Origin of the sequence: Sphingopyxis panaciterrulae, assembly GCF_014199295.1 — a bacterium.
GTDB lineage: Bacteria > Pseudomonadota > Alphaproteobacteria > Sphingomonadales > Sphingomonadaceae > Sphingopyxis > Sphingopyxis panaciterrulae.
In genome coordinates this window covers 111,298-340,563 of the sequence record NZ_JACIJH010000003.1, presented here as the reverse complement: position 1 = coordinate 340,563, position 229,266 = coordinate 111,298, and the positions used below count along the sequence as shown (strand labels likewise).

Below are 229,266 nucleotides of genomic sequence, written 5' to 3'. Positions count from 1 at the left end.
AAGCGCGTGACGCAGGGCCAGATCTTCGACCTCGACATCCGCAACGCCGCGGGCATCGCGGTGACGCCCGACCTCAGCTACATGTTCGTCGCCGACTGGGGGCTGCCCGTCTATATGTGGTACGGCGACCAGACCGTCGCCCGCGATGTCGATGCGCTGCACCAGACCGGGTCGAAGATCATGGTCATCAAGAATCCCTTCTCCGCCGCGCCGGAGATCGTGGGATCGACGACGCCGATTCCGCTGGCGTTCCTGGAGGAACTGCGCGTCGACAGTTCGGGGCAGAAACTTTACGCCAACTATCGCGGCCTCGGGAACATCGTCGTCCTCGACATCGACGTGATCCGGGGCATCACGCCGGGGGCGAAGGACACCGACGGCAGCTACAAGTGGAAGCAGACGCCGATCGACAACGTCAATTTCGGGCATCCCGACATCTATCCGGTCGATCCGGATGATCCGGGCAGCTTCGACGATCCGACCAACCCGCCCAACTATCTGTCGATCAACGTCGCCAGGCATGGGCGCGGGCTGGCGTTGCAGCAGCTCGACGCGCTCGAACTGCTCGCGCCGCTCGGCAAGCAGGACCTGCATGGCGCGGGCGCGCCGCCGCTGACCTTCGAATGGCGGCTCGATTCGACGCTGACCGGTACGAAGAACGCCAAGGCGAAGCTCTACGTCAGTTCGCTGCTCCCCGGATCGGGCCTGTGGCCCGACGATCCGCCGTCGATCCGCAACCTGTTCGACAGCGATCCGTCTGCGGCCTCGATGGCCGGGGATCACCATCCCAATCGCATCCTGACGACCCGCGAACTCGACCCCGGGGCCTATCTCGTCAAGGCCGACGGCACGGTGGTCAAGCTGCCCGACGACCTGAACAATCCGCTCGACGGCCAGACCTGGCAGGTCACTTTCTCGCCCGAATATGCAAAGGCGATGACCGCGGGACAGCGTTACTACTGGGGTGTCGAAATCGTCGGCAAGGGCATGCGCGAAGCCGCGTCGTGGCAGGTCAAGGAAGTGGTAGCCGACGCTCCGTTCAACGGCGTCACGCTGCTCACCCACGGCTTCCAGCTCGGCCTTGGGATGATGAACTCGCCCGCGCTGTTCGGGTCGGCGTTCGAGCAGGACGGCGGTGTCTTCACCGACATGGCGGGCTTCATCACCGACGCCAGCGGCGGCGGCGTGGTGCTTTTCTACGACGGCAAGACCGGCGACTGGGTCGACCGCACGACGGGCAAGCGCAACGCCGCCGCGATCGCCGATGCGCGAGGCAAGGCGATCGTGCTGGTCAGCGACTGGTCGAGCCAGTCGGACATCACCGACACCGGCTTTGCGGAGGCCGCGGCCGATGCGCTGTTCGCGTCGCTGGTCGAGCTCAACCGCGCGTCGGGCGGCGGGATATTCCAGTCGCCGCTGCACTTCGTCGGGCACAACCGCGGCTCGGTCGTCAATTCGGAGATCATCCAGCGGCTCGGCACCTATTTCGAGGGTGCGGGGGGCGAGGACGGCATCCACATGACGACGCTGGACCCGCACGACTTCAAGCAGGACGCGCTCAACATCCCGCTGACGGACCTCGTCGAACTTCTGTTCAGCGCGGCTTCGGCGGCTACCTTCATGTTCCCGCCGCTTTCCAAGACGATCAATTACGTCAGCAAGGCCTTTACCAAGCTGATGAAGGTGGTGGGCAAGCTGGGGCTGAAACTCAATCCGGTCGAATTCGCTGATTTTTCGGACCCGACGGTGCAGGTCTGGAGCAACGTCAAGTTCGCCGACAATTATTACCAGGCGACGGGACTGACCGAGGTCAAGCTGTCGGAAATCACCGTGGGCGGCAAGACAATCACGCTGCTGCCCGACAGGATCACCGGCCCGATGAAGAAATATATCTTCACTGCGACGATGAACGGCCGGTCGCTGGTCAACAACGCGCCCGGACCGGCCGGAGGCGCCTTCACGCCCAACCGCCCCAATCTCGACGTCAACCTCGAAGGCATTTCGGGGATACAGGGCGATGACACGCTGTTCGCGATGTTCGGCCTCGGCGGACCCGACAGCCGCATCCTCCATTGGTACGCCGGCACCATCAACACCAACGTCGACAATATCCAGGGCTATCCGATCTTCCGCCGCGTCGTCGACGAGGGCCGCAGCACTTATGCGCTGGGCATCGAGACGCAGGAATTCGGCACCGCACCCTGGTATCAGGTCTATCCGGTGCTGGTATCCGGCGGAAAGGGCGGATCGAGCGGCGCGCTCGACGGCTTCGTCTCTCCCGCGATCTGGGACGGCATCGGCACCGGCTGGTTCTTCAGCGCGGTCGGCGGGGGCGCCGGGGTGCGGCCGGGAGCGATCGGCACCATCTCGCCCGTCTATGACAACGGCAAGGTCGCCAGCGCCGACAACGACAAGGCGGTGCCGACGATCTTCAACGGGGATTTCGAAAGCGGCACCAAGCAGGCGATCACCAGCTTCCTTCAGAATTTCATCTTCGATTCGGGTTATGGACGCTTTCCGCTGTCCTATGAACTGCCCGGCTGGTCTTATCATGGCGGGTCGGGGTTCACGCTGAACACCGAGGGCACGCTCTTCGGCTATCCGTTCCCCGATATCGACATCACCGGCATCTTCACCGTCCAGACCAGCCTTTCCACACTGTTCAAGGAGGTGATGAACAACGTCCTGAAGAAATGGGCGGATATTCTCGCGACCAAGCTGGCCAGCGCCTTCATCCAGGAAAAGCACGGCGGACCGCCGATCCCGACGTCGGAATCGTCGGAAGGATACCGGCAATGGTATAATGAATATTGGCTCGAACGCGCGGCGGGCGATTTCAGCCAGGGCAAGGCCGCGCTGCAGGCGATGGCGACGGTCCAGATCATCCAGGCGATCGACAATCTGATCGGCCGGCTGCTCGACGCCGGGGTCAGCTTCAATACCGAGGACGGCATCGTCACCAAGGATTTCTCGCTGTCCAAGCTGTATGAAAAGTCGGCGACCGCCGACAAGGCGGGGCTGGACGGCGTCGCATCGCTGATCACCCAGGTGTTCAACGCCTATATGGACCATTTCTTCCCGCAGCAGTCCGACTATGCGCTCATCATGGGCGGGCAGAAACTGCTCAAGGATTTCATGTCGACGATGATCGAAACCAGCGCGATGCTGGCTGGAATCGATCCGACCTCCGGCGACGTCCAGCGCGCCGAGACGGCGGCCCATGAATTCATCGACAAGGTGGTGAATCTCAGCGCGATCACCCACAATCGCCTCTATGTGCCGGCCAATGCGAATTATCTGACGTTCGACACCTTCGTGCCGTGGATGATGACGGCCAATGCCGCGATCAAGGTGACCTTCACGCCGGTGGATTCCAGCCTCGGCTCGCACAGCGAGATCGTTCAGCTCAAGCCCGGCTTCATGTCGAACAACAGCTACAGCGTCGAAGTGCCGCAGGCCTATAAGGGCAAGGTCATCACCTTCACGCTCGAACCGGTGGACATGGAAAACACCGCCACCATCGAGCACGCCTTCATGGAGCCTTCCGGGATCGAATATCGCATCCTGTGGCCCAAGACGGCGGAAGGATCGCGGCTGCTGAGCGAACTCGATGCCGACCAGATGCGGCTGCTGGAACAGCAGGGCGACTGGCTGGTCAAGCATCCCGACGTCAAGGTCCGCATCTATGGCTATGCCGACGAGCGCGGGGACGTGGCCTATAACGACCAGCTCGGGCTTGATCGCGCGGCGGCGATCACGCAGTTCCTGCGCAAATATCTGGCCGACCGCAATGCGCATCCCGAACGGGTGCTCGACCCGATCAGCCGCGGCGAGCGCTTCCCCAGCATGCAGGAGAAGGACACGGAAACGCGCTGGACGATGGATCGCCGGACCGAAATGCTGGTGGAAACATGGGATGGCGTCCCGACCAGCGGCGTCGACCGGACCATCGACCTGTCGGAGACGCTGAGCCAGATCTTCCTGCTCGACGCCGTGCGCTTCACTGCCGTGAAGTCGGGCTCGCCGATCCTGCTCGACCCCAGGGACATGGTGACGACGTCGGCGGTGGAACCGCTGACCGCGGACCAGCTCGCGCCGATCGTCACCGCGGCGCAGGCGCGCTGGGTCGGGTCGGGGCTGATCGACGGCGCGGGCGCCGCGCTCGACCGGATCACCGTCGAGATCGGCGAACTGCCCGACGGCGCGCTCGCCCGGTTCGAGAACGGCGTCATCACGATCGACGCGGATGCTGCGGGTCGCGGCTGGTTCGTCGATACGACGCCGATGGACGACGGGGAATATGAAGGCGAAACGCTGGCCCAGCTGCTCGCCGCCGCGCTGGGCAGCGAAGCCGAGGGCAAGGTTGACCTGCTGACCGTCGTGATGCACGAGATGGGGCATGCGTTGCGGCTCGACGACGTGCCGACCAGCCAGCCGACGCGGTTGATGACCGAGATGATCCGGCTCGGCGAACGGCGCCTGCCGAGCGCCGCCGATGTGCCCGACGCGACGAAGCCCGCGACGCCGCAGGGCGACACCGGTACGCCGCCGCCGACGATCACCCTGTCGTCGACGCCGGGCGGCGCGGGCGTGCTCGCGGTCCCGCCGGGCAGCGGATTGCCGCTGGCGTCGGGACCCGTGGCCACCACGCTCGCCAACGGCGATTTCGCCGCCGCGACCGGCTGGAGCGCCTTCGGCGGCGCGAGCGTCACGGGCGGCGAGGGTGTGCTTGCCGAGGACGGGCGCTATCTGTCCTATCTGCGTCAGGCCTTTGCCATTCCCGACGGCGCGACGGAGATCAGCTTCGTCATCCGCTCGGCCACGCTCGGCACCAACGGCAGCCTGCCGCCCGACGCGTTCGAGGTCGCGCTGCTCGACCCGGTCACCGGCCGGTCTCTGCTTGGCGCGCTCGACGGGCTGGACCTGACCGATGCGTTCCTCAACCTGCAGGCCGACGGGACGCTGCACCTTGCGCAGGGGGTCAGCGTAACCGGGACGCCCGGCAGCGGGTCGGCGGTCGTGACCGTGTCGCTGCTCGGCGTGGCGCGCGGCAACGGCGCCCTGCTGTCGTTCGACCTGATCGGTATGGGCGATCAGGACAGCCGCGTCGTCATCGACGATGTGACGTTCCGCACCGTGCCCAACCAGGCGCCGGTCGCGGTCGACGACGCCGTGTCGGTCGACGAGGACGGCACCGTCCTGATCGACATGCTCGCCAACGACAGCGATGCCGACGGCGATGCGCTGACCGTCGCCATCCTGACCGGCCCGAAGCGCGGCACGCTGGTGCCGCCGACGGTGCCGGGCGGGCCGTGGACCTATGTGCCCGATGCCGATTTCTTCGGGACGGACAGCTTTACCTACACGATCACCGACGGGCTGAGCGCACCGGTCTCCGCGACCGTTTCGATCACCGTCAACCCGGTGAATGATGCGCCGATCCTGGAGCCAGTGGCGAATCGCAGCGTGGTCGAAGGCACGGCGCTGTCGGTGCAGCTTGCCGCGACCGATGTCGACGATGCGGCGGCGGCGCTTACCTGGGCGCTTGTCGAAGGGCCGGCCGGGATGACGCTGTCGTCGAACGGCCTGCTCGCCTGGACGGCGGCGGGGCTGGGCGACCGGACCGTGACGGTTCGCGTCACCGATGCCGCTGGCCTGTCGGCCGAACGCAGCTTCCTGCTTCAGGTGACGCCGGTCGGCAACGAAGCGCCGGTTCTGGCACCGATTGCGCCGCAGAGCGTCGAACAGGGCAAGGCGCTGACCGTGCCGCTGTCGGCGAGCGACGCCGATGACGCGGCGGAGACGCTGGTCTGGTCGCTGGTCAGCGGTCCCGCGGGTGCGACCGTGGGAGCCGACGGCGTGTTCCATTGGGTCGCGACCGGCGTAGCCGGGCCGCGCGAGGTGGTGGTGCGCGTGACCGATCCCAAGGGCGCGTTCAGCGAGCAACGCTTCACCATAACCGTGGTGGCGGTGCCCAACGCGGCGCCGGTTCTGGCGCCGATCCCCGCGCAGAGCATAGAGCGCGGGCGGCTGCTGAGCGTCGCGCTGTGGGCGAGCGATGCCGACGATGCGGCGGAGACGCTGGTCTATAGCCTCGTCAGCGGTCCCGCAGGGGCGCGGGTGACGGCGGACGGGCGGTTCGAGTGGATCGCCGGGGGCGCCGCCGACACGCAGATGGTGACGGTGCGCGTGACCGATCCCAAGGGGGCGTTCAGCGAGCAGAGCTTCGCCATTGCCCTGCTTGCCAGTTCCAACCTGCCGCCAGTGATCTCCCCCGTGGCGGGCATCGTGGTGGACGAAGGGCAGGCCGTTTCGGTCCAGCTCGCAGCCAGCGATCCCGATGGCGACGCGAGTGCGCTCGTCTGGACGCTGGTGTCGGGGCCGGAGGGAGCGAGTATCAACGCCAGTGGCCGGTTCACCTGGCAGGCGCTCGACGGCGATGCGACGGTGCCGGTCGTCGTCCGCGTGACCGATGCGGGCGGCGCGTCGGCCGAACTCGCCTTTGCCATCGCAGTCCGCGACGTCGCGCCGACGCTGTCGGTGACCGGCGAAGCGACGGGGCAGGTCGCGCAGAGCTATACCGTGCTGCTCGGCGCCGTCGACCCCGGTCAGGACACGCCGATCGAGTGGATCATCGACTGGGGCGACGGCTCTACGCCGACGCGGATCGTCGGTACCGCCACGGCGGCAAGCCACGACTATGCGGTGGCGGGCGACTATGTCGTCCGGGCGACGCTGATCAACGAGGATGGCAGCTTTGCCGCCGTGCCGCTGGCGCTGTCGATCGCCGATCAGCCGCAGACGCCGCCGCTTCAGGTGACGCAGGCGACGATCGCCGACGGTATCCTGACCATCCGCTTCTCGCAGCCGCTAGGCGCCGAGCAGGCCGGGCGGACGGTGACGCTGATCGGCGAGCGCTTCGGGGCGATTGCGGCGACGATCCGCTACGACGCCGATGGCCAAGGCTTCACCCTGTCGCGCACCGACGGCAAGCCGCTGCAATACGACCGCTACAGCCTGTTCATCGGCGACGACGGCTTCCTCAGCCGTGACGGCCGGTTGCTCGACGGCGATGGCGACGGGGCCGAGGGCGGCGACTATCGCGCCTCGATCCTGTTCGCGCGCGCCGCGGCGGGAACCGCCGAGCTGCCCGACTTCGTGCGCGGGCCCGGCGAGCAGGTCGATGTGCCGCTGGCCGACCGTGCGGGCCTGCAGGTGCGCTTCACCAGCGAGGGCGGGGTCAGGACGCTGTCCTTCCGCGTCACCTACGACCCGGCGCTGCTGACGATCGACGGCATATTGCGCGGGGCCGACCTTCCGGCCGACGCGGTCGTCGAGTTCCGCACCGAAGCCGCGCCGGGCGGCAAGCGCGTGGCGATCGTCTCGATCGTCAGCGACACGCCGATCCCGGCGGGCGCGGTCTGGCTGCTCAGCTTCGACGCGCGCGTTCCGGCCGACGCGCCCTATGGCGCGAGCGAACGGCTGACGGTCACCGTCGACAGCATCAACGCGGCGGCGCCGAGTTCGACGCGCATGGACGAGGCGGTGCAACTCGTCGGCTTCCTCGACGACCGCTCGCCCGAATTCGACGCGCTGCGCCAGGTCGAGCGGGTCGTCGATGGCCTGCCGATCCTGTCGTCTTCGTCGGCGGAGCGGCCGCATTTCGATGCCGTCACCTATGGCACGCGCGCGGCGGTCGCCAAATGGGCGGGCGACATCCATGCCACCGCGTCGGGTAAGACGAAGAAGGCCAAGGAGATCGCGGCCGCGAAGGATGCCGCGCGCAAGAAGGACGCCAAGGCCGAAACCGCGCCAGCCGCTCCGCGCGGCCGGCAGACGGCCGCGGCGACGATCGACTTCGGCGCCACGCCGGTGCTGATGGCGAAAACCGAAGCGCCGGAGCAGGTCGATGCGCCGCTGGCACAGTGGCTCGCCGGCGCGGTCGATGACGGCGACGCGCTTGACCTGATGCCGGTGGCGCTGCCGGCGCTGTTGCTCGACCGCCGTTCCGATCCGCGTCCGCGCCGCGGCAAGGGCCGCAGGAACAAGGACCGTAAATGATGAGCGACGACAAGCGACCGGCGAAGGCGAAAGCGGCTGGGCGTCCGGCGGCCGGGAAGAGCACGCTCGCGCCGCCGGCGCCGCCGCCGCGTCAGCAGACGCTGAAGTTCCGCACCGACAATCTGAAGAGCAGCTATTGCAACATGGCCAACGTCACCTCGACCCGCGAAGAGGTGGTGCTGAATTTCGGGGTCAATCAGAATTGGGACCAGCCCGGCGCCGCGCCGGGACCGCTCGAGGTCGATGTCCAGCACCGCGTGATCCTCAGCCCCTTTGCCGCGAAGCGCCTCAGCGATGCGCTGGGCCAGTTGGTGCGCGATTATGAGCAGCGCTATGGCCCGCTCGGCTGATGCGCGGATGATCGGGTGAGCGTGGCGGCCGACATCGGGACCGCGTCGCGGTCGCAGGGGGCGGACGAGGCCCGGCTGTGGGCGTCGCTGGCGTCGGCGCGCGACGCGGGGTCCTTCTGCCAGGCCTGGCTCGACCTGCAATGCGCCCGCACGCGCGGGGTGAGCGCGGGGCTGATCCTGCTCGAGGGCACCGGTGGCGCCTTCGCCCCCGCGGCGGGATGGCCCGCCGGCCCGCAGGAGCACCCCCATCTGCGCAAGGTCGCCGAGGCGACTCTCGCGAACGGGCAGGTGGTGGTCGAGGGCGACGCGGACGATCCCGACACGATGGGCATCGGCTATCCGATCGCCGCCGACGGGCGGATGATGGGCGCGGTGCTGCTCGCCGTGACCGGGCTGACCTCGCCGCAGATGCAATTGCTGCTGCGCGAACTCCACTGGGGCGTCGGCTGGATTCACTCGCTGGTCTGGCAGCACCGCTCCGCCGGCGACGAAGGGCGTACGGAGGCGACGACCGCGGCGATGGACGTGCTGGCGGCGATGCAGGAACATGACACGCTGGCCGAGGCGGAACTGGCGCTGTGCAATGCGGCGACGATCGCCCTCGACGCCGACCGGGTGTCGCTGGGGCTGGTACAGGGCGACCGCGTCAAGCTGTCCGCCATGTCGCACGGCGCCTGGTTCCGCAAACGGTCCGACGTCGCCGAGGCGCTGGAAGCCGCGATGGACGAGGCGATGGACCAGGGCATGCTGCTGTCGGTCCCGCTGGTGCGCGAGGGCGATCCGATCCTGTTGCAGCAGGACCGCCTGCTCGCGCTGGCGGGCAAGGGCGCGGTCGCCAGCGTGCCGATGACCGACCGCGGACTGCCGGTCGGGGTGTTGACGATCGAGCGCGCGGTCGATGCCGATCCGTTCGATGCCCGCGACCTGCTGCTCGCCGAAACGATCGCGGCGCTGGTGGCGCCGGGGATCGCGCTGCTGCGGCGCGAGGAAAGATGGATCGGCGGCCGCGTCCGGCGGCACGGCATGGACGGCGCGCGCGCGCTGTTCGGCCCGCGCCGTCCGCTGGCGAAGGCGCTGGGGATCGGCGCACTGCTGTTGCTGCTGATCCTGTTCATTCCGTTCGCCCAGTTTCAGGTGCGCGCCGACGCCGAACTCGAAGGCCAGGTGCAGCGCGCGGCCTCGGCGCCCTTTTCCGGCTTCATCGCGCGGTCGCAGGCGCGCGCCGGGGACGTCGTGCGCGCGGGGCAGGTGCTCGCGACGCTCGACGACCGCGACCTGATCGTCGACCGCGCCCGCGCGCTCGGCGAGGTGCAGCAGCTCGACCGCCGCTATCGCGAGGCGCTGGCCAAGCACGAGCGTGCCGACATGAGCCTGGCCGGCGCGCAGCTTCGCCAGGCGGAGGCGAGCCTGCGCCTGATCGAATATAAGCTCGCGCGCACGCGCATCGTCGCGCCGCTGTCGGGTGTGCTGGTGTCGGGCGACCTCAGCCAGAAGGTCGGGACGCCGGTCGAGGAAGGCGACGTGCTGTTCGAGGTCGCGCCGCTCGGCAGCTTCCGTGTCGTGCTGAACGTCGCGGAGGAGGATGTGAATTATCTGCGCCCCGGGCAGCAGGGCCGCTTCGCGCCGACGGGACTCGCGGGCGAGACGGTGCCCTTCACGGTCAGGCGGATCACGTCGGTCACGGCCAATGTCGATGGCGAGAATGTATTCCGCGTCGAGGCGGAGCTGGCCGGCGACCGCCGCGCGGTGCTGCGCCCCGGCATGGAAGGCGTCGCCAAGGTGAAGATCGACCGGCGCAGCAACGCCTGGATCTGGACGCGCGGCCTGCGCGAATGGCTGCGGCTGTTCTTCTGGAAGTGGCTGCCCTAGAGCATGAAGCATTTCGTTGAATCCGTTCGTGTCGAGCGAAGTCGAGACACCCGTCGGCCCGGCGCCACGCTGATGGGTGTCTCGACTTCGCTCGACACGAACGGGTTTCTGGATCTGCCTCGAGATAGGCTGTCGGATTGGGCGCGCGATGGCCAATCCCTTTGAAAGCGCCTCCTGGTTCCAGGTCGCCCGGCTGAGGCCCCGGCTCAAGACGCATGTGCGCGTCCGGCGCCACCGCTATCGCGGCACGGTGCAATATGTGCTCGACGACGGCGCCGCCGGCAAGGCGCACCGGCTGACAAAGGGCGCGTGGCGCTTCGTCGGGCGGCTCGACGGCGAGCGGACGGTCGAGCAATTGTGGGAGCGGCTGGTCGAGGAACTGGGCGAGGACGCGCCGACGCAGGACGACGTCATCACGGCGCTCGGCCAGCTGCACGGGTCCGACCTGCTGTCGACCGACATGCTTCCCGATATCGGCGAGCTCATCAAGCGGCAGAGGAAGCAGCGGCGGCAACTGCTGATGCAGAATCTGAAGAGCCCGATGTCGCTGCGGATTCCGCTGGTCGATCCTGATGCCTTCCTGACCCGCGCGATGCCGTGGGTGCGGCCGCTGTTCGGCTGGGCCGGGCTGGCGCTGTGGCTCGCGTTGGTCGGCGCGGCGCTGCTGGTCGTCGGCACCCACTGGCAGGAACTGACGACCAATATCATCGACCGGGTGCTGTCGACCGACAATCTGCTGATCATGGCGGTCTGCTATCCGCTCGTGAAGACGATCCACGAGCTCGGCCACGGCTTCGCCGCCAAGGCATGGGGGCGAGAGGTGCGCGAGATGGGCGTGATGCTGCTCGTCCTGTTTCCCGTCCCCTATGTCGACGCGTCGGCGGCAAGCGCCTTGCCGAACAAGTGGCAGCGGGCGCTGGTCGGCGCCGCCGGGATGGTGTCCGAACTGTTCGTCGCCGCGTTTGCCGCGCTGCTGTGGGTCATGCTGGAGCCCGGGCTCGCGCGCAGTTTCGCCTATAACGTCATGCTGATCGCCGGCATCTCGACCGTGCTGGTTAACGGCAATCCGCTGCTGCGCTTCGACGGCTATTATATCCTCGCCGACCTGCTCGAAATCCCCAACCTCGGCTCGCGCGCCAATCGCTATTGGGGCGATCTGGTCAACCGGCATGTCTTTCGCACCCACGACATGCCGCCGTTCGACGCGACGCCGGGCGAGAAACGCTGCTTCCTCGTCTACGCCCCGGCGGCCTTCGTCGCGCGCATGGTGATGCTGTTCGGCATCGCGCTGATCGTTGCGTCGCGTTTTTTCCTGATCGGCGTCCTGATCGCGCTGTGGACGCTGTGGACCGGGGTTGGCCTGCCGCTGTGGAAGATGGGGGCGCATGTCGTCAGTAGCCCGCAGCTCCATCGCAACCGGGGCTTCGCGATGCGGCTGACGGGCGGCGCGGTGGCGGCGGCGCTGCTGATCCTGTTCGTCATTCCGGCGCCGCACCACGTCAACGCGCAGGGGGTGGTGTGGCTGCCCGACCAGGCGCATGTGCGCGCCGCGACCGGCGGCTTCATCACCCGCGTCGCCGTGGGGGAGGGAAGCCAAGTCCGCACCGGACAGTTGCTGATCGAGACCAGCCAGCCGACGCTGGAGACCGACGTCGCGCGGCTCGACTGGCGGCGGCGCGAGTTGCAGGCGGCGGCCGATGCCGAACTGGGCGGCGACCGCGTCAAGCGTCAGATCGGTCAGTTCGCGATCGACGAGGCCGAACAGAAGCTGGCGATCCAGCGCGAGCGCTATGGCGAGCTTCGCCTGCTCGCGGGGGCGGAGGGGCGGTTCGTCACCGCGCTGGCGCCCGCGTCGGACCTGCCGGGGCGGCATGTCCGCCAGGGCGAACTGATCGGCTATGTCACCCCCGGACAGGCGGAGGTGGTGCGCGTCGCGGTGACTCAGGACGACATCGACCTCGTCCGCCGCGAACTCGTCCGCGTCCGCTACCGCATCGCCGCGCTGCCCGGCGCGACGCACGAAGGGCGTGTGGTGCGCGAGGTGCCCGGCGGCACGCGCGACCTGCCGAGCGAGGCGCTGGCGCTGGGCAAGGGCGGCACCATTCCCACCGACCCCACCGATCCGAACGGGCGCAAGGCGCTGGGCCGCGTCTTCCTGTTCGACATCGGCCTGCCGCCCGAACTGCGGCAGGTGCCGTTCGGGACGCGCGTCCATGTCCGCTTCCAGCTCGGCTGGGAACCGATCGGCTGGCAGGTGGCGCGGCGGCTGCGCCAGTTGCTGCTGTCCCGGTTCAATGCCTGAGCTGTCCGTCCTCCGCGAGCGCGCCCGCGACTTGTGGCGCGAGGTGCGCAGCGACGCGCGCCCGGTCATCGCGCCCTATCCCGAGCGCGGCCCCGCGCCGTCGTGGAAATGGGATCGCCCCGTCGACCTGCTGGTCGGCCGCGCGCTGGCGGGCGAGCGGCCAGCCATGCTCGCGCGGGCGGAGGCGATCGCGGAGGCGGCGGAGGCGCTCCGCCCGCTGGATGACGCGGACCTCGACGCGCGCTGCGCCGCGCTGCGCGTCAGGCTGATGCGCCATGGACTTTCCGACCCGGCGTTGATCGATCAATGCTTTGCGCTGATCCGCGAGGTGACGGGGCGGATGCTGGGGATGCGGCATTTTCCCGTGCAGCTGATGGGCGGTCTGGTGATGGTCGAGGGCGGCCTTGCCGAAATGGCGACGGGGGAGGGCAAGACGATCACCGCGCTGCTGCCCGCCATCACCGGGGCGATGGCCGGCATGCCGGTGCATGTGTTCACGGTGAACGACTATCTCGCGGAGCGCGACGCCGCCAAGCTGCGCCCCGTCTACGAACGCTTCGGGCTCAGCCTGGGGGTGGTGATCCACGGGCAGGAGACGCCCGAACGCCGCGCCGCCTATCGCGCCGACGTCGTCTATGGCACCAACAAGGAAATCACCTTCGACTATCTGCGCGACCAGACCGCGCTGGGGCCGAAGCGCGGCGCGGCGCGGCGGGTGATGCGCGACCTGTTCGGCGACCGGGCCCGCGAACCGCTGATCATGCGCGGCCTCTATTTCGCCGTGGTCGACGAGGCCGATTCGATCTTCATCGACGAGGCGCGCACGCCGCTGATCCTGTCGGCCGAGATGCCGGCGAACGACGACGGCCTTTATCTGGCCGCGCTCGAACTGGTGCGCCAACTGGAGGAGGGGCGCCATTATCGCATCCGCGAGGCCGACCGCGCGGTCGAACTGACCGAGCGCGGCCACCGCGTCGTCGCCGAGCTGTCGGAAGGGCTGCCGCAGACGCGCTGGCGGATTCGGCAGGCGCGCGAGCAGATCGCGTCGCAGGCGATCGCAGCGCTGCGCCTCTATCAACGCGACCGCGACTATATCGTCGCAGAGGACAAGGTGCAGATCGTCGATGAATCGACCGGCCGCGTGATGGCTGACCGGTCGTGGGAGGGCGGGCTGCACCAGTTGATCGAAGTGAAGGAGGAGGTCGAGCTGTCGGGCACGCGCAACACGATGGCGCGCATCACCTATCAGCGCTTCTTCCGCCGCTATCTGCGCCTGTCGGGAATGAGCGGGACAGTGAAGGAAACCGCGCCCGAACTGTGGGCCGACTATGGACTGAAGGTCACGGTCGTGCCGCGCAACCGCCCCAATCTGCGCCGCGATCGCGGGCACCGGCTCCATGCCGACGCCGCCTCGAAATGGGCCGCGGTGGCGGAGGCGGTGCGCACGGTGCGCGAGGAGGAAGGGCAGCGGCCGATCCTCGTCGGGACGCGCTCGGTCGGGGATTCCGAGGCGGTCGCCGCCGCGCTCGACCGCATCGGCATCGCCTGCCGCATCCTCAACGCGCGGCAGGACGCCGAAGAGGCGGAGATCGTCGCGGCGGCGGGCCGCATCGGCGCGGTGACGGTCGCGACCAACATGGCCGGACGCGGCACCGATATCGAACTGTCGAAGGAGGCGCACGCGGCGGGCGGGCTGCACGTCATCCTGACCGCCTTTCACGAAACCCCGCGCATCGACCGCCAGCTCGAAGGGCGCGCCGGGCGGCAGGGCGATCCCGGCAGCACACAGGCGATCACCGCCATCGACGACGAGCTTTACGCGCTGTTCGCCCCGCGCGCCGCACGGGCGCTGAAAGCGTCGGCAAAGGCCTGGCCGATAGAGGGGCGTCCCGCGAACCTGCTGCGCCGCTGGGCGCAGGGCGCGGCCGAGCGGCGTCATGCCGCGTCGCGCCGCCAGACCGAATTGTCAGAGGAACGGCTGCAAAAGACCATGGCGTTCAGCGGCACGGCGTAGGGGGCGGGCCCTGAAGATCGCATCAGGCTTTCTTCCGCGTTTGCGCCGACCCTGGATCGGGTCGGCACATATGTCTTCAGGCAGGTAAGGAGCTGTTCCCCGGCGAAAGCCGGGGGCCACGCGGGCAGCACTGTGCCATCTGGACTCCGGCTTTCGCCGGGGAACAGCCCCTTGTCGAAACGGGATGATCGCCGATCGGGCCGGTGGCGGCGCTCTGGCAATCGGAAGCCTTCCCGCCGGCGTCAGGGCGTCTTGATGACGGCGTCCTGCGCCGGCGTCGCAGCCGTTCCGATCGCGATCGGCTGCGGAATCGGCGAATCGGCCTCGAACAGCGAGACGCGATCGCGCACATCGTCGTAATGAACCATCGGATCGTAAAGCAGCGACGTTTCGAAATCGAGGTGGCGCGCCTCGGCCCGGCCCATCGCGGCGAGCAGGGCAAAGCCGGCAACATAGGCATCGCGCTCGGCCGTCACCAGCGTGACCTCGGCATTCAGCAGCTCCTGGTCGGCGTTGAGCTGGTCGAGCAGGGGACGCAGGCCGTTCTTCACTTCGGCGCGGATTCCGACCAAAGCCCGCTCGTTGGCGCGCACGCCGCTGCGCGCCGCGTCGATGACCCGGCTCGTCGATCGCCAGTTGGCGAAGGCGGAGCGCGTTTCCGCCACCGCGTCGCGCTCGGCGGCGGCGATCTGCTCGACCGTCACGCCGTATTTCTGCCGCGCCTGCCGCGCCTGCGCTGCGACGCGGCCGCCCTGATAGAGCGGCATCTTCAACTGCACGCCGACATAGCCGGTCGTTCCCTGATCGCGGTTGCGCGGTCCGGTGTTCGGCGCCAGCGACCCCAGATAATCATAGCGGTTGAGCCCGCCGATCGCGCTGACGCGCGGCAGATTCTCGGCATCGGCGACATCGATATCGTGTCTTGCGGCGCGGTTTTCGGCCTGCGCCGCGAGCAGCGCGGCGTTGTTGTCGAGCGCGATGCGCACCGCTTCCTCCGACGTCGCCGGGAATTGCGGCAGCGGCGGGGGCGGGGCGAGGTCGCCCGGCGGGTTGCCGACGAGGCGGATATAATTCTCCCGGCTCGCGATCAGCCGCGCTTCGGCGGTTTCGAGCTGGCTGATGGCGAGCGCGACGCGCGCTTCCGCCTGCGCGACATCGGTCGGTCCGGCGTCGCCGACGTCGAAGCGGTCGCGCGTCTGGGCCAGCGTATAGTCGATCACCGACCTGTTGCGCTGGTTGAGGCGCACCGTCGCTTCGTCGCGGATGACGTCCATGTAGGCCGCGACGACGCGGGTGAAGAGGTCCGATTCGGTGCTGCGCAGGCCGTGGCGGCTGGCGTCGCTGCGGGCTTCGGCCGACCGCACCGAATTGCGGACGGCACCGAAGCTGATCAGCGGGACGTTCATGTTGAGCTGTCCGACGAGCTGGCGATCGGGGTCGGAGGTGAAGAGGTTGCCGGTCTGATCGCCCTTCAGGACATTTTCCTGATAGACCGCAGAGGCTTCGAGCGTCGGCCGGCCAGCGGCGCGCGCGATCGGGACATTCTCGTCGCCCGCGCGCACCTGCGCGCGCTGCGCGGTCAGCGTCGGGTTCGAACGATAGGCGGCCTCCAGCGCCTCGTGCAGCGTTTCGGCCTGCGCGGCCCCCGAAGCGAGCAGCATCGCGGCGCCCCCCAGCAGTGCCATTTTTCGCATCATCGCTCGAATCTCCTGTTCTCGCTGGCTTGCCCCCACGCCGTCATGTGCGCGGTGACGCTTTTCCGCCGATTTCAAGCCGGCAACGAAGCCCGGCGGGTAGCTTGTTGCCCGGATTGGGAAGCTCCAGCCGCATCCCGAAGGTGCCGCTGGCCGCGTCGAACACGCGGTCGATCACCTTGACCTGCGCCTGATAGGACCCGCCCACCGGGTCCTCGGGAAACACCGTCACCATGTCGCCGACGTGCACCGCGCCGAGCTGCGCGATCGGGGCGAACACCTCGACGTTGAGCGGGTTGATCTGGGCGATGGTCAGGATGTGCGACGTGCTCGGTCCGCGATATTCGCCCGGCGCCATCGCGCGCTCGACGACGACGCCGTTGACCGGGCTGCGAACGGTCTTTTCGGTCAGGATGCGCTGGGTGCGGACATATTCGAGCTGGGCGACGCGCTGGTCCTGCGCCGCGGCGCGGCGTTCCTCCGCCGCGGCATCGGCGTTGGCCTTTGCCTCCTCCACCTTGTCGCGGGCGAGGTGGGTGCGGATCTCGTCGCTGCGGCGGCTGACCGAAGCGAGGTAGCCGGCGCGGGCGTCGGCGGCGCGCACCGCATGCGCATTGGCGGCGCGGGCCTCCGCGGCGGCGGCGCTCGCGCGGTCGACGTCGGCGCGGAGGCGTGCGACGACCTGTCCCTTGCCGACATTGTCGCCACGGTCGACGTAGATCGCCTCGATAACGCCCTCGACACCGCTGTTGACCCGCACGACGCGGCTTGGTTCGATCAGACAGTCGTTGGGGCGTGTGGCGTCGAGGCCGGGCGGCGCCACCGTGTCGACCGGCGGCGCGAGAGCGAGTTGCTGAGCGGCAGGTATCAGGGGCTGGATGGCCAGTTGCGCCGTGGGGCGGCTGTCGGCGCTGCCGTCCGCCAGCGCAAAATATAGACCACCTGCCACGGTCAGGGCGGCTGCACCCGCGATGAATATGCGCTTTCGATCGGTCATGCGCCCATGTCCCCCCAATGGCCCCGGCATTTCCGCATCGACATCCGCGTGCAGACCTTCCGCCCTCGTCTTGGTTAGCGGCGAACCGGAGGAATTCGGATCACAGCGAGAGGCGAATTTTCGATGCTCGCCGGAAAGCGGGAATTGCGTTAAAAGCAGGGGCTTGCGCGATGCTGTGTCACAATATTACTCTGAATGAAATTTTGCTCGCAGTGCAAGGGGGGGGATTCGACCATTGACTAATCTGCAGACCGGGCTTCTGCTGAGAAGCTGGCGCGAGGGTGGGGTTGATGGGCGCGATCAACTGATCAGGAAATTCTATCCCGAATTGGAGCAAGTTGCGGCGGCGCGATTACGACGCGAACAGAATTCGTCGCTTTCGACCGGTGATCTGATCAATGATGTAGTGCTTCGGCTGGTACAGATGGAACGTATCTCGCTGGCCGACAAGTCGCATTTCATTGCGCTCGCATCGCGAATGATGCGTCATATCCTGATCGACCATGCGCGACTGCGTTCATCTTCGAAGCGCAGTCATCGCAAGGTCGAACTGTCCACGCAGATCAAGGACGGCAGTTTCCTCCGCATCGATTTGGCTGCCCTCGATGCCGCATTGATTCGCCTGCGGGTGCTGGACGAGGAGCTGATGGAGATCGTTGAAATGCGCTATTTTGGAGGCATGACGACGGCCGATATCGCCGAGGTTATGGAGGTGTCCGAACCCACCGTTAAGCGACGGTGGCAGGTAGCGCGCGCGTGGCTGGCCGACGCAATTGCCAATCCCATCGACCCGGTCTGAGTACACCGCCCACGACGATTGTCCAGGTGGATGGGTCCCGAATCAGCGGAGCGCGCCGAAATCCGATATCGGCCGTCCAGCCGCGCATTTTTCCAGATTGGCACGCATTCCGGGCAGGAACTCAGCGAAGAAGCCCGAGAGTGTGCCGCGCTTTTGAAGGTCCGCGAAGTCGCGTTCGGCCTGCCGCCACGAATCACAGGCCAATGTGCGGTTGCCAGCGTCGCGACCGATGATCCCCAAAATCATATGAGAAAAGCCGTGCGCGCCGAGGGTGTTCGCCGACCGTTTGACTGCCAGAAGCTTTTTGTGTCCGGAGATTACGTCACGTTGCGTGGCGATCGCCTCGGCAAAGCGTCCTTGGTCGCGCAGCCACTGCGCCTGTGCCTCACGGATGCCTGTTGACATGGTAATCAAGCCGTTATCCTGCGTTTCGATCGCCATTAGCCGGTCGATGGTGGATTGGGCGAGGCCGATGAAATGCGCGGCATCGTCGTCTTTGGCGAGCCGTGAGGCCGGGGCGAACGCATTATAGCCTGTCCAGGCGAGCATATAGAGGACGAGCGGATCGTGGGGCAGCGCCTTCTCCAGTTCGCGGAACCGCTGCTCCGCATCTCGGAACAGCGGCAGACTCTGCGCCATCGTCGCATCGTCGAACGACAGGACATAGGCGCGGTAATAATCGGCATAGGCGCGATCGAGTTCGGCCGCGCGCGACGTCTGTTCCTCTGCCGGCCAGTCGCCGACTTCTTTTGCGAGACTCTCCGCCAGCGCCTGGACGCGGGGCATGTCGTCGGACAGGTCCGCCAGTTCCAGCTGGGCCTTGCGCACCGTGCTGCGCGCCTGCATCCAGCCGAGGTCGCGGCCGGCGGCCGGGGTGCTGTCGAGCGCCTTGACCGCCTTGGCAATCGACCGTTCGGCCGCCTTGGTGTCATTGTCCGTGTGCACCTCGATCACCGACTGATGCGCATAAAGGCGCGCGAGAACCGGCGCGGTCGCCAATTTCGGGTCGGTGATCGCGCGGAGCAGCTTTTCGGCTTCACCCAGATTGACCTTCGCCTTCGCGCCCTCGCCGAAGTTCGGTTCGCCCGGAACGCCCTGTATGCGGGCGAGCTTGATGAAGCCTTCGGCCGCCTCCAGCCGCAGGTCGTCGCGAATGTCGGCCGATGTGGCCAGCGCCGATAGATAGGATTGCGCCCGCTCGGCCAGGCTGACCCGCGCCTCTGTATTACCGACGACGCGTTCCAGCCGGTCGTTGAGGTCGAACAGCATGTAATGCGCCAGATCGCGCAATTCGTTGAACCGTTTCGCCTCGCCCGCGCGGGCGGTTTCCGCCACCGAATAGGCCTGCCATGTCGCGCCCAATGCACCCACGATCAACGCAGCTGCGGCGGCCGTCGAGAAAACGACCAGACGGTGACGCCGGACGAACTTGCGCACCGTATAGGCGCGTCCGCCTTCCATTGCCGCCACCGGCATATGGTCGCCCCAGGCCGCCACGTCGGCCCGCAGGGCGTCGACAGTGGCGTAACGGCGGGCCGGGTCTTCGGCGGTCGCACGTGCGATAATCGCCCGCAGCTCCGCGTCGCCGGCGTCGGGAACGATCATCTTTTCGAGCAGCCGTCCCAGCGAATAGATGTCGGCGGCAGTCGTCACTTCCGAACCGGTCATCCGTTCCGGCGCGGCATAGCCGGGGGTCAAGCTCAGGTTTTGCAACGACGAACGGCTGGCCGGCTCGGCGCCGGGCGCTTGCACGCCGCTGTCCGCCAGACGCGCGATACCGAAATCGATCAGCTTGACCGTGCCGTCATGCGTAACGAGCACGTTCGACGGCGTCAGATCGCGGTGAACGATCAAATTCTGGTGCGCGACCGTGACCGCGGCGCAGATATCGCCGAACAGCCTCCGGCGCTCGGCGGCGGAAGCATCGCGCTCGTCGATCCACTGCAGGACGGGCAGCCCGTCGACATATTCCATGACGATATAGGGCGATCCGCTCTGGGTCGCGCCGCCGTCATATAATTGTGCGATATTGGGATGCTTCAACGAGGCGAGCGTCTGCCGCTCGCGCTCGAACCGTTCGACCAGCGATTCCGACAACAGGCCTGGCTTGATGATCTTGATCGCGGTTACATGTAAGAAATCGCCCGTTTCGCGCTCGCCGCGATAGACCGATCCCATGCCGCCGCGCCCGATCCGCGAAACGATGCGATAGGCGCCGATCCGTTCCGGCGCGTCCTCTTCATAGAGCGCGTCCGTCGCTGCGCCGGTCTGCAACATCGACTTTCGATCGGCCTCGCGGATCGCATTGATTCGGCTGGCCAGTTCGGGGCGTCCCTGGGTGTGCTGCGCCACCCAGGCGTCGCGTTCGCCCTCGGGCACGTCCAGCATCTGTTCGAACAAGGCCAGCGCCTGCCGTTCCAGTTCGACGTCAGTCATGCACGCACCCCCCAATTATCCTTGACCCATAGCGGCGGCGGATTGGCCGCGCGACAGGTTGACCTTGACCCGATTCTTTTAGCGCAATCCGTCGCAAAAGAAGATCGTTTACGGAGAATGAGCAGTTCCGGGCGATTCGATCGGGCCAAATGATCCAACTTCATTGTGTAGCGGCCGTCACCGACGAAATCCATGTTGCGCGACCAAGGGCGGGCGTGGCGATGGAGCAATACATGCTTGCACAAAGAGAGCATTTCATCTTGCAACCGGCCGCGTGCCATGGCGCAAACATCATGCGCGTTGCCTGACCCTAACCCTGGTGTCCGCACAGCCGGGGGAAGGTCATGTCCACCTATCGGAGGGCCACGATGCGAAGAAGCAAGTTCAGCCGCGAGTTCAAGTTTGAAGCGGTGAGGATGGTCCGCGAACACGGGGTTGGGCACGGTTATCAGCTTTTGTCATAAGTGCGACGAAATTCGTCACCGGACAATCGGGGGTGAGGAATCCTAGATCGCGTCGAACGCAACGACGACGGATCCGATATGCCGAACAAACTCTTCATGCTCGCCCTGCCGATCGGGATGGCGCTTCTGACGCCGATCGCCAGCCCGGCCGCCCGCGCGGCAGACGCATCGCAGGCGGCTGCTGGGAACTATGAACAGCTGGCGGCCCAAGCAGAGGGCCGCATTGGCGATCCTGAATTCGACTACCGGCTCGGCATCGCGGCGCTCGACGCCGGCCGCTATGGCGAGGCGGTGATCGCGCTGCAGCGGGTGCTGGCGGTACAGCCCAACAATGCCCCCGCGCGCGCCGAACTGGCCCGCGCCTACGCGCTTGCCGGCGATATCGATACCGCGCGCGCCGAATTCGCGACCGTTGTCGACGACCCCAGCCTGCCGGACCCGGTACGCCAGCGCTTCACCGGCTTCGTCCGCCAGTTCGACAAGCAGATTTCGGGCGGCGGCTCCGATGTGTCGGGTTTCTTCGACGTGCGTGCAGGCTATGACGACAATATCAATGCCGCGACCGACCTCAACAGCATCGTCATCCCGCTGTTCAGCTTCCTTGGTCCCGGAACGCTCGGCGCGGGCGCGGTCGCGCAGGCGGACGAGTTCTACGAGGTGCAGGGCGGCGTTTCGGCCGTCACCGCGATCGGGCGGCAGGATCGGCTGTTCGCAAGCGCGCTCGGCAACTGGCGCGACAATTTCGGCAGCCGCCGCTTTGATCAGGCCGCCGTCACCGGGACGGCGGGCTATGCGCACAGTTTCGCCAACCGCGACGTCGTGTCCTTGTCGGGGCAGGTGCAGCGCTTCTGGTTCGGCCACGACGGATATCGCACCTCCTATGGCGTGATCGGCCAATATACCAAAACGCTCGATCGCGGCCGCGCGCTGACGCTGTCGGCGCAGTGGAACCGGCTGGACTTCGACGTCGATCCGCTCCGCGATGCAGATCGCTATGCGCTCGGCGTCGGCTATGTGACGCAGAATGTGGTCGCCAACCTGACAGGCGGCAAGGAAGAGACGCGCCACCAGGCGGGCGACGCCCAGTCCAACTGGTTCATGGGCGCCAATGTTGGCGGTGAATTCCTGGTCGCTCCGCGTGTTGCGCTGGTTGCCGGAGCCGCCTTTGACCTGCGCCGATACGACCAGGCCGATGCGCTGTTCCTTGTCGAGCGCAAGGACGAGCGGCTCGATCTCACCGCCGGGGTCAAGGTCGCGCTGACCGACCATCTCTTCCTCCAGCCGCGCGCCAGCTGGTCGCGCAACTGGAGCAACATCGCCCTTTACGACTTTGAACGTTGGACGGCGTCGGTCGGCCTCCGCTTCGAATTCTGATTTGCCTGACCTCCGGGAGACATGACACCATGAACCGCACTTCCACCCTTCGTTTCGGCACCGCGCTGATGGTGACTGTATCCGGCCTTTCGCTCGCCTTGCCCGCGCGGGCGGGCGAACTTTTGTTCGCGTCGAACGGCGACAAGACCGTGTCGATCGGCGACCGTGTCAGCCAGATGAAGGGGCTGAAACAGGTGCGGATGAAGGGCGGCGCGGTCGTGTCGATCCTCGACGCCGCCGATTATCGCCTGAACGCCGACGGGTCGATCGACCTCTATGCAGGGAGCGTTACGGTGGCGGGTGGCGACGGTTCCACGGTGGTGCGGATGCCCGATGGCGTCGAGGGCCGCGTGACCGGCCGCGCATCGGCGGCGAGCTTCAGCGTCGGGACCGACGGCAAGGGACGCGGCCATGTCCTGTCGGGACAGGTGCAGGTCGGCAGGGGCGGCGACATGCGCCGCTTCGACGCGGGCGAGATGTTCGCGATCGCACCGGGTCGGCAACCCCAACAAGTGGTGTCGAACGGCGCGCAGGCGACCCCCGACGCCGATGCGCCCGCCGAGATGCTTGTCGCCGACATGCAGAGTGGCGGCCCGGTCGGGGCGGCGGAAAATGGCGTGCCGGTGACGCTCGGTGACGCGCTGGCGGCCGCCGGGGCGTCGAGCGACATATTGGCGGCGGCGCGGCGCGTTGATGCGGCGGTTGCGAACCCCGCGATCGAAACCTTCCCCAGCGGCGACCTCGCCCGCCTCGTCGCGAGCGCCGGCGGGCTGGAGCGCGCCTTTGGCGGCACGCCCTTTCCGGGCGCGCAGGCCGATATCATCCGTACCTATATTGGCTGGCTGGCGGCGGGCAACGGCCGCGCCGACTTCCTGACCGCCTATGCGGGCTTCCTCGGCCAATATCTCGACCTGATCCGTTCGGGTGCGGCGCCGTCGAGCTTCGAGAGCGCGAGCCTCGGCAATATCAACGCCTTCCTCGCCTATGCGGGCCGCACCGGCCGCCTCGCCGATCTGGGCGCGCAGGACCGGGTGCTGGCACAGGCCTATCTCGCCTTCCTGCGGGGTGGCGGCAACCCCGACCTGTTCGCCGACGGCTTCACCGACCTGACCGAAGCCTATTTCGCCTTTGTCCGCGGCGGCGGCGATCCTGCCGCCTTTACCGGCGCCAGCGCGGCGACGCTCGATTCCTATATCCGCTTCCTCGCCGACAGCGGGCTGGTCCAGCAGCTTGCGGCGGCGGATCGTGCGCTGCTGCTCGCTTATCTCGGCAATGGCGGGCTTGCCTTCACTGGCCAGTATCGCGATGCGCTGGGCGCCTATTTCACGCATCTGGCGAGCGGGCGCCGGCCCAGCGATTATGCGGCGCTCGATGCCGCGACGCTGCGCGCCTATCTGGAAACGCTGTCGGACGCCGGCTTGCTTTCGACGCTGGGAGCGGATCAGGCGCAATTTTACGGCGCTTATCTTGCCTTCCTGCGCGGTGGCGGGTCGCCCGACGCCTTTGCGGGCCTGCCCGCCAATATCTTTGCGGGATATGCATCGCAGCTCGACGGCTATTTCGCCTATCTCGCCTCGGGGCAGCTCCCGTCGGGCTATCAGGCGGCCGATGTCGCGCTGCTTCAAGCCTATCTCGCCCAGCTTCAGGCAGCGGGGGCGCTCGACCGCTTCCTTGGCGAACGCGCCGATTTCTTCGCCGCCTATCTCGCCTTCGTGCAGGGCGGCGGCCAGGCCGACGCCTTCGCGGGTCTGAACGCGAATATCTTCGCGGGCTATGCGGCGGCGCTGACGGCCTATTATGATTATCTCGAAAATGGCGGGGTGCCGTCGGCCTATGGCGCGCTGACGCAGCAGGCGATCCGCGACTATATCGCGGCCCTTCAGGGTGCAGGCGCGAGCGACGCCTTCCTTGCCGATCTGTCCGAATTTTACGGCAGTTATTTCGCCTTTGTCGCGGGTGGGGGCAATCCCGATCAGTTTGCGGGCCTGCCCGTGCCGCCCGACTTTCCGGCCTTCGCCGCCGCGCTCAACGCCTATGCCGCCTTTCTGGCGGGTGGCGGGCTTCCCGCTGATTATGATGCGCAGCAGCTTGCGACCCTCCAGGACTATCTGGCGGCGGTCGCGGGTTCGGGCCAGCTCGACAGCCTGCTCGGAGCGAATGCCGACCTCCTGTCGCGCTATTTCGCCTATCTGGCGGGCGGCGGGACGCCGAACGGCTTCACCGGTCTGCCGGTCTATGCCGATTATGTGAGCGCGCTGAACGCTTATTACGCCTTCCTTGCGAACGGCGGTCTGCCGGCGAACTATACGGCGCTGACGCAGGCGCAGGTGCGCGCCTATCTGGCGGCGCTCGACGGCGCGGGCGGCTTTGCAAGCCATGCCGACCTCGACGCCTTCTTCATCCAATATTACGCCTTTGTCGCCGGAGGCGGCGATCCGGCTCAATTCGTTGGCCTGCCTGTCTATGCCGACTATGTCGCGGCGCTGAACGCTTATTATGCGTTTCTGGCGAATGGCGGGCTTCCCGCCGACTATACCGCGCTGACACAGGAACAGGTCGCGGCCTATCTCGCCGCGCTGAGCGGCGCGGGCGGCTTCGGCAGCCACGCCGACCTCAACGGCTTCTTCGCGCAATATTACGCCTTCATAGTGGGTGGAGGCGACCCGGCGCGGTTCACGGGGCTGCCGGTCTATTCCGACTATGTGACGGCGTTGAACGCCTATTACGCTTTCCTTGCGGCGGGCGGCCTGCCCGGCGACTATACTGTGCTGACGCAGGAACAGGTGGCTGCCTATCTGGCGGCGCTCGACAATGCCGGGGGCTTCGCCAGCTTTGGCGCTCTCAACGCCTTTTTCGGCCAATATTACGCCTTCATCGCCGCCGGCGGCGATCCGGCGAAGTTCGCGGGCCTGCCCGCCTATGCCGACTATCTGGCGGCGCTCCAGACCTATTACGCCTTCCTGCTCGGCGGCGGGCTGCCGTCGGAATATAGCGCACTGACGCAGGAGCAGGTCGAAACCTATCTCGCGCTGCTCGACGAGGCGGGCGTGCTCCAGTCGGAACTGTCGGGCGAAACGCTCGCCTTCCTGACCGACTATCTCGCCTATCTCGAAACCGGCGGCAATCCCGATCAGTTCGCCGGTCTGCCGGGCAATGGCACCGACCCCGGCACGCCCACCAACCCGGCTTATGCGGGCGGCTTCCCCAACGCGGCGAGCGGCGCGCGCGCTTTCGCGGTGAATGCGGGCGTCAGCTATCAGGCGTCGGGTTCGCCGACGCTCGACGCCAATGGCGTGCTCACCGACGCGGGCGACCTGGGCATCAACAATGCCCGTGCGGTCGATGTCGCGGGCGACGCGTCGGTGGTCGTCGGCCGCTATGTCGACGGTGCGCCGCGCTTCCGCGGCTCCGATACCAGTGTCGGAACCGGTGGCGGCATCCCCTGGGTGGTGACGGCTCCGCTGGCGAACCCGCTGCCGACCAGCGGGACTATCGAATATGACGTGTTCGCCGCGACAAAGCCCGTCTTCTCCTCGGGCAGCGGGGCCGAAGGCACGTTCGACGCCAATCTGACGATCGGCTTCAGCACCTCGGGCTATGGCTATGGAATCGATGGTTCGATCCTCATGCCGGAGGATAGCGGCGACATCCGCTATGACTTCGCCTCCGCCGGCCGCGCCAATGGCGAACTGGTGCAAACATTTGCGACGGGCAGCGTGTTCAACATGAACGGGACGATGACCGGTATCGGCGATGCCTGTCTCGACAATGATTGCACCATCCTGTTCTTCGGCGGCTTCGGCGGGTCGGAGGACCGGATCGGCATGACCTATCAGACGGTCGACAATAATAACTTCCGCACCGCGAAGCGCATTCAGGGCGCGGTCGCCTTTGCCGCGGTCGAAGGTCCCGGCGGCGGCGGGACCGATCCCGATCCGGAACCGGGACCCGACCCGGTGCAGAATGACGGCATTGCGGCGCCGGGCGCTCCGGGCAATTATTTCCTCTATGCCGGCGCGGGCGGCAGCGGCAGCGCAACTTCGTCGACGATGACCGTCACCGATGGCCAGCTGGTCGAGGCGCGCAGCTCGCGCGACAGTGTCAGCTACACCGCCAATGCCAATACCAGTGTCGAAAAGGGCGGCGATGCCGGCGTGATCGGCTGGTCGCGGCTTGGCAATGTGTCGGTCGGCTATCGCAACTCGAACGGCCAGTCCTTTACCGCCCAGCCCTTTGCCAGCCAGTTCTGGCATTCGATCTGGGGTACGCCGGCGACCGACCTGCCGACCAGCGGCCTGATCAATTACGACCTTGTCGGCTTCACCAGCCCGACGCAGGCCAATGCGCAGGCGGGCAGCGGCAGCTTCTCGGGCGATTTCGCGGTCGATTTCGCGACGCTGATGGCCGGAATCGATGCCGATGTGGCGTTCAACGGCGAAACATACAGCTTCGCCAGCGCTGGCGGCGTCGCCGCGCCGTCGATGGCGATCCGCGACGACGGACTGGGCGCGCGCCGCTTTTCGGAGAATCTCGAAACCTTCATGTCGGACGGCACGCGCGTCAGCCGGGGTACCTTCCTGCAAGGCTTCCTCGCCGGGGCGGGCGCATCGCATGCGGGGATCAGCTATGACATCCGCGTCGCTTCCAGCAACAGGATCCAGGGTACGGCCGCCTTCGCCGCGCCCGGCGGCACGGGCGACCCCGGCGACGGGGAATCGGGCGGCGATGGTGGTTCAACGCCGCCGCCTACCGCATCGGGCAATCCGGCGAGCGCCTCGGTCCTGACCGACATGTTCGTATCGGAATCGGGACGTAGCGAGACGATGAGCCTCGGCACCGCCACCGGGAATTTCGGCTTCGTCTCCTATGACACCGACGATGCGGGCGAGATTGTCGAGATGCGCCAGCATTTCAATTTCCGCCTGTCGGACAAGATCGGGACGGCGCGCAACGCCGACATCGGCCTGACCGACAGCGGGACGGTCCGCTGGACGCGCTGGACCGAAGGGACGCTGGACGTCGTGCGCGCCGGAGGAGTGCCGCCGATCAGTTTCGATGAAAATCAGGGCTATCATATCATCGTCGGCACTCCAGCGACCAACCTGCCGACAACGGGCCGCGTGGACTACCAGCTTGCCGGCGGAACCAGGCCGACATCGGTCGCAGGGATCGGCGCGCCGGGCGAACTGATCTCGGGCGCGGCGGCGGTGCTGTTCGACACCACGCCCAAGCTGGGCATCGAAATGAGCTTTTCGCAGAACGGATCGACCTATGCGATGCAGACGGCGGGCGGGCTTGCCGATGTTGCCGCGAGCGAACTCAGCATCGGCGCGAACGCCGGGTTCCGCGCGATCGGCACCTATGGCCAGGGCGTCACGGTCGATGGCGCCGCCTGCGCCGGATGCCGCCCGATCTGGGAAGGCTTCCTCGCCGGCGACGGGGGCAAGGAACTGGCGCTGATGTATCAGATGCAGCAACGGAACGGCGACCGCATCATCGGCGCTGCTGCCTTTGGCCCCGCACCGGTCGGCAGCAACCCTTATGCCCGCATTCCGCAGGGAACGGCCTCTGCCCCCGTGACGCTGACCCCCATCGCAGCCGTCCCTGCGCCGCCGGTCGCGCCGCCTCCGGTTGCCGGGGCGGGAACTCCGGGCGCCGACTGGAACCGCTGGTCCCCGGCGACGGGCATCGCCCAGCCGGTCGACTCCGGCGCCGCCCTTGCCTCGGTTCCCGGCGGCGACCTGACCGCCCAGCGCCAGCGCGCCGAACAGATGCTGGGCGGCCTGATCAGCTTTTCGACGCCGGAACGCTAAGCTAACGGGCTTTGTCATCTCCCTGACGGGCTTGGTGTGTGGCTGGCCCGGACCGTGCGCGGCATGGTCCGGGCCTGCATCATTATCAGGGAGGCTATTATGAAGAGTTTCATCGGCATCACCACAACCGCCGCCTTGCTCGCCGCCGCCAGCGCGCCGGCCATGGCCAAGGAAGAGGCGGTTGCGCTCACCAAATGCGACAGCAGCCATGGCACCATCGCGATCGTCGATGGCGACACGCAGGGATGGTCCGAATATGGGCTGGGTTCCCCGCGCGAGCTGATCAATTCGCTGGCGATCGATTCGGGCTGCTTTACCCCGCACAGCGCGGCAAGCGGCGCGCCCGCCGATTTCCTGATGAACGTCGTCGCGGGCGATTCCGAAGAGGTCGACAAGTCGATCGAGATGGCCAAATCGGCGGCGGTCGAAGGGCTGGTCCGTTCGGGCGCGGCGAGCAGCATCGTGTCGAAAGTGCCGATCGGCGGCGCGCTGTTCGGCGCATTCGGCGGCCTTGGCGGCAAGAAAAAGCGCGTGGCGGCGGGGATCAAGCTGATCAGCCCGGCCACCGGCCAGACGATCGTCACCGGATCGGGCGAGGTGAAGAAGAGCACGCTCAGCTTTGGCGGCAGCAATGCCTGGATCGCGGGCGCCGAGGCCGCGGGCTATGGCGCCAGCAAGGATGGCAAGATGCTGGTCGAGGCCTTTATCAAGGCGTTCAACAGCGTGTCGGGGCAGGGGGCCGTCTTCGCCTCGCTGCCCAAGGCAAAGCCCGCGCTCGCCGCCGCGCCGACCGCCGCCGGCACGGTTGTCGCCGTCGATACGGTGCTGCGCGCCGGGCCGGCCGACGGTGCGGCCGAAGTCCGCGCGCTGCGTGCGGGAACGCAGCTGACCCCGGTGGGTGGGCGCAACGGCCTGTTCATCGAGGTGCAGGATCGTTATGGCACCAAGGGCTGGGTGTCGGTTGAAGATCTTGGCTGACCGTCCGGCTTGCCCCGGCTTCGGGCCTGTGCCACAGAAGCCGGGGTCGCGTTTCCTAAGGGGGGATTGCAGCGTCAACAGCATGGAAACGCTGAAGATCCTGTATGTCGAAGATGACCAGCGCGCCGCTGGCGAGTTTCAGGAACTCGCGGCCGTGCGCGGGGACGTGGTGGCGTGGGAACGCACCGGCTCGGGCGGCTTGCTGCGCGCGGGCATGGAGCAGTTCGACGTCATTATACTCGACCGGATGCTGGGCGACCTCGACGGGCTGACGATCCTCAGACGATTGCGCGAAAGCGGCGTCGGGACGCCGGTGCTGATGCTTTCCGCGCTCGGGCGGACCAGCGACCGGGCCGAAGGACTGGACGCCGGCGCCGACGATTATCTCGCCAAGCCTTTCGAACCCGAAGAGTTGATGGCGCGGCTCCGCGCGCTCTGCCGCCGCGCCTCGGGCCGCGAGCATAGCGCGGTGATCCTCTATGGCGCGTTCGAATGCCATGTGAAGGCGCGGACCGCCTTTCGCCAGAACCGGCACCTACCGCTCAGCCCGCGCGAGTTCGGACTGTTCCGCTATTTCATGGAAAATGCGGGCGAGGTGGTGACGCGCGAGATGCTGCTGCGCGACGTGTGGAACATGTGTTTCGACCCGCAGACCAATGTCGTCGACGTCAATGTCGGACGGTTGCGCCGCAAGCTGGAGGAGGGTTTTGCGACCCCGGCGCTCGAAACGATCTGGGGGTCGGGCTACCGCCTGCTCGACGGGCGCTGACATGGCCGTGCGCCGGTCCATCTTTTCGCGGATTGTCGCGCTGGCGATCCTGTTGTCGCTGGCGCTGGTGTCAGGGCTGTGGGTGCTGACCGACCAGACGATCCGCGTGACGCTGGAAGGGTCGGCGCGCAAGGCGGTCGATGTCGATCTTGCCGGCCTTGCCGACATCCACGCCTCTAGCGGGCGCGAGGAGCTGGAGAGGCGCATCCGCGATCGTCTTGCGATCACGCCTGTCGATGGCGCAGCGCCCCATTATTTGCTCGCCGATGCCAATGGTGCGCGGATCGTCGGCGACATTGCGGCCTGGCCCAAGCTCGACGCCGATATTTCGGAAAGCGGGACGATCCGGATCGGCAAAGGCACCACCGCCTTCGCTCGCGCGACCCGGCTGGGACCCGACCTGCAACTGATCGTCGCGCGCGAGCCGGCGGATGGCGGTGCGTTGCTGCGCCGGGTGATGCTGGTGTTCCTTGCCGGCGGAGCGCTGTTCATGGCGCTTGTCGGCGGCCTTGGCCGCCTTGCCGCCGGACGGCTGCACTGGCGGATAGAGCGGATCAACGATGCCTTTCGCGATCCAGAAGAGGGGCGCCTGCCCCCACCGGGCGGATCGAGCAAAGGGGACGAGATCGACGAGCTGACCGCGCATAGCGTGGCGGCGATTGCGCGGCAAAAACGGCTGATCGAGGCTTATCGCGAAACCTCTGACCAGGTGGCGCACGAGATACGAACCCCGCTGATGCATCTCGATGGACGGCTCACCAAGGCGCTGGCGGCGGGCACCGACGAACCGATTACGACGCATCTGATTGGCGCGCGGACCGATATCAAACGGCTGGTCGCCATGCTCGAATCGCTGCTCGATATCGCCGCGAGCAAGGCGCGGCAGGGCGATCGCCATGGCTTGCGCCCCGTCGATCTCAGCGATCTGGTGACACGCATATGCGAGCTTTACGCCGACAGCGCAGAGGAATCGGGGCATGATTTCGGCTGGACGGTCGAACCCGGTGTGATTTTCAGAGGCGAGGAAGTTCAGCTCAGCCAACTGGTCACCAACTTGCTCGACAATGCGTTCAAATATGTGCCCGCAGGCGGGCGCGTGCGCCTGTCGCTGGCCAGCGGGCCGGTGCTGGCGGTCGAGGACGACGGGCCCGGAGTGCCGGAGGGCGATCGCGAAAAAATCTTCGACCGCTTCTATCGCAGCCGCGCGACCGAGGCCGATTTGCCCGGCAGCGGCTTGGGACTGGCGCTGGCGCGGGCGATCGCGGAACGTCATGAACTGACCATCGGGCTCGATCCGTCCGCCAAGGGCGCGCGCTTCGTCATAAGGGGAGAAGGATGATGAAGGGACATCGGAACGGCGCGCTGGCCGCGGCGGGCAGCGTCCTGTTGCTCGCCGGATGCGCGGCGCATTCGGCCCCCGCGTCGATGGTCGATGCCTCGCGCGCCAGCCGGCTGGCGGGAGAGCTGGCTGCGGCCGAAGCGGCCTTCGACGCGGGCGACGACAAGGCGCTCGCCGCGGCCGTCATGCGCATCGACCGGCGCAGCGCCCGCCCGCTAGACACCGGGAGAGAGGATCTGCTGCCGTTCTGGCGCGACCGGGTGCGCGATGCGGTCCCGCCGCTGCGCGGCCGCGCGCTCGGCCCCGGCTATGTTCGCGGCACGCTGGCGCCGGGCGCGGCGACCAGCATGATGCAGCTTTTCCTGTCGGGACAACCTGCGACGATCGCCGCCAATTCGAACCCGTCGAAGGGCCTCAGGCTCAAGATATATGAAGCCGACGGCAAGCTGGTGTGCGACCGGCGCCCCGCTCAGAGCGGCGATTGCCGCTTTACCCCGGTGTTCACCCAGCGCTATCGCATTGAATTGTCGAACGGCGGCGCGGGGAGCGCCCGCTATTATCTGGTGATCGATTGATGAAGGTCCAGGCGGGCCGGCAACGAACGTTGGGGGAGGACGGATGAGCGGGACAAGGATCGGACTGCTGCTCGCGGTCGGGATGGGGCTGCTGGCGGCGCCGGTGGCGGCGCAACCCTCGGCGGTCGATCGCACCCGGCTCGACGCGCTGATCGCCCAGATCGAGAAGGCCGAACCTGAGGCCGATCAAGCCGCCTATCGTGCGCTGGCCGACGAAACGCTGGCCGAAGCGCGTCGCCTCTATCCCGCCGGTCATCCGGAGGTCGCGGCTCGTGAAATCTACGTCGCGCTATCGCTCGCCTCGTCGGGGGAGATGGACCCCGCGCTGGCTATCGTCGACCGTGTGCTGCCGAAGCTCGAAGAACAGGTGGGCTATCGTCAGGCGTGGCGCAACGCGCTTGGCGCGCGCGCCTATATCCTCAATTTCAAGGCCGATCACGCCGCAGCGCTGGCGATCAACGAGCGGCTCGTCGCCGATTATGCGGCCGATCCGCAGTCCCCGAAGTTCGACCATGCGGTGATCCTGTCGAACTTGGCCGCCTCCTATCTGGAGCATGGCCGGCTCGACGACGCGCTCGATCGCAATGCGCAGGCGATCGAGATGGGCCTCGCCATCGATCCCGTCCCGCCCGCCGTCGCCGTGTGGAGCGCCAACCGCATCGTCTATCTCTATACGTCGGGGCGGACAGAGGAGGCGATCGAGACAGCGCAAGGATCGCTCGCCCGCGTCGGCGGCGCGCTGGGCGCCGACCATCCGATGATGGCGAACCTCTATGCCAATCTGGGCGCGATCTTCTATCGCCTGAACCGTCCGAACGATGCGATGCCGATGATCCGCCGTGCCTTCGAACTGACCGAGCAGGCGACGGGCGGACCGAACCAGAACAGCGCCGCGATGCGGGTGCAATATGCGCAGGCGATGACACGCGCCGGCCAATATGAAGGCGCCATCGCTTTCCTCGATGCCGCGACACCGATCATCGACGCGCAGCTTGGCGCCGAAAGCGACCGCGCGCTCGCCGCGCGCGATACGCGGCTGGTCGCGCTGCTCGGCGCGGGGCGTGGCGCGGAGGCGGAGGTGCTGGCGCGCGATCTGCTGGCGATCCGCGACGCGCGCCTGCCCGAGGGGCATCGCGACCGCGCCAATGCACGCGACAATCTGGCGAAGGCGGCGCTGGCCAACGGCGACTGGGCGGCCGCCGAACAGGCGGCCGCCCAGTCGGTGGCGCTGCGCGAGACGCGCATGCCCCCCAGCCATCCCGACCTGCTTCTTGCGCGAGCGTTGTTGCTGCGCGCGCAAGATCGCGGGGACAGCCGCCCGGCGGCCGAACTTGTTGCCGCCGCGCGCGGGCTGTTCGCCGCGCTGACGCTCAACGCCAATCTGGCGCGCGGATCGGCGCAGGCCGAACGGCAGCGGCCCGCCTATGGCTGGCTGGCGGAGATTTTTGCACGCCGCGGCGCGGCCGAAGAAGCATTCGAAACGCAGCAATGGGCGGCGCGGACGGGTCTCGACGATACGCTCGCCATGGCTGAAAGCGAACGCGCAGCGGCAACCGACAGCGACTTGGGGACGAAAGTGGCCGAGCGCCGCCAACTGCTCGCGGCGCGGCAGGGACTCGAAGCGCGCATCGACGCCAATCTCGCACGCCCCGATCCGGCCTTCGACCTTGCCGCCGTCACCGCCGAACTCGATGCCAACCGTCAGGCGATCGCGGCGCTCGACGCCGCGCTTGCGCCTGCCGAGCGCGCACGGCTAGTCTTCACGCCGTCGACATTGAGCGACCTGACGACGGCGGCGTCCGCCGCCGACGAAGCCGCGCTGGTGATTACCGACCTCGGCGGACCGTGGCTTGTTACCGTGGCGTCAGGCGGGCGGACGAAGCAATATCTGCTCGCTGCCGATGCCCCTGTGAATGCGCTGGTCGGGCGGCTTCGCGCGGCGATCGATGATGGCGCTATCGACCGCTTCGATCGCAGGACAGCGGCAGACCTCTATACGCTCCTCGTTCCCGCCGAAACGGCGGCGATACTTCGCCCTGCGCGGCGCCTGTCGGTTGTCGCCAACGGCACGCTCGGTGCGCTGCCGTTCGGCCTCCTTGTGCCCGATGTGCGGCGGGATGATTATCTGATCGACCGCGTCGCGATTCGCCGGCTCGTCCGCGCTCCGCGGCCGGGCGACATGGCGATGGGGAAAGGCGCGGTGAGCCGCGCGCTTGTCGGGCTGGGCGGCGTCGAAGGCGGCAAGGTGGGCGCGCTGATGGCGATGCGTTCGGTCGGAACCGCGCGCGCGATCGACGCGCTTCCGGCCCTGCCCGGCGCGGAGCGCGAACTGGCCGCGTTGGCGGCGGCGATCGGCGCTGACGGATCGCAGCTGCTGATCGGCGCCGACGCGACCGAGGGGCGGCTTCGCGCGACGCCGATCCCCAGCGGCGCGGTGCTGGCTTTCGCCACCCACGGGCTGTTGTCGGGCGAACTCGATGGTCTCGACGAACCGGCGCTGTTGCTGACGCCGGCCGATGGCGACGACGGGCTACTCAAACCCAGCGAGATCGGTGCGCTCGACCTCCCGGCAGGGCTCGTCATCCTGTCCGCTTGCAACAGCGCGGGCGGGGCCGATGCCGACCGCCCGCAATTGTCGGGGCTGGCGCAGGGCTTTTTCCTCGCCGGGGCGGAGCGCGTAATGGCCAGCCACTGGCCGGTGCGCGATGACATTGCCCGGCGGCTGTCGGTCGGTACGGTCAAGGGGCTGGGCCGCGGCGATGACCCGGCGGCCGCGCTGCGCAGCGCGATCCTGTCGGTCCGGCGTGGGACGGATGGAGAGGCGAAAGCCGACCACCCGGCGCTATGGGCGCCGTTCGAGCTGTTTTCACGTTAGGTTTCGTGGACAAAGGCCGCTATTTTGTGATGGTCAGGGCTTATGCGGTCGGCGCCAGGGGGCAGCGCGATCTTGTTGCGCCGGCGCCATCGCTAGGCGAATTTACGATCCGCGTCGGCGACGGCGGCAAGCGTTCGAAAAAATAGGGCATTCCCGCGCGTTCGACCATCGGCAGGTCGCGTACCAACGAGACTGTGACAGCAGCCAGCACGGTGCGGCAATGTATCAGATTGCTGTCGGTTCCTTCCGTCTATGCGCCGCATAGCCGCGCCGGGAACCTCACCGGCATTGGTCGATCGACGTTCTATGAACTCATAGAGGCCGGAGTGTTTGAAACGGTAAAGGTCGGTCGATCGCCTTCATCAGAATTGCCAGCCTCAAGCGCCTCTTCGAGAAGAGTTAGAGAACTGCTTCTCCCCTTCGATCATCACAGGGCGGAATTATGATCGATCGCAGCGGGACAGCCTATTGGTTTCCCGTTTTATCCCCCATTTCGATTCCCATTTTTTATCTTTGACGAATGAGGGTATTAGTGCGGGTACGAGCTGTCACGAGGGAAATAATTTCCTCTATTAACATGATCTTAGAGTGATGATACGGCTCCCGCTACCCTCCACGTCTTCCACCGGTTCCGACCGATGGTTTCCTGACAACCGCTAATCCTCGCCCCGTGCCGACTTGCGAGCCTTTCCCAGCGTCGCAATGATGCCGTGCATCATCCGGATATCGTTGTGCGACCAGCCGGTTTTGGTCAGCGCGGTGCGCAGGGTGCGCAGCGTTGTTGTCGTGCGTTCGGGCGGAAAGAAATAGCCCGCCGCATCGAGGTCGCGGACCAGATGGTCGATCAGATCCTCTAGTTCCTTGTGCGGCGCGGGCGGATCGAGCGGAACATCGGGCGGGCTGGCGAGCGCTTCGCCCTTCGACCATTCATAGGCGAGCAGGATCACCGCCTGCGCGAGGTTCAGCGAGCCGAATTGGGGGTTGATCGGCACCGTGACGATTTCGTGCGCGAGCGCGACATCGTCGCTTTCAAGGCCCGATCGCTCGGGGCCGAAGACATAGGCCGATCGCACCGCCCGCGCATGAACGTCCCGCGCAGCCCCCTCTGGCGTCAGCACCGGCTTGGTCACACCGCGCTTGCGCACCGTGGTCGCATAGATATGCCCGCAATCGGCGACCGCCTCGGCGAGGCTGTCGAACACCACGGCATCGGCGAGCACCACATCGGCACCCGACGCCGCGGGCCCCGCATCGGGATTCGGCCAGCCGTCGCGCGGGGCGACGAGGCGCAGCTCGGTCAGTCCGAAATTGAGCATCGCGCGCGCGGCCTTGCCGATATTCTCGCCGAGTTGCGGTCGGACGAGGACGATGACGGGGGGAGGGGCCTTGCTCACGAGCCGTTCTGGTGCGCCGCTTCGCTGATCGTCGCGGCGAATTCCTCGAAATCCTTGGCCTCGGTGAAGTCGCGATAGACGCTGGCAAAACGGATATAGGCGACATTGTCGAAGCCCTTCAGCGCCTCCATCACCATCGCGCCGATCTGTGATGCCTTGACCTCGTTTTCGCCCGAGGTTTCGAGCTGGCGCTGGATGCCCGAGACGAGCCGTTCGATGCGCGCGCCATCGATCGGACGTTTGCGGCAGGCGATCTGGACACTGCGCATCAGTTTCTCGCGGTCGAAAGGTTCGCGCCCGCCGCCGGCCTTGAGCACGCCGACTTCGCGAAGCTGGATGCGCTCGAAGGTGGTGAAGCGCGCCCCGCAATCCTCGCATTGCCGCCGCCGCCGGATCGCCGCGCCGTCCTCGGTGGGACGGCTGTCCTTCACCTGGCTGTCTTCATGGCCGCAATAGGGACAGCGCATGGATCAGCGACGAACCCGGCCGTAAAGCGCGATCGCGGCGCCCGCGAGCAGGCCGATGGGCCAGCTCACGACAGGCAGCACCGCGCCGGCGACGGCTCCGATGCCGCCGCCGATCAGCACGGGTTTCGTCGAGGGATGGTCCATCCCTTCCTTGCCCATCGCCTTGATTTCCTCGACCGTATCGCCAAGCAATGTTTCGATTCCGGGCTTTGCCATCGGTCAGCCTCCATAGATGGGGAAGCGCTCGCACAGCGCGCGGACGCGGCGGCGCACATCGGCCTCGACGTCGGCGTCGCCATGCTCGCCCTTGTCGCGCAGCGCTTCCAGAACGTCGGCGACCATATCGCCGATCTCCTCGAATTCGGCGATGCCGAAGCCGCGGGTGGTGCCGGCGGGCGAGCCGACGCGGATGCCGCTGGTCTTGATCGGCGGCAGCGGGTCGAAGGGAATGCCATTCTTGTTGCAGGTGATCGCGCTGCGTTCGAGCGCCTCGTCGGCGTCGCGGCCGGTGACGCCGAGCGGACGCAGGTCGATGAGCGCGAGGTGGGTATCGGTGCCGCCCGCGACGACATCGGCGCCGCGCGCCTTCAGCCGGTTCGCGAGTGCCTGCGCGTTAGCGATCGTCGCCTTCGCATAGGTCTTGAACTCAGGACGCAGCGCCTCGCCGAAGGCGACCGCCTTCGCGGCGATGACGTGCATCAGCGGGCCGCCCTGCAGGCCGGGGAAGACGGCCGAGTTGATGCGCTTGGCGATCGCCTCGTCATTGGTCAGCACCATGCCGCCGCGCGGGCCGCGCAGCGTCTTGTGCGTCGTCGTGGTCACGACATGCGCGTGCGGCAGCGGCGAGGGATGCGCGCCGCCCGCGACCAGCCCGGCGAAATGCGCCATGTCGACCATCAGCAGCGCGCCGACGTCGTCGGCGATCGCACGGAAGCGCGCGAAGTCGAGCGTGCGCGGATAGGCCGACCCGCCCGCGATGATGAGGGCGGGGCGATGCTCTTTCGCCAGCGCCTCGACCTGGTCGAAATCGACCAGATGATCGTCGGCGCGCACGCCGTACTGCACCGCATTGAACCATTTGCCCGACATCGCCGGCGCCGCGCCGTGGGTCAGGTGGCCGCCGGCGTCGAGGCTCATGCCGAGGATGGTCGCGCCAGGCTTGGTCAGCGCCAGCATCACCGCGCCGTTCGCCTGCGCGCCCGAATGCGGCTGGACGTTGGCGAAACCGCAGTCGAACAAGGCCTTGGCGCGGTCGATGGCGAGTTGCTCCACCTCGTCAGACGGCGCGCAACCCTGATAATAGCGGCGACCCGGATAACCCTCGGCATATTTGTTGGTGAAGACCGATCCCTGCGCTTCGAGGACCGCTTTCGAGACGATATTCTCGCTCGCGATCAGCTCGATCTGATATTGCTCGCGTTCGAGTTCATGCTTCATCGCCGCCGCGACCGCGGGGTCGACGGTGCCGACGCTGTCGGTGAAATAGCCGGCCGATTTGATGGGCTTGTCGAGCGTGTCTGTGGTCATCGGCTGGTCTCCAGTTGGGCCAAATTGAACGGGGGCTTGGAAAGCTTTTCGACGCGGCGCACGTGGCGGTCGCCGGCGAAATCGGTGGCGAGGAAGGCGGTGATGCACGCCTTGGCCATGTCGATGCCGGTCAGCCGCGCGCCCATCGCGACGACGTTGGCGTCATTATGTTCGCGCGCCAGCTTCGCCGACAGCGGCTCGGACACGAGCGCGCAGCGGCACGCGGGGTTGCGATTGACCGAGATCGAAATGCCGATCCCCGATCCGCACAGCGCGACGCCGCGTTCGGCGCTGCCGCTCGCGATCGCTTCGGCCAGGCGGTATCCGTAATCGGGATAATCGACGCTGTCCGGGCCGTCGGTGCCGAGGTCGGCGACCTCGTGCCCCTCGCCGCGCAGCCAGTCGGCGAGCAGCACCTTCAGTTCATAGGCGGCATGATCGGAGGCGATGGCGATGCGCATGGCGCGTCTCCTGCGGCGAAGAAGGAATCGATGCGCGCGCTTTAGGCGAAGTCGCCTGAATTGACCATAAGCGAGGTGGCAAATTTGTGACGCGGGCGATACAGCCGCCGCATGTCCGACACGATCATGTCCCTGCTCATGCTCGCCGCGGTCGCCCTGACCGGCGGCGCTGTCTACATCTTTCGCACCGGCGATCGCCGCCGCGCGCTGCTGATGTTCGTCGCGGCGCTGGTGATGTTCGCCAATGTGGTGATCTGGCTGGTGCCGACGAAGTGACCGTCGCCCCCGCGAAGGCGGGGGCCGCCGGAGGTTTACGCATCGCTGCCGGATAGGGCCGACAGCGGCCCCCGCCTTCGCGGGGGCGATGGTCTTTCCTCAGCGGATCGGCGAATCCGGTGCCAGCCGCATGTCCAGATAATTGTCGAGCGACTTCATCAACTGGTCGAGCTCATGCTCGAAGAAATGGTTCGCGCGTGGAATCTCGTCGTGATGGATGGTGATGCCCTTCTGCGTGCGCAGCTTATCGACGAGCTTCTGGATCGCGCTCGGCGGCACGATCTCATCGGAGCCGCCCGCGACGATGATCCCCGACGAGGGGCAGGGCGCGAGGAAGCTGAAATCATACATGTTCGCCGGCGGCGCGACCGACAGGAAGCCGCGGATCTCGGGCCGCCGCATCAGAAGCTGCATGCCGATCCACGCGCCGAAGCTGAAGCCCGCGACCCAGGTCGTCTGCGCCTCGGGATGGATCGACTGCACCCAGTCGAGCGCCGACGCGGCGTCGCTCAGCTCGCCGATGCCGTTGTCGAACGTCCCCTGGCTGCGCCCGACGCCGCGGAAGTTGAAGCGCAATGTCGCGAAGCCGCGCGCGACGAAGCTCTTGTACATCGCCTGGGTGATGCGGTCGTTCATCGTGCCGCCGCCCTGCGGGTGCGGGTGCAGGATCAGCGCAACCGGCGCGCGCGGACGCGGCGGGGGAGAGAAACGGCCTTCTATGCGGCCCTCGGGGCCGGGGAAAATGACGTCGGGCATGGGCGCACCTTCATGGGTCTGGAACTTGCCACCGATTCGCTGGGAGACGGGGTGACGGAGCGGAAGCGGCGCCTATATAGAAAATGGGTGGCAAGTTGCAACTTTTGCAAATGACTCGCAATAAGTGGATTGTTGCCCTTCACCCGTCACCCCGGACTTGATCCGGGGTCCCGCTTTCCCAGGTCGCTGAGCGGGACCCCGGATCAAGTCCGGGGTGACGAGGATGGAGAGATGAAAGAGCAAAGGCTGGCGGAATGATCTACCTCGACTATCAGGCCACCACGCCGCTCGCCCCCGAAGCGCGCGAGGCGATGCTGCGCTGGCTGGCGGGACCGGGGGACGGCTTCGCCAACCCGTCGAGCACCCACAAGGCCGGCCGCGCCGCCGCCGCCGCGGTCGAGGTCGCCCGCGACCAGGTCGCGGCGCTGCTCCCGAGGGGGGGGCGGGTCTTCTTTACTTCGGGCGCGACCGAGGCGCTTAACTGGGCGCTGTTTCGCGGCGCCGAAGCGAAGCCGGGCGGGGTCGCGGGGCTCAGCATCGAACATGCGGCGTCGCTGCAATGCCTCGAACGGCTGAACGCCGCGATCCTTCCGGTCGATGGCGACGGTCTCGCGCTGCCGCCCGACGCGGCGCTGATCCCCGAGGGCGGCATCGTGGGGGCAATGCTGGTCAACAACGAGGTCGGGACGATCCAGCCCGTCGCCGATTTCGCCGCCGCGGCCCATGCGAAAAACAGCCTGCTGCTCTGCGACGCGGTGCAGGGCTATGGCCGCGTCGCCATCCCCGACGGCCCCGACCTGATCGCGCTGTCGGCGCACAAGATCCACGGACCGAAAGGGATCGGCGCGCTATGGGTGCGCGACGGCGTCAACCTCGAGCCGCTGATGCTCGGCGGCGCGCAGGAACAGGGGATGCGTTCCGGTACCGTCTCCCCGGCTCTGTGCGCGGGGTTCGGTGCCGCCGCGGCGCTTGCCGCCGAGCGCTTCGACGCCGACGCCGCGCATGTCGAGCGACTGTGGTCGCTGGCGAGGGACATGCTGCCCGAATGGAATCTCAACGGCGCGGCGAACCCGCGCTACCACGGCAATCTCAACGTCCGGCGCGAGGGCGTGAACGCGCTGCGCCTGATGTCCGACGCCCGCGATGTCGCCTTCTCGCTCGGTAGCGCCTGCGGCAGCGGATCGGGCAAGGTCAGCCATGTACTCCGCGCGATGGGCGTCAGCGAGGCCGACGCGCGCGCTTCGATCCGCCTTGGCTGGGGGCGCTATACGAGCGAAACGGAGTTGCGCGACGGGCTGACCGCGATCAAGAACGCGACAAGGCTGCAGGGGGTCAATTGATGCGCGTCACCTTCGTTCACGCCGACGGCAAGGGACGCACCGAGGCGCAGGCAAACCCCGGCGACGTCCTGCTCGACGTCGCGCAGGCGCATCTGATGCCGCTCGAAGGCACCTGCGAAGGCCAGATGGCCTGTTCGACCTGCCATGTCATCGTCGCGCGCGATGATTTCGACCGCCTACCGCCCGCCAGCGAAGAGGAAGAGGACATGCTCGACCTCGCCGCCGGCGCGCGCCGCACCAGCCGCCTGTCGTGCCAGATCGTGCTGACTGAGGACCTGGACGGGCTGACGGTGCATATCCCGGCGGAGAGCCGCAACATGCAGGGGCCGCGGTAAACGCTCGACCGAGCCGCGGTTCAAATCGTTCGCACACAGATTCGAAGCCACAAAGAATGATTCAAAGGCCGTTTGCCCTGAGCATGCCGAACGGCTGTTCTTTCCTACGGCGCGGCAAGAAGAACGGTGCTTCGACAAGCTCAGCGCGAACGGCTTTAGATAAACCCCAACTTTGTGGCTTCGTATCTTTGTGCGAAACAAAATGGAGCAACGAGCGAAGGCTGGATGGCCGAAACGGTTTGCACCTCGATCACTTGCATTTCCCCGCCGCCCCCGCCATATGCGCGGCGGGAGTCGGGCGGACGCAGTCTTCGCCAACCCGGTCAGGTCCGGAAGGAAGCAGCCGCAACGAATTCGCTGCGGGTCGTTCCGGCTCCCACCTCCAAACCAGCTTTTGTCGCATCGTCACCCCGGACTTGATCCGGGGTCCCGATTGTCACCGCCGCTGAGCGGGACCCGGATCAAGTCCGGGGTGACGATGTGTGGGCCTCGACCGCCGCATTCCCCTTCGACAAGCGCTTCCACCGCCCCTAAGACGAAACTCATGAGCGATTCCGACGTCGACGACGATACCCCGATGCTGGGAATGGACCTGCCGGAGGCCGCGCCGGCGGTAGCGGCATCCGCCGGTCCTTACCGCGTCCTCGCCCGCAAATATCGCCCACAGACCTTTGCCGAGCTGATCGGGCAGGATGCGATGGTGAAGACGCTCGGCAACGCGATCGCGCGCGACCGGTTGGCGCACGCCTTCCTGATGACCGGGGTGCGCGGGGTCGGCAAGACCTCGACCGCGCGGCTGATCGCCAAGGCGCTGAACTGCATCGGCCCCGACGGGCAGGGCGGGCCGACGATCGACCCGTGCGGCGTGTGCGAGCCGTGCCGCGCGATCACCGAGGGGCGCCATATCGACGTGATCGAGATGGACGCCGCATCGAACACCGGTGTTGACGACGTGCGCGAGATCATCGAGGCGGTGCGCTACGCCGCGGTGTCGGCGCGCTACAAGATATACATCATCGACGAAGTGCACATGTTGTCGCGCAACGCCTTCAATGCGCTTCTGAAAACGCTCGAAGAGCCGCCCCCTCACGTCAAGTTCCTGTTCGCGACGACGGAGGTGAACAAGGTACCGGTGACGGTGCTGTCGCGCTGCCAGCGCTTCGACCTCCGCCGTATCACTCCCGACATGCTGTTCGCGCATTTCAGCGCCATCCTGCAAAAGGAAGGCGTCGAGGCCGAGGCGCCGGCGATCTGGCTGATCGCGGCGGCAGCCGAGGGCTCGGTGCGCGACGGTCTGTCGATTCTCGACCAGGCGATCGCCCACGCCGATCTGGATGGCGGCGGCAGGATCGGAGCCGACCAGGTGCGCGCGATGCTCGGCCTGTCCGACCGGTCGGCGATCGCGCAATTGATGGCGGCGATCCTCGAAGGCGACAGCGGCGGCGCGATCGACCTCGCGCGCGCCCAATATGCGCTGGGGATCGAGCCGGTCGCGATGGTGCGCGGGCTGATGGACCTGACCCATGCGATCACCCTCGCCAAGGTTTCGCGCCACGACGATCCCGCGCTGGCCGAGGCCGACCGCGAGCGGATCGGCGACTGGGCGCAGAAGCTGGGCTTTGCGCCGCTCAACCGCCTCTGGCAGTTGTTGCTCAAGGGGCATGATGAGGTGTTGCGCGCGAACAATCCGCTCGAACATCTCGAAATGCTACTGCTGCGCGTGATCTATGCCGCGTCGCTTCCCGATCCCGGCGAACTGGCGAAGTTGCTCGAGTCGGGCGGGGTTGCGGCGGTGCCGCTCGCTCCCGCGCCCGCCGCCCCTCCGGACGGAGCGGAGCAGGCGTCCGCCGCGCCGGAAGCGTCCGCCGCCACCGCGCTCACCGTCGCACAGATTCACCAGCTCCTCGAAAGCGCCGGACATCATCAGCTTGCGCGGCAGGTCTATGACGATGTCAAGGTCGTGACGCTCGAACCGGGGGTGTTGGTCTTTGCGCCGTCGCCGGCGCTGGGCGAAGGCTTCGCGCGCGGGCTGTCCGAGGCGCTGTTCGCCGCGACCGGCTCCCGCTGGCAGGCCCGCGCCGGCGAGGGCGAGGCGCGGCCGAGCCTCAAGGACATCCGCGATGCCCGCGCGGCGGACGACGACGCGCGAATCCGCGAACTGCCGGTCGTGAAGGCCGCTCTGGCCGCTTTTCCCGATGCCGAGCTTGAACGGCCCGGCGACAATCGCCATAGGACGCACCCATGAAATCGATCGAAGACATGATGAAGGCGGCACAAGAAGCTGCCGCTACCGTGCAAGCCCAGATGGAGGAGGCGCAGGCGAAACTCGACGCGGTCGAGGTCGAGGGCGTCTCGGGCGGCGGCCTCGTGAAGATTCGCGCCTCGGCGAAAGGGCGCATCAAGGCGATCGCCATTGACGACAGCCTGATGGTCCCGGCCGAAAAGCAGATGCTCGAGGACCTGCTTGCCGCCGCCTTCAACGACGCGCGCGACAAGGCCGACCGCGTCAGCAACGAGGAAATGGGCAAGATGACCAGCGGCCTGCCGCTGCCGCCGGGCTTCAAGCTGCCGTTTTGACGTTCGTCGCCCCGGCGAAAGCCGGGGTCGCTGGCGGCCTGCTCCAGATCGCCGAGGAGGGCGATGGCGACCCTTGCCTTCGCGGGGGCGATGCCCTTCCTCTCCGTTCACCCCGCCGTCATTGAACAGCGCGTAAGTTACGCCATATTAGCGATAACGACCCTATAGACAGGGCGGCGCCTCCGGTCGGACGCGCGCCCAGGAGCCCCGATGACGCATAATTATCCCCTGTTGCCGCTGCGCGACATCGTCGTTTTCCCGCACATGATCGTGCCGCTGTTCGTCGGCCGTGACCGCTCGGTGGCCGCGCTCGAAGCGGCGATGGAAGCCGACAAGGAAATCTTCCTCGTCGCCCAGCTCGACCCCGGCGAGGATGATCCGCAGCGCGACGACCTCTACGACGTCGGCGTGATCGCCACCGTGCTTCAGCTTCTGAAGCTGCCCGACGGCACCGTGCGCGTGCTTGTCGAGGGCAAGGAACGCGCGAAGCTGCTCGGCCTCGAAAGCGAGGACAAGGCGGTGATCGCCCGTGTCGCGCCGATCGCCGACACGCTCGACGACAGCGTCGACACCGCGGCGCTGATGCGCTCGGTCGTCGACCAGTTCGAGTCCTATGCGAAGCTCAACAAGAAGATGCCGGCCGAAACCGCGGTCCAGCTCTCGCAGATCGACGACGCCTCGCGCCTCGCCGATTCGGTTGCCGGCAATCTCAACATCAAGGTCGCAGACAAGCAGGCACTGCTCGTCGAGGATGCTCCCGCGAAGCGGCTGGAGATGGTCTTCGCCTTCATGGAGGGCGAACTCGGCGTGCTCCAGGTCGAAAAGAAGATCCGCGGCCGCGTGAAGCGGCAGATGGAGAAGAGCCAGCGCGAATATTATCTGAACGAACAGTTGAAGGCGATCCAGCGCGAGCTCGGCAACGATAATGGCGAGGGCGGCGACGACATCGCCGAGCTGCAAGCGAAGATCGACAAGCTCAAACTGTCCAAGGAAGCCCGCGCCAAGGCCGAGGCGGAGCTCAAGAAGCTGCGCTCGATGGCGCCGATGTCGGCCGAGGCGACGGTGGTGCGCAACTATCTCGACGCACTGCTCGGCCTGCCCTGGGGCAAGAAATCGAAGCTCAAGAAGGATATCGCGACCGCGCAGGCGGTGCTCGACGACGACCATTATGCGCTCGAAAAGGTCAAGGACCGCATCGTCGAATATCTCGCGGTCCAGGCGCGCACTAACAAGCTGAAGGGGCCGATCCTGTGCCTCGTCGGCCCTCCGGGCGTCGGCAAGACTTCTCTTGGTCGTTCGATCGCCAAGGCGACGGGACGCGAATTCGTGCGCCAGTCGCTGGGCGGCGTGCGCGACGAGGCCGAGATTCGCGGCCACCGCCGTACCTATATCGGCTCGCTGCCGGGCAAGATCGTCACCAACCTGAAAAAGGCAGGGACGATGAACCCGCTCTTCCTGCTCGACGAGATCGACAAGCTCGGTCAGGATTTTCGCGGCGATCCCGCCTCGGCGCTGCTCGAAGTGCTCGATCCCGAACAGAACAGCAAGTTCAACGACCATTATCTGGAGATCGACGTCGACCTCTCCGACGTGATGTTCGTGACGACGGCCAACTCGCTGAACCTGCCGCAACCCCTGCTCGACCGCATGGAGATTATCCGGCTCGAAGGCTATACCGAGGACGAGAAGGTCGAGATCGCCAAGCTCCATCTGATCGCGAAGCAGGTCGAGGCGCATGGGCTGAAGCCGGGCGAGTTCGAACTGACCGACGAAGGACTGCGCGATCTGATCCGCTATTACACGCGCGAGGCGGGCGTCCGCACCCTCGAGCGCGAGATCGCGCGTCTCGCGCGCAAGGCGCTGCGCAAGATTCTGGAAGGCAAAGCGGAAAGCGTCCGCATCACGCCGGAGAATCTGGACGAATTTTCGGGCGTCCGCAAATATCGTCACGGCATCGGCGACCGCGAGGATCAGGTCGGCGCCGTCACCGGTCTCGCATGGACCGAGGTCGGCGGCGAGTTGTTGACCATCGAGGCGGTCACCGCTGCGGGCAAGGGGCAGGTCCGCACCACCGGCAAGCTCGGCGAAGTGATGACCGAGTCGGTGCAGGCCGCGCTGTCCTTCGTGAAGGCGCGCGCGCCGGCCTATGGCATCAAGCCCAGCCTGTTCGCGCGCAAGGACATCCATATCCACCTGCCCGAGGGCGCGGTGCCGAAGGACGGCCCCTCGGCCGGAGTCGGGATGGTCACCGCGATGGTCTCGACGCTCACCGGCATCGCGGTGCGCAAGGATGTCGCGATGACCGGCGAGGTCACGCTGCGCGGCCGCGTGCTTGCGATCGGCGGCCTCAAGGAAAAGCTGCTCGCGGCGCTGCGCGGCGGCATCACGACGGTGCTGATTCCAGAGGAAAATGAAAAGGATCTGGTCGAGATTCCGGCGAACATCACCGGTCAGCTCAAGATCATTCCGGTCAGCCACGTCGACCAGGTGCTCGCCGAGGCGCTGGTCGCCCCGGTCGAGCCGATCGAGTGGACCGAGGCCGACGAACTTGCGGCCTCGCCGCCGCACGGCCCGGGTGCGGACCATGAGTCGGCGATCCGCCACTGACTTCCGATCGCGGTTCTTGCGTCTTTTCGTCGCAAAAACCGCGATTCGGGGCGGTTTTCGCCGTTTTTTGCTTTGACATTGCGGGTCGAAACGGCGTTAGTGGCGCGCCATGGCCCGGCCATGAATCACTTTATCAACCACATACAGGGGTTCCTTAGGCATGAACAAACAAGACCTGATCGCCACCGTCGCTGACTCGAGCGGCCTCACCAAGGGCGACGCGAGCAAGGCGGTCGAAGCCGTTTTCGACGCGATCACCTCGTCGCTGAAGAAGGGCGGCGAAGTCCGTCTCGTCGGTTTCGGGACGTTCTCGGTCAGCAAGCGCAAGGCGTCGACCGGCCGCAACCCGCGCACCGGCGAAACGATGACCATCGCGGCGTCGAATCAGCCGAAGTTCAAGGCCGGCAAAGCCCTGAAGGACGCCTGCAACTAATCGTCAGGCGCCTTTCTGGCGAAAAGCATCCGGGCCGCGGCTTCCACCGCGGCCCGTTTTGCATCGGGCGAAAGCCGATGTACAAAACGCCGTTGCAATCGGCGCCGCAGCGGCTATGGACGTCCGGCTTTCGAACGTCCGCCGCGGCGACATCGTTCGGAACGGGCGCGTAGCTCAGTGGTAGAGCACACCCTTCACACGGGTGGGGTCGCAAGTTCAATCCTTGCCGCGCCCACCATGGCCCCAAAGCCGAGCCCTCGCCGAACGCATCATTCATCGCCTATTCAATGCCTTTGCATTAGGACCGGGGCCATGATCCGCACGCTGACCCTTTCGCTCGCTTCCGCCCTGCTACTCACGGCTGGCACCCCGGCGCTCGCGCGCGGCGATCGAGACCGCGACCAGGAAAATCTGCGCGAGGCGGCGGCACAGGGAAAGGTGATCCCGCTGGGTCGGCTGATCGCCGAGGTCCGCTCGCATCCTCCCTATAGAGACATGACCTATCTCGGCGGTCCCCGCTTCATCGCGGAGCGGATGGTCTATGCGCTGAAATTCATGGACGGCAACCAGGTGGTCGTCGTCTATGTAGACGCGCGGACCGGCCGCATCGTCGGCCGCAAGCCCTGATCCCGGCCTTTCGCGCCGGGCTTCCCACGCAACGACATTTTGCGATGATCGTTCCGACTTGATAGAGACGAACATATGGCCCGGCGCGCCCGCCGGACCGTGCTTGAAAGGCGCCTGAATGCGGATTTTGATTGTCGAAGACGAACCGACGCTGGGGCCCCAGCTCAAGGCCACGCTCGAAGGCAACGGCTATGCCGTCGATCTCGCCACCGATGGCGAGGACGGCCATTTCCTCGGCTCGACCGAGGATTATGACGCCGCGATCCTCGACCTCGGGCTGCCGGAGATCGACGGGCTGACCGTGCTCGACCGCTGGCGCAGGGAAAAGCGCAATTTCCCCGTGCTCGTCCTCACTGCGCGCGATAGCTGGTCGGACAAGGTGGCGGGGCTCGACGCCGGCGCCGACGACTATCTCGCCAAGCCGTTCCAGACCGAGGAACTGATCGCCCGCCTGCGCGCGCTGATCCGCCGCGCCTCGGGCAATGCATCGAGCGAGTTGATCGCGGGCAAGGTCCGTCTCGACACGCGCTCGGGCCGCGTAACGCTCGACGGCCAGCCGGTGAAGCTGACCGCGCAGGAATATAAGCTTCTCTCCTACCTTCTCCACCACAAGGGCAAGGTCGTGTCGCGCACTGAGCTGATCGAGCATATCTACGATCAGGACTTCGACCGCGATTCGAACACGATCGAGGTGTTCGTCACCCGCATCCGCAAGAAGCTGGGCGCCGACATCATCACCACCATCCGCGGTCTCGGCTACCAGCTCGACGATCCGCAGGATTGAGCGCGCCGGCGGTGTCCGACGCTGCGGATCAGACAGACGCCGGCGGCGATCGGACGACCGCGAAGCCGGCGCTGCTGTCGACGCGCATGACCGGCTCGCTGGTGCGGCGCATGATCGCGATCGCCGCGATCTGGATCTCGCTGCTGCTCGTCGGCGGCGGCTTCGCGCTCGACCGGGTGCTGACCGGCGCGATCACGCGCAATTTCGACGGCGGTCTCGAATATGTGCTGATCGCGATGATCCGTTCGTCAGAGATCGGGCCGGATGGAGAGGTGCGCCTGCTCCAGCCGCTCGGCGACCAGCGTTTCCTCGAACCCTATAGCGGCCTTTACTGGCAGATCAGCGGGGAGGGGCAGGAACCCTATCCATCGCGCTCGCTGTGGGAACGGCGGCTCGACATCACCGACCGGCACGACGACCGCGAGGTCCACGTCTACGACAGCCGCCAGTTCCCCGACGAGGAATTGCGGGTGCTGGAACGCGACGTGATGCTGCCGGGCAGCAAGACCAAATGGCGCTTCCAGATCGCGGCGTCGCGCGAATCGCTCGACGAACAGGTGCGCGCGGTGCGCGCGACCCTGATCCCCAGTCTCTTCCTGCTCGGCCTCGGCCTAATCGTGCTCGCCGCGCTCCAGACCGTCTACGGCCTCTGGCCGCTGCGTCACATCCGCCGCGCCATCGCGGCGATGCGCGGCGGGCAGAACAACCGCGTCACCGCGCCGCTGCCGCTCGAGGTGCAGCCGATGGTCGACGAACTCAACGCGCTGCTCGCGCATAACGAGAAACAGGCAGAGGAAGCGCGGCTGCACGCCGGCAACCTCGCCCATGCGCTCAAGACGCCGCTGACCGTGCTGGTGAACAGCGCCACCGGCTCCGACGACCCGCTGGCGGAGACGGTGCGGCGCGAGGCGGCGACGATGCAACGCCAGGTCGAGCACCATCTCGCCCGCGCCCGCGCCATCGGCCGCCGCGGCGCCGCGCAGGCGCGCGCCAATGTCTGGGACAGCGTCGAAAGCGTCTCGCGCGCGGTCGCCGCCCTCTATCCCGACGTGCGTCTCGATGCGACAGGCGACAAGACGCTCGTCGCGCGCGTCGAGCGGCAGGACCTCGACGAATTGGTCGGAAACCTGCTCGAAAACGCGGCCAAATATGGCGGCGGCAGCGTGTTCGTCACCATCGCGCGCGACGGGACGACCGCCGAGATCCAGATCGAGGACGACGGCGTCGGCATCTCCCCCGCAGACCGCGACCGCATCTTCGACCGCGGCGTCCGCCTCGACAGCAACAAGCCCGGCACCGGCCTCGGCCTTGCCATCGTCCGCGACGTCGCCGAAATCTATGGCGGCAGCGTCGCGCTGGAGGAAAGCGAAGATCTCGGAGGCGTGCTGGTGCGATTGAGGCTGCCGGCGGGGTAGACGTTCCTAGGGTGGAGAATGTCCTGCGCTTACGTTCTGGTCATCCCGTCCGATTATCGCGCTTTGGATAAGCGATCCCCCATGATAGCTTCCTGCCGCCGTTTCTGGTTCACCTTTGGGGGAAGGGGGATTGCGATGCACGGGGCTTTCAAATTTGTTGCGATCTTCGGGGTCGGTTTTTCGCTTGCAAGCCATACGCCGTTACCGGCGTTTCCGGCCTCCACTCTCGATGCTCTTGATCCCAGTCACCTGGCCACCCTGTTCTGTGGGGCGGAACAGGCAGGGTCGACCTTGGCTCGCGAACTTCTGATCGCTTCGGCCTTTGCCGCGCCAGCAAGTGAAGCGGGGCCTATTCCGCTTTTCGCCGATCTCACCACGTCGCCGTTTCCCCTTTCAACCCGCGATACGCAGGCGCGGCGCTATTTCAGCCAGGGGTTGCTCTTGACCTATGGCTTCAACCATGCGGGGGCGGTGCGGTCTTTCCGCGAGGCGCAGCGGCTCGATCCGAAATGTGCGATGTGCTGGTGGGGCGAAGCGCTTGCCCTCGGCCCGAACATCAATGCGCCGATGGACGATCGCGATCAGGTGGCGGCGCTCGATGCGATGGACCGGGCGATGGCGCTGCGCGACGGGGTATCTCTCCTGGAACGGGCGCTCATCGAAGCGGTCGCGCACCGCTATTCGCGCGATCCGGGGGCGGATCGGGCGATGCTCGATGCGGCTTATGCCGACGCGATGCTCGACGTTGCGCGCCGTTTCCCGGCTGACGACGATGTCGCGGTGCTCGCTGCCGAGGCTGCGATGGACACCAGCCCATGGAATTATTGGGAGGCGGACACGAGAGCGCCGGTAGGCCGCAGCAGCGAAGCGGTGCGGCTGATCGAAACCGTGCTGGGTCGCAACCCTGCGCATGTCCAGGCGAACCATCTTTATATTCACCTGATGGAAGCGAGCGATCCGCAACGCGCGGAAGCCGCCGCGGATCGGCTGGCGAACCCGCGCGCGCCGAGCGCGGCGCATCTGGTCCACATGCCGGGGCATATTTATCAACGGCGCGGGCGTCACGCCGATTCGATCCGTGTGAACGTCGCGGCGGCACGCGCCGATGAAGCCTTCATCCGCAGTGCCGGCGATCACGGCATCGTCCGCTATGGCTATTATCCGCACAATATCCACTTCATCGTAACGTCGGCGCAGATGGCGGGTGATATGGGAACGGCGATCCGCGAAGCGCGACGGCTCGGCAAGGTGCTCGACCCTGCGACATCGGAGCGAATCGCATGGATTCAGTCGATCGACGCGGCGCCCTATCTGGCGATGGCGCAATTTGCCGAACCGAAGGAGATATTGGCGATGACGGCGCCCGACACGCGTCTCGCCTATCCGACCGCGATGCGCCATTATGCCCGCAGCATCGCCTATGCCCGCCTCCGCGATCGAGCCGGATTTGACCGCGAACTGGCGGCGCTGGCGCGCCTGAGGATGTCGGACGCCATGAAGGGGATGATCGATCAGGGCGTACCGGCCGCCGATCTGGCTATGCTCGCCGAACTGGTCGCGCGGGGCCGCTTCGCCTCCGCTGAGCGCCGCTACGACGATGCGATCGGCTTCTATCGACAGGCGCTCGAGATCGAGCGACAGATACCCTATCAGGAGCCAGCCTATTGGTATTACCCAGTTCGACAGGCGCTGGGTGCGGCGCTGTTCCAGGCAGGGCGTTATGCCGATGCCAGCGAAGCGTTTCGCGGCGCGCTGGCGCAGACGCCAAACAATGGCTGGGTCCTTTACGGCCTTGGCCGCAGCGAAGCGATGCAGGGACACAAGCTGGAAGCCGCAGCGGCGGACAGGGCCTTGTCGAAGGCCTGGCTGGGCGACGTCCGCTGGCTCCGGATGGACCGGCTATAGTCTCGCGTCAGGCCGCCGTCACTTCCAGCCCGCGCTGCACCGCCGGCCGTGCCAGACCGTGGTCGAGCCAGCGCGCGACATGCGCGAAGCGGTCAAACCCGACGATCTCGCGCGCTTCATAGAAGCCGATCAGGTTGCGCACCCAGCCGAGCAGCGCGATGTCGGCGATGCTGTAGCCTTCGTCCATTACCCACTCGCGGTCCGCCAGTCGTTCGTCGAGCACGCCCAGCAGCCGCGCCGATTCGGCCGCGTAGCGGTCGCGCGGCCGCTTGTCCTCATAATCCTTGCCGGCGAATTTGTTGAAGAAGCCGAGCTGACCGAACATCGGTCCGACACCGCCCATCTGCCACATCAGCCACTGGATTGTCTCGTACCGCGCGTTCGGTTCGGCGGACAGGAACTGCCCCGTCTTGTCTGCGAGATAGATCAGGATCGCCCCCGATTCGAACAGCGCCAGCGGCTTGCCGCCCGGCCCGTCGGGGTCGTAGATCGCCGGAATCTTGCCGTTGGGATTGAGCGACAGAAAGGCCGGATCGTGGCTTTCGTTCGCCATGATGTCGATGCGGTGGGGCTCATAGGAAAGGCCCGTTTCCTCCAGCATGATGCCGACCTTCACCCCATTGGGCGTCGGCGCGGAAAAAAGCTGGAGCCGTTCGGGGTGCTGCGCCGGCCAGCGCGCGAAGATCGGATGGGTCATGCGTCCTTCTCCCGTTTGACCTGCTCGTGGTGGCGGATCACCTCGTCGATGATGAAGCGCAGGAATTTCTCGCTGAACTCGGGGTCGAGGTCGGCCTCGCGCGCCAGGCGACGCAGCCGCTCGATCTGCCGCGCCTCGCGGCCGGGGTCGGCGGGGGGCAGGTCGATCCGCGCTTTCAACTCGCCGACCGCCTTCGTCACCTTGAAGCGCTCGGCGAGCATATAGACGAGCGCGGCGTCGATATTGTCGATGCTCTGGCGGTAACGGCTCAACTGGTCGTCCATCGTGCGGGCGGCTCCTCTTGTTCGCGGCACGCTTGGCACCGCGATGGGGGCACTGGCAAGCCGAAAGTCGTTGCAAAAATAGGGCAGCGCGGCCAAGGCAGCGCTCGTCATGACTGCCGAAATCCATCAGCTTCACGGGGATCGCCCGGCCTCGCTCGACCCGATGATGGCGCTCGTCGCCGCCGACATGAACGACGTCAATGCGGTCATTCTCGACCGCATGCAGTCGGAAATCCCGCTGATCCCCGAACTCGCCGGCCATCTGATCGCCGGCGGGGGCAAACGGATGCGGCCGATGCTGACGCTCGCCGCGGCGCAGCTTCTCGACTATCCGGGCCGCCGCCACTGCAAGCTCGCCGCCGCGGTCGAGTTCATCCACACCGCGACCCTGCTCCACGACGACGTCGTCGACGGTTCCGACTTGCGCCGCGGGCGAAAGACCGCGAACATCATCTGGGGCAACAGCGCCTCGGTGCTCGTCGGCGACTTCCTCTTCGCCCGCTCGTTCGAACTGATGGTCGAGGACGGATCGCTGAAGGTGCTTAAGATCCTCAGCCACGCCTCGGCGGTGATCGCGGAGGGAGAGGTCAACCAGCTTTCGGCGCAGCGCCGCGTCGAGACGAGCGAGGACCAGTATCTGGCGATCATCAACGCCAAGACCGCCGAGCTCTTCGCCGCCGCCAGCCGCATCGCCGCGGTCGTCGCCGAACGCGACGAGGCGACCGAGGCCGCGCTCGACGCCTATGGCCGCAACCTCGGCATCGCCTTCCAGCTCGTCGACGACGCCATCGATTATGTCTCCGATGCCGAGACGATGGGCAAGGGCGTCGGCGATGATTTTCGCGACGGCAAGGTCACGCTGCCGGTCATTCTGGCCTACGCCCGCGGCAGCGCCGAGGAGCGCGAGTTCTGGAAGCTGGCGATGGCCGGCCACCGCATCTCCGACACCGACCTGGCGCAGGCGACCGATCTGCTGCGCCGCCACGGCGCGATCGACGACACGCTCGCCCGGGCGCGCCACTATGGCCAGCGCGCGGTCGATGCGATCGGCGGCTTCCGCGCGAGCCAGGCCAAGGCGGCGCTGACCGAAGCCGTCGCCTTCGCGGTCGCCCGCGCCTATTGAGGCGGCGATGGCCGCGCAGCGCCCGCCGCTTCCGATCGACGCGGTCCTTCCCGACATTGTCGCGTCGCTGACGCTGCGGCCCAACGCCGTTGTCGTAGCGCCGCCGGGCGCCGGCAAGACGACGCGCGTCGCCCCCGCCATCCTCGGCCAGCCGTGGTGCAAAGGGGCGGTATGGCTGCTCTCGCCCCGCCGTCTCGCCGCCCGCGCCGCTGCCGAGCGCATCGCCGAGGAAATGAGGGAGGCGGTCGGGGACACGGTCGGCTATGCGACCCGGCTCGACAGCAAACAGTCGCAGGCGACGCGGCTGCTGGTCATGACGCCGGGGCTGTTCCGCAACCGCATCCTCGCCGATCCCGAGCTGGCCGGCGTGTCGGCGGTGCTGTTCGACGAGGTCCACGAACGCAGCCTCGACGGCGATTTCGCGCTCGCGCTTGCCATCGACGCGCAGCAGGGGCTGCGCGACGACCTGCGCCTCGTCGCGATGTCGGCAACCCTCGACGGCGCGCGCTTCGGGGCGCTACTCGGCAATGCGCCCTTGGTGAAGAGCGAGGGCCAGAGCTGGCCGCTCGACGTCCGCTACATCGGCCGCCGCGCCGAGGACCGGCTCGAGGCGAGCTTGCTCGCCGCGGTGCGACAGGCGCTGGCCGATGAGGGGGAAGGCGACATGCTCGCCTTTTTGCCGGGCGCCGCTGATATCGAGCGCGCGGCGGCGGCGGTCGAGGAGGCGCGGCTGCCGCTGATCGTCCATCGGCTCCACGGGCAGATCGACCCCGCGGTACAGCGCCGGGCGCTGGCCCGCGACCCCGAGGGACGGCGCAAGCTGATCCTCGCGACCAGCATCGCGGAGACCAGCCTGACCATCGACGGGGTGCGGATCGTCATCGACGCCGGCCTGTCGCGCCGCCCGCGCTTCGACAAGGCGGCGGGGATCGCCCGGCTCGTCACCGAACGCGCGAGCCAGGCGTCGGCGACCCAGCGCGCCGGCCGCGCGGCGCGGCAGGGGCCGGGCGTCGCCTATCGCCTGTGGGAGGCGCCCGCGACCGCGGGGATGCCGCCCTTCGATCCGCCAGAGATCCACGAGAACGACCTGATGCCCGTCGTGCTTGACTGTGCGAGCTGGGGTATCGTCGATCCGCGCCAACTGGGCTGGCTCGACCCGCCGTCGCCCGCCGCCATCGCCGAGGCCAGGGCGCGGCTGATCGCCATCGGTGCGCTTGGCGAGGATGGCCGCATCACCGCGCATGGCAAGGCGCTCGCCGCGGTGCCGTTGCCGGTGCCGCTTGCGCATATGCTGCTCGATGCTGCTATGGCGGGTGAAGCCGAGTTGGCAGCGCGGCTCGCGGTGCTGCTGACCGAGCCGGGGCTCGGCGGACGCGGCGTCGATGTCGAGGTGCGGCTTGGGCGCTGGCGCGGCGCCAAGGGCGAACGCAACGAAGGTGCATGGCGGCTCGCACGCCGTCTCGCCGGCGTCGGAGAGCGGCTTGCCGCCGACCGCGACCGTGTGCCGGCGCGTTCGACCGGTGGCTGGATCGCGACCGCCTGGCCTGACCGCGTCGCCCGCGCCCGGGCCGGGCAGCGCGGCGAATATCTGAGCGTCGGCGGCCGCGCCTATCGCCTCGATCCTGTCGATCCGCTCGCGGGCAGCGAATGGCTCGCCATCGCCGACGCGCAGGGCCACGCCGCCGGCGTGCGCATCCTCGCCGCCGCCGCGATTGACGCGGTCGAGGTCGAGGCGCTGTTCGCCGACCGCATCGTGGCCCATGCCGCGAGCAGCTATGACGCGGCGAACGACCGCGTCGATCATCGCCGCGAACGTCGGCTCGGCGCGATCGCGCTGACGAGCGGGCAGGCGGGCCGCGGCGAGGGGGGCGAAGACGATGTCGCGGTGCGCCTCGCCGCGGTGCGCGACAAAGGGCTCGGGCTGATCGGCTGGGGTCCGGCGTCGCAAGCGCTGCGCCAGCGCGCGTCCTTCGCCGGACTCGACACGCTGACGCCCGCCGCACTCGCCGACAGCCTCGACCTGTGGCTTACGCCACTGCTCGCCGACAGCCGCGGACTCCGCGACATTCCTGACCGCCGGCTGGTCGACGCGCTAACCGGTCTGCTCGACTGGCCGGCGCTGCAATTGCTCGAAAAGCGCGCGCCCGCCGACTATGCGACCCCCGCGGGCAGCCGCCACCCGATCGACTATGGTGCCGAAGGCGGGCCGACCGTCGCGGTGCGGGTGCAGGAACTGTTCGGCCTGACCCGCCACCCAAGCGTCGGCGAACCGCCGGTGCCGCTGGTCCTCGCGCTGACCTCGCCCGCGCACCGCCCGATCCAGACGACGCGCGACATCGCCGGCTTCTGGGGCGGAAGCTGGCACGACGTCGCGCGCGCGATGCGCGGCCGTTATCCGAAGCATAGCTGGCCCGACGATCCGGCCGCCGCGCGCCCGACTCTGCTCACCAAGGCGGCGCAGGCGCGGCGCGACGCGCAATAGCCCCTTTCCGCCGCCGCGGCTTGCGGCTAAGGCGGCGGCATCGGCAGCATTTATGAGGACGAGCGATGAAAGCGCGGATTTTCCAGAAGCCCAAGAACGCGATGCAGTCCGGCCGCGCCGGAACGCAGCGCTGGATGCTGGAATTCGCGCCCGCGGAAGCGCGCAAGGCCGATCCGCTGATGGGCTGGGCTGGCAGCGGCGACACCCGCCGCCAACTCCGCCTCGGCTTCGCGAGCCGTGACGAAGCGCTCGCCTATGCCGCCCGCAACGGCATCGAGGCCGAGGTCGTGCCGACTCCCGCGCGGACGCTAAAGATCCAGGCCTACGCCGACAATTTCCGCTGAGCGGTCAGGCGTCCGTATCCGGCTGCAACAGCTTGTGCAGGTGGACGACGACATATTTCATCTCGGCATCGTCGACGGTGCGCTGCGCGGCGGCGCGCCACGCCTTTTCGGCCGACTTATAGTCGGGAAACAGGCCGACGACGTCGAGGGCGTTCAGATCGACGAAATCGAGGTGCTGCGGATCGCTGACGCGTCCGCCGAATACGAGGTGCAATTTGCTCATGATGCTGTCCTTGGCGCGGTGCGCGTGGGAGGAATGGGCCGCCCCCTAACAGCGCCGGATCGCCACGGCAAGCGGCTCAGTCGTCGTTGCCGCGCGCCTTTGGCAGTAGCGAGCCGAGCAGCGCGCCGATCGCGACCGCGCCGGCGACCAGCGCCATCGGCTGCTTCTCGGCGACGGTCTTGAGCTTGCTGTTGGCGCGCTTCGCCTGCGCCTTGCCCTTTTCATAAGCCTGGCCGGCCGCCTCGCGCGCGGCGTCGGCCTGCTCGCGACCCTTCGCGGCAAGCTCGCTGGTCGCGGTGCGGGTGCGGTCGGCGAGTTCGCCGGTCGCGGTGCGGGCACGGCCGTAGCCGTCCTGGATGCGCGCACGCGCGGCTTCTGCGGTCGCCTTAGCATTTTCGGCGGTTTTTTCCGCAAGTTCATTCGCTTTCGCGCGCGTTTCGCGGGCGGTTTCACCGAGGGGTTTCATCATCTTCCTCCATCAGGGGTTCGTCATCGGCCGCATCGGCCGTCTCGTCATGGATGTCCGGCCGCAGCCGGTCGAGCGTGGCGTCGGCCAGATCGCGCAGCTTGCGGCCGAACCGGGGCGCATGCGTCTTGATCGGTTCGCGCAGCAGCCAGATGGTTCCCGCCACCGCGGCAAGCGCGATCGGCAATCGGTTGCGGCGAAATTCGTCGCGCATCGCCTGGGCGGTGTCGTCGACCGTTTCGCCGATCCGATATTTCGCGCGGCCGACGAGCGCCGCCGGAGCAAAGGCGTCGCGTGCGACGCCGAGCTTGCGCCTGAGCTGGCTGCGCTGGAGCATCGAACGGCGCGCGGCGTTGATCAGGCGGGTACGCGACGGACCCATCATTCCTCCTCCGCCACTTCGTGGACCAGGTCGCGGCGCAGCGCCGTGCGCACGTCGCGCCAGTGGTGCGCCGCGCGCCAGCCGGTGAAGGCGGCAAGCGCGATCAGCGCCGCAAAGACGATCAGCGTCGCCGCCAGCGGGCCGACATGCGGCGCAAGCACCATGATCGCGCCGAATGCCACCGCCAGCATCGCGACGAGCAGCGCGCAGGCGGCGATGAAACCCCAGGCCGACGTCCATTTGATCGCGTGCCAGGCAAGCGATCCGCGCGCCTCGATCAGCGCCATCTCGGCCTTGGCGGCCGCCGACACATTTTCGACGACATCGCGCACGATCGCGTCGAGCGGCACCGGTGGTGGCGCTTCGGCGCGACCTTCGGGCGCAAAGCCGTGGCTCACCCGGTCATAACCGGGCGGCGCGGGGTCGGATGCGGCGGTCGGGTCGGGAGAGGTCAAGGCGCGATCAGTCGTTCGATCCGCCCTTCAGCATCCGGGCCAGAACGAAGCCGATCACCGCCGCGGCGCCGACCGCGACTGCCGGGCTCTTCTTGACGAAGTCGCGCGTCGCGCCCGCCAGTTCGTCGAGATCCTTCTGGTCGAGCGTCGAGGCGAGGCCGGCGACGGTTGAAGCGGCCGAACGCGCATAGTCGCCGTACTGCTTGCCGAATTTGGTGTCGACGGTGCCGGCGCTGTCCTCGAGCATCTTGGCGAGACTGCCGACGGCTTCGGCGGCCTTGTCCTTGCCCTTGGTCGCGGCATCGCGCGCCTTGGCCGAAGCCTGGCCCGCCAGCGTCGACGCTTCGTCCTTCAGCGAAGCGGCCTTCTTCGACGCCTCGCTCTTGATCGTGTCGCGCGTCGCGGCAAGCTGGTCGCGGATCGGATGATCCTTCGCGGCCTTCACGGTCGCCGGCTTGCGCGCGGGCGCCGCCTTGGTCGCACCGGCCTTCGCGGGCGCCTTGGGACGGGGAGCAGCTTTCTTCGTCGCGGGAGTAGCGGCCTTCGCCATCGGATTATCCTCTTCTTCTTATGCGGACGCCACGCCGGGTTCTGCGCCCGCCGTGCCGGTCCCTTTCGGTCCTGCCTAAATATAGCAAGACACGGGCGATGGTTCCATAGCGCCGCAAAATTCCTATGCGCGGTTGCGCTAGGGGCAAGGCGCCGATAACAGGCGGGCGCCTTTCCCATCCGGCTCTTTCCAGCCGCCAGCAGGACGACATCCATGACCGCCATCATCGACATCCACGGCCGCGAAATCCTCGACAGCCGGGGCAACCCGACCGTCGAGGTCGATGTGCTGCTCGAGGATGGCAGCTTCGGCCGCGCCGCGGTGCCTTCGGGCGCCTCGACCGGCGCGCATGAAGCGGTCGAACTGCGCGACGGCGACACGGCTCGCTACCTCGGCAAGGGCGTGACGAAAGCAGTCGCCGCGGTGAACGGCGAGATCGCCGACGCGCTGATCGGCATGGAGGCCGAGGATCAACGCGATCTCGACATGGCGATGATCGACCTCGACGGCACGCCGAACAAGGGCCGCCTCGGCGCCAACGCGGTCCTCGGCGTCAGCCTCGCCGCCGCGAAGGCCGCCGCCGACGCGCGCGGCCTGCCGCTCTATCGCTATGTCGGCGGGGTCTCGGCCCGCACGCTCCCCGTTCCGATGATGAACATCATCAACGGCGGCGAACATGCCGACAATCCGATCGACGTTCAGGAATTCATGGTCATGCCCGTCGGCGCCGGCAGCATCGCCGATGCGGTGCGCTGGGGCAGCGAGATTTTCCACACGCTGAAGAAGGGGCTCGCGCAAAAGGGCCTCGCTACCGCGGTCGGTGACGAGGGCGGCTTCGCCCCGAACCTCGCCTCGACGCGCGACGCGTTGGACTTCATCGCCGCCTCGGTCGAACAGGCGGGCTTCAAGCTCGGCAGCGACGTCGTCCTCGCGCTCGACTGCGCCGCGACCGAATTCTTCAAGAACGGCAAATATGAGATCAGTGGCGAGAAGCTGTCGCTGAGCCCCGAGCAGATGGCCGACTATCTCGCCGCGCTGGTGAACGACTATCCGATCAGGTCGATCGAGGACGGGATGAGCGAGGATGATTTCGCGGGCTGGAAGGCGCTGACCGACCTCGTCGGCGACAAGTGCCAGCTCGTCGGCGACGACCTGTTCGTGACCAACCCGGTGCGCCTCGAAGAGGGCATCAAAACTGGTCTCGCCAACTCACTGCTCGTGAAGGTCAACCAGATCGGCACGCTGTCGGAGACCCTCGACGCCGTCGATATGGCACACCGCGCGCGCTACACCGCGGTGATGTCGCACCGCTCGGGCGAGACCGAGGATTCGACGATTGCCGACCTCGCGGTCGCGACCAACTGCGGCCAGATCAAGACCGGCAGCCTCGCGCGCTCGGACCGGCTCGCGAAATACAACCAGCTCATCCGCATCGAGGAAGAACTGGGCGACATGGCGCGCTATCCTGGGATGGCGATTTTCGGCTGATCGCAATTCGGTCGGGCTGCGGCATCTGGTGCCTTGACGCCACGAATCACTTGTGATTCAAGGCCCTGATGACGCAGCGCCACAAAATCCGCAAATCGGTGAACCGGGCCGTCGGCCCGACCGTTGCGGTGATCGCGGTGCTGGCGATGATCGGCTATATCATCTTCGGTCCGACCGGCCTCTATGCCTGGGGCGATTACCGCCAGTCGGTCGAGAAAAAGCGCGTCGTGCTGACCGAGCTGACCAAGAAGCAGAAGGATCTGCAGAACCGGGTCAATCTGCTCGACGGCCGGCGCGTCGACCCCGACCTTGCCGACGAATATGTGCGCGAGAAGCTGGGCGTCATGCACCCCGACGAAATCGCGATCCCGATGGACGGGAACGAGAAGCCTTGAATGCTGCAAATCCCTCCTCTTCAGAGGAGGGGCAGCGAGACTTGGGCGCTTCGCACCCCAGTCGCAGCGGGGTGGTGCGTGCCTTCGTGCGCGCTGCGCGCCACCACTCCAAACCCCTCCTCTGAAGATGAAGGACTTCGCGTTTACACGCCCGATTGCAAAAATTGCATACGTAACGCCCGGCCCGCCGACTGCCCAGGCGGACGTTGCCAAGCGGGTCACCCGGGGCCTATAGGGAGCCTTGCCGTAACGGCTAAACGCAAAGGAAATCGCCTTGGCCAAAGCACCCGCGCGCAAACCAGCCGCGCCAAAAAAATCCGCTTCCACCCCAGCTCCCCAGTCCAACCGCGAGATGCCTCGAGACCCCGCGCCCTATGAGGCGTCGCCGGAGGAACTCGAAACCTTCTATCGCGAGATGCTGCTGATCCGCCGCTTCGAGGAAAAGGCGGGCCAGCTCTATGGCCTCGGCCTGATCGGCGGGTTCTGTCACCTCTATATCGGGCAGGAGGCGGTCGCGGTGGGCCTGCAGTCGGCGCTCGACGGCGACAAGGACAGCGTGATCACCGGCTACCGCGATCACGGCCACATGCTCGCCTATGGCATCGATCCCAAGGTCATCATGGCCGAGCTGACGGGGCGCCAGGCCGGCATCTCGAAGGGCAAGGGCGGCTCGATGCACATGTTCAGCGTCGAGCATAAATTCTACGGCGGGCACGGCATCGTCGGCGCGCAGGTCGCGCTCGGCACCGGCCTTGCCTTCGCGCACAAATACCGCGGCGACGGCGGTGTCGCCATGGCCTATTTCGGCGACGGCGCCGCGAACCAGGGGCAGGTGTACGAAAGCTTCAACATGGCCGAGCTGTGGAAGCTGCCGATCATCTTCGTGATCGAGAACAACCAGTACGCCATGGGCACGTCGGTCAACCGCAGCAGCGCGGAGGACCAACTCTATCGCCGCGGCGAGAGCTTCCGCATCCCCGGCATGCAGATCGACGGCATGGACGTGCTCGCGGTGCGCGGCGCGGCCGAGGCGGCGCTCGAATGGGTGCGCGCGGGCAAGGGGCCGATTCTGCTCGAGCTCAAGACCTATCGCTATCGCGGCCATTCGATGTCCGACCCCGCCAAATATCGCAGCCGCGAAGAGGTGCAGGCGGTGCGCGACAAGTCGGATGCCATCGAGCATCTCAAGAAGCTGATGCTGGACGCCGGAATCGCCGAGGACAAGTTCAAGGAGATCGACAAGGAAATCCGGGCGGTGGTGAGCGAGGCGGCCGACTTCGCCGAAAGCGCACCCGAACCCGACCTTCCCGAACTCTATACCGACGTGCTGGTGGAGCAATATTGAGATGGCGATCGAATTGAAGATGCCGGCGCTGTCGCCGACGATGGAGGAAGGCACGCTTGCCAAGTGGCTCGTCAAGGAGGGCGACGCAGTCCAATCGGGCGATATCCTCGCCGAGATCGAGACCGACAAGGCGACGATGGAATTCGAAGCCATTGATGAAGGCACGATCGCGCAGATACTGATCCCCGAGGGCACCGACAATGTGAAGGTCGGCACCGTGATCGCGACGATCGCGGGCGAGGGGGAGGAAGGGCCTGCTGAACAAAAAACCGTCGCCCCCGCGCAGGCGGGGGCCGCTAGCAGTGGTGAGCCGGCTCCAGCGGCTCCCGCCTCCGCGGGGGCGACGGCTGAGTCTGCGCCGGCTCCGGTGGCCGAAAAACCCGCCCCCGCCGAACGCGCATCCGACCCCGCGATCCCCGCCGGCACCGCGATGCAGCGGCTCACGGTGCGCGAAGCATTGCGCGACGCGATGGCCGAGGAGATGCGGAAGGACGACCGGATCTTCGTAATGGGCGAGGAAGTCGCCGAATATCAGGGCGCCTACAAGGTTACCCAGGGCCTGCTCGACGAATTCGGGTCGAAGCGCGTCGTCGACACGCCGATCACCGAATATGGCTTCGCGGGTCTCGGCACCGGGGCCGCCATGGGCGGCCTTCGTCCGATCATCGAGTTCATGACCTTCAACTTCGCGATGCAGGCGATCGACCATATCATCAACTCGGCGGCGAAGACGAACTACATGTCGGGCGGCCAGATGCGCTGTCCGATCGTGTTCCGCGGCCCCAACGGCGCCGCGGCGCGCGTCGCGGCGCAGCACAGCCAGAACTACGCGCCCTGGTATGCGAGCGTGCCGGGCCTGATCGTGATCTCGCCCTATGACGCGGCCGACGCGAAGGGCCTGCTCAAGGCCGCGATCCGCAGCGAGGACCCCGTCGTCTTCCTCGAAAACGAGCTGCTCTACGGCCGCAGCTTCGACGTGCCCGAGGTCGAGGATTTCGTGCTGCCGATCGGCAAGGCGCGGATCATGCGCGAAGGTGGCGACGTCACCATCGTCAGCTATTCGATCGGTGTCGGGCTCGCGCTCGAAGCGGCCGATGCGCTGGCGGGCGAGGGGATCGAGGCCGAGGTCGTCGACCTTCGCACCCTGCGCCCGCTTGACACCGCGACGGTGCTTGCGAGCCTGAAGAAGACCAATCGCCTCGTGATCGTCGAGGAAGGCTGGCCGACCTGCTCGATCGCCAGCGAACTGGCGATGGTCGCGATGGAACAGGGCTTCGACGACCTCGACGCCCCGGTCACCCGCGTGTGTAACGAGGACGTGCCGCTGCCCTATGCCGCCAATCTCGAAAAGGCGGCGCTGGTCGACACCCCGCGCGTGATCGCGGCGGTGAAGGCGGTGTGCAACCGCGGCTAACTCCCAACGCTACGTCCAAAACCCGCTCGTGCTGAGCTAGTCGAAGCGCCGTTCTTCTCTGCAAAAAAGAACGGCGCTTCGACTAGCTCAGGGCGAGCGGTTTTTATTTTGCGCGCTCTGTTCTAACGCACGGCGGACATGACAGGCGAAACCGAACCTCTTGAGAGTGTATACCCCGATCTTCGCGACCCGCGCGTGACGGTCGCGGTGCCGCGCGAACGCCGCGCGGCGCTCGCGACGCTGTGGGCGCTCGCCGAGCGCCTGACGAAGCTGCTCCATGACTCGCGCGAGCCGCTGATCGGGCAGATCAAGCTCGCCTGGTGGCGCGACATGCTGGCGCTACTGGCGAGCGACCCCGCCGCGCTACCGAAGGGCGAGCCGCTGCTCGCCGAGCTGCAAGCGAGTTGGGCGGGGCAGGGCGGGCTCGGCGCCCTCGCCGACGCTGCCGAGGCGATGCTGCTCGCCGAAAGCGACGAGGCGCGGCGCGATGCGGCGAAGGCCTTCGGTGCCGTGCTGTTCCGCCTGGCGGGCGCGTCCGGCGCGGCCGGAAACCGCTGGGGACTGGTCTGGGGCGCTGCCTTGCAGGAGGACGAAACCGCGGCGCGCGACCTGTTCGCGGCCGCGCGCGCCGAGCCCGCGCCGCCGCGCGCCGCGTTCGCCGGTCAGCGCGCCCTGTTGATGCTCGACCGCTGGGCGGCGGCGATCGCGGGGCGGGGCGGCGAACGGCGCTGGCGCAGCGAAGGACTGCTATTGCTGCGGATCGGCCTCACCGGCCGCTGACGAATAAAATGCACCGGGGGTGGAAATGCCGCCCGCCACCCTCTATCTTGCGCCGACCACAGGATCGCAGGGGACAATGCGATGTTCAACGGGCTGGTCGCCTATCTCGACTCGATCAAGGCGCGCGACCCCGCGCCCCGGTCGCGGTGGGAAATCCTCCTCTACCCGGGGCTGCTCGCGGTGGGCATGCACCGCATCGCGCATTGGCTGTTCGAGGCCGAGCTGTTCTTTCTCGCCCGCTTCGTCAACCATCTGGCGCGCTGGCTGACCGGGATCGACATCCATCCCGGAGCGACGATCGGCCGCCACCTGTTCATCGACCATGGCTTCGGCGTTGTCATCGGCGAAACCGCGGAGATCGGCGATAATGTCTCCATCTATCAGGACGTGACGCTGGGCGGCACCGATCCCGCCAACGGCGTCGGCGGCAAGCGCCACCCGACGCTGTGCGACGATGTGATCGTCGGCTCGGGCGCGCAGATATTGGGGCCGGTCATCGTCAACGAACGCGCGCGCATCGGCGCCAATGCCGTGGTGACCAAGGACGTGCCCGAGGGCGCGGTGATGGTTGGCATCCCGGCGCGCTCGACGCTGGTAGACGCGGCCGAATATGCGCGCGAATTCGTTCCCTATGGCACGCCGTGCAGCGAGATCTTCGACCCCGCGACGCAGAAGGTCGAGATTCTCCAGTGCCAGCTCGAACAGATGCAGAAGCAGCTCGCGGCCTTGATCGCCGAACGCGATGCGACCGACGACGATGAAGCGCCGAGGCGTAAAGGGAGCCGGAATCGCGCCTGATGGGGAATGTGACGCCTCTGCCGCACGCGATCCGCGCGGTACCGCAGCAGACCGGATTCGCCCGGCACGAATTGACCCGCATCCTCGACCTTTACGGCCGCATGGTCGCGGCGGGGAAGTGGCGCGACTATGCGATGGATTTCCATCGCGACGTCGCGATCTTCTCGGCCTTTCGCCGCGCTGCGGAGCGTCCCGAATATCGCATCGAAAAACGCCCCGCCTTGCGAAGCCGCCAGGGCATGTGGGCGCTGGTCTCCGAAGGCGGGGCGATCCTGAAGCGCGGGGACGAGCTGTCGAACATACTCGCCCCCGTCGAGCGCAAGCTTATGAAGCTGGTTGCGGACTGATCGTCGCCGGAAGCTGATCCGCCAGATGGGCGGGCAGCATCCCCACAACCACCGCGCGGGCGTTCTGCCAGAAAGCCGACAGCAGCAGCAGGGCCGAACCGATCACGAAGGCCGTCAGCGCGACGTTGAGTTCGACCGCGCCGAAAGTCTGGAAGAGTTGGGTCAGCGCGAACAGCACATAGGCGAGCGCCGAGACGAGCAGGGCACGGCGGTCGATCGCCAGCGCGACCAGCCCGAACGCGATATAGATGCCGATCACCATCACCGCGGCGACGCTCGAGATATCGTCGCCCTGCGTCACGCCGAGCAGGAAGAAGATCGGGTGCGCGATCATCGGCGCGGCGAGCAGGTGAAGCCAGAAGGCGACGTCGCTGCGCCGCGTCTGGCGCACCCGGTCGCTGCGGTCCCACCACATGGCGAGCGCGAAGACGCCGAGCCCGGCAACGAGCACCAGCGCCATCACCAGCGTTTGCGAATCCCGCGGCACGCCGGTGAGCGACAGGATCAGCGCCACCGCGGTCGCCGCGAGCGCCGCGGTTCCCGCCGCAACGGTGATCGGCACCATGAAGCGCCGCCAGTGCAGCCAGGTCGCTCCCGCGGTGACGAGCGCGATGCCTCCGATCAGCAGCGCGCCGACCGTTTCGCCCGGATCGTTGCCGAGCATCGCCTCGCCATGTTCGACCAGAAAGCCGATCATCGTCGCCGCGACCCCGCCGGCGAAGGCGAGCATCAGCACGATGCTGGGCAGCGCCATGCGCCGTTTCCGCGTGAAATATTCGGCAAGGAACCAGGCCGATGCGGCGACGAAGGCACCCGCGAGCGCCTTGTAGATCGACTCCCCGATCCACGCCACCGCGACGAGCAGGATCACCGCCGCGATGCTGACGAAAATATCGTTGAATCCGGTGATGAGGCGGAAATGTTCCTCGTCCGCTCCGGGGGCGGCGCGGACCGACGCGATGTGCGATCGGAAAGCCGCGGCGGCCTCCGGCGTCAACACTCTGGCATCGACCGCGGTTTGCAGGTCGCTTTCACTATACATCGGGGTCGTCCTTCTAGACCGATCCCCTTGCCCCGCGCCGGTTATCGCACGGGCGTGTTAGTGTGTCAATACAGTGTGACTATGGGCAGCCCTTCCCCCTCGATGGGGGAAGGATACGGAGCCTTATCGCGACGCGATTAGGCGGAGTTGGATGGGGGTGACGGTGCGTCCTTCGACCGCCGTCTCAGGCAGAGACCGCCCCCCCATCGCTGTGACTAGGCGGCAAGCCGCCAAGTCTCGCAGCCTCCCCCATCAAGGGGGAGGGCAATTACCCCAGCGCCTGCAACGCCTTCATCACAATCATCGACTGCTCGCTGCCCGACTGCGGGACGATCTCGCCATTGCGGTCGATGATCTTGTCCCACGCCGCCGCGATGCCTTCGGGGGTGCGCTCATCCTCGGGTAGCGCGACGCCGGGGGTCGCGGTGACATAGGCGGCGTGATAGGCGCCCGCGCCCGCGCCGACGATCATGTTGGTGGGGGCATCCTCGCTGACCAGGAACAGCGCCGCCGGCACGACATTCTCCGGCGTGAATTTCTCGAACAGTTCGGCCGGGAAGATGTCCTCGGTCATTCGCGTGCCCGCGACCGGCGCGATCGTGTTGCAGCGGATGTTGTATTTCGCACCCTCGAGGTGGAGCGTCTTGGTCAGTCCCGCGAGCCCCAGCTTCGCGGCGCCATAGTTGGCCTGACCGAAATTGCCGTAGAGCCCAGTCGACGAGGCGGTCATCAGGATGCGGCCATAGGCCTGCTCGCGCATCAGGTCCCAGCACGCCTTGGTGACGTTGGCACTGCCCAGCAGGTGGACCTGCACCACCAGGTTGAAATCCTCCATCGTCATCTTGGCAAAGCTCTTGTCGCGCAGGATGCCGGCGTTGTTGATCAGGATGTGGACGCCGCCCCATTCCTCCTTCGCCTTGGCGACCATCTCGGCCATATGCTCATATTCAGTGACGCTGCCGCCGTTCGACATGGCGGTGCCGCCCGCCGCGCGGATTTCCTCGACGACCTGCAGCGCCGCATCCGAATGGCCGGTGCCGTCGCGCGCGCCGCCCAGGTCGTTCACAACGACCTTCGCCCCGCGCCGCGCCAGTTCGAGCGCATAGGCGCGGCCCAGTCCGCCGCCGGCGCCGGTCACGATGGCCACCCGGCCGTCAAAATTGATCGTCATGATGAACTCCCAAAGCAGGGGCCCCGATGGGTTGCCCATGAAAACTGGCCCGTCCTTAGCCGTTCGCGGCGCGCTGGCAAGGGTGAATGAAATCGCGGCCTGTCATCGAAATGTCACGAAAAAGACGTGCAACTGTCATTTGCCGGTCATAACAGCGCCCCCAGATTGTCACCCTTACGCAATGGAGCAACACCCTATGCGCCCGCGCCCGATTGCCGCCCTGCTGGCGACCACGATGTTGGCTATGCCCGGGGCGGCCCACGCGCAGGCGATGGACGCGGAGGAAGCGGCGGCGCTGCGCGCCGAACTCGCGACGTTGCGCGCCAAGGTCGAAACGCTCGAAGCTCGGCTCGATGCTGCGACGGCGCAGCCTGTTTCGTCGCCCGCGCCAAGCGCCCCTCCGGCGCCCGCCGAACCCGCACCGGAGATCGCGTGGAAAGGCGCGCCCGAGATCAAGACCGCCGACGGCTGGAGCTTCAAGCCGCGCGGCCGCATGCAGGTCGACGTCGTGGGGCTCGACACGCCGGCGGGCGTGACCGGCGCGCGCGGCGGCCTGGCCACCGAATTCCGCCGCGTTTATCTGGGCGTCGACGGCAAGATTCCCGGCGGCTTTTCCTATCGCGTCGAGGCCGATTTCGCGAACAATGCGGTCGAACTGACCGATGTCTATCTCACCTATGGTCCGGGGCCGCTGTCGGTCACGGTGGGACAGGTCAAACCTTTCTGGTCGCTCGACGAGATGACGAGCGACCTCTTCACCAGCACGATGGAGCGCGCGGCTTTTTCGCAGGCCTTCGGCTTCGAGCGCCGCGTCGGCCTGTCGGCACAGTACAAGGGCAAGGCGCTGCTGCTGCAGGGCGGGATATTCGGTGCCAACGCCGACGATCTGCTCGACGACAGCAATGACAGCGTCTCCTTCGATGGGCGCGCGGTGTGGATGCCGAAACTCGGCGAGACCCAGTTTCACCTCGGCGGATCGCTGCACCTGCGCGACCTTGGTAACCCGGCGGCGACCGTCCGCTACCGCTCGCGGCCTTTCGCCCATACCACCGACATGCGCCTCGTCGACACCGGCGAGTTCGACGCGAAGGGCGAACGCGGCATGGGGCTGGAAGCCGCGGTGATCGCGGGGCCGTTCCACGCGGCGGGCGAGGGCTATTGGCAGACGGTGCGCCGCCGCGGTTCGACCGATCCCACCTATTTCGGCGGCTATGCCGAACTCGGCATGGTGCTGACACCCGGCGACCGCCGCGGCTACAAGGATGGCGCCTTCGACCGGCTCAAACCCTCACGGCCGATCACCGAGGGCGGCATCGGCGCGATTGAGCTCAACGCCCGCTACGACCATCTCGACCTCAACGATGCGGGGCTGGTCGGCGGCCGCCAGCAGGCGGCGCTGCTGTCGCTGGTCTGGGCGCCGATCGACTTCGTCCGCCTGACCGCCAACTACGGAAAGCTGTGGATCGACGACGCCCGCGTCGCGACCGCGACGGGCGACCGCGATTATACTGCGGACACCTTCGGGCTGCGGACGCAGATCGATTTTTGATGGGGCGGGGCCGCCTTGGGGGTGGGAAGCGGATATTGCATAACTCGTCGCCCCCGCGAAGGCGGGGGCCGCTGGAGGCTTATTCCTGCGCCGCTGCGTAAGACGACGGCGGCCCCCGCCTTCGCGGGGGCGACGGCTGTTATTCGGCCGAAACCGGCCACTCCCTTGGCTCGGTCGTGTCGAGCGAAGTCGGGACCTCCTCGTCCCGCGAATCCGATGGGCGTCTGTTCAGATGCTCTTCCCCGCATCGAGCGCATAACCCGCGGAGCGCACCGTGCGGATGATGTCCGTGGTGCCGGGCAGGTTGATCGCCTTCCGCAGCCGCCGGATATGCACGTCGACCGTCCGCAGCTCGATATCGCTGTCCTGCCCCCAGACGCTGTCGAGCAATTGCCCGCGTGAGAAGACGCGCCCCGGATGCTCCATGAAATGTCGCAGCAGGCGGAACTCGGTCGGCCCCATGTTCACGATCTGCCCGTTCCGCACCACCTTGTGCGCGACCGAATCGAGCTCGATGTCGGCATAAGCGAGCAGTTCGCCGGCCAGCGCGGGGCGCAGGCGGCGAAGCACCGCCTGGACGCGCGCGACCAGCTCGCGCGGGCTGAACGGCTTGGTGACATAATCGTCGGCGCCGGTTTCCAGACCGCGAATACGATCCTCTTCCTCGCCGCGCGCGGTCAGCATGATGATCGGGACATTGGCCGACTTAGCGTTACGCCGAAGGCGGCGGCAGACCTCGATTCCGGGCAGGCTCTCGATCATCCAGTCGAGCAGGACGATGTCGGGCACGCGCTCCTCGACCAGCATCAGCGCCTGTTCGCCGTCGGGGGTCTGGCGCACCGAATAGCCTTCGCGCGCGAAGTGCCAGACGATGAGTTCGGCGATCGCCTCGTCGTCCTCGATCAGCAGAAGGTCGGGCTGCGGCATCAACCTTGCTCCTGCTCCGCGGCGGCGCTGTCTTCGGGGCTTTTGCCGCGCTCGCGCTCCTCCATCCGCTCGCCGGTGACGACATAATAGACCATCTCGGCGATGTTGGTCGCATGGTCGCCCATGCGCTCCAGATTCTTGGCGACGAACAGCAGGTGTGCGCTCTCGGTGATATGCTTCGGATTTTCCATCATGAAGGTCACGAGGGTGCGAAAGATGCTGTTGTAGAAATCGTCGACATTCTTGTCGCGCACCGTCACCCGCACCGCGAGTTCCGCGTCGCGCGCCGCGAAGCTGTCGAGCGCGTCGTGGACCAGTTCGGCGACCAGCGACGACATCGAGGTCAGCACCGGGATCGCCTCGATCGAGCGCGTCGGGTCCATCAGCGCGACGCGCTTGGCGATGTTCTTCGCATAGTCGCCGATGCGCTCGACGACCGAGACGATCTTCAGCGCCGCGATCATCTCGCGCAGGTCGTCGGCCATCGGGGCGCGGAGCGCGATGGTCTGGACCGCGAGTTGCTCGACCTCGGCTTCGAGCGCGTCGATCTTCTTGTCGCCCTCGACGACTTGCGCCGCAAGGCTCTGGTCGCCGTTGCCGAGCGCGGTCATCGCCTGGAGCAGCGCCTGCTCGGCGCGCCCTCCCATCTCGCTGATCAGGCCGCGCAGGCGGTTCAGATCCTCGTCGAAGGCCTTGACGGTATGTTCGTTGACTATTGCCATCGTAACTTCCTTTCGCGGCTACGGCTCAGCCATAGCGGCCGGTGATATAATCCTTGGTGCGGTCCTGCTTCGGGTTGGTGAAGATATCGGTGGTCTTGCCATATTCGACCAGCGTCCCGAGGTGGAAAAAGGCGGTGCGCTGCGACACGCGGGCCGCCTGCTGCATATTGTGGGTGACGATCACGATCGCATATTTGCCGCGCAGCTCGTGGATCAGTTCCTCGATCTTCGCCGTGGCAATGGGGTCGAGCGCCGAGCAGGGTTCGTCCATCAAAATCACCTCGGGGTCGACCGCGATCGCGCGGGCGATGCACAGGCGCTGCTGCTGGCCGCCCGACAGCGCGGTGCCGCTTTCGCCGAGCCGGTCCTTGACCTCGTCCCACAAGCCGGCGCGGACGAGCGCGCGCTCGACGATGCTGTCGAGGTCGGCCTTCGCCGCCGCCAGCCCGTGGATGCGCGGGCCATAGGCGACATTGTCGTAGATCGACTTGGGGAAGGGGTTCGGCTTCTGGAACACCATGCCGACGCGGGCGCGAAGCTGCACCACGTCCATCGACGGCGCATAGATATCCTCGCCGTCGAGGGTGATCCGGCCCGTGACGCGTGCGCTCGCGACCGTGTCGTTCATCCGGTTCAAGGAGCGCAGGAAGGTCGACTTGCCGCAGCCCGACGGGCCGATGAAGGCGGTGACGAGGTCGGTGCCGACGTCGATCGACACGTCCTTGATCGCCTGCTTGTCGCCATAGAAGACGTCGACCCCTTCGGCCTTCATCTTGGGATCGGCGATAGTGAGATCGTCTTGGGTCATGGTCATATTGCCTGGTTTACCAGCGTTTTTCGAACTTGTTGCGAAGATAGATGGCCAGTGCGTTCATCGACAGCAGCAGGATGAGCAGCACGATGATCGCCGCGGACGTCTTCTCGACGAAGCCGCGGTCGACCTCGTCCGACCACAGGAATATCTGCATCGGCAGCACCGTCGAGGGTGAGCAGATGCCGTTCGGCACATCGCCGATGAAGGCGCGCATCCCGATCAGCAGCAGCGGCGCCGTCTCGCCCAGCGCGCGCGCCATGCCGATGATCGTGCCGGTCAATATGCCGGGCAGCGCGAGCGGCAGGACGTGATGGAACACCACCTGCACCGGGCTTGCCCCGACGCCGAGGGCCGCGTCGCGGATCGACGGCGGCACCGCCTTGATCGCGTTGCGCGCGGCGATGACGATCACCGGCATCGTCATCAACGCCAGCGTCAGCCCGCCGACGAGCGCGCTCGCCTGGCAGAGCCCGAACCAGTTGATGAACACCGCGAGCGCGAGGAGGCCGAAGATGATCGAGGGCACCGCGGCCAGATTGTTGATCGACACCTCGATCAGGTCGGTCCAGCGGTTCTTGGGCGCATATTCCTCGAGATAGAGTGCCGCGAGCACCCCGGTCGGAAAGGCGATCAGAAAGGCGATGACGATCGTCAGCACCGACCCCTTGAGCGCGCCCCAGATGCCCGCGACCGCGGGATCGGTCGCATCGGCGTTGCGGAAGAACGGCCAGTGGATGCCGGTCGACAGCCGCCCGTTCGCCTTCAGCGCCGCGACCCGCGCGCCGAGTTCGCCCTTCGCGCCCTCCTTGGCGGCGATGTCGATACGGCTCGACGCCGGCAGCTCGAAGACAGTCTTGCCGGTCAAGAGGTCGGGATCGGCCTTGATCGCCGTCCGCACCTCTTTCCACGCATTTTCGGAAATCACGTCGGACCCGCCTTCGCCCAGCGCCTCGCCGGCGGCAAAGGCGACGATGTCGGACAGGCCGGCGTTCGCGATGACCTGATCGGCGTCGGGGTCGTCCAGCCGCGAGGCATCGACCGTCAGCGGGGTCGCCTTGAAGTCGATCGGCACCGCAACATGCGTATAGGTAAAGCCGCGCGCGCCGTTGCCGACCATCACGAACAGCAGAAAGGCCAGGAACAGGCCCGACAGCAGCACCGCGCCCAGCCCCAGCGCCTTGAAGCGGCGCTCGGCGGCGTAGCGCCGCGCGATACGGCTCTGCATCGCGGGGGCGTTCCAGTCGGTCGGGGCGGTGTCTCTATTCATAAGCTTCGCGATATTTCTTCACGATGCGCAGCGCGACGATGTTGAGCAGCAGCGTGACGAGGAAAAGGACGAGCCCGAGCGCGAAGGCGGCAAGCGTCTTGGCGCTGTCGAACTCCTGGTCGCCGGTCAGCAGCTTGACGATCTGCGCGGTCACCGTGGTGACGCTGGCAAAGGGGTTGGCAGTCAGGTTGGCGGAAAGCCCCGCCGCCATCACCACGATCATCGTCTCGCCGATCGCGCGGCTGACCGCGAGGAGGATGCCGCCCATCACGCCCGGCAGCGCGGCGGGGATCAGCACCTGGCGGATCGTCTCGTTCGGCGTCGCGCCGAGTGCGAGCGAGCCGTCACGCATCGCCTGCGGCACCGCGTTGATACTGTCGTCGGCCATCGACGAGACGAAGGGGATGATCATCACCCCCATCACGATGCCCGCGGCGAGCGCGCTTTCGGTCGAGGCATTGGGCACGCCGAGCATCACGGCGAAATTGCGCAGCGCCGGCGCGACGGTCAGCGCTGCGAAATAGCCATAGACGACGGTGGGCACCCCCGCCAGAATCTCGAGGCACGGCTTCACCCAGCGGCGCACGCGCGGTGCGGCATATTGGGTCAGATACACGGCGCTCATCATGCCGATCGGGATCGCGACCAGCATCGCGATGATCGCGCCGATCAGCACCGTGCCCCAGAACAGCGGGATGCCGCCGAAGGTGTCGGCGACCGGCGCCCCGCTCTGCGGGTTCCAATACGTGCCGAACAGAAGTTCGCTCACCGGCACCAGGCTGAAAAAGCGCAGCGATTCGAACAGCAGCGACAGCACGATGCCGAAAGTGGTCAAAATCGCGACCAGCGAGGCGAGCAGCAACAGCAGCATCACGATCCGCTCGACCCGCGTGCGGGCGCGGAACTCGGGCCGGATGCGCGTGAAGGCATAGGCCCCGCCCGCCAGCGCGAGCGCCAGCATCGCCGCGATGCCGATCCACGCATAATGCGCCGTCGCCTCGGCATAGGGCTTCACCAGCGGCGCCGCGGCGGGCAGCCGCACAGCGGCTTGCTGCCCCTGCGCGACGCTGCGCGCGTCGGACAGGATCGCCCCGCGCTCGAAACCGAAGGCGGGCAGGCTTTCCGCCGCGGGCGTGGTCAGCACCTGGTTGGTGATCAGCGCCGGCGACGCGCTCGTCCAGACGGCGAGGAAGATCGCGGCGGGCGCGAACAGCCACAGCGCGACATACCAGCCATGATATTGCGGCCGCGAATGCAGCTTGCGGCCCGCACGCCCCGCCAGCATCGCCGAGCGCGCGCGGCCGGCCAGCCAGCCGATCAGTGCGAGGCCGAGGATCAAAAGCAGCAGGGCGGCGGCGTTGAAGGTCACTGGCTTCTCTTGACCTGCCCCCAACTCCGTTCGCCCTGAGCTTGTCGAAGGGCCGTTCTTGTCTTCGACCGAAAGAAGAAGGACGGTGCTTCGACAAGCTCAGCACGAACGGAGAGAGGGGAATATAACATAAGAAAAACGGCGGCCGGGAAGGGGCGAACCGCCCCCGGCCACCAGGCGGGGGAGACGCTTATTTCAGCACCGAACCGTCGAGTGGCGTCATGCCCTTCGCCGCGGCGTTCGCGGCGTCCGACACGGCCTTGGGCGACACGATCAGGCCTTTCGCTGCCAGATAGCCGCCGTCGCCCGCGCCCTTCAGGAACTCCGCGACATACTCCGCGAGCCCCGGAACGACGCCGACATGCGCCTTCTTCACATAGATGAACAGCGGCCGCGACCCGGGATAGCTGCCGTCGGCGATCGTCGCATAGGTCGGCGACACGCCCTGTACCGGCACCGCCTTGATCCGGTCCTTGTTGGCGTCGAGGTAAGAGAAGCCGAAGATGCCGAGGCTGGTCGGATTCTTGTCGAGCTTCGAGATGATCAGATTGTCGTTCTCGCCCTGCTCGACATAGAAGGGCGACCCGCGCAGCGCGGTGCAGACCTGCTCATGCTTGTCGGCGTCGCTGGCCTTCAACTCCTTCATCTCGGGGTTGGCGCCGCAGCCGGTGCCGAGGATCAGTTCCTTGAAGGCATCGTAAGTGCCGCTGGTCGAGGGCGGCCCGAAGACCGAGATGGCGACCGCGGGCAGCGCGGGGTTGACGTCTTTCCACGTCTTCGCGGTGTTCGGCTTGCCATAGGGGTTGGCGGCCAGCGCCTTGTAGACATCTTCCTCGGTCAGCTTGAACCCGGGGCCGCGCGTCGCTTCGCCCAGCGCGATGCCGTCGATGCCGATCTGGATCTCGACGATATCCTTGACGCCGTTCGCGGCGCAGGTGTCGAATTCCTTCTTCTTCATCCGGCGCGAGGCGTTGGCGATATCGGGCGTGTCGCCCCCGACGCCCTGGCAAAAGCGCTCGAAGCCGCCGCCGGTGCCGGTGCTGTCGATCTTGGGCGTCTTGTTGCCCGTCGCCTCGGCGAACTTCTCGCCGACCGCGGTGGCAAAGGGATAGACGGTCGACGATCCGACCGCACTGATATAATCGCGCGCACCGCCGCCCGACGACGCCTGATCCTGACACGCGGACAGCGCCAGCGCGATGGTCGCGGCGCCGGCGATCAGGGCAAATTTCTTGACCATGGAATGATCCTGTCGGGGGGCGTTACCAAACCAAGCCGCCACCCCCGAGGGCGACTCGCTGAGCCGCCAATGGGGGTTTTGTGTGACGCGTTTGTGACAGAGCATGTCATGGAAGTGTCATGCAAGGCGCTGCAATATCCCTATCATGCTGACGAAAGCGCTGAAGGAACGGACATCATGATCCTCATCACCGGCCAGGTCATCATGACCCCCGAACATCGCGAGCGCATGATCGCGCTCGGCGCCGAGCATAGCGCGCGATCGCGGGGTGAGGCGGGGTGTCTGGCGCATCATTGCCATGTCGATGTCGAGCACCCCGACCGCCTCGTCTTCGTTGAGGAGTGGGAGAGCGTCGATGCGGTGCGCGCGCATTTCGCGGTGCCCGCGTCGGGCGCCTTTGTCGCCGAAATGCGCCGCCTCTCGTCCGAGCCGCCGGTGATCCGCATCTATGCCGCCGAGGATATCACCGCGACGCTGATGGGATCGGCATAGCGCACCCCGTTTTCGTCACCCCGGACTTGATCCGGAGTCCCGCTTTTTCACGTTGCTGAGCGGGGCTCCGGATCAAGTCCGGGGTGACGATGAAGAGAGGGAAGGGTATCGCCGCTTCTATTTTCCCAGCAGCGGCGCCAGATATTGCCCGGTGAAGCTCCGCTTCTCCTTCACCACCTGCTCGGGCGTTCCTGCGGCGACGATCTCGCCGCCCTTGACGCCGCCTTCGGGGCCGAGGTCGAGGATCCAGTCGGCGGTCTTGATGACGTCGAGGTTGTGCTCGATCACCACGACGCTGTTGCCCTGGTCGACCAGCGCCTGCAGCACTTCGAGCAATTTGCGGACGTCCTCGAAATGCAGCCCGGTCGTCGGCTCGTCGAGGATGTAGAGCGTCTGCCCGGTCGAGCGCCGCGACAGCTCCTTCGCCAGCTTCACCCGCTGCGCCTCGCCGCCCGACAACGTCGTCGCCTGCTGCCCGACCTTGATATAGCCAAGGCCCACGCGGCACAGCATCGCCATCTTGTCGCGGATCGCGGGCACCGCCTTGAAGAAGTCGGCGGCATCCTCGACCGTCATGTCGAGCACGTCGGCGATGCTCTTGCCCTTGAACTTCACCTCCAGCGTCTCGCGGTTGTAGCGCTTTCCGTGGCACGTCTCGCACGTCACATAGACGTCGGGCAGGAAGTGCATCTCGATCTTGATCAGCCCGTCCCCGGTGCAGGTCTCGCAGCGCCCGCCCTTGACGTTGAAGCTGAAGCGCCCGGGCTTGTAGCCGCGCGCCTGCGCCTCGGGCAGCCCCGCGAACCAGTCGCGGATCACGGTGAAGGCGCCCGTGTAAGTGGCGGGGTTCGACCGCGGGGTGCGGCCGATCGGCGACTGGTCGATGTCGATCACCTTGTCGCAATGCTCAAGCCCGGTCAGCGCGTCGTGCGGCCCCGCGACGAGCCGCGCGCCGTTCAGCGTCCGCGCCGCGCTGGCGTAGAGCGTGTCGATGACGAGGCTCGACTTGCCCGAGCCCGACAGGCCGGTGACGCAGGTGAAGGTGCCGAGCGGGATCGTCGCGGTGACACCCCGAAGGTTGTTCGCCCGCGCGCCCTTCAGCACCAGGTCGAAGCCGTTGCCCGGGCGGCGGTGCGCCGGCACCTCGATCCGCTTTGCGCCGGTCAGATAGGCCGCGGTCAGGCTCTTCTTGTTCGCGAGCACCTGTTTCAGCGTCCCCTCGGCGACGATCTCGCCGCCATGGACCCCCGCGCCGGGCCCCATGTCGACGACATAGTCGGCGTGGCGGATCGCATCCTCGTCATGCTCGACGACGATGACCGTGTTGCCGAGGTCGCGTAGCCGCTTCAGCGTCGCGAGCAGCCGGTCGTTGTCGCGCTGGTGAAGGCCGATGCTCGGCTCGTCGAGGACGTAGAGCACCCCCGAAAGCCCGCTGCCGATCTGGCTCGCGAGGCGGATGCGCTGGCTCTCGCCGCCGCTGAGCGTGCCCGAGGTGCGGTTGAGGTTGAGATAGTCGAGCCCGACATTGTTGAGGAAGCCGAGCCGCTCGTTGATCTCTTTCAGGATCGCCTTGGCGATCTGCTTCTGCTGGTCGTTCAGCTTCTCCTCGAGCGTGCCGAACCAGTGGAGCGCGTCGGCGACGCTGCGCCGCGCCGACTGGCTGATGTCCTCGCCCGCGATCTTCACCGCGAGCGGCTCGGGGCGCAGCCGCGCGCCGTGACAGGTCTCGCACGGCTGCGCGGTCTGGTATTTGCTCAGCTCCTCGCGCATCCACGCGCTCTCGGTCTGCAGCATCCGGCGGCCCAAGTTTCCGATCACGCCCTCGAACGCCTTGTGCGTCGTATAGGTGCGGCGCCCGTCCTTGAAGGTCAGCTCGACCGGCTTGCCGCCGCTGCCATAGAGGATGACGAGCTGTACCTCGCCGGACAGCTCCTGCCACGGCGTTTCGAGCGAAAAGCCATAGGCTTTGCCGAGGCTTTCGAGCACCTGCATATAGTAAGGCGAGGGCGGGTTCGATTTCGCCCACGGCACCACCGCACCCTTCTTCAGGCTCAGCGCATGGTTGGGGACGACGAGTTCGGGGTCGAATTCGAGCCGTTCGCCAAGCCCGTCGCACGCCGGGCAGGCGCCCTGCGGCGCGTTGAAGCTGAACAGTCGCGGCTCGATCTCGGCGATAGTGAAGCCCGAAACGGGACAGGCGAATTTCTCGGAGAAGATGATGCGGTTGGCCGGTATCCCGACATTCTTCATCCCCGTTCGCCCTGAGCTTGTCGAAGGGCCGTCCTGTTCTTCTGAAGGCAAGGACGGTGCTTCGACAAGCTCAGCACGAACGGAATTAGACGAACGGGAGTCGTCAATCTTACCATTAGACGACTGAGCCTCCGCCACCGTCGTGTCGGCGAGGTCGACATAGGCCAGCCCCTCGGCGAGTTTCAGCGCGGTCTCGAAACTGTCGGCAAGCCGCGTCTCGATCCCCTCGCGCACGACGATGCGGTCGACGACGACCTCGATGTCATGTTTATACTTCTTGTCGAGGGCCGGCGCGTCCTCGATCTCGTGGAAGTCTCCATCAATGCGGACGCGGGTGAAGCCCTCCTTCTGCCATTGCGCGAGTTCCTTGCGATACTCGCCCTTGCGGCCGCGCACGACGGGGGCGAGCAGATAGGCGCGCGTGCCCTCGGGCAATTCCATCACGCGGTCGACCATCTGGCTGACCGTCTGCGCGCTGATCGGCTCGCCGGTCGCGGGCGAATAGGGAATGCCGACGCGCGCCCAGAGGAGGCGCATATAGTCGTAGATCTCGGTGACCGTCGCGACGGTCGAGCGTGGGTTGCGGCTCGTCGTCTTCTGCTCGATGCTGATCGCCGGCGACAGGCCGTCGATATGCTCGACGTCGGGCTTCTGCATCATCTCCAGGAACTGGCGCGCATAGGCCGACAGGCTCTCGACATAGCGCCGCTGCCCCTCGGCATAGATGGTGTCGAAGGCGAGGCTCGATTTTCCCGAACCCGAAAGCCCGGTGATGACGATCAGGCTGTCGCGCGGCAGGTCGACGTCGACGCCCTTCAGATTATGCTCGCGCGCGCCGCGCACCGAAATATGGGTGAGACTCATGGGAGGGGTGTGTTCCAGATTTGTTCTTGATGCGCAAGAGGGCGTGCGCTGCTCCGAAACATGGGACGCGGGCGGCCGGACTGCAAGGGTTCGCCGCAGGGGCGGTCCGTTCGTCGAAGCGATTCCGCCGCTTGCCACAAATGTCATGTCCACGCACCGCGCAGCAGCCATGCAGGCCTATCGCCCTGACGGGCCTGGAATTGAACATGGGGACATTTGATGAAGACTTTTCTGCTCCTGTCGGCGGCGTCGCTTGCGCTGGCCGGCCCGGCCGCCTTTGCCCGATCGGAAGGCGCGCCCGCACCGCAATCGGCGCCAGCCGACGCCGCTTCGCTTGCGCCGCTCCAGTTCGGAAGCTGGGGTGTCGATCTGTCCGCGCGCGATACGTCGGTGCGGCCGGGCGACGATTTCGATCGCTACGCCAACGGCACCTGGTTCCGGACCACCGAAATTCCGGGGGACCAGGGGTCGGCGGGCGTCAGCTATGCGGTCTATAACCTGACCCAGCGGCAATTGCGGGCGCTGGTCACGGGAGCGTCGGCGACGGGGCAGGTGGGCGCGCTTTATCAAAGTTTCATGGACGAAGCGCGCGTCGACGCGCTCGGCGCCAAGCCGCTGATGGCCGATCTCGCCAAGGTCGCGGCGATCAAGGATAAAAGCGAAATGGCGCGCTTCATGGGCCGCTCGCAGGGCGCGTTCGGCTACAGCATCGTCGGGGGCGAGCCCTATGCCGACACCGGCGATCCGACGATGAACGTGCTGTGGATGGGGCAGGGCGGTCTGGGTCTGCCCGACCGCGAATATTATCTGTCGCCCCAGTTCCAGAAACAGCGCGACGCCTATCGCGCCTATATCGTCCGCACGATGACGCTGATCGGCAATGCCACCCCCGATAAGGCGGCCGACACGATCCTGGGCTTTGAGACCGACATCGCGAAGGCGAGCTGGCCGATCGCCGACCGCCGCGACCTCGGCAAGATCAACAATCCGATGTCTTCCGCGGAACTGGCCGCCTATGCGCCCGGTCTCGACTGGGATGCCTGGTTCGCGGGCGCCGATATCGGCCCGCAGCAGCGGATCATCGTCAACGAAAACAGCGCGATCCGCGACTTGGCGGCGCTTTATGCCAGAACGCCGCTCGACACGCTGAAGCTGTGGCAGGATTTCCATGTCGCCGACAATGCGGCGCCCTATCTGTCGAAGGCGTTCGTCGACAGCCGCTTCGATTTCACCAGGGAACTGAGCGGTGTCAGCGAGCAGCGTCCGCGGTGGAAGCGCGGGCTGACGCTGGTCGACGGCAGCCTCGGCGAGCTCGTCGGGCGCGAATATGCCGCAAAATATTTCCCGCCGAGCGCCAAGGCGAAGATGGAGGAACTGGTCGCGAACCTGAAGCTCGCGATGGCCGACCGCATCCGGACCAATAATTGGATGGCGCCGTCGACGAAGGAGGCCGCACTCGCCAAGCTCGACAAGATGGACGTCATGGTCGGCTATCCCGATAAATGGCGCGACTATTCGGTGTTGAAGCTCGATCCCGCCGATCTCTACGGCAATGTCGAGCGCAGCGCGGCGTTCGAATATGCCTATGCGTTGCAGGATCTGGGCAAGCCGGTCGATCGCAAGAAATGGTCGATGAACGCGCAGGAGGTGAACGCCTATAACGGCGGGCTCGAAAACAAGATCGTGTTCCCGGCCGGCATATTGCAGGCGCCCTTCTTCAGCGAAGGGGTGGACGATGCCGTCAACTATGGCGCGATCGGTGCGGTGATCGGGCACGAGATCAGCCACGGGTTCGACGATCAGGGGCGCAAGATCGACGCCAGCGGCGCGGTGCGCGATTGGTGGACGAAGGAAGACGCCGCGCGCTTCGAGGCGCAGGCGAAGGGTTTCGGCGCCCAATATGCGGGTTATGAGGCTGCGCCCGGCGCCTTCATCAACCCCGATCTGACGATGGGCGAGAATATCGCCGATCTCGCCGGGCTCGAAATCGCCTATGACGCCTATCACCGCTCGCTCGGCGGCACGGCGCCGCCGGTGATCGACGGGCTGACCGGCGACCAGCGCTTCTTCCTGGCCTTTGCCCAGGCGTGGCGCGACAAGGCGCGCGACGACGCGATCAAGCAGCAGGTGGCGAGCGACGAGCATAGCCCGGCGCGCTGGCGCATCATCGGTCCGACGCGTAACGTCGACGCCTGGTACAAGGCCTTCGACGTCAAACCCGACGCCAAATATTATCTGAAGCCCGAGGAGCGGACGCGGATCTGGTAGCGCGCCTTCAGTCGGCCGGTGCGGGGATGACGGTTCGCCGTCCCCGCACAGTCAGCACGACCAGCGACAGCGCCGCGCCGGTGATGACGAACAGGGCAGGAAAGCCACCGAGGATCGACATCATGCGGATGCCGTCGATTCCCGCCGACGCGACGAGGACGATCGCGACCAGTCCCACCGTCACGCCCCACACAATCTGCACGAGCAGCGGCGCCTCGGGCGCTTCGGGTGAAATGCCGTGGGTCGACAATGCGCTCATTGCCGAGACATTGGCATCGGCGCCGGCGACATAGGAGAGGAAGATCGCGAACAGCACCGTCGCGGTCACCGCCGACCCGCCTCCGAGCGCATCGAACAGGCGGAACAGGACCGGATCGGGACCCTGGCTGGCGAGCACCGCATAGAGGCTGGCGCCGCTGTGCTGGTCGATCGCGATCGTCGCGCCGGCGATGGCCGTCATCCACAGCGCGCCGAACAGCGCCGGCAGGATCAGGTTGATCGCGATGAAGGCGCGCACGCTGTAGCCGACCGCGAGACGGCCCAGGAAAAGCGCGGTGACCGGCGCCCAGGCAAACCAGTTGGCCCAGTTGAAGACTGTCCATTGCCGGTGCCAGCCGGCGTCGACGTCGAGGCCCAGGTTGCGCGGGACGAAGGTGCGGACATAATCGACGCCGCCGCTGAGCGACAGGCCGATCATGTCGCCGAGCGGCCCCGCGACGAGGACGAAGGCGATGATCGCGAAGAACAGCCAGGTGTTGAGCACCGACAGGCCGGCAATGCCTTTTTGCAGCCCGGTCGCGGCCGAGATCAGGAAGCTGGCGACGATCAGCGCCGCGATCGCCCAGCGCAGCGGGACGCCGCCCGAAAAGCCGCCCAGCCCCTCGATGCCGCCCGCCAGCGACAGGATGCCGGCGCCGAGCGACGCTGCCATGCCGGCGACGAGCGCATAGAGGCAGAGGATGTCGATCGCCGAGCCGACAGGGCCGTGCGCGCGCCGACCGAGCAGCGGTTCGAACAGCGACGACAGCCGAAAGGGCTCGCGCCGGTTGTAATAGACGATGGCAAAGGCGAGCGCGGCGACGGTGTAGATCGCATAGGGCGTCAGCGTCCAATGCAGGAACATCGTCGACATGGCGAAAGTCGCCGCCGCGTCGCTGCCGGGTTTCAGACCCAGCATCTTCGGCGGCTCGTTGAGGTGGAACAGCGGCTCGGCGACGCCCCAGAACAGGATGCCGGTGGCAATCGTCGTGCACAGCGTGACCGCGAACCAGCGCCAGCGGCCGAGCAACGGCTTCGCGCCTGCCCCGCCGATGATCGTGCCGCCGAAGGGGGAAAGCGCGATAGCGGCCAACAGCGCCAGGAACAGCACGCTGCTGATCGTGAACATGGGCCCGAAATTGCGCAATATCCAGTCGTTGAAGGCCGTTTCCGCGGCCAGGAAGCGTGCGCCCTGCCACAGGCTGGCGATCAGCGCGGTCGCCAGCACCGCGAGCGGGATGAAGAAGACCGGCCGGTTGATCGGATGGGATGGGCGCTCGCGCATGCAAGGGCAGAATGACTGGCACTGCTGGCCACGTCAAATGCGCACGCGATCCCGGAACGCAATCCCGGTCGAAGCGTTGGGGCCACGGAAACGGATTTTGACCTGAGGAGACGGTTCGATGACCAGGACGATCTTGATGGCGGCGAGCGCGCTGGCGCTGCTCGCGACCGGGCCGGCGGCTGCGATGCAGACGCAGACCGATGCCGCCGAATCGGCTGCGGCCCCGGTCGACGATGCCGCAAGCGCGCAACCGGAGGGCAAGCCTCTGCCGGACGGCACGACGCCCGAGGAGCGTGCGAACACCGCCCGACTGAACGCCGAGCAGGCGGCGAGCGCCAAGGCGGAAAATATCGCCTATGACCAGCAGGTTCAGTCGGTCGCCCGCGAAGACGCCGCCGCTCAGGCCGCCTATGCAGAGGAAACCGCGGCGTATGAGGCTGAAAAGGCGCGCGTCGCGGCCATGTCGGCCGAAGAGCGGATGAAATGGGAGGCCGACGTGGCCGCCTGCAAGGCGGGCGATACGAGCCGCTGTGCGCAGCCTTCTGCACCGACTCCACCAAAGCCCTGATCGGCTGGTCGCTTACCGGGCGGGTGGCAGCGCGACCGACACCGCTTTCGGTGTCGGGGGAGCGATGGTGACCAACTTGGAATCGTCGATGCGCCTGATGGCCAGTGTCCGCTCCGGTCCAGAGGGCGCCTGGTCATTTCCGGGCGCGGCCGGTGGATCGGCCGCTGTTTCGGTTCCGAAGACACGGGTGTCTCCGGATGTGTCCGCTTGCGCTATGCTCTCGGGCGGATAGACGATTTCGACCGGCTCGACGCCCTGATATTCGTCATGCTTCGCCTCCAGCCGCATGGCGCGGGCATGGGCGGCGGCCGCATAGCTCGCGGGGCAGTTGCGGCACGGCAGCGGCGCGGGGATGCTGTCGACCGTCGCCGCCAACGGATTGCTGCTATATTCGGCAAAGCTCGTCGCAGCGCTGGCGCCGGTCAGTTTCCCATACAGCCCTTCGCCGATCGCGACCTGTCCGAGCGCCAGTCCGCCCAGCGCACCCAGCGCCGCGCTGCCGAACCAGAACAGGGCACGCTGCGTCTTCATGCAGCCGTTTTTCCTCCTCTTCCCGTCCGGATGGCGCGGTGCAGACTCCGTCATCACGGCGCTCATGTCAAATGGCGGCTATCGCGCTTCCTGCTCAACCCTGCATGATCGCCTTCACGTCGTGCAGATATGTGCGACCGATGCGGTGGACGCCACCGTCGCCCAGATCGACGCTCCACGCGCCGTCGCCATGATGACGAAGCCCGGCGATGCCGTCGCGGCGCACCATCTTCGAGCGATGGATGCGGATGAAGCGATCGGGGTCCATCCGCGCCTCCAGCGACTTGATCGTCTGGTGGATCAGCCAGCTTCGCGCGCCGACGTGCAGCCGCATATAGTCGCGCTCCGCCTCGATCAGGTCTACCTGCCCGGCGTCGATCCGCAGCATCTCGCCGCGGTTCTGGACCCAGAATTCGGTGATCCACTGGCTCTTGCGCTGATTGCCGTGATCGGCCGCGCGCCATTCGCGGACGCGGGCGAGGGCGCGCGCCAGCCGCTCGGGCGACACCGGCTTGAGCAGATAGTCGACGGCGGCGACGTCGAAGGCGGCCACCGCATAGCGGTCGAAGGCGGTCACGAAGACGACCGCCGGCGGATTGTCGAGCCTGTCGATCGCCGCCGCGACCTCGAGTCCGTTGAGGTCGGGCATCGCGATATCGCAGAGGAGCAGGTCGGGCGCGAGAGCATCGACCATGCGCAGCGCCGAGGCGCCGTCGCTTGCGGTTCCGACCAGCGACACGCCCTCCTGCTGACCGGCAAGAATCTGTAGTCGTTCGATGGCGAGCGGCTCGTCGTCGACGATCAGGGTGCGCAGGGCCTGCATTCCGTCAGCACCCATTGCGCGTCAGCGGCAGCCACAGCGAGACGAAGAAACCGCCCCCGTCGGCACGACCCCATTCGCAGCCGGCGGCCGGTCCATAACGCGTCAGCAACCGTTCGCGCACATTGCTGAGACCGAGCCCGGTGCCCGGCTGGGGCATGGGAGCGGCAGGGTCGATGTCATTCTCGACCCGCAGCACGAGCAGCCCATATTCATGGCTTGCCGAAAGGCGGATGCCGATCCTCCCTTTGCTCGGCGCGACGCCGTATTTGATCGCATTCTCGATGATCGGCTGCAGGATCAGGACGGGCACGCAGGCGTTTTCGAGGTCGTGGGGAATGTCGACATCGACCTGCAGCCGATCGGGAAAGCGTGCCTGCTCGATATCGAGATACAGGCGCTGGAGCGCGATCTCCTCCTCCAGGCTGACGAACTGCTCGGGGTCGATCGCCAGGGTCGAGCGCAGGAAGGCCGACAGGTTCATGATCATCGCTTCGGCATCGACCTTCGACCCGCGCATGACGAGGGTCGAGAGCGAATTCAGCGTGTTGAACAGGAAGTGCGGATTGACCTGATAATGGAGTGCGCGAAGCTGCGCATTCTGCGCCTCGAGCCGATAGGCGTTGGCGCGCCGCTCGACCGCGCGCATCTCGTTCGCATAGCCGAGCGCGACATAGAGCGCGGCCCAGACGGCGAAAAAGAAATACCAGCGGATCGAGCTGTCGAGGATGAGCATCAATTCCCACGACACCGGGAATCGGGTCCCCATCTCGGCGATGATCCGCTGTGTGTCGTCTGAGGGAAACCAATAGAAGAAGACGAGCAGATTGACCGTCGCATAGAGGATGACCAGGGGGATTGCGGTCCCCATCGCGGCGGCGAGCCGGGCGCCGAAGCTGCGCGGCTGCACCCGCTGGAGAAGCTGATAGAGAATGAAGGTGCAAAAGATGCCGGCGGCGACGACGATGCCGCGGCGGCCGGTGAAGGCCCATTGCTCGGGCGTTCCGGCCAGCATCGCGAGGCCGGTCGTGATCAGGAAATAGAGCAGCCACATCGCGACGATCGACCCGATCGCCACCCGCGGATCGACGCGCGCGTCGGACGCGTGCCAGTCGGGCGCGGCGGCGAGCAGGCGGGCGCGGCGCTCGCGCTGTGCGAGTTGATGGTCGGACGCGGTCATCGCGCTCCTCCTACCGCAGGGCGGCCGACGAAGGCCAGCAGCGCCTGTGCCGCCAGTCGAAAGCGAGGGCGGGTTGGTCGAAAGCAGCGACCGGAGACATGGCGTCAGCCGGCGACGCCGGGCTGCTGCATTGCCCGCCGCCAATGCCCGCGCCGATATACCGCCCACGCCATCGCCAGCGAGGCCAGCGAAGAGAGCGGGAAGCTCCACCAGATCGCATCGCCGCCGAGCGCCGGATAGGTGAGCCAGTAAAAGCCGAGACGGATCGGAAACATCGACAGGAACAGGATAATCAGTGGCGGCACCACCGCGCCATTGGCGCGCAGCGTGCCGATCACGACGATCGTCGTGCCGAAGGGCAGGAAAGTCCATGTCGCGAGATACTGAATATGCCGAGCGACCTCCACCGCCTCGCTGCCGCTGCCAAGGAAGAGGCCGAGCGCGGCGCGATCGAAGGCAAGCAGCAGCGCGATCAGCACCCCGGTCATCGCGAGGTTGATCGCCATGCCGCTGTTGGTGATGGAGGTGACCCGATCCCACCGATGCGCGCCAATATTCTGCGCGACCATGGCGCTGACCGCGGCGCCGACGGCGAGCGCGGGCATCTGGACATAATTCCAGAGCTGCAGCGTCGCGCCATAGGCGGCGGCGGTAACGAGCCCCTCGCGGTTGACGAGGCCGACCATGACCAGCCCGGCGCCCGATATGACGAGCATCTGCGCGCCCATCGGCACGCCCTTGGCGACGATGAAGCGCAGTTCCTCGATCTTAGGGATCAAATAGGCGAGTTCGCGGCCGCGCAGGCGCAGGACATGATCTTTGGCATAGAACCAGACGAGCATCGCGGCGAGGCTGATCGTCCCGGCGCTGGCGGTGGCGAGCGCGCTCCCCGCAATGCCGAGGCGCGGAAAGGGGCGGAGGCCGAGGATCAGCACCGGGTTGAGGACAATGTCGAGCACGACCGACAGGATCATGAAGCGCAGCGGCGTCACCGCGTCACCGGCGCCGCGCGAGGCCATCATCAGCGTGACCATCAACATGCTGGCCGGGATCGCGATGAAGGTGACGCGCAGATAGTCGTGGGCGAGTGCAAAGGCTTCGGCCGGAGTTTCGAGCAGGCGCAGGATCGCGTCAGAGGCGAACCAGCCGGTGACCGCGATAACAACCGAGAACAGCAGCGCCAGACCGATCGCTCCGCCCGCCGCGCGGCGGGCCGCATCGACGTCGCCGCGGCCGACCGACTGGCCGATCAGCACCGTCGCCGCCATGCCGAAGCCAAAGAAGGTCGCGAACATCAGGAACATGATGATGTTCGCATTGGCCGTCGCGGCGAGCGCGCGCTCGCCCAGAAACTGTCCGACCCAGATCGAATTGACCGAACTCGACAGCGTCTGGAGGATGTTCGACGCCAGCGTCGGGAGAGCGAAGAGGATCAGCGTTTTCGCGATCGGTCCGCCCGTCAGGTCTATCGACCCGATACTGCGCGCCGTTTGTCGCGGCGGCATCGGCCCCGATGCGGGGTCGGCCGCCGCGGCGACGGGAACGACGGGCGTGTCTTCGTTCACCCCAGCCGCGCCAGCGCGGCGGTCAGCCGATCGGCTTCGGCCGCCTTGGCGTCATGATCGGCGCGTGCTTTATCGACCGCTTCGGGCTTGGCGCGCTCGACGAAGGCGGGGTTGGCGAGCCGGGCGGCGAGGCTGTCGCGCTCCTTCGTCGCGGCGGCAAGCGCCTTGCTCAGCCGGTCGCGCTCGGCGGCGATGTCGATCACGCCTTCGAGCGGGACGGTGATCGTCTCGTCCCCGACGACGAGTTGCGCCGACGCGCCCGCCGGCGCCGGATCGAAGCGGATCGCTTCGAGCCGCGCGAGGCGGTCGAGTTGCGCCGCCAGCTTGTCGGTGCGGCCCTTCAGCGATGCCGGGAAATGCGCGGTCAGGCGCACACCCGGCGGCAGGCCGAGCTCGGCCTTGGCACCGCGCAGTTCGCCGACCAGCCGGATCAGCCAGTCGATATCGGCGCTCGCCTCCGCGTCGCGCTCCGCCTTCGGTTCGGGCCATTTGGCGGTGATCAGCGGATAGGCCTCGCGGTCGCCGAGGCCGGTCCATAGCTCTTCGGTGATGAAAGGCATGAAGGGGTGGAGCATGACGAGAATCTGGTCGAGCACCCAGCCCGCGACGGTTTTGGTTTCGTCGTCGATCGCGCCCTTGATCAGCTCCAGATACCAGTCGCAGAAACGGTCCCAGGCAAAGCTGTAGATCGCATTCGCCGCATCGTCGAAGCGATAGGCGGCGAAGGCCCGCTCCATCTCCGCGACGGTGTCCGCGACCTCGCCGATGATCCAGCGGTTGACCGGCAGGCTCGCCGCGGGCGCTTCGAGGCTGGTCGAGGCCGCAATGCCGTTGGCTTCGCAGAAGCGCGCGGCGTTCCACAGCTTGGTCGCGAAATTGCGATAGCCCGCGAGGCGCGCGTCATCCATCTTGATGTCGCGGCCCTGGCTTTCCATCGCCGCCATGAAGAAGCGCAGCGCATCGGCGCCATATTGGTCGATCAGCCCGAGCGGGTCGACGACATTGCCCTTCGACTTCGACATCTTCGCGCCGTCGGGCGCGCGGACGAGGCCGTGGAGATAGAGCGTCTTCCACGGCACCTCGTTCAGGAAGTGCATCCCCTGCATCGCCATGCGCGCATCCCAGAAGAAGAGGATGTCGAAGCCCGACACGAGCACGTCGTTGGGATAATGGCGGCGGAGCATCTCGGTATCGTCGGGCCAGCCGAGTGTTGCGAAGGGCCAGAGCGCCGAGGAGAACCAGGTGTCGAGGACGTCGGGGTCGCGCCAGATGGCGAAAATGCCTTCCTCTTTGTTCGTTACCGCGATGGCGGCTTCCTCGTCATCGACGATCAACACGGATGCACCGGCAACTCTGCCGTGATGTTGCGCGGCGAGAGACGCAGCTTCCTCTTCGGTTTCGGCGACGAAGATATTGCCGTCGTCATCGAACCAAGCCGGAATCCGGTGCCCCCACCAGAGCTGGCGCGAAACGCACCACGGCTGGATATTCTCCATCCAGTTGAAGAAAGTCTTTTCCCACGTCTTGGGCACGATATTGATTCGGCCGTCGCGCACGGCCTGCATGGGAGGCTGCGCGAGGGTTTCGGCGTCGACATACCATTGGTCGGTCAGCCAAGGCTCGATCACCACGCCGCCGCGGTCGCCGAAGGGGGTCTGGATCGTGCGCGGTTCGGCGTCGTGCTCGCCGCCGTCCTTGTTGACGTGCGGGATCAGGAAACCCGCTTCCTTCATCCGCCGCACGACCAGTTCGCGCGCGCCGTCCACGCTGTCGCGGCGGAAGCGGTGGAGGCCGAGATATTCCTCGGGGATCAACCCGTCGGCGGTCTGAACGACATTCGCCTCGGCGTCGAACATGTTGAGCATGTCGCCGGGCTTGAAACCGGCGCGCTTGCCGACCTCGAAGTCGTTGAAATCATGCCCTGGCGTGATCTTGACCGCGCCCGAGCCCAGTTCGGGATCGGCATGTTCGTCGGCGACCACCTTGAAGCGGCGGCCGGTGATCGGCTGGAGGATGTCCTTGCCGATCACGCTCCTGTAGCGCGGATCGTCGGGGTGTACCGCGACCGCCATGTCGGCGAGCATCGTTTCGGGGCGCGTCGTCGCGACGACGATATGGTCGCGCCCGTCATCGAGTGTCACGCCGTCGGCGAGCGGATATTTGAAGTGCCAGAACCCGCCCTGCACCTCGTGCGTCTCGACCTCGAGGTCGCTGATCGCCGTCTTGAGCTTGGGGTCCCAGTTCACCAGACGCTTGTCGCGGTAGATCAGCCCCTGCCTGTGCAGGTCGATAAACACCTTGGCGACGGCGCGGTTGAGGCCGTCGTCCATGGTGAAGCGCTCGTTCGCCCAGTCCATCGAACAGCCGAGGCGGCGGAGCTGGCGGGTGATCTGGCCGCCGCTTTCGGCCTTCCACTGCCAGACTTTCTCGACGAATTCGTCGCGGGTGTAGTTGGTGCGCTTGTCCTGGCGCTCCTCGAGCTGGCGCTCGACGACCATCTGGGTCGCGATGCCTGCATGGTCCATGCCGACCACCCACAGCGCATCCTTGCCGCGCAGCCGCTCGTAACGGACGAGCACGTCCTGCAGCGTATTGTCGAGCGCATGGCCGATATGCAGCGCGCCGGTGACGTTGGGTGGCGGGTTGACGATCGTGAACGGCTGCGCATCGGGGCGCGCGGGGCGGAACAGCCCACGGCTTTCCCATGTCTGGGCCCATTTCGCCTCGATGGCGGCGGGATCGAATGTTTTTTCCATCGGCATAGCGGGCGCGCTTTGCCAGCCATGGTGCGATGCGGCAAGGGGGTGATCGCCTAAACAGCCCATCTCCCTCGTCATGCCGGACTCGATCCGGCATCCCGCTTTCAGCGCCAGAAAGAAGAAGCGGGACCCCGGATCAAGTCCGGGGTGACGAGAAATGAAAGGGTCGAGGCTATTTCTGCAAATGGCTCCCCAGCCAGTCGAACACGGTGCGGTGCCACTGGACGCTGTTCGCGCCCTTCAGCACCCAGTGATTCTCGTCGGGAAAGACTAGCAATTGCGACGGCACGCCGCGGCGCTGGAGCGCGGTGAAGGCGGCGATGCCCTGCGTATAGGGGATGCGGAAATCCTTCTCGCTGGTGATGACGAGCATCGGCGTCTTCCACTTGGCGACATGGTTCACCGGGTTCCATTTCTCATATTCTTCGGGCACCTCGAAATAGGGGCCGCCATGCTCCCATTCGTCGAACCACAATTCCTCGGTTTCATAGGCCATGGCGCGCGCGTCGAACACGCCGTCATGCTGAACCAGGCATTTGAAGCCATCGGTCCACTGGCCTTCGATCCAGTTCATCATATAGCCGCCATAGGAGGCGCCGAGCGCGCAGGCGTTGCCGATGTCGAGCTGCGCATCCTTCTGCCCCGCCGCGGCGAGGCCGAGTTTCAGGTCTTCGAGCGGCTTGCCGCCCCAATCCTTGTTGATGCTGTCGGTAAAGGCCTGACCGTAGCCGGTCGAGCCGTGGAAATCGACGGTGACGACGCCATAGCCCTGCTCGGCATAAAGGCGCGGGTTCCAGCGCGTCGACCAGCTGTCGCCGAAGCTGCCCTGCGGCCCGCCGTGGACCAGGAAAGCGACGGGCAGCTTCGCCGCCGCCGCCTTTTCGGGCTTGAGGATCATCCCCCACACCGTGTCGCCATTCGCACCGACAAACTGCATCCGCTCGACCTTGACCGGATCGAACTGGGCGAGCGTCGCGGCATTGGCATGGGTGAACTGCGTCACCTTGCCCTTGGCATCGCGGATATAGACGTCGGTGGGCAGCAGCACGCTGTTGCGCGCATAGAGAAGACCACCGTCGGCGAGCGGCGTGACCTCGCCGATATGGCCTTCGGTTGCGTCGTTGGATGCCTTCAGCCGCTCGACCTTGCCGCTCGCGGCATCGACGCGGAAGACGGGGGTGTCGAGCACCTCCTGCGCGGTGACATAGAGGCTCTTGCCGTCCGGCGCCCAGGCGATCGAGCCGACCGAGCGATCCCACGCTTCGGTGAGTTTGCGCGTCTCGCCATTTTCGAGGTTGCGCAGCATCAGCACCATGCGGTCGCTCTCGTAACCCGGCCGCGCCATCGCGCCATAGGCGAGCCATTGGCCGTCGGGCGAGATCGCGGGCAGCGTGTCGGTCGCCTGATTGGCCTCGGTCAGGTTGATCGGTGCGATGCACGCATCGACCTTGGCCTGATAGATGTCGAGGTTGGTCGAGCGCGGTTCGTCGCGGTCGGCCTTGCGCAGCGCGAAATAGACGGTGCGGCTGTCGGCGCCCCAGGCGAGTTCCTCGCCGCCGCCGAAGGGCTTGGAAGGTGTGTCGCCGATTAGCCCGCCGTCGATGGCGCGGCCTGCGGTCGCCTTGCCGTCCTTCAGATCGAAGACGAAGGGGCGGCTGTAGCTGCCGGGCGTCTCCCACTGATCCCAATGGCGCACGAAGCCGACGCCATCCTTATAGAGGCGGCCGCTACCGGGACCGACGAGCGCTCCCTTGTCCTTCGCGTCGCAGCCGAAGCTGGTGCATTCCCGGGGCACGTCGCCCCAGACGAGCAGGCGGGTGCCGTCGGGCGACAGCTTGAAGCCCGCGACATCGACCTTTTCGTCGGTGACTTGCGTTGCCGCGCCGGCATCCGGGCCCACGGCCACGCGCCAGACCTGATCGCTGCCCGCCGCGTCGGACACGAAATAGAGCAGCCCATCCGGGCCGAAGGCGGGCGCGCTTTCATTCTTGCCCGCTGCGTCGGCGATATGCGCGGGCTTTCCGCTCTTTGCCGTGCGGTCGATGATCCACAGGCCGGTCGAGCGCTTGTAGGTCTCGGGCGCTGTCTCGGTCACCTGATAAACGAGCCAGCGCCCGTCGGGCGACGCGGCCGGTGCGGCGACGCGGTTCATCGTCGCCAGATCGACTTCGGTCATCGGCCGGGCGAGGGCGGGGGTGGCGGACAGAGCGGCGGCAAGCGCGATTGCGCTGGGGATGAGATGGTTTCGCATGAGACGGGTTTAACGTTCCGTCGGAAAGGTTCAACGATTCATCGCCTTCGCAAAGGGCAGGGCGACGGCTATCGAACCATTGTTCCCCCTTTCATCACATGGTCGATCGTTTCGAGTACCGTGATGTCGGCAAGCGGGTCGGCCTTGACCGCGATCATGTCAGCGTAGCGGCCGGGGGCGATCGCGCCCACGTCGTCGCGGCCCATCTCCTCGGCGGCGCGGCCGGTGGCGGCCTGGATCGCCTGCATCGGCGTCATGCCATATTTGACCATGTTGCGGAATTGCCGTGCGTTGAACCCGTGCGGATAGACGCCGGCGTCGGTGCCGTAGCCGATCCTGACGCCGAGTTCGACCGCACGGCGGAAGGCGGCGCGCTGCGTGTCGGTGGTTTCGCGATTCTTGCGCAGATATTCCTCGGGCCAGCCTTCGCGCGTGCCTTCCTCATCGATATAGGTGCCGTTGTAGATGTCCATGACGAGCCAGGTGCCGTGTGCTTTCGCCATCTGCAGCGCCTCCTCGTCGGCGAGGCTGGCATGTTCGATGCTGTCGACCCCGGCGCGGATCGCATTCTTGATTCCTTCGGCACCGTGGGCGTGCGCGGTGACGCGCTTGCCGCGGGCATGCGCGACCTTCACCACCGCGCGCAATTGCTCTTCGGACAATTCGGGCGCGCCGGGCTCGGTGCCGATCGCGAGCACGGCGCCGGTCGCGATCGTCTTGATGAAATCGGCGCCTTGATCGAGCAGAAAGGCGGCCTTCGCGGCCGCTTCATCGGGCGTTGTGGCGACGCCCAGGCGCATGTCGGGTGGCAATTGCTCGTTGGGGACGACGCCGTTCAGTTCGCCGCCGCCGCCGGGAATGGTGATATAGGCGCCGGCGACCCACATCCGCGGTCCCGGTACGTCGCCGCGCTCGATCGCATTGCGCAGTGCGACGTCGGTCAGGCCGCGATAGGTGCCGACATCGCGGACGCTGGTGAAGCCAGCGTCGAGCGTGACCCGGGCGTTACGCGCGCCGACGAGCGCGGTCTCGGCGGGCGAGGCCTTCATCGGCGCAGCGAGGTCGGCGCTCTGTCCGACGTCGGCGAGGTGGGTGTGGAGGTCGATCAGGCCCGGCAGCACGGTATAGGCCGACCAATCGAGCCGGGTCGCACCTGCCGGCGTCGTGCCGCAGTCGGCGACCGCGGTGATCCGTTCGTCCTCGATCATCACGCACTGACCGGTGCGGACCCGATCGGTCATCCCATCGATCAGCCGCCCGGTTTCGACATAGAGGGTTTCGGCGGTGGCCGGCGCCGCGACCAGCCCGGCCGCGAGTGCGGTCAGAGCGAGGCATTGAACGTGTCGCACTGGCGCGGGTCTCCGGTCTCGAGGCCGCGGCGCAGCCAGGTCATGCGCTGCGCGCTGGTGCCGTGGGTGAAACTCTCGGGCACCGGGCGCTGGCCGGCCGAGCGCATCAGCGTGTCGTCGCCGATCGCGTTGGCGGCGGTCATCGCTTCCTCCATGTCGCCCGGCTCCATGGCCGGCTGGCCCGCGCTGTTGCGCGCCCGCGCGGCCCAGACGCCGGCGTAGCAATCGGCCTGCAATTCCATCCGCACCTGCAGCGCATTGCCCTCGGCCTGCGAGGCGCGCTGCTGCGCCTGGCGGACCTGGTCCGAAATGCCCGTGATCGTCTGGATATGGTGACCGACTTCATGCGCGACGACATAGGCCTGCGCGGCGTCGCCCGCCGCACTGAAGCGTTGCGCGAGTTCGTTGAAGAAGGCGGTGTCGAGGTAGACGCCCTGATCGGCGGGGCAATAGAAGGGGCCCATCGCGGCCTGCGCGGCACCGCAGCCTGACTGATTCTGGTCGGTGAAGAAATTGAGCGTAGGCCGCTTATAGCCGTTGATGACCTGGCTCCACACCTGATGCGTCGATCCGAAGACGTTGCAGGCGAATTTCTCGGCCGCCGTGTCGCAGGCGACATTGGCGCCGCTGCGGCTGTCGGCCATCGGGTCGGTCGTGCCGCCGCCGGTGCTCAGCATGTTCGCGCCGGGGCCGAGAAAGACGAAGGCGAGTACGCCGAGCAGCAGGATCGTCCCGCAGCCCATCTTGCGGCCGAGCAGCATCGGCAGCAGTCCGACGAGCAGCCCGCCCATGCCGCCACCCCCGCCGCCGAAACCACCGCCCCCGCGCCCGAGATCGCGGATGTCGTCACCGGGATCATAATCGTCGAGGCGCATGAAAGGCTCTCCAGCGAAAAGATTGTCGTCTTCATCCGTTGTGACAGCAGCTTGCGCCGATGGGAAGAGGCTATGGAGCGGCGGCGCGGGGTTGCAATGGGCGCGCGCGGGGTTCACCTAGCAGGCCTTCCGCGCCACCAAGCAAAAGGATCGCCCGAGTCCCATGCCGCGCCGCGCCGCCTCCGCCGCCTTGCCGCTTCCCGACCTCGTCGTCCTCGTGCTGCAGGGCGGCGGCGCGCTCGGCGCCTATCAGGCCGGGGTCTATGAGGCGCTGATCGAACGCGGGATCGAACTCGACTGGGTCGCGGGCATCTCGATCGGCGCGGTCAACGCCGCGATCATCGCCGGCAATCCGCGCGACGAAGCGGTGGGGAAGCTGCGTAGCTTCTGGGACGGCGTGTCCTCGGCGCTGCCCGCGCTGCCGGGGATCGACAATGACTGGGTGCGCGAATGGACGCATATTGCGGCGGCGGGGCAGGTCGCGACCTTTGGCGTGCCGGGCTTCTTCACCCCGCGCTGGCCGCCCGCGCCGTTCGCAAGGCCGCAGACGCCCGAGGCGGTCAGCTTTTACGACACCGCGCCGCTGGCCGGGACGCTGGACCGGCTGGTCGACTGGGACCGGGTCAACGACGGCAAGGTGCGGCTGTCGGTCGGCGCGGTTGCGGTCGAAACCGGCAATTTCCGCTATTTCGATACCCGGAGCGAGCGCCTCGACGCGCGCCATATCCTCGCCTCGGGCGCGCTGCCGCCCGGCTTGCCGCCGGTCGAGATCGACGGCATCTGGTATTGGGACGGCGGGCTCGTATCGAACACTCCGCTCGAATATGTCGTCGAGGCGGCGAAGGACGACATGCTTGTCTTTCAGGTCGACCTTTTCCCGGCCCGCGGCGAACGGCCGCGCGACCTGGAGGAAGCCTGGTCGCGCGAGAAGGAGATTCGCTTTTCGAGCCGCACCCGGCGTATCTCCGACGGACTCGTCCGGCGCCGCAAGGAGCATCGGCTGATCGAAAAGATGCTGGCCCGTCTGCCCGGCGGCGCGCGCGACCTGCCGGAAGTGAAAGCGGTCGAGCGCATGGTCGACTGCAAGGCGCTCAACGTCGTCCAACTCATCCACGAACCGCCCGGCTGGCAGACCGGCGCACGCGATTTCGAATTCTCGCGCTCGACGATGGAGGCGAACTGGGCGCTCGGCCGCGCGGCGGTCGAAGCGGCGATGAAGGACGGTCACCTGCTGGCCCAGAGCATTGCCGAGGGCCGATCGGAAAGCTTCGCGGTCCAGGCCGAGCAATTGCGACCCAAAGCCGTCGACCTTCCCTGACCCTCTCCCCTCTATGAAGAAAGGACCTCGCATGCACCTCAAAGGCAAGACCGCCCTCGTCACCGGATCGACCTCGGGCATCGGGCTCGGCATCGCCAAGGCGCTCGCCGGCCATGGCGCCGCGGTCATCATCAACGGCTTCGGCGATGCCGATGCGATCGAGGCGGAGCGGGCGGCGCTTGCGGCGCTGAACGACGGCAAGGCCGCCTATGACGGCGCCGACCTCACCAAGCCCGAGGAGATCGAGGGGATGTTCGCGCGCGCCGACAAGGATATGGGCGGCGTCGACATCCTGGTGAACAATGCCGGCACCCAGTTCGTGTCGCCGATCGAAGATTTTCCGCCCGAGAAATGGGATCTGATTCTCGCGCTCAACCTGTCGTCGGCGTTCCACACCATCCGCCATGCCGTGCCCGGGATGCGAAAGAAGGGGTGGGGACGGATCATCGGCACCGCCTCCGCGCACTCGCTCGTCGCCTCGCCGTTCAAATCTGCCTATGTCGCCGCGAAGCACGGGCTCGCCGGGCTGACCAAGACCGTCGCGCTCGAGGTGGCCGAGGCAGGGATCACCGTCAATTGCATCAGCCCCGGCTATGTCTGGACGCCGCTGGTCGAGAATCAGATTCCCGACACGATGAAGGCGCGCGGCATGACGCGCGAGCAGGTCATCAACGACGTGCTGCTCGCGGGCCAGCCGACCAAGCAGTTCGTCACCGTCGAGCAGGTCGCGGCGCTCGCCGCCTTCCTGACCCGCGACGAGGCGGCGAACATCACCGGCGCCAACCTGAGCGTCGACGGCGGCTGGACGGCCGCCTGAGCATATTGGCCGTGTGCGATCTTGAGCATTGCTTCACCTTCTCCTAAGGCTTGGCCCGGACCGAACCGGGGAGGGGCGGAGACTATGTGGGGTCGTATTAGCTTTTTATTGACCGCGTCTGCGGTCGCCTTTGGCGTTGCCGGCTGTCAGGCGGTGCCGACGATACCGCCGTCGGCCGCCGACGTGCCGGAGGCGCGGGCGTGGCGGTCGGTCGCTACCGAGCAGGATCGTGCGCGCATCCGTGGCTGGTATGCGAGCTGGCAGGCGGCGCTCGCCGACGCGCGTGCCAAGGGCTATGGCGCCGACATCGCGCGCGAAGGGGTGGTGCTGCAACCGACGGCGGCGCTGCCCGATTCGCATCTGCCGGCGGGCGACTATCGCTGCCGTACGATCAAGGTCGGCGCACGGACAGGGACGCTAGGCTATATTGCCTATAGCTGGTTCCGCTGTCGCGTCGATGCGGGACAGGGGGCGGCCAGCCTGACCAAGTTGACCGGCTCGCAGCGGCCGGTCGGGCGGATATTTCCCGACAATGCGAAGCGGCAGATATTCCTCGGCACGCTCGAACTCGGCGACGAAAAGTTACCGATGGACTATGGCAGCGACCGGATGCGCGACATGGCGGGATTGATCGAGCGGATCGGTGACGAACGCTGGCGACTGGTGCTACCTGCGCCTGCGTATGAATCACTGCTCGACGTGATCGAACTGGTTCCGGCGGAACCATAGGGCGAAAGGACAGGGGATGAGGTTTTTCTGGACGGCTTGCGCGGCGCTGGCCTTGACGGCACCCGCGGCGGCGCAGACGCTCGGCGAGCAGGTCAAGACGCAGATGCCTTCGCTGATGACCCTCTACGCCGATTTTCACGCCCATCCCGAACTCAGCTTCCACGAAGTCCGCTCGGCGGGCATCCTGGCTGCCGAGGCGCGCAAGCTCGGGTTCGAGGTCACCGAAAAGGTCGGCGGCACCGGCGTCGTCGCGGTGATGAAGAATGGCGCGGGACCGGTGGTGCTGGTTCGCGCCGACATGGACGGGCTGCCCGTGACCGAGCAGACCGGGCTGTCCGGCGCCTCGAAGGTCCGGGTGACGACGGACGAAGGCGTCGAGACCGGCGTCATGCATGCCTGCGGCCACGATACCCATATGACGAGTTGGATCGGCGTCGCACGGCTGATGGCGGCGAACAAGGCGAAATGGTCGGGCACGCTGGTGATGATCGGCCAGCCTGCGGAGGAACGCGGCGCGGGTGCGCGGATGATGCTCGAGGACGGGCTCTACACGCGCTTTCCGAAGCCCGAATATACGCTCGCCTTCCACGACGCGGCGCAGTTTCCGGCTGGAATGATCGGCTATACGCCGGGCTACGCGCTCGCCAATGTCGACAGCGTCGACATCACGGTGAAGGGCATCGGTGGTCACGGCGCCTATCCGCAGACGACGAAGGACCCGATCGTCCTCGCGAGCCGGATCGTCGGTGCGCTTCAGACGCTCGTGTCGCGCGAGGTCAGCCCGCTCGATTCGGCGGTCGTCACCGTTGGCAGCTTCCACGCCGGGGCGAAGCACAACATCATTCCCGACGAGGCGAAGCTGCAACTGACGGTGCGCAGCTATACCGACGAGGTGCGCGACAAGCTGCTCGACGGCATCGCGCGCGTTGCGAAGGGTGAGGCGATCGCGGCCGGCCTGCCCGACGACAAGATGCCGGTGGTGAAGATCGACCGCAACGAATATACGCCCTCGACCTTCAACACCCCCGATTTTACCGAAAAGATGGCGGTGCTGCTCAAGGCCCGCTTCGGCGAGCAGCGCGTCGTCCAGATGCCGCCGGTCATGGGCGGCGAGGATTTCGGGCGCTTCGCCCGCGATGACAAGAGCATCAAGAGCCTGATCTTCTGGGTCGGCGGCGTTCCGGCTGCCGAGATCGAGGCAGCGAAGACGGAAGGCCGCACACTGCCGAGCCTCCATTCGCCCTTCTGGGCACCCGACGCACCCGCGGTGATTTCGACCGCGACCGAGGCGCTGACGTCGATGGCCATGAAGCTCTTGGCGAAGGGGTAGCCATAGACGCGGAACGCCGTGGGTCATTTGCGGATGCGGACCCGCTCGTCGGATCCGGGTGGGATTATTGGAATCATCTCCTTCGGGGTCATGCCGCCGACGATGTTTCAACGCCCGCTTCTCTCCATGCTCGGTCTGGTCCTGCTGCCGTTTCCCAATTAAATTGGGATGGACCTGTTCGTGAGGCTGTGGTGAGCGAAAGACATGTTTGCCAATGAACCTGTTCCTAGCTTGTCCGCATGCCTCACCGACCGGGAAATGGAAATTTTGCGCCTGTTGGTCGCCGGGCATACCGTCAAGACTATCGCAGCGCGTCTGGGCCGTTCGGAAACCTCGATTAACGAGCGTTTGCGTTCCGCTCGCCGTAAGACAGGCGTAGGCAGCAGCCGCGAATTGGCGCGGCTTCTGGACCTCCAAAAAACTTGTGACGAAAATATCGATCTTTCGAGCCAGCGCTCCACCGTGGAGGACTTGGCGCACACCGCAACCGTTGGGGTTCGCAGTTCGAAAGGAATGATCGTCATGCTCATCGCAATACCCCTGGCCGCGGCCGGATTAATGTTCGCAGCCGCCCCTTCCGCCGATCCCGTCGGAACAGCCGACACGGTTTACAGCGCCACCTCCATGCCGTTGCCGCTGGTCGGAAGCTGGTCGCTGGACGCATCGCTCATGCCCGAGAAGGAACGGCCTCAACGGGTAACGATGACGTTCCGCGCATCGCAAGACGGCAAATGGACGACGCGTGTCGAAATCGTCGGGCCAGACGGCTTCCGCAAGCATGCGGAATCGACCGCTGCTCTCGATGGCGTCCCCGTACCGGTCACCGGCAATATGGATTTCATCGATAGTGTTGCCCTGCGTCAGCCGGCGCCGGACACATTGGTGATGACATTGGGAAAGGCAGGCGCGCGAGTGTCGACGCGAGTCTATACCGTCGCCAAGGATTTGAACTCCATGACCGAAACGATTGTCTGGTCCAGCGACAAGCTTCAAAAACTGGAAACGACGCATTTCAATCGAATTTCTTGATCGCGGCCGCCGGCATCGCCTGGCGCTAAAAAGAAATGCCGATTCTCACGCGTTGTGGTCTGCAAAGTTGCAGAGGTCGCACGCGCGCTATGCCCCCTCCCAACCTTCGGCACCCCGGGCTTGCCCCTGGGGGGCCACCTTGTTCCCTTTCGCGATATTGCGACGAGCAGCGTGGCTGCGATCCATCGCTTCCCGTCATCCCCCTGTGAAAGTGGCGAAGCTGCCGCCGCGTCCATCGCCATCGGTAAAGCGCTTGGCTCCGTCCGCAGCGCCTGCGCGTAACGGGGTGGCCCCGGCGTGCGCTTCGTGCGCAAGCGCGCCTTCGATTTCGAAATCCCATTGGCGATAGGCGCTGAGCCGGTCGCTGTTCATGCAGATTTGTGGGAAGGCTGCGATCTGTTTGGCGAGGTTGATCGCGGCGGCGAGGGCTTGGCCGTCAGCAACGACGCGGTCGGCGAGGCCGATGCGGTGCGCTTCGTCGGCGGTGACGGGGCGCCCGGTGAGGATCATGTCGAGGGCGCGGCCCTGGCCGACGATTCGCGGCAGCCGCACCGTTCCGCCGTCGATCAGCGGTACGCCCCAGCGTCGGCAATAGACGCCGAACACCGCGCTTTCCGCGGTGACGCGCAGGTCGCACCAGAGCGCGAGTTCGAGCCCACCGGCGACCGCGTGGCCCTCGACCGCGGCGATCACCGGCTTTTCGAGCAGCATCCGCGTCGGCCCCATCGGTCCCGGCCCGTCGGGATCGTAGCCCGCCGTGCCGACCGCACCCAGGTCGAAGCCGGCACAGAAATGGCCTTCGCTGCCGGTCAGGATCGCGACGCGCGCGCTTTCTTCGGCGGCGAAGGCCGCGAAGGCGTCGCGCAGCGCGACGGCGGTCGCGGGATCGACGGCGTTGCGCTTCGCCGGCCGGTCGATGGTGACGACGGTAACCGGGCCATCGCGCATGACGAGAACGGACATGGAATTTCCTCCGATCGAGAGGGGTGGGTCGTTATCCCGCGAGCTAACATGATGCGCGGGCGAAGCGCAAAGACTTGAAAGCCGGCATGGGCGACCCTAGATTGCGGATATGCGGGCCGGGCCCCTCTGGCGTTGGCGGGATTTTCCCGCGGCGTGATGTCGGACCGCATCGGGTGACACCGATGCTTTGCGGCCCAGCTCTCCCCCCTGACACGGGTCCCGGCGTCGGCGTCACCTGTTTTGAGTTCGCTCGATCAGGAGGCCCTATGTCTGTAAATCCCCATATCTTTCGGCTGACCGAGCTGCACCGGCGTCTCGACGACGCGGTGCGGCGCGAGGCGCGCCGGCGCGGCGGCGATCCGTTCCGCGTGCTCCGGCTCAAAAAGCTGAAGCTTGCGGTCAAGGACCGAATCGCGTCGCTGATGCGGCGCCCCGTCCACGCCCGCTAGATCCGATAAAATATCTGGAAGCGCGCTGCCGTTCGGCGGCGCGCTTCGCCTGTCCGGGGATCATTCGCCATGGAATTTCTTTTCGCCGACTGGCTCGGAACGCCGGTCTGGTTCTGGCTGGCGTTCATCGCCATCGTCATAGCGCTCACCGCCTTCGATCTCGGCATATTGCACCGGGAAAGCCGCGAGATGGGTATCGGCGAGAGCCTGAGGCTCTCTGCCCTCTACATCGGCATCGCGCTCGCCTTCGGCGGCTGGATCTGGGCCGCGAAGGGCGGCGAGGCGGGGCTGCAATATTATACGGGCTTCTTCATCGAGAAGGCGCTGTCGATCGACAATATCTTCGTCATCTCGCTGATCTTCGCCGCCTTCGCCATCCCCGCCCGCTACCAGTATCGCGCTTTGCTCTGGGGCATCATCGCGGTGATCGTGCTGCGCGGGATCATGATCGCGGGCGGCTCAGCGCTGGTCACCGAATATGGGTGGCTGCTCTATGTCTTCGCCGCCTTCCTCGTCTTCACCGGGATCAAGATGCTGTTCGCGAGCGAAAAGCCGATGGACGTCGCGGGCAATCCGGTCGTTCGCTGGCTGTCGCGGCACATCCCGATCACGCAGGAACTGCACGGCGAGAAATTCTTCGTGCGCGTGCCCGACACGCGGACCGGCAAGCTGGCGCTCGCCGCGACGCCGCTGTTCCTCGCGCTCGTCGTCATCAACCTCGCCGATCTGGTGTTCGCGGTCGACAGCGTGCCGGCGATCTTCGCGATCACGACCGACACCTTCATCGTCTATACGTCGAACATCATGGCGATCCTTGGCCTGCGCGCGCTCTATTTCGCGCTCGCGGCGATGGTTCACCGCTTCCATTATCTGAAATATGCGCTGGCGCTGGTGCTCGTGTTCATCGGGTCGAAGATTTTCGTCGCCGATTTTCTGCTCGACGGCGCGAAATTCCCGCCGCTGCTCAGCCTCGGCGTGACGGTGGCGCTGATCGCGGGCGGGGTGGTCTGGTCGCTGGTCAGGACGCGGGCGGACGAGCAGGTCACGCCGGGATGAGGGCGCGTCAGATCGCCAGGATCAGCGTGTCGTCGTCGTGCGGTACCGCGGCCTCGAAACTCGGCAGCGGCTCGAAACCGTCTTCGAGCAATTCGGCCGCTCCCAGCCCGTCGAGCTTGAAGTGGCCGAGGCGCCGCTCTTCCTCCGAACGCCAGTTCTTGCCGAGATTGAGGGCGCTGACGAACAGATCGCCGCGCCGTTCAAACATCAGATGCGGGGCGAGCGTCATCCGGTTGCCGTTATAGCTGGCCGAGATCATTCGCCGGCGTGCAATGGCTTCCATCAGTTTCAGTCGGGTGTCGTTCATGAGGAGGAGTCGCAAAAACCAGTTTCGTTGTGCAATGCACCATAACCGATCCGCGGCACCGGTGGCAAGGGGCGATCCATGGATAGCCATTCACCCCGAACATGAAAATGCCCGCCGGACGTCCGAAGACGTCCGACGGGCAGGCTTTCCTCCCCAGGAAAGCTCGGGAGGCGCGGGGGGCAACGAAAACCCCCGCGCCAAACTCGATGGCTAGGCAGCGAACTGGTTCCCCCGCGGCATTTATGCCGCGAACTGATTCATGGTGTTGTCCTTGCCCGCGGCCTTCAGGGCCGCTTCGCCGGCGAAATATTCCTTATGGTCGTCGCCGATGTCGCTGCCCGACATATTCTGGTGCTTTACGCAGGCGATACCCTGGCGGATCTCGGCGCGCTGGACGTTCTTCACATAGCCCAGCATCGCTTCCTCGCCGAAATATTCCTTCGCCAGATTGTCGGTCGACAGCGCGGCGGTGTGATAGGTCGGCAGGGTGATGAGGTGGTGGAAGATGCCCGCCCGCTTCGCCGCGTCGCGCTGAAAAGTACGGATGCGGTCGTCGGCTTCGGTTGCCAGGTCGCTGTCGTCGTAATCGACGCTCATCAGCTTCGTCCGGTCATAGGCGCTGACGTCCTTGCCCTCCTTCTCCCAGGCGTCGAACACCTGCTGGCGGAAGTTCAGCGTCCAGTTGAAGCTGGGCGAATTATTGTAGGCGAGCTTCGCATTGGGCACGACCTCGCGGATACGGTCGACCATCGAGGCAATCTGTTCGATGTGCGGCTTTTCGGTCTCGATCCACAAGAGGTCGGCGCCGTTCTGCAAGGATGCGATGCAATCCATGACGCAGCGATCCTCGCCGGTTCCGGGACGGAACTGATAGAGGTTCGAGGGCAGGCGCTTCGGACGCATCAGCTTGCCGTCCCGGTTGATCAGCACGTCCCCGGGGTTGCCCGCACCCTCGACCTCTTCGCAGTCGAGGAAGCTGTTATACTGGTCGCCCAGGTCGCCGGGTTCCTTCGTCACGGCGATCTGCTTGGTAAGGCCGGCACCGAGGCTATCGGTGCGCGTCACGATGATGCCGTCCTCGACCCCCAGTTCCATGAAGGCGTAGCGGCAGGCGCGGATCTTCGCGATGAAATCCTCGTGCGGCACGGTGACCTTGCCGTCCTGGTGACCGCACTGCTTTTCGTCGGAGACCTGGTTTTCGATCTGCAGCGCGCAGGCGCCGGCCTCGATCATCTTCTTGGCGAGCAGATAGGTCGCCTCGGCATTGCCGAATCCGGCGTCGATGTCGGCGATGATCGGCACCACATGCGTTTCGTGATTGTCGATCGCGTGCTGGATCTGCTTCGCCTTGACCTCGTCCCCGGCGTCGCGCGCCGCGTCGAGTTCGCGGAACAGGCCGCCCAGTTCGCGGGCGTCGGCCTGGCGCAGGAAGGTGTAGATTTCCTCGATCAGCACCGGAACGCTGGTCTTTTCGTGCATCGACTGGTCGGGCAGCGGACCGAACTCGCTGCGCAGCGCGGCGACCATCCAGCCCGACAGATAGATGTAGCGGCCCTTGGTGGTGCCGAAATGCTTCTTGACCGCGATCATCTTCTGCTGCGCGATGAAGCCGTGCCAGCAGCCGAGCGACTGGGTGTAGTTGGCGGGATCGGCGTCATAGGCGGCCATGTCGGCGCGCATGATGCGCGCGGTGTAGCGGGCGACGTCGAGGCCGGTCCTGAACCTGTTCTGGGCGCGCATGCGGGCGACATTCTCGGCACCGATCGCGTCCCAGCGACCGTCCTGGTCGCGAATGAGTCGGCCGGCCTGCGCCATGTCTTCCTGATAGCCCATGTTTCGATCCTTCGATTGGAAGTGGATGGACGGAAGTTGGCGAAAGTGCCGCGGAAAAGAAAAGGTTTTGTCAATTTTTCTTGTGAAATATGGCGATGAGGTGCAAATCAGTCTGTAAATAAGTAAAGAAAGTTACAAAATGGCGGAGCGGCGGATATTCGCAGGGCCGGCGGTGCGCAAGCTGCGGCGCGAGGCGGGAATGACGCAGGCGGCGATGGCCGATGCGCTCGACATCTCGCCGAGCTACCTCAATCTGATCGAAAGCGGGCAGCGGCCGCTGACCGCGACGGTGATGGTCCGGCTGGCCGAACGCTTCGATTTCGACGTCGCGGCGCTCGGCGGCGAGGAGGTGCCGGGCGGGTCGGCGGGGCTGCGCCGCCGGCTGGCCGACCCGCGCTTCGCCGACCTGGGCATCGCCCCGCACGAGGTCGACGAATGGCTCCAGAGCGCGCCGAGCACCGCCGCCGCCTTTGCCCGGCTGTTCGACGCCGCGCCCGAAGCGGGGCGTCCGGATAGTGAAGTGGAAGCGCCCGAAGTTGCCGCCGTGCGCCGCGCCATCGAAAAATGGCGCAATCATTTCGCCGATCTCGACACCCGCGCCGAGGAACTGGCCGACGAACTGCGACTTGCGGGCGGCGACCTTTATGGCACCATCGCCGAGCGGCTGCGCACCCGCCACCAGCTCGGCATCCGCATCCTGCCCGCCGACGTGATGCCCGACCGGCTGCGCTGGCTCGACTGGCATGCGCGGCAGTTGATGCTGAACGAGTTGCTGCGTCCCGCCTCGCGCACCTTCCAGGCGGCGGCGACGCTGGCGCAGATCGAGGCGCGGGCGGAGATCGACGCGCTGGTCGCGGGCGCCGAATTTGCGGAAGGCGCCGCGGCCAAGCTGTTCGAGCGTCATCTGATCCAATATTTCGCGGCGGCGCTGATGATGCCCTATGGCCGCTTCCTGCGCGCCTGCGACGCGACAGGCTATGATCTGCTGCTGCTCCAGCGGCGCTTCGGCGCCGGGTTCGAACAGGTCGCGCACCGGTTGACCACGCTGCAGCGGGTCGGCGCGCGCGGGCTGCCCTTCTTCATGCTGCGCATCGACCGCGCGGGGCAGGGGAGCAAGCGCTATGCCGGAGCGAGCCAGTCGCCGCTGGCGGACGGCGACGCGCGCTGTCCGCTGTGGGGCGTCCACGAAGCCTTTGCGCGGCCCGGCGAGGTGATCGCCGATCTGGTTGAGCTGGAGGATGGTTCGCGCTGGTTCACCCAGAGCCGCTCGGTCGCCGCGCCGGGCGCGACGGGAAGCGGCACGCCCGCGCGCTTCGCGGTGTGCATCGGCGTCGACGCCAAGGTCGCCGCGCCGCTGACCGCCGCGCGCGGCATCGAGCTGATGCGCGCGCCGGCGACGCCGATCGGGCTGGGGTGCCGCCGCTGCACGCGCGGTGGCTGCGTCCAGCGCTCGGTGCCCCCGCTGGGTCGCCCGCTGCGTTTCCGCGACGGCGAGCGCGGGGTCAGCGCGTTCGACTTCGCGGGGGATTGAGACTCTCTTTTCGTCCCCTTTCCGTCACCCCGGAACAAGACCCGAGTGGCGAGAATCGGGTGCCGGGGGCGACCTGCCGATCCGTCGTCAGAACTCCCCGGCGATGCCGACGCGGGCGGCGTTGTTGCCGTGGCCACCATAGGCGAAGCCGGCGGTGAGTGCGAAGGGCGCGTCGGTGTTCAGGCGATGCGAGATGGCGCCGCCGATCGCCTGCGCCTCGCGGAAGGTCGAGCCGTTCAGCACATAGCTGGTCCGGCCGGGCTCCGACGGCATCGGGGCATAGCCCATCGCCATCGCCGCGGCGATGCCCGCGCGTGCGTCGCGCCGGTCGCGGCGGATGTCGGTGCCGATCCGGGCAATGTCGACCGGGCCGAAATCGGCGAGCGCGAGATTGCCCGAGGCATCGGAGGTGACATAGCGCGTCGCGCCCGATTGCGCGGCGCGGCTTTCGGCCGAGCCGATGCCGGCGAGCGTATAGGTCGAGGCGGACGAGCCCAGCGCGATCTGGCCCGCGCGATCCGCGACCGCATTCTCGCCGATCGCGACCGCCCCGAACGCTGCCGCCCGCGCATGGCTGCCGAGCGCGATCGCCGACTGCCCCTCCGCGATGCTGTCCGCGCCGATCGCGATGGCGGCGAGCCCCGTCGCGCTATTGTCGGCCCCGATCGCAACCGCGCCGCGGCCCGCGACGACATTGGGGTCGCCGATCGCCACCGCGCCATTGCCGTCGGCGATGTTGCCGGCGCCGATCGAGACTGCTGCGCCGCCGCGCGCCACCGCGCCCGTCCCCATCGCGACCGAGTCCGCCCCGCTGGCGTCGGCGCCCGTGCCGATGGCGATCGCGTTGGCGCCGGACGTCGCCGGGCGCGGGCCCGATCCGTTGATCGCGATATAGTCGGTGCGTGCGAGCGCGAGGCCGGCGGTCTCCTGCGCGCTGTCCGCCACGGCCTGCGCGAGTTGGGCGTTGGCCTGCGCGGCGTCGGCCTGTTGCTGCGCGGCGTCCGACCGCATCTTTGCGTCGTCGGCCGCCGCCTGCGCCGTCGCGGCATTGGCGAGCGCCGTGTCGGCGACGGCGCGGGTGGCCACGCCGCTGCCGGCCGCCTGCTCGGCCAGCGCATGTGCCGCATCGGCGCGAGCCTGCGCCGCCACCGCCTCGCCGTGCGCCGTGTCGGCGGCGGACTGCGCCGTGGCGGCCTCCACGCGCGCCGTGTCCGCCGTCGTCTGCGCCAGCGCGGCGTTGGCGAGCGCCGTATCGGCGGTGCCCTGCGCGGCGGCCGCCTCGGCGCGGGCGGTGTCGGCGGTGCCCTGCGCCGTGTCGACCCGCGTGTCGAGCGCGGTGGCCAGCCCGGCCTGGGTGGCGGCCTGTCCTTGCAATGCTGCGATATCGCCTTCGACCTCGCCGACGCGGGCGTCGAGCGCCGAGGTGTCGCCCGTGCCTTGCAGCGAGGCGAGCCATTCGCTTTCCGTGCCGGCATAGCCATTGGCCACCGCAACCTGATAGGCGCTGCGCCCGTCGGCGCCGGTCGGACCCAGGGGCCCCTGCGGACCTGTGGCGCCAGTCTCCCCTTGCGGACCCTGTGGACCCGCCGGACCCGTCACCCCCGGCTCGCCTTGGGAGCCTTGCGGACCCGTCGGGCCGGTGTCGCCCTGTGGGCCTCGTGGGCCCGCCGGACCCGCGGCCCCAGACGGGCCCCGCGGGCCCGCCGGGCCAATCACCCCCGGCTCGCCCTTTGGGCCTGCCGGACCCTGCGGGCCCGCGGGCCCCTGCGGGCCGGTCGGACCCGTTGTGCCGGGCGGCTGCGCCTCAAGCGCATCGACGCGGGTGTCGAGCGTGGTCAACGCGGTATCCACCGCCGAGAAGGCGCCGCCCACATTATCGTAGCTGCCGCCCTGGATGACGAAAGCGGGAGCGGTGAACACCCTGCCGTTCCACGACGCGCCGCCGCCGAGGGCCGCGGCCAGGTTCGTGCCCCACAGGTCGCGCAGCCCGTTCAACTGGCCGAGATTGACTGCATCACTGTCCTCCGCGCCGGCGGCGAGGTTGACGATCCGCCGGGTGAAGCCGGTGGTGGCATCGTCGCTGCCCACCGATACGGTGTTATCCTGATCGGCGAGCGAGCCCCGGCCGAGCGCCACGCTGCCCGCGGCGGAGGCATTGGCGCCTTGCCCGAAGGCGGAGGCCCCGAGGGCATTGGCCGTGGCGCTTTCGCCTATCGCGGTCGCGTTCGCCTGTCCCGGCCCGGTCGCGCCGGCCTGCGCGTGTGCGCCGACGGCGGTCGTCCCGGGGTTGTCCGTAGAAAGGGATAACGGGTCGCCCGGAATCTTGACGTAGAGAAGACCGGCCGATGCACCGTAGCCGGACGCATAGCTTCCGTTGGCATAGGCGGTCGCTGCATAGCCCGACGCATAGCTTTCTTCGGAAAGGGCGATGCTGTGAGCGCCGATCGCGGTGTTGCCGTCGCCGTTGGCGAGGCTGCCGGCGCCGACCGCGGTGTTGCCGGTGCCCGTGCCGTTCGCGTGGCTGCCTTCGCCGCATTCGGTCGATCCCGCGACGGGCCCGTTGTTGCATTCGGGCGTCGAATCCGCGCGGGCGGCGGATGGCGCCAGCAGCGTCGCGGCGAGCGCCGGCGGCGCGGCGGCGGCGGTCAGACGTTTCCAGGACGATCGCATACGCTGTCTCCTCCGCGCCCGAACGCGCGCAGGATAGCGGAAAGCGGCGAGGGATCATTGACCCTGCGTCCATATCTCTTGCCCCTGCGTCCGGAATCGCGGACTCGCGGCGCGGGGAGCGATGCTCTAGAAGGCGGGACGGCGAAGGACCTGCGAATCGCCGGGGGGACAGGAGGATGGAGCAGAGCGCGATAGCGCGGACGCGCTTTTCCACCGAGGGGCAGTCCAGCCACGAGGGCTGGGAAGGCTGGCGCGGCGTCTTTGCGCCGCTGTTCGACATCCGGGAGGAGAATCCGCCGGACCGGTTCCGTGCGGAAATCGATGTCTTCGATCTGGACACTCTGATCGTGGCGAAGATCGCGTTCGACGGCGTCCAGCAGACGGGGTTCCGGTCGCGCGAGCTGATCCGGCGCAGCGGGCTCGATCATTATGCGATCGAATTATGCCTCGAAAACGACGGCTATCATTGCGAGGGCGACAATGGCGACGCCAAGTTCGGGACCGGCAGCATCGCGGTGCTCGACCTTGGCCAGACCAACAGGCTGCGGTCGCGGAACTCGACCTCGATCACGCTGACGGTGCCTCGCGCGACGCTCGACCGTTGCTGTCCGGGGATCGAGAGATTGCACGCGGTGCGGATCGGCGGGGGCGGTCCCCGGCTGCTCGCCGACCATATGCTGTCGCTGTACCGCAATCTTCCGGCCATGAGCGAAGCGGAGGCCGGCTCGATCGGCGACGCGACGATCGCGCTGGTCGGCGCCTGCCTCGCACCATCTATGGAGCGGACCGAAGAGGCGAGGGGCCTGATCGACCAGACGATGCTCGACCGCGCACGGCGGCATATCGAGGCCCGGCTCGACGATCCGCGGCTGACGCCGACGGCGATCTGCATCGCGGTCGGCACCTCGCGATCGAACCTCTATCACCTGTTCCGCCATTGGGGCGGCGTCGCCCGCTATGTGCAGGAACGGCGGCTGCGGCGTATCCATGCGCTGCTATGCGCGCCGGGCGAGCGGCGCGGCATCTCCGACCTCGCCTATGCCCATGGGTTCACGAGCGCGGCCCATTTCAGCCGCGCGTTCCGCAATCTGTTCGGCTATTCGGCGCGCGACGTCCGGGACCTCGCGCGGATGCGCGCGATCCCGCGCTCCCGGCAAGCCGCGGCGTCGGTGGAAGCCTGGCTGAACCGGCTGCAATCGCATTGATTATTGGCGCATCGCCGCCGCCCCGAAGCGTGCGAAATCCAGACCGGTGGGCTGCTGGAACAGGCGCAGGCCGAATTCGGGCAGGATCGCGATCAGATGGTCGAAGATGTCGCCCTGCACGTCCTCGTGAACCGCCCAGGAGGTGTTCGCGGTATAGGCGTAGATTTCGAGCGGCAGGCCGGTCTCGGTCGGCGCGAGCTGGCGGACGACGAGGAACATGCCTTCCGCCATGTCGCCGCGGTCCTTCAGATAGGCAGTCATATAGGCGCGGAAGGTGCCGATGTTGGTGATGCGGCGCGCGTTCACCGCGTCGCGGGCGCGCTCTGGCCGGGCGGCGTTCCAGGCCGCGATGTCGCTTTCCTTGGCGCCGAGATAGTCGGCGAGCAGCGAAAAGCGCTTCAGCCGCGTCACCTCGTCCGGCTCGAGAAAGCGGATGCTGGTCTGGTCGATGCGCAGCGACCGCTGCATCTTGCGCCCGCCGGTCTCGAACATCGCGCGCCAGTTCTTGTAGCTGTCGGAGATCAGCCGGTGGGTCGGGATGGTGGTGATCGTCTTGTCCCAATTCTGCACCTTCACCGTGTGCAGCGCGATGTCGATCACGTCGCCGTCGGCACCCGCCTGCGGCATTTCGATCCAGTCGCCGACGCGCAGCATGTCGTTCGAGGTGAGCTGGACCGAGGCGACGAGCGAGAGGATCGTGTCCTTGAACACCAGCATCAGCACCGCCGCCATCGCGCCGAGCCCGGAGAGGAGGAGAAGCGGCGACTGGTCCATCAGCACCGCGATGATGAGGATCGCGGCGCCAGCGTAGACGAGGATCTTCAAAAGCTGGACATAGCCCTTGATCGGGCGGCTCGCGGCGTCGGGGCGGCGGTCGTAGACCTGGTTGCCGAGGCCGAGCGCTTTGCTGATCGCCATCGCGACGAACAGGATGATCGACGCCGCCGCGACATTGGCGACGAGCGTGACGAGCGGCGCGGGCAGGTGCGGCACGGCGGCGATGCCGTTCGCGACGATGAGCGCCGGCACGACATTGGCGAGCCGCGCCACGGCGGGAAGCGGGGTGACCCCCTGATGCGGCAGCCAGCGCGTGACGAGGCGCAGCAGGACGTGCTTGACGATGAAATTGGCGACCCAGGCGATGAAGGCGAGCAGCGCGAGACTGGCGAGCGTTTCGGCCCAGGGCGGCAGGTCGGCGAGGAAGGGGATGGTGTCGAAGATCGCGAGGCTTTCGGTCGTGAACTGGCGCATGGCGTCGTGCCCGCGGGGAAGCGGGCTCTGTCTCCTGTGGCTGTGGGTGGAGCGGACAAGGTGCCGATTGCGGCGGCGGCTGTCAAATCATGGGTGGCGGAGCGCCCGCTTCACAGCCCCGCCTTGTCGAACACATGGCCTTCGGGGTCGAGGTCGCGCAGGTCGGTGCCGCGGGTTTCGCGGCCGAAGCGGGCGACGAGGAGGAAGGCGAGGGCGGTCGGCACCGCGATCATCAGCGTGCTGACCGCCAGCGTCGGAACGATCGCGAGGATGGCGAGCGCCTGCGCGAGCACGCCGCCCAGCTTGCTGCATGCGGCGACCCAGCCGGTCGCGCGGCCGCGGATGCGCAGCGCGAAGCTTTCGGCGGCATAGGGCAGGATCATCGCGATGATGCCGTTGCTGCCGACGATCAGCAGCGCGACGGGCAGCACCGGGCTGGCCCCCCGCGCCAGCGCCAGCCACAGCACCCCGCCGAGACCGAGCAGCGTGACCGCGATCGCCGCGAGCACCGATTTCTTGGTGCTCCACGCGCTGTAGATCCAGGCGACGAGGAAGACGGTGGGCAGCGCGATCAGCGCCGAGGCGGCGAGCAGGCGGCTCGACACCTCCATGCTGTAGCCGCGCGCGACCAGTTCGACCGGCAGCCACAGCAGCAGCCCGAAATTGACGAAGCCCCAGCACAGCGCGGTCAGGCTGAGGGCCGCGAGCTTGCCAGCGACCGCGCGCCCGGTGAGCGGCGCGGCGGCGGCGCGCGCGGCGCCCGATGCGCCGTGCGCGACCCGGCGGATGCCCGATCCGAAGCGCGCCATGATCCGCTGCGCCTCTTCGCGCCGGCCGCGCGCCATCAGGAATTTCGCCGATTCGGGAATGAAGACGCCCATCATCACGAGCAGCAGCCCGCTCGGCAGATTGGCGAGCCACAGGATACGCCAACTGAACACCGGTTCGAGCCAGGCGGCGATCAGGCTGGCCGCGGCATAGCCGCCGACCGCGCCGAGTCCGCCGACGAGGACGAGGCTCCAGCCGCGGTGGCGGCTCGGCATCATCTCGGCGAGCAGGGCATAGGTGACGGGCAGCATCCCGCCCGCCGCCGCGCCCATCAGGAAGCACATGCCGACGTTCCACGCCAGCGACGGCATCGCGCCGCAGATCGAGGTGCCGACGAACATGACTGCCGACAGCAGGATCGACGCCTTGCGCCCATAGGCGTCGGCGACCGCGCCCCACAGGAAGGAGCCGAACACGGTGCCGACCAGCGCGAAGAAGGGAACGAGCGAGACGGTTTCGCGCGGCACGCCATATTCGGCGATCATGCCGGGAATGACGAAGCCGAGCGCCGCCGGCTTCATGACGTCGATGATCAGCGCGACGACGAGCACCGCCATCAACCGCCAGTGCGCCCACGACAGGGGCGCATCCTCGGGCGCCGAGACGACCAGTTCGCCCGACGCCGCCATGTGCTGCGCCAGATTGCGCGGGAGCAGGCCCCAGGCGGACAGGCCGATGCCGCCGACGATCAGCCCCATCCCCGCCATCATGCCGTTGTCCATCGGCATGCCGGCCATGCGAAAGCCCATGTCGCGGCCCATCCAGAACATCGGCAGGTGCAGCAGGACGCCGATGGTCACCGCGATAACCCCGACGACGAAAGCCCAGATGCGGCGTTCGCCCCCCGCGGCGCTGGCTTGCACGGTCACTTGAGTCCCCCCCTTCAGTCCGGAAGGTTTCATTCCACAAGCATCGGCGCGCTGCAATTGCATCCGCTTCAAATACGTCTGCATCGGCGGGGCCAGCCCTATCGCCGTCCGCCGCGTTGCGTCCCCGACGGTGAGTGTAAAATTAACCGACACTTCACGCCTCGGCTCTAGGGTCGGCGGCCTGAAAGGGCGCGTCCATTCCATGTTCCGGTTGTTCAAACATTATGTCCCATATGCGGTCGTCTGGCTCGCGTTGATCGAGTTCGCGGCCTTGCTGCTCTCGGCGGAGGCGGCGTGGCATCTTTATGCCCATCTGTCCGATTTCGATGCGGGCCCGATCGGCGATCGATGGCTGCCGCTCTTCACCTTCGCGCTTGCCAACAGCCTCGCGATGATGGCGGTCGGCATGTACGGCACGGCGGCGCTGCGCTGGCTGGGCTTCGCGACCGCGCGGCTGCTCGCGGCGATCTCGCTCGGCGTCATCTTCCTCTCGGTGCTGCGCTTCCTGCTCCCGGCCGCGACGCTTTGGCGTGCGAACAGCTTCTATGCGATGCTCTTTGCGATCGGGGCGCTCTTTCTGATCCGGCTGCTGCTCACGCAGACCGCGGGAGCCGACGCCTTTCGTCGACGTATCCTGGTCCTGGGCGCCGGACCGCGCGCGGCGCGGCTCGCGGCGCTGGCGGCCGAGCCCGGGAGCGGGCTGGTCATCGTCGGCTTCGTCGCCATGCGTGCGAGCGAGACGGCGGTGCCGGGGGCGCTGCCGCGCGCCGCCGTTGCTAGCCTGGCCGACCATGCCGTCGCGCTGGGCGCGGGCGAGGTGGTGCTGGCGATCGAGGACCGGCGCGGCGCACTGCCGCTCGCCGACCTGCTGCGCGTCAAGACGACCGGGGTGCATGTCAACGACATCGCGAGCTTTCTCGAGCGCGAGACGGGGCGCGTCGACCTGGCGACGACCAACCCGAGCGGGCTGATCTTCTCCGACGGCTTTTCGGCGGGGCAGCGGATATCGAAGGCGGGCAAGCGCCTCTTCGACATCGCCGCCAGCCTGATCGTGCTGGTCGTCGGCCTGCCGCTGGTGGTCGTCGCGGGTATCGCGGTGAAGCTCGACAGCAAAGGACCGGTCTTCTATCGCCAGCCGCGCGTCGGGCTGTTCGGCGAACCCTATGACATCGTCAAGATCCGGTCGATGCGGACCGACGCGGAGGCCGCGGGCCAGGCGGTGTGGGCGAGCGAGAATGATCCGCGCATCACCCGCGTCGGCCGCATCATCCGCAAGCTCAGGATCGACGAGTTGCCGCAGACCTGGTGCGTGCTGAAGGGCGAGATGAGCTTTGTCGGCCCGCGCCCCGAGCGGCCGAGCTTCGTCGAGGAACTGACGCGCGAGCTGCCCTTTTATGCCGAGCGGCACATGGTGAAGCCGGGGCTGACCGGCTGGGCGCAGATCAACTATCCCTATGGCGCCTCGGTCGAGGATGCGCGTGCGAAGCTGGAATATGATCTTTATTATGCGAAGAATTATTCGCCCTTCCTCGACCTGCTGATCCTGCTGCAGACGGTGCGCGTCGTGCTGTGGCCCGAGGGCGCGCGCTGAGCGTGGGGCCGCTTTCCGCCTTGTCGGACCTGTTGGCGGCCGCCGCGCTGGCGGGCTTCGCCGGCGCGACGCTGTGGCTGCTGGCACGGCCGCGGCGGCGGATGGCGGCGCTGATGCCGGCGCCGCGCTGGCTGATCGCGGCGGCGGCGGCGACGGCGCTCTGGTGCCTGCCGGTCTGGCTGTTCGGCCCCGGATCGAACGAGGCGCTGGTCGGCCGGATGCTGCGCGACATCGCGTGGCTCGGCTGGCTCGGCGCGACCTTCTGGACCGAGCGGGCGCCGATGTCGCGTCCGCTGCGGCTGATCCGGCGCCTGCTCGTCACCATCTGCGTCGTCGCGACCGCCGCCGCGGCCGTCGCGCAGGCGAGCGGCAGCCTGCTCGCGCAGCCGGCGATGGCACCCGGCCTCGCGCTCGTCGCGATGATCGCGGCGGTGGGCGGCCTGCTGCTCGTCGACAGCGGGGTGCGCCACGGCAGCGCCGGGCTGCGCATGCCGCTGCTCGCGGTGGCGGGCGGCTTCGCGATGCTGTGGGGCTATGAACTCAACGTCCAGCTCATCGGCGCGCTGACCGGGCAGCGCGCGACGACGCTGCTGCTGCTGTCGCCCGCGGTCGCGCTGCTGCTGCTGCCGACCTTCGTGATCGCCGCGATGGACATCGGGCGCGAGCGGATGCGGCTGTCGCGCACCGCGGCGATGCGGGCGATCGTCCTGCTTGGCGCGGCGGCCTATCTGGTGCTGATCGGCCTCGCGGGCGCGGTCGCGCGGGTGGCCGGCGGGGATTATGGCGAGCTGGCGCAGGGGTTGTTCCTTTGCGTCGCGCTCGGTGCCGGGGGGCTGCTCTTTCTGTCGGCGCGCGCGCGGGCGTGGCTGTCGGTGACCATCTCCAAACATTTCTTCGAGCATCGCTATGATTATCGCACCGAATGGATGCGCTTCACCGCGACGCTGGCCGAGACGGGGACGGAAACGGGCGGGAGCCTTCATCGCCGCACCGCCGAGGCGCTTGCCGAACTGACCGGGAGTCCCGCCGCGCTGCTGATGCTGCCCGACGCGCAGGGCGGCTTTCGCATCGCCGAGGCGTGGCGATGGCCCGATGCGCTCGATCCGGAGGCGTTCGGCGGCGAGGCGGCGTTGTCGCTGCGCTGTGCCTTCATGCTGCAGGAAACGCAGCATATAGTCGATCTCGACGCATTGCGCCGCGGCGGCGGGCAGATGGCGGAGGATCTGGCGATCCCCGCCTGGCTGCTGGCCGAGGAGCGCGCCTGGGTGGTCGTGCCGCTGCTCCATTTCCAGCGGATGATCGCGGCGGCGGTGCTCCAGCGGCCGGCGGCGGCGCGCGCGCTCGACTGGGAGGACCTCGACGTGCTGCGCATCGCGGGGCGGCAGGCGGCGAGCTATCTTGCCGAATCGCAGAGCCAGGCGGCGCTGTCGGAGGCGCAGCGCTTCGACGAGTTCAACCGCCGCTTCGCGTTCATCATGCACGACATCAAGAATCTGGCGAGCCAGCTTTCGCTGCTCGCGCGCAATGCCGAACGTCACGCCGACAAGCCCGAATTCCGCGCCGACATGGTCGCGACGCTGAAAGGCTCGGCGGGCCGCCTCTCCGGCCTGCTCGCCCGCCTGTCCCCGCGCGCGCCGGGCCGCGCCGCCGAGGCGGGGCGGGTGCTGATCGAGCCGCTGCTCAGCGCCGTCGCCGAGGAAAGGCGGCCGCGGCACGCGGTGTTCGCCGGATGCGAAACCGGCCTTGCCGCCTGGGGCGATGCCGCCGCGATCGGCCAGATCGTCCGGCATCTGGTCGACAATGCGATCGACGCATCGCCACCCGACCGTCCGGTCCAGATCGTCGCGGCGAGCGAGGCGGGGCAGGTGCGGATCGAGGTGATCGACGAAGGTCGCGGGATGACCCGCGATTTCGTGCAGCGCGAGCTGTTCAAGCCCTTCGTCTCGACCAAGGTGGCGGGCTTCGGGCTCGGCGCCTTCGAGGCGCTGCAACTGGCGCAGGCGATGGGTGGAACGATCGAGGTGGCGAGCGAGGCGGGGAAGGGGAGCTGCTTCGCCCTGCGGCTGCCGCATACCGATGCGGGGGCGCGGAGCGCGGAAGCCGTGATGAAGGAAGCGAGTTGACGATGAGTGGGGGGACCGAACAACATATTCTGCTGGTGGTCGAGGATGACCCGGGGCTGCAGACGCAGCTCAAATGGGCCTATGACGATTATACGGTGCTGATCGCCGGCGACCATGACGCGGCGATGGAATTGCTGCGCGCCGAGGAGCCGGCGGTGGTGACGCTCGACCTTGGTCTGCCGCCCGACCCCGACGGGACGCACGAAGGGTTTCGCCTGCTGCGTGCGATCCTGGAGACGAAGCCCGACACCAAGGTCATCGTCGTGTCGGGACATGGCGAGCGCGACAGCGCGCTGCGGGCGATCGCGGACGGGGCGTGGGATTTCTATCAGAAGCCGATCGATATCGAGGAGCTGGGGCTGATCGTCCGCCGCGCCTTTCATGTTCGCGATCTGGAGGTCGAGAATGCCCGGCTCGCCGAGGCGAGGGCGAGCGACAATCGCGTGCTCGGCGGAATGATGACCGGCGCGCCCGAGATGCTGAAGGTCGCGCGGACGATCGAGCGCGTCGCGAACCTCGACGTGTCGGTGATGCTGCTCGGCGCGAGCGGCACCGGCAAGGAACTGCTCGCGCGCGGCCTGCATCAGACGAGCGCGCGGCGCGACGGTGCCTTCGTCGCGATCAACTGCGCCGCCATCCCCGAAAATCTGCTCGAAAGCGAATTGTTCGGGCACGAAAAGGGGGCGTTCACCGGCGCGGTCAAGACGACCGAGGGCAAGATCGAGCTGGCGCACGGCGGCACTCTGTTCCTCGACGAGGTCGGCGACATTCCGCTGCCCTTGCAGGTCAAGCTGCTGCGTTTCCTTCAGGAACGGACGATCGAGCGCATCGGCGGGCGCAAGGCGATCGCGGTCGATACGCGGATCGTCTGCGCGACCCACCGCGATCTCGACGCGATGATCGCCGCGGGCAGCTTTCGCGACGACCTTTATTATCGGCTGGCCGAAATGGTGGTGAAGATCCCCGCGCTTGCGGATCGGCCAGGCGACGCGGTGCTGCTCGCGCGCCATTTCCTTCACCAATATGCGCCCGAGATGAGCCCCGGCGTTCGCGGCTTCGCGCCCGATGCCTTGCAGGCGATCGACGAGGCGCGCTGGCCGGGCAATGTCCGTGAGCTGGAAAACCGGGTCAAGCGCGCGGTCATCATGGCGGACGGCAAGCTGGTGACGAAGGACGATCTCGACCTGGCGGGCGGCGCGGCGGACGGGGCGGACGAAGAAGCGTGGCTCAACCTGCGCAGCGCCCGCGAGGCGGCCGATCGCGTCGCGATCCGCCGCGCGATGACGCAGAGCGAGGGCAATATCTCGGCCGCCGCGAAGCTGCTCGGGATCAGCCGGCCGACGCTCTATGACCTGCTCAGGCAATATCGGATGCAGGCCTGAATGACGAAGCGCCGCCTCTGGTCCGGCGCGCTGCTGGGCGCGGCGCTGTTGCTCGCCGGGTGCGGCGGGTCGCGGCCCGACGATGCGCGCGCGGCGCTGGAACGGCAGCGCGCGGCGCTGGAGGACGCGATCGCCGACAATCCGGAGGCGGTGGTCGAGCGCGTGGCGCTGGCGCGCGTCGCGACGCGGCTCGGCGACGGCGTCGCGGCCGAGGCGGCGGTGAAGGAGGCGCTGGCAGCAGGCGGCAATGCCGCGGTGCTGCGTCCGCTGCTCGCGCGCGCCTATGCGATGCAGGATGACGGGAGGCGGGCGCTCGCGGTGCTCGACGCCGGCCCGATCGCGGCCGACATGGCGGGCGAGGCGGCGTGGGTCGCCGCCGACGTGCATCTGGCGGACGGCGATCTCGGCGCGGCGCGCGCGGCGCTCGACCGGGCGGTGCGCGAACTGCCGCACGAGGCGGCGCTGTGGGTCGACGTCGCGCGGTTCCGCGAGGCGAGCGCCGACACGCTCGGCGCGCGCGATGCGGTCGACTATGCCATCGAGCTCGACCCGACGAACAGCGCCGCATTCGCGCTCAAGGCCAATCTGATCCGCGACCAGCAGGGGCTGACGGCGGCGCTCGATTGGTACGACAAGGCGCTCGCCGCCGATCCGGGCAATGCCGAGGCGCTGATCGACCAGGCGGCGACGCTGGGCGACCTCGGCCGCTATCGCGACATGCTGACCGCGCTGCGCCGGGCGGCGGCGATCGTGCCCGGCGAGCCGCGGCTCTATTATCTGCAAGCCGTGCTGGCGGCGCGCGCCGGGCGCTTCGCGCTCGCGCGCAGCCTGCTCCAGCGCACGCGCGGGCAAATGGATGACGAGCCAGGCTTCCTGCTGCTGAGTGCGATCGTCGAGCTCGAACTCGGCGGGCAGGCGCTGTCGGCGAGCTGGTCGGAACGGCTGGTCGAGGCGCAGCCGCACAATTTCACCGCACGGCGCCTGCTGGCGGCGGCGAACTGGGCCGATGCCGACAGCGAGGGTGCGGCGGAGGCGCTGGCGCCGATCGTCGCGCGCGCCGATGCCGATAGCTGGTCGCTGCTGCTCGCCGCGCGCGTCGCCGCCGAGCGCGGGCGGATGCAGGAATCGGCGGCGCTCCAGGCGCGCGCGGCGGCGCTTTCACCCGGCGAGGCGGCGCCTTTCGCGCTCGACGGGGACGATACACTGGTGGCGATGGCGGCCGATGCGGCGCCGCTCGACCCGTCGAAGGCGATCCCGGCGATCTCCGCCGACATCGCGCACGACCGGTTCGCCCGCGCCATCGCGCGCGCGACGAAGCTGCGCGACGCCAATCCCGGCGTCGCCGACGCGCATCTGCTGTTCGGCGACGCGGCGATGGCGGGCGGGCGCTATGAGCTTGCGGTCGCGGCCTATCGCAAGGCGCGCGACCTCGATGCGGGCGAGGCGCCGGCGCTGCGCCTCGCCAACGCGCTGTTCCGCGCGGGCGACCCGGCGGGGTCGGGCGCCGCCGTCCTCGCGCTGCGCGACAGCCAGCCGTCGAGCGTTGCCGCCGACCGGCTTGCCGCGGCGCTGGCGATGGACATGGAGCGGTGGGATCAGGCGATCGCGCATCTGGATCGGGTACGCCGCCGCATCGGCGACCGCGACGTTGTCGTGCTGCGCGATCTCGCGCGCGCCTGGATGGCGAAGGGCGATCCCGTCCGCGCGCTGCCGCTCGCCGCGCGCGCCTATCGGTTGCAGCCGCTGAACGGGGAGATCATGCTGCTCTATGCCGAACTGCTGGCCGGGCAGGGCGATGCGAAGAATGCCGAGGCGCTGCGCGACAAGGCGGCGCAGATCGGGCGGTAAGGATTGCCCTTATCCGTCATTGCTTCGCTTCGCTCGCAATGACGATGAAGAGTTACGCCTCGGTCAGATCGAGCAAGGTGCGCGCGTCGAGGCCGATGCGGCGAATCTGCTGCGCGACGGGGGGCCAGATGTTGGTCAGGAAATCCTGACGCATCAGGTCGCGCAGCCGCTCGGTCGCGCCCGCCGCGACGAACATGCCGACCCCGCGCTTCACCGTGACCAGCCCCTCGTCCTGAAAGGTCTGATAGGCCTTGGCGACGGTCAGCGGGTTCGCGCCTTCCTCCGCGGCGAGGGCGCGGACCGACGGCAGCATGTCGCCGTCGCGATAGGTGCCGTCGAGGATGGCGTTGGCGATCACATCGCGCAGGCGCTGGTAAACGGGCTTGGTCTGGTCGAGCATGCCGCTTTAATGCCATAAGACAGCAGCACAGTCAAATCGGTGATCGTTACCGATTTTCCCTCATGGGCGATATTATATGTCCCATTGACTCACCACGGCATCATAATCCGGTCGCGGCCGTTCCTTGAGCGGGTCGCCGGGGGTGCCGAAGAAGAAATAGCCGGTGACGGTCTCGCCCTCGCCGACACCGAAGGCGGCCGCGACCGCGGGGCTGTAGGCTGCCCATCCGGTCAGCCAGCTTCCGACATAGCCGTGGGCATGGGCGGCGTGGAGCAGGTTCATGCCGAGCGCGCCCGCCGACATCTGCTGTTCCCAGACCGGAATCTTGCTGTCCCGGACGGGCGCGGAGATCAGCACGAGAAGGCTGGGTGCCTGATGCGCGAACTGATCGAGCGGGGAAAGATCCTTCCCCTCGGCGCCCGGATTCTCGGCGACCCAGGCGCGCTTGAGGAGCGCGGCAAAGGTCTCGCGCTGGTCGTCGGCGATCGTGACGATGCGCCACGGCGCGAGCTTGCCATGGTCGGGCGTGCGCAGCGCGAGCGCGATGATGGCGCGCAATTCGGCGGTGTCGGGCCCCGGCGCGATCATGTCGCGCGCCTTGCCCGAGCGGCGGGTGGCGAGGTGCGAGCGAAGCGAGGAGATGTCGTTGAACATGGCGGGGCATGTGGGCCTTTTGCGAAGCTTTCGCAAGAGTGCGGGGCGCCGGCCAAACCGGTTTCACGCGCAATTAGATTCTTCCATTGCGCAATTTTCGCGCTAGGTTGGCCGGATAACCGCGGTGGGGAGCCGCGAAACAGCCATCAGGGAATAGGGACGCTCGCATGAAAGATATTGGCCTTTGGGATGAAGGAGACTGGCTCGCCGTCGCGGCGCTGGTCGTCCTGGGCGTCTTCCTCAGCGTCGGCGCGTTGATCGCCGGCAGCAAGAAGCCCGAATTCGCCGGCCATCCCAAGGGCCTCTACATGCTCTTCTTCGCCGAGATGTGGGAGCGTTTCTCCTATTACGGCATGCGCGCGCTGCTGATCTTCTATCTGACGCAGCACTGGCTGTTCTCGGACTCCAAATCGAACCTGATCTATGGCGCCTATACCGCGCTCGTCTATATCACCCCGGTGCTCGGCGGCTATCTGGCCGACCGCTATCTGGGGCAGCGCAAGGCGGTGCTGTTCGGCGGCATCCTCCTGTCGCTGGGCCATCTGTTCATGGCGTTCGAGGGCGATCACGGCATCACCGAAGCCGCCACCAAGCAGGCCGATCCCGCGATCAACATCTTCTGGCTCGCGCTTGCCCTCATCATCGTCGGATCGGGCTTTCTGAAAGCCAATATCTCGGTGATGGTCGGCCAGCTCTATCGGCTGACCGACCTGCGCCGCGACGCGGCCTATACGATCTTCTACATGGGCATCAACGTCGGCGCTGCGCTCGGCACCATCCTCGTCGGCTATCTGGGACAGCGGATTGGCTGGTCCTATGGCTTCGGCCTCGCCGGCATCGGCATGGTCGCGGGGCTGATCGTCTTCGTGCTCGGCAAGAAGGTGCTGCTCGGCGCGGGCGAGGCCCCCGCGCCGCTGTCGCGCGGCAAGGAAATGTCGGTCTATGGCGCCGGCGTCGCCGCGGTCGCGGTGATGTGGGCGCTCGTCCAGTATCAGGATGTGATTCAGACGCTGCTGATCATCTCCGGCGTCGCGCTGCTCGGCTATGTCCTTTATGAGAGCTTCAAGCTGCCGAAGGAGCCGCGCGAGCGCATGTTCGCCATCCTGTTCCTGATCGCCCTGAATCCGCTGTTCTGGGGCCTGTTCGAACAGGCGGGCGGCAGCTTCAACCTCTATACCGATCGTTATGTCGATATCGGCGGGGTGCCGGCGTCGGTGTTCCAGTCGATCAACCCCATCTATATCATCCTGTTCGCGCCGGTGATCGCGGGCCTCTGGCAATGGCTGGGCAAGCGCGGGCTGGAGCCGTCGGCGCCCGCCAAATTCGCACTGGCGCTCGCGCAGGTCGGGATCGGCTTCCTCGTCTTCGTCTGGGGCGCGAAGGGCGCCGGGATGGAGGTGATGACCCCGGTGATCTTCGTTTTCCTGCTCTATCTGCTCCACACGACGGGCGAGCTTTGCCTGTCGCCGGTCGGCCTGTCGGCGATGAACCGGCTCGCGCCCTCCTATCTCGCGTCGCTCATCATGGGCGCCTGGTTCTACATGACTGCGGTCGGCAATTTCGTCGCCGGCAAGATCGGCGAGGCGACCGGGGGCGAGAGCGGCGAGATGTCGAAGGAAGCGACCCTCGCCATCTATAACGAGATCGGCTGGATCACGCTGGGCGTCAGTGTCGTCGTGCTCGCCTTGTCGCCGATCGTGAAGCGGTGGATGCACCTCGACACGCTGCGCGACCGCGAGGGGGATATCCCCGGCGCGAGCGAGGTCGGCGAGGCGGAGGCCGCCGGCACGCACCCCGAACCTCGGCCGGCGAACTGAGCATGGTCAAGGGAGTGAGGGGAAGCCTGCTCGCCGCGACGCTGCTCGCCGTGACGGGCTGCGCGGCGTCGGACCGTGCGCCGCAGACCGCGTCGGACGCACCCGCGGCCGCGCCGGACAAGAAACCCGATCGGTCGATCAGCGATCCCTATCCGTCGACCTATCACGCCTATCCGGCCGCGCCGACCGCGGTGCGCGGCGTCACGGTCTTCGACGGCGAAGGCGGGCGGATCGAGCAGGGCACGGTGCTGCTGGCCGACGGCAAGGTCGAGCGGGTCGGCGGTCCCGATCTGGCGATTCCCGAAACCTATCGGGTGATCGACGGCACGGGCAAATATCTGACCCCCGGCGTCATCGACGTGCACAGCCATCTGGGCGACTATCCAACCCCCAGCGTCGCCGCGCACGACGACGGCAACGAGGCGACGAGCCCGACGACCGCCGAAGTATGGGTCGAGCACAGCGTCTGGCCGCAGGACCCCGGCTTCACCCGCGCGCTCGCCAACGGCGGCATCACGACGCTCCAGATACTGCCGGGCAGCGCGAACCTGATCGGCGGCCGTTCGGTCGTGCTCAAGAATGTCCCGGCGCGCACGGTACAGGGGATGAAATTTCCCGGTGCGCCCTATGGCCTGAAAATGGCGTGCGGCGAGAATCCGAAACGGGTTTATGGCGCCAAGGGCCGGATGCCCTCGACCCGCATGGGCAATTTCGCCGTCGACCGCGCGACCTGGGCCAAGGCGGTCGCCTACAAGAAGAAGCTCGACAGCGGCAAGGCGGTCGACCGCGACCTGGCGATGGAGACGCTCGCCGGGGTGCTGTCGGGCGACATCCTCGTCCACAATCACTGTTATCGCGCCGACGAAATGGCGCTGGTCATCGATATGAGCCACGAGTTCGGTTACAAGGTCACCGCCTTTCATCACGCGGTCGAGGCCTATAAAATCCCCGATCTGCTGAAGAAGGAAGGGATTTGCGCCGCGATGTGGGCCGACTGGTGGGGCTTCAAGATGGAAGCCTATGACGCGGTGCCGGAGAATATCGCGCTGGTGAACCAGGCGGGCGCCTGCACCATCGTCCATTCGGACGACGAGAACCAGATCCAGCGGCTGAACCAGGAAGCGGCGAAGGCGCTTGCCGCCGGGCGCCGCATGGGGATGCGGATCAGCGACGAACAGGCATGGACCTGGCTGGCGATCAACCCCGCGAAGGCGCTGGGCATCGCCGAGCGGACGGGCAGTCTGAAGCCGGGCAAGATGGCCGACGCGGTGCTGTGGAACGGCAATCCGTTCAGCGCCTATACGCGGCCCGAAAAGGTGTGGATCGACGGCGCGCTGATGTTCGACGCGCTGGACCGCAAGCGCCGTCCGGTCAGCGATTTCGAGCTGGGGCAGCCGGGCGAAGGGGATGTGAAATGATCCGCGCGCTGATGCTTTCGGCCGCCGCGCTCATCGCCTTGCCCGCGGCCGCGCAGGATATCGCGATCACCAATGCGAAGCTCGTCATCGGCGACGGCAGTGCGCCGATCGAGGGCGGAACCGTGGTCGTGCGCGGCGGCAAGGTCGTCGCGGCGGGCGCGCGCATCGCGGTGCCGGCGGGCGTCGAGACGGTCGATGCCGAGGGCCGCTATGTCACGCCCGGTATCGTCGCCGCCTTCAGCCGCGTCGGGCTGACCGAGGTCGATGCGGTGAGCGGCAGCAACGACCGCTCGGCGCCGCGCACGCGCTTTTCGGCGGGGCTCGACATCGCCCCCGCGCTCAACCCGATGGGATCGCCGATCGCGGTCAACCGCGCCGCCGGGGTCACGCGCGCGATCGTCGCGCCGGGCGGCAGCAGCAATCTGTTCGCGGGGCAGGGCGCGGTCGTCGACCTGGGCGACGACATGGCGATGGTGACCAGGCCGCGCGCGCTGGAATATGTCGCCTTCGGGGAGGATGGCGCGGCAAAGGCGGGCGGCAGCCGGGCCGCGACCTTCCTGCTGTTTCGCGAGCAATTGCTGGCGGCGCGCAGCTATGCCCGCAATTCCGCGGCGCTCGCCGAATGGGGCAATGACGCGATGATCCAGCGCGCCGATGCCGAGGCGCTGGTGCGGGTGATCGACGGCGCGACGCCGCTGTTCGTGCGTGTTGACCGCGCCGCCGACATCCTGAACGTGCTGGGGCTGAAGCGCGATTTTCCGGCGCTGAAGCTGGTGCTCGTCGGCGCGACCGAGGGCTGGCTCGTCGCACCGCAGATCGCGGCGGCGAAGGTGCCGGTGCTGGTGTCGCCGCTCACCGATCTGCCGGGCAGTTTCGAACGGCTCGGCGCGACCCAGTCGAACGCCGGGCGGATGACGGCGGCGGGGATCGACGTGTCGGTCGGAGTCTTCGACGACGACGATGCGCACAAGATGGGCTATGCGACGCAATATGCGGGCAATCTGGTCGGCCTGACGAAAATCCCGGGCGCCAGTGGCCTGTCGTGGGATCAGGCCTTCGCCGCGATCAGCAGCGCGCCGGCGCGCGCGGTCGGGATGGGCGACCGGATCGGCTCGCTGAAACCCGGCCGTGTCGGCGACGTCGTGATCTGGGACCATGATCCGCTCGAACTCGGCAGCCGACCGACCGCCGTGTGGATCGACGGCAAGCGCCAGTCGCTGACGACGCGGCAGGACCGCCTGCGCGACCGCTATGCCGATCCGGTGGAAGGAAGCCTGCCCAACGCCTATGATTGGTAAAGGCCGCGCCTGACCGACGCGGCACCGAGGAAGGGAGACGGGCCGTGCAACCCATGTCGCTGTTGATCGTCACCGGTATCCTGTTCGTCGGGTCGCACCTGCTGCTCTCGCATCCGCTGCGTGCGCCGCTGGCCGACCGGATGGGCGAGCGGGCCTTTCAGATCGTCTATTCGGTGGTCGCGGTCGCGACGCTGATCCTGGTCGTGCAGGCGTGGCGCGGCATGCCGCCCGAGCCGCCGCTGTGGGTCGTCGACGACCCGCTGTGGGCGCTCGCCTCGCTGATCGTGCTGTTCGCGAGCATCCTGTTCATGGGGTCGCTGATCGGCAACCCGGCGCTGCCCGCGCCCGGCGCCGCCTTTGCCGCGCAGGCCGCGCCGCGCGGGGTGTTCGCGATCACCCGCCATCCGATGATGTGGGCCTTTGCGCTGTGGGCCTTCGCGCACGCGCTGGCGATGCCGACGCCGGCGCAAATCGTCCTGTCGGCCATCATCGCCGTCCTCGCGCTCGTCGGTTCGGCGGGGCAGGACGCCAAGAAGGCGCGGCTGATGGGCGATGCCTGGCGCCATTGGGCGGCGCGGACCAGCTTCATACCCTTTGCGCGGCAGGTCAGCGGGATCACGCCCTGGGGCGACGCCATCCCGCGCGGCCATGCGCTCGCCGGCGGGCTCGTGCTCTGGCTGGTCGCCACCTGGGCGCACGGCGCGCTGGGCACTATGGCGGCGGGCATCTGGCGCTGGATCGGCGGATGAAACAGGACGAGCAGATGTCCGATCTGGCGCTGCGATTGCTCGGCTGCGCCTATGACGAACTCGACGCGGCCGAGCAGCGCGTCATCCGTGCGATCGCCGAGCGCGCGCCGACCAGCCGCGACGCGGCGGGCGACGACGAGGTGACGACGCGGCCCGGCCTCGGCCCGCGCCTGGCCGACAAGGTTGCCGCGGTCGGCGGTTCGTGGGGCTTCATCATCGGCTTTTCGCTCGTGCTGTTCGCCTGGATGCTCATCAATTCGAAGGCGCTCGAGCATCTGGGGCTGACCTTCGACCCCTATCCCTTCATCTTCCTCAACCTGATGCTGTCGATGCTCGCGGCGATCCAGGCGCCGGTCATCATGATGAGCCAGAACCGCCAGGCGGCGAAGGACCGGCTGACCGAAAAGCTCGATTACGAAATCAACCTGCGCGCCGAGCTGGAAATCATGCGGCTGCATGAAAAGATCGACCAGATGCGGATCAGCGAGCTGGCGGAGAAGGTCGATGCGCTGTGCGCGCGGATGGAGGCGAGGGGTTGAATGGGATGGCGGCATAGAGGCGGTTTGGGGGTAGGGAGCGGTCATCCATTCCCCTTCGTCATCCCGGACTTGATCCGGGATCCCGCTTTTTGGGGCACCGAGTGGCTTGGGTATCGAGCGGGACCCCGGATCAAGTCCGGGGTGACGAGGAAAGAGAGGGCCTTTCGGTCGGTTTCGTTCAGCCCCAGCGCTCCCGCAACCGGACGCTAGATCCGCACCATCCGCATGCCCGCCTCGCCATAGCGCGGGCCGCTGGTGCCGCCCCTCGGCGCCGCTGCCGCGATCGCCGCAAGGTCGTCGGCGGTCAGCGTGAGGTCGGCCGCGGCGACGCTGTCCTCCATCGTCGCGCGGCGCTTGGTGCCGGGGATGGGGACGATATCCGGCCCCTGCGCGAGCAGCCAGGCGAGTGCGACCTGCGCGTTCGACACGCCATGCTTCGCGGCGACCGCGCCGATCGCGTCGACGATGCGCAGGTTGGCGGGCAGATTCTCGTCCGAATAGCGCGGGTCGTTTCGCCGCCAGTCGTGCTCGGGCAGTTCGTCGCGGCTGCGCACGGTGCCGGTCAGGAAACCGCGGCCGAGCGGCGAATAGGGGACGAAGCCGATGCCATGCTCGCGGCAGACGGGCAGGATTTCGGCCTCGACCTCGCGCTCCCATATCGAATATTCGCTCTGCAGCGCGGCGATCGGCGCGGCCTGCGCGGCGCGCCGCAGCGTGTCGGGGCCGGCCTCGGACAGCGCGATGTGGCGGACCTTGCCCTCCTTCACCAGTTCCATCATCCCGCCGACCGTCTCTTCGATCGGGACGGCCGGGTCGACGCGGTGCTGATAGAAAAGGTCGATCGTGTCGATGCCGAGCCGCTGGAGCGAGCCTTCGCAGGCGCGCCGCGCGTTGGCGGGCGAGCCGTCGACGCCGGTGATCTGCTTGCCCTCGAACCGGAAGCCGAACTTGGTCGCGATGACCAGCCCATCGCGCTTGCCCCGGATCGCTTCGCCGAGCAGTTCCTCGTTGCTGAACGGACCATAGATTTCGGCGGTGTCGAAGAAGGTGACGCCGAGGTCGATCGCGCGGTGGATCGTCCGCGTCGCCTCGTCCATGTCGGCGACCTCGCCGTAGAGAATGTTGCCACCCCTGATCATCGGCATGCAGCCGATGCCGATCGCGGAAACCTGGAGTCCGCCCCCGAGCGTGCGGTATTTCATGCTGTTTCTCCTGCCGGTTCGTCGCCGATGCCGTCGGCGGCATATTTGGTCGCCGCGACGTCGGCGACGACATTGCCTATGGTGCGGAAAATGTCGGGAAAGGTCTCGACCGCGACGAGCAGCGCCAGCGGTGCGACGGGCACCCCCATCGATACCGCGATCGGCGCGATCGAGGTGACATAGCTGATCGAGCCGGGCAGGCTGACCGAACTGAGCGCCGCGGCGACCGCGACGGCGAGTCCCACCGCCATCGTCCATGGCGTCAGCGTGACCCCGAACAGCCAGGCGATATAGACGACGACCGCCAGGTTCATCGCGGTGCTGGTAAAGCGGAACAGCGCGACCGCGAGCGGCAGCACGACGTCGGCCTTCTTGGGCTCGACGCCGAGGTCCTTCGACGCTTCGAGCATCGCGGGCAGGCAGGCGAGCGAACTTTGGGTGCTGAGCGCGACCGCGAGCGTCGGGATCATCGCGCGGACGAAGCGCGCGGGCGCGATGCCGACGACCAGCCAGGCGAGCAGCAGGCCGAGGAGGACGCAGGCGACCCCGATGCCCGAGACGATCAGCACATAATGGAGCAGCCCGCCGAACGCCGCGACCCCCGCCTTGACCGCGAGCGCATAGCCGAGTGCGAAGACCCCGACCGGCGCCAGCGCGAGCACCCAGCCGATGACGACCAGCATCGAGTCGCCCAGCGCCTTGAACAGCCCCGACAGCGTCGCGCGCTGATCCGGGCCGATGCGGGTGATCGCAAAGGCGAAGATGGTGGTGAAGACGATCAGCGGCAGCACCGCGGTTTCGGCCGCGGCGGCGATCGGGTTGGTGGGCACCAGGCTGAGCAGGAAATCGGCGAAGGTCGGCGAGGGCGGCGCCTCGGCCGCGCCGCCGAGTCCGTGGCGCAGGGCCTCCGCCGCGCCGGCCGACAGCGGAAAGACGCGCAGCAGCAGCGGGGTGAGCAGCAGCGACATGATCCCGGTGATGACGATCGCGCCGACGAAGGTCGCGACCGCCCGCGCGGCGAGCGCGCCCGCGCGCGCCGCGTCGGCGGTCGCGGTGATGCCGGTGACGAGCAGCGCGACGATCAGCGGGATGATCGTCATCTTGAGCGCGTTGAGCCAGAGCAGGCCGATGGGCTCGATGAAAGGCAGCGAGGCGGTGCCGGCGTCGGGTGCGACCGATTCGATCCCGATCCCGAGCAGCATCCCGACAACGAGCGCCGAGAGGATGATCCATGCCGATTTCACACCGAAGCCCCCCGGTGGCGATGTCGTTCGGCTTTGGAAGGTTCGCTTACCCGCCTCGTCACCCCGGACTTGATCCGGGGTCCCGCTTTTCCACGGTGCCGAGCGGGACCCCGGATCAAGTCCGGGGTGACGATGAAAGCAAAATCACGCCCCTTTTTCAAATTCGCTCTCCACCAATCCCCCGGTCAGCTTGCCAAGAAAAATGCGATAACCTAGGGCCATCCCGGGGACGCCGGGGCAGGTCCTGTCTTTGCCCGACGATTAGGTAGCAGAGGTGTCATGCGCAAGTTTTTCGGAACCGACGGGATTCGCGGGCTGACCAATGTCGCGCCGATGACCGCGGAGGTGGCGATGCGCGTCGGCATGGCGGCGGGCGCGCATTTCCTGCGCGGCACCCACAAGCACCGCGTCGTGATCGGCAAGGACACGCGCCTGTCGGGCTATATGATCGAGAATGCGCTGGTCGCGGGCTTCACGAGCGTCGGCATGGACGTGGTGCAGGTCGGCCCGATGCCGACCCCCGCGGTCGCGATGCTGGTTCCCTCGATGCGCGCCGACCTTGGCGTGATGATCTCGGCCAGCCACAATCCCTTCGCCGATAACGGCATCAAATTGTTCGGCCCCGACGGCTTCAAGCTGTCCGACGCCGACGAGGCGCAGATCGAGGCGCGGCTGGCGCAGGAGCCGGCGCTCGCCGAACCCGCGCAGATCGGGCGCGCCAAGCGGATCGAGGACGCGCGCGGCCGCTATATCCACGCGGTCAAGCAGAGCCTGCCGCAGGCGGTGCGGCTCGACGGGCTGAAGATCGTCGTCGATTGTGCCAATGGCGCCGCCTACAACAGCGCGCCGACGGTGTTCTGGGAACTGGGCGCCGACGTCGTCGCGGTCGGGGTGACGCCGAACGGGCTCAACATCAACGACCAGTGCGGATCGACCGCGCCCGCGCTGCTTCAGGAAACCGTGGTCGCGAGCGGCGCCGACATCGGCATCGCGCTGGACGGCGACGCCGACCGGCTGATCGTCGTCGACGAGGCCGGCGCGATCGTCGACGGCGATCAGATCATGGCGCTGATCGGCGCGAGCTGGGCGCGGGAGGGGCGGCTGAAAGGCGGCGGGGTCGTCGCGACGGTGATGTCGAACCTGGGACTCGAACGTTTCCTGGAGGGGCAGGGGCTGCGGCTCGAGCGCACCAAGGTCGGCGACCGCTATGTCCTCGAACGGATGCGCGAGGGCGGCTTCAACGTCGGCGGCGAGCAGTCGGGGCATATGATCCTGTCGGACCATGCGACCACCGGCGACGGCACGCTCGCGGCGCTGCAGGTGCTGGCCGAGCTGGTCCGCTCGGACAGGCCCGCGAGCGACCTGCTGCACCAGTTCGACCCGGTGCCGCAGCTTTTGAAGAATGTCCGCTTCGCCGGCGGCAAGCCGCTTGACGATGCGCAGGTTCAGGCCGCGATCGCCGAGGGCGAGGCGGCGCTTGCGGGACGCGGCCGGCTCGTGATCCGCGCCTCGGGCACCGAACCGGTGATCCGCGTCATGGCGGAGGGCGACGACGCGGCGCAGGTCGAAACGATCGTCGACAGGATTTGCGACGCGGTGCGCGTCGCGGCGGAATGATGTATAACCCCGCCGTTCGCCCTGAGCCTGTCGAAGGGCCGTTCTTTCTTTCAGCGGTGAAGGAAGAACGGCGCTTCGACAGGCTCAGCACGAACGGCCTATAAGGAATATCCATATGCTCGAAATGCGACCCGATTGCGAACGCTGCGGCCGCGATCTGCCCGCCGACCTCCACGGCGCCTTCATCTGCTCGTTCGAGTGCACCTTCTGCGCCGACTGCGCGGACAAGCTCGACGAACGCTGCCCCAATTGCGGCGGCGACCTGCTCGACCGGCCGCTACGCGAGGGCGCGGTGCTGGCGAAGTTCCCCGCCTCGACCGAGCGACGGCATCCGGGCGCGCGATGATTTCCTTCCTTCGTCATGCTGAACTTGTTTCAGCATCCATGACCCGCCCTTTCCTTCTGCGCCGCGTTAGCGGAGGGGCCGGGCCATGGACCCTGAAACAAGTTCAGGGTGACGGAATCTTTGAGGTCGTTCGATGACCGCGCGCGTCCTCATCATCGCCGGCTCCGACAGCGGAGGCGGCGCGGGGATTCAGGCCGATATCAAGACGGTGACGATGCTCGGCGGCCATGCGATGACCGCGATTGCCGCGATCACCGCGCAGAACACGCTGGGCGTGCAGGGCGTCCACGCCGTCCCGGCCGACATGGTGCTGATGCAGATCGACAGCGTCGTCGCCGACATCGGCGTCGACGCGGTCAAGATCGGGATGATCGGCAGCGCCGACACCGCGGCGGCGGTGGCCGAACGGCTGGCCCGGCCCGACCTGTCCGGCGCGGCGGTGGTGTTCGATCCGGTGATGGTCGCGACCAGCGGCTCGGTGCTCGCCGACGCCGCGACGATTCGCGCCTTCGAAACGCTGCTCGCGCGCGCGGCGGTGGTGACGCCCAATATCGACGAACTGGCGGCGCTCGGCGGCGAGGCGGCGGTGCTTGCGCACGGCTGCGCGCTGCTCGCCAAGGGCGGGCATGGCGTAGGCGAGACGGTGACCGACCGGCTGATCGAGCCTGACGCGGGCGAGGTTGCGCGCTGGGACGCACCGCGCATCGACACGCCGCACACGCACGGCACCGGCTGCACGCTGGCCAGCGCGATCGCGACCGGCCTCGCGCAGGGCATGCCGCTCGAACCCGCGGTCGCGCGTGCGCGCGATTTCGTGCGGCTCGCGCTGCTCGGCGCGTCGGGGCTGGGCGAAGGCCATGGCCCGATGGGGCAGCAGACGGTGCGCAACGACGGGCTGTTCACCGGCCCGGCGCTCAACCAGATCACGCTGCCCGCGGTCGACTATGCGGCGTCGGTCGCCTTTTACAAGCAAATGGGGCTGACGCAGATCGTCGACAGCCCCGACAACGGTTATGCGCGCTTCGAGGCCGCGAACGGCGTCACCCTGTCGATCCATCTATCCCCCTCCCGCTTGCGGGAGGGGTTAGGGGAGGGCATGGCCGCTCTACGCTCGGAAACAAGCCCTCCCCCGGCCCCTCCCGCAAGCGGGAGGGGAGAAACAGGGGCGACCGCCTATCTGGAAAGCGGCGCGCTCGACGCGTGGGTCGCCTATCTTGCGCGGCGCGGGGTGCGCTTCGACACGATGCCGCGCGACGAGTTATGGGGCTGGCGCGAGGCGCGGCTGACCGATCCGGCGGGCAACCGGCTCTGCCTCTATCAGGCCGGCGAATATCGCAGGTATCCGCCGTGGCGGGTCGAGCGTTGACCGGTCTTTTGATGACCCGTTCGTGTCGAGCGAAGTCGAGACACCCATCGGGGTTGCGCCATGTAGATGGGTGTCTCGACTTCGCTCGGCACGAACGGGAAGCTAAACTCGGCGCTTCCTGCTATGAAAGGGGCGGGACGTCATGCTGATCGTCGGCGTCGACGAGGCCGGACGCGGGCCGCTCGCCGGACCGGTGGTCGCGGCGGCGGTGATCCTGTGCGAGGGCGGAATCGACGGCCTCGACGACAGCAAGAAACTGAGCGCGAAACGCCGCGGTGAGCTGGAAGCCCAGATCAAGGCACGCTGCCGCTGGGGCGTCGGCGAGGCGAGCGTCGTCGAGATCGACGCGATCAACATCTTGCAGGCGACCTTCCTCGCGATGACGCGCGCGGTCGAGGCATTGGGCTGCGACCCGCACGAGATACTGGTCGACGGCAACCGCCTGCCGCGCTGGAAATATCGCGCCCGCGCCGTGGTCGGCGGCGACGCGCTGCACCCGTGCATTTCGGCGGCGAGCATCGTCGCCAAGGAGCATCGCGACCGCATCATGGTCGCCGCGGCGCGCGACTTTCCGTCCTTTGGCTGGGAGAGCAATATGGGCTATGGCACGCCGCAGCATCTGACGGCGCTACGCCTCCACGGGCCGACGCCGCTGCACCGCGCCAGTTTTGCGCCGGTCGCGCAGGCGATGCTGATCTGAGGGCGGGGGCCCGGGAAACAGTGGGAGAGGGCGATGCGCAGCGGATTCACGGCCGATGACGTCGCCGACCAGAGCGGCCGGCGCTTCCTGATTACCGGCGCCAACGCCGGTATCGGGTTCGAGGCGGCCCGGGTGCTGGCGGCGCGCGGCGCGCATGTCGTCCTCGCCTGCCGCGACGCCGCGCGGGCCGAAGCGGCGATGGAGCGGATTCGCGCCGACGTGCCGGGCGCCGAGCTGTCCTTCCTCTCGCTCGACCTCGCCGATCTCGATCAGGTGAAGGCGGCGGCGCAGGCGGCGCTTGCCGGGCCGCGCATCGACGGGCTGATCGACAATGCGGGAGTGATGATTCCGCCGCGCACGCTGACCAAGCAGGGCTTCGAACTGCAGTTCGGGGTCAATCACCTTGGCCATTTCGCCTTCGTCGGGCTGGTCCATCCGCATGTCGAGGATCGCATCGTCATCACGGCCAGCCTCGCGCACAAGAGCGGTGCGATGGATTACAGCGATCTCGATGCGAGCCGCAGCTATCATCCCTGGCAGCGCTATCAGATGAGCAAGCTCGCCAACCTGCTCCACATGGTCGAACTCGATCGCCGGCTCGGCGCCGCGGGGCGCAGGGCGCAGGCGATCGGCTGCCATCCCGGCGTCGCGCTGACCGAGCTGACGCGGCATCTGCCTTTCCCCTTGCGCAGCATGACGCCGCTGGCGACCCCCTTCTTCAACAGCGCCGCGCAGGGCGCGTGGCCGACCTTGCAAGCGGCGACCGGCGCGCATGTGCAGGGCGGCGACTATCTCGGCCCGCAGGGGTTGGGCGAGGTCACGGGCCGCTCCGGCCCCGCCCGCGCGACCCGCGCGGGGCGCGACGCCAAGCTCGCGCGCGAGCTGTGGGAGCGCTCGGTCGATCTGACCGGCGTCGATCCGGGGATATAGCTATCTTCCCTCTCCCCTTCAGGGGAGAGGATAGCGCAGCTTGCTCCGTCAGGAGTTAGCGAAGCTTGGAGAGGGGAAAACGGCAAGCCCCGCTCCAACTTCGGCTAGGCAGCAAGCTGCCAAGCCTCCATATCCTCTCCCCTGAAGGGGAGAGGAGGAAAAATTTTCTCCACTGAGTCCTCCCCGCCACACCACCAGCAGTTGAGTCTCCGAGTGGCGGCAGACTCCATATGTCGTGGGGGACTCCTTTCGTTCTCGCCGCGTTAACCTTTCGGAGAGGCGGATTCCCTAGAATCCTGGCCTTGACGGCGGACTCCACCGGACTCATCAAGGCCTTCTTTGCAATGAAACAGGGGCAAGCGGCATGGGTGTGATGGAGCGGGTCAAGGCGCCGGCGGCGAAGCAGCGAGCGGCGAAAACGGCCCCGGCGGACGTGCCGATCGACAGCATATTGCAGGGCGACTGCGTCGAGATGATGCGCTCGCTGCCCGCCGCGTCGGTCGACATGATCTTCGCCGACCCGCCCTATAACCTTCAGCTCGGCGGCGACCTTCTGCGCCCCGACGGCAGCCAGGTCGATGCGGTCGACGACGACTGGGACAAGTTCGACAGCCTCGCCACTTACGACCGCTTCACCCATGCCTGGCTCAAGGAAGCGAAGCGCATCCTGAAGCCGAACGGCAGCATCTGGGTGATCGGCAGCTATCACAATATTTTCCGCGTCGGCACCGCGCTCCAGGACAATGGCTATTGGATCCTCAACGACATCGTGTGGCGCAAGGCGAACCCGATGCCCAATTTCAAGGGCACCCGCTTCACCAACGCGCACGAGACGCTGATCTGGGCGTCGATGGGCGAAAAGGCGCGCTACACGTTCAACTATCGCGCGATGAAGACGCTGAACGACGAGCTTCAGATGCGCAGCGACTGGCTGATCCCGATCTGCGGCGGGCAGGAACGGCTCAAGAAGGGGGGGCACAAGGTCCACCCGACGCAGAAGCCAGAGGCGCTGCTCTATCGCATCCTGCTCGCCTGCTCGAACCCCGGCGACGTGATCCTCGACCCCTTCTTCGGCACCGGCACCACCGGCGCGGTCGCGAAGCGGCTCGGGCGCCATTATATCGGCATCGAGCGCGAGGATGATTATATCGCGGCGGCGATGGAGCGCATCGAGATGGCGCTGCCGCTCGACGAGAGCGCGGTGAAGACGATGATGGCGCCCAAAGCCGCAACGCGCGTCGCCTTCGGCACGCTGGTCGAATGCGGGATGATCGCGCCGGGGTCGGTGCTGACCGATACCAAACGCCGCTGGCAGGCGGTGGTGCGCGTCGATGGCAGCCTCGATTGCGAAGGCCAGGCGCCGGGGTCGATCCACAAGGTCGGCGCGGGCGTACAGAGCGCGCCGAGCTGCAATGGCTGGACCTTCTGGCACGTCGATGATGGCAAGGAATTGCGCGTGATCGACGCGGTGCGGCAGGACTGGCTGCTGGCGCACGAGGCGTAGGGCATAACGTCATCCCGGCGAAAGCTGGGATGAGTTTCAAGAGGAGAGGGCATGTTCGCACCGCTGACCAGGCCCGGCCTCGGCGCCGCATCGCCCGATGCGCGCCTCTATTGCCGCCCCGTCTGCTTCGTCGACCGCCCGCACGAGCTGGACGACGCCTGCCTGCGCCTCGCCGACACCATGCTGTGGTTCGCCGCGTGGCATGTCAGTCTGCGCGACGGCACTGGCGTGAAGTCGGCCATCGTGCCGGTCCCCGAACTGGACGACTGGATCGCGGTCCTGCCCGACCGGCTCGCCGAGGCGGCCACGATGCAGCGCGCGGCGATCCGGCGCTCGCGCGGCGCGCTCCATCTCGGTGAACGCACGGTGCGGCTGAACGAGCCGCAGATCATGGGCATCCTCAACGTCACCCCCGACAGCTTCTCCGACGGCGGCAAGCATGTCGACGCCGCCGCGGCGGTCGAGGCGGGCTTCGCGATGGCCTCGGCGGGGGCGGCGATCGCCGATGTCGGCGGCGAATCGACCCGCCCCGGCGCGCCGCTGGTCTGGGAAGGCGACGAAATACAGCGGGTCGAAGCCGTCGTCGCGGCGCTGGCGAAGGGCGGGGTCGCGGTGTCGATCGACACGCGCAAGGCGGCGGTGATGGAGGCGGCGCTTGCTGCGGGCGCGACGCTCGTCAACGATATCTCGGCGCTTCGCTACGACGACCGTGCGATGGAGGTGGTCGCGCGCGCCGGCTGTCCGGTGGTGCTGATGCACGCCCCTTCGGCAAAGAGCGACCCGCACGAGGGCGGCCGCTATGCGCACGCGCTGTTCGACGTCTATGACATGCTGGGCGACCGCGTCGCGGCGTGCGTGGCGGCCGGGATCGACCCGGCGAAGATCATCGTCGACCCCGGCATCGGTTTCGGCAAGGGGATCGCCGACAATCTGGCGCTGGCGAACGGCCTGTCGCTGTTCCACACGCTCGGTTGCCCGCTCCTGTTCGGCGCGAGCCGCAAGCGGATGATCGGCGCGCTCGACAATGAAGCGCCCGCCGATGCGCGGCTGGGCGGCAGCCTCGCGCTCCACTATCGGGCGGCCGAGCAGGGCGCGCAATTGCTGCGCGTCCACGACGTCGCCGAGACCCGGCAGGCGCTACGCGTTTGGCGCGGGCTGCGGGATGCGGCGCTGACGGGTTAGTCGCGGGGATTTACCTGTCATTGCGAGCGAAGCGAAGCAATCTCCAGCTATCGTCCGGCGAGGCTGATAGCTGGAGATTGCTTCGTCGCTCCGCTCCTCGAAATGACGATCGGTGATGGCGCTCTAGCTTCTCTCGTCCTCCCGACGCGCCTTCTTCCCGCGCGCGACCTCGGTCGCCAGCGCTTCGAAGCGCGGTTCCCATGTGCGTCGGAACCGCTGTACCCACGCGTCAACCTCGTCGAAGCGCTCGGGCGCGACCGCGTAGAGCCGGCGGCGCCCTTCGGCGCGCACCGTCGCGAAGCCGGCATCGCGGAGGACGCGCAGATGCTGCGATACCGCGGGCTGCGAGATGCCGAATTCCGCGGCAATAACGTCGACGATATCGCCCGAACTGCGCACGCCATCGGCGAGCAACTCTAGGATACGGCGGCGTACCCGATCGCCGAGGATATCGAAGGCATGCATCATTCGGGCGCGGCGGCGCCGGTGTAGAAGGCCGTCGTGCTGGCGCCTGCGTGGTTTGCGGCGTCTTCAGCGGTTCCATAGGCGATCGACGCGGCGGTCCACGCGTCGCTGCTCGATGTTGCGAAGGCCTTGCCCTCGTCGCTCAGCGGCCAGGTCTCTTCGGCGAAGCGTTCCTGCACCGCCTCGCCGGTCTCGATATGCCAGGCGAGGCCGAGCAGCGACAGGTCCCAGCCGACGCCTACCGCGCCGGGGCCGAAGCGCTCCCAGAATTCCTCCGACTTGTCGTCGAGCGGGGCGATGTGGCGGAGGGTGAGGCGGGTCGACCCGCCGCTCGCCTCGGTCAACGCGACCTCGACCCAACTCGTGCCGCCGCCGAACTCCCAGGTCAGCGCGAAGCTGCGCGGCGGTTCGCAGGCGGTGACCGTGCCGCCCGCATTGCCCTTGATCTGATAGCGGCCACCGAGCTCGAGGTCGCCTTCGACCGGCGCGAACCAGCGCGGGATACGCAGCTTGTCGGTGATGGCATTCCACAGATCGTCGATACCGGTGGCATAGTCGCGCGACGCGACGACGGCGCGGGCCGGCTGACCAAGGTGGGTGGTGTCTTCGACCTTGCGGACGACGAGGGCGGCTTGCTGAGCGGTATCGAAGGCCATGATGATTCTCCCGATGGCGGCCGGGCAATCATATCAACCGGAAATTATATAAGTCCAGACTTATATTAAGCCGCGGTATCGATCCCGAGATCGCTCAGCTTGCGATACAGCGTCGAGCGCCCGATCCCCAGCCGCCGCGCGACCTCGCTCATCCGGCCGCGATAGTGGCCGATGGCGAGGCGGATGACGTCGGCCTCGATTTCCTCGAGCGGACGCAGGTTGCCGTCGGGCAGATAGAGGGTCACGCCGATGGCCTCGCCGTTGATCGCGATCTCGCCCTGTCCCGCCGATCCGCTGCCGCCGAGCGCGGCCTCGATCGCGGTGAAATCGGCGCTGGTCAGCACGTCGGTCCGACTGTCCATCGCGGCGCGGAACAGCACGTCCTGCAACTGGCGGACGTTGCCCGGCCAAGCATAGGCGGCGAGCAGGCGCAGTGCGTCGTCGGTGACGCCGAGCGGCCTCATCCCCGGCAGGCCGCCGATTCGCGTCAGCAGGTGGCGCGCGAGCGGGCCGACGTCGCCGCGCCGCTCGCTGAGCGAGGGTAGGGTAAATTGCGCGCTCGACAGCGCGTAGAACAGGTCCTCGCGGAAATGGCCGGCCTCGATCAGCTTGTCGAGCGGGCTCGCGCTGGTCGAGATGATGCGGACGTCGACGCTCTGGCGGATCGTCCCGCCGATCATCTGCACTTCGCCGCTGTTGATGAATTCGACCAGCTTCGCCTGGGTTTCCAGCGGGATGCACTCGACATGGTCGATGATGATGCTGCCGCCGTCGGCCTCGACCAGCCGCCCGATCTGGCGATCGAAGGCGCCCGGAAAGGCGCCGCGCTCGTGCCCGAACAGCCCCGACCCGATCAGCCCCGGCGACACGGCCGAGCAGTCGACCATGACCAGCGCGCCGCGGGCGCGGGGCGAGGCGCCGTGGATCGCGCGGGCAAAGACTTCCTTGCCGGTGCCGGGCTTGCCGTTGATCATCACCGGAACGCGCGCGCGCGCCGCCTTGGCCGCGATCGCCAGCGCGCTGCGGAAATTGGGCGACGAGCCGATGATCTCCTCGAAGGCGAGCGGCGCGCGCAGCTTTTCGGTCAGCGGACGCAATTCGCCTTGCGGCCCGGCGTCCGACGCGACGCAATCGAGTGCGCCGAGCAGCCGGTCGGGGGCGATCGGCTTCTGCACGAAATCGCTCGCGCCGGCGCGCATCGCGGCGACGGCCGTCTCGACCCCGCCGCGCATGGTGATGACGATCAGCGGCAGCGCGGGACGCCAGCGGCGCAGTTCGGCGACGAAATCGGCGATCGGCGCGCCGGGCGCTCCCTGGTCCACGAGTACCGCGTCGAGCGCCATGCCCTCCTGCGTGCCCAGCCGGGCGAGCGCCGTGTCGGTATCGCCGGCGATCACGCTGCGCCAGCCGCCGCGCGACATCAACGCCGACAGAAAGCGCTGCTGCGCCGTCTCGCTGTCGACGATCATGACCGTTCGGGTATCGCGCGTGCTTGCCATCTTTTCCGGTTTCGCCCCCGTGCCCAAGGATGTTCGGCATGGTCATGCCGTCGTTCCGCTCTTTCCGTCAGTGATTTACGCCACAGGGGTAAAAGGGCGATTAAGGGCGATGACCTTTCGAACGCCCAAAGCGCTTGAGCATCGCGAGAGGCGTCGCTAGAGCCAATGCCGAATCCCGATTCCGGGGCGCCCGCGGCGCCCTGCACAGGAACAGGAGAAGGGGAAAGCCATGGCGGATCAGGAAATGAAGGCGGCGAATGAAACCTATGCGGGTTTCGTTGGCCTGTTCAAGACGAGCGCGATCATCACTGCGGTCGTTGCCCTTGTCGTCGTCCTGCTGATCTCCTGACCGGAATCGGCATGCGCATCGCTGTACTGAAGGAGCTCGCTCCGGGCGAGACGCGGGTCGCTGCGACTCCGGAAACCATCAAGAAATTCATTGGCCTGGGGGCCGAAGTTTCGGTCGAATCGGGTGCGGGGGAAACCGCGTCGATCGCCGATGCCGATTATGCCGCGGCGGGCGCCGGCATCGGCAGCCGCGCCGAAACGCTCAAGGGCGCGAACATCATCCTCGGCATTCAGGGGCCGGATCCGAAGAGCCTGTCGGGCTATGCCGAGGGCGCGTGGCTTGCCGCGGGACTCAATCCGTTCGGTGAGCGTGCGCGCGTCGATGCCTATGCGAAGCTGGGGCTCGAGGCGCTGGCGATGGAATTCATGCCGCGCATCACCCGCGCGCAGTCGATGGATATCCTGTCGAGTCAGGCGAATCTGTCGGGCTACAAGGCGGTGCTGATGGCGGCGAGCGCCTATGGCCGCGCCTTTCCGATGATGATGACCGCCGCGGGCACCGTCAGCGCCGCCAAGGCCTTCGTCATGGGCGTCGGCGTTGCGGGGTTGCAGGCGATCGCGACCGCGCGCCGCCTGGGGGCGCAGGTCAGCGCGACCGACGTGCGCTCGGCGACCAAGGAACAGATTCTCAGCCTCGGCGCCAAGCCGATCTTCGTCGAGAGCGTCGCGGGGATCGAGGGCGAGGGCAGCGGCGGCTATGCCACCGAAATGTCGGACGAGTACAAGGCGGCGCAGGCCGAACTGGTGTCGTCGCACATCGCCAAGCAGGACATCGTCATCACCACCGCGCTGATTCCGGGGCGCCCGGCGCCGCGGCTGATCAGCGACGCACAACTCGCGACGATGCGCGCGGGCAGCGTGATCGTCGACATGGCGGCCGAAAGCGGCGGCAACGTCGAGGGGTCGGCGCCCGGCGAGACGAAGCGGATTCACGGCGTCACCGTGATCGGCGCGCAGAATATCGCCGCGCTGATGCCCGCCGACACCAGCGCGCTGTTCAGCCGCAACCTGTTCAACTTCCTCTCCGCCTTCTGGGACAAGGAAGCGGGCAGGCCGGTGCTCGACGAGGAAATCGGCAATGCTGTACGCCTGACGCAGGGCGGCAAGGTCGTGAACGAGCGGCTGCTGGGATAGCGGCCAACCGCGCCGGAGCACCAACTTTCTTCTGAAACTTTCGCGTCATAATGCGCGTTGATTTTCGGCCGGGCTGCCGCGCGATGCGCGGGTCTGCGCCGGGCGATGCGGATTCGAAGGAGACTGGGCGGTGGCAAGATGGCTTCTGGTGGCGGGCATGATCGCGGGTCTCGCGCTCGCCGGGTGCAAGAAGACGCCTGAGCCGCCGGCGACCGAGACGATGGCCGACATGACCGGCGCGATCGGCGCGGGCGGACAGGAAACGCAATCGATCGTCGATAGCATCCTCGCCATGCCGAACCACAAGACCTTCTCGGCTGCGCTGGCGGCTTCGGGCGTTGCGGCAAAGCTGGCGGGGAATGGCCCCTTCACCGTTTTCGCGCCGACCGACGCCGCTTTCGCGCAAGTGCCGGTGGCGACCCGCGATGCGTGGATGCGTCCCGAAAGCAAGGCGGTGCTCGCCGGCGTCCTCGATTATCATATCGTCCCCGGAAGGCTGACCGCCACCGATCTGGCGGCGCGGATCGAGGCAGGCGGCGGCAAGACCACGCTGACCACCGCGGGCGGGCAGGATATTTCCCTGTCGATGAGCGGCAACAAGATCCTGCTGACCGCGGCCGGCGGCAACCGGGCGGTGGTGTCCACCGCCGATCTCGACCGGAAGAATGGCGTGATCCACGTCGTCGACGCGGTGCTGTTGCCCCGGATGTAAAGCTTTCGCGCATAGGCGGATGACGGGTTCGTCTCGCGGTGTCCCCCCTGTCACCCTGACCTTGTTTGGCAATTATTCCCGCGACAGCCGCATGGCGTCATTGCTTCGTCGCTACGCTCCTCGCAATGACCAAGTAGGAATTACGGCAGCGGGGCGCGTCAGCGACATTTTATGTCGTCATTCGGGCTCTCTTTCATCACTGGCGAAAGCGATGCGACCTTTTTTGTCCGCTTAGGAGTCGACACGCCGCGTGCGGGTCGGCAAGAGAGGCGCGCACGGAATCAGCAGGGGAGCAGCCCGTGGATTTTATCGCCATTTTCTCGATTTTCGTTCTCGCCTGTTTCGTCGGCTATTTCGTCGTCTGGTCGGTGACGCCGGCACTGCACACGCCGCTGATGAGCGTGACCAACGCGATTTCGTCGGTCATCATCGTCGGCGCGCTGATCGCCAGCGCCGCCGCGGGGTCGCCCGTGTCCAAATGGCTCGGCCTTGCCGCCGTGGTGATGGCGAGCATCAACATCTTCGGCGGCTTCGCGGTCACCGAGCGCATGCTCGCGATGTACAAGAAGAAAGAGCGTTAAGGCGCTGACAACAGGGTTTTGACGAGCCGCCGCGGCGCGCTCGACAGGGGAAGAATTTCACATGCACGACGTCGCACCGATCAATCCCTGGGTGGCTTTGGCCTATCTGGTCGCCGGGGTCTTCTTCATCCTTGCGCTGCGCGGCCTGTCGTCGCCGGCCTCGTCGCGCCGCGGCAATCGCTTCGGCATGGCGGGCATGGGCATCGCGGTCGTCACCACGCTGGTCACCCACGAGCTTGCGAATCCGATCGAGGTGATCGGCGCCATCGCGATCGGCGCGGTCATCGGCCTCGTGATGGCGCGCAAGATCGCGATGACGGCGATGCCGCAGCTCGTCGCGGCGTTCCACAGCCTTGTCGGTCTCGCCGCGGTCGCGGTCGCGGCGGCGGCCTATCTGAACCCCGGCGCCTTCGGCATCGCCGATGAAGCGGGGCAGATCTTCACCGTCAGCCGGATCGAGATGGGGCTGGGCATCGCGATCGGCGCGATCACCTTTTCGGGGTCGGTCATCGCCTTCCTGAAGCTCAACGGCAACATGTCGGGCGCGCCGATCATTCTGCCGCTGCGCCACCTCATCAACCTCGGCACGCTCGCCGCGATCCTCGGGCTGATCGGCTATTTCCTGACCGATCAGTCGCCGGCGGTCTTCTGGACGATCACCGCGCTCAGCTTCCTGATCGGCTTCCTGCTCATCATCCCGATCGGCGGCGCCGACATGCCGGTCGTCGTGTCGATGCTCAACAGCTATTCGGGCTGGGCCGCGGCGGCGATGGGCTTCACGCTCCACAACACGGCGATGATCATCACCGGGGCGCTCGTCGGCTCGTCGGGTGCGATCCTGTCCTACATCATGTGCCGCGCGATGAACCGCAGCTTCATCAGCGTGATTGCCGGCGGCTTCGGCGCCGACGATTCGGGCGGCGCGGGCGGCGGCGCGAAGGAGCAGCGGCCGTGGAAGCCCGGCAGCGCCGACGACGCCGCCTTCCTGATGAGCCAGGCGGAGAATGTCATCATCGTCCCCGGTTACGGCATGGCGGTCGCGCAGGCGCAGCACGCGCTGCGCGAGATGGCCGACCTGCTCAAGAAGGAAGGCGTCAACGTCAAATATGCGATCCATCCGGTCGCGGGCCGCATGCCAGGCCATATGAACGTCCTGCTGGCCGAGGCGAACGTGCCCTATGACGAGGTGTTCGAGCTGGAGGACATCAACAACGAGTTCGCCCAGTGCGACGTCGCCTTCGTCATCGGCGCCAACGACGTGACCAACCCGGCGGCCAAGACCGACAAGTCCTCGCCCATCTATGGCATGCCGGTGCTCGACGTCGAAAAGGCGAAGACGGTGCTGTTCGTGAAGCGCTCGATGGGCGGGGTCGGCTATGCCGGCGTCGACAACGACGTCTTCTACATGGACCAGACGATGATGCTGCTGGGCGATGCGAAGAAGATGGCCGACGATATCGTCAAGGCACTCAACGGCAGCGGGCATTGATTTCCTGATTCCGTTCGTCCTGCGCTTGTCGAAGGACCGTTCTTCCTTCTAAGGACAGGACGGAAGGACGGGACTTCGACAAGCTCAGTCCAAACGGTATTGGGAGGATAGCTTGCGGAAAATCGGCCTGATCGGCGGCATGAGCTGGGCATCGACCGAGATCTACTATCGCCAGCTCAACAAGGGAGTGCAGAAGCGGATCGGAACGAGTTGTTCGGCGCCGATCCTGCTCGAAAGCCTCAACTATTGCGAGCTGTCGCGCCTGACGACGCCCGAGCAATGGGACAATGCGCGCGCGGTGCTGATCGAATCGGCGAAGCGGCTTCAGGATGCGGGCGCGACCGCGCTGATGATCGCGGCCAATTCGATGCACAAGCTTGCCGAGGATATCGGCGCGGGGATCGCGATCCCGCTGATCCACATCGTCGACGAGACCGGCGAAAAGATGCGCGCCGACGGAATCAAGACCGCCGCCGTCATCGGCACGCGCAACGTGATGACCGAATCCTGGTATCGCCAGCGGCTCGTGCGCTACGGCCTGACCCTCGCCCCCTATGACGGCACCCGCGCCGAGGAGGTCGACCGCATCGTCTACGACGAACTGATGCAGGGCAAGGTGACCGAGGATTCGCGCCGCACGATGCGGACCTTCATCACCGACATCGCCAAGCAGGACGTGCAGGCGCTGGTGCTCGCCTGCACCGAACTGGTCATGCTCGTCGATCCCGATGCCAATGTGCTGCCGATCTACGACGCCGCGCGCATCCATGTCGCCGCCGGGGTCGACTGGATATTGGGCGACGCGCCCTGATGAGGTCCCTCCCGCTTGCTGGAGGGAGTTAGGACGGATCGACATTCAGCCCTGGCGGCCTGCAAATGGCGGCTTTCCGCGCTTCCGGTGCTCACGTGCCGTTAGCACGCTGCGCTCCGGGTCACGGAAAACCACCATTTTCGGCTCGCCATCTTCTGAATGTCGATCCGTCCTAGCTCACCCGCGTCCACGTCACCGTCCGGCAGAAGACGGCGACGCAACCTTTCATCGTCAGCTTGTTGCCTTTGGCGCGAAGATGCGCCCGGTAATAGCGCCCGTCCTCGGGGCTGTAGCCCTGACCGCGCCAGCCCGCCCCGTCGGCGATGAGGTCCCAGTAGATCCGAAGGCCGACGACCATGCGCCCGCGCTTGCTCTTGTCGGGATTGCGCTCGTCGCGCTGTCCCCCCGCGGGCTGGTCGATCAGCAGGCGGTGGATGCGGCCGCACAGCTTGGCGCCGCACGGCACGATGTCGACGATGCCCTTGCCGTCGTCGGTTTTCCAGCGACCGACGATCGACACCGGAGCCGCGGCGGCGGCGGCCGGAACCGCGAGCGCGACGAGCGCCACGAGATAGATGTGAAACATTGCGACCTCTCCCCCTGTTTTAGCTACACCGATGTCAGCAACATGGCTTGGCTTCCGCTCACTCTTGTCGCATGACACGGGCAAAACAAGGGAGAGAGATATGCGAGTCACCTATTTGCCGCGGGCAGCCCTGCTGTCCTTTGCCGTGCTCGCCGTCGCCGCGACGCCCGCCGCCGCGAAGACGATCAGCGTCAGCGCCGGTGCCCCCGACGCCAACGAGAAATTGCAGGAAGCGCTGATCCTCGCCGAGCCGGGCGACGTGGTCGAACTGGGCGCGGGAACATGGACGCTGACCGACGGGCTGTCGCTCGACGTCGACAATGTCACGGTGCGCGGCGCGGGGACGAAGGATGGCGCCGGCTCGATCCTCGATTTCGCGGGCCAGCAGGGCGCGGGCGAGGGGCTGCTTGTCACCTCGGACGACGTCTATCTCACCAACTTCGCGGTGCTCAACACGAAAGGCGACGGCATCAAGTCTAAGGGCGCCGACCGCATCGTCTATCACCAGCTTCGCGTCGAATGGACCGCGGGGCCGAAGGAAACCAACGGCGCCTATGGCATCTATCCGGTCGAGAGCAGCGACGTGTTGATCGACAGCGTCTATGTCCGCGGCGCGTCCGATGCGGGCATCTATGTCGGCCAGTCGAAGAATATCGTCGTGCGCGATTCGATCGCGATGGAGAATGTCGCGGGGATCGAGATCGAGAATTGCTACGACGCCGACGTGCACGACAATGTCGCGACGAAGAATAGCGGCGGCATATTGGTGTTCGACCTGCCCAGCCTGCCGCAGCAGGGCGGCCACAATGTCCGCGTCTTCGACAATATGGTGCATGACAACAGCACCCCGAATTTCGCGCCCAAGGGCAATATTGTCGCGAGCGTTCCGACCGGCACCGGGGTGCTGGTGATGGCGAACAGCCGGGTCGAGATCTTCGACAATATGCTGGCCGACAACGGCACCGCCAATGTGATGATCGTCGGCTATCGCTACCCCTATGACGACGCGAAGTATCAGCCGCTGCCCCGCGATATCGCGGTGTGGGACAATGAGCATGGCAAGGCGGGCTTCGCCCCGGCCTTTCCGGGCGGCGCCGAGATCGCGGCGGCGATGGGCGGCAGCATCCCGCCGGTGCTGTGGGACGGCGCGGGGAATGCGATCGTCAACGACGATGTCGGCGTGCTGTCGCTGAACCTGCCCGACGTGTCGACGCCGCAGAGCGAGGCGAAGCCGTCGCCCGCCGACCTGAAGGGCGAGGCACCGGCGCCGTTGCCCGGCATCACCCTGCCGGCGAGCATGGAGGCGCGGGTCCAGTGAAGCGTATCGCCGCAGCCTTCGCCGCGGCGCTGCTGTGCGCGAGCGGCGCGGTCGCGGTGCCCGAGCCGGGGCCGAACCAGGCGGTCATCGACGGCGCGGACATGCCGAAAAAACTGTCCGCCTTCGGAATTTTCCGCACCGGAACGAGCGAGCCGGTCGACGCGCTGCTGCCCTATACGCTGCACACGCCGCTGTTCAGCGACTATGCCGAAAAGCACCGGCTGATCTGGGTGCCGCCGGGACAGCAGGCGAGCACCGCGGCCGATGGTCACATCGACTTTCCGATCGGCAGCCTGATCGTGAAGAGTTTCGGCTGGCCCGAGCAGAATGGCGGTCGTCCGGTCGAGACGCGGCTGCTGATCCACCGCGCCGACGGCTGGACCGCGCTGCCCTATATCTGGGACGCCGACGGCAAGGATGCGACGCTGGCCCTTGCCGGGCGCCGGGTGCCGGTCAGCTTCAGGAGCCCCGACGGCGAAGCGCACAGCATCCGCTATGCGGTGCCGAACAAGAATCAGTGCAAGGAATGCCACAGCAAGGCGGGCGCGATCCTGCCTATCGGGCCCAAGGCGGCGAACATCGACTTCGGCACCGCGCTCAGCCGTCCCGACTTCGCGCGCTTTTTCGTCGAACCGCCGAAAGCGGCGGTGCCAATGCCGCGCTGGGACGATCCCGCGAGCGGCTCGCTCGAACAGCGGGCGCGGGCCTATCTCGATGTCAATTGCGCCCATTGCCACAACCCGCAGGGCAGCGCGTCGAACAGCGGGCTGTTCCTGCGCTGGACCGACCCCGTCGGCGTCAACTATGGCATCGGCAAGCGCCCGACCGCGGCCGGTCGCGGCAGCGGCGGGATGGATTTCGCGATTCTGCCCGGCGATCCCGACCACAGCTTCCTCATCTATCGCCTGGAAAGCCTCGAGGCCGGAATTGCGATGCCCGAGGTGGGGCGCTCGACGGTGCACAAGGAAGGCGCGGCGCTGCTGCGGGAGTGGATTGCCCGGATGCCGAAGGACGGGCATTAGGCGGCAACTGCGTATCGGCATATGTCGCCGCCCTCAAAACCGTTCGCCCTGAGCTTGTCGAAAGGCCGTTCTTTTTTGCGACGTCGAAGGAAGAACAGTGCTTCGACAAGCTCAGCACGAACGGGGATGGGGCGGTCTGGAATCAAGAGGCCCACTCAAATGACCACCCTCGTCCTCCACGATTATTTCCGCTCCTCGGCCAGCTATCGGGTCCGGATCGCGCTGAACCTGAAAGGGCTCGCTTACGAGCGCGTCGAGGTCAGCCTGATCGCGGGCGAGCAGAAGAGCGACGCCTATCTGGCGCAGAATGCGCAGGGTTTCGTGCCGATGCTCGTCGCCGACGGCGAAGCGATCATCCAGAGCCTTGCGATCATCGACTGGCTCGACCGCGCGCATCCCGAACCGCGGCTGATCCCCGACGATCCGATGCCGCGCGCGGTCGCGCTCGCGCAGGCGCATGTCGTCGCGTGCGACATCCATCCGCTCAACAATCTGCGCGTGCTCAAATATCTGAAGAAGGATCTGGACCTCAACGAGCAGACCCGGGACCGCTGGTATCGCCACTGGATCGTCGAAGGCTTCGACGCGCTCGAGGCGATGGCGGGCGAGGGGCGCTATCTGGGCGGCGACGCGCCGGGAATCGCCGACTGCTGCCTGGTGCCGCAGATGTACAACGCCCGCCGGTTCGACGTGCCGGTCGAGAATTTCCCGCGGCTGGTCGAAATCGACGCGGCGTGCAGGGAATTGGAGGCATTCCAGCGAGCGCACCCCGACGCCGTAAAGGCGGGGTAGGGCGCGCGGGCTTCTTCGTTCGGCTTTTCATTCCGGGTTTTCGGCGCGCGCATGCTGCGATAGGATGACGGCTATGGTCGCCAAGACGCTCAACCTCGATCAATTTCTTCCCTACCGGCTGTCGATCGCGTCCAATGCGCTGTCGGAGCGCATCGCCGCCGATTATCAGAACCGCTTCGGGCTCAAGATTCCCGAATGGCGGCTGATGGCGGTTCTCGGCGAGGGGGCGCCGAAGACGCAGCGCGAGCTGGTCGCCAAGACCCGGATGGACAAGGTGACGGTCAACCGCGCCGCCAAGGCGCTCGCCGACCGGCAGCTCATCCGGCGGCAGGCGCACGAAGCCGACGGGCGCTCGCACCATCTGGAACTGACCGAGACCGGCTGGTCGCTCTACGACGCGATCGTCCCCGCCGCGCTCTCGACCGAGGAACGGCTCGAATCGCATATCAGCGGCAAGGAACGGCAGGCGCTGATGGCGATCCTGGCGAAGCTGATCCACGCCGCCAAAGACTATGATTGATCCCGCCTATCGCGCCGCGCCGGCGGACGCGCTGCGGATCGAGCCGCTGGGCGAGCTGACCGCGATTTTCGACCGGCGCTCAATGCAGACGCATCTGGTGGTTCCGCCGGTGCCCGAGATGCTGGCGGCGATGGCGGAGGACGCGTGCGATGCAGCGGCGCTCGCGGTGCGGCTGGCCGAGCGTTTCGACCTGTCGGTCGAGGGCGACGCGCGCGCGGTGGTCGCGGCGCGGCTGCGCGAGCTGGCGGCCATGGGGCTGGTGGCGCCGACGTGAGACACGACACCCGCATCGCGGTCGGCCCCGTGCAGTTTCGGATCGGCAGCGACTGGGCGCGGCCGATTGCGGCGCTGAACCGGCTCTACGCGAGCTATCCTCAGGATCCGGAGCGTCCCGCCGATGCGACGGTGCGGCTGTTCGCGGCGCGGCCGTGGCGGCGCTGGCTGCGCCCCTCGGTGCAGATCGGCGGCGATTTCACGGTCCCCGACGCGCTGCCGCTGCCGCTGGCGATGGGCCTGCTCGCGGCCGAGATGGGGATGAATCTGCAGGTCGCGCTCGGCTGGCGGCGCCACCTGCTCCTCCACGCGAGCGCGGTGGAAAAGGACGGACGCGCCGTCATCCTGTCGGGTGTTTCGGGATCGGGAAAATCGACGCTGGCGGCGCTGCTCGGCGAGACCGGATGGCGGCTGATGAGCGACGAGTTCACCCTGATCGCGCCGGACAGCGGCGACGCGCTGGCCTTTCCGCGCGCGGTCAGCCTGAAGAATGAGGCGATCGCCGAAATGGCGGCGCGGGTCGACCCGGCGCGGCTTGGCCCACTGCTCGCCGGAACGCCCAAGGGCGATATCCGCCACCTGATCCCGCGCCCCGACGCCATCGCCGCGATGCACGACCCCGCGCGCCCGGCGCTGATCCTCTTCCCGCGCTTCGGCGGCGCGGCGGCGGCGGTCGAGCCGATGGGCGAGGGCGAAGCCTTCGTGCGGCTGACCGAGGCGTCGACAAATTACACCGCGCTCGGCGAGGCGGGTTTCGCGGCGCTGACGCGGCTGGTGCGCGAAACGCCGGCCTTCGCGCTTTCCTATCCTGACAGCGCGACCGGTCTGGCGCTCGTCGACCGGCTGTGGGCGGAGGCGGGGCGGTGAGCGCGGTCCGTGCCCTCGTCGACCTGCTCGCCGGGCGCCGCGACGCCGCCAGCCTCGCCCCGCGTGAATGGGACGGCGTGATCTCGGTCGCGCGGGCCGAGGCGCTGCTCGGCACGCTTTCGGTTCGGCTCGAGGGCGCGGCCTTGCCCGCGCCGGTCGCCGCGCTGTTCGCCGACCAGCGCGCGGCGGCCGAGATCGCGCAGCGCCAGGCGCTGTGGGAGGCGGAAATGGCGCGCCGCGCGCTTGCCGAGGACGCCGAGTTCGTGCTTCTCAAGGGCACCGCCTACGCCGCCGCGGGCCTGTCGTGCGCGCGGGGGCGGCAGATCGGCGACCTCGACATCCTCGTTCCCTGGCACGATATCGGCCGCGCCGAGAACGAACTGCTCGAAGGCGGGTGGGAATGGGTCAAGCCCGACCCCTATGACGACGCCTATTACCGCGACCATATGCACGAGCTGCCGCCGCTGATCCACAAGGCGCGGGATCGGATGATCGACGTCCACCACACGATTCTGCCGCGCACCCATCGCAAGACCCCCGATCCGCTCGCGCTCGTCGCCGACGCGGTGCCGACGACCAGCGGCTTCGCGGTACTCTGCCCCATCGACATGGCGTGCCACTGTGCCGCCCACATGCTCGCCGACGGCGATCTGCAGGGAGGCTTGCGCAACCTGTGGGATTTCCATTGTCTCGCGGGCGATTTCGTCGCGGCGGACGCGGGCTTCTGGGGCCGGCTCGACGCGCGCGCGGCGAAGCACGGGCTGCGGGTCGAGGTGCGCCGCGCGGCGCGGCTCGCGCGCGATCTTTACGGCACGACGCTGCCCTCCGGCTGGGACAGGCACGATCCCGGCGACCGCTGGTATCGCCGCCGCCTGCTCGCGCGCGACAATTGGGGCGGCGCGAGCGATTTCCTGCTTCAGCAGGCCTTCTATATCCGCTCGCACTGGCTGCGCATGCCGCCCGCGATGCTCGCGCGTCACCTGTGGACCAAGTGGCGCCGTCGCTGATTGCGATGGGCCGCTCTGGAATCCGCAACAATTTGCTGGCATGGCAGCGCGCATGAGCAACGCGATCGCCGCCGTCATCCTTGCCGCGGGCAAGGGCACCCGCATGAAATCCGACCTGCACAAGGTCCTGCACCCGATCGCCGGGCGGGCGATGCTGCTGCACTTGATGGACGGTTTTGCGGCGCTATCGCCCGCCGCGACGGTGGTCGTCGTCGGGGACAAGCGCGAACAGGTCGAGGCGGCGCTGGCCGGCACCGGCGCGGTGGTCGCGGTGCAGGAACCGCAACTCGGCACCGCTCATGCGGCCTTGCAGGCGAAGGCGGCGCTCGCCGGATTCGACGGCATCGTCCTTGTCTGCTTCGGCGACTGCCCGATGCTGACCGCCGACACGGTGCGCCGGCTGTGCGGCGCGCTCGAATCGGGCGCGCGTGTCGCGGTGCTCGGCTTTCGCCCCGCCGATGCCGCCGCCTATGGCCGCATTATCGCCGATACCGACGGCACGGTCCGCAAGATGGTCGAATATAAGGACGCGAGCGACGCCGAGCGCGCCGTCGATCTGTGCAATTCGGGCGTCATCGTCGCGGCGGCCGCCGACATGTGGCGCCTGCTCGAAGCGGTCGGCAACGACAATGCGCAGGGCGAATATTATCTTCCCGATGTCGCGACGGGCGCGATCGCGGAGCGCGCGCGCGTCGTCGTGATCGAAACCGATGCCGCCGAGGTGGCGGGCGTCAACAGCCGCGCCGAGCTCGCCGCGATGGAGGCCGAATGGCAGGCGCGGCGGCGGCAGGCCGCGATGGACGAGGGCGCCACGCTGATCGCCCCCGAAACCGTCTGGTTCGCCTGGGATACGCGGCTCGGCCGCGACGTGACGATCGAGCCCAACGTCTTTTTCGGCCCCGGCGTTTCGGTGGCCGACGGGGTCAGGATTCGGGCCCACTGCCATATCGAGGGCGCCGTCATCGGCGCGGGGTGCGAGGTCGGCCCCTATGCGCGGCTTCGTCCTGGCACCGTCCTGGGCGAGAAGGCGAAGATCGGCAATTTCGTCGAGACCAAGAAGGCCGAGATCGGCAAGGGCGCCAAGGCCAACCACCTGACCTATCTGGGCGACGTCAGCGTCGGTGCGGGGGCCAATATCGGCGCGGGCACGATCACCTGCAATTATGACGGATATTTCAAATATCGCACCGAAATCGGCGAGAATGCCTTCATCGGATCGAACAGCGCGCTGGTCGCGCCGGTGCGGATCGGCCGCGACGCGATCGTCGGCGCCGGCAGCGCGGTGACCCGCGACGTCGGCGATGGCGAATTGCGCCTCGTCCGCGGCGAGCAGCTCGTCAAGCCCGGCTGGGCCGACCGCTTCCACGATGCAATGCGCAAGAAGAAGGCGGATAAGCAGGCGACGTGACCGCCCCGACGCTCCCCACCGCGCGGCTGGTTCTGCGCCAGTTGCGGCTGGACGACGCCGAGGCGCTGTTTCCGGTGCTGTCCGACGCCGATCTGATGACCTGGTGGTCGAGCGGCCCGCACGCCTCGGTCGAGCAGACGCGCGACTATCTGCGTTTCAACGCCGCGACGGAGCAGGGGCATCTGTGCTGGGCGATCACCGAGGCGAGCGCCGACCGCGCGCTCGGCTGGGTGACCCTGATCGATCGGCGGCCCGGCGTGGCCGAGATCGGCTATATCCTGAATCGCGGCCACTGGGGCGGCGGGATCGCGCGCGAAGCGGTCGCCGCCGTCATCGATTTCGCCTTCGCCCGGCACGGCCTTCGGCGCGTCTATGCCGATACCGACCCCGACAATTGCGGATCGGTGGCGCTGCTCGAACGGCTGGGCTTTCAGCGGGAGGGGCGGCTGCGCGGCGAATGGGAAACGCATATCGGCGTGCGCGATTCGCTGATTTTCGGCCTGCTGCGCAGCGAATGGCCGGCACTGACGGAGAGATGATGTGAGCGACCGCTATGACGACAAGCCCTTCCTGCGCTATGTCGATGCCTGGGTGCTGAACGCGATCGGCGCACTCGACGAACCGACCCGCGCCTATTGCGTGGCGATGGAACCGCAGCTTCGCCAAAGTCTTGGCAAGACAGGAAGTTGGGACGCGATCGTGGCGCAGCAAATGAACTTTCCGCCCGAACTGCCCGAGCAGATCCGCCGCATCTGGGCCGACGGCCAGGCGAAGTTCGAACAGGCGAATGGCCGCCCGGCCGACCCGGTGCAGTTCGCGATGATCTTCGTCGACCGCAATTTCGGCCGTGCTTGACATGATATCATGATATGATATCAGTATATCATGACTCGCATCCTAGCCGACCTGCCCGATGAGGACATCAAGTGGCTCGACCAGCTCGCCGCCGAGCAGGGCAAGTCGCGCGCGGCCGTCCTGCGCGAGGCAGTGGCCGCCTATCGCCCGCAAGGTCCGCTCGACTGGATCGAGGCGGGTTTCGGCGCATGGGCGCGCCACGGCGTCGCTATCGATCCGCGCGACCATGATCGGCAGCGGAGCGCCGAATGGACGCGCCCGTGGGATGACGATTATGAAGAGGTTCGCGCCGAATCTCCCGAATATTTCACCGAAGAGGACGACCGCGAACGCGCGCATTATCTGGCGCTGACCAAAAAGGCGGCGGCCAAGCGCGACAAGCGTCGCGCATGAGCGGCTATAGCCTCGACGCCAATATCCTGATCGACGCGTTGCTGGATCATCGTCCCGCCTATCGCGAGATGACGCGTATTGCCGAGAGCGGTGCGCGCATGTGGATCAGCCGGATCGCCTGGATCGAGGCCCTGTCGAAGGGCGACGACGCGGCCGCGCGCGATATCCTGTCGTTCCTGTCGCGTTTCGGACTGGACGAGATCGACGACGAGATTGCGCATCGCGCCGCGGCGCTTCGCCGCGAACGGCCGCGATTGAAATCGCCCGACGCCATCATCCTCGCCACCGCCCAGATTCGCGGCCGCGTATTGGTGACGCGGAACACGAAGGATTTTCCGGCCTCCATGCCGGGCATCCGCATCCCCTATACATTGTAAGGAAAGCCGGCCAACCATGTGCGGAATCATCGGAATCATCGGCAAGGATCAGGTGGCGGATCGCCTCGTCGACGGGCTGCGCCGCATGGAATATCGCGGCTATGATTCGGCCGGGGTCTGCACGGTCAAGGACGGCGCGCTGGTCCGTCGCCGCGCCGAAGGGAAACTCGCCAATCTGGTCAAGGAACTCGCGGCCCATCCCGCGCCGGGCACGGTAGGTATCGCCCACACCCGCTGGGCGACGCACGGCGCGCCGACGACGAGCAACGCGCATCCGCACGCCACGGGCGAGGTTGCACTCGTGCACAACGGCATCATCGAGAATTTCAGGCCGCTGCGCGAGGCATTGATCGCGCGCGGCCGCCGCTTCGAAAGCGAAACCGATACCGAAGTGGTCGCGCACCTGATCTCCGAACAGGTGGAGGCCGGAAAATCCCCGCAGGAAGCCGTCGAGGCGGTGTTGCCGCAGCTTCGCGGTGCCTTTGCGCTCGCCATCGCCTTTCGCCAGCATCCCGATCTGCTGATCGGCGCCCGGCTCGGCTCGCCGCTCGTCGTCGGCTATGGTGAGGGCGAGACCTATCTCGGCTCCGACGCGCTCGCGCTCGCACCGCTGACGCAACGGATCGCCTACCTCGAAGAAGGCGACTGGGTCGTCATCACGCGCGATGGCGTGCGTATTTTCGACCGGGAAAACAAAGAGGTAGAGCGCGACGTTACGACTTCCGGCGTCACCGCCGCCGCAGTCGAAAAAGGGCCGTATCGCCATTTCATGCAAAAGGAGATCTTCGAGCAGCCGACAGTGGTCGCGCAGACGCTCTCCTCCTACATCCGCCCGCTCGAACAGACGGTGGCGCTGCCGCAGATGGATTTCGACCTCGACGGCATCGACCGCATCACCATCGTCGCCTGCGGTACCAGCTTCTACGCCGGCATGGTCGCCAAATATTGGTTCGAAACGTTCGCGCGCGTGCCGGTCGACATCGATGTCGCCTCCGAATTCCGCTATCGCGACCCGGTGCTGCAGCCGGGCGGGCTCGCGCTCTTCATCTCGCAGTCGGGCGAGACCGCCGACACGCTCGCGGCGCTGCGCCATTGCAAGGCGCAGGGACAGACGATCGCAGTCGTCGTCAATGTGCCGACCAGCAGCATGGCGCGCGAGGCCGACCTGCTGCTCCCGACCCATGCGGGTCCTGAGATCGGCGTCGCCTCGACCAAGGCTTTCACCTGTCAGCTCGCGGTGCTCGCCGCCCTCGCGGCGCACCTCGCGCTCCGCAAGGGCAAGCTCTCGGCGGCCGAGGAGCGCGAGATCGTCCGGCATCTGATCGAGGCGCCCGCCGCGCTCAACGCCGCGCTCGCGCATGACGAAGAGATTGCGGCGATGGCGCACCTTGTCGCCCCGGCGCGCGACGTCCTCTACCTCGGCCGCGGTCCCGACTATCCGCTCGCGCTCGAAGGTGCTCTAAAACTCAAGGAAATCAGCTATATACATGCCGAGGGCTATGCGTCGGGTGAAATGAAGCACGGCCCGATCGCGCTGATCGACGAAGCGGTGCCGGTGATCGTGCTCGCGCCCAGCGGCCCGCTGTTCGAAAAGACGGTCAGTAACATGCAGGAGGTGATGGCCCGCGGCGGCAAGATCGTCCTCATCTCCGACGCCGAGGGGCTCGCCGAAGCAGGCGAGGGCAGCATGGCGACGATCGAGATGCCCCGCGTCCACCCGCTGATCGCCCCGCTCGTCTATGCGGTGCCGGTGCAACTCCTCGCCTATCACGTCGCGGTCGCGAAGGGCACCGACGTGGACCAGCCGCGCAACCTGGCGAAGTCGGTGACGGTGGAGTGACCCCCGCCGCGATCATCTTCGATTTCGACGGCGTCATCGCCGACAGCGAGGTGCGCGCCAATCGGTCGCTGGCCGAGAGCCTGACCGCGATCGGCATGGCGGCCAGCTATGACGAATGCCTGCGCGACTATTACGGCCATAATTGGCAGGAGACGCAGCGGCGGATCGAGGCACGCTTCGGGCGGCCGCTGCCCGCCGATTTCCGCGAGCGCCACCGCGAACGCGCACGGGCGCGCTTCATGGATGGGTTCGACGCGGTGCCGGGCGCCGCCGATTTTCTCGCCGGCCTCGGCACGATGCGGCGCGCGATCGCCTCGTCGAGCCGCGCCGAATATATCGGCTGGGCGCTGGATCGCTTCGGTCTCGCGCATCATTTCGCAGACCATGTCTACAGCGCCGACGGCTGGGAACGCGGCAAGCCGCACCCCGACATCTATCTCGCCGCCGCCGAGGGACTGGGCGTCGATCCGGCCGCCTGCCTCGCGATCGAGGATTCGCCGACCGGCGCCCGCGCGGCGCTCGCTGCCGGGATGACGGTGATCGGCTTCTGCGGCGCCGGCCACATCGTCGACCGTGCCGCCCACGGCGCCTTGCTGCGCGAGGTCGGGGTCCATCATGTGGCCCATGGTTTCGACGAGATTAACGTTGCTGCCTGACCCCGGCGAAAAACCGCTGTCCTACAAAGCCACGGTCGGTTAGCCTGCACTTCGCAGACGTCGGCATGATCGGGAAAATAGGAAATCGCGTGTGAAGTTGCGCAGTTTTCCGCGCTTTTTCGCGTTGCCGTAAAAATGGCTCGCTCGCCCGCAGCGCCGCTGTACAACCGGCGGCGATCGCATGGATTCACGAGTGAAGTTGCACGCTTTTCCGCTCTTTTCGAAAAGCGAGTGCGAAGGAGAGATGCAATGTGCGACGATATTACCGAAGCCGATCTCGACCGCGCCGGCCTGCCGGTGCGGCGCCGCGAATTCGGGGCGCTGGTCGGGGCCGGGGCGATCGCGTCGATGCTCCCCGCCTCGGCCTGCGCGGCGGAAGGCGTGCAGGGACGCGATGTGGAGATCGCCACGGCCGACGGTACCTGCGACGCCTATTTCACCGCGCCCGGCGAGGGCAAGCATCCCGGCGTGTTGATGTGGCCCGACATTCGCGGCCTGCGCCCCGCCTTCCGCCAGATGGCCGACCGGCTGGCGGGGGAGGGGTATGCCGTGCTGTGCGTCAATCCCTTCTATCGCTGGGCGAAATCGCCGGTGGTCTATGCTGGCCATGATTTCGACGACCCGGGCGTGCGCGACACGCTGTTCGGCTATCTGAAGCGGCTCGACCGGGCGACGGTCACGACCGACGCCAAGGCGCATCTCGCCTTCCTCGACGCGCAGAAGGAAGTCGACACCGCGAAGGGCGTCGGCACCGCCGGTTATTGCATGGGCGGCCCGATGGTCATCTATACCGCCGCGCTCAATCCCGAGCGGGTCAAGGCGGCGGCGAGCTTCCATGGCGCGAGCGTCGGGACCGACAAGCCCGACAGCCCGCACCTGCTGATCCCCGAGACCAAAGCGGGTTACCTGTTCGCGATCGCCGACAATGACGATCAGCAGAACCCCGAGGAAAAGACCCGGCTGAAGGCGGTGCTCGATCCGCGCCCCGAATGGCACGAGGTCGAGGTCTACAAGGGGGCACTCCACGGCTGGTGCCCGCCCGACGGCCGCGCCTATAACGAGGCGGCGGCCGAAAAGGCGTGGGGACGCATGCTCGTGCTGTTCAAGGCGGCGCTCTGACGCTGCCGCCCTTCGATGCGATGAAGGTGCATTTCATCCGGTCGGGCGAGCGCCGCTACAGCGTGCGGGTCGAGCGCGCCGATGCGCCGACGCTGGTCATGGACCCTGCGCCGGGCTTCGACCGCGATCTGCCGCACGATCTGGTGCATTTCGTTGTTGAGGGCGTACTCGGGCTGAAGGCCGGCGTGTTCGGGCAGATCGCCGCGGGTGGCGATGCCGGCGGCTTTCGCGTCGACGCGGCGGAAGGCGTCAGGGACGCGAAGGACCATCGCCGAACGGTGCGCAAACAGGCCGCCAAAGGGCAGAGGCTGGTGAAGGCACAGGGCCGCGAGGGCGAACTCTCGGAACTCGCTGCCTTCCTGTTCGACATCGAATGGCGCCGCCGCTTGCGTCCCGACAGCGCGGCGCAGCAGGCGGCGCTGGGCGAGGCCGGGCGGGTGCGCCGATCGCTGAGTTCCGACGAGCGGGCGCGCTTCGACGCCGCCGCGCCGCGGGTGTTCGAAGTATTCGACGCGCTGTCGGCGGCGTGGCGGGCGCTCCGGGTCGGCGAGGCGCTGGTGCTCGAATGGCCGACGCTGGAGCGGTCCCGCTAGCTCATCCCATCGGATAGAGGATATCCTTGCCCACCTGGTTCAGTGCCTTCATCACATCGTCCGTCAGTTCGAGATCGATGGCATCGAGGATCGGATCGAGCTGGTCGTCGGCGCTGACCCCGACGATGGTGGAGGCGACGAAGTCGTGCTGTTTCGACCAGGCGGTCGCCATCGTCACCGGATGCAGTCCCGCTTCGGCGGCAATCGTCAGATAGCGCTCGGTCGCGGCGAGCGACTTGTCGTTGACGAAACGGCGCCCCATCGCCGCCTGCCGCTGTCCCTCCATTGCCAGATAGCGCGAAAAGCGCGCACCCTCGGGCCGGGCGCCGCCCTGATATTTGCCCGACAGCACTCCGCCGGCGAGCGGCGAATAGGGGATCAGGCTGACGCCCTCCTGCCGGCATACCTGCGCCAGTTCGTCCGCGAAACGGCGGTTGTTGAGGCTGAAATTATTCTGGATCGTCTCGTAGCGCGCCAGCCCCAGCCGCTCGGATGCGCCGAGCGCCTTCATCAAACCCCAGCTTGTCTCGTTCGAACAACCGAGAATGCGGACCTTGCCCTCGCACACCAGTTCGTCCAGCGCCTCCATCATCGCATCGTAAGGCGCGTCAGGATCGGGCCAGTGGGTCTGATAGAGGTCGATATAATCGATCTGCAGCCGCGTCAGGCTGCCCTCGACCGCGGCGCGGATATGGTGGCGGTCGAGCGCGGTCGTGCCGCCGCGGCACGGCGACTTGAACCAGACGTGGCTCGGCCCCGACACCTTGGTCGCGAGGATGATCGCGTCGCGCGGCTTCGTCTTCATCCAGCGGCCGACGATCTCCTCGGTCCGGCCGACCCATTGGATGTCGGGCGGCACCGGATAGCCCTCGGCGGTGTCGTAGAAATTGATTCCGGCCTCGAAGCAGCGGTCGAGGACGCGGAACGCCGTCGCCTCGTCGGCCTGGCTGCCGAAGGTCATCGTGCCCATGCAGATATCGGTGACGGTGATGGCGCTGCGGCCGAGGCGGCGGGTCTTCATGGATATGGACTCTCTTGTTGCCGGAGGGGAGAGAGCGCCGTGCATAAGGACCGCATCCGGCCCTTGCAATCAGATCAGCAGCGCCAGCGATCCGACAAGCAGCGCCGCCATCGTCCAGTTGAAGGCGCGAAGCCGCGCCGCGCTCGACAGCCAGCCGCGCAGCGCCTGTCCCATCACCGCCCACAGGCCGGTCGAGGGCAGGTTGATGACGCCGAACACCGCGGCGACCAGCGCGACCGCGGCGAGATTGCGGTCGGGGGCATAGAGCGCCATCGCGGTCAACGCCATCGACCAGGCCTTGGGATTCACCCATTGGAACAGCATCGCCTGGACGAAGCTCATCGGCTTGCCCCGCGCGCCGCCCCCGGTTTCGGGCGCCGCGGCGTTGGCGATCTTCCACGCCAGCCACAGGAGATAGACGACGCTCACGACCTTCAGGATCAGGTTCAGGGCGGGAAAGAGGTCGAACAATTCCATCAGCCCGACGCCGACGAGCACGATCATCAGCGTGAAGCCGATGCCGACGCCGAGCGCATGCGGCACGGTGCGGCGCAGGCCGAAATTGGCGCCTGACGCCATCAGCATCATATTGTTCGGCCCCGGCGTGATCGAGGTGGCGAACGCGAAGGCGGAAAGCGCCGCAAGGGTGGTCTGTTCCATGCGCGCAATATAATTCGATATGGGAGACAAATGATTGCAAAGTTGGCTGACGTGATGGTAATATATGCAATCTATGAACGAAACTGATGCCATTGGCCGCAAGATATTGCGCGAACTGTCGCGCGAGGGGCGAATCTCCAATCTCGAGCTGGCCGAGCGCGTCGGCCTGTCACCCTCGGCCTGCCTGCGCCGGGTGCAGGAACTCGAGCGAAGCGGGGTGATCCGGGGCTATCGGGCGCGGATCGACCCGGCGCGGGTCGGGACCGGCTTCATCGCCTATGTCGCAGTCGGCCTGTCGCGCCATACCAAGGACGCGCAGTCCGGGTTCGAGGCGGCAATGGCCGAAGCGCCCGAGGTGCGTGAGTGCCACAATGTCACCGGTTCGATCGAATATCTGCTGCGCGTCGAGGCGGCCGACCTTGCCGCCTACAAGCATTTTCATACCGAGGTGCTGGGCGTGCTGCCGCAGGTCAATGCGCTCACCACCTATGTGCTGATGGATTCGCCGAAGGACGAGCGGGCATAGTTTGCAAACCCCTCCTCTGAAGAGGAGGAGCTTTCGCGCCTTGAACCTCGCGCACCCCCACCGCATATCGGCCCGCATGCTGAAACTCTCCTTCCTCGACCTCGTCCCCGTCACCGACAGCGGGACGATCGCGCAATCGCTCGCCAACGCGGCCGACCTCGCGCGCCATGCCGAGGCGCTGGGCTATCATCGCTATTGGGTGGCCGAACATCACGGCATGGCGGGAATCGCGAGCGCCGCGACGGCGGTCGTGCTCGCGCATATCGGCCATGCGACGTCCACGATGCGGATCGGCGCGGGCGGGATCATGCTGCCCAACCACGCGCCGATGGTGATCGCCGAACAGTTCGGCACGCTCGAGGCGCTGTTTCCGGGGCGCATCGACCTTGGGCTCGGGCGCGCGCCGGGATCGGACCAGCGCGTCGCGCAGGCGCTGCGCCGGACGCTGGCGAGCGATGAGCGGCAGTTCCCGCAGGACGTGGTCGAATTGCAGGCCTTCCTTGCCGGCGACGAGCGGCTCGGCATCCGCGCGGTGCCGGGCGAGGGGAGCCATGTGCCATTGTGGATATTGGGATCGAGCCTGTTCGGCGCGCAGCTCGCCGCGGCGCTGGGCCTGCCCTATGCCTTTGCCAGTCATTTTGCGCCCGACGCGCTCGACGAGGCGCTCGACATCTATCGCCGCCAGTTCAAGCCGTCGGAGCAGCTTTCCGAACCCTATGCCGCCGCGGCGTTCAACGTCTTCGCCGCCGACACGCGCGAAGAGGCCGAACGGCTCGCCTCGTCGCAGCAGCAGGCGTTCGTCGCGCTGCGCACCGGCAATCCGGGCAAGATGAAGCCGCCGGTCGCCGGCTACAAGGACAGCCTGCCGCCCAACGCGCGCGCGATCCTCGATCATGTGCTGCAATGCTCGGCGGTCGGTACCGTCGACGATGTCGCCGCGGGCCTCAAGGCCTTCGTTGCCCGTACCGGGGCCGACGAGGTGATCGTCGCTTCGTCGATGTACGACCATGGCGCACGCAAGCGCTCGGTCGCGCTGGCGATGGAGGCCGCGAAATCGCTTTAGACCCCTGTGTTGACGCGGCTCTCGCCGCGGCAGTATAGGAGCGGCCCGAACAAGGGCGGCCCGCTTTGGGGTCGCCTTTTTCCTTTGGTTCCTTGGAAAGGTGCTGTGCCATGTCGATCACGCCGCTGATGCCCGTCTATCCCCGGTGCGGGGTGCGTCCGGTTCGCGGTGAGGGCGCGTATCTGATCGGCGATCGCGGCAAGCGCTATCTGGATTTCGCGAGCGGCATCGCGGTCAATCTGCTCGGCCACGGCCATCCGCATCTGACCAAGGCGATCCAGGAGCAGGCGGCGACGCTGATCCATGTGTCGAACCTTTATGGCAGCCCGCAGGGCGAGGCCTTCGCGGCGCGGCTCGTCGAGAACACCTTTGCCGACACGGTCTTCTTCACCAATTCGGGCGCCGAGGCGGTCGAATGCGCGATCAAGACCGCGCGCGCCTATCATTCCAGCGCGGGCAATGCCGAGAAGCATGTTCTGATTACCTTCAACAATGCCTTCCACGGCCGCACGCTCGGCACGATTTCGGCGACCAATCAGGAGAAGCTGCGCAAGGGCTTCGATCCGCTGCTGCCCGGCTTTGCCTATGCGCCCTTCGACGACATCAATGCCGCGCTCGACCTGGTCGACGACAACACCGCCGGTTTCCTGGTCGAGCCGGTGCAGGGCGAGGGCGGTATCCGTCCGGCGTCGCAGCCCTTCCTGCAGGCGCTGCGCGATATCTGCGACAAGCGCGACCTGATGCTGATCTTCGACGAAGTCCAGTGCGGCGTCGCGCGCACCGGCACCCTCTATGCCCATGAGCAATATGGCCTGACACCCGACATCATGGCGAGCGCGAAGGGGATCGGCGGCGGCTTCCCGCTCGGCGCGTGCCTCGCGACCGAAAAGGCGGCGCGCGGCATGGTGTTCGGTACCCATGGTTCGACCTATGGTGGCAATCCGCTCGCGATGGCGGCGGGGCAGGCGGTGTTCGACGTGATCCTGGAAGAGGGCTTCCTCGATCAGGTGAAGGCGACCGGCGACCGGTTGCGCGGCGCGCTCGAACAACTGATCCCGAACCACGACCATCTGTTCGACAGCGTGCGCGGCATGGGGCTGATGCTCGGCATCAAGCTCAAGAGCGAAAGCCGTGCGTTCGTCGCGCATCTGCGCGACAATCACGGGCTGTTGACGGTGGCCGCGGGCGACAATGTCGTGCGCATCCTGCCGCCGCTCAATATCGAACAGAGCCATATCGACGAATGCATCGAGAAATTGTCGGCGGGCGCGGCGAGCTATACGCCGCCCGAGTCCTGATGTTTTCCGTTCCTGTAGAACGGAGGGGCTGATGCGGCATTTCCTGAACCTGTCCGACGCCGGCGGCGATGCCGTCGCCGCGATGCTGGCCGACGCGATCGATCGCAAGGCAGCGCGCGCGGGCTGGCCGAAGGGCAAGGCCGACGCCGATGCGCCGCTCGCGGGGCATGTACTCGCGATGATCTTCGAAAAGCAGTCGACGCGCACCCGCGCTTCGTTCGACATCGCGATCCGTCAGCTCGGCGGCACGTCGATCGTGATGGATGCCGGAACGACCCAGCTCGGCCGCGGCGAGACGATCGCCGATACCGCGCGCGTCATGTCGCGCTATGCCGATGCGATCATGATCCGCACCGACGACCATGCCAAGGTGGAGGAGATGGCCGCCCATGCCTCGGTCTCGATCATCAACGGCCTGACCGACCTGTCGCATCCGTGCCAGATCGTTGCCGACCTGCTGACGCTCGTCGAGCATGGCAAGGCGTTGCCCGGACTCGAACTCGCCTGGCTCGGCGACGGCAACAATGTCCTTGCCTCGCTGATCGAGGCGGCCGGCCTGTTCGGCTTCAACGTTCGCGCCGGCGTCCCGCAGGGTTATGAACCCGACGCGACGTTCGTCGAGGCGGCGCGCGCAAGGGGCGCGCGGATCGACATCGTGCGCGACGCGCGCGCGGCGGCCGCGAACGCCGATGTCGTCGTCACCGACACCTGGGTCTCGATGGGGCAGGACCATGCCCACAACAAGCTGGCGGCGATGGCGCCCTACCAGATCGACGAACGGCTGATGGGCGAAGCGAAGGGCGACGCGCTGTTCCTTCATTGCCTGCCCGCGCACCGCGGCGAGGAAGTGGTCGACGCGGTGATCGACGGCCCGCGCTCGCGCGTCTGGGACGAGGCCGAGAACCGCGTTCATGCGCAGAAGTCGATCCTGCTCTGGGCGCTGGAGAAATTGTGAGCGAGACGATCGAGACCTGGTTCGACCAGCCCCTGCTGTTCACCATCGCCGAACGGCATGTGCGGGGACGTTTGGTGCGGCTGGGGCCGGTGCTGAACAGCATCATGGCGGCGCATAGCTATCCGCCGACGGCAGAGAAGCTGCTTGCCGAGGCGCTGGTGCTCACCGTGCTGCTCGGCTCGACGCTCAAGGACCCGGAAAGCCAGTTGACGCTGCAGGCGCAGACCGGCGGCGGGCCGGTCGAACTGCTCGTCTGCGACTACAGGGGCGGCGAACTGCGCGGCTATCTGCGGTTCGATGCCGAGCGCCTAGCCGAGGTCGGGACCGATCCGACCCTCTTCGCCCTGTTCGGCGAGGGATTCCTGGCGATCACCTTCGACCAGGCGGCAAGCGGCGAGCGCTATCAGGGCATCGTGCCGCTCGAGGGCGCATCGATCGGCGATGCCGCCGAGCATTATTTCGGGCAATCGGAGCAGATCCCGAGCCTGATCCGGCTCGCGGCGCGTCACGATGCCGAGGCGGGGTGCGTCGCGGGCGGGCTGCTGCTTCAGCATCTGCCGGAAGGGGAGGTCGGACGCGACCGGCTGCACGTCCGGCACGATCATCCCGAATGGGCGCATGCGCGGACCATCGCCGAAACGCTCAAGCCGGAGGAACTCACCGATCCCGCGACCTCGCTCGAAACGCTGGCCTGGCGCCTGTTTCACGAGGAAGAGGAGGTGCGTATCGAGCCGGGCCTCGCCGTGTCGCGCGGCTGCCGCTGCAGCCTCGATTATTTTGCCGGCGTGCTCTCTAAATTCCCCGAAGTGGAACGGCGCGAGATGGCTGACGAAAGCGGAACGATCGAGGTCGATTGCGCCTTCTGCTCGCGCCTGTTTCCGATCCCCTTGGACGAGATAGCCAGCCACGACTGACCGGTGCGTTTCGCGATGAAACGGGGATGAGCCGCCAAGCGGTTGAAATCGGCCGGGGGAATCGCTATCTGCCGCTGCACAGGGTCGCACTCTAATCCCGTGTGGATCGGGGAATGGATGGAAATGGCGATCTTTACTCCTTTGTTTCGATGGGCTTTGACTGGTACGACGCTCGTGCTGATGGCCGCTGTCGCGGCCCCGGCACAGGCGCCGTCGCTTGCGATGCTCGACAGGCTGGAAAAGGGGCGCTGGCAGCTCACCGAGCGCGGAACGCAGAACGCGCTGCACAGCTTGTGCCTGGGCGACGCGCGGCGGATGATCCAGATTCGGCACCCGCGCAGCGGCTGCTCGCGCTTCGTGATCGAGGACAAGCCCAATTCGGTGACGGTCCATTATACCTGTCCGGGTGCCGGGCATGGCCGCACCACGATCCGTTCGGAAACCAACCGGCTGGTCCAGATCGATACCCAGGGCATCGCCGAGGGCAAACCCTTTTCGCAGGCGATCGAGGCGCGCCGGGTCGGAGCGTGCACCGGCGGCTGAGCCCGCCACTCGTCTGTAACGCGCCGTTAACCATCGGTGATTAGGATCGACCTACGGCACACTATTGTGTGTTCTTCTCCCTAAACGGCTTTCATGCCGAACTGGGCCGCGGGGCAATTGTCGCGCGGCCCGTTTCTTTGCCGCATCGCGGCACCCGCCTTGCGCTGACCGCAGCCCCGGCGTATCGGGCGCCGATGCACGATATGCACGGAAAAACGATGATCGTCCTCCTGTCGGGCGGGCTCGACTCGATGGTTTGCGCGGGGCTCGCGCGCGAGGCGGGCGCGCGGATCGTCGCGTTGACGGTCGACTACAACCAGCGCCACCGCGTCGAGCTCGAATCGGCGGCGCGGATCGCCGATTTCGTGGGCGCCGCCGAGCACATCGTCCTGCCGCTCGATCTGCGCCGTTTCGGCGGCTCGGCGCTGACGGCCGATATCGACGTGCCGAAGGACGGGGTAGGCGACGATATTCCGGTCACCTATGTGCCGGCGCGCAACCTGATCTTCCTGTCGCTGACGCTCGGGCTTGCCGAGGCGCGGAGGGCGCAGGATATCGTCATCGGCGTCAACGCGCTCGATTATTCGGGCTATCCCGACTGTCGCCCGGAGTTCATTGCGGGCTTCGAGGCGCTGGCGCGGCTCGCGACGCGCGATGGCGACAAGGGCGTCGATTTCCATATCCACGCCCCGCTCCAGCATATGAGCAAGGCCGATATCGCGACCGAGGCGGCGCGGCTTGGCATGGATGCGGGGATGAGCTGGTCCTGCTACGACCCGACGCCTGAGGGGCTGCATTGCGGCCAGTGCGACAGTTGCCGCCTGCGCCGCAAGGGTTTTGCCGATGCCGGGCTGGCCGACCCGACCCGCTACGCCTGACATGGCCTATGCCGTCAAAGAGATTTTCCTGACCCTGCAGGGGGAGGGCGCGCAGGCGGGGCGGCGCGCAGTCTTCTGCCGCTTTTCGGGCTGCAATCTGTGGAGCGGACGCGAGGCGGATCGGGCCAAGGCGACGTGCCGGTTCTGCGATACCGATTTCGTCGGCACCAACGGCACGCTCGGCGGTAAATATCCGACCGCGGCCGGGCTTGCCGCGGCCGTGGCAGAGGCTTGGGGGATGGGCGATGCGGACCGTTATGTCGTGCTGACCGGCGGCGAGCCGATGCTGCAGGTCGACGCGGCACTGATCGACGCGCTGCACGCCGAGGGCTTCACGATTGCGATCGAGACCAACGGCACTTTTCCGGTGCCGCGCAGCATCGACTGGATCTGCGTCAGCCCCAAGGCCGGCAGCACCCTCGTCCAGACGCACGGCGATGAGTTGAAACTCGTCTGGCCCCAGCCGGGGAGCGACGTCGAACGCCTCGCGCAGCTCGATTTCGCGCATCGGCTGATCCAGCCGCTCGACGATGCGAACGCGGCCGCCAATGTCCGCGCCTGTATCGACCTGGTGATGGCGGACCCGCGCTGGCGCCTGTCATTGCAGACGCACAAGGCGCTGGGGTTGCGCTAGCTATTCGCTCTTTGCCGGTGCGGGCGTCGGGGGCAGGGTCTTGCGCGCGGCCGGAGCCGGGACCGCGTCGGGATCGGCCGCTTCTTCGGTCGTGTCGGCTGCTTCGTCGCCGGCTGCCTCATCTTCCTTTTTCGGCGTCTTGGCGTCATCCGGGACGCGGTTGTCGACCGCCGTGCCGTCGATATCGGTGTCGTCGAGGGTAATCATCGAATCGCTGATCGTTCCCGGCTGCACCTCGACCGCATCGAGCTTGGTCGTGGTCTTGGTGCCCGAATCGCTGCCGCCACAGGCCGTAAGCGAGAGGAAGAGAGCGGAGGCAAGGAGAAGGCGGGTCATGCCGATGTCCTAGTCGCTCGATGAAAGCTTGTCGAGAAAGGCGGGAAAGCTGGCGCGAAGCGCGGCGTCGACGTCCTCGAATCCCGCGTCGATGCCGAGCGCGGCGAGGCTGGTGACCGGATATTCGGCGATCCCGCACGGCACGATGCCCCCGAAATGCGCGAGGTCGGGCGCGACGTTGAGCGAAAAGCCGTGCAGCGTCACCCAGCGGCGCACGCGGACCCCGATCGCGCCGATCTTGGCCTCGCGGCCCTGCGCGTCGTCGGTCCAGATGCCGATCCGGCCCTCGGCACGGCGCGCGGGAACGCCCAGCGCGGCAAGCGCGTCGATGACCCAGCCTTCGAGCGCATGGACATAGGCGCGCACGTCGCGCCCGCGCCGTGTCAGGTCGAGCTGGACATAGCCGACGCGTTGGCCGGGGCCATGATAGGTATAGCGCCCGCCGCGCCCGGCGTCATAGACGGGAAAGCGCGCCTCGAGCAGCTCGGCGGGATCGGCGCTGGTGCCGGCGGTATACAGCGGCGGGTGCTCGAGCAGCCAGATGCGTTCGTTCGCTTCGCCGGCATGAATCGCCGCCGCGCGCTGCTCCATGTCGGCCAGCGCCGGGGGATAGTCGGTAAGGTCCGGCGAAACGCGCCATTCCGGTGACGGCAGATGGGTCATTGCGTGCCTCCTGCCCGCGCCGGCCGGCGAGCGCAAGGGGGTGGTCCAAATCGTTAACAAGGCTGGACAAGCAGGAAGCTGGACGCCAGTCTCCCCCGCAACGGGAAAACAGAGACGGAGCATAAATGCCGAAATTCGACATGAGCGCAGCCTGGGACGACAGTCTGGTCCTGCTGCGCTCCTATAGCGGCCTGACGTGGGCCATCGCCGCCGTTTTCCTTTTCCTGCCGACATTGGCGGTGAGCTGGTTCGGGCCGACACCGATCGAACCGCCCGCCGGTGCGACGTTCGACCAGATCATGCTCGCGACGCGTGAGAATCTGGAGCACGCGATCCCCTATCAAATCCTGGTCGGCCTGATCTCCGCCATCGGCGGCGTCGGCATTCTGCGTCTCTGGCTGTCGCGGAGCGGCGTCAGCGTCGGCGAAGCGCTGACCTTCGCGCTCATGATGGCGCCGACGATGATCGCGATCCAGATCATGCTGGGACTGATGATCGCGGCTGGCGCCTTGCTTCTGATCCTTCCTGCCTTTTATCTGTGGGGCCGGTTCGCGGTGGTCGCGCCGGTGGTCGCGGATCGCTCCGAACGCAATCCGATCACGGCGTTTCGGCAGGGCTGGGCGCTGACGAAGGACAATGGCTGGCGGATTTTCCTCTTCCTGTTCCTCGTCGCGCTGGTGACGATGATCGTCGCGATGATCTTCGGCGGCATCATCATGGCCATTTCCGGGACGAACGAGGGGGTCGGGCATATCGTGAGCGGCCTTGTCGAAGGCGGCATCGCCGCGGTCGCCGGCATGGTAACGCTGGCCGTCACGGCGGCGACCTATCGCCAGCTCGCGATGCGCAATGCGGGCGATGTCTTCGGCTGAACGGGTACCTTTCCGTAACGGAAGGAAAAGGTCGCGGATGCACGCTGGTTGCTGTAGACCATAAGCGGGGTCGTATTTCACACGAAAGGAAGAACGAGGCTCAACAAGCAGGGGAAACAACATGATCAAGATGAGTATCGGGGCAGCCTTTTCGGAAACCTTCGCGTTTCTGAAGGCCAATTGGACCAAGATGCTGATGTGGATGGGCGGTACGATCGTCGTGCTCGGCATCCTCGGCTATCTTATGCTCGGCTCGACCTTCGCCGCCATGGCGATGGCGACGACCACCAACGACCCGTCCGTGATGCTGGGGGCTTTCAGCCGAATCTTCCTGTTCGCGATTCTGGCGGCCGTCATTCTCTATGCCGTGGGAATGCTGATCTGGCGCGGGGGGCTGCATCCGGACGAGGCACCCAACTTCGGCTGGGCCTTTCAGGCCGGTCCGGCCTTCGCGCTCGGCATGTTCGTGGTGATGGCCATCGCCTATATCGTGATGATGATCATTTCCTTCGTCCTGATGCTTATCTTCGGGGCGGTGCTCGGCGGGGCGGGGGCGTTCTCGCCCGGCGCGTTCCAGTCGGGGGCGCTCAGCGGCGGCGCGATGGCGGTCGCATTCGTCTATTATGTGGCGGTGCTGGTCTTCTTCCTGTGGCTGCAGGGGCGGCTGTCGGTCGCCGGGCCGGTGATGGCGCAGAAGCTGACGCGCAATCCGGTCACCGGCATCACCGAATCCTGGAAGCTGACGGGGGCTTCGCAGTGGGCGATCGTGGGTTTCTATATCCTCTTCACCATCCTGATGGTCGTCTATGCTTTCATCGCCGGCCTGATCTTCGGCGGAATTACGGGGGCGCTGGCAGGCGGCTCCGCAGTCGGCGCGATGGTGGCGATGATCGTCCTGGGGTTGATCGTCTATCTGCCGATCCTGATGCTGTCGCTGTCGATGCCCGTCGGCATCTATCGGGCGATTTCGTCGGGCACGACTTCGGGTGAGATTTTCGCCTGACGGGTTCCGACGCGGAAACGGAAGAGGCGCTCCGGCGGCGGGGCGCCTCTTTGCCGGTCAGCTCCATTTGGCGAGCGGCGGCAGGCTCATCAGGATCGCGTCGATATTGCCGCCGGTCTTGAGCCCGAACAGGGTTCCGCGGTCGTAGACGAGGTTGAACTCGGCATAGCGGCCGCGCCAGACGAGTTGCGCCTCGCGCTCGGCGTCGGTGAAGGGCGTCGCCATCCGCCGCCGCACGATCTGCGGAAATATGTCGAGGAACGCTTCGCCCACCGCGCGGGTGAATTCGAACTGGCGGTCGAACTCGGCATCGTCGCGGCATTCGAGATGGTCGTAGAAGATACCGCCCACCCCGCGGTGGACGCCGCGGTGCGGGATATAGAAATAATCGTCGGCCCATTTGGCGTAGCGTTCGTAGACGTCGGGGCCGAAGGGCGCGCAGGCGGCGCGCAGCCGGGCGTGGAAATCGTCGGTGTCCTGCGCATAGGGAATCGGCGGATTGAGGTCGGCACCGCCCCCGAACCAGCGCTTCGTCGTGACGAGGAAGCGCGTGTTCATATGCACCGCCGGGACATGCGGGTTCGCCATATGCGCGACGAGGCTGATGCCGGTCGCGAAGAAGCGCGGATCCTCGCCCGCGCCGTGGATCGATTGCGCGAAATCGGGCGCGAACTGGCCGCCGACGGTCGAGACGTTGACGCCGACCTTTTCGAACACCTGCCCGGTCATCACGCCGCGTACCCCGCCGCCGCCTTCGCCGGGCTCGATTCCGTCGGCCTCGCGGTCCCAGGGCGTATAGGCGAAGGCGGCATCGCTGCCCGCCTCGCGCTCAATCGCCTCAAATTCGGCGCAGATGCGGTCGCGCAGCGACTCGAACCAGTCGCGCGTCGCCTGTTGCTGGGAATCGAGCGAGATCATGCCGCAAAGCCTTTCGTCTGTCTGAGCGCCTCGGCGAGCGCGATGCCAGCAGCCACCGCGACATTCAAGGAACGAAAGCTCGGCTGCATCGGAATCGCGACCCGCGCCGCGGCCGCCGCGTGGACATGCGGCGGAACGCCGGCGCTCTCTGACCCGAACAACAGCAGATCGCCTTGATCGAAGTCAAAATCGGGCAGCGGCGTCGCGCCCCCGGTGGTAAGCAGCACGAGACGCTTCGCCGCCGCGGTGCGCCAGTCTTCGAAGGCTGCCCAGTCGGCATGGCGGCGGACATTCGCACGCACGGCATAATCCATCCCCGCGCGCTTCAGCGCCGCGTCGGAAAAGGGGAAGCCGCAGGGCTCGACGATATGCGCGGGCGCGCCGAAACAGGCGGCGGTGCGCAGCATCGTGCCGACGTTCCCGGCGATATCGGGCTGGAAGAGGGCGATGTCCATCCGGTCGCCATAGCGCGCGCCGGTGCGGGAATCGAGGTCGATGCCCGCGGTGTCATGCCCGACGCGGCAAAGGGAAATTGCCTGTTGGCAAGGCCGGGATGTGCGGCTATCAGGCCGGCAATTCCCGGAGGGGCCGCCGGGCTGCGCCGCGTCCAGCATGCGCAAACAGGGCACCCTGCATACCGTGCGAATTTGTCAGTTCAGCCATGCAAGGGCAATCGAATGGCCAGTGAAACCAGTCTCAACGCCGACATCGAAGATGGCGTGCGGCGCCGGGATTTCATCAATATCGCCGCCGTCAGCTTCGCCGGGGTCGGTGCCGCCACGGTGGTGCTTCCGCTGGTCAACCAGATGAATCCGTCGGCCGACGTGCTCGCGCTGTCGTCGACCGAGATCGACATTTCGGCGATCCAGCCCGGCCAGGCGATCAAGACGAGCTGGCGCAAGCAGCCCGTGTTCGTCCGCAACCTCGTTCCGGCCGAGATCGAGGCGGCGAAGAAGGTGCCGCTCAGCGATCTGCGCGATCCGCAGACGATCGATGAGCGGACCAAGCCCGGCAAGGAAAACTGGCTGATCACGCTCGGCGTCTGCACCCACCTGGGCTGCGTCCCGCTCGGCGCGGCCGAGGGCGAGCCGCGCGGCGATTTCGGGGGCTATTTCTGCCCGTGTCACGGCTCGCACTACGATACCGCGGCGCGCATCCGCAAAGGCCCGGCGCCCAAGAATCTGGAGGTGCCGCCCTATGACTTCACCAGCGACACCGTCGTGACGATCGGCTGAGGAGCGAGATAAGATGAGCTTTCCCTGGGCCAAGAGCTACGAACCCCAGCATCCGCTGATGAAGTGGATGGACGAGAAACTGCCGATTCCGCGGCTTATCTACAACGCCACCGGTCCGGGCTATCCGGTTCCGCGCAACCTCAACTATTTCTGGAACTTCGGCGTCCTTGCTGGCGCCGCGCTGGTCATCCAGATCGTCACCGGCATCGTGCTGGCGATGCACTATGCCGCCAATGCGGGCGTCGCCTTCGACTCGGTCGAGCATATCATGCGCGACGTCAACGCCGGCTGGTTCATCCGCTATGCGCACATGAACGGCGCGAGCATGTTCTTCATCGTCGTCTATCTCCACATCTTCCGCGGCCTTTACTATGGATCGTACAAGGCGCCGCGCGAAATGGTGTGGCTGCTCGGCGTCGTGATCTTCCTGCTGATGATGGCGACCGCCTTCATGGGCTATGTGCTTCCCTGGGGGCAGATGAGCTTCTGGGGGGCGCAGGTCATCACCGGCTTCTTCTCGGCCATTCCTGCGGTCGGCGAGCCGATCCGCGTCTGGCTGCTCGGCGGCTTCGCGCCCGACAACGCCGCGCTCAACCGCTTCTTCTCGCTGCACTATCTGCTGCCCTTCGTGATTGCGGGCGTCGTGATCCTGCACATCTGGGCGCTGCACATTCCGGGGTCGAACAACCCGACCGGCATCGATGTGAAGGACGAGCAGGACACGGTCCCGTTCCATCCCTATTACACCGCGAAGGACGGCTTCGGGCTCGGCATTTTCCTGCTCGTGTTCGTCGCGCTGACCTTCTTCAGCCCGAACATGCTCGGCCACGCCGACAACTATATTCCGGCGAACCCGCTTTCGACGCCGGCGCATATCGTTCCCGAATGGTATTTCTGGCCCTTCTACGCGATCCTGCGCGCCTTCACCTTCAACTTCCTGTGGATCGACGCGAAGCTGTGGGGCGTCATCGCGATGTTCGCCTCGATCGCGCTGCTGTTCTTCCTGCCGTGGCTCGACAGCTCGCCGGTGAAGTCGTCGCGCTATCGTCCGCTCAATCGCATCTTCTTCTGGGTGCTGGTGGCTGACGTGCTGCTGCTCGGCGTCTGTGGCAAGATGCCGGCCGAACAGCCGTGGGTGATCCTGAGCCAAATCGGCGCAGCCTATTATTTCGCGCATTTCCTGGTCATCCTGCCGATCATCTCGCGGATCGAGCGGCCGCTGCCGATGCCGAACTCGATCACGGAAGCGGTTCTCGCAAAGCATGCCGACAAATCGTCGGCCTCGGCAACGGCCTGAGCGCCGGACTTTTATAGGAGCTGATACAGCCATGGTTCGTCCGCTCGGATTTCTCGTCGGCCTGGGTTTCATCGTCGCGCTGCTGTGCGCGATCGTTACGACGCCCCTGTCGAATGAGCCGCAAGCCGCTCACGCGTTCCACAAGGAGGCGCGCCACCTCCCGCTGTCGAGTGACGGCCTGTTTCCGCACTGGGACAAGGCCAAGCTGCAGCGCGGCCTTCAGGTGTACAAGGAAGTCTGCTCGGCCTGCCACAGCCTCGATCATGTCGCGCTGCGCGATGTTGCCGAACTCGGCTACACCGAGGGGCAGGTGAAAACCTTCGCCAAGGGCTTCCAGGTGCCGTCGATCAACCCCGACACGGGCGAGCCGGCGACGCGCGATGGCTTGCCGTCGGATCATTTCCCGGCGCCCTATGCGAACGAGGTCGCGGCGCGCGCGGCGAACAACAATGCGCTGCCGCCGGACCTGTCGCTGATCACCAAGGCGCGCGAAGACGGCAAGGATTATGTCTATTCGCTGCTGACCGGTTTCCAGAACCCGCCAGCGAATCTGCCGAAGGAATTGCAGCCGGCGACGGGGCTCCACTACAACCCCTATTTCGCGAACCTCAACCTCGCGATGGCGCCGCCGCTGACCGACGGCCAGGTTACGTTCGCCGACGGGTCGCCGAACGATGTGAAGGCGATGGCGAGCGACGTCACGGCTTTCCTTGTGTGGACCGCGGAGCCCAAGCTGGTGCAGCGGATGCGGGTGGGCTGGGCCGCCTTCCTGTTCCTGAGCATCTTCAGCATTCTCGCCTATCTGTCGTACCGGAACATCTGGGCCGACAAGGAGCATTGATCGGACGGAGGGGAAGGGCGGCGCCATGATCGCGCTTCCTCCCCGTCCCGACCTCGATCTGGCGGCGCTCGTCCGCACGATTCCCGACTTTCCGAAGCCGGGTATCCAGTTTCGTGACATTACCACCCTGATCGCCGACGCGGCCGGTTTCGCCGAGAGCGTCCGGCGGATGAGCGCGCGCGCCGCCGTCTATCGCCCCGATCTGATCGTCGCGGTGGAGGCCCGCGGCTTTCTGTTCGGCGCCGCGATGGCGACCGCCATGGGGCTGGGCCTCGTTCCGGTGCGCAAGGCAGGCAAGCTTCCCGGCGTGACGATCGGGGTCGATTACGAACTGGAATATGGCGTCGACCGGCTTGAGCTGCATGAAGGCGCGGTCGTGGTGGGGCACCGCGTCGTACTGATCGACGACCTGCTCGCGACCGGCGGCACGATCCTCGCCACCGCGCGGCTGATGAAGCAGGTGGGGGCAGAGGTTGCCGCTGCGCTTTTCGTCATCGACCTGCCCGACCTCGGTGGCTCGCAGCGACTGGCCGACGCCGGGATCGCCTGCGAAACGCTGATCGCCTTTGACGGGGATTAGGGACGCAGGACGGCATTTCGGGTCGGAAATCGCCGTCGCTTCCACCGGAACTCTGCTGCCACGATCATCGCGATCGTCAAAGAAAAAGCCCGCAGCGAAGCGCGGGCGGTCGCCCCCTTGGCAAGCCGGGGATCAGAAAGGCAGCCAGCGCTGCTTCTTGCTGAACTTCATATAGCCGACATTGGCGCCGAGCCGCGCGCCGACGCCGACGCGGATCGGGATGAGGACCACATCGCCGCTCCGCATATAGGAGGCGTTGAAACCGCCCACCAGATAGGCGGCGCCTTCGCCGGCGGGGAAGCGCTTGTAGAGGTCCTCGGTGTCGAAGAGGTTATAGACGAGAACGAAGGTGTTGCCCGCATTGGCGCCCGCGTCGAAACCGATCGACGGTCCCGTCCAATAGACCGGGCGTTCGCCCTCGACCTTGTGATAGAGCGTGCCCGAGCCATAGCGCAGGCCGACCACGAGCGCGCCGCCTGCCTCGCGCCCGACGATATAGGCATTGGGCTCGCCCTGCTTCTTGAGGATATCCTCGATCAGGCCCGCAAGACCCTGCGCGCCCTTGCCGAACACGCCCTCCGCGGCGCCGATGAGATCGTCCTCCTTGTAGGTGGTGCTGGGGTCGACGCTGGTCGCGGCGGTTCCGGGATCGGTCGGGGTCGTACCCGCAGCGGAATCCTGGGGAACGCCCGTGACCTGTTCGTTGCCGGTCGCGAGGTCGCCGTCGAGCGAAGGATCAGGGGTGGGGGCGCCGTAATCCGTGCCGTAATCGGGCGTTTCATTCGTCGCGGGGGGCGGAGGGGTCTGGTTCGGATTGTCGAGGTCGGAATCGATCGCCGTATTGGGGTCGACCTCCGTCATCTGCGCCGCGGCGGGGAGCGGCGACAGGATCAGGCCGGCGGTCGCGATCGCCATCGCCATCGCGGCAAATCTGGTTAAACTGGAACGCATAATCTTCCCCACTCTCTTCGCTGGCGACCCACGATAAACGCGCGACCCGCTTTCGACCATGACTCTCTCTTTGAATCGCGGGCAATGAACCGGCGATGACCCGAGTCGATTTTACGCCGGGTCGAATCGCTTTTGGCGTAGCTGATCTGGAACGGCAGCGAAAAAGGGCAATATTGGGCGTTGCGGCGCGTCGCGGTGCTGGCTATAGCGCCCGCCGAGGCCAAACTGCCGTTAGCGCGGCAGCCATGCGGAGACGTGGGTGAGTGGCTGAAACCAACGGTTTGCTAAACCGTCGTACTGGTAAATCCGGTACCGAGGGTTCGAATCCCTCCGTCTCCGCCACCTATCTTTTGCCAGTCAGCAACGTCCAGCCCTGTCAATTCGTGTCTTGGAATCCAGCTTCGAAACAACCGCTTCGCTGCTTGGCCGTTCATCGCGGGTTCGGGCGGCGGGGGCTATTCGATGCGGAGCAGAGAAAGGAAAGTGCCGTGAAGAAATTTCTCGCCGCCGCGGTTCTTGCCGCCGTCGCCATGCCTTCCGCTTCGGCCTGGGCCGACCCGCCGCCCTGGGCTCCGGCGCACGGCAAGCGCGCCAAGGATCGCGCGCTCTATGACAGCTATGGACGCTATTATGAGCCGCGGCGCCTGTCGCGCGACGATCGCGTCTGGCGCGGCGACGACGGCCGTTATCACTGCCGCCGCGACAATGGGACGACCGGGCTCATCATCGGCGCGGCCGCGGGTGCGCTTCTCGGCCGCGAACTCGACGGCGGGCGCGACCGGACCGTCGGGACGATTATCGGCGCCGCGGGCGGAGGCCTGCTCGGGCGCGCGATCGATCGCGGCGAATTGAAGTGCCGCTGAGCATGGCTGCTTAACGCACCGGTGACCATTGGCCTCTAGACTCCCTCGCAAAGGTTCCGAGGGAGGTTCGACCGGATGCGCCCATTACTGATTTTGCCCGCGCTCGCGCTCCTCGCTGCCTGCCAGCCGGGGCGCGACGCGAGCCTCGATGAGGCGCAGCGCCTTTATGCCGGAGGGCAATGGGCCGATGCGCGAATCGAACTCATGAATCTTCTGAAGGCAGAGCCCGCCAACGCGGGCGCGTTGACGCTCATGGCGCGGATTCAGATCGCGAGCGGCGACGGCGTCGGGGCGGCGGCGACCCTGGCGCGCCTCGGCGACGGGGCCGCATCGGCCGAACTGACGGACATGCGCGCGGAAGCCGACATGCTTCGCGGCCAGTGCGGCGATCTTCTGGCGGCCGCGCCGGGCAAGACGCCTTTGTCCGCCACGCTGCGGCGCGTGCGTGCCTTGTGCGCGATCGACGGCGGCGACACGGGGGCTGCGGAGAAGGAGGTCGCTGCCGGCCTGACCGATCATCCCGGCGATGCCGGGCTCCAGCCGGTGGCGGCGCGCCTCGCGATCGTGCGCGGCGACCTGCCCGAAGCCGAGCGGCTGATCGCGACCGCGCGCAAGGCGGGAGGCGACGGGTTCGAGATCGAGATGGTCGCGGGCGCGCTCGATCAGCGCCGTGCCAATGTCAGCGGCGCGCTGGCGCATTATGCGGCGGCCGAAAAGCGGAATCCGCTGAACAGCGGCCCGCTTGCCGCGCAGGCCGAACTGCTCGCGGCGATCGAGGATGCGAAGGGCTTGAGCGCGGTCGTCGAGCGGCTGCACCGGATGGCGCCGCAATCGCCGGCGACCGCGATCGCCGAATCGCGGCTGGCGCTGCTGCGCGGCGATCCGCGAGCGGCGCAGGAAAAATTGCTGGCCGCCCGCCAGCTCGCCGGCGACCGCCCGGCGATTCAGCTATTGGCGGGGCGGGTCGCGATGGCGCTGGGCAATCACGACATCGCGATCGCCGAACTGTCGCGCTATCTGGGTGGCGGGGTGCGGGACGAGGATGCCGCGCTGATGCTGGCGTCCGCCTTTGCGGCGACGGACGATCCCGGGCGCGCGGTGGCGACGCTCGAACCCCTGGCTGCCCGTCCCGATCCGTCGCGCGCGGTCCTCGCGGCGCTCGCCCGCCATGCGAAGGCGGCGGGACAGGCCAAGGCCGCGGCCGGCTATGCGGCGCGGGCCGCGAAGCCATCGCCCGCCCGGACGGCCAATTTGCTCGTTCGGGCCGATCGGGCGTTGGCGGTGAAGAACTGGAAAGGGGCGATCCTGGCATATGAGGCGCTGATCGAGCGCGAGGGCGTCCGGCCCGACGCGTTGATTCTCAACAATCTGGGCTGGGCGCATTTTCAGGACGGGCAGGCGGACCAGGCGATCACGCTGCTGAAAGATGCGCTGAAGCAGGCACCCGACAATGCTTCGATTCTCGACAGTCTGGGCTGGGTGCTCTGGTCGTCCGGGACGGATCGCGCGGTCGGACGCGACTATCTGGCCAAGGCGCATCGCCTGGCGCCGGGCAGCGCCGCGATAAAGTCGCATTGGGAAGCGACGAACCGCTGATCCGAAGATCAGCGGCCGCGCAGATCCGGATCAGGCGATCGCGAGTTGCGGCGCAGGCGCCGACTTGCGCCGCCGGCGGAACATCAAGGCGCCGACGCCCAGCGCGAACAGGCCGAACATGCCGGGTTCGGGAACCGGCGTGCCGCCCGAACTGCCGCCCGAGGACGAACTGATCGTGCCGCTGCCGACCGCCGAGGTTGTCGAGCCGGCGCCGCTGATCGACTGATAGCGCGTGAAGAAATCGCTGAGCGTCAGCGAAGTCACGGGCGACGAGAAGGAGAGCGTCAGCGACCCAGAGCCCGAATCGCCCAGGCTGACGCCGCCGCCGCCACCGCCAGCGCAGCTGTTGGTGCCGCCGCCGCCCTTGAAGCAGACATCGACCGTGCCGACGTTGGGTACGTTGGAATCGAGTGCAGTCACCGTATAGGTTCCGGTGCTCGATGCGCCGCTGATGGTCGGGTCGGTGTTGAAGCCGAAGCCCGAAACGCGCGAACCCGTGATCGGAGTGTCCGAGGTGTTCGCCACCGCGTAGCTGAGCGTATAGCTGTTGTCCGTCGTGCCGGTCAGGGTGAAGACGATCTGCGACGCGAGCCCGTCGATCGTTCCGCTGCCGGTATAGCCGTCGTAATCGACCGTGAAGCTGTTGCCGACGTCGCCGCTGTCAAGCTTGATGACATCGGCATGCGCAATAGCAGGAAGCGCGGCGAGCGCGGCGGCGGCGAAGACGGGCAAGATACGGCTTTTCATCGGAAACCCCCTGATTGGTTATTGCGGCGTAAAGAAGCCGGAGCGCCAAGCCAATGGAGGAATGGGACGAAGCCTGTACCAAGAAGGGATTCGGGAGATTTATCCAAGGAAAATGCGCCGGCCCAAGCGCCGGCGCATCCTTCCTTCATTTCCGATCCTGTCGTTCAGCGGCGCCCGGCGCGAGCATCCTGCTGTTCGGCGGTGTCCTTGAGCTGGCCCTTGGTCATGCCGGTGACGAGGACGTCGCCCGAGCCGGTGAAGCTGGCGGCGGGAAGGGTGGCGACGCGGTTGCCGACCTCGACCGTCACGGTTTCGACGACGCCGCGTCCCGTCTGCCGCAGTTCCTGGACATGGCCGATCACCTTGCCACGCGCGTCGGTGACCGCCATGCCCGGTTCGATCGCGAACATGCCCGCGCCGTCTGCCGCGCCGGTTCCTGCGGCGGCAAGCTGACCGAGACTGCCCTGGAAGCTGCCCGCGGCCGAGCCGGTCGCGTCGGCGCTGCCCGAGACGTTCGACAGCGCCTGACCTGCAGAGCCGCGGGCAGTCCCGACCGTGCCGCGAGCGGCGCCGGCGGCGGATGAGGCGGCGCCCCGGACGCTGCCGACGGCGCCGCGCGCAGTCTGGCCGACGAAATCGGTGCCGACGGCCTGCGCGTCGAGGCTGCCGCTGCCCGAAGCATCGCCCGATCCGCTCGCGCTGCCGCCTATGGTTTGGCCCAGTAGATCGCCCTGGCCGTCCGCCGAGCCGCGGCCATGGGCGTTGGCGCTGCCCTTGCCCTGTACACGGCCCGAACGGCGGTCGATATGGGCGTCGCCGCGGCCCGATCCGGTCAGGTCGCCTGTGGTGCCCAGCGTGCTGCCGATGGGGCCGGTAGGGTTGCCGAGCGTGCCGCCCAACGTGCCGCCGAGACCGCCGCCCAGACCCCCGCTGCCGCCGAGAAGCTGCGCCGAGGCGGGGGCTGAGAATGCCAGCGTCGCCGCGGCGAGCGCGGTGGCCGAGAGGAAGATACGATGCGTCATTGTCCTTCTCCTGAAACGCGGTCCGGAGGGGGCGGACCTGGGGAGAGAACGATGGTGGTTTCGCTTTTCTTCCAAAAAAAGCGCGAGGGGAGTCAGCGCCCGCCGCAGTCGCCGCAAATCAGGCCGTGGCCATAGATTTTGTCGCGGCCCCTCTGGCCCAGGTCGCGCGCCTCGAGAACGAGCGCAGCAATGGCAGGGCCGATACGCGCCACCGCGGGCGCGGGATAGCGAAGCGCCAGCCGGCCGGCGACGAGCGGCGCCGCGAAGGAGGTGCCGCGCAGCCGGTCCCTGCTGTCCGTGCCGGTTGCCGCGAGCACATCATCGCCGGGCGCGGCGAAATCGACATGGAGCGCACGGCCCGCTTCGGGCAGCAGGCGGTCCTTCGCGTCGACGCCCGTCACTGCGAGTACGCCGCGATAGGATGCGGGATAGGCGGGCGGCGCGGCCGGCCCGTCGTTTCCGACCGCCGCGACGATCAACATGCCGCGCTGCTGCGCCCGCGTGACGGCCGCTGCCAGCAACTTGTTGTCGGGGCCGACGAGGCTGATCGTCGCGACCGCGACCCCGCGCTGGGCCAGCCAGCCGAGCGCGCGCGCGATCGCGCTGGCGCTGCCGCCCGCGGGATCGGTTCCATAGACGTCGGCGGCGAGCAGCCGCTGTCCCGGCGCGGCGCCGCGCACCGCGCCGCTCCCGACGAGGAGCGAGGCGACCGCCGTGCCGTGGCGGCTGGGCGTCGGCGCGCCCTGTGCAAATCCGCGCTGTTCGATGCGGCCCGCAATCGACGGGTGCGCCGCGACGCCGGCGTCGATCAGCCCCAGGGTTGTGGTGCCGCCGCCGCTGCTTGCCGCTGCCAGCGTCGCGTGTGAAAGCGCACCGCCTGCTGCGCCGCTCGCGGCATAGATATTATCGACGTCGACCTCTGCCTCAGGGAGCAGTTTCGCGAGCTGCTTGCGGGCGCGTCCGAGGCTGCGTCCCTCGGGAATGCGAAAGCGCGCGATGTCGAGGCCCAGCCCTTCGATGCGGTCGCGGTCGAGCAGCGCGAAGCCTGCGTCCGCGGCGCGCGCGATCATCGTCGAGTCGATCCCGCTCGCGACGAGGACCCCGCGCACGGCGGGCTCGCCTTGTTCGTCGCGTTCGATGTATTCGTGGCGGTCGTGGAGCAGCGCGGCGATGCGGTCGAGACGGCCCTGCGCCAGGCGGTCGACGACCGATATCAGGGGCTCGGCGCGGAGGTCGGGGAGCGGCGGCAGCGTGCGGGTTGCGTCGGGAAGCTGGATCGGCGGCAAGGCGATCTGCGCCGCGGCGGGCGGTCCCATCCCGGCAGGCAGGAGGCAGAGGAGGGCTGAGAGCAGGGGCGTCCAATATGTCATCGCATGGCTCGCACGGGTCTTTTTTCCGGAAAAATTTAGCAGGATGCGGAAGAAACGATAATAGGCTGTCGTTTCTTCCTTCGAACAGGCCGAAAAGGAGGGCGATGCGCTTCGAAGAGCAACTGGTCGAACTACTGCCCCGCCTGCGCCGCTTCGCGCGCGGGCTGGCAGGAAGCGCCGGCGATGCCGACGACCTGTGCCAGGCGGCGATCGAACGCGCCCTGAAATCACGCGATCAATGGCAGAATGGGACAAGACTGGATAGCTGGATGTACCGCATCACGCGCAACCTCTGGATTGATGAGCGCCGCGCCGCGGGCCGGCGCGGCGTTCACACCCCGATCGACGATGCGATCACGCAGATCGCGGGCGACGGCGCCGCCGAGGTCGAGGCCGGCGCACTGCGCGGCGACGTGGACGGCGCGATGGCGCGCCTGCCCGACGAGCAGCGCGAGGTGGTGATGCTCGTGCTTGTCGAAGGCTATGCCTATCGCGAGGCCGCCGCGATATTGGAGGTGCCGATCGGCACCGTCACCTCGCGCCTCGCGCGCGGGCGCGAGACGCTGATGCATTTGCTGGGAGAGGCGGCATGACATTCGACCCCGCCACCGTCGCGGCCTTCGTCGATGGCGAGCTCGACGATCTGACCGCCCGCCGGATCGCGCGCGAGGCCGAAAGCGATCCTGCGCTGGCGGCCGAGATCGCGCGCCACCGCGCACTGAAGGCACGGCTGACGACGCATTTCGCTCCCATTGCCGAGGAAGAGCCCCCCCAAAGACTGCGGGCGCTGCTGGTCGACGATCAGGTCGATACCAGCCTGGCCGATCGCCGCGAGGCGAGGCGCGCACGCTTCGCGCCGATCCATTGGGGCGCGATCGCGGCGTCGCTGGTGCTGGGGCTGACGATCGGCCTTCGTCCGTGGATGCCCGCCGCCGGGGTCGTCGATGCGAACGGCGCACTCGTCGCGTCGGGGACGCTGGCCGAGGCCCTCGATACACAGCTTGCCTCGAATCAGCCCGCCGATGCTGCGGTGCGCATTGGCCTCAGCTTTCGCGACGAGACAGGTCGTTATTGCCGTAGCTTCGAAGGCGACGGCCTTGCCGGCATCGGATGTCGCGAGGGAAGCCGCTGGACGCTCGAACGAACGCTGCGCGGCGAGACGCGCCCAGCCTATCGCCAGGCCGCGTCGGGCGATCTGGCCGCCGATGCGGCTGCAATGATGGCGGGTGCCCCGCTCGATGCCGCCGCCGAGCGCGTCGCGCGCGACAAGGGTTGGGCCGATTGAGAGCGGTCGATGATCCGGGTCATTGGCGTAGCCTGTAGCCGACGGCCAACTCGTTGATGATCAGTTTCGGCTGGGACGGATCGACTTCGAGTTTCTGGCGCAGCCCTCGCACCGCGATCCGGAGATATTCGACCTTGTCGGCGTGCGCCGGCCCCCATACCGACTTCAGCAACTGGGCGTGGCTGAGCACGCGATCCGCCCGGCGGGCAAGTTCGGCGAGGACGGCATATTCCTTTGGTGTCAGATGGACCTCGATATCGTCGCGAAAGACGCGGCGGTGATCGAGGTCGATCCGTACCGCGCCGGTTTCGACCACGCCGATCTCGTCCCCGTCCGCTGCCGCGCGCTGATGACGCAACGCGGTGCGGATGCGGGCGAGCAGTTCGTCGGTGTCGAAAGGCTTGGTGATATAGTCGTCGGCGCCGAGATCGAGCGCGGCGACCTTCTCGGCGCTGTCTTCGCGTGCGGAAACGACGATGAGTGTTGCCGCCGACCGCAGGCGAACGGGCTCGATGAGTTCGAGACCGTCGCGGTCGGGGAGCCCGAGATCGAGCAGCACGATATCGGGCCGTTCGATGTCGAGCAGCGCGATCGCCTGGCGCGCATCCGCCGCTTCGACGACGGTGTGCCCGGCGCGCTGCATCGTCGCGCGCAGCAACCGGCGAATATGCATGTCGTCCTCGACGATCAGGATTTTCGCGGTCTGCGGCACAAGCGCGTCTTACTGCCGTCCGAACCGGGCGTCGAGCGAGCGATTGAGACGCAGGACATGGACTCGCGGTTCGCCCAGAAAGCTCGCCAACGGGCGTTCGATCGCCTGTTCCACGACCAGACGGACGTCTGCTTGCGGCACATTGCGCGCCTCCGCGACACGGTCGACCTGGAAAAAGGCCGCCTCGGGGCTGATATGGGGATCGAGTCCCGAGGCGGAGGTCGTCACCAGGTCGGGCGGGACGGGGCGGCCCGGTGCCGTTTCGGAAAGGCTTTTGATGTCGGCGGAGACGCGACCGGCGAGCACGAGGCTCGTAGGGCCGAGATTCGACCCCGCCGATGCTGCGGCATCATAGCCGTCGGCGCCCGCGGCCGAGGGACGGCCGTGAAAATAGACGTCGCTCGCAAAGCTCTGGCCGATCAATCCCGAACCGACCACCTTGCCGTTGTCGCGGATCAGGCTGCCGTTTGCCTGGGCGGGGAACAACGCCTGACCCAGACCGGTGAGCGTGAGGGGATAGGCGACGCCGAGCAACGCCGCGAAGAGCAGGGTCAACACCAGTGCGGGGCGAACGGCCGATGCGAGGTCGGAAAGCATGGAAAGCTCCTCAGGCGAGATGGAGGCCGGAAACGGCAAGGTCGATCAGTTTGATGCCAGCGAAGGGCGCAACGAGCCCACCGAGACCAAAGACCGACAGGTTTCGCGCGAGCAGCGGACTCGCCGCCATCGGGCGGTAGCGCACGCCCCCAAGCGCCAGCGGTACGAGTGCCGGAATGATCAGTGCGTTGAACATGATCGCCGAGAGGACGGCGCTTTGCGGGCTCGACAGCCCCATCACGTTGAGCACACCGAGCTGCGGATAGATGGCGACGAAGATCGCGGGGATGATCGCGAAATATTTGGCGACGTCGTTGGCCACCGAGAAGGTCGTGAGCGCGCCGCGCGTCATCAGGAGCTGTTTTCCGAGACCGACGATCTCGATCAGCTTGGTGGGATCGCTGTCGAGGTCGACCATATTGCCCGCCTCGCGCGCGGCCTGCGTCCCGGTGTTCATCGCGACGCCGACGTCGGCCTGTGCGAGTGCGGGCGCATCGTTGGTCCCGTCGCCGCACATCGCGACCAGCCGCCCCTCGCCCTGTTCGCGCCGGATCAGCGCGAGCTTGTCCTCCGGCGTCGCCTGCGCGAGGAAATCGTCGACTCCGGCTTCCGCCGCGATCGCGGCGGCAGTGAGCGGGTTGTCGCCGGTGATCATCACCGTGCGGATGCCCATGTTGCGAAGCTCGCCGAAACGCTCGCGGATGCCCGCCTTGACGACGTCCTTGAGGTGGATCGCGCCGAGCAGGCGGCCGTCCCTGACCACCGCGAGCGGCGTGCCGCCCGAACGCGCGATCTCTTCGGTGATCTTGCGCAGCTCAGCGGTGGCGGGCCCCGTTCCAGCCGCGGGATGCGCGCGCAGCACCGAATCGACCGCACCCTTCCGGATCGTCACGCCCGCGACGACGACGCCCGACAGGCGCGTCTGGGCAGTGAAGGGGATCACCTTTGACCCTGCGGGCAGCGCGGCGGCGCGTACCGCATAACGTTCGCGTGCCAGCGCCACGATCGAGCGGCCCTCGGGGGTTTCGTCGGCGAGGCTCGACAGCAGGGCTGCATCGGCGAGCGCGCCGGCATCGACTCCCGCCAGGGGACGGAACTCGCTGGCCTGCCGGTCGCCGATCGTGATCGTACCGGTCTTGTCGAGCAGCAGCACGTCGACGTCGCCCGCCGCCTCGACCGCGCGGCCCGACCTGGCGAGCACGTTGAAGCGGACGAGGCGGTCCATCCCCGCGATGCCGATCGCCGACAGCAGCGCGGCGATGGTCGTCGGAATGAGGGTGATGAGCAGCGCGGCGAGCAGTGCCACGGGCACCGCGCCGCCTGCATAGGCGGTGAAGCCGGGGATCGTCGCGACAGCGATCAGGAAGATGATCGTCAGCCCGACGAGCAGGATGGTGAGCGCGATCTCGTTCGGCGTCTTGCGCCGCTCGGCGCCTTCGACGAGCGCGATCATGCGGTCGAGAAAACCTTGGCCGGGTTCGGCGGTGACGCGCACCTTGATCCCATCGGAGAGGACGCGCGTCCCCGCGGTCACCGCGCTGCGGTCGCCGCCCGCCTCGCGGATCACCGGCGCGCTTTCGCCCGTGATTGCGGCCTCGTTGACCGAGGCCACGCCCGCGATCACCTCGCCGTCGGCGGGGATCAGGTCGCCGGTTTCGACGAGCACGATCTCTCCCTTTTCGACCTGGCTTGCGGGAACGATCTCGTAGGTGTCGCCGACGCCGAGCATCAGCTTGGCCTTCAGTTCGGCCTGCGTCGCCCGGAGCGAGGCGGCTTGCGCGCGGCCGCGACCTTCGGCCAGCGCTTCGGCGAAGGTGCCGAAAATCACGGTGAGCCAAAGCCAGAGAACGAGCTGAATCTGGAAACCCAGCGACAGACCGGGTTCGTCGATCGCGAGCAGCGCGGTGAGCAAGAGCGCGATGCACGCGGTGACGAACATCACCGGGTTGCGGATCAGTGCGCGCGGGTCGAGCTTTTCGACGGCACCCCGCATCGCCGGAACGACGAGGGCGGCGCTGAACATCGAGGTGGGTGCGGTCATATCGGAGATCCGTCAGAAGAGCCGGCCGTCGATCATCGCGAGATGATCGGCGACGGGGCCGAGAGCGAGGCTGGGGAGGAAGGTGAGGCCGCCGAGGATCAGGATGATCCCGATGAGCAACCCGATCCACAGCCCCCCGGTGGTGGGGAAGGAGCCGCTTGTTGCTGGAGTATGGCGCTTTGCGGCGAGGCTGCCCGCGATCGCGAGCACGGGCACGATCACGAAGAAGCGCCCGAGCCACATCGCGATGCCGGTGAGGCGGTTGTAGAAGGGCGTGCCCGCGGAGAGGCCGGCGAAGGCCGAGCCATTGTTCCCCGCGCTCGAGGTAAAGGCGTAGAGGATTTCGGAGAAGCCGTGCGGCCCCTTGTTAAGCGGCCCGGCCAGGCCGGCGGGCAGCACATTGGCGAGCGCGGTGAAGCCCAGAATGACGAGTGGCAGGACCGCGATCGCGAGCACCGCGAGTTTGACCTCGCGCGCCTCGATCTTCTTGCCGACATATTCGGGGGTGCGCCCGACCATCAGCCCCGCGACGAACACGGCGAGGATCGCGAAGAGCAGGAAGCCATAGATGCCCGCGCCGACGCCGCCCACGATGACCTCGCCAAGCTGCATGTTGAAGAGCGGAATTAGGCCCCCCAGCGCGGTGAAGCTGTCGTGCATCGCGTTGACCGCGCCGCACGAGGCGGCGGTGGTGACGACGGCGAACAGCGCGGATGCGGCGATGCCGAAGCGCACCTCCTTGCCCTCCATGTTGCCGCCGGCGACGCCGAGCTGATGGAGCAGCGGATTGCCGGCCGCTTCCTGCCAGTAAGCGATGGCGGCGCCGGCGAGGAAGAGCACGCCCATCGCGGTCAGGATCGCCCAACCCTGGCGCGTGTCGCCGACCGCCTTGCCGAAGCACCAGGTCAGGCCGACCCCGATCGCGAGGATCGACAGCATCTCGACGAAATTGGTGAGCGCGGTGGGATTTTCGAACGGATGCGCGCTGTTGGCGTTGAAGAAGCCGCCCCCGTTGGTGCCGAGCAGCTTGATCGCTTCCTGGCTTGCGACGGGGCCGAGCGCGATCGTCTGCCTCGCCCCCTCGAGCGTCGTCGCATCGACCGAACTGCTGAGCGTCTGCGGCACGCCGTTTGCGATCAGGAAGAGCGCATAAACGATGCAGATCGGCAGCAGGAGATAGAGCGTCACGCGGGTCACATCGGCCCAGAAATTGCCCAGCGCGTTCGTCTCGCGGCGCGCGAAGCCTCGGAACAGCGCGAAGGCGACCGCGATGCCGGTTGCCGCCGACAGGAAATTATGGATCGTGAGCCCCAGCATCTGGCTGAGGTTCGACATCGTCGCCTCTCCGGCATACCATTGCCAATTGGTGTTGGTCGTGAAGCTGATCGCGGCGTTGAATGCGCCATCGGCCCCGATCGCATCGAAGCCTCGCGGATTTCCCGGTAGCACGCCCTGGAGCCGCAACACTGCATAGGTGAAGAGCAGCAGCGCGAGGTTGAAGAGCAGCATGTGCAGCGCATAGCGCCGCCAGCCCTGCTCCTCGGTCGGGTCGATCCCCGCGAGGCGATAGAAGCCGCGCTCGACGGGGCCGAGGAATCGATGGAGCGGGGTGGGGCGGCCTTCGTAGAGTGCGAAGAGCCAGAGCCCGATCGGCTTGGCGAGCGCCGCGAGGATGGCGATGAAGAGGAGGATGAGGGCCCAGCCGGATGCGGTCATAGTCGCTCTCCGATCAGAAACGTTCGGGCCGCAGCAGCGCGGCGACGAGATAGAGGAGAAGGAGCGCCGCCGTGCTGCCCGCGAGGATCAGGGGAATGTTCATCCTCAGGCCCGATCGCAGAGGCGTGCGTAGCCGAGCGTCGCGGCAAAGAGCAGGGCGGCCAGGCCGAGCCACAGGAAATCGGACATGGAAGGGTCTCCGGCGAAAGGACTCCGGGAGGAGCCGGTCAGTACGGGACCGCCGCTACGCCCCTTCGCCGTAAAGTTTCGCGGGCGATTCCGGCGAAACGCATAAAGTTTCCATAAAGATTGCGCGTTGCCGCTTGGCCGCGCCGCGGCGGCTGGCGTAAATGGAGGCATGACCTCGTCGCCGCCGGAAAAACGACCGTCGCCAGAGGCGCTTCTGCGCCAGGCGAAGCGCGAGGAGCGCGGGCAACTCAAGATCTTCCTCGGCGCCGCGCCCGGAGTCGGCAAGACCTTTGCTATGCTGGGCGAAGGCGCGGCGCTGAAGCGCGAGGGCGAGGATGTCGTCGTCGCGGTCGCCGAGACCCACGGCCGCGCCGAGACCGAGGCGCTGCTCGTGGGCATGGAGGTGCTCCCGCGCCGCGAGGTCGAATATCGCGGCCACCGCCTGACCGGGATGGACCTCGATGCTGTGCTGCGGCGGGCACCGGCGCTCGCGCTGGTCGACGAATATGCGCACAGCAACGTCGAGGGAAGCCGCCATCCCAAGCGCTGGCAGGATGTCGAGGAGCTGCTGAACGCGGGGATCGACGTCTACACGACGTTGAACATCCAGCATGTCGAGAGCCTCAACGACGTCGTCGCGAGCTTCACGCGCGTCCGCGTGCGCGAAACGGTGCCCGACGGCGTCTTCGAGGGCGCCGAGATCAAGCTGGTCGACTTGCCGCCCGACGAACTGATCGAGCGGCTGAAGGACGGCAAGGTCTATGTGCCAGAGGAGGCGAGCCGTGCGCTGGGCCACTTCTTTTCGAAGCCGAATCTGTCGGCGCTGCGCGAGATGGCGCTGCGCCGCGCGGCGCTCAGCGTCGATCGGCAGATGCTGCAGGACCTCGACGCGGGCGGCGTTGCAGGTACCTATGCCGCGGGCGAGCGCATCCTGGTCGCTATCAGCGAACAGCCGGGTGCGGATGCGCTGGCGCGCACCGCCAAGCGGCTGGCCGACGGTCTCAATGCCCCGTGGACCGCGGTGCATATCGAAACCCCGCGCAGTCGCGGCTTCGACGAGGAGGCGCAGCGCCGCGTCGCCGCCGCGCTGGGGCTCGCCGCGACGCTTGGCGCGACGATCGCGACCATTCCGGCCGAAAATGTCATCGTGGGGCTGAAAGGCCAGATCGAGGCGCAGCGCGCGACGCAACTCGTCATCGGCCGGTCGCAGCGGAGCTGGTGGTTCGAACTGCGCCACGGGTCGGTCGTCGAAAGCCTGATCCGCGGCTCGCAGGACCTGGCGATCCACGTCATCCCGTCGCCCGAACTCGCAGCGGCCGAGGGGCGCCGGGGAGCGTGGGCGCGGGGCTGGGGGCGGCCGCAGGCCTATGGCGCCGCGATGCTGCTGATCGCCGCGATGACCCTGCTCGCAAAGCTTGCAGAGCCGGTTATCGGACGCGGCGCGATCGACCTTCTCTATCTGGTTCCCGTCATCGTCGCCGCGACGCTGTACGGCCTCCGGCCGGGGCTGTTCGCGAGCATCGCCGCGGCGCTGGCGTTCAACTTCTTCTTCCTCGAACCCATCCACAGCTTCACCATCACCGACCCGCAGAGCGTGCTGACGATGCTGGTGCTGACCGGCGTCGCGGCCGTGACGAGCAATCTCGCGGGGCGCCTGCGTACCCGCGCGCAGATCGGCGTGCGCAGCGCGCAGGAAAACGCCGCGCTTGCCGCCTTCGCGCAGACGCTGGCGCGCGCCGCCGACCTCGACGCCACGGCCACCGCCACCTGTGAGGAGGTTTCGCGGCTGCTTGGCGTCCGTGCCGTGGTGATGATCGAAAGGGAGGGGATGTTGCGACCGGTCGTGGCGCGGCCGCCCGACGCGCAGATCTCGCCGGTCGATCAGGCGGCTGCCGAATGGTCGTGGACCAGCGGAGAGCCCGCAGGACGCGGCACGAACACCTTGCTTGCGTCGGACTGGCAGTTCCATCCGCTCAAGACCGGGCTGGGCGTGCTCGCGGTGCTCGGCATCGCGCGCGACGACGATCGCGACCCGGTCTCGGCCGACAAGGCTGCGTTGCTGGCGACATTGGTGGGGCAGGCGGCGCACGCGCACGAACGGCTGCGGCTGGAAGACGAGATGCGCGGCCTGTCGCTGCTCGAAGAGCGCGATCGGCTGCGCGCCGCGCTGCTTTCGTCGATCGGCCACGACCTGCGCACTCCGCTCACCGGCATCACCGCCGCGATCGAGGCGCTGGCGGGGGAGCATCCCGATGCCGCCGCGCTGCCGGTCGCGCGCGCAGAGGTGTCGCGGCTGCGCCGCTTCCTCGACAATCTGGTCGAACTGGTCCGGCTCGATGCCGGGGGGATACGCCTCGACGTCGAGCCGGTGGACCTGACCGATGTGGTCGCGGGTGTCGTCCATGACCTCAAGGATCTGCTCCGCGGCCATCCCATCGACTTTCAGGTTCCCGCCGGCCTGCCGCTGGTCCGCGTCGATGCCCGCTTGCTGCATCACATCCTGCTCAACCTGTTGGCCAACGCCATTCAACATGGCGGCAATGCGGGGCCGATCACCATCGCCGGGCGGCGGACGCCCGACAGCGTGACATTGACCGTGCGCGATCGCGGCGAGGGGATCGAGCCAGGCGCCGAGCGGACGATCTTCGATACCTTTGCCCAGGGCAGAGGCGGCGACCGGCATGGCGGCAGCGGGCTGGGGCTGGCGATCGCGAGGGGTTTTGCCGAAGCGCTCGGTATCGGGATCGCCGCGGCCAACCATCCGGAGGGAGGGGCCGCATTTACCCTGATTTTTCCGGGCGAATTGGCTATCCCGGCCGAATAGCGCCGGCTATCCGGCGGCCGTCAGCGCTGCTGCTGTTCGGTCATCCGTGCCCATTCGGCGATGCGGCCTTGCCGCTTGATCGTTTTCAGGCAGACAACGGTGGATAGCCGATGCACGCTCGGCAGCTTGGAAAGGTCGTGGCGGAGCAGTTCGTCGAGATGATCGACCGACCGCGCGAATATCTTGAGCATATAGTCGCTGTCGCCCGCGGTCGTGTGGCATTCGACGACGGCGGGGTGCGCCATCACCGCGGCTTCGAAATCGGCATGGGCATCGAGGCCGATCCGCACCTCGACGAAGCTCTGCACCGCGAGGCCGAGGGCGAAGGGGTCGAGGCGCGCGGCATAGCCGTGAATGACGCCCGATCCTTCGAGGCTGCGGACCCGCGACCAGCAGGGCGATTTGGAAAGGCCGACCGTCTCGCCCAGTTCGGCGAAGGAGCGGCGTCCGTCTTCTTCGAGCGCGGCGATGATTTTCCAGTCGAGTCTGTCCATGGGCGGCGGCCTCCTGCATCGGGCGCACGGTGTCGCGCGCGCCGGGTCGTTCTGCTGCGATTCGAAATTCCTTCTTCTGGGCAGAGTATTTTGCAATTGCGAAGAACGATAGGTCCATGATGAAGAGATTTTACGGAACAGCCGTCGGGACAGGTGCATCATCGTCGAAAAATTGCGGACAATGTTCGTTCCAAACAAACCTATCTTTCCGGCAGGCCGGGAGAGAGAGCCGAAGTGGCTGCGACGCATATCTTCGACGCGCCGCCCGAAGGGGCGGCGGCGGACTGGACGATGTCCCAGGACTGGCGGGCATTCACGCCCGCGCAACATTCGACCTGGCGCGCGCTGTTCGATCAGCAGTTGGCGGCGCTGCGCGGCTATGCCTGCGCGGATTTTCTGCGCGGCCTCGATATGCTGCGGTCGGTCGCGCCGGGCGTTCCTGATTTTGCCGCGCTCAACAGGCATTTGAAGCCGGCGACCGGCTGGGAGATCGTCGCGGTTCCGGGCTGGATACCGAATGAACCCTTCTTCGAGCATCTGGCGAACCGCCGCTTTCCCGCCGCCAATTTCCTGCGGCCGCCCGAACAGATCGGCTACAGCGAAGAGCCGGACATGTTTCACGACATCTTCGGCCATGTCCCGATGCTCGCAAGCCCCGCTTTTTCCGATTTTCTGGTCGCATATGGTCAGGCAGGGCTGCGCGCCGAAAGGCTGGGCGCGTCCGATTTCCTCGGCCGGCTCTGGCTTTATACGACCGAGTTCGGGCTTGTCGTCGAGAAGGGTGAATTGCGCGCCTTCGGCGGCGGGCTGCTGTCGAGCCATGCCGAGACGATTGCGGCGCTCACCTCGCCCGAACCGCGGCGCATCTGGCTCGATATCGAGCGGGTGATGCGGACCAAATATCATTTCGACGAATTCCAGCGCATCTATTTCGTGGTCGAGGGTTTCGAGGAATTGCTGCGCGCGACCGAGGAAACGGACTTTGCCAGCGTTTACAGGAAGATTGCGAGCGAAGCTGCGCTCGAACCCGAAGATGCCTTTCCCGGCGACCGCGCCTATGATGGTCCGCTGCAACCGGTCCGGCCGGGACCGGCCTTCATGAACGGGGAGACGCGGCGATGATCAGGCAGACGAAGGACGGGGGCACCGACATCTTCGAGACCGAGATCGACGGCGAGACGATCCAGTGGGACAATGGCCTGACCTATGCGCGCCATATCCAGACGCAGCAGCTTCTGTCGGCGCAGGTGCCGGTGTCGGACAAGCCCGACGAGATGCTGTTCATCATCATGCACCAGACGATGGAACTGTGGATCAAGCTGGTGCTCCACGAGGTGCGGCTGGTGGTCGAGGCGATCCGCGCCGACCGGCTGGAGCTTGCGGGCAAGGGGCTCGACCGCATCGCGACGATCCAGCGCCACATGATTCATAGCTGGGAAGTGCTCGCGACGCTGACCCCGCATGATTTCCTGACCTTTCGCGGGTTTTTGCGCCGCGCCTCGGGCTTTCAGTCGCAGCAGTATCGCGAGCTCGAATATCTGCTCGGCAACAAGCGCGCGGACATGATGGTTGTCCACAAGGACGATGCGGCGGCGATGGCGCGGCTGCGCGCGGCTTTCGAAGCGCCGTCGCTCTATGACGAACTGCTGAAGCTGCTCGCGCGGCGCGGGTTCGACATTCCGGCCGACCGGCTGGAGCGCGACTGGACCCAGCCCTATGAGCCGTCGGAGGCGGTCGAGAAGGCGTGGCTCGCCATCTACACCGACGTCGAGCGCCACTGGGATCTCTACACGCTCGCCGAGAAGATCACCGCGCTCGAATATTATTTTCAGGAATGGCGCTTCAAGCACATGAAGACCGTCGCGCGCGTCATCGGCCACAAGCCGGGAACCGGGGGCTCGTCGGGGGTCAATTATCTGGTCAAGGCGCTGAACCTCAGCTTCTTCCCCGAGCTCTGGTCGATGCGCACCGAGATGGTCGCGCCGCGCCAAGGGGGTGATTATGGGGGTGGGGATTATGCTCAAGGGACGGGCGCATGAGCCGGATGTGGGACATTTCGCAGCCGCTCCACGCCGCGGTGCCCGTATGGCCGGGCGAGCCGCCCTTCGCGCTCCACCGCCATGCGGTGATCGGCGAGGGCTGCCCGGTCAATGTCGGGGCGATGGTCACGCCGCTCCACGCGGGCACGCACGGCGATGCGCCGCTGCACTATGCCAATGACGGCGCGTCGTCGGCCGAGTGCGACCTCGAACCCTATATCGGGCCGTGCGTGCTGCTCGACGTCCGCCATGCGCGCGGCCGGGTGGAGGTGGACGATATCGACTGGGACGCGGTCGCGGGCGCCGAGCGGGTGTTGCTGCGCACGTATGAGAATTTCCCGCACGAAAGCTGGGATAGCGATTTCACCGCGATCGCGAGCGAGGTGATCGCGCGGCTCGGCGCGACGGGGGTCCGCCTGATCGGCACCGACGCCGCCTCGCTCGACCCCGAACAGTCGAAGACGCTCGACGCGCACCACGCCGTCAAGGCCGCCGACATGCGGATATTGGAGGGGCTCGTCCTCGATGACGTGCCGCCGGGCCGGTACGAACTCGTCGCGCTGCCGCTGCGCATCGTCGGCGCCGACGCGAGCCCGGTGCGCGCGATCTTGAGGGATCTGCCATGACCGGGACGCTCCTCGCCGCCGATGCCGCGGAACGCGACGCGGCCGATCCGCTCGCGGGTTTCCGCGATCGCTTCCAGCTCCGCGATGGCCTCATCTATCTCGACGGCAATTCGCTCGGCGCGCTGCCGAAGGCGACCGCCGACCGGCTGGCGCGCGTGATCGCTCAGGAGTGGGGCGAAGGGTTGATCACCTCATGGCTCGGCGCCTTATGGTCGACCGCGCCGCGCCGGATCGGCGACAAGATCGCGCGGCTGCTCGGCGCGGCGTCCGGCGAAATCATCGCGACCGACTCCACGTCAGTAAATATCTTCAAGGCGCTGACCGCCGCGCTGTCGCTGCGGCCGGGGCGGGCGAAGCTGCTCTCCGAGGCGACGAACTTCCCGACCGACGTCTATATGATGCAGGGGATCGAGGCCTTTTCGGGCGGGCGGGTGAGGGCGGTGACGGCCGACCCCGATGCGGTTCTGGACGCGCTCGACGATGAGGTCGCGGTGCTGCTCCTCACCCAGGTCCACTATAAGTCGGGCCGCGTCCGCGACATGGCACAGGTCACGCGCAAGGCGCATGACGCGGGCGCGCTTGTCATCTGGGATTTGAGCCATAGCGCCGGGGCCATCCCCGTCGATTTGGGCGGCGCCAACGCCGATTTCGCGATCGGCTGCGGCTATAAATTCCTCAACGGCGGCCCCGGTGCGCCCGCCTATCTGTTCGCCGCGGCGCGGCATCAGGCGGCGACGCCGGTGCTCTCGGGCTGGTTCGGCCACGCGCGGCCCTTTTCGTTCGAGGAAGATTATGATCCGGCGCCGGGGATCGAGCGTTTCCTCTGTGGCACGCCGCCGGTGCTCGGGCTCGCGGCGCTCGAGGCGGGCGTCGACCTGCTGCTCGAGGCCGACATGGGCGAATTGCGCCGCAAATCGTTGGCACTCGGCGACCTGTTCATGGAGCGGATGGAGCCCCTTTGCGCCCGCTACGGCTTCGCGCTGGCCAGCGAGCGCGACCCGGCGCGCCGGGGCAGCCAGGTCGCCTATGCCCATCCCCGGGGGTATGAGATCGTCCAGGCGCTCAAGGAACTGGACGTCATCGCCGACTTCCGCACCCCCGACGTGCTGCGCTTCGGGCTGACGCCGCTTTATCTCCGCTACCGCGACATCGTCGAGACGGTCGAGCGGCTCGAAAGGGTCTGCGCGACCGAGGCGTGGGCCAAGCCCGAATATCAAGAGCGGGCGGCGGTGACATGAGCGAGGTGTCGATGCCCTTCCTGCCCAAGTCGAAGGTGGCCGCGGTGCAGGCCGCGCCGGTCTTCCTCGATCCCGCCGCGACGGTCGACAAGTCGTGCGCGCTGATCGCCGAGGCGGCGGGAAACGGCGCGAAGCTCGTCGCCTTTCCCGAGGTATTCATCGCCGCCTATCCCTATTGGAACTGGCTGATGACTCCGATCGAGGGGGCCGAATGGCACGAACGCCTCTATCGCGCCTCGATCCTCGCCGAGGGGCCCGAGGTCGCGGCGCTGTGCGCCGCCGCGCGCGATCATGACTGCACGGTGGTGATCGGGATCAACGAGCGCGATCCGGTCAGCGTCGGCACCATCTACAACACGAACCTCATCATCGGTGCCGACGGCAGCCTGCTCGGGCGCCACCGCAAGCTCGTCCCGACCTGGGCCGAGAAGCTCACATGGGCGGGCGGCGACGGCGCCTCGATCCGTGTCTATGACACGCCCGTGGGGTCGCTCGGCACGCTCGCGTGCGGGGAGAATACCAACACCCTCGCGCGCTTCGCGCTGCTGTCGCAGGGCGAACTCGTCCACGTCGCCAATTATATCGCGCTGCTCGTCGCGCCCGCGTCGTACAATATGGCCGAGGCGATCAAGATCCGCGCCACCGCGCATAGCTTCGAGGGCAAGGTCTTCACCATCGTCGCCTGCTCGACGGTGAGCGAGGAGATCATCGTGGCGATGAGCGCCGACCGACCGGCGAACCGCGAATTGCTGTCGCGCCCGAACAGCGCCTTTTCGGGCGTCATCGACCCGCACGGCAACCTGATCGGCGACGCGCTGATCGACGACGAGGGCATCGTCTATGCCGAGATCGACCTCGGCGACTGCGTGCGCCCCAAGCTGATGCACGACATCGTCGGCGGCTATAACCGCTTCGACATCTTCAACCTGACGGTCGACCGGACTCCCCGCGCGTCGGCCCTGTTCGTGGACGAGGTCCCGCCCGCGGACGATCCCAGCGAGGAGAAGGCGTCATGACCGACCATCCCGCCACCATCGACCCGCGCGACGCCGTTCTCGGCCGGTCGCGCGTCACCGACACGCCCGAACTCGAGGCGTTCTACGACGACCTCGCGCGGCGCAACGCTGGCGCCTTCTGGAAGCGCGCCAATGCGATCGAGCCGTGGGAGCCCGAGACGCGCTATCGCCCGACGCTGTGGCGCTATGCCGATATGCGCGCGATGTGCCTGCGCGCGATCGACCTGGTGAAGCCCGAGGAAGCGGGGCGCCGCGTCGTCACCCTGCTCAACGACAGCGACGCGGGGCGCGCGAATGTCGCGGTCTGCGGCTGGCTGTTCAGCGGCATGCAGGCGATGCGCCCCGGCGAGATTACCCCCGCGCACAAGCACACCGCCTCGGCGCACCGCTTCATCATGGAAGGGAAAGGCGCCTATACCGTCGTCGACGGGCATCCTATCACGCTGGGCGCCAATGATTATGTGCTGACCCCGAACGGCTGCTGGCACGACCATGGCGTCACGGCCGATGGCGAGGTGTCGATCTGGCAGGACGGGCTCGACATCCCGCTGATGAACTGCCTCGAAACCAATTTCTACGCGGTGTACGAGCAGCCCGCGCAGACTGCCGCCTTCCCCTCGAACGACCTGCCGCTGAGCTATGGCGGCGCGGGTTTGCGGCCCGAGGGTGTCGGGGCATGGGACAAGCCCTATTCGCCGGTGATGGTCTATCGCTGGGATGCGGTGCGCGACGCGCTCTGGAACCTCGCCAAGGTTTCGGGCGGGACGCCCTTCGACGGGCATATGATGCGCTATGCGAACCCGCTGACCGGCGGCTGGGCGCTGCAGACGATGGGCGCGCATATGCAGATGCTGCCCGGCGGCTTTCGCGGGCAGGCGCACCGGCACACCGGCAATGTCGTCTATAATGTCGCGGGCGGGCGCGGCTATTCGATCATCGGCGGAAAGCGTTTCGACTGGCAGACGCACGACATCTTCTGCGTCCCCGCGTGGACGTGGCACGAGCATGTCAATCTCGACCTCAACGAAGAGGCTTTCCTCTTCTCGTTCAACGATTTCCCCGTGATGGAGGCGCTCGGCGTCCGGATCGAGGAACCCTATTCCGACCATGGCGGCCACCAGCCCGCCTGACTGCAAACAGACAGGATTAAATCCATGCGTTTCGTGACTTATCGCACGGCCCTGACCGAACCGCGGCTCGGCCTTCTCCACGACGGGCTCGTGGTCGACGTCGAATATTTCGGTGCCGCGATCGGGCAGGATCTGCCCTCGACGATGCTCGATTTCATCGACCTCGGGCCGATCGCGCCGCGCTTCCTGCAAGAGGCGGTGACCAACGCCTCGACCGCCGATTTCGTCGGCACCTCGCTGCCGCAAGCCAATGTCGCGCTGCTCGCGCCGATCCCGCGGCCGCGCAAGAATATCTTCGGCATCGGCCTCAACTATACCGAGCATGTCGCGGAATCGGCACGCAGTCTCGACACGTCGAAGGATCTGCCGCAGCAGCCGGTGATCTTCTCCAAGCCGCCGACCGCGGTCGCCGCGTGGGACGACCCGATCCGCCACAATGGGGCGGTGACGCAGCAGCTCGACTGGGAAACCGAGCTCGCGGTCGTCATCGGCCGCACCGCGCGCCGCGTCGCCGAGGCCGACGCGCTCGATCATGTCTTCGGCTATACGGTGATCAACGACGTCTCGGCGCGCGATTGCCGCCGCGCCGGGCAGTGGATCGTGTCGAAGGGACAGGACAGCTTCGCGCCGATGGGGCCGTGCATCGTCACGTCCGATGAAATTGGTGACCCGCAGGACCTGAGCCTCAAGACGCGCATCAACGGAGTGGAGAAGCAGAACGGCAACACACGTTTCATGCTGTTCAACGTGGCGCAGCTTGTCGCCGACATATCGAGCGTGATGACCCTCGAACCCGGCGACATCATCGCGACCGGCACGCCGGCGGGCGTCGGTGCCGGGCGCGATCCGCAGGAGTTTCTGTGGCCGGGCGACGTCGTCGAATGCGAGATCGAGAAGATCGGCATGCTGCGCAACCCGGTCGTCGCGGTCTGAGGCGCGCCATGACGGCACGACCCATCCGCATCGGGCAGATCGTGCCCAGCTCCAACGTCACGATGGAGACCGAGATTCCGGCGCTGCTCCGCGCCCGCGAGGCCATCGCGCCCGAGCGCTTCACTTTCCACTCGTCGCGGATGCGGATGAGGAAGGTGACCAAGGAAGAACTCGCCGCGATGGACGCGGACTCGGACCGCTGCGCGCTCGAATTGTCCGACGCCGCGGTCGACGTCCTCGGCTATGCCTGCCTCGTCGCGATCATGAGCATGGGGCAGGGCTATCACCGTGTGTCCGAGGCGCGGCTCCACCAGTGCACGGTGGAGAACGGCCACGCTGCGCCCGTCGTGACGAGCGCGGGGGCGCTGATCGAGGGGCTGAAGGCGCTGGAGGCGAAGCGCATCGCGCTCGTCGCGCCCTATATGAAGCCGCTCACGCAGATGGTCGTCTCCTATATCGAGGAGGAGGGCGTCGCGGTCGCCGACTGGCTCGCGCTCGAAATCCCCGACAATCTGGAAGTCGCGGCGCAGGATCCGATCCATCTGCTCGACCATTACAAGCGCCTCGACCTCACCGGCATCGACGCGCTCGTCCTGTCGGCCTGCGTCCAGATGCCCTCGCTGCCGTCGGTGCAAAAGATCGAGGATGCGATCGGCCTGCCGGTCGTATCGGCCGCGATCTGCACCGCGCACCAGATGCTGACGCGCCTCGGCTTGCCGACCGGGGTTCCCGGCGCCGGCGCCCTGCTCTCGGGCCGCTATTAGCCCTGGGATCTCAGGCGCGCTGGAATTGCAGCGCGTCGGTGAGTGTATCGCGCAGCCGCCGGTTCCAGCTTCGATCCTTGAAGGGTAGCCATTCGAGCGTCGCGGGATCGAAGTTCGGCCGAACCTGCAGCAGCGCTGCGCTCGCCTCGCGCGCCCGTGCATGTTCGCCCATCATCCACAGCGCCGAAATCTTGAAGACATGGCCGTAGACATAACCCGGCCGGCGGGCGAGGGCGTTGTCGGCTTCGATCACCGACCGGTCGTGGTGGCCGAGCATCAGCGTCGCGAGCGCCAGTTCGCCGAACTGGTGGAAATTCTGGGCGTCGAGCGGATTGAGGCGCAGTGCGGTGCGCACCATCGCCAGCCCGTCCTCGGGACAGCCCGACAGCGAATAGCAGCTCCCGAGATGCGCATAGGCGGACGACAGGCTGGGGTTGAGGGTAATCGCCTCCTGCATCAGCGCCGCGGCGCTGTCGTGGCGCCCGAGCCATGTATCGAGGATGCCGAGCAGCAGCCACGCTCGCGCGTCATAAGGATCGGTGTCGCGAGCTAACATGACCTGGCTGCGCAGCGTCTCGATCGACGTCAACGGCTCGCCATCGGCCCAGAGCTTCCATGCTTCCGCATAGGCTTTTTCGATCAGGATTTCTGCTGAGCCCGGCCGGGCCTGCGCCGCCATGTCCAGCAGATTATCCGCGATCTGAAGGTCGGCTACGGTCAAGCGGCGCATGTGCCAGCGCGCACGCCACAACAGTTCGTCGGCGTTCAGGTCATGAATGCTGCGGTCGCGCACCCGCTCTTCCTGATCGGTCGCGACCTGCATCGACACTGCGGCCACGACATCGGTCAGGATGCGATCGATCTCCACGGGCGAAACGGCATCGCCCAGTTCCTCGCGGTTCGACCAGAGCATTCGGCCGCTCCGCGCTTCGGACAGTGCGATGACGATGCTGCGGCCGAAACTCGATCGGCAGTGGAGCAGATATTCAACGCCCAGCCGGCGTCCCGCGCGCACCAGCGTATCGCCGGCCTGAATCTGAACCGGACCGGCCGATGCGCCGATCAGCGGCAGCCATCGCAGGCGGGTGATGCGTTCGGCGAGCTTGCCGGCGATATCGTCGATCCGCTCCATCTGCTGCGCGGGCAGTTCCTGCTGATGCACAACGATGCCGATGGTCGGCCGCCCGCTCGACGACGTCTGGTCGTCGCGCGGACCGACGGGAAGGGCGCCGGTTTCGGCCGCCTCGCGCGCGGCGGCGATCGCCTGCCGTTCCTCGCGCAGCCAGTCCTCGAAACTTTCTTCCCAGGCGATATCGATACCTTCAAGGAATTCGCCGCGCAACTGGACGACCTGATCGGGGTCGCGAATGTCGACGACCACTTGTTTCAGGTCGAGCGCAACCGCTTCATGATTGACGATCAGCAGCGGCGGATCGCCGATATTGACCAGCGGCCGCAGATTGGACAATTCACGGCGCAGGCTGGCCTGCGAATTGGTACGCTCGCGACTGCCCCACAGGCGTTCCTGCAGCCAGCGGCGCGACCGTTCGCCCGAACGCGACGTCGCCAGCATGGCCAGCAAAATGCATGATCTCTTCGACGGAATTAGAATCCGCGCCCCATCCGGCCCCACCAGCCGGAACGAGCCGATCAAATCCAGGCGAAACGCTGAATTCCCCGACACAATGTCATCCCCCACACCACGAGTTCTACATTAACTCCAGCGTGGGCCGCAATAGGTTCTTGTATCCGAAACCCCGTTACTTTTCGCGCAGGGTGTGACCGGTTTCGGAACAGCGCCGGGACCGTCGTCCGGCCAGAAACCGACCATTCGGGATGGGAGAGCGCTTTGGGAATTCAAGCATCTCCTCGTACCAGGTGCAGAGAAGTGCCGGGAATTCCAGGCAGATAGGCGATGGATATTCGGGGTCTTCGGAAAAGCCCGCGTTCGAACCGCTTATTAACGATTGTCTATTAGAGAAAGGAGCCTCGAATGAAAGCGGAGCCACGCCCATGTTTTTGAACGAAGGATTTGCTGCGGTGGCCGCGCTTGCCGCCACGACGCTGGCGACCCCGGCATCGACGGGGCAGATCAGCAAGACCATTCACCTGCGGGCGCATGTTCCGGTCTATTGCAACGTTGGCTGGTTCCCCCAGATCGGAGCAGTGTCAACCGGCGGCACGGTCGATCTCGGCGTGACGGAGGAATTGTGCAACGCGCCGCGCGGCTATCGCGTGATCCTTCAGCATCCGACCGACGTGCCCGACGCGGCGATCGTGATCGACGCCAATCGCATTCCGCTGTCGGACAGCGGCGAAACCGTGTTGTCCGATTCGGACCGGCCGGGATTCCATGTCCGGCAACTTGCCATCGACGTCGGGAGCGATCCCGAAAAGCTCAGCCATCTCGGCTTGCGCATCGAAGCCAAATATTAGGCGACCGGCGCCAGGGTCAGGATCAGCGTGTCGGCATAGGTGCCGGCGCGCTTGTCCGATACATCCTCCACCTCGACCTCCAGCGGGATTTGCTCGCCGCCGAGCCCCGCCCGCGGATTGACGAACCCTGCTTCTGAACCGAGCGTCAGTGGCTGGCCGCCGAAGCGGACTTCATAGGCGATCCGGTCCGCGCCGGATGCGCCGCCGCTGCCTTCACGCACCATTGCGCTTCCGTTCAGGCTCCGCGCCGTCACCGCATAGCGGCCGGTGCTGCGAACCGAAACGGCGAGCGACCGCGACCGGGCCGCGAAATCGAGGAAGTCGATCTCGCCATGAGATGAGGCGCCGGCGATATTGGCGCTCAGCACGTTGGGAACCTGAACCGTCACGGTCACGATACCGGGCGATTCATAGGGCATCGACAATTCGGTGGCATCGCACCAATAGCGCAAGGTGAACTGCTCGCGATAGACCCCCGCCGGAAGATCCTCGCGCAAATTGGTCAGGAACAGGCGCAGGCCGCTCTGCTTGCTCGCCTCGGTCGGGTCGAGCGTCACCTTGGCCGAACGCAGCAGCGCATAGGCTTCGCTGCGCGACGCGGCGATATTGTTTCCCGAATCGTTGCTGCGCCATTCGATCTGCGGGCCGGCGCTCGCCCCGACCCGCGACTGGACTGTCGAATCCTCGTCCAGGATTTGATAGATGACGGTCAGCGGCGCCGCGGTGTCGGACCCGGTGCGCCGGAAATTCAGCATCGTCGGCTGCATCACCTGGGCCGGTCCGGTCGCATCGAGCGGATCGATGCGCAGATCGGGCACGACCACCGGATCGATCGTCACGCATTGGGCGGCCGCCGGGGCGCAGAAGGCCGCCGGCGCGGCGGCGAGCGACAAGGTCATCATCAACTTCTTCACGCCATTTACCTCTCGTCCGTCGGGGTGATCGTGCCCACGCGGGCGATGCCCGAATCCGTTTCCGCGATGTCCAGTTCATAGACGATCGGCGGCGTTCCGGACATCTCGATGCGCCAGCGTCCCGCCTTGACCCCGCTGATCGCGAACTTGCCCTGGCGGTTGGTGAACAATTCGACGCGGCGATCGCCGCCGATCTCGGTCGCATAGCCGACGCGCAGTTCCAGCGGCTCTCCGTTTGGCGCCGTCAACTGCCCGATGGCCATGACATTATAGTCCGACCCGACGCTCACCACATAGCCGGCGCGATAAGGTGGCAGCACTCGCAGCGACCCGGTGCCGATATCCAGTCCCGCCGAGGCATTGGGAACGTCATAGACCAGCGTGCGCGGCGAATAGGACCCGATCTGCGGATAGAGGGCTGGGCCGAACGTGCCCGAGCGTGCCTGATAGCTGCCCTGCGATTGTTCGACCTCCACTTTCAGGCCCTGGCCGCTCTTATAGGGCCGGATGATCGCGAAGCCGTCGCTGATCGGCCGGCCGACCGCAAAGGAACCGCCGGCAAAGGCCAGCGAGGACGCGACGCGCAGCGACGTGCGCTGGTCGCTGATGCTGTCGGTCTGCGTCGAATAGGCGGTCGTATGTGCGAGGCTGAGGTCGGCGCGGTTCGCGACATAGCTGCCATTGGCGTTGAGGCTGCGCGTGTCGGGGCCGATATCGACGTTCGCCGACCCGCTCCACGCGCCGACCCCATAACCGCCCGAACTCTGATAGCCCAGGCGGACGCGATCGTTGCTGCTGTCATATTCGGCGCGGGCCGAGGAACGGATACCGAAGCGCCGGACGAGCGAAATGCGAAAGCTCTTGTCGTCGCCGCGGATGCCGCGGCTCCATTCGGCGTCGAAAACCAGGTTGGTCGCGCGGTCGAGGCGCCGGCCATAGCTGAGCCGGACCGAACGTTCATTGGCGAAACCGCGGCGGGCGTGGGCATAGCGCGCCTGAACGCCGACGAAGGACCCTTCGTCGATCGACTTGTTGTAGCTGATCATCGCATTGTATTGATAGGGATTGTCGGGCGCGAGCTGCCCGACCGCGCCGAACCGGCGGCTGCGCGCCTCGACCGTCGCGATTAGCGACGATCCGTTGGCGGTGCCCTGGGTCACGCGCTCGAGCGAGAAATTGGCCGCCCAGCCGTTGCCGCCGGCGGGAAGGTGGCTGAATGCGACATCGCCGCCGATCGTGCCCCAGTCGGTGCCGAGGACGATTTCGCTGCCCACCAGATAGGCCTTGTTGGCATATTGAAAATTGCCGCCGAGCGTCAGCCGGTCGGACAGACCGCGGCGATAGAAGCCCGAAAGTGCGATGTCGTTGCTATAATCGATTCCGCGGCTGCGGGTTTCGAGTACCCCGACGTTCAGTGAATATTCGGACAATCCCGCCGCGAGCTGGCTGCGTTCGATGAACATGGTGAAGGAAATGACGTCGCGCCGGCCGGTGTCGTCGGTGATCACCAGTTCGACGTCATTGCCGCCCTGCGCGAAAGGAAAGTCGCTGACATTGTAGGTGCCGGGCTGGAGCCGCATCGTTCGTACCATGCGCCCGTTGACGATCGCCTCGACCGTCGCGTCGCGATCGAGCGAGAAGGTGCGCCCGCCGCGCGGCGTGACGCTACGCTGCGGGTCGAGCAGGGCATAGCTGCGCGTCAGGCCGAGCCCGGCCAGGTCCATCGAACCCTGGAACCCGCGGTTCTGTGACGACACATCGCCCGCCGTCCAGCGGATGAGGCGCTTGGCATCGTCGTAGACGAGCCGCGACCCAGTGCGTCGGAAGCGCTTGTCGCGGCCGTCCCATTGCCCTTCGGATTCGAGCACGACCCCGCCCAGCCGTGCGGCGCCGTCGAACAGGAAGAAGGGGTCGTCGAAGCCGGTGTTGCTACCCTTGTGGATATAGTCGAGCGAGCCGCGGATATTCACATAGGCGGAAAAGTCCTCGGGCGCGGCGAATTCGCCGATCGTGTCGCGATCGCGGGCGGCGATGCCTATCGAGCGCAGCGCGCGATCCTGCGTCGCGATCGTCAGCGTCAGTTCGAGCGAGCGCTTGTCGAACTGCAACGGCAGTCCCAGTCGCTCGAAGGCGGCGAGGGGAGCGAAGCCGTCCTGTGCCGGCGTGCTGCGCAACTCGGCCAGCTTATCGGTGGACAATTGTCGCGACAGCAGCGTGGCCAGGCCTTCTACCGATAGCAAGAGAGCGTCATCGGGGGTGATCTGGGCATCGACATCGCCCAGCATCCGCGGGCCGTCCTTCACCGGCACGACGATCGTCATGGTGCGGCCGGTACGGTTCAGCCGCGGTTCGTCTGCGGGTGGCGGTGCTGCGGCCGGAGCCGCTTGCTGCGGCGGTTCGGGGGCAGGGGATGCGGCGGTTGTGGGCGCCGGTACTTCCTCGGCCTGATCGAGAACCGCGCCCAGCCCGCTGTAGCCGCGAATCATCGCACAGACGGATAGCGGGCGCGGAATGCAGCGGGGGCGCGGTGCGGCATCGCGGGGCGCCTGCCAGGAACGGATGCCGGGCGAAAGCGCCGCGCGTGGAGTCAGGCCGTCAGCAGGGCCATCCCACGCCAGCGCCTGAGAACTCCACGCCATGGCGGCCGCAACGGCGACGGTGCAGACCCCGAGTGCCCAACCCTGTTTTCGTGCCCCCCGCACTTTTTGCTCACCGTCCGCGGCCGGACAGGATCACTTCCGCGGTGCCGTCCGGGCTTTCCAGATCGATGGGGGCGATGAATTTACGGCTGGTTTCGGGTCCCACCAGGCCAAAGCCGATCATCTGCTGGACATCGCTGTCACCCAGCGTGCGGCGAAACATTTCCTTGCCCGCCGCATCGCGCTGCACCAGCGTCAGCGAACCGCTGCTGAGATAGCCATAATTCCGTCCGGCGTTGTGGACGGTGAAGGCGATGCGCGCCGGCGGAGGCGGGGCGTCGGGTGCGGCGCCAGCAGGCTGATCAGGGCGCACGATTTCCGCACTTTCCACGCTCAGGTCCGGGGCGCCCGCGGTGATCGACGCGACATTGACCATCGCCTGGAAATTATAGAGGATCTGGATCGTCGACTGGCCGCCCGGAATCTCGACCGGCAATTGTGCGACCTCGGCATAATAATGCCGGCTGTGGTCGACTTCCGGATCGCCGATATACTGGATGCGAAAGGCCTGGGTCGCGCCCGGCGGGATGATCGCCTGCGTCGGAAGGGCGATCAGGTCGTCGGTCGGGCGGTCGGACGCCTTGACCGTATCGGGCAGCAATTCCGCCTCGACCAGCCGGATCTCGACCGGCAAAGGGGTGGTGCCGGTATTCTGGACCCGGATCTGTCCGCCCATGTCGCGTCCCGCCATCTTCAGGTCGAGAATGACGGGCTGGACGGTCATCGCGGCATGCGCTGCGACGGAAAACAGGCTCATCAGCATCGCCAACGCGGCGAAGACGGAAAACTTCGACTTCAACATGTCGCCCCCAGACAAGGCGCCGCCAGAGATGCGGCGCAAATATTGCAGCAGGCGCCGGATAGCCGGCGCCTGCCTGGATCATCTCGTTATCCGTTGCTCCAGTGCCACGGTGGAGCCATCGTCATGACAGCGGCTGAAGCGTGACGGTAATCACGTCCTGATAGAGTCCGGCCAGCAACGGTCCGGACGCGCCGTCGCGTCGCACGCTCATCTTGACATCGAAATTGCGATTGCCCGGAGGCTGGACGGTGTGGATGTAGGTGTCGCTGGCGCCCGCGCTTTGCGGCATCCAGTTCACGATGCCCCATCCATTGGCGCCGATCGGTGTCGGATTGTTGCTGGTGCCCGGGGTAACATCGTCCTGCCACTGGGCGCTGTACACCATGTTCCGCTTCCAGGTGAAACCGGCGGGCAGCGGCGGCGGCGAGGCCCCCGCGTAGGTCGTGTTCACGAGGCCGCCATTCTGGCTCGTGATCATGATCTCATGGCTGGTGTTGCACATCGCGGCACCGCGGACGCGGATCGCATAGGCGGTGGTCGTGTCCACCGCTGTACCGTCGGGGCTGGCGAGCGCCGTTGACGGGATCGTCCAGGTATTACCGGAAAATTGCCCGGCGTTCGCGGGGCCGGCGGCCGATATGAAGGTCCAGCTCGTCGGCAGGCTGCAGATCGCTTCGGCATTGCCGATGACGTCGACTGCCGCGTCGTCGGTGGTTTGGGCCACCGTCTGGGCCAGGGCCGGCGCGGACGAGGCCGCAAGCGCCGCGACGCCGAAAAGGGAAAGGATGGATTTCATGACGGATAGTCCCCCATGGGTTTCGATGGAATGATGGCGCGACAACCGGGTCATGGGTTCGTCGCCAGCGTGATGGTCACGGTTCCGCGATACTCGCCGACCTCCAGCATCAGGTCGGACTGCTCCACGTTGTTCTGGTTCAAAGTTTCCAGCGCGGAAATCTGAAGTTCCAGTCCGGGCGCCGGGGCGGCGTGGGCGCCGGCGACCGGAGGAAGAAACGCCAGGTCCCCTCCGTTGTGCGGCCGCACGCCAAGAGGCGACGACCAACCGATCAATGTTGCGTCATAGGTCACCTTGCGCGCCATATAGGCAGGCTGGGCATAGGCCGGCAGATTTTGCAGCTCCATCGGGGTCGCCGTCATCGTCAGCTTGTGCGACGTATTGCACCAGGCGTCGGCGATGATCGTGCTGTTGCCCTGCACCATTGCGCCGGTCAGGCTGCCGTCGAGCGTCCCGTCGGGACCGCTCAGGTCGCCGACGTCGATTTCGTCGCTGACCGGCGTGCCCATGCCGCAGGCACCGTCCACGGTCGCGTCGATGTCGATCTGCTGCGATACGCTGTCCGCATGGGCGATACCCGGCACAGCCAAGGCTGCGATCCCGGCCATCAACAATTTGCGGCGATGAAACATTATCGTCACTCCCGTATTTGAGCCAGAATCACTGCGCGAGCGAAATGGTGAGGCGAACCAGACCGGCGTAGCCGCCGGCGATGGGGCGCAGATTGTCGGCTACGGTCGGGTCGGAAATCTTCAGTTCCATATCCCCGATATTGGCCTGCGTGATGTTGAATTCCGCGCCATCGCTGTCGGTGCTGACAACGGGAAGATCCTGGTCGTTCCACTTGAGCGAGGCGGTATAGTCGACGCGATTGGTGAAGGACGTGAAATCGGCCACCGTCGTGACGGTATCGTGCCGCAGCGGCTCGGCCACGATCTTCACCGTCGACGGCGCGTTGCAATAAAAGCCGGTCTCCAGCGTCAGCGTGTCGTTCTGCGCGAACTCGGTCACCAACTGGCCGGTCGTACCGGTCAGGTTGCCCAGGTCGAGCGTTTCGTCCTGCATCCCCAGTTCCGAACAATAGGACGGGATGGTCGACTGAACGATCAGCGTCTTGCTGTCCACATTCTGCGCCGATGCGGGAACCGCAAAGGCGGAGGCGCCCACCAGGAACGCGCTAAGCAGGGTGATTCTCACGATCTTCTCCTAAAACTCGTCCGCAGGGCGGAGGGTGAGCGATGAGGGCGGGTCGCCGCGTGCCATCATGACATCGGCGAATGAATATTTGTCTGTCATGCACGCACCGCCAGTTCGACGACGATGGTGTCGCGATAGCGGCCCAGCACGGGTTCATCCCCTTCGCCGGGTGCGTTCCAGCGCAGGCGCATCGTTCCGGTGCGGTTGATCGCGGTGGCGTCGCCCGACGACCATCCGTCCCCCGTCCCGAACACGCAGCGTCCGTGCGGCTGGTCGGTCAACTGGTCGGCGCCGCACCAGCCGAGGGCATTGGGGCCCGCATCGGTGTTCACGTCGATCGCGACGTCATAGGCGATACGGTCCGCAATTCCTTCGCGCATCTGCTCGGCGGCAAAGGCGCCTTCGTTCGACCGCACGCGCAGCAAGAATGGCGCGTTGCAATCGAGCCCGAAGCGGGCCTCGACATCGCCGGCGCGATTGAAGTCCAGTCGCTGTCCCAACACCGGCGGCGACGCCATCCGGCAACGCGCCGGAACTTCGCCGCGCAGGTCGATCCGCAACTCGGTCGGATCGCCGAGCGGTGCGTCATGCGCCGTATAGCCCGCGCCGAGCGCCGATAGGCCCGCGTCCGCCGCAGAGGCGGTTGCCGCGTTGCCGAACCCGCCGAGCAGGAGCAGCAGGGCACAAGCCTTGGGCAGGGGAAGGGTGAATCCGCGCATGAAACGATCCGATGGCCGTCCGAACAGAGCGTCGAAAACCGATCCTCTCGCCCCGCCATCGTGACGACGGGGCGAGAGGGGGTTCACCATTAGCTGGTGGTGGCGGTGAAGGTCACCGAACCGCTATAGCTGCCGGCGACGGCGCGACGGTTCGTCGCATCCTGAAGGATCTCGATCGAATCGGCGCCGCCAAAGCGCTGAAGGCCCGTTTCGAACGCACCGCCCGAGTTGCCGGTGGCGCTCGCAGTGCCGCTCGTACCGGTGGTATCGAGGACGAGGTCTTCACCCTGGCCCACATAAACGCCCGCATCGGTCGTGACCTTCACGTCGAAGCGGTTGGTGAACGACCCGACATCGCCCGTCGTCGCCGAGCTGGTCAGCGCAGCCACGGAAATCGTGACCGTGGCGGCATTGTTGCACCACACGTTGCCGAAGCTGCGGTTGGTTTCCGTCTGGCCGATGAACTGGCCATTGCCACCGTTGGTCAGATCCACGGTAATGTCATTCTGGTCCCAGCCCGGAGCCGACTGCGCGCCCGATTTATGGGCGTCGATACCGCAAGCCGGAGCGACGGTTGCGTTCAGGGCGATTTCGCCGGTGCCGGTCGTGTCCGCATAGGCGGGCGAAGCGGCAAGCAGGCCAATGGCCGAAACAGCAGCAAACAAGGTCTTCATCTTTTCCTCCACAAAAGTCCCCGGCCCGGCGGGCCGGATTTCAGCGTCCCGGAAGACCGTCCCCCCTCCCCAAATGGCGGGAATCCGGCCCCATTTTTACGCGCCGATCGCTCGGCGCGCATCCGCCTGTCCGCGCCGGGATTGGCCACGAACCTGCGGCGGGGCCGATGGCCCCGAGATTGGGCCTTGCCCCGAAGGGCGCAGCCGCAATTCCGCCGGCAAGCACGCGGCTCGCCGACAAAACTCATTCCCGGATTGCATGTGTGTTGGCATTAAGGCCGATGACCGCTTCGATCCTTGGTGATCGAATACCGGTCACAGGACGGACGACCCCACGTCCCGTCCTTGTTCCCCCACAAGATTCAATCCTTAACTTTTACCTAACCCTTGTGACCGCGATGCCGTCCTTCAATCGTGAAAAAATAGTCCTTTTATCGTGAATAGAGTCGAGCGGTTTCCGTATCTTTTTGGGACAAATGCAAAGAGTTGGCCGCAAACCGGGCGTTTCGATGGTTTACGAGATCAAGGGGCGGGCCGGGCGACTGCCGTCGATATGCGACGAAGGCCGCTGGACCACGCTGGATTCCATCGCGATTCGTCCGAGTCGCCGGGATGGGCGGTTCTGTCCGCTTCCGGATTCGCCTGCCCAATGCGATATTAGCTAAAAGTGAAGATGTCGACGTTGTGCTTTTGACGCACGCAGGCGGCGGCCGGATCAACCAGTAAAAGCGCATCATCCTGATCCATAAACCTCCCCGTGGACATCGCCAGCGGCGTTCCGACCGGTGTGGGATTGGGGAAGGGGGTGGGAGGACTCGCTCACGGCGGTGGCAGACTGCGCTTGTGCGGGTTGCGTCGCGAGCGCGAGAGCGCGAACCAGCGCTCCGTTCGATGATGGATCGGCGCTGAAACGACATGAAGGCCTTCCGGCGATGTGCGCCGGCGCAATGATGGCACGACCTTGCCCGGAGGACAGAGCGACCGCGGCGGACGAATTTACCGAACAATTCTATTGAATTATAACAGAATCTTTCGTTGCGTGGCTTGCCTCGGCATGGAACTCCTGCAAAGGGTCGCGCTGTGGGTTGGGCGCTCAGGGACCGGATGTGACGATCTAGGGATGATGGATCTCGAAACGGTTCTGATCGTCTGCTTCGCGATTGCGGGACTTCAGGCGCTGGCCTGGATTTTCGTCTGGCTGGCGTGGCGTCACCTGTACGAACTGCGGTTTCTAGCCGCCGGCTTCGCCGCTATCGCCCTTGGCCTTTTGCTGATGATCCTGCGCGGGGTGGAGCCGGCGGTCTGGACCGTCGTGCTCGCCAATATCGTCATCAAGCTCGGCCTCGTCCTGCTCGCCGACGGCCTCGCCCGCTTTCTGGGGCAGCCGCGCCGCGCCTGGCTCGGCATTCCGCTGCTCGCTCTCTATATCCTATCCTGGACCGTCGCGGTCGCTATCGATCCCGCGAATGTCGCCGTCCGCATCCATCTGTCGACGCTGTTCACCGCGGTCATGATGTCGATCATGATCCTGTGTCTGGCGCGCGACCGGACGCAACCGGCGCTGCTGCGCTGGATCGCGATCGGTTTCCTCGCCGAATATATGTTCGCGAGCATCGTGCAGAGCGCGATCGAGTATGTCTCGGGCGCCGCCGCGGGATCGGTGCTGGCCGACCGCCACGCCTGGTACCTGTTGCAGGGCGCGCTGTTCCAGATCGCGTTTTTCGCCTGCCTGCTGTTCATGGTCAGTGCGCGGCTGTCGGCGCATCTGCGCGAGAAGAACGAGGCGCTGTCGCGCGAAATCGCCGAACGCCGACGCCTCGAGGCACAACTCAGTGCCAGTATCGAGACCGAGCGCGCGCTGCGCGACGAGCAAACCGATTTCATGCGTATCGTCAGTCACGAATTCCGCACCCCGCTCGCGATCATCCGCAATTCGGCGGAGATGATCGGCCTCGCGGGTGACGCGGCGCCGGCGGCAGTTCGCGAACGGATCGCGGGGATCGGCGAAGCGCTCGACCGGCTGTTCGCGCTGATCGACCGCTTCATGGCCGATGACCGCGAGGCCGGCTTTCAGCCCGAGCCGATCGAGGTCGGCCTCCTGCTCGAAAGCGTGCGACTGCATTTCGCGATGACCGACCAGGATGGGCGCCTGAATATCTCGATCGCCGATCGCGGTCTCCGCCTGTTCGCCGACCCGGAGATGCTGGGAACCGCCATCATCAACCTCGTCGACAATGCGCTCAAATATTCGGATCGCCCGATCGAGATCGACGCGCACGATGACGGGGGCGGCCTCGTCATCCGGGTCCGCGACCGCGGTATTGGCATTCCGGCGGAGGAGCTTTCGCGCATCGGCCGGCGCTTCTTTCGCGCATCCAACGCGGCGACGCGGGCCGGCACCGGACTCGGCCTCTATTCGTCGCGCAAGCTGCTCGCCTATCATGACGGCATATTGCGCCTGTTCGGTAACCCGGATGGGGGGACGACCGCCGAAGCGCGCGTGCCGCTGCCGGACGTTGCAGGTCGCGAGCGGCGGTCGCTGGAAGGCGCGATGGCATGACATCGATTCTGGTCGTCGAGGACGAGCCCCGGCTGCGCGCCGATCTGGTCGATTTCCTGACGCTCAGCGGCTTCGCGGCAACGGGGGTCGCGGCCGCCCGGGATCTGCGCCGGGTGCTAGCGGACGGCGACCCGCCGGCGGTCGTCGTCCTCGACGTCGGACTGCCCGACGGGAACGGTTTCGACCTGGCCGCCGAAATCCGCAGCAGCCATGACTGCGGCATCATCATGCTGACCGCGCTCGACGACAGCGTGGATCGCATCCGTGGGTTCGACAGCGGCGCCGATATCTATCTGGTCAAGGACAGCACGCTGCGCGAAATCGAGGCGGCGATCCGCAGCCTGCTGCGACGGACCGGCAGGGCGAGCGGCGGCGCGAATGGCGTTGACCGGTGGGTGCTGAACGGCGCCGACTGGCTGCTGACCGCGCCGAACCGGCATACGATCAAGCTGACCGCGACCGAATTCGCCTTTCTGAACCTGCTTTGCGGCCGGAGCGGGGAGGTTTGCGCCCGCGATGAATTGATCGCGATTGCCGCCCGCCCGCGTTCGCACTTCGACGACCGGCACCTTGATGCGGTGGTCAGCCGGCTGCGCCGCAAGATAGAACGCCGTACCAATCTTTCGACGCCCATCAAGGTCGTCTATGGGGTCGGTTATACCTTTACGGCTCCCGCGCTGGTGGAGTGATCGCGCAAGCCGCTCCCTCCTTCCGAAGCAGCCGATTATCCCAGGAGCACGGCGAGCAGGCCGGCCAACAGCCCGGCGATGGAGAGCCTTTTCAGAAGCCGGCTCGGCCGCGGTTCAGGACGCAGCAGCGCCGCGAGCAGGATCAGCGCTGTCAGGATCCAGAAGATCGCGGTAAGCGGCGCATCGTTGCCGGCGAGCATCCGTGCGAGGAAAGTCAGCGCCAGCGCGAGCGGCACGCCCCACAGCGCCGCGTCCCACAGGCTGCGCAGCCGCGGCTCGTGGAGGCCGCGGCGCGCGCGCTTGCCGAGCCAGATCGAGGTGCCGGTCGCGACGACGATGGTGAGCGCGAGGCCGAGGCCGAAATAGGCGAATTTGACCGGTAATCCCCCAAAATTGCCGAAATGGAGATTATAGGTCGAGGCGGCCATCTGTTGCCCGATATGGCCGTCGGCGAGGCCCACGGCGCCGAGGAAGCGTCCGTTCGCGTCGAAATTATAGCTTTCGCCGTAAATCAGCCGCTGCGGATGCTCGGCGAGAAGCTGGACATGCTGGCCGCGCGTGCCGGGGTCGTGGAGGATGATGTAGGTCGGGCGCAGCTCGGGATGGGTGGCGGCGATCCACGCGAGGGGCGTCGCAACATCGGCGAGCGGAGCGGAGCGCGCGTCGGGCTTGCCCTCGCCGCCGAAGATCGGGGCGTAGGCCGCCTCGACATCGCCCTTGTAGAAGCTCGCCGCGAGGCCGTAGGCGCCGATCGTGCCGAGCCCGATCATTGCGCCGGTGAGCGCGATCGCAAGCGCGAAGGGCAGCGACCAGACGCTCAGCCGGTTGTGCCAGTCGGCGAGCCCGACTCCTTCCTTGTCGCGGGCGCGGAGGCGGAAGGCGTCGCGGAAGATGCGCGGGTGCGCGATCACCCCCGACAGCGACAGGGCGACGATCATCACCCCCAAAATGCCGACGAGGATCAGGCCGATCAGGCCGGGGATGTTGAGCCGGTAGTGGACGGCGAGGAGGAATTCGGACCAGGCGTTGCCTTCGGGCCCCGCGATCGCGCCGGCCTGGTCGACGTGCACCGCCTGGCTGTCGGTCGTGATCGTGGCGCGCGGCAGGTCGGGGACCGGGAGGTGGACGTAGAGGTGCGTCGTCGCGGGCTTGCCCTCTTCGGTCGCGAGGACCGCGGCGACCGCGCTTTGCACCGCGCCCGGCGCGATGCGCGCCATTTCGGGCGCTGCCGGCTGCTCGATCCGCTGCCATTCCTGATAGAAGACGACGATCGTGCCCGTCAGGCAGACGAGGTAGAGAAGCGCCGAGGCGAGCAGCCCGATCGCGGCGTGCGCCGAGAGGGCGCGCTGCACCATCCCCTTGTCGACCGGTCCTGTCATGCCGCCCCTCCGATCCAGATCAGCCCGAGGCTCGCCGCCGTGGGGAGCAGCAGCCAGGCGAATTGCGTGCGCCGCCGCGGCATCATGAGCAGCGCGAAGGCGAGGATGCCCCAGAGGAGCGGCAGCAAGAGCAGGGTAAGGCCGTTGCCGTCGGCCTCCGCCCAGCCGCCGAGCCCCGCGAGCGAGCGCGCGGCGAGCGCGGCGAGCAGTGAGGTGAGCATCGCGAGCGGCACGGTGACGAGAAAGGTCAGCAGGCGGCGTCCGATGCGGCGCGGCTCGCCCTTCGCGGGGAGCATGTGCGCCTTGCGGTCGGAGGCGCGCGTCTTGCCCGGGCGCGATGCCGCGGCGGCCTGCGCGAGGAGCAGCGCCGCCACTCCCATGCCGAACAGCGACACCATCGCCGCGCCCCACGCGCCGTTTCCGGCTATGCCGAGCGCGGCGCCGACGAGGAGCAGCGCCCACGCCGCGCCGTTCAGTGCTGCCGAGCGCCGGGGCAGGCCCCAAGCGCGGCGAAGCAGCAGCACGCCGAGGACCGCGGCGGCCGCGCCGGCCCAGACGAGGGGCGAGGCGCCGCTCACCGGAAGCGATAGCCGACGGTCGCTATCACGTTGCGCGGCGCGGCCATGAAACAGTCACCGCGCGCGAGGCAGGAGGCGAAATATTGCTTGCCCAGGAGGTTGGTCGCGTTGACGGCGAAGCGCCAATTGTCCCACCTGATCTCGGCGAGCGCGTCGATCGTCGTGCGCGACGGCGTGACGATCGACCAGACCGGGCTGGTCGAGACGCTCTTGCCGCTATAGACGACGCCGCCGCCCAGTCGTAGCTGCGCTTCGTCCGGAAGGCCGAAGGTTTTGGTCGACCAGAGCGACGCGGTGTGGCGCGGCATATAGTCGAGGCTGGTGTTGGTTTCGGACTTGAGCTTCGCATAGCCGTAGTTGGCGAGCAGCTCGAAATTGCCGGGCAGTGTGTGGCTGGCCTCGATCTCGAAACCCTTGGTGTTGAGCACGCCCGACTGGGCCGTGCCACCGGCGGCGAGATAGAGGACGCGGTTGCGTTCCCTGATCTTGAAGGCGGTCGCGGTGACCAGCGTGTTCGGCGTCGGCTGCCACTTCACGCCCGCTTCGTACTGCGTGCCGGTCTGCGGCCGATAGGGGTCGCCGAAGCTGCCGTCGCCATTGTCGATCCGGCCGGCGACCGGCAGGAAGCTTTCGGTATAGCTGAAGAAGGGCGAGAAGCCCGCGCCGATCTCCCCGATGATGCCGGCGCGGAAGGTGGTGGCATGATCCTTCTGGCCCGACGAGCCGGTGACGCGGTCGCGGCGAGCGCCGAGCACGACCGAGATGCGGTCGTAGAAGCGGATCTGGTCCTGGACATAGATGCCGAGCTGCTTCTGGCTTTCCGAGATGAAGGGATCGGCGGGGTCGTAGGTCGTCAGCGCGTCATAATCGATGTCGTAGAGGTCGACGAGCTCGAAGCCGCCGGCACTGCGTTTTTGCACCTTGTTCCAGCTATAGTCGATGCCGACGAGGAGCTTGTGCTCGATATCGGCACCGGTGCCGAAGTTGAACTCGACATTATTATCGGTCGAAAAGACGTTCATCCGCGCATCGCTGGCGTCCGCGATCAGGGCGATCGTGCGGCCGTCGGTTCCGTAGACCGAGAAGGGATCCTGCGGGTTCGTGTAGCTGTCGGCATAATGGGTGTTATATTCGAGGTCGCTGTCGATATAGCGCGCCTTCAGGCTGAGCTTGACGGCGTCCGAGAAGCGGTGGGTGATCGACCCGCCGCCTTGCAGCGAACGGCCGGCATAGCGGTCCCAGCCGGCCTTGCCGACGAAAGTGTAGCGATCGAGCTGCTCGCCGGCGATCGGGTTGGGCCTGAAGGTGCCGACTATCGGCAGGAATTGCGAGGTCGAACCGGTGTCGTCCTCCTGATAGAGGCCGGTCAGAACGACGTCGGTGTCGGGCGTCGGTTGCCAGCGGATCGAGGGTGCGAACATCACGCGGTCGTCGGGCACATGGTCGACAAAGGTGTCGGCATCGCGCGCGCGACCGACGAACCGGACCGCGAGATTGTCGGCGAGCGCGAGGTTGACGTCGCCCAGCACCTCCTTGCGGTCATAGCTGCCGTAGACGAGGTTGATTTCGCCGCGCGTGGTGAAGTCGGGCGTCTTGCTGACGAGGTTGACGATACCGCCGATCGAGCCCTGGCCGAACAGCACCGATGCGGGGCCGCGCACGATCTCGACGCGGGAGAAGTTGTAGGGGTCCGACGTGATGCTGGCATAATAGGAGAAGATGTCGCGCATGCCGTCGCGGAACTGCAGCGCGTCGAGGCCGCGCACGTTGAAGCCGTCGACGCGAGTGTCGCGGCCATAGGGATTGGCGAGGACCCCTGCGGCATATTTCACCATGTCGCTGATGTTGATCGCGCCCTGCGCCTCATATTGCTCGGCGGTGATGACCTTGATCGGCTGCGGAAGCTCGGTCAGCGCGGTATCTGTCTTGGTTCCCGCATAGCCGGTGACGACGATCTGGTCCTGCGACTGCTCTTCCGTCGATGCGGTCTCGTCAGCGAGTCCCGGCGCGCTTGCAAGTGCGGTGCAGATCAGCAGGGTGAAACGCGCGGCTGTCATGAAAGGCCCCCTTCGGCTCGATTGCTCGTCGAATGGCCGACTAATGCGAGTCAATCTCATTAGCAACGTTTATTGTGAAATTTCTGCATCCGGCGTTGCGGGCCCCGCGCCGTATCTACCCGTGCGCCGACCGCACGATGTTTTTGAACTGGCCGGGGCGATGCCGGGCAGAATGACGCCATGCCAACCAGGATCAGCGGGGGCAGACGGTGGCGAACGACTTGGTCGCCAGTTCGAGGAGGGGGGCGGGCTTTAAGTATAACCCATTGAATAATAATGGTGAGCCCTGCTGGGTTCGAACCAGCGACCTACTGATTAAAAGTCAGTTGCTCTACCGACTGAGCTAAGGGCCCGTTGCCATTTTTGGCACCGCCGGCAGCGGGAAGAAGCCCTCTTGGCTGCGAAGCGAGGGGCCAACTATCACGCCGTTCTGGGCATTGCAACGGCCTTTCCCAAAAAAGATCGCATACCTTTTCGGCCGATGGACCAGGCTGCAATCAGGCTCTTCAAACGAGACCTTAGCCCATGATTTGACACGCGCGCATCTTTGCCGGGCTATAGGCTGCGCGCTGCATACAGCGATGGTTGAATGAGGTTGCACGCCGGCCGGCTGTCCGGCCGCCGCTATTCGAAACCAAGGCTCGCTTGGTGGATAAGCACAGGACGACGATGGGAGAAGGGGGGCCCGTGCAAATTACCTCACGTAGGTTGTCGTTCGCGGTATCGAGATGCGCCCGTGCGTTTCCGATGCTCCAACCCTCGATCGCTGCTGAAGATCGGGAAGCGGTCGGGGATAGCCGTCACTCTTCGAAGCCGTATGGTTTATTTATTTGATTATATAAGATAATTTTCCGCCCTGTAAGCTGCTGACGCAAGCGACCCCACATTTTCGTGAAATCCAATGGCGTGTATCGGAACCGAACGGGAAATGGACGGTCCCTCTCCGAACAAATTTTCTCATACACAAGCCCGTATAACACCCTGATTTTCTGGACAGCTCTTCTTTTCGCTGGATAAGAATGACCTCCAAGTGGGGGGTGGATGATTCGAATTCGAATATTCGTAGCGACGTTGGTCGCGGCGAGCTTTTCTACTGTCGGCAAAGCACAGGAAACGACGGACCCGGGCGTCTTCGTTGAGAGTCCTCCCGTATCACCCGCCAGCGTGAAACTTTCAGCTGCGCAACTTTTCGAATTGGCCGACGAGGCACGGTCGCGCCGCGACTTCATAACGGCGGAATCGGCCTATCGGGCGCTCACCAAGGACCTCGATATCGAACTGCGTACCGAGGCGCGATTCCGCCTCGGAATGATGCTGGCCGACGATCTCGAGCGCTATTCGGATGCGGCGATCGAGTTCCGTCGCATCCTCGACGACAAGCCGGATGTCGCACGGGTGCGGCTGGAACTGGCGCGCATGCAGGCCATGCTTGGCAATCTCGCCGCAGCGCGCAAGGAGTTGCGCGCTGCCGAGGCCGCGGGCCTGCCGCCGGAGGTCGAGCAGATCGTGCGTTTTTATTCGCGCGCCCTCGATGCCCGAAAGCCTGTGGGCGGCTCGATCAAGGTGGCGCTCGCGCCCGACAGCAACATCAACCGCGCTACTCGCTCCGACACGCTGGGCACGGTGATCGGCGACTTCGTCCTCGACGAGGAAGCGCGGGCGAAATCGGGCGTCGGTCTCGACCTTCAGGGGCAGGGCTATGTCCGCATCGGCGTCGAGCCCGGCGCAGACCTCCTGCTTCGCGCGTCTGCTAGCGCGGTCCTCTATCGCGACGCCGGTTTCAACGACGTCACGATCGGCGTTCAGGCCGGCCCGCAATATGCCTGGGGCCGCAGTCAACTGACCTTTTCATTCGGGCCATCGTGGCGCTGGTATGGGCGCGATCCCTATAGCAGGGCGGTCGGCGGCAGCGTGAGCTGGCAACGCCTGACCGGCAAGCGAAGCCAGATGAGGATCGAAGGCGGTATCGCGCACCAGACCAACCTGCGCAATGTCCTTCAGACCGCCGACGATTTCACCCTCTCTGCAAGCTTTGACCGGGCATTCAGCGCCCGAACGGGCGGCGGGGTGCAACTCTACGGATTCCGGGAGGCCGCGCGCGATCCCGGCTATTCGCTGGCGAGCGGGGGAACCTCCTTCTATCTGTTTCGCGAGTTTGGGCGCGCTACGTTGGTCGGAACTTTGGGGTACAGCCATCTCGAAGCTGACGAGCGCCTGTTCCTCTATCCGAAACGCCGGGTCGAGGATCGCTATGACGCAAGCCTCGCGATGACGCTCCGGGCCCTGAGGCTCGGTCGTCTCGCGCCGCTGGTCCGCCTGAAATGGGAGCGCAACCGCTCCTCGATCGAGATCTATGATTATCGCCGCGTTGCCGCTGAATTTGGCGTCACGTCGGCGTTTTGACGGGGGAATTACCCATGCGTTTTGCACCTTCCAAGAGACTGACGGCGATGGTTTCGTTGGCGGCGCTCAGTCTGATGCTCGCCGGTTGCGGTGGGGGCGGGGGTGTCAATTCGACGCCCGCGCCGCCCACGCCTGCACCGACACCTACGCCCACACCAGCGCCTACGCCTACGCCTACTCCCACTCCCACTCCTACGCCGCCAGCGACGAAGATCGTCGGGAAACCTGCGGTCAGTACGACATTCGCCGCGACCGCAAATCTCGCTGCGGTCGATTATGATGTCGGCCGTGCGCAGTCCGCATCCGGTGGTCCGGTGGCCGAAGCGAGCCTGGTCTATGATGCCGGCACGGATAGCTTTACGCTCGGCACGGGATCCGAGGAGTTCGTGTTCAATCCGGCCGACGTGAAAATCGCGGCCTCAAACCTGCTTCGCTATGAAAAGATCGAGGGTGACAAGATCACGCAACTCGATCTCGATTGGGGTATGCGATCCGACTGGACGACCGCTCCCGATTATGTTGCGCTCGGCCAACTTCTCATAAGACAAACGGATATACCGACCGGCATTGACCATTATCGCACGCTCGATCTGGTCTTCGGCTTTCCGAGCGAGGCGTCCGCCGTGCCCAAGATGGGGAGTGCTGCCTATGACCTGACGTTCAGCGGCACCCGCTCCTCCAGCGCCACCGACAGCCTGCTCGATATGGTCGGGGACGGGACGGCCCTCGTGGATTTCGGAACGGGGCAGCTTGAAATCGCCGGCAAGACGGCATCGTTCAATTTCTTCGGTGCCGGGATTCCGGGCGTCGAAAGCGAAGGGGAAGTCCAAGCCAGCGGCGCGATCGTCGCCGGTGAAAATCGCTTTACCGGCACCTTCACTGCAAAGGCGGGGGCGTCCGACACTTATACGGGCAATTTGACCGGGTCTTTTTTCGGCCCTTCCGCCGAGGATATTGGCGGGACGCTCTATGGCAGCTCGGGCCCGCTATACTACAGCCTTGCCTTTGCGGGCTATGGCCTGCCGGAAACCGCCCCGGACGATACGCTTGCCGATCTGGAGGGGACGACCCGTTTCCGGACCGTTTGGGCGGCGATCAACCTGCCCGCTGAAGGGAGGATCGATCCACCCCTGGCGGAAACGATCATCTACGACGCCGATACGCAAACATATACGGTGTCCAGTCGGTCGGCTGCGGGATTCCAGTTCTCCTTCGGTCCTGCCAATCGCGTTGCAGCGAAGGATTCGGAGGATTTTCGAGCCTATGGCGTGGCGCAGCCGTTCGTCGACGGAAAGGTGCAATATTCGATCGGCCTGTTCGATGGCGAAACTGACAATATCCAGCTGACCTATGCGAGCTTCATGCGTGTTCTGGCGACACGCACCGACTTTGACGGCAAAACCCTTGGCGAAAGCGTCGAATATATCGGCTTCGGCAATTTCACGCCGCCCGACCAATTGCCACGGAGTGGTAGCGCGACCTATGCAGGCCGTCTTTTCGGAGACATCGACGACGGTTCGAAGCTCGTCGCCGCACTGGTCGGACGATCCGACCTGACGGCAAATTTCGGAACGGGGGCATTGGCGGCCAGCCTGTTTCCCACGCGGATCACCGCAGACGGCGTCTCGACGGCTCTTGGCCGGTATGACTTCTCGGGAGTGATCGATGCCTACTCGGCTGCATTCACGGGAGCTTGGAACTCGGGTCCGGGAAGCCTGGCCGGGCGCTTCTACGGCAATGCGGCTCAGGAATATGCAGCAGTTTTCAATATCAAGGATTCTGCAGCGGGCACCATGACGGGCGTCACCATAGGCAAGCAAACGGCGCCGTAAATACCAGGGATCTAGGCGGCGTGGACAAATTCCATGCCAGGCGAATGTCTGCTTGGAAAGAACGGGTTAGAGGCGACGAAATGGCGGGAACGGGGTGGGAGCGGGCATACCCCAGCTTCGTCATTCCCGCAAAGGCGGGAATCCGGTGGGGGGTCAGCCGACGCACGCTCTGGATTCCCGCCTTCGCGGGAATGACAAGGTTATAAAGCGCCGATCGCCATTATAACGCCGATCGTCGCATAAGCGGTCGTTTCCCGATCTTCGTCACCCCGGACTTGATCCGGGTTCCCGCTTTTTCAAGGTATCGACTGGTTTCGGCATCCAGCGGGACCCCGGATCAAGTCTGGGGTGACGATCGACGACTAACCGCTTTCGGTCGTGTCCGGACGGGCCGTTTTCTAACAAGTTATAGCGAATCTCGGTCAAACGAATTTGTCCACGCCGCCTAAGGGGGGCACTCTTGGATGTTCTCGCCTGTGAGCGCCGGGCCTGAAGATATGCCGTCGCCGGTGTGCGGATCAGGATTGTCTTTCGAGCAAGCATGGCATTCGCGCGCCCATGAGCCCAAGTCCTATATTTTTCATTTTAACTCAATATCTTGAGATTGATTGGCTCCATAGGCCGACATTCGATGTCGGCAGAATTGGTCAGAATTCAATGGAATTGATCGGTGGAATTGCCGGCCCTCGCGCCCCTAGTCTGGTCGAGCGACATGACCGAGCGCAGGCTACTCAAGAGCTACAATCCGCAGCATCTGCGCGGGGCCTTCGGCCCCCTCCGCCAGATGGCGGCATGTGGCCACGAACCGGGAAAATCACATCATGCGCCCCATACGCGTAAAGCTACTTGCCGCTGTCACCCCCCTCGCGATCGTCGCTGCGCTGGTGCTGCCCACGACCGCCCACGCCGACCCGACGTCGGAGTGCAACGAAGGCGCTGGCGAGGATTCCACCGAATGCGGTGTGAACGCCACCGCCAGCGGAGTCGGCAGTGTCGCAACGGGTGTAGACAGCACCGCGAGCGGCCTGTTCAGCGCTGCCACCGGCGCGTCGAGCACCGCCAGCGGAACCGGTAGCACCGCCACCGGCCACGGGAGCGAAGCCATCGGCGACTATAGCACCGCCATCGGCGCCAGCGCCTACGCCGCCGACAACGCTACAGCGATCGGAAATGGGAGCGAAGCTAGCGGCGAGGCCAGCACGGTGACAGGCAAGAACGGCTTCGCGTCGGGGATGAACAGCACCGCAGTCGGGTTCGCCGCCAGCGCCGGCAGCATGTTTCCGGGCGGCGCCTTTGCCAATGCCGACACGACCGCGCTGGGCGCCAATGCGCAGGCGGGCGCGGGCGCCGCAGGGCAGACCGGCGCGACCGCCGTGGGTACGAGCGCCGTGGCAAACGCCCTCCAGGCCACCGCCTTGGGTCAGGGGGCGAGCGCGACCGGCGGTCGGGGTACCGCGATAGGTTCCATAAGCCTTGCCGAGGGCGCGAGCAGCACCGCGGTCGGCCAGGACAGCCGCGCCTATGGCTCGAACAGCACCGCGGTCGGACAGTTCGCCGTTGTCGATGACGACAACAGCACGGCGATCGGCCAACACGCCGTTGTCTCTGGCGAGAACGGCACCGCCACTGGCCAAGGCAGCTTTATCTATAGCGATAACAGCACCGCGAACGGTTTCCGGAGCCTTACTGTGGGCGATTCGAGTACCGCGATCGGCTATTTCGCCCAAGCTGGCAGTACCTGGACCGGCGATTCCTATTTCAATGACCGCTCGACGGCGATCGGCGCCAACGCGCAGGCTGGTGGGACCGCTGCCGGCCAGACCGATGCGACCGCCGTGGGCGAGAGCGCCATGGCACACGCGGTCGGCGCCTCCGCCTTTGGGCAGGGTGCCAGCGCCACGGGTGACGGCGCGGTCGCGCTGGGGCAGGGCTCGATCGCGGATCAGGCGGACACGGTCTCGGTCGGTGCAGCCGGCGCCGAGCGGAGCATCGTCAACGTCGCCGATGGCGCCATCGTAGCGGGCTCGACCGATGCAGTGACGGGCGGGCAGCTTTACGACACCAACCAGGCCGTCGCGACCGCGCAGAATACGGCGGACAGCGCGCTTGCCGGCGCCACGGCGGCACAAGCGACCGCGACCACGGCACAGACGACGGCCGAAACCGCCCTGGCCGACGCGGCAACAGCGCAAGGCACGGCGGATACCGCATTGAGCAAGGCCGCCACTGCCCAGACGACAGCCGACACGGCGCTCGCCAATGCCGCCACGGCTCAGAGCACCGCGGATACGGCGCTGACTAACGCGGCCACCGCGCAAGGAACCGCCAACACGGCGCTCGCCAATGCGGCGACCGCGCAGGTGACCGCGGACAATGCCGCGAGCGAAGCGGCGCTTGCCCGCACCGAAGCCGCCACCGCGCAGACGCGCGCGGACGAAGCGCGCGACCTTGCGAACCAGGCGATCGCAAGCGGCGCGGTGACGAGGCAAACGGCGGATCTCGCGCTTGCCAATGCCGCCAATGCGCAGACCGCTGCCGACGATGCGGCTACGCGCGCCGACGCGGCGCAGCAGGTCGCGGTGACGGCGCAGACCAATGCCGACCTCGCTCGCTCGATCGCCGAAAGCGCTTCGGCCAATGCCGACGCCGCCAAGCTGGTCGCCGGTGAAGCGCTGAAACGCACCGAGTATCTGGCTATCAACGGCAGCGGCGACCGACCGACCGCGACCGGCGCCAACGCGATTGCGATGGGCTCGGGGGCAAACGCCGGCGGTGACGATGCAGTCGCCATCGGTACCGGCGCACAAGCGACCGACGGTGCGGCGGTCGCAATCGGGCTTGGCAATGTCGCCTCGGGCGACGGCGCGGTGGCGATCGGCGATCCCAATCACGCAATCGGGCGCGGCGCCGTCGCGATCGGCGCGGACAACAGCGCGACGGGTCTCGCCGCCGTGGCGATCGGCGCCGACAGCGTGGCAGAGGGGCAGTCCGCCATCGCGCTCGGCAGCAATGCTCGCGCGACGGCCGGCGGTGCGGTCGCGATCGGTGAGAATGCAGTGGCCAGCCGCCCGGGCCAGGTAGCGCTGGGCTCGGTGGCCTCGACCTACACGCTGGCCGGGATCGGCTCCGCAGAGAGCCGGGCGGCGCAATCCGGTCCGGTGAGCTACGTGACGTCGGACGCGGCTGGCAATCTCGCACTGGCCGATTTCGGACCGGGCGACATCGCGGGAATCCGCTTCGATCTCGACCGCGTCCGGCGCGACGCCCGCGCCGGCACCGCCGCGGCGATGGCGATGGGCTACGCCCCGATGCCGTCGGCGCCGGGACGAACCAGCTATGCATTGAACGGCTCGACCTTTCGCGAGGCGCAGGCGATCGGCGGCGCGATCTCCCACCGGCTCGATACCGACAATCCCTTCGCCCTCACCGCGGGCTTCGCATACGCTGGACACGGCAACAACGCCGTCCGCGTTGGCGTGGCCGGGGAGTTCTAGGGCGCGATGGCGTATGTCAGACACGATCCATAATGCTTTGTAATAAAGCATGGTTTTATCCCAGGATCACGGATTGTTCCGCGGTCGGTTTGGAAACCTAAAAGTCCACGCTCTGCTAACTGGGCGCAAGCCTATCGCGTTGCCGTGGGGCGACCGTGCGAAAGCGGGCGGCCGCCCTCGTGCGCCAGTGGCGCGCGGTCAACCGGCTTGGCCCGCGCCAGTGTCGTGGCGAGTTGACGGATGCTGCGCGCAGCGAGCGGGTGGCGCCAGCCGGGGGCGATGCGGGTCAGCGGGCCGAGGACGAACGGCCGCTCGGCCATGGCGGGATGCGGGATGGTCAGGCGGTCGTCGCTCCATGCGCCGCCCGACCAAAGCAGGATATCGAGGTCGAGCGTCCGCGCGCCCCAGCGTTGGCCGATGCGGCGGCCGAACGCCGCTTCGATCGCCTTCAGGCGCGCCAGCATCGCCGGCGGATCGAGCGGCGAGACCACGAGCGCGACGGCATTAGCATAGCGCCGCCGCGACGGGCCGAGCGGAGCGCTCGATATGATCGGACTCGCATCGACCGGCTCGATACCCTCGCTCTCGAGCGCTGCGAGGGCTGCCAGCAACACGCGCCGCGGATCGCCGAAACGGCCATGGCGCCGGTTGGAGCCGAGACCGATGGCATAGAGGGGGAGGGGCGTTGCGCCGGTCATCGCGTTGCGTCTATCGCCGCGCCATGGAGATTGCCAGCCCGCTGCCCGGCACCGAGCCGCCACGCGACTGCCCGCGTTGCCCGCGACTCGTCGCCTTGCGCGCCGCGTGCCGCGCTGAGCATCCCGACTGGTGGAACGCCCCCGTCCATGCGTTCGGCGATCCCGATGCCTGGCTCGCTTTCGCCGGACTCGCGCCGGGCAAGCATGGGGCGAACCGCACCGGCCGGCCGTTCACGGGCGATTATGCCGGCGACCTGCTGTTTGCGATGCTCGCACGTTTCGGGCTCAGCAACGATCGCTACGACAGCCGGATCGACGATGGGTTGCAACTAAAGGGGGCAATCATCGTCAACAGCGTCAAATGCCTGCCGCCCCAGAACAAGCCGACGCCGGCGGAGATCAGGGCGTGCCGGCCCTTCTTCGAAGCGCAGCTCGCGGCGCTGCCGTCCGTCCGGGTTATCATTGCTCTCGGGCGGATCGCGCATGATGCGGCGCTGCGAGCGGCAGGCGCGCGCCTCGCGGTTCATCCCTTCGCGCATGGGGCCGTCCATGTGCTGCCCGACGGGCGCCATCTCGTCGATAGCTATCATTGCTCGCGCTACAACACGAATACCGGGCGACTGACCGACGCGATGTTCGGCGATGTGTTCCGAACCGCGCTGTCGCTGAAGGATCAGACGAGCGAGCCGAATTCCTCGACCAGCCCGCGATAGAGCGCGCGCTTGAAAGGAACGATGAGCTTTTCGAGCTCGTCGAGTTCGGCCCAGCGCCAGGCGCGAAATTCCTGGTGCTTCGTATGGATGTCGACGTCGCTGTCCTCGCCCATGAAACGCATCAGGAACCAGCGCTGGCGCTGGCCGCGATATTGGCCACCCCACATCTTGCCGACCAGATGGTCGGGCAAGTCATAAAAATATTCCTCGCGGCTGCGCGCGATGATGTCGACGAGGCCGCCGTGGATGCCGGTTTCCTCGCCCAGCTCGCGGAACGCCGCGGTTTCGGCATCCTCGCCGGGGTCGATTCCGCCCTGCGGCATCTGCCACGCCTCGCTCGTTGTATCGAGTCGCTGGCCGACGAAGATGCGCCCGTCGCGATTGGCCAGCATCACCCCCGCGCAGGGGCGGTAGGGCAGGCTTGCAAAATCGGTCATGTCTGCACTTCTTCGATCCGCAGCCCCTCGTTTCGCAACTCCGTGGCGCGCAGTTCCTCCAGCATCGCCTTGAGCATGGCGAGGTTGCCCTTGATATCGTTTGCGGCGCTCGGAATGCCCTGCGCCAAGCAGATATAGCCGTGGATATTCCCTTGCGCCTCGCGAAAGATCGTCGGCACCCCCGCCTCGATCAGCTTGGCGGCATAGGCACGGCCCTGGTCGCGCAGCGGGTCGAGGCCGGCGGTGACGAGCAGGGTCGGCGGCAGGCCCGCGGCGGGGAAGTCGATCGGCGATGCGCGGTAATCCGCGGGGTCGGCGGCATATTGGTCGCCGAACCATTTCATCCCGCCCTCGGTCAGCAGATGCCCTTCCTTGAAATCGCGATAGCTTTGCCAGTCGTGATGGGTGGTCACCGCCGGATAGATGGGGTGGATCGCGATCACCGGCTTCGACGCCGGCCTGTCGCGCAGCGTCAGCGCGGTGGCGATGGCCAGATTGCCGCCCGCGCTGTCGCCCGAAAGGACCAGGCCGGTGCAGGGGAGGTTGTCGGCGACCCAGCGCGTCGCCGCTTCGCAATCCTCGGGCGCGGCGGGGAAGGGGTGTTCGGGCGCGAGGCGATAGTCGACCGCGACCACCGGCATGTCGAGCTGGCGCGCCGCCTCGGCGCAATAAGGATCGTGCGTGTCGAGATCGCCGATCACCCAGCCGCCGCCGTGAAAGAAGACCATCACCGGTCCCGTCTGGCGCCCCGGATGGCTGTCATAGAGGCGGATCGGGATATCGCCGGCGGGGCCGGGGATCGTCCGGTCCTCGACCTGCGCGATGTCGCCGCGCGGCACGTCGGCAAGCTGTCCCATCGTGCGCATCATCTCGCGCGCTGCGGCGGGCGGCAGGTCCTCCATCTTCGGCCCGTCCTGCGCGTTGAGGAAGGCGAGAAAGGCCGCCACGTCGGGGCGGACATAGGGGGTCGTGCCGTCGGTCATGCTGGAAATCCCTCCGCTGCTTTCGCATCTGTTTTCGCGGGCCAGCTATTCGGCATCGTCGCTTCATAATCAATGGCGAATCGAAACGGGTCGGGGGCTTCCGCTTTGCGCCGCACAATTTTTTCTGAATTGCGGCTTGCCTTCGAGGGGCCTAGTCCCATGTCGCAAGTTCGCAGGATATGTAAGGCAGAACAGATAATGGCGACAGCGGTAGCGGACCGGACCGACGAACGGCCGTCCCCTCTTTCCGACACGGTGGTGGTACGATTTGCCGGCGACTCCGGCGACGGGATGCAGTTGACGGGCGGTCAGTTCACCCTGTCGACGGCGCTCGCGGGCAACGATCTTGCGACTTTCCCCGATTTCCCGGCAGAGATCCGCGCGCCGCAGGGAACGCTGTTCGGGGTCTCCGCCTTTCAGATCAATTTCGGGTCGAGCGAGATCAACACCGCGGGCGACGCGCCCGACGTGCTCGTGGCGATGAACCCGGCGGCGCTCAAGACCAATGTACCGCCGCTGAAGCCCGGCGGCCTCATCATCGCCGACGAGGGCGAGTTCAACGACCGCAACCTCGCCAAGGCGAAATATGAATCGAACCCGCTCGAGGACGGCAGCCTCGCGAAATGGCAGCTCCTCAAGCTGAACATCAGCCAGGCGACCATGGACGCGGTGAAGCCCTTCGGCCTCGGCAACAAGGAAGCGCTGCGTTGCAAGAATATGTGGACGCTGGGACTGGCGCTATGGATGTTCGACCGCGACCGCCAGCCGCTGATCGACTGGCTGAAGGCGAAGTTCGCCAAGGCGCCCGAACTCGCCGACGCAAATATCGCGGCGCTGAACGCCGGTCATGCCTTCGGCGAGACCGCCGAGCTGTCGGGCCCGCTCAAGCAGCATCATGTGGACCCCGCGCCGGTCGCGCCGGGGCTCTATCGTACGCTGACCGGGGCAGAGGCGATCGCGCTCGGGCTGGTCGCGGGCGCGCAACTCGCCCACCTGCCGATGTTCTTCGGCGGCTATCCGATCACGCCCGCGTCGGCGATCCTCCACCATCTGTCACGACTCAAGGAATATGACGTCACGACCTTTCAGGCCGAGGACGAGATCGCTGCGATCTGCGCCGCGATCGGCGCAAGCTATGGCGGCTCGCTCGGCGTGACCAGCTCGTCGGGGCCGGGCATCGCGCTGAAGGGCGAGGCGATGGGCCTCGCGATCATGACCGAGCTGCCGCTGGTCATCGTCAATTCGCAGCGCGGCGGCCCCTCGACGGGCCTGCCGACCAAGACCGAGCAGTCGGACCTCTATCAGGCGGTCTATGGCCGCAACGGCGACGCGCCGATGCCGGTCATCGCCGCGCGCTCGCCGGGCGATGCGTTCGACTGCGCGATCGAGGCGTGCCGCATCGCGACGCAGTACATGACGCCGGTCATGCTGCTGACCGACGGCTATATTGCCAACGCCGCCGAGCCGTGGCGCGTTCCCGATCTCGCCGGCTACGAACCCTTCCCGGTCGAATTCCTGACCGAGGTGCCCGAAGGAGGCTTCAAGCCCTATGGCCGCGACGAAAAGCTCGCGCGTCCGTGGGTCAAGCCCGGCACGCCCAGCCTGCTCCACCGCATCGGCGGGATCGAGAAGGAGGTCGATACCGGCCACCTCAACTATCAGCCGGCGAACCATCAGGCGATGACCGACCTGCGCAAGGCCAAGATCGACGGCATCCGCATTCCCGACCAGATCGTCGAACTCGGCGCCGAGGGCGGCAGGCTCGCGGTGGTCGGCTGGGGCTCGACCTTCGGCCCGATCCATCAGGCGGTGCGCCGCAAGCGCGCCGAGGGCGTGGACGTCAGCCATATCCACATCCGCCACATCTGGCCGCTGCCCGGCAATCTGGGCGAGCTGCTCAAAAGCTATGACAAGGTCATCGTGCCCGAGATGAACACGGGGCAGTTGAAGACGGTGCTCCGCGACCAGTATCTGGTCGATGCGCGGCCGCTCAACAAGGTGTCGGGTCAGCCCTTCCGTATCGCCGAAATCGAAGCCGCCATCGAGGAGGCGTTGGCGTGAACCAGCTTCTTCTTTCTCCGTTCGTCCTGAGCTTGTCGAAGAGCTGTTATTCTCTTTCGGCGATCGAGAAGAAAGAACGGGGCTTCGACAAGCTCAGCCCGAACGGGTTTTGGGGATTTTGACATGAACGAGATGACGACCATCGCCAAGACCACGCTCAAGGACTGGGAAAGCGACCAGGAGGTCCGCTGGTGTCCCGGCTGCGGCGACTATGCGATCCTCAAGGCGGTGCAGCGCACCATGCCCGAAACCGGCACTCCGCCCGAACGGACGGTGTTCATCAGCGGAATCGGCTGCTCGTCGCGCTTTCCCTATTATATGGAAACATACGGCTTCCACACGATCCATGGCCGCGCGCCGGCCTTTGCGACGGGGCTGAAGCTCGCGAACCCCGATCTCGACGTGTGGATCGTGACCGGCGACGGCGATGGGCTGTCGATCGGCGGCAATCATACGATGCACCTGATCCGCCGCAATCTCGATTGCCAGATCATGCTGTTCAACAACGAGATCTACGGCCTGACCAAGGGGCAATATTCGCCGACCAGCCGTGTCGGCACCAGCAGCCCGTCGACCCCTTATGGCTCGGTCGACCGCCCGGCGCAGCCCTGCGCCTTCGCGCTCGGTGCCGGTGCGCGCTTCGTCGCGCGCGGCTTCGACGTGTCGAAGGAACTGCCGAACGTGCTGAAGGCCGCCCACGCGCACAAGGGTGCTGCCTTTATCGAGATTTTCCAGAA

General features: G+C 66.7%; 201 protein-coding genes, 3 tRNA genes and 1 other RNA gene (2 of these 205 cut by a window edge). 125 read left to right on the top strand and 80 right to left on the bottom strand.

Annotated features, from left to right (window positions below):
* From FHR21_RS08150 to FHR21_RS08130, 5 genes are all read left to right on the top strand, one after another.
* Positions 1-8,061: the 3' portion of a CARDB domain-containing protein gene (locus tag FHR21_RS08150; RefSeq protein ID WP_184097098.1), read on the top strand. The gene continues 28,974 nt to the left of window position 1, outside the view; the window shows 8,061 of its 37,035 coding nt (coding positions 28,975-37,035); the start codon falls outside the window, past its left edge; it ends in the stop codon at positions 8,059-8,061.
* Entirely contained in the window at positions 8,061-8,411 is a 351-nt protein-coding gene (locus FHR21_RS08145; RefSeq protein WP_184097096.1) for a DUF3467 domain-containing protein, read from the top strand. The genes FHR21_RS08150 and FHR21_RS08145 overlap by 1 nt, the downstream gene beginning before the upstream one ends.
* Positions 8,412-8,426: 15 nt before the next feature.
* A complete protein-coding gene (locus FHR21_RS08140; RefSeq protein WP_338113107.1) occupies positions 8,427-10,280 on the top strand; it encodes a GAF domain-containing protein in 1,854 nt (617 codons plus the stop codon).
* A gap of 148 nt (positions 10,281-10,428) precedes the next feature.
* Complete coding sequence (locus tag FHR21_RS08135; protein WP_184097094.1) at positions 10,429-12,582, top strand: PqqD family peptide modification chaperone; 2,154 nt, start codon at positions 10,429-10,431, stop codon at positions 12,580-12,582.
* Complete coding sequence (locus FHR21_RS08130) at positions 12,575-14,596, top strand: preprotein translocase subunit SecA (protein WP_184097092.1); 2,022 nt, start codon at positions 12,575-12,577, stop codon at positions 14,594-14,596. The genes FHR21_RS08135 and FHR21_RS08130 overlap by 8 nt, the downstream gene beginning before the upstream one ends.
* A gap of 242 nt (positions 14,597-14,838) precedes the next feature.
* Here the strand turns inward: FHR21_RS08130 and FHR21_RS08125 are convergent, their stop codons facing one another.
* Complete coding sequence (locus FHR21_RS08125) at positions 14,839-16,281, bottom strand: TolC family outer membrane protein (RefSeq protein ID WP_246427111.1); 1,443 nt, start codon at positions 16,279-16,281, stop codon at positions 14,839-14,841.
* A 52-nt stretch (positions 16,282-16,333) separates the two neighbouring features.
* On the bottom strand, positions 16,334-17,287 hold the full coding sequence (locus FHR21_RS08120; RefSeq protein ID WP_184097088.1) for an efflux RND transporter periplasmic adaptor subunit: 954 nt from the start codon (positions 17,285-17,287) through the stop codon (positions 16,334-16,336).
* Positions 17,288-17,522: 235 nt separating this feature from the next.
* Here FHR21_RS08120 and FHR21_RS08115 point away from each other — a divergent pair, with 235 nt between their 5' ends.
* The gene (locus FHR21_RS08115; protein ID WP_184097086.1) at positions 17,523-18,086 is read left to right on the top strand and encodes an ECF-type sigma factor; all 564 of its coding nucleotides are present in this window, start codon (positions 17,523-17,525) and stop codon (positions 18,084-18,086) included.
* 42 nt (positions 18,087-18,128) lie between these two features.
* Here FHR21_RS08115 and FHR21_RS08110 read toward each other — a convergent pair whose 3' ends face one another.
* Complete coding sequence (locus FHR21_RS08110) at positions 18,129-20,522, bottom strand: serine/threonine-protein kinase (protein ID WP_184097084.1); 2,394 nt, start codon at positions 20,520-20,522, stop codon at positions 18,129-18,131.
* Positions 20,523-21,064: 542 nt separating this feature from the next.
* Between FHR21_RS08110 and FHR21_RS08105 the strand changes: the two genes are divergently transcribed.
* The 8 genes from FHR21_RS08105 (at position 21,065) to FHR21_RS08070 (ending at position 34,855) form a co-directional block, all read left to right on the top strand.
* On the top strand, positions 21,065-22,360 hold the full coding sequence (locus tag FHR21_RS08105; RefSeq protein ID WP_246427110.1) for an outer membrane beta-barrel protein: 1,296 nt from the start codon (positions 21,065-21,067) through the stop codon (positions 22,358-22,360).
* A 29-nt stretch (positions 22,361-22,389) separates the two neighbouring features.
* The gene (locus FHR21_RS08100; RefSeq protein WP_184097082.1) at positions 22,390-28,173 is read left to right on the top strand and encodes a hypothetical protein; all 5,784 of its coding nucleotides are present in this window, start codon (positions 22,390-22,392) and stop codon (positions 28,171-28,173) included.
* Positions 28,174-28,272: 99 nt separating this feature from the next.
* Positions 28,273-29,151: an SH3 domain-containing protein gene (locus tag FHR21_RS08095; RefSeq protein WP_184097080.1), complete on the top strand. Its 879-nt coding sequence runs from the start codon at positions 28,273-28,275 to the stop codon at positions 29,149-29,151.
* Between the two features lie 82 nt (positions 29,152-29,233).
* Positions 29,234-29,920, top strand: a complete 687-nt coding sequence (locus FHR21_RS08090) for a response regulator transcription factor (protein WP_184097078.1) — start codon at positions 29,234-29,236, stop codon at positions 29,918-29,920.
* Between the two features lies 1 nt (position 29,921).
* Positions 29,922-31,259 (top strand): sensor histidine kinase, encoded by a 1,338-nt coding sequence (locus FHR21_RS08085; protein WP_184097077.1) that lies wholly within the window; start codon positions 29,922-29,924, stop codon positions 31,257-31,259.
* Positions 31,259-31,834: a hypothetical protein gene (locus tag FHR21_RS08080; protein ID WP_184097075.1), complete on the top strand. Its 576-nt coding sequence runs from the start codon at positions 31,259-31,261 to the stop codon at positions 31,832-31,834. Before FHR21_RS08085 ends, FHR21_RS08080 begins: the two co-directional genes overlap by 1 nt.
* Positions 31,835-31,877: 43 nt before the next feature.
* Complete coding sequence (locus tag FHR21_RS08075; protein WP_184097073.1) at positions 31,878-34,709, top strand: CHAT domain-containing tetratricopeptide repeat protein; 2,832 nt, start codon at positions 31,878-31,880, stop codon at positions 34,707-34,709.
* 5 nt (positions 34,710-34,714) lie between these two features.
* Positions 34,715-34,855 (top strand): hypothetical protein, encoded by a 141-nt coding sequence (locus FHR21_RS08070; protein WP_184097071.1) that lies wholly within the window; start codon positions 34,715-34,717, stop codon positions 34,853-34,855.
* Between the two features lie 510 nt (positions 34,856-35,365).
* Here FHR21_RS08070 and FHR21_RS08065 read toward each other — a convergent pair.
* Genes FHR21_RS08065 through rpiB form a run of 5 tightly spaced genes read right to left on the bottom strand, consistent with a single transcriptional unit; the run spans position 35,366 to position 38,558 of the window.
* Complete coding sequence (locus FHR21_RS08065) at positions 35,366-36,103, bottom strand: TrmH family RNA methyltransferase (RefSeq protein WP_184097069.1); 738 nt, start codon at positions 36,101-36,103, stop codon at positions 35,366-35,368.
* The gene (nrdR, locus tag FHR21_RS08060) at positions 36,100-36,570 is read right to left on the bottom strand and encodes a transcriptional regulator NrdR (RefSeq protein ID WP_184097067.1); all 471 of its coding nucleotides are present in this window, start codon (positions 36,568-36,570) and stop codon (positions 36,100-36,102) included. The genes FHR21_RS08065 and nrdR overlap by 4 nt, the downstream gene beginning before the upstream one ends.
* Positions 36,571-36,573: 3 nt before the next feature.
* Complete coding sequence (locus FHR21_RS08055) at positions 36,574-36,786, bottom strand: hypothetical protein (RefSeq protein ID WP_184097065.1); 213 nt, start codon at positions 36,784-36,786, stop codon at positions 36,574-36,576.
* A 3-nt stretch (positions 36,787-36,789) separates the two neighbouring features.
* A complete protein-coding gene (gene glyA, locus FHR21_RS08050) occupies positions 36,790-38,097 on the bottom strand; it encodes a serine hydroxymethyltransferase (RefSeq protein WP_184097063.1) in 1,308 nt (435 codons plus the stop codon).
* Positions 38,094-38,558 (bottom strand): ribose 5-phosphate isomerase B, encoded by a 465-nt coding sequence (gene rpiB / locus FHR21_RS08045; RefSeq protein ID WP_184097061.1) that lies wholly within the window; start codon positions 38,556-38,558, stop codon positions 38,094-38,096. Before rpiB ends, glyA begins: the two co-directional genes overlap by 4 nt.
* 111 nt (positions 38,559-38,669) lie before the next feature.
* Here rpiB and FHR21_RS08040 point away from each other — a divergent pair, with 111 nt between their 5' ends.
* The gene (locus tag FHR21_RS08040; RefSeq protein ID WP_184097059.1) at positions 38,670-38,834 is read left to right on the top strand and encodes a hypothetical protein; all 165 of its coding nucleotides are present in this window, start codon (positions 38,670-38,672) and stop codon (positions 38,832-38,834) included.
* 99 nt (positions 38,835-38,933) lie between these two features.
* On the opposite strand, the gene FHR21_RS08035 is transcribed toward FHR21_RS08040, so the two are convergent.
* Positions 38,934-39,590: an alpha/beta hydrolase gene (locus FHR21_RS08035; RefSeq protein WP_184097057.1), complete on the bottom strand. Its 657-nt coding sequence runs from the start codon at positions 39,588-39,590 to the stop codon at positions 38,934-38,936.
* 254 nt (positions 39,591-39,844) lie between these two features.
* Here FHR21_RS08035 and FHR21_RS08030 point away from each other — a divergent pair, with 254 nt between their 5' ends.
* The 12 genes from FHR21_RS08030 to FHR21_RS07975 all read left to right on the top strand — a co-directional run bounded on the left by FHR21_RS08030 (position 39,845) and on the right by FHR21_RS07975 (position 51,613).
* On the top strand, positions 39,845-40,930 hold the full coding sequence (locus tag FHR21_RS08030; RefSeq protein ID WP_184097055.1) for a cysteine desulfurase family protein: 1,086 nt from the start codon (positions 39,845-39,847) through the stop codon (positions 40,928-40,930).
* A complete protein-coding gene (locus FHR21_RS08025; protein ID WP_184097053.1) occupies positions 40,927-41,265 on the top strand; it encodes a 2Fe-2S iron-sulfur cluster-binding protein in 339 nt (112 codons plus the stop codon). The genes FHR21_RS08030 and FHR21_RS08025 overlap by 4 nt, the downstream gene beginning before the upstream one ends.
* Positions 41,266-41,551: 286 nt before the next feature.
* Positions 41,552-41,649: signal recognition particle sRNA small type (gene ffs, locus FHR21_RS08020), an RNA gene on the top strand.
* Between the two features lie 202 nt (positions 41,650-41,851).
* Entirely contained in the window at positions 41,852-43,510 is a 1,659-nt protein-coding gene (locus FHR21_RS08015; RefSeq protein ID WP_246427129.1) for a DNA polymerase III subunit gamma/tau, read from the top strand.
* The gene (locus FHR21_RS08010; protein WP_184097049.1) at positions 43,507-43,842 is read left to right on the top strand and encodes a YbaB/EbfC family nucleoid-associated protein; all 336 of its coding nucleotides are present in this window, start codon (positions 43,507-43,509) and stop codon (positions 43,840-43,842) included. The genes FHR21_RS08015 and FHR21_RS08010 overlap by 4 nt, the downstream gene beginning before the upstream one ends.
* Before the next feature lie 210 nt (positions 43,843-44,052).
* On the top strand, positions 44,053-46,449 hold the full coding sequence (gene lon, locus FHR21_RS08005; RefSeq protein ID WP_184097047.1) for an endopeptidase La: 2,397 nt from the start codon (positions 44,053-44,055) through the stop codon (positions 46,447-46,449).
* 160 nt (positions 46,450-46,609) lie between these two features.
* Entirely contained in the window at positions 46,610-46,882 is a 273-nt protein-coding gene (locus FHR21_RS08000) for an HU family DNA-binding protein (RefSeq protein WP_184097045.1), read from the top strand.
* A gap of 163 nt (positions 46,883-47,045) precedes the next feature.
* A tRNA-Val gene (locus FHR21_RS07995) sits at positions 47,046-47,120 on the top strand.
* A 74-nt stretch (positions 47,121-47,194) separates the two neighbouring features.
* Positions 47,195-47,509, top strand: a complete 315-nt coding sequence (locus FHR21_RS07990) for a PepSY domain-containing protein (protein ID WP_184097043.1) — start codon at positions 47,195-47,197, stop codon at positions 47,507-47,509.
* A 118-nt stretch (positions 47,510-47,627) separates the two neighbouring features.
* Positions 47,628-48,293, top strand: coding sequence for a response regulator transcription factor (locus tag FHR21_RS07985; protein ID WP_184097041.1), 666 nt, complete (start codon positions 47,628-47,630; stop codon positions 48,291-48,293).
* A gap of 110 nt (positions 48,294-48,403) precedes the next feature.
* Positions 48,404-49,708 (top strand): ATP-binding protein, encoded by a 1,305-nt coding sequence (locus FHR21_RS07980; protein ID WP_184097176.1) that lies wholly within the window; start codon positions 48,404-48,406, stop codon positions 49,706-49,708.
* Positions 49,709-49,843: 135 nt separating this feature from the next.
* Positions 49,844-51,613, top strand: a complete 1,770-nt coding sequence (locus FHR21_RS07975) for a tetratricopeptide repeat protein (protein WP_184097039.1) — start codon at positions 49,844-49,846, stop codon at positions 51,611-51,613.
* A gap of 7 nt (positions 51,614-51,620) precedes the next feature.
* On the opposite strand, the gene FHR21_RS07970 is transcribed toward FHR21_RS07975, so the two are convergent.
* Complete coding sequence (locus FHR21_RS07970) at positions 51,621-52,310, bottom strand: glutathione S-transferase N-terminal domain-containing protein (RefSeq protein ID WP_184097037.1); 690 nt, start codon at positions 52,308-52,310, stop codon at positions 51,621-51,623.
* Positions 52,307-52,594, bottom strand: coding sequence for a chorismate mutase (locus FHR21_RS07965; protein WP_184097035.1), 288 nt, complete (start codon positions 52,592-52,594; stop codon positions 52,307-52,309). The genes FHR21_RS07970 and FHR21_RS07965 overlap by 4 nt, the downstream gene beginning before the upstream one ends.
* A 109-nt stretch (positions 52,595-52,703) precedes the next feature.
* Here FHR21_RS07965 and FHR21_RS07960 point away from each other — a divergent pair, with 109 nt between their 5' ends.
* The 3 genes from FHR21_RS07960 (at position 52,704) to FHR21_RS07950 (ending at position 56,543) form a co-directional block, all read left to right on the top strand.
* Entirely contained in the window at positions 52,704-53,717 is a 1,014-nt protein-coding gene (locus FHR21_RS07960; protein ID WP_184097033.1) for a polyprenyl synthetase family protein, read from the top strand.
* A 7-nt stretch (positions 53,718-53,724) separates the two neighbouring features.
* Entirely contained in the window at positions 53,725-56,199 is a 2,475-nt protein-coding gene (gene hrpB, locus FHR21_RS07955; RefSeq protein WP_184097031.1) for an ATP-dependent helicase HrpB, read from the top strand.
* A gap of 65 nt (positions 56,200-56,264) precedes the next feature.
* Positions 56,265-56,543: an ETC complex I subunit gene (locus FHR21_RS07950; protein ID WP_184097029.1), complete on the top strand. Its 279-nt coding sequence runs from the start codon at positions 56,265-56,267 to the stop codon at positions 56,541-56,543.
* A 4-nt stretch (positions 56,544-56,547) separates the two neighbouring features.
* Here FHR21_RS07950 and FHR21_RS07945 read toward each other — a convergent pair whose 3' ends face one another.
* The 5 genes from FHR21_RS07945 to FHR21_RS07925 form a co-directional block, all read right to left on the bottom strand.
* Positions 56,548-56,766, bottom strand: coding sequence for a DUF4170 domain-containing protein (locus FHR21_RS07945; protein WP_184097027.1), 219 nt, complete (start codon positions 56,764-56,766; stop codon positions 56,548-56,550).
* A gap of 76 nt (positions 56,767-56,842) precedes the next feature.
* On the bottom strand, positions 56,843-57,232 hold the full coding sequence (locus FHR21_RS07940) for a hypothetical protein (RefSeq protein ID WP_184097025.1): 390 nt from the start codon (positions 57,230-57,232) through the stop codon (positions 56,843-56,845).
* Positions 57,216-57,614 carry a hypothetical protein gene (locus FHR21_RS07935; RefSeq protein ID WP_184097023.1) on the bottom strand — a complete coding sequence of 133 codons (399 nt, stop codon included), beginning with the start codon at positions 57,612-57,614 and terminating at the stop codon, positions 57,216-57,218. Before FHR21_RS07935 ends, FHR21_RS07940 begins: the two co-directional genes overlap by 17 nt.
* Positions 57,614-58,069 carry a phage holin family protein gene (locus FHR21_RS07930; RefSeq protein ID WP_184097021.1) on the bottom strand — a complete coding sequence of 152 codons (456 nt, stop codon included), beginning with the start codon at positions 58,067-58,069 and terminating at the stop codon, positions 57,614-57,616. Before FHR21_RS07930 ends, FHR21_RS07935 begins: the two co-directional genes overlap by 1 nt.
* A gap of 7 nt (positions 58,070-58,076) precedes the next feature.
* Positions 58,077-58,619 carry a hypothetical protein gene (locus FHR21_RS07925; RefSeq protein ID WP_184097019.1) on the bottom strand — a complete coding sequence of 181 codons (543 nt, stop codon included), beginning with the start codon at positions 58,617-58,619 and terminating at the stop codon, positions 58,077-58,079.
* Positions 58,620-58,832: 213 nt separating this feature from the next.
* Here FHR21_RS07925 and eno point away from each other — a divergent pair, with 213 nt between their 5' ends.
* The 7 genes from eno (at position 58,833) to FHR21_RS07890 (ending at position 65,186) form a co-directional block, all read left to right on the top strand.
* Positions 58,833-60,107 (top strand): phosphopyruvate hydratase, encoded by a 1,275-nt coding sequence (gene eno / locus FHR21_RS07920; RefSeq protein ID WP_184097017.1) that lies wholly within the window; start codon positions 58,833-58,835, stop codon positions 60,105-60,107.
* Positions 60,108-60,175: 68 nt separating this feature from the next.
* Entirely contained in the window at positions 60,176-60,502 is a 327-nt protein-coding gene (locus FHR21_RS07915) for an FtsB family cell division protein (protein ID WP_184097015.1), read from the top strand.
* Between the two features lie 274 nt (positions 60,503-60,776).
* The gene (gene pdhA / locus FHR21_RS07910) at positions 60,777-61,847 is read left to right on the top strand and encodes a pyruvate dehydrogenase (acetyl-transferring) E1 component subunit alpha (protein ID WP_184097013.1); all 1,071 of its coding nucleotides are present in this window, start codon (positions 60,777-60,779) and stop codon (positions 61,845-61,847) included.
* 1 nt (position 61,848) lies between these two features.
* Positions 61,849-63,261, top strand: a complete 1,413-nt coding sequence (locus FHR21_RS07905; RefSeq protein WP_184097011.1) for a pyruvate dehydrogenase complex E1 component subunit beta — start codon at positions 61,849-61,851, stop codon at positions 63,259-63,261.
* A gap of 138 nt (positions 63,262-63,399) precedes the next feature.
* Complete coding sequence (locus FHR21_RS07900; protein ID WP_184097009.1) at positions 63,400-64,041, top strand: hypothetical protein; 642 nt, start codon at positions 63,400-63,402, stop codon at positions 64,039-64,041.
* Between the two features lie 81 nt (positions 64,042-64,122).
* Positions 64,123-64,839, top strand: a complete 717-nt coding sequence (cysE, locus tag FHR21_RS07895) for a serine O-acetyltransferase (protein ID WP_184097007.1) — start codon at positions 64,123-64,125, stop codon at positions 64,837-64,839.
* On the top strand, positions 64,839-65,186 hold the full coding sequence (locus FHR21_RS07890) for a DUF2794 domain-containing protein (protein WP_184097005.1): 348 nt from the start codon (positions 64,839-64,841) through the stop codon (positions 65,184-65,186). Before cysE ends, FHR21_RS07890 begins: the two co-directional genes overlap by 1 nt.
* Here FHR21_RS07890 and FHR21_RS07885 read toward each other — a convergent pair.
* Both FHR21_RS07885 and FHR21_RS07880 read right to left on the bottom strand, forming a co-directional pair.
* Positions 65,164-66,228, bottom strand: a complete 1,065-nt coding sequence (locus tag FHR21_RS07885; RefSeq protein ID WP_184097003.1) for a DUF2339 domain-containing protein — start codon at positions 66,226-66,228, stop codon at positions 65,164-65,166. The genes FHR21_RS07890 and FHR21_RS07885 overlap by 23 nt on opposite strands.
* Before the next feature lie 268 nt (positions 66,229-66,496).
* The gene (locus FHR21_RS07880; protein WP_184097001.1) at positions 66,497-67,399 is read right to left on the bottom strand and encodes an SDR family NAD(P)-dependent oxidoreductase; all 903 of its coding nucleotides are present in this window, start codon (positions 67,397-67,399) and stop codon (positions 66,497-66,499) included.
* Between the two features lie 196 nt (positions 67,400-67,595).
* Between FHR21_RS07880 and FHR21_RS07875 the strand changes: the two genes are divergently transcribed.
* Positions 67,596-68,948, top strand: a complete 1,353-nt coding sequence (locus FHR21_RS07875) for an OprO/OprP family phosphate-selective porin (protein ID WP_184096999.1) — start codon at positions 67,596-67,598, stop codon at positions 68,946-68,948.
* Between the two features lie 228 nt (positions 68,949-69,176).
* Here the strand turns inward: FHR21_RS07875 and phoB are convergent, their stop codons facing one another.
* The 6 genes from phoB to FHR21_RS07845 form a co-directional block, all read right to left on the bottom strand.
* Entirely contained in the window at positions 69,177-69,875 is a 699-nt protein-coding gene (gene phoB, locus FHR21_RS07870; protein ID WP_184096997.1) for a phosphate regulon transcriptional regulator PhoB, read from the bottom strand.
* The gene (gene phoU / locus FHR21_RS07865) at positions 69,875-70,597 is read right to left on the bottom strand and encodes a phosphate signaling complex protein PhoU (protein WP_184096995.1); all 723 of its coding nucleotides are present in this window, start codon (positions 70,595-70,597) and stop codon (positions 69,875-69,877) included. The genes phoB and phoU overlap by 1 nt, the downstream gene beginning before the upstream one ends.
* 25 nt (positions 70,598-70,622) lie before the next feature.
* On the bottom strand, positions 70,623-71,405 hold the full coding sequence (gene pstB, locus FHR21_RS07860) for a phosphate ABC transporter ATP-binding protein PstB (RefSeq protein ID WP_420825274.1): 783 nt from the start codon (positions 71,403-71,405) through the stop codon (positions 70,623-70,625).
* A 16-nt stretch (positions 71,406-71,421) separates the two neighbouring features.
* Positions 71,422-72,678 (bottom strand): phosphate ABC transporter permease PstA, encoded by a 1,257-nt coding sequence (gene pstA / locus FHR21_RS07855; RefSeq protein WP_184096991.1) that lies wholly within the window; start codon positions 72,676-72,678, stop codon positions 71,422-71,424.
* Complete coding sequence (gene pstC, locus FHR21_RS07850; RefSeq protein ID WP_184096989.1) at positions 72,671-74,047, bottom strand: phosphate ABC transporter permease subunit PstC; 1,377 nt, start codon at positions 74,045-74,047, stop codon at positions 72,671-72,673. Before pstC ends, pstA begins: the two co-directional genes overlap by 8 nt.
* A 190-nt stretch (positions 74,048-74,237) precedes the next feature.
* Positions 74,238-75,287, bottom strand: coding sequence for a substrate-binding domain-containing protein (locus FHR21_RS07845; RefSeq protein WP_184096987.1), 1,050 nt, complete (start codon positions 75,285-75,287; stop codon positions 74,238-74,240).
* Positions 75,288-75,464: 177 nt separating this feature from the next.
* Between FHR21_RS07845 and FHR21_RS07840 the strand changes: the two genes are divergently transcribed.
* Positions 75,465-75,779, top strand: coding sequence for a putative quinol monooxygenase (locus tag FHR21_RS07840; protein WP_184096985.1), 315 nt, complete (start codon positions 75,465-75,467; stop codon positions 75,777-75,779).
* 117 nt (positions 75,780-75,896) lie between these two features.
* Here FHR21_RS07840 and uvrA read toward each other — a convergent pair whose 3' ends face one another.
* Entirely contained in the window at positions 75,897-78,893 is a 2,997-nt protein-coding gene (gene uvrA / locus FHR21_RS07835; RefSeq protein ID WP_184096983.1) for an excinuclease ABC subunit UvrA, read from the bottom strand.
* 219 nt (positions 78,894-79,112) lie between these two features.
* Between uvrA and FHR21_RS07830 the strand changes: the two genes are divergently transcribed.
* A complete protein-coding gene (locus FHR21_RS07830; protein WP_184096981.1) occupies positions 79,113-81,161 on the top strand; it encodes a M13 family metallopeptidase in 2,049 nt (682 codons plus the stop codon).
* 7 nt (positions 81,162-81,168) lie between these two features.
* Here FHR21_RS07830 and FHR21_RS07825 read toward each other — a convergent pair whose 3' ends face one another.
* The gene (locus FHR21_RS07825) at positions 81,169-82,704 is read right to left on the bottom strand and encodes a BCCT family transporter (RefSeq protein WP_184096979.1); all 1,536 of its coding nucleotides are present in this window, start codon (positions 82,702-82,704) and stop codon (positions 81,169-81,171) included.
* A 118-nt stretch (positions 82,705-82,822) separates the two neighbouring features.
* On the opposite strand from FHR21_RS07825, the gene FHR21_RS07820 reads away from it, so the two are divergent.
* On the top strand, positions 82,823-83,272 hold the full coding sequence (locus FHR21_RS07820) for a hypothetical protein (RefSeq protein ID WP_184096977.1): 450 nt from the start codon (positions 82,823-82,825) through the stop codon (positions 83,270-83,272).
* A 12-nt stretch (positions 83,273-83,284) separates the two neighbouring features.
* Here the strand turns inward: FHR21_RS07820 and FHR21_RS07815 are convergent, their stop codons facing one another.
* From FHR21_RS07815 to ypfJ, 8 genes are all read right to left on the bottom strand, one after another.
* Positions 83,285-83,869, bottom strand: coding sequence for a hypothetical protein (locus tag FHR21_RS07815; RefSeq protein WP_184096974.1), 585 nt, complete (start codon positions 83,867-83,869; stop codon positions 83,285-83,287).
* A 28-nt stretch (positions 83,870-83,897) separates the two neighbouring features.
* The gene (locus tag FHR21_RS07810; RefSeq protein WP_246427108.1) at positions 83,898-84,641 is read right to left on the bottom strand and encodes a LytR/AlgR family response regulator transcription factor; all 744 of its coding nucleotides are present in this window, start codon (positions 84,639-84,641) and stop codon (positions 83,898-83,900) included.
* Positions 84,631-85,803, bottom strand: coding sequence for a sensor histidine kinase (locus FHR21_RS07805; RefSeq protein ID WP_184096972.1), 1,173 nt, complete (start codon positions 85,801-85,803; stop codon positions 84,631-84,633). Before FHR21_RS07805 ends, FHR21_RS07810 begins: the two co-directional genes overlap by 11 nt.
* Positions 85,804-85,907: 104 nt before the next feature.
* Positions 85,908-87,368 carry an MATE family efflux transporter gene (locus FHR21_RS07800; protein WP_338113102.1) on the bottom strand — a complete coding sequence of 487 codons (1,461 nt, stop codon included), beginning with the start codon at positions 87,366-87,368 and terminating at the stop codon, positions 85,908-85,910.
* Positions 87,365-90,130: a valine--tRNA ligase gene (locus FHR21_RS07795; RefSeq protein WP_184096970.1), complete on the bottom strand. Its 2,766-nt coding sequence runs from the start codon at positions 90,128-90,130 to the stop codon at positions 87,365-87,367. Before FHR21_RS07795 ends, FHR21_RS07800 begins: the two co-directional genes overlap by 4 nt.
* Positions 90,131-90,299: 169 nt before the next feature.
* Entirely contained in the window at positions 90,300-92,378 is a 2,079-nt protein-coding gene (locus FHR21_RS07790; RefSeq protein ID WP_184096967.1) for a S9 family peptidase, read from the bottom strand.
* Between the two features lie 68 nt (positions 92,379-92,446).
* Positions 92,447-93,727 (bottom strand): Xaa-Pro dipeptidase, encoded by a 1,281-nt coding sequence (locus FHR21_RS07785; RefSeq protein ID WP_184096965.1) that lies wholly within the window; start codon positions 93,725-93,727, stop codon positions 92,447-92,449.
* Positions 93,700-94,602, bottom strand: coding sequence for a KPN_02809 family neutral zinc metallopeptidase (gene ypfJ, locus FHR21_RS07780; protein ID WP_184096963.1), 903 nt, complete (start codon positions 94,600-94,602; stop codon positions 93,700-93,702). Before ypfJ ends, FHR21_RS07785 begins: the two co-directional genes overlap by 28 nt.
* A 163-nt stretch (positions 94,603-94,765) precedes the next feature.
* Between ypfJ and FHR21_RS07775 the strand changes: the two genes are divergently transcribed.
* The 5 genes from FHR21_RS07775 to FHR21_RS07755 all read left to right on the top strand — a co-directional run bounded on the left by FHR21_RS07775 (position 94,766) and on the right by FHR21_RS07755 (position 99,825).
* On the top strand, positions 94,766-95,920 hold the full coding sequence (locus FHR21_RS07775; protein ID WP_184096961.1) for a patatin-like phospholipase family protein: 1,155 nt from the start codon (positions 94,766-94,768) through the stop codon (positions 95,918-95,920).
* A 31-nt stretch (positions 95,921-95,951) separates the two neighbouring features.
* Entirely contained in the window at positions 95,952-96,737 is a 786-nt protein-coding gene (locus FHR21_RS07770) for a 3-hydroxybutyrate dehydrogenase (RefSeq protein WP_184096959.1), read from the top strand.
* 84 nt (positions 96,738-96,821) lie between these two features.
* Positions 96,822-97,466 (top strand): DUF4893 domain-containing protein, encoded by a 645-nt coding sequence (locus FHR21_RS07765; RefSeq protein WP_184096957.1) that lies wholly within the window; start codon positions 96,822-96,824, stop codon positions 97,464-97,466.
* A 16-nt stretch (positions 97,467-97,482) separates the two neighbouring features.
* On the top strand, positions 97,483-98,796 hold the full coding sequence (locus tag FHR21_RS07760) for an amidohydrolase (RefSeq protein WP_184096955.1): 1,314 nt from the start codon (positions 97,483-97,485) through the stop codon (positions 98,794-98,796).
* A gap of 204 nt (positions 98,797-99,000) precedes the next feature.
* Complete coding sequence (locus FHR21_RS07755) at positions 99,001-99,825, top strand: helix-turn-helix domain-containing protein (RefSeq protein ID WP_221235065.1); 825 nt, start codon at positions 99,001-99,003, stop codon at positions 99,823-99,825.
* Positions 99,826-100,020: 195 nt separating this feature from the next.
* On the opposite strand, the gene FHR21_RS07750 is transcribed toward FHR21_RS07755, so the two are convergent.
* Positions 100,021-100,788 carry a crotonase/enoyl-CoA hydratase family protein gene (locus tag FHR21_RS07750; RefSeq protein WP_184096953.1) on the bottom strand — a complete coding sequence of 256 codons (768 nt, stop codon included), beginning with the start codon at positions 100,786-100,788 and terminating at the stop codon, positions 100,021-100,023.
* 266 nt (positions 100,789-101,054) lie between these two features.
* Here FHR21_RS07750 and FHR21_RS07745 point away from each other — a divergent pair, with 266 nt between their 5' ends.
* Both FHR21_RS07745 and FHR21_RS07740 read left to right on the top strand, forming a co-directional pair.
* Entirely contained in the window at positions 101,055-101,237 is a 183-nt protein-coding gene (locus FHR21_RS07745; RefSeq protein WP_184096951.1) for an HP1242/YdcH family protein, read from the top strand.
* A gap of 69 nt (positions 101,238-101,306) precedes the next feature.
* A complete protein-coding gene (locus tag FHR21_RS07740; RefSeq protein WP_184096949.1) occupies positions 101,307-102,293 on the top strand; it encodes a TerC family protein in 987 nt (328 codons plus the stop codon).
* A gap of 7 nt (positions 102,294-102,300) precedes the next feature.
* Here the strand turns inward: FHR21_RS07740 and FHR21_RS07735 are convergent, their stop codons facing one another.
* Positions 102,301-102,600, bottom strand: a complete 300-nt coding sequence (locus FHR21_RS07735) for a WYL domain-containing protein (protein WP_184096947.1) — start codon at positions 102,598-102,600, stop codon at positions 102,301-102,303.
* A gap of 240 nt (positions 102,601-102,840) precedes the next feature.
* A complete protein-coding gene (locus FHR21_RS07730) occupies positions 102,841-104,433 on the bottom strand; it encodes an isocitrate lyase (protein WP_184096945.1) in 1,593 nt (530 codons plus the stop codon).
* Between the two features lie 139 nt (positions 104,434-104,572).
* Here FHR21_RS07730 and FHR21_RS07725 point away from each other — a divergent pair, with 139 nt between their 5' ends.
* The gene (locus FHR21_RS07725) at positions 104,573-105,964 is read left to right on the top strand and encodes a helix-turn-helix domain-containing protein (protein ID WP_184096943.1); all 1,392 of its coding nucleotides are present in this window, start codon (positions 104,573-104,575) and stop codon (positions 105,962-105,964) included.
* Between the two features lie 87 nt (positions 105,965-106,051).
* Here the strand turns inward: FHR21_RS07725 and FHR21_RS21045 are convergent, their stop codons facing one another.
* The gene (locus FHR21_RS21045; protein WP_184096941.1) at positions 106,052-108,634 is read right to left on the bottom strand and encodes a hypothetical protein; all 2,583 of its coding nucleotides are present in this window, start codon (positions 108,632-108,634) and stop codon (positions 106,052-106,054) included.
* A gap of 176 nt (positions 108,635-108,810) precedes the next feature.
* Between FHR21_RS21045 and FHR21_RS07715 the strand changes: the two genes are divergently transcribed.
* On the top strand, positions 108,811-109,839 hold the full coding sequence (locus tag FHR21_RS07715; protein WP_184096939.1) for a helix-turn-helix domain-containing protein: 1,029 nt from the start codon (positions 108,811-108,813) through the stop codon (positions 109,837-109,839).
* Here the strand turns inward: FHR21_RS07715 and FHR21_RS07710 are convergent, their stop codons facing one another.
* Together FHR21_RS07710 and FHR21_RS07705 are read right to left on the bottom strand one after the other, a co-directional pair.
* Positions 109,840-111,090, bottom strand: a complete 1,251-nt coding sequence (locus FHR21_RS07710) for a mechanosensitive ion channel family protein (protein ID WP_184096937.1) — start codon at positions 111,088-111,090, stop codon at positions 109,840-109,842.
* 110 nt (positions 111,091-111,200) lie between these two features.
* Entirely contained in the window at positions 111,201-112,787 is a 1,587-nt protein-coding gene (locus FHR21_RS07705; protein WP_338113101.1) for an MFS transporter, read from the bottom strand.
* 202 nt (positions 112,788-112,989) lie between these two features.
* Here FHR21_RS07705 and FHR21_RS07700 point away from each other — a divergent pair, with 202 nt between their 5' ends.
* From FHR21_RS07700 to FHR21_RS07685, 4 genes are read left to right on the top strand one after another with little or no spacing between them, the layout of a single operon-like run.
* Positions 112,990-114,378 (top strand): TIGR03013 family XrtA/PEP-CTERM system glycosyltransferase, encoded by a 1,389-nt coding sequence (locus FHR21_RS07700; protein ID WP_184096933.1) that lies wholly within the window; start codon positions 112,990-112,992, stop codon positions 114,376-114,378.
* A 2-nt stretch (positions 114,379-114,380) separates the two neighbouring features.
* Positions 114,381-116,501 (top strand): XrtA/PEP-CTERM system histidine kinase PrsK, encoded by a 2,121-nt coding sequence (gene prsK, locus FHR21_RS07695; RefSeq protein WP_338113100.1) that lies wholly within the window; start codon positions 114,381-114,383, stop codon positions 116,499-116,501.
* 2 nt (positions 116,502-116,503) lie between these two features.
* Complete coding sequence (gene prsR, locus FHR21_RS07690; RefSeq protein WP_184096929.1) at positions 116,504-117,883, top strand: PEP-CTERM-box response regulator transcription factor; 1,380 nt, start codon at positions 116,504-116,506, stop codon at positions 117,881-117,883.
* The gene (locus FHR21_RS07685; protein ID WP_184096927.1) at positions 117,884-119,731 is read left to right on the top strand and encodes a tetratricopeptide repeat protein; all 1,848 of its coding nucleotides are present in this window, start codon (positions 117,884-117,886) and stop codon (positions 119,729-119,731) included. It abuts the gene before it with no gap.
* A 52-nt stretch (positions 119,732-119,783) separates the two neighbouring features.
* Here the strand turns inward: FHR21_RS07685 and FHR21_RS07680 are convergent, their stop codons facing one another.
* Positions 119,784-120,131, bottom strand: coding sequence for a GntR family transcriptional regulator (locus FHR21_RS07680; protein ID WP_184096925.1), 348 nt, complete (start codon positions 120,129-120,131; stop codon positions 119,784-119,786).
* Between the two features lie 72 nt (positions 120,132-120,203).
* Positions 120,204-120,785 carry a nitroreductase family protein gene (locus tag FHR21_RS07675; protein WP_184096923.1) on the bottom strand — a complete coding sequence of 194 codons (582 nt, stop codon included), beginning with the start codon at positions 120,783-120,785 and terminating at the stop codon, positions 120,204-120,206.
* A 167-nt stretch (positions 120,786-120,952) separates the two neighbouring features.
* On the opposite strand from FHR21_RS07675, the gene FHR21_RS07670 reads away from it, so the two are divergent.
* Genes FHR21_RS07670 through FHR21_RS07650 form a run of 5 tightly spaced genes read left to right on the top strand, consistent with a single transcriptional unit; the run spans position 120,953 to position 126,606 of the window.
* Complete coding sequence (locus tag FHR21_RS07670; protein WP_184096921.1) at positions 120,953-122,602, top strand: peptide MFS transporter; 1,650 nt, start codon at positions 120,953-120,955, stop codon at positions 122,600-122,602.
* A gap of 2 nt (positions 122,603-122,604) precedes the next feature.
* Positions 122,605-124,020 carry an amidohydrolase gene (locus FHR21_RS07665; RefSeq protein ID WP_184096919.1) on the top strand — a complete coding sequence of 472 codons (1,416 nt, stop codon included), beginning with the start codon at positions 122,605-122,607 and terminating at the stop codon, positions 124,018-124,020.
* Positions 124,017-125,318: an amidohydrolase family protein gene (locus tag FHR21_RS07660; RefSeq protein ID WP_184096917.1), complete on the top strand. Its 1,302-nt coding sequence runs from the start codon at positions 124,017-124,019 to the stop codon at positions 125,316-125,318. The genes FHR21_RS07665 and FHR21_RS07660 overlap by 4 nt, the downstream gene beginning before the upstream one ends.
* Before the next feature lie 44 nt (positions 125,319-125,362).
* A complete protein-coding gene (locus FHR21_RS07655; RefSeq protein WP_338113098.1) occupies positions 125,363-126,067 on the top strand; it encodes an NnrU family protein in 705 nt (234 codons plus the stop codon).
* Entirely contained in the window at positions 126,064-126,606 is a 543-nt protein-coding gene (locus FHR21_RS07650; protein ID WP_184096915.1) for a DUF1003 domain-containing protein, read from the top strand. Before FHR21_RS07655 ends, FHR21_RS07650 begins: the two co-directional genes overlap by 4 nt.
* A 206-nt stretch (positions 126,607-126,812) precedes the next feature.
* Here FHR21_RS07650 and FHR21_RS07645 read toward each other — a convergent pair whose 3' ends face one another.
* Both FHR21_RS07645 and FHR21_RS07640 read right to left on the bottom strand, forming a co-directional pair.
* The gene (locus FHR21_RS07645) at positions 126,813-127,808 is read right to left on the bottom strand and encodes an aldo/keto reductase (RefSeq protein ID WP_184096913.1); all 996 of its coding nucleotides are present in this window, start codon (positions 127,806-127,808) and stop codon (positions 126,813-126,815) included.
* Positions 127,805-129,052 carry a cation:dicarboxylate symporter family transporter gene (locus FHR21_RS07640; protein ID WP_184096911.1) on the bottom strand — a complete coding sequence of 416 codons (1,248 nt, stop codon included), beginning with the start codon at positions 129,050-129,052 and terminating at the stop codon, positions 127,805-127,807. The genes FHR21_RS07645 and FHR21_RS07640 overlap by 4 nt, the downstream gene beginning before the upstream one ends.
* Positions 129,053-129,331: 279 nt before the next feature.
* On the opposite strand from FHR21_RS07640, the gene glmM reads away from it, so the two are divergent.
* From glmM to folP, 7 genes are all read left to right on the top strand, one after another.
* On the top strand, positions 129,332-130,669 hold the full coding sequence (gene glmM, locus FHR21_RS07635) for a phosphoglucosamine mutase (RefSeq protein WP_184096909.1): 1,338 nt from the start codon (positions 129,332-129,334) through the stop codon (positions 130,667-130,669).
* A gap of 115 nt (positions 130,670-130,784) precedes the next feature.
* Positions 130,785-131,015: a DUF1272 domain-containing protein gene (locus tag FHR21_RS07630; protein WP_184096907.1), complete on the top strand. Its 231-nt coding sequence runs from the start codon at positions 130,785-130,787 to the stop codon at positions 131,013-131,015.
* A gap of 133 nt (positions 131,016-131,148) precedes the next feature.
* Positions 131,149-132,381, top strand: a complete 1,233-nt coding sequence (thiD, locus tag FHR21_RS07625; protein ID WP_184096905.1) for a bifunctional hydroxymethylpyrimidine kinase/phosphomethylpyrimidine kinase — start codon at positions 131,149-131,151, stop codon at positions 132,379-132,381.
* 142 nt (positions 132,382-132,523) lie between these two features.
* Positions 132,524-133,081, top strand: a complete 558-nt coding sequence (locus FHR21_RS07620) for a ribonuclease HII (RefSeq protein ID WP_184096903.1) — start codon at positions 132,524-132,526, stop codon at positions 133,079-133,081.
* 33 nt (positions 133,082-133,114) lie between these two features.
* The gene (locus FHR21_RS07615; RefSeq protein ID WP_184096901.1) at positions 133,115-134,011 is read left to right on the top strand and encodes an oxidoreductase; all 897 of its coding nucleotides are present in this window, start codon (positions 133,115-133,117) and stop codon (positions 134,009-134,011) included.
* A gap of 364 nt (positions 134,012-134,375) precedes the next feature.
* Positions 134,376-135,515 (top strand): site-specific DNA-methyltransferase, encoded by a 1,140-nt coding sequence (locus FHR21_RS07610; RefSeq protein ID WP_184096899.1) that lies wholly within the window; start codon positions 134,376-134,378, stop codon positions 135,513-135,515.
* A 51-nt stretch (positions 135,516-135,566) separates the two neighbouring features.
* Positions 135,567-136,697, top strand: a complete 1,131-nt coding sequence (folP, locus tag FHR21_RS07605; protein ID WP_184096897.1) for a dihydropteroate synthase — start codon at positions 135,567-135,569, stop codon at positions 136,695-136,697.
* A gap of 123 nt (positions 136,698-136,820) precedes the next feature.
* Here folP and FHR21_RS07600 read toward each other — a convergent pair whose 3' ends face one another.
* The 3 genes from FHR21_RS07600 to FHR21_RS07590 all read right to left on the bottom strand — a co-directional run bounded on the left by FHR21_RS07600 (position 136,821) and on the right by FHR21_RS07590 (position 139,317).
* Positions 136,821-137,165, bottom strand: a complete 345-nt coding sequence (locus tag FHR21_RS07600) for an ArsR/SmtB family transcription factor (protein ID WP_246427107.1) — start codon at positions 137,163-137,165, stop codon at positions 136,821-136,823.
* A complete protein-coding gene (locus tag FHR21_RS07595) occupies positions 137,162-137,818 on the bottom strand; it encodes an SRPBCC family protein (RefSeq protein ID WP_184096895.1) in 657 nt (218 codons plus the stop codon). The genes FHR21_RS07600 and FHR21_RS07595 overlap by 4 nt, the downstream gene beginning before the upstream one ends.
* 65 nt (positions 137,819-137,883) lie before the next feature.
* Positions 137,884-139,317 (bottom strand): sigma-54-dependent transcriptional regulator, encoded by a 1,434-nt coding sequence (locus tag FHR21_RS07590; protein ID WP_184096893.1) that lies wholly within the window; start codon positions 139,315-139,317, stop codon positions 137,884-137,886.
* A gap of 360 nt (positions 139,318-139,677) precedes the next feature.
* Here FHR21_RS07590 and FHR21_RS07585 point away from each other — a divergent pair, with 360 nt between their 5' ends.
* The 5 genes from FHR21_RS07585 (at position 139,678) to FHR21_RS07565 (ending at position 144,392) form a co-directional block, all read left to right on the top strand.
* Positions 139,678-140,799 (top strand): NAD(P) transhydrogenase subunit alpha, encoded by a 1,122-nt coding sequence (locus FHR21_RS07585; RefSeq protein WP_184096891.1) that lies wholly within the window; start codon positions 139,678-139,680, stop codon positions 140,797-140,799.
* A gap of 130 nt (positions 140,800-140,929) precedes the next feature.
* Positions 140,930-141,511: a fasciclin domain-containing protein gene (locus FHR21_RS07580; RefSeq protein ID WP_338113096.1), complete on the top strand. Its 582-nt coding sequence runs from the start codon at positions 140,930-140,932 to the stop codon at positions 141,509-141,511.
* 299 nt (positions 141,512-141,810) lie between these two features.
* The gene (locus tag FHR21_RS07575) at positions 141,811-142,092 is read left to right on the top strand and encodes a proton-translocating transhydrogenase family protein (protein ID WP_184096889.1); all 282 of its coding nucleotides are present in this window, start codon (positions 141,811-141,813) and stop codon (positions 142,090-142,092) included.
* Between the two features lie 61 nt (positions 142,093-142,153).
* The gene (locus FHR21_RS07570) at positions 142,154-143,581 is read left to right on the top strand and encodes an NAD(P)(+) transhydrogenase (Re/Si-specific) subunit beta (protein WP_184096887.1); all 1,428 of its coding nucleotides are present in this window, start codon (positions 142,154-142,156) and stop codon (positions 143,579-143,581) included.
* Between the two features lie 112 nt (positions 143,582-143,693).
* Positions 143,694-144,392, top strand: coding sequence for an aspartate/glutamate racemase family protein (locus tag FHR21_RS07565; protein WP_184096885.1), 699 nt, complete (start codon positions 143,694-143,696; stop codon positions 144,390-144,392).
* A 172-nt stretch (positions 144,393-144,564) separates the two neighbouring features.
* Here FHR21_RS07565 and FHR21_RS07560 read toward each other — a convergent pair whose 3' ends face one another.
* On the bottom strand, positions 144,565-144,978 hold the full coding sequence (locus tag FHR21_RS07560; RefSeq protein ID WP_184096883.1) for a DUF2147 domain-containing protein: 414 nt from the start codon (positions 144,976-144,978) through the stop codon (positions 144,565-144,567).
* Positions 144,979-145,078: 100 nt separating this feature from the next.
* Between FHR21_RS07560 and FHR21_RS07555 the strand changes: the two genes are divergently transcribed.
* The 16 genes from FHR21_RS07555 (at position 145,079) to FHR21_RS07480 (ending at position 158,018) form a co-directional block, all read left to right on the top strand.
* Positions 145,079-146,296, top strand: a complete 1,218-nt coding sequence (locus FHR21_RS07555; RefSeq protein WP_184096881.1) for a parallel beta-helix domain-containing protein — start codon at positions 145,079-145,081, stop codon at positions 146,294-146,296.
* On the top strand, positions 146,293-147,318 hold the full coding sequence (locus FHR21_RS07550; RefSeq protein ID WP_184096879.1) for an SO2930 family diheme c-type cytochrome: 1,026 nt from the start codon (positions 146,293-146,295) through the stop codon (positions 147,316-147,318). The genes FHR21_RS07555 and FHR21_RS07550 overlap by 4 nt, the downstream gene beginning before the upstream one ends.
* Before the next feature lie 159 nt (positions 147,319-147,477).
* Positions 147,478-148,110 (top strand): maleylacetoacetate isomerase, encoded by a 633-nt coding sequence (maiA, locus tag FHR21_RS07545; RefSeq protein WP_184096877.1) that lies wholly within the window; start codon positions 147,478-147,480, stop codon positions 148,108-148,110.
* A 73-nt stretch (positions 148,111-148,183) separates the two neighbouring features.
* Positions 148,184-148,630: a MarR family winged helix-turn-helix transcriptional regulator gene (locus FHR21_RS07540; RefSeq protein WP_184096875.1), complete on the top strand. Its 447-nt coding sequence runs from the start codon at positions 148,184-148,186 to the stop codon at positions 148,628-148,630.
* Complete coding sequence (locus FHR21_RS07535; RefSeq protein ID WP_184096873.1) at positions 148,623-148,904, top strand: HPr-rel-A system PqqD family peptide chaperone; 282 nt, start codon at positions 148,623-148,625, stop codon at positions 148,902-148,904. Before FHR21_RS07540 ends, FHR21_RS07535 begins: the two co-directional genes overlap by 8 nt.
* On the top strand, positions 148,901-149,770 hold the full coding sequence (locus FHR21_RS07530) for an HprK-related kinase A (RefSeq protein ID WP_184096871.1): 870 nt from the start codon (positions 148,901-148,903) through the stop codon (positions 149,768-149,770). The genes FHR21_RS07535 and FHR21_RS07530 overlap by 4 nt, the downstream gene beginning before the upstream one ends.
* Positions 149,767-150,777 (top strand): nucleotidyltransferase family protein, encoded by a 1,011-nt coding sequence (locus FHR21_RS07525; RefSeq protein WP_184096869.1) that lies wholly within the window; start codon positions 149,767-149,769, stop codon positions 150,775-150,777. The genes FHR21_RS07530 and FHR21_RS07525 overlap by 4 nt, the downstream gene beginning before the upstream one ends.
* Positions 150,778-150,817: 40 nt before the next feature.
* Complete coding sequence (gene glmU / locus FHR21_RS07520; RefSeq protein ID WP_184096867.1) at positions 150,818-152,185, top strand: bifunctional UDP-N-acetylglucosamine diphosphorylase/glucosamine-1-phosphate N-acetyltransferase GlmU; 1,368 nt, start codon at positions 150,818-150,820, stop codon at positions 152,183-152,185.
* On the top strand, positions 152,182-152,724 hold the full coding sequence (locus FHR21_RS07515) for a GNAT family N-acetyltransferase (RefSeq protein ID WP_184096865.1): 543 nt from the start codon (positions 152,182-152,184) through the stop codon (positions 152,722-152,724). Before glmU ends, FHR21_RS07515 begins: the two co-directional genes overlap by 4 nt.
* 1 nt (position 152,725) lies before the next feature.
* Positions 152,726-153,040, top strand: a complete 315-nt coding sequence (locus tag FHR21_RS07510; RefSeq protein WP_184096863.1) for a hypothetical protein — start codon at positions 152,726-152,728, stop codon at positions 153,038-153,040.
* 30 nt (positions 153,041-153,070) lie between these two features.
* Positions 153,071-153,433: a ribbon-helix-helix domain-containing protein gene (locus FHR21_RS07505; RefSeq protein ID WP_184096861.1), complete on the top strand. Its 363-nt coding sequence runs from the start codon at positions 153,071-153,073 to the stop codon at positions 153,431-153,433.
* Positions 153,430-153,810, top strand: coding sequence for a PIN domain-containing protein (locus FHR21_RS07500; RefSeq protein ID WP_184096859.1), 381 nt, complete (start codon positions 153,430-153,432; stop codon positions 153,808-153,810). The genes FHR21_RS07505 and FHR21_RS07500 overlap by 4 nt, the downstream gene beginning before the upstream one ends.
* A 16-nt stretch (positions 153,811-153,826) precedes the next feature.
* Complete coding sequence (gene glmS / locus FHR21_RS07495) at positions 153,827-155,650, top strand: glutamine--fructose-6-phosphate transaminase (isomerizing) (RefSeq protein WP_184096857.1); 1,824 nt, start codon at positions 153,827-153,829, stop codon at positions 155,648-155,650.
* Positions 155,647-156,306, top strand: coding sequence for an HAD-IA family hydrolase (locus FHR21_RS07490; protein WP_184096855.1), 660 nt, complete (start codon positions 155,647-155,649; stop codon positions 156,304-156,306). The genes glmS and FHR21_RS07490 overlap by 4 nt, the downstream gene beginning before the upstream one ends.
* Before the next feature lie 249 nt (positions 156,307-156,555).
* On the top strand, positions 156,556-157,425 hold the full coding sequence (locus FHR21_RS07485) for a dienelactone hydrolase family protein (RefSeq protein WP_184096853.1): 870 nt from the start codon (positions 156,556-156,558) through the stop codon (positions 157,423-157,425).
* Between the two features lie 20 nt (positions 157,426-157,445).
* Positions 157,446-158,018, top strand: coding sequence for a hypothetical protein (locus FHR21_RS07480; protein ID WP_184096851.1), 573 nt, complete (start codon positions 157,446-157,448; stop codon positions 158,016-158,018).
* Position 158,019: 1 nt separating this feature from the next.
* Here the strand turns inward: FHR21_RS07480 and FHR21_RS07475 are convergent, their stop codons facing one another.
* Together FHR21_RS07475 and FHR21_RS07470 are read right to left on the bottom strand one after the other, a co-directional pair.
* Positions 158,020-159,039 carry an aldo/keto reductase gene (locus tag FHR21_RS07475; protein WP_184096849.1) on the bottom strand — a complete coding sequence of 340 codons (1,020 nt, stop codon included), beginning with the start codon at positions 159,037-159,039 and terminating at the stop codon, positions 158,020-158,022.
* Between the two features lie 69 nt (positions 159,040-159,108).
* Positions 159,109-159,699, bottom strand: coding sequence for a LysE family translocator (locus FHR21_RS07470; RefSeq protein WP_184096847.1), 591 nt, complete (start codon positions 159,697-159,699; stop codon positions 159,109-159,111).
* 73 nt (positions 159,700-159,772) lie between these two features.
* On the opposite strand from FHR21_RS07470, the gene FHR21_RS07465 reads away from it, so the two are divergent.
* The 8 genes from FHR21_RS07465 (at position 159,773) to queE (ending at position 166,510) form a co-directional block, all read left to right on the top strand.
* Positions 159,773-160,225 (top strand): Lrp/AsnC family transcriptional regulator, encoded by a 453-nt coding sequence (locus tag FHR21_RS07465; RefSeq protein ID WP_184096845.1) that lies wholly within the window; start codon positions 159,773-159,775, stop codon positions 160,223-160,225.
* Positions 160,226-160,301: 76 nt separating this feature from the next.
* Positions 160,302-161,288: an LLM class flavin-dependent oxidoreductase gene (locus tag FHR21_RS07460; protein ID WP_184096844.1), complete on the top strand. Its 987-nt coding sequence runs from the start codon at positions 160,302-160,304 to the stop codon at positions 161,286-161,288.
* 110 nt (positions 161,289-161,398) lie between these two features.
* Positions 161,399-162,586 (top strand): aspartate aminotransferase family protein, encoded by a 1,188-nt coding sequence (locus tag FHR21_RS07455; protein WP_184096841.1) that lies wholly within the window; start codon positions 161,399-161,401, stop codon positions 162,584-162,586.
* 28 nt (positions 162,587-162,614) lie between these two features.
* Positions 162,615-163,541, top strand: a complete 927-nt coding sequence (argF, locus tag FHR21_RS07450; protein ID WP_184097166.1) for an ornithine carbamoyltransferase — start codon at positions 162,615-162,617, stop codon at positions 163,539-163,541.
* Positions 163,538-164,455: an Hsp33 family molecular chaperone HslO gene (gene hslO / locus FHR21_RS07445; protein ID WP_184096839.1), complete on the top strand. Its 918-nt coding sequence runs from the start codon at positions 163,538-163,540 to the stop codon at positions 164,453-164,455. The genes argF and hslO overlap by 4 nt, the downstream gene beginning before the upstream one ends.
* Before the next feature lie 180 nt (positions 164,456-164,635).
* Positions 164,636-164,998, top strand: coding sequence for a DUF3617 domain-containing protein (locus FHR21_RS07440; protein ID WP_246427105.1), 363 nt, complete (start codon positions 164,636-164,638; stop codon positions 164,996-164,998).
* A 194-nt stretch (positions 164,999-165,192) separates the two neighbouring features.
* Complete coding sequence (queC, locus tag FHR21_RS07435; RefSeq protein ID WP_184096837.1) at positions 165,193-165,876, top strand: 7-cyano-7-deazaguanine synthase QueC; 684 nt, start codon at positions 165,193-165,195, stop codon at positions 165,874-165,876.
* Between the two features lies 1 nt (position 165,877).
* Entirely contained in the window at positions 165,878-166,510 is a 633-nt protein-coding gene (gene queE / locus FHR21_RS07430; protein WP_184096835.1) for a 7-carboxy-7-deazaguanine synthase, read from the top strand.
* On the opposite strand, the gene FHR21_RS07425 is transcribed toward queE, so the two are convergent.
* Positions 166,511-166,846, bottom strand: coding sequence for a hypothetical protein (locus FHR21_RS07425; RefSeq protein ID WP_184096833.1), 336 nt, complete (start codon positions 166,844-166,846; stop codon positions 166,511-166,513).
* Positions 166,847-166,855: 9 nt separating this feature from the next.
* Positions 166,856-167,509 (bottom strand): lipoyl(octanoyl) transferase LipB, encoded by a 654-nt coding sequence (gene lipB / locus FHR21_RS07420; protein WP_184096831.1) that lies wholly within the window; start codon positions 167,507-167,509, stop codon positions 166,856-166,858.
* Positions 167,510-167,634: 125 nt separating this feature from the next.
* On the opposite strand from lipB, the gene FHR21_RS07415 reads away from it, so the two are divergent.
* Both FHR21_RS07415 and FHR21_RS07410 read left to right on the top strand, forming a co-directional pair.
* Positions 167,635-168,381 carry a DUF7847 domain-containing protein gene (locus tag FHR21_RS07415; protein WP_184096829.1) on the top strand — a complete coding sequence of 249 codons (747 nt, stop codon included), beginning with the start codon at positions 167,635-167,637 and terminating at the stop codon, positions 168,379-168,381.
* A gap of 121 nt (positions 168,382-168,502) precedes the next feature.
* On the top strand, positions 168,503-169,384 hold the full coding sequence (locus FHR21_RS07410; protein WP_184096827.1) for a hypothetical protein: 882 nt from the start codon (positions 168,503-168,505) through the stop codon (positions 169,382-169,384).
* A gap of 57 nt (positions 169,385-169,441) precedes the next feature.
* Here FHR21_RS07410 and hemF read toward each other — a convergent pair whose 3' ends face one another.
* Complete coding sequence (gene hemF / locus FHR21_RS07405; protein WP_184096825.1) at positions 169,442-170,302, bottom strand: oxygen-dependent coproporphyrinogen oxidase; 861 nt, start codon at positions 170,300-170,302, stop codon at positions 169,442-169,444.
* The gene (locus FHR21_RS07400; RefSeq protein WP_184096823.1) at positions 170,299-170,757 is read right to left on the bottom strand and encodes a tRNA (cytidine(34)-2'-O)-methyltransferase; all 459 of its coding nucleotides are present in this window, start codon (positions 170,755-170,757) and stop codon (positions 170,299-170,301) included. Before FHR21_RS07400 ends, hemF begins: the two co-directional genes overlap by 4 nt.
* Before the next feature lie 222 nt (positions 170,758-170,979).
* Here FHR21_RS07400 and petA point away from each other — a divergent pair, with 222 nt between their 5' ends.
* The 4 genes from petA to FHR21_RS07380 are packed head-to-tail and all read left to right on the top strand — an operon-like array spanning position 170,980 to position 174,255.
* Positions 170,980-171,537: a ubiquinol-cytochrome c reductase iron-sulfur subunit gene (gene petA / locus FHR21_RS07395; protein ID WP_184096821.1), complete on the top strand. Its 558-nt coding sequence runs from the start codon at positions 170,980-170,982 to the stop codon at positions 171,535-171,537.
* Between the two features lie 13 nt (positions 171,538-171,550).
* The gene (locus tag FHR21_RS07390; protein ID WP_184096819.1) at positions 171,551-172,834 is read left to right on the top strand and encodes a cytochrome b; all 1,284 of its coding nucleotides are present in this window, start codon (positions 171,551-171,553) and stop codon (positions 172,832-172,834) included.
* Between the two features lie 31 nt (positions 172,835-172,865).
* Positions 172,866-173,675: a cytochrome c1 gene (locus tag FHR21_RS07385; protein WP_184096817.1), complete on the top strand. Its 810-nt coding sequence runs from the start codon at positions 172,866-172,868 to the stop codon at positions 173,673-173,675.
* Positions 173,676-173,700: 25 nt separating this feature from the next.
* Positions 173,701-174,255: an adenine phosphoribosyltransferase gene (locus FHR21_RS07380; protein ID WP_184096815.1), complete on the top strand. Its 555-nt coding sequence runs from the start codon at positions 173,701-173,703 to the stop codon at positions 174,253-174,255.
* Positions 174,256-174,387: 132 nt separating this feature from the next.
* Here the strand turns inward: FHR21_RS07380 and FHR21_RS07375 are convergent, their stop codons facing one another.
* The gene (locus FHR21_RS07375) at positions 174,388-175,206 is read right to left on the bottom strand and encodes a DUF1134 domain-containing protein (RefSeq protein ID WP_184096813.1); all 819 of its coding nucleotides are present in this window, start codon (positions 175,204-175,206) and stop codon (positions 174,388-174,390) included.
* Positions 175,207-175,455: 249 nt separating this feature from the next.
* On the opposite strand from FHR21_RS07375, the gene FHR21_RS07370 reads away from it, so the two are divergent.
* From FHR21_RS07370 to FHR21_RS07360, 3 genes are all read left to right on the top strand, one after another.
* Positions 175,456-175,548, top strand: a tRNA-Ser gene (locus tag FHR21_RS07370).
* A 146-nt stretch (positions 175,549-175,694) separates the two neighbouring features.
* On the top strand, positions 175,695-176,069 hold the full coding sequence (locus FHR21_RS07365) for a glycine zipper 2TM domain-containing protein (RefSeq protein WP_184096811.1): 375 nt from the start codon (positions 175,695-175,697) through the stop codon (positions 176,067-176,069).
* Positions 176,070-176,144: 75 nt separating this feature from the next.
* Positions 176,145-177,665, top strand: coding sequence for a tetratricopeptide repeat protein (locus FHR21_RS07360; RefSeq protein WP_184096809.1), 1,521 nt, complete (start codon positions 176,145-176,147; stop codon positions 177,663-177,665).
* Between the two features lie 30 nt (positions 177,666-177,695).
* Here the strand turns inward: FHR21_RS07360 and FHR21_RS07355 are convergent, their stop codons facing one another.
* The 3 genes from FHR21_RS07355 to FHR21_RS07345 form a co-directional block, all read right to left on the bottom strand.
* Positions 177,696-178,412, bottom strand: a complete 717-nt coding sequence (locus FHR21_RS07355; RefSeq protein WP_184096807.1) for a cistern family PEP-CTERM protein — start codon at positions 178,410-178,412, stop codon at positions 177,696-177,698.
* A 164-nt stretch (positions 178,413-178,576) separates the two neighbouring features.
* Positions 178,577-179,434: a hypothetical protein gene (locus FHR21_RS07350; RefSeq protein WP_184096805.1), complete on the bottom strand. Its 858-nt coding sequence runs from the start codon at positions 179,432-179,434 to the stop codon at positions 178,577-178,579.
* 92 nt (positions 179,435-179,526) lie between these two features.
* Complete coding sequence (locus tag FHR21_RS07345; protein WP_246427104.1) at positions 179,527-180,750, bottom strand: S8 family serine peptidase; 1,224 nt, start codon at positions 180,748-180,750, stop codon at positions 179,527-179,529.
* A 158-nt stretch (positions 180,751-180,908) separates the two neighbouring features.
* Between FHR21_RS07345 and FHR21_RS07340 the strand changes: the two genes are divergently transcribed.
* Complete coding sequence (locus FHR21_RS07340; protein ID WP_184096801.1) at positions 180,909-181,397, top strand: RNA polymerase sigma factor; 489 nt, start codon at positions 180,909-180,911, stop codon at positions 181,395-181,397.
* Positions 181,394-182,089: an anti-sigma factor family protein gene (locus tag FHR21_RS07335; protein ID WP_184096799.1), complete on the top strand. Its 696-nt coding sequence runs from the start codon at positions 181,394-181,396 to the stop codon at positions 182,087-182,089. Before FHR21_RS07340 ends, FHR21_RS07335 begins: the two co-directional genes overlap by 4 nt.
* Positions 182,090-182,108: 19 nt before the next feature.
* Here the strand turns inward: FHR21_RS07335 and FHR21_RS07330 are convergent, their stop codons facing one another.
* From FHR21_RS07330 to kdpF, 5 genes are read right to left on the bottom strand one after another with little or no spacing between them, the layout of a single operon-like run.
* A complete protein-coding gene (locus tag FHR21_RS07330) occupies positions 182,109-182,801 on the bottom strand; it encodes a response regulator (protein WP_184096797.1) in 693 nt (230 codons plus the stop codon).
* Between the two features lie 9 nt (positions 182,802-182,810).
* The gene (gene kdpC, locus FHR21_RS07325; protein ID WP_184096795.1) at positions 182,811-183,398 is read right to left on the bottom strand and encodes a potassium-transporting ATPase subunit KdpC; all 588 of its coding nucleotides are present in this window, start codon (positions 183,396-183,398) and stop codon (positions 182,811-182,813) included.
* Between the two features lie 10 nt (positions 183,399-183,408).
* The gene (kdpB, locus tag FHR21_RS07320) at positions 183,409-185,439 is read right to left on the bottom strand and encodes a potassium-transporting ATPase subunit KdpB (protein WP_184096793.1); all 2,031 of its coding nucleotides are present in this window, start codon (positions 185,437-185,439) and stop codon (positions 183,409-183,411) included.
* 12 nt (positions 185,440-185,451) lie between these two features.
* A complete protein-coding gene (gene kdpA / locus FHR21_RS07315) occupies positions 185,452-187,155 on the bottom strand; it encodes a potassium-transporting ATPase subunit KdpA (protein WP_184096791.1) in 1,704 nt (567 codons plus the stop codon).
* A 13-nt stretch (positions 187,156-187,168) separates the two neighbouring features.
* On the bottom strand, positions 187,169-187,258 hold the full coding sequence (gene kdpF, locus FHR21_RS07310) for a K(+)-transporting ATPase subunit F (RefSeq protein ID WP_184096789.1): 90 nt from the start codon (positions 187,256-187,258) through the stop codon (positions 187,169-187,171).
* 255 nt (positions 187,259-187,513) lie between these two features.
* Between kdpF and FHR21_RS07305 the strand changes: the two genes are divergently transcribed.
* A complete protein-coding gene (locus tag FHR21_RS07305; RefSeq protein ID WP_184096787.1) occupies positions 187,514-190,168 on the top strand; it encodes a sensor histidine kinase in 2,655 nt (884 codons plus the stop codon).
* 20 nt (positions 190,169-190,188) lie between these two features.
* Here the strand turns inward: FHR21_RS07305 and FHR21_RS07300 are convergent, their stop codons facing one another.
* Positions 190,189-190,662 carry an Lrp/AsnC family transcriptional regulator gene (locus FHR21_RS07300; RefSeq protein WP_184096784.1) on the bottom strand — a complete coding sequence of 158 codons (474 nt, stop codon included), beginning with the start codon at positions 190,660-190,662 and terminating at the stop codon, positions 190,189-190,191.
* Between the two features lie 234 nt (positions 190,663-190,896).
* Between FHR21_RS07300 and phhA the strand changes: the two genes are divergently transcribed.
* The 8 genes from phhA to FHR21_RS07260 are packed head-to-tail and all read left to right on the top strand — an operon-like array spanning position 190,897 to position 198,408.
* Positions 190,897-191,784 (top strand): phenylalanine 4-monooxygenase, encoded by an 888-nt coding sequence (gene phhA / locus FHR21_RS07295; protein WP_184096782.1) that lies wholly within the window; start codon positions 190,897-190,899, stop codon positions 191,782-191,784.
* Positions 191,781-192,701 carry a tryptophan 2,3-dioxygenase gene (locus tag FHR21_RS07290; RefSeq protein WP_184096780.1) on the top strand — a complete coding sequence of 307 codons (921 nt, stop codon included), beginning with the start codon at positions 191,781-191,783 and terminating at the stop codon, positions 192,699-192,701. Before phhA ends, FHR21_RS07290 begins: the two co-directional genes overlap by 4 nt.
* A complete protein-coding gene (gene kynB, locus FHR21_RS07285; RefSeq protein WP_184096778.1) occupies positions 192,698-193,327 on the top strand; it encodes an arylformamidase in 630 nt (209 codons plus the stop codon). Before FHR21_RS07290 ends, kynB begins: the two co-directional genes overlap by 4 nt.
* Positions 193,324-194,565: a kynureninase gene (gene kynU, locus FHR21_RS07280; RefSeq protein ID WP_184096776.1), complete on the top strand. Its 1,242-nt coding sequence runs from the start codon at positions 193,324-193,326 to the stop codon at positions 194,563-194,565. The genes kynB and kynU overlap by 4 nt, the downstream gene beginning before the upstream one ends.
* Positions 194,562-195,581: a carbon-nitrogen hydrolase family protein gene (locus tag FHR21_RS07275; protein WP_246427103.1), complete on the top strand. Its 1,020-nt coding sequence runs from the start codon at positions 194,562-194,564 to the stop codon at positions 195,579-195,581. The genes kynU and FHR21_RS07275 overlap by 4 nt, the downstream gene beginning before the upstream one ends.
* Positions 195,578-196,711, top strand: coding sequence for a cupin domain-containing protein (locus FHR21_RS07270; protein WP_184096774.1), 1,134 nt, complete (start codon positions 195,578-195,580; stop codon positions 196,709-196,711). The genes FHR21_RS07275 and FHR21_RS07270 overlap by 4 nt, the downstream gene beginning before the upstream one ends.
* 24 nt (positions 196,712-196,735) lie before the next feature.
* Entirely contained in the window at positions 196,736-197,644 is a 909-nt protein-coding gene (locus FHR21_RS07265) for a fumarylacetoacetate hydrolase family protein (protein ID WP_184096772.1), read from the top strand.
* 8 nt (positions 197,645-197,652) lie between these two features.
* Positions 197,653-198,408, top strand: a complete 756-nt coding sequence (locus FHR21_RS07260; RefSeq protein WP_276569253.1) for a maleate cis-trans isomerase family protein — start codon at positions 197,653-197,655, stop codon at positions 198,406-198,408.
* 10 nt (positions 198,409-198,418) lie between these two features.
* Here FHR21_RS07260 and FHR21_RS07255 read toward each other — a convergent pair whose 3' ends face one another.
* On the bottom strand, positions 198,419-199,981 hold the full coding sequence (locus FHR21_RS07255; protein ID WP_184096770.1) for a hypothetical protein: 1,563 nt from the start codon (positions 199,979-199,981) through the stop codon (positions 198,419-198,421).
* A gap of 467 nt (positions 199,982-200,448) precedes the next feature.
* On the opposite strand from FHR21_RS07255, the gene FHR21_RS07250 reads away from it, so the two are divergent.
* The gene (locus tag FHR21_RS07250; RefSeq protein ID WP_184096768.1) at positions 200,449-200,844 is read left to right on the top strand and encodes a hypothetical protein; all 396 of its coding nucleotides are present in this window, start codon (positions 200,449-200,451) and stop codon (positions 200,842-200,844) included.
* Here the strand turns inward: FHR21_RS07250 and FHR21_RS07245 are convergent.
* The 8 genes from FHR21_RS07245 to FHR21_RS07210 form a co-directional block, all read right to left on the bottom strand.
* Positions 200,841-201,758: a hypothetical protein gene (locus tag FHR21_RS07245; protein WP_184096766.1), complete on the bottom strand. Its 918-nt coding sequence runs from the start codon at positions 201,756-201,758 to the stop codon at positions 200,841-200,843. The two genes, FHR21_RS07250 and FHR21_RS07245, sit on opposite strands and share 4 nt — an antisense overlap.
* 5 nt (positions 201,759-201,763) lie before the next feature.
* Positions 201,764-204,397: a fimbrial biogenesis outer membrane usher protein gene (locus tag FHR21_RS07240; RefSeq protein WP_184096764.1), complete on the bottom strand. Its 2,634-nt coding sequence runs from the start codon at positions 204,395-204,397 to the stop codon at positions 201,764-201,766.
* Between the two features lie 70 nt (positions 204,398-204,467).
* A complete protein-coding gene (locus FHR21_RS07235; RefSeq protein WP_184096761.1) occupies positions 204,468-205,259 on the bottom strand; it encodes a molecular chaperone in 792 nt (263 codons plus the stop codon).
* A gap of 121 nt (positions 205,260-205,380) precedes the next feature.
* Positions 205,381-206,109: a hypothetical protein gene (locus FHR21_RS07230; protein ID WP_184096760.1), complete on the bottom strand. Its 729-nt coding sequence runs from the start codon at positions 206,107-206,109 to the stop codon at positions 205,381-205,383.
* A complete protein-coding gene (locus tag FHR21_RS07225) occupies positions 206,106-206,687 on the bottom strand; it encodes a hypothetical protein (protein ID WP_184096758.1) in 582 nt (193 codons plus the stop codon). The genes FHR21_RS07230 and FHR21_RS07225 overlap by 4 nt, the downstream gene beginning before the upstream one ends.
* A gap of 28 nt (positions 206,688-206,715) precedes the next feature.
* A complete protein-coding gene (locus FHR21_RS07220) occupies positions 206,716-207,252 on the bottom strand; it encodes a hypothetical protein (RefSeq protein ID WP_184096756.1) in 537 nt (178 codons plus the stop codon).
* A 95-nt stretch (positions 207,253-207,347) separates the two neighbouring features.
* On the bottom strand, positions 207,348-207,971 hold the full coding sequence (locus FHR21_RS07215) for a hypothetical protein (RefSeq protein ID WP_184096754.1): 624 nt from the start codon (positions 207,969-207,971) through the stop codon (positions 207,348-207,350).
* 89 nt (positions 207,972-208,060) lie between these two features.
* Positions 208,061-208,657, bottom strand: coding sequence for a hypothetical protein (locus FHR21_RS07210; protein WP_184096752.1), 597 nt, complete (start codon positions 208,655-208,657; stop codon positions 208,061-208,063).
* 1,108 nt (positions 208,658-209,765) lie between these two features.
* Between FHR21_RS07210 and FHR21_RS07205 the strand changes: the two genes are divergently transcribed.
* Both FHR21_RS07205 and FHR21_RS07200 read left to right on the top strand, forming a co-directional pair.
* Entirely contained in the window at positions 209,766-211,205 is a 1,440-nt protein-coding gene (locus FHR21_RS07205) for a sensor histidine kinase (RefSeq protein ID WP_221235064.1), read from the top strand.
* Entirely contained in the window at positions 211,202-211,894 is a 693-nt protein-coding gene (locus tag FHR21_RS07200; protein WP_184096748.1) for a response regulator transcription factor, read from the top strand. The genes FHR21_RS07205 and FHR21_RS07200 overlap by 4 nt, the downstream gene beginning before the upstream one ends.
* A 35-nt stretch (positions 211,895-211,929) precedes the next feature.
* Here FHR21_RS07200 and FHR21_RS07195 read toward each other — a convergent pair whose 3' ends face one another.
* The 4 genes from FHR21_RS07195 to FHR21_RS07180 form a co-directional block, all read right to left on the bottom strand.
* Entirely contained in the window at positions 211,930-213,273 is a 1,344-nt protein-coding gene (locus FHR21_RS07195) for a PepSY-associated TM helix domain-containing protein (RefSeq protein WP_184096746.1), read from the bottom strand.
* Entirely contained in the window at positions 213,270-213,851 is a 582-nt protein-coding gene (locus tag FHR21_RS07190; RefSeq protein ID WP_184096744.1) for a hypothetical protein, read from the bottom strand. The genes FHR21_RS07195 and FHR21_RS07190 overlap by 4 nt, the downstream gene beginning before the upstream one ends.
* Complete coding sequence (locus FHR21_RS07185; protein ID WP_184096742.1) at positions 213,848-215,908, bottom strand: TonB-dependent siderophore receptor; 2,061 nt, start codon at positions 215,906-215,908, stop codon at positions 213,848-213,850. Before FHR21_RS07185 ends, FHR21_RS07190 begins: the two co-directional genes overlap by 4 nt.
* A gap of 277 nt (positions 215,909-216,185) precedes the next feature.
* Positions 216,186-216,261: transfer RNA gene (locus tag FHR21_RS07180), tRNA-Lys, on the bottom strand.
* Positions 216,262-217,072: 811 nt separating this feature from the next.
* Here FHR21_RS07180 and FHR21_RS07175 point away from each other — a divergent pair.
* From FHR21_RS07175 to FHR21_RS07165, 3 genes are all read left to right on the top strand, one after another.
* Positions 217,073-218,311, top strand: a complete 1,239-nt coding sequence (locus FHR21_RS07175) for a surface lipoprotein assembly modifier (RefSeq protein ID WP_338113093.1) — start codon at positions 217,073-217,075, stop codon at positions 218,309-218,311.
* A 314-nt stretch (positions 218,312-218,625) separates the two neighbouring features.
* The gene (locus FHR21_RS07170) at positions 218,626-220,143 is read left to right on the top strand and encodes a transferrin-binding protein-like solute binding protein (protein ID WP_184096738.1); all 1,518 of its coding nucleotides are present in this window, start codon (positions 218,626-218,628) and stop codon (positions 220,141-220,143) included.
* A gap of 821 nt (positions 220,144-220,964) precedes the next feature.
* Positions 220,965-223,637, top strand: a complete 2,673-nt coding sequence (locus FHR21_RS07165; protein WP_184096736.1) for a YadA family autotransporter adhesin — start codon at positions 220,965-220,967, stop codon at positions 223,635-223,637.
* 131 nt (positions 223,638-223,768) lie between these two features.
* Here the strand turns inward: FHR21_RS07165 and folK are convergent, their stop codons facing one another.
* Positions 223,769-224,335 carry a 2-amino-4-hydroxy-6-hydroxymethyldihydropteridine diphosphokinase gene (gene folK / locus FHR21_RS07160; protein ID WP_184096734.1) on the bottom strand — a complete coding sequence of 189 codons (567 nt, stop codon included), beginning with the start codon at positions 224,333-224,335 and terminating at the stop codon, positions 223,769-223,771.
* A 23-nt stretch (positions 224,336-224,358) separates the two neighbouring features.
* On the opposite strand from folK, the gene FHR21_RS07155 reads away from it, so the two are divergent.
* A complete protein-coding gene (locus FHR21_RS07155; RefSeq protein WP_184096732.1) occupies positions 224,359-225,048 on the top strand; it encodes a uracil-DNA glycosylase in 690 nt (229 codons plus the stop codon).
* Here the strand turns inward: FHR21_RS07155 and FHR21_RS07150 are convergent.
* Positions 225,009-225,485 (bottom strand): RNA pyrophosphohydrolase, encoded by a 477-nt coding sequence (locus tag FHR21_RS07150; RefSeq protein WP_184096730.1) that lies wholly within the window; start codon positions 225,483-225,485, stop codon positions 225,009-225,011. The two genes, FHR21_RS07155 and FHR21_RS07150, sit on opposite strands and share 40 nt — an antisense overlap.
* Positions 225,482-226,468 carry an alpha/beta hydrolase gene (locus tag FHR21_RS07145; RefSeq protein WP_184096728.1) on the bottom strand — a complete coding sequence of 329 codons (987 nt, stop codon included), beginning with the start codon at positions 226,466-226,468 and terminating at the stop codon, positions 225,482-225,484. Before FHR21_RS07145 ends, FHR21_RS07150 begins: the two co-directional genes overlap by 4 nt.
* A gap of 198 nt (positions 226,469-226,666) precedes the next feature.
* Between FHR21_RS07145 and FHR21_RS07140 the strand changes: the two genes are divergently transcribed.
* The 3 genes in view from FHR21_RS07140 to FHR21_RS07135 are tightly spaced (at most 1 nt apart) and all read left to right on the top strand, a layout consistent with a single transcriptional unit that may run on beyond the window.
* Positions 226,667-228,529, top strand: a complete 1,863-nt coding sequence (locus FHR21_RS07140; protein WP_184096726.1) for a 2-oxoacid:acceptor oxidoreductase subunit alpha — start codon at positions 226,667-226,669, stop codon at positions 228,527-228,529.
* On the top strand, positions 228,526-228,651 hold the full coding sequence (locus tag FHR21_RS21040) for a hypothetical protein (protein ID WP_276569252.1): 126 nt from the start codon (positions 228,526-228,528) through the stop codon (positions 228,649-228,651). The genes FHR21_RS07140 and FHR21_RS21040 overlap by 4 nt, the downstream gene beginning before the upstream one ends.
* Before the next feature lies 1 nt (position 228,652).
* A protein-coding gene (locus tag FHR21_RS07135; protein ID WP_184096724.1) for a 2-oxoacid:ferredoxin oxidoreductase subunit beta crosses the window boundary here: on the top strand, positions 228,653-229,266 show its 5' portion. Its footprint extends 421 nt past the window's final position; only the first 614 of its 1,035 coding nucleotides appear in the window; it begins with the start codon at positions 228,653-228,655; its stop codon lies off the right edge, out of view.

Bases quoted from the DNA above. Each gene is read 5' to 3' on its own strand.
- FHR21_RS08145 (WP_184097096.1), top strand. From the start codon at position 8,061: ATGAGCGACGACAAGCGACCGGCGAAGGCGAAAGCGGCTGGGCGTCCG.
- FHR21_RS08135 (WP_184097094.1), top strand. From the start codon at position 10,429: ATGGCCAATCCCTTTGAAAGCGCCTCCTGGTTCCAGGTCGCCCGGCTG.
- FHR21_RS08130 (WP_184097092.1), top strand. From the start codon at position 12,575: ATGCCTGAGCTGTCCGTCCTCCGCGAGCGCGCCCGCGACTTGTGGCGC.
- FHR21_RS08125 (WP_246427111.1), bottom strand. From the start codon at position 16,281: ATGGCACTGCTGGGGGGCGCCGCGATGCTGCTCGCTTCGGGGGCCGCG.
- FHR21_RS08120 (WP_184097088.1), bottom strand. From the start codon at position 17,287: ATGACCGATCGAAAGCGCATATTCATCGCGGGTGCAGCCGCCCTGACC.
- FHR21_RS08110 (WP_184097084.1), bottom strand. From the start codon at position 20,522: ATGACTGACGTCGAACTGGAACGGCAGGCGCTGGCCTTGTTCGAACAG.
- FHR21_RS08105 (WP_246427110.1), top strand. From the start codon at position 21,065: ATGCCGAACAAACTCTTCATGCTCGCCCTGCCGATCGGGATGGCGCTT.
- FHR21_RS08100 (WP_184097082.1), top strand. From the start codon at position 22,390: ATGAACCGCACTTCCACCCTTCGTTTCGGCACCGCGCTGATGGTGACT.
- FHR21_RS08095 (WP_184097080.1), top strand. From the start codon at position 28,273: ATGAAGAGTTTCATCGGCATCACCACAACCGCCGCCTTGCTCGCCGCC.
- FHR21_RS08090 (WP_184097078.1), top strand. From the start codon at position 29,234: ATGGAAACGCTGAAGATCCTGTATGTCGAAGATGACCAGCGCGCCGCT.
- FHR21_RS08085 (WP_184097077.1), top strand. From the start codon at position 29,922: ATGGCCGTGCGCCGGTCCATCTTTTCGCGGATTGTCGCGCTGGCGATC.
- FHR21_RS08080 (WP_184097075.1), top strand. From the start codon at position 31,259: ATGAAGGGACATCGGAACGGCGCGCTGGCCGCGGCGGGCAGCGTCCTG.
- FHR21_RS08075 (WP_184097073.1), top strand. From the start codon at position 31,878: ATGAGCGGGACAAGGATCGGACTGCTGCTCGCGGTCGGGATGGGGCTG.
- nrdR (WP_184097067.1), bottom strand. From the start codon at position 36,570: ATGCGCTGTCCCTATTGCGGCCATGAAGACAGCCAGGTGAAGGACAGC.
- FHR21_RS08055 (WP_184097065.1), bottom strand. From the start codon at position 36,786: ATGGCAAAGCCCGGAATCGAAACATTGCTTGGCGATACGGTCGAGGAA.
- glyA (WP_184097063.1), bottom strand. From the start codon at position 38,097: ATGACCACAGACACGCTCGACAAGCCCATCAAATCGGCCGGCTATTTC.
- rpiB (WP_184097061.1), bottom strand. From the start codon at position 38,558: ATGCGCATCGCCATCGCCTCCGATCATGCCGCCTATGAACTGAAGGTG.
- FHR21_RS08040 (WP_184097059.1), top strand. From the start codon at position 38,670: ATGTCCGACACGATCATGTCCCTGCTCATGCTCGCCGCGGTCGCCCTG.
- FHR21_RS08035 (WP_184097057.1), bottom strand. From the start codon at position 39,590: ATGCCCGACGTCATTTTCCCCGGCCCCGAGGGCCGCATAGAAGGCCGT.
- FHR21_RS08030 (WP_184097055.1), top strand. From the start codon at position 39,845: ATGATCTACCTCGACTATCAGGCCACCACGCCGCTCGCCCCCGAAGCG.
- FHR21_RS08015 (WP_246427129.1), top strand. From the start codon at position 41,852: ATGGACCTGCCGGAGGCCGCGCCGGCGGTAGCGGCATCCGCCGGTCCT.
- FHR21_RS08010 (WP_184097049.1), top strand. From the start codon at position 43,507: ATGAAATCGATCGAAGACATGATGAAGGCGGCACAAGAAGCTGCCGCT.
- lon (WP_184097047.1), top strand. From the start codon at position 44,053: ATGACGCATAATTATCCCCTGTTGCCGCTGCGCGACATCGTCGTTTTC.
- FHR21_RS08000 (WP_184097045.1), top strand. From the start codon at position 46,610: ATGAACAAACAAGACCTGATCGCCACCGTCGCTGACTCGAGCGGCCTC.
- FHR21_RS07990 (WP_184097043.1), top strand. From the start codon at position 47,195: ATGATCCGCACGCTGACCCTTTCGCTCGCTTCCGCCCTGCTACTCACG.
- FHR21_RS07985 (WP_184097041.1), top strand. From the start codon at position 47,628: ATGCGGATTTTGATTGTCGAAGACGAACCGACGCTGGGGCCCCAGCTC.
- FHR21_RS07980 (WP_184097176.1), top strand. From the start codon at position 48,404: ATGATCGCGATCGCCGCGATCTGGATCTCGCTGCTGCTCGTCGGCGGC.
- FHR21_RS07975 (WP_184097039.1), top strand. From the start codon at position 49,844: ATGCACGGGGCTTTCAAATTTGTTGCGATCTTCGGGGTCGGTTTTTCG.
- FHR21_RS07970 (WP_184097037.1), bottom strand. From the start codon at position 52,310: ATGACCCATCCGATCTTCGCGCGCTGGCCGGCGCAGCACCCCGAACGG.
- FHR21_RS07965 (WP_184097035.1), bottom strand. From the start codon at position 52,594: ATGGACGACCAGTTGAGCCGTTACCGCCAGAGCATCGACAATATCGAC.
- FHR21_RS07960 (WP_184097033.1), top strand. From the start codon at position 52,704: ATGACTGCCGAAATCCATCAGCTTCACGGGGATCGCCCGGCCTCGCTC.
- hrpB (WP_184097031.1), top strand. From the start codon at position 53,725: ATGGCCGCGCAGCGCCCGCCGCTTCCGATCGACGCGGTCCTTCCCGAC.
- FHR21_RS07950 (WP_184097029.1), top strand. From the start codon at position 56,265: ATGAAAGCGCGGATTTTCCAGAAGCCCAAGAACGCGATGCAGTCCGGC.
- FHR21_RS07945 (WP_184097027.1), bottom strand. From the start codon at position 56,766: ATGAGCAAATTGCACCTCGTATTCGGCGGACGCGTCAGCGATCCGCAG.
- FHR21_RS07940 (WP_184097025.1), bottom strand. From the start codon at position 57,232: ATGAAACCCCTCGGTGAAACCGCCCGCGAAACGCGCGCGAAAGCGAAT.
- FHR21_RS07935 (WP_184097023.1), bottom strand. From the start codon at position 57,614: ATGGGTCCGTCGCGTACCCGCCTGATCAACGCCGCGCGCCGTTCGATG.
- FHR21_RS07925 (WP_184097019.1), bottom strand. From the start codon at position 58,619: ATGGCGAAGGCCGCTACTCCCGCGACGAAGAAAGCTGCTCCCCGTCCC.
- eno (WP_184097017.1), top strand. From the start codon at position 58,833: ATGACCGCCATCATCGACATCCACGGCCGCGAAATCCTCGACAGCCGG.
- FHR21_RS07915 (WP_184097015.1), top strand. From the start codon at position 60,176: ATGACGCAGCGCCACAAAATCCGCAAATCGGTGAACCGGGCCGTCGGC.
- FHR21_RS07905 (WP_184097011.1), top strand. From the start codon at position 61,849: ATGGCGATCGAATTGAAGATGCCGGCGCTGTCGCCGACGATGGAGGAA.
- FHR21_RS07900 (WP_184097009.1), top strand. From the start codon at position 63,400: ATGACAGGCGAAACCGAACCTCTTGAGAGTGTATACCCCGATCTTCGC.
- cysE (WP_184097007.1), top strand. From the start codon at position 64,123: ATGTTCAACGGGCTGGTCGCCTATCTCGACTCGATCAAGGCGCGCGAC.
- FHR21_RS07890 (WP_184097005.1), top strand. From the start codon at position 64,839: ATGGGGAATGTGACGCCTCTGCCGCACGCGATCCGCGCGGTACCGCAG.
- FHR21_RS07885 (WP_184097003.1), bottom strand. From the start codon at position 66,228: ATGTATAGTGAAAGCGACCTGCAAACCGCGGTCGATGCCAGAGTGTTG.
- FHR21_RS07880 (WP_184097001.1), bottom strand. From the start codon at position 67,399: ATGACGATCAATTTTGACGGCCGGGTGGCCATCGTGACCGGCGCCGGC.
- FHR21_RS07875 (WP_184096999.1), top strand. From the start codon at position 67,596: ATGCGCCCGCGCCCGATTGCCGCCCTGCTGGCGACCACGATGTTGGCT.
- phoB (WP_184096997.1), bottom strand. From the start codon at position 69,875: ATGCCGCAGCCCGACCTTCTGCTGATCGAGGACGACGAGGCGATCGCC.
- phoU (WP_184096995.1), bottom strand. From the start codon at position 70,597: ATGGCAATAGTCAACGAACATACCGTCAAGGCCTTCGACGAGGATCTG.
- pstB (WP_420825274.1), bottom strand. From the start codon at position 71,405: ATGACCCAAGACGATCTCACTATCGCCGATCCCAAGATGAAGGCCGAA.
- pstA (WP_184096991.1), bottom strand. From the start codon at position 72,678: ATGAATAGAGACACCGCCCCGACCGACTGGAACGCCCCCGCGATGCAG.
- FHR21_RS07845 (WP_184096987.1), bottom strand. From the start codon at position 75,287: ATGGTCAAGAAATTTGCCCTGATCGCCGGCGCCGCGACCATCGCGCTG.
- FHR21_RS07840 (WP_184096985.1), top strand. From the start codon at position 75,465: ATGATCCTCATCACCGGCCAGGTCATCATGACCCCCGAACATCGCGAG.
- uvrA (WP_184096983.1), bottom strand. From the start codon at position 78,893: ATGAGTCTCACCCATATTTCGGTGCGCGGCGCGCGCGAGCATAATCTG.
- FHR21_RS07830 (WP_184096981.1), top strand. From the start codon at position 79,113: ATGAAGACTTTTCTGCTCCTGTCGGCGGCGTCGCTTGCGCTGGCCGGC.
- FHR21_RS07825 (WP_184096979.1), bottom strand. From the start codon at position 82,704: ATGCGCGAGCGCCCATCCCATCCGATCAACCGGCCGGTCTTCTTCATC.
- FHR21_RS07820 (WP_184096977.1), top strand. From the start codon at position 82,823: ATGACCAGGACGATCTTGATGGCGGCGAGCGCGCTGGCGCTGCTCGCG.
- FHR21_RS07815 (WP_184096974.1), bottom strand. From the start codon at position 83,869: ATGAGCGCCGTGATGACGGAGTCTGCACCGCGCCATCCGGACGGGAAG.
- FHR21_RS07810 (WP_246427108.1), bottom strand. From the start codon at position 84,641: ATGGGTGCTGACGGAATGCAGGCCCTGCGCACCCTGATCGTCGACGAC.
- FHR21_RS07805 (WP_184096972.1), bottom strand. From the start codon at position 85,803: ATGACCGCGTCCGACCATCAACTCGCACAGCGCGAGCGCCGCGCCCGC.
- FHR21_RS07795 (WP_184096970.1), bottom strand. From the start codon at position 90,130: ATGCCGATGGAAAAAACATTCGATCCCGCCGCCATCGAGGCGAAATGG.
- FHR21_RS07790 (WP_184096967.1), bottom strand. From the start codon at position 92,378: ATGCGAAACCATCTCATCCCCAGCGCAATCGCGCTTGCCGCCGCTCTG.
- ypfJ (WP_184096963.1), bottom strand. From the start codon at position 94,602: ATGCGCCTCGACGATTATGATCCCGGTGACGACATCCGCGATCTCGGG.
- FHR21_RS07775 (WP_184096961.1), top strand. From the start codon at position 94,766: ATGCCGCGCCGCGCCGCCTCCGCCGCCTTGCCGCTTCCCGACCTCGTC.
- FHR21_RS07770 (WP_184096959.1), top strand. From the start codon at position 95,952: ATGCACCTCAAAGGCAAGACCGCCCTCGTCACCGGATCGACCTCGGGC.
- FHR21_RS07765 (WP_184096957.1), top strand. From the start codon at position 96,822: ATGTGGGGTCGTATTAGCTTTTTATTGACCGCGTCTGCGGTCGCCTTT.
- FHR21_RS07760 (WP_184096955.1), top strand. From the start codon at position 97,483: ATGAGGTTTTTCTGGACGGCTTGCGCGGCGCTGGCCTTGACGGCACCC.
- FHR21_RS07755 (WP_221235065.1), top strand. From the start codon at position 99,001: ATGTTTGCCAATGAACCTGTTCCTAGCTTGTCCGCATGCCTCACCGAC.
- FHR21_RS07750 (WP_184096953.1), bottom strand. From the start codon at position 100,788: ATGTCCGTTCTCGTCATGCGCGATGGCCCGGTTACCGTCGTCACCATC.
- FHR21_RS07745 (WP_184096951.1), top strand. From the start codon at position 101,055: ATGTCTGTAAATCCCCATATCTTTCGGCTGACCGAGCTGCACCGGCGT.
- FHR21_RS07740 (WP_184096949.1), top strand. From the start codon at position 101,307: ATGGAATTTCTTTTCGCCGACTGGCTCGGAACGCCGGTCTGGTTCTGG.
- FHR21_RS07735 (WP_184096947.1), bottom strand. From the start codon at position 102,600: ATGAACGACACCCGACTGAAACTGATGGAAGCCATTGCACGCCGGCGA.
- FHR21_RS07730 (WP_184096945.1), bottom strand. From the start codon at position 104,433: ATGGGCTATCAGGAAGACATGGCGCAGGCCGGCCGACTCATTCGCGAC.
- FHR21_RS07725 (WP_184096943.1), top strand. From the start codon at position 104,573: ATGGCGGAGCGGCGGATATTCGCAGGGCCGGCGGTGCGCAAGCTGCGG.
- FHR21_RS21045 (WP_184096941.1), bottom strand. From the start codon at position 108,634: ATGCGATCGTCCTGGAAACGTCTGACCGCCGCCGCCGCGCCGCCGGCG.
- FHR21_RS07715 (WP_184096939.1), top strand. From the start codon at position 108,811: ATGGAGCAGAGCGCGATAGCGCGGACGCGCTTTTCCACCGAGGGGCAG.
- FHR21_RS07710 (WP_184096937.1), bottom strand. From the start codon at position 111,090: ATGCGCCAGTTCACGACCGAAAGCCTCGCGATCTTCGACACCATCCCC.
- FHR21_RS07700 (WP_184096933.1), top strand. From the start codon at position 112,990: ATGTTCCGGTTGTTCAAACATTATGTCCCATATGCGGTCGTCTGGCTC.
- prsR (WP_184096929.1), top strand. From the start codon at position 116,504: ATGAGTGGGGGGACCGAACAACATATTCTGCTGGTGGTCGAGGATGAC.
- FHR21_RS07685 (WP_184096927.1), top strand. From the start codon at position 117,884: ATGACGAAGCGCCGCCTCTGGTCCGGCGCGCTGCTGGGCGCGGCGCTG.
- FHR21_RS07680 (WP_184096925.1), bottom strand. From the start codon at position 120,131: ATGCTCGACCAGACCAAGCCCGTTTACCAGCGCCTGCGCGATGTGATC.
- FHR21_RS07675 (WP_184096923.1), bottom strand. From the start codon at position 120,785: ATGTTCAACGACATCTCCTCGCTTCGCTCGCACCTCGCCACCCGCCGC.
- FHR21_RS07670 (WP_184096921.1), top strand. From the start codon at position 120,953: ATGAAAGATATTGGCCTTTGGGATGAAGGAGACTGGCTCGCCGTCGCG.
- FHR21_RS07665 (WP_184096919.1), top strand. From the start codon at position 122,605: ATGGTCAAGGGAGTGAGGGGAAGCCTGCTCGCCGCGACGCTGCTCGCC.
- FHR21_RS07660 (WP_184096917.1), top strand. From the start codon at position 124,017: ATGATCCGCGCGCTGATGCTTTCGGCCGCCGCGCTCATCGCCTTGCCC.
- FHR21_RS07650 (WP_184096915.1), top strand. From the start codon at position 126,064: ATGAAACAGGACGAGCAGATGTCCGATCTGGCGCTGCGATTGCTCGGC.
- FHR21_RS07645 (WP_184096913.1), bottom strand. From the start codon at position 127,808: ATGAAATACCGCACGCTCGGGGGCGGACTCCAGGTTTCCGCGATCGGC.
- glmM (WP_184096909.1), top strand. From the start codon at position 129,332: ATGCGCAAGTTTTTCGGAACCGACGGGATTCGCGGGCTGACCAATGTC.
- FHR21_RS07630 (WP_184096907.1), top strand. From the start codon at position 130,785: ATGCTCGAAATGCGACCCGATTGCGAACGCTGCGGCCGCGATCTGCCC.
- thiD (WP_184096905.1), top strand. From the start codon at position 131,149: ATGACCGCGCGCGTCCTCATCATCGCCGGCTCCGACAGCGGAGGCGGC.
- FHR21_RS07620 (WP_184096903.1), top strand. From the start codon at position 132,524: ATGCTGATCGTCGGCGTCGACGAGGCCGGACGCGGGCCGCTCGCCGGA.
- FHR21_RS07615 (WP_184096901.1), top strand. From the start codon at position 133,115: ATGCGCAGCGGATTCACGGCCGATGACGTCGCCGACCAGAGCGGCCGG.
- FHR21_RS07610 (WP_184096899.1), top strand. From the start codon at position 134,376: ATGGGTGTGATGGAGCGGGTCAAGGCGCCGGCGGCGAAGCAGCGAGCG.
- folP (WP_184096897.1), top strand. From the start codon at position 135,567: ATGTTCGCACCGCTGACCAGGCCCGGCCTCGGCGCCGCATCGCCCGAT.
- FHR21_RS07600 (WP_246427107.1), bottom strand. From the start codon at position 137,165: ATGATGCATGCCTTCGATATCCTCGGCGATCGGGTACGCCGCCGTATC.
- FHR21_RS07595 (WP_184096895.1), bottom strand. From the start codon at position 137,818: ATGGCCTTCGATACCGCTCAGCAAGCCGCCCTCGTCGTCCGCAAGGTC.
- FHR21_RS07590 (WP_184096893.1), bottom strand. From the start codon at position 139,317: ATGGCAAGCACGCGCGATACCCGAACGGTCATGATCGTCGACAGCGAG.
- FHR21_RS07585 (WP_184096891.1), top strand. From the start codon at position 139,678: ATGCGCATCGCTGTACTGAAGGAGCTCGCTCCGGGCGAGACGCGGGTC.
- FHR21_RS07570 (WP_184096887.1), top strand. From the start codon at position 142,154: ATGCACGACGTCGCACCGATCAATCCCTGGGTGGCTTTGGCCTATCTG.
- FHR21_RS07560 (WP_184096883.1), bottom strand. From the start codon at position 144,978: ATGTTTCACATCTATCTCGTGGCGCTCGTCGCGCTCGCGGTTCCGGCC.
- FHR21_RS07555 (WP_184096881.1), top strand. From the start codon at position 145,079: ATGCGAGTCACCTATTTGCCGCGGGCAGCCCTGCTGTCCTTTGCCGTG.
- maiA (WP_184096877.1), top strand. From the start codon at position 147,478: ATGACCACCCTCGTCCTCCACGATTATTTCCGCTCCTCGGCCAGCTAT.
- FHR21_RS07540 (WP_184096875.1), top strand. From the start codon at position 148,184: ATGGTCGCCAAGACGCTCAACCTCGATCAATTTCTTCCCTACCGGCTG.
- FHR21_RS07535 (WP_184096873.1), top strand. From the start codon at position 148,623: ATGATTGATCCCGCCTATCGCGCCGCGCCGGCGGACGCGCTGCGGATC.
- glmU (WP_184096867.1), top strand. From the start codon at position 150,818: ATGGCAGCGCGCATGAGCAACGCGATCGCCGCCGTCATCCTTGCCGCG.
- FHR21_RS07505 (WP_184096861.1), top strand. From the start codon at position 153,071: ATGACTCGCATCCTAGCCGACCTGCCCGATGAGGACATCAAGTGGCTC.
- FHR21_RS07500 (WP_184096859.1), top strand. From the start codon at position 153,430: ATGAGCGGCTATAGCCTCGACGCCAATATCCTGATCGACGCGTTGCTG.
- glmS (WP_184096857.1), top strand. From the start codon at position 153,827: ATGTGCGGAATCATCGGAATCATCGGCAAGGATCAGGTGGCGGATCGC.
- FHR21_RS07485 (WP_184096853.1), top strand. From the start codon at position 156,556: ATGTGCGACGATATTACCGAAGCCGATCTCGACCGCGCCGGCCTGCCG.
- FHR21_RS07480 (WP_184096851.1), top strand. From the start codon at position 157,446: ATGAAGGTGCATTTCATCCGGTCGGGCGAGCGCCGCTACAGCGTGCGG.
- FHR21_RS07475 (WP_184096849.1), bottom strand. From the start codon at position 159,039: ATGAAGACCCGCCGCCTCGGCCGCAGCGCCATCACCGTCACCGATATC.
- FHR21_RS07470 (WP_184096847.1), bottom strand. From the start codon at position 159,699: ATGGAACAGACCACCCTTGCGGCGCTTTCCGCCTTCGCGTTCGCCACC.
- FHR21_RS07465 (WP_184096845.1), top strand. From the start codon at position 159,773: ATGAACGAAACTGATGCCATTGGCCGCAAGATATTGCGCGAACTGTCG.
- FHR21_RS07460 (WP_184096844.1), top strand. From the start codon at position 160,302: ATGCTGAAACTCTCCTTCCTCGACCTCGTCCCCGTCACCGACAGCGGG.
- FHR21_RS07455 (WP_184096841.1), top strand. From the start codon at position 161,399: ATGTCGATCACGCCGCTGATGCCCGTCTATCCCCGGTGCGGGGTGCGT.
- FHR21_RS07440 (WP_246427105.1), top strand. From the start codon at position 164,636: ATGGCCGCTGTCGCGGCCCCGGCACAGGCGCCGTCGCTTGCGATGCTC.
- queC (WP_184096837.1), top strand. From the start codon at position 165,193: ATGCACGATATGCACGGAAAAACGATGATCGTCCTCCTGTCGGGCGGG.
- queE (WP_184096835.1), top strand. From the start codon at position 165,878: ATGGCCTATGCCGTCAAAGAGATTTTCCTGACCCTGCAGGGGGAGGGC.
- FHR21_RS07425 (WP_184096833.1), bottom strand. From the start codon at position 166,846: ATGACCCGCCTTCTCCTTGCCTCCGCTCTCTTCCTCTCGCTTACGGCC.
- lipB (WP_184096831.1), bottom strand. From the start codon at position 167,509: ATGACCCATCTGCCGTCACCGGAATGGCGCGTTTCGCCGGACCTTACC.
- FHR21_RS07415 (WP_184096829.1), top strand. From the start codon at position 167,635: ATGCCGAAATTCGACATGAGCGCAGCCTGGGACGACAGTCTGGTCCTG.
- FHR21_RS07410 (WP_184096827.1), top strand. From the start codon at position 168,503: ATGATCAAGATGAGTATCGGGGCAGCCTTTTCGGAAACCTTCGCGTTT.
- hemF (WP_184096825.1), bottom strand. From the start codon at position 170,302: ATGATCTCGCTCGATTCCCAGCAACAGGCGACGCGCGACTGGTTCGAG.
- FHR21_RS07400 (WP_184096823.1), bottom strand. From the start codon at position 170,757: ATGGACATCGCCCTCTTCCAGCCCGATATCGCCGGGAACGTCGGCACG.
- petA (WP_184096821.1), top strand. From the start codon at position 170,980: ATGGCCAGTGAAACCAGTCTCAACGCCGACATCGAAGATGGCGTGCGG.
- FHR21_RS07390 (WP_184096819.1), top strand. From the start codon at position 171,551: ATGAGCTTTCCCTGGGCCAAGAGCTACGAACCCCAGCATCCGCTGATG.
- FHR21_RS07385 (WP_184096817.1), top strand. From the start codon at position 172,866: ATGGTTCGTCCGCTCGGATTTCTCGTCGGCCTGGGTTTCATCGTCGCG.
- FHR21_RS07380 (WP_184096815.1), top strand. From the start codon at position 173,701: ATGATCGCGCTTCCTCCCCGTCCCGACCTCGATCTGGCGGCGCTCGTC.
- FHR21_RS07375 (WP_184096813.1), bottom strand. From the start codon at position 175,206: ATGCGTTCCAGTTTAACCAGATTTGCCGCGATGGCGATGGCGATCGCG.
- FHR21_RS07360 (WP_184096809.1), top strand. From the start codon at position 176,145: ATGCGCCCATTACTGATTTTGCCCGCGCTCGCGCTCCTCGCTGCCTGC.
- FHR21_RS07355 (WP_184096807.1), bottom strand. From the start codon at position 178,412: ATGAAAAGCCGTATCTTGCCCGTCTTCGCCGCCGCCGCGCTCGCCGCG.
- FHR21_RS07350 (WP_184096805.1), bottom strand. From the start codon at position 179,434: ATGACGCATCGTATCTTCCTCTCGGCCACCGCGCTCGCCGCGGCGACG.
- FHR21_RS07345 (WP_246427104.1), bottom strand. From the start codon at position 180,750: ATGGGACCGCCCGCCGCGGCGCAGATCGCCTTGCCGCCGATCCAGCTT.
- FHR21_RS07340 (WP_184096801.1), top strand. From the start codon at position 180,909: ATGCGCTTCGAAGAGCAACTGGTCGAACTACTGCCCCGCCTGCGCCGC.
- FHR21_RS07335 (WP_184096799.1), top strand. From the start codon at position 181,394: ATGACATTCGACCCCGCCACCGTCGCGGCCTTCGTCGATGGCGAGCTC.
- kdpC (WP_184096795.1), bottom strand. From the start codon at position 183,398: ATGCTTTCCGACCTCGCATCGGCCGTTCGCCCCGCACTGGTGTTGACC.
- kdpB (WP_184096793.1), bottom strand. From the start codon at position 185,439: ATGACCGCACCCACCTCGATGTTCAGCGCCGCCCTCGTCGTTCCGGCG.
- kdpA (WP_184096791.1), bottom strand. From the start codon at position 187,155: ATGACCGCATCCGGCTGGGCCCTCATCCTCCTCTTCATCGCCATCCTC.
- kdpF (WP_184096789.1), bottom strand. From the start codon at position 187,258: ATGAACATTCCCCTGATCCTCGCGGGCAGCACGGCGGCGCTCCTTCTC.
- FHR21_RS07305 (WP_184096787.1), top strand. From the start codon at position 187,514: ATGACCTCGTCGCCGCCGGAAAAACGACCGTCGCCAGAGGCGCTTCTG.
- FHR21_RS07300 (WP_184096784.1), bottom strand. From the start codon at position 190,662: ATGGACAGACTCGACTGGAAAATCATCGCCGCGCTCGAAGAAGACGGA.
- FHR21_RS07290 (WP_184096780.1), top strand. From the start codon at position 191,781: ATGATCAGGCAGACGAAGGACGGGGGCACCGACATCTTCGAGACCGAG.
- kynB (WP_184096778.1), top strand. From the start codon at position 192,698: ATGAGCCGGATGTGGGACATTTCGCAGCCGCTCCACGCCGCGGTGCCC.
- kynU (WP_184096776.1), top strand. From the start codon at position 193,324: ATGACCGGGACGCTCCTCGCCGCCGATGCCGCGGAACGCGACGCGGCC.
- FHR21_RS07275 (WP_246427103.1), top strand. From the start codon at position 194,562: ATGAGCGAGGTGTCGATGCCCTTCCTGCCCAAGTCGAAGGTGGCCGCG.
- FHR21_RS07270 (WP_184096774.1), top strand. From the start codon at position 195,578: ATGACCGACCATCCCGCCACCATCGACCCGCGCGACGCCGTTCTCGGC.
- FHR21_RS07265 (WP_184096772.1), top strand. From the start codon at position 196,736: ATGCGTTTCGTGACTTATCGCACGGCCCTGACCGAACCGCGGCTCGGC.
- FHR21_RS07260 (WP_276569253.1), top strand. From the start codon at position 197,653: ATGACGGCACGACCCATCCGCATCGGGCAGATCGTGCCCAGCTCCAAC.
- FHR21_RS07255 (WP_184096770.1), bottom strand. From the start codon at position 199,981: ATGCTGGCGACGTCGCGTTCGGGCGAACGGTCGCGCCGCTGGCTGCAG.
- FHR21_RS07240 (WP_184096764.1), bottom strand. From the start codon at position 204,397: ATGGCGTGGAGTTCTCAGGCGCTGGCGTGGGATGGCCCTGCTGACGGC.
- FHR21_RS07235 (WP_184096761.1), bottom strand. From the start codon at position 205,259: ATGTTGAAGTCGAAGTTTTCCGTCTTCGCCGCGTTGGCGATGCTGATG.
- FHR21_RS07230 (WP_184096760.1), bottom strand. From the start codon at position 206,109: ATGACCCGGTTGTCGCGCCATCATTCCATCGAAACCCATGGGGGACTA.
- FHR21_RS07225 (WP_184096758.1), bottom strand. From the start codon at position 206,687: ATGTTTCATCGCCGCAAATTGTTGATGGCCGGGATCGCAGCCTTGGCT.
- FHR21_RS07215 (WP_184096754.1), bottom strand. From the start codon at position 207,971: ATGCGCGGATTCACCCTTCCCCTGCCCAAGGCTTGTGCCCTGCTGCTC.
- FHR21_RS07205 (WP_221235064.1), top strand. From the start codon at position 209,766: ATGATGGATCTCGAAACGGTTCTGATCGTCTGCTTCGCGATTGCGGGA.
- FHR21_RS07200 (WP_184096748.1), top strand. From the start codon at position 211,202: ATGACATCGATTCTGGTCGTCGAGGACGAGCCCCGGCTGCGCGCCGAT.
- FHR21_RS07195 (WP_184096746.1), bottom strand. From the start codon at position 213,273: ATGACAGGACCGGTCGACAAGGGGATGGTGCAGCGCGCCCTCTCGGCG.
- FHR21_RS07185 (WP_184096742.1), bottom strand. From the start codon at position 215,908: ATGACAGCCGCGCGTTTCACCCTGCTGATCTGCACCGCACTTGCAAGC.
- FHR21_RS07165 (WP_184096736.1), top strand. From the start codon at position 220,965: ATGCGCCCCATACGCGTAAAGCTACTTGCCGCTGTCACCCCCCTCGCG.
- folK (WP_184096734.1), bottom strand. From the start codon at position 224,335: ATGACCGGCGCAACGCCCCTCCCCCTCTATGCCATCGGTCTCGGCTCC.
- FHR21_RS07155 (WP_184096732.1), top strand. From the start codon at position 224,359: ATGGAGATTGCCAGCCCGCTGCCCGGCACCGAGCCGCCACGCGACTGC.
- FHR21_RS07150 (WP_184096730.1), bottom strand. From the start codon at position 225,485: ATGACCGATTTTGCAAGCCTGCCCTACCGCCCCTGCGCGGGGGTGATG.
- FHR21_RS07145 (WP_184096728.1), bottom strand. From the start codon at position 226,468: ATGACCGACGGCACGACCCCCTATGTCCGCCCCGACGTGGCGGCCTTT.
- FHR21_RS07140 (WP_184096726.1), top strand. From the start codon at position 226,667: ATGGCGACAGCGGTAGCGGACCGGACCGACGAACGGCCGTCCCCTCTT.